The organism is Paenibacillus sp. FSL L8-0333 (assembly GCF_037965665.1).
In the GTDB taxonomy this organism is placed as follows: Bacteria; Bacillota; Bacilli; order Paenibacillales; family Paenibacillaceae; genus Paenibacillus_AQ; species Paenibacillus_AQ odorifer.
Map to the genome: position 1 here is coordinate 865,074 of NZ_CP150186.1, position 230,686 is coordinate 1,095,759.

Annotated in this window: 165 protein-coding genes, 15 tRNA genes, 3 rRNA genes and 2 riboswitches (2 of these 185 only partly in view); of the genes, 134 read left to right on the forward strand and 49 right to left on the reverse strand. The window is 45.4% G+C overall.

All coding sequences use genetic code 11. The features are described from left to right. From NYE72_RS03780 to NYE72_RS03805, 6 genes are all read left to right on the forward strand, one after another. Positions 1–1,080, forward strand: the 3' portion of a protein-coding gene (locus NYE72_RS03780; RefSeq protein WP_339211346.1) for a PAS domain S-box protein. It extends 801 nt beyond the left edge of the window; 1,080 of the gene's 1,881 nt are visible here — the last part of the coding sequence; the start codon falls outside the window, past its left edge; its stop codon occupies positions 1,078–1,080. Positions 1,081–1,313: 233 nt separating this feature from the next. Further along, on the forward strand, positions 1,314–1,658 hold the full coding sequence (locus tag NYE72_RS03785) for a YojF family protein (protein WP_036684865.1): 345 nt from the start codon (positions 1,314–1,316) through the stop codon (positions 1,656–1,658). 23 nt (positions 1,659–1,681) lie between these two features. Next, a complete protein-coding gene (bshB2, locus tag NYE72_RS03790; RefSeq protein ID WP_076146280.1) occupies positions 1,682–2,335 on the forward strand; it encodes a bacillithiol biosynthesis deacetylase BshB2 in 654 nt (217 codons plus the stop codon). A gap of 203 nt (positions 2,336–2,538) precedes the next feature. Beyond that, positions 2,539–4,446 carry a flagellin gene (locus NYE72_RS03795; RefSeq protein ID WP_339211348.1) on the forward strand — a complete coding sequence of 636 codons (1,908 nt, stop codon included), beginning with the start codon at positions 2,539–2,541 and terminating at the stop codon, positions 4,444–4,446. Between the two features lie 165 nt (positions 4,447–4,611). Next, complete coding sequence (locus tag NYE72_RS03800) at positions 4,612–5,985, forward strand: hypothetical protein (RefSeq protein ID WP_076105340.1); 1,374 nt, start codon at positions 4,612–4,614, stop codon at positions 5,983–5,985. 80 nt (positions 5,986–6,065) lie between these two features. Further along, positions 6,066–6,722 (forward strand): SprT family zinc-dependent metalloprotease, encoded by a 657-nt coding sequence (locus NYE72_RS03805; RefSeq protein ID WP_038574107.1) that lies wholly within the window; start codon positions 6,066–6,068, stop codon positions 6,720–6,722. 58 nt (positions 6,723–6,780) lie between these two features. Here NYE72_RS03805 and NYE72_RS03810 read toward each other — a convergent pair whose 3' ends face one another. After that, positions 6,781–8,478 (reverse strand): PucR family transcriptional regulator, encoded by a 1,698-nt coding sequence (locus NYE72_RS03810; protein ID WP_038568767.1) that lies wholly within the window; start codon positions 8,476–8,478, stop codon positions 6,781–6,783. 600 nt (positions 8,479–9,078) lie between these two features. Between NYE72_RS03810 and NYE72_RS03815 the strand changes: the two genes are divergently transcribed. The 8 genes from NYE72_RS03815 to NYE72_RS03850 all read left to right on the forward strand — a co-directional run bounded on the left by NYE72_RS03815 (position 9,079) and on the right by NYE72_RS03850 (position 17,714). Beyond that, a complete protein-coding gene (locus NYE72_RS03815) occupies positions 9,079–9,729 on the forward strand; it encodes a DUF2877 domain-containing protein (protein ID WP_339211351.1) in 651 nt (216 codons plus the stop codon). A gap of 3 nt (positions 9,730–9,732) precedes the next feature. Continuing rightward, positions 9,733–11,277: an acyl-CoA synthetase FdrA gene (gene fdrA / locus NYE72_RS03820; RefSeq protein WP_076146263.1), complete on the forward strand. Its 1,545-nt coding sequence runs from the start codon at positions 9,733–9,735 to the stop codon at positions 11,275–11,277. A gap of 1 nt (position 11,278) precedes the next feature. Next, positions 11,279–12,709 (forward strand): DUF1116 domain-containing protein, encoded by a 1,431-nt coding sequence (locus NYE72_RS03825; RefSeq protein WP_076146265.1) that lies wholly within the window; start codon positions 11,279–11,281, stop codon positions 12,707–12,709. 89 nt (positions 12,710–12,798) lie between these two features. After that, a complete protein-coding gene (locus NYE72_RS03830) occupies positions 12,799–14,340 on the forward strand; it encodes a hypothetical protein (RefSeq protein ID WP_036684876.1) in 1,542 nt (513 codons plus the stop codon). 33 nt (positions 14,341–14,373) lie between these two features. Continuing rightward, on the forward strand, positions 14,374–15,639 hold the full coding sequence (locus tag NYE72_RS03835) for a tetratricopeptide repeat protein (RefSeq protein WP_076146267.1): 1,266 nt from the start codon (positions 14,374–14,376) through the stop codon (positions 15,637–15,639). Positions 15,640–15,675: 36 nt separating this feature from the next. Continuing rightward, positions 15,676–16,626 (forward strand): carbamate kinase, encoded by a 951-nt coding sequence (gene arcC, locus NYE72_RS03840; protein WP_036684877.1) that lies wholly within the window; start codon positions 15,676–15,678, stop codon positions 16,624–16,626. 192 nt (positions 16,627–16,818) lie between these two features. Next, a complete protein-coding gene (locus NYE72_RS03845; protein WP_076098689.1) occupies positions 16,819–17,400 on the forward strand; it encodes a hypothetical protein in 582 nt (193 codons plus the stop codon). A gap of 20 nt (positions 17,401–17,420) precedes the next feature. Beyond that, on the forward strand, positions 17,421–17,714 hold the full coding sequence (locus NYE72_RS03850) for a hypothetical protein (RefSeq protein WP_036684881.1): 294 nt from the start codon (positions 17,421–17,423) through the stop codon (positions 17,712–17,714). Positions 17,715–17,784: 70 nt separating this feature from the next. Here NYE72_RS03850 and NYE72_RS03855 read toward each other — a convergent pair whose 3' ends face one another. Further along, entirely contained in the window at positions 17,785–19,506 is a 1,722-nt protein-coding gene (locus tag NYE72_RS03855; protein ID WP_038568775.1) for a cellulase family glycosylhydrolase, read from the reverse strand. 342 nt (positions 19,507–19,848) lie between these two features. Continuing rightward, positions 19,849–20,050, forward strand: a riboswitch (cobalamin riboswitch). 163 nt (positions 20,051–20,213) lie between these two features. On the opposite strand from NYE72_RS03855, the gene NYE72_RS03860 reads away from it, so the two are divergent. The 6 genes from NYE72_RS03860 (at position 20,214) to NYE72_RS03885 (ending at position 31,787) form a co-directional block, all read left to right on the forward strand. Beyond that, the gene (locus tag NYE72_RS03860) at positions 20,214–25,823 is read left to right on the forward strand and encodes an S-layer homology domain-containing protein (RefSeq protein ID WP_339211353.1); all 5,610 of its coding nucleotides are present in this window, start codon (positions 20,214–20,216) and stop codon (positions 25,821–25,823) included. 71 nt (positions 25,824–25,894) lie between these two features. Next, positions 25,895–26,884, forward strand: coding sequence for a DUF4430 domain-containing protein (locus tag NYE72_RS03865; protein ID WP_339211354.1), 990 nt, complete (start codon positions 25,895–25,897; stop codon positions 26,882–26,884). Next, on the forward strand, positions 26,884–27,774 hold the full coding sequence (locus NYE72_RS03870; RefSeq protein WP_076142152.1) for an energy-coupling factor transporter transmembrane component T: 891 nt from the start codon (positions 26,884–26,886) through the stop codon (positions 27,772–27,774). The genes NYE72_RS03865 and NYE72_RS03870 overlap by 1 nt, the downstream gene beginning before the upstream one ends. Next, complete coding sequence (locus tag NYE72_RS03875; protein WP_339211356.1) at positions 27,747–29,417, forward strand: energy-coupling factor transporter ATPase; 1,671 nt, start codon at positions 27,747–27,749, stop codon at positions 29,415–29,417. The genes NYE72_RS03870 and NYE72_RS03875 overlap by 28 nt, the downstream gene beginning before the upstream one ends. Beyond that, positions 29,399–30,127 carry an ECF transporter S component gene (locus tag NYE72_RS03880; protein ID WP_076105347.1) on the forward strand — a complete coding sequence of 243 codons (729 nt, stop codon included), beginning with the start codon at positions 29,399–29,401 and terminating at the stop codon, positions 30,125–30,127. The genes NYE72_RS03875 and NYE72_RS03880 overlap by 19 nt, the downstream gene beginning before the upstream one ends. A 643-nt stretch (positions 30,128–30,770) precedes the next feature. After that, positions 30,771–31,787, forward strand: a complete 1,017-nt coding sequence (locus tag NYE72_RS03885; RefSeq protein WP_076296212.1) for an Abi family protein — start codon at positions 30,771–30,773, stop codon at positions 31,785–31,787. Positions 31,788–31,970: 183 nt separating this feature from the next. On the opposite strand, the gene NYE72_RS03890 is transcribed toward NYE72_RS03885, so the two are convergent. The 3 genes from NYE72_RS03890 to NYE72_RS03900 all read right to left on the reverse strand — a co-directional run bounded on the left by NYE72_RS03890 (position 31,971) and on the right by NYE72_RS03900 (position 34,794). Continuing rightward, entirely contained in the window at positions 31,971–33,245 is a 1,275-nt protein-coding gene (locus NYE72_RS03890; protein ID WP_076142149.1) for an MFS transporter, read from the reverse strand. A gap of 69 nt (positions 33,246–33,314) precedes the next feature. Further along, positions 33,315–34,226 carry a winged helix-turn-helix domain-containing protein gene (locus NYE72_RS03895; RefSeq protein WP_036684895.1) on the reverse strand — a complete coding sequence of 304 codons (912 nt, stop codon included), beginning with the start codon at positions 34,224–34,226 and terminating at the stop codon, positions 33,315–33,317. A 259-nt stretch (positions 34,227–34,485) separates the two neighbouring features. After that, positions 34,486–34,794, reverse strand: a complete 309-nt coding sequence (locus NYE72_RS03900; RefSeq protein WP_339211358.1) for a hypothetical protein — start codon at positions 34,792–34,794, stop codon at positions 34,486–34,488. 82 nt (positions 34,795–34,876) lie between these two features. On the opposite strand from NYE72_RS03900, the gene NYE72_RS03905 reads away from it, so the two are divergent. The 3 genes from NYE72_RS03905 to gshAB all read left to right on the forward strand — a co-directional run bounded on the left by NYE72_RS03905 (position 34,877) and on the right by gshAB (position 39,002). After that, positions 34,877–35,230 (forward strand): MerR family transcriptional regulator, encoded by a 354-nt coding sequence (locus NYE72_RS03905; RefSeq protein WP_036684898.1) that lies wholly within the window; start codon positions 34,877–34,879, stop codon positions 35,228–35,230. Between the two features lie 69 nt (positions 35,231–35,299). After that, the gene (locus NYE72_RS03910) at positions 35,300–36,652 is read left to right on the forward strand and encodes an MATE family efflux transporter (protein ID WP_235219512.1); all 1,353 of its coding nucleotides are present in this window, start codon (positions 35,300–35,302) and stop codon (positions 36,650–36,652) included. Between the two features lie 19 nt (positions 36,653–36,671). Further along, entirely contained in the window at positions 36,672–39,002 is a 2,331-nt protein-coding gene (gene gshAB, locus NYE72_RS03915) for a bifunctional glutamate--cysteine ligase GshA/glutathione synthetase GshB (RefSeq protein ID WP_076142148.1), read from the forward strand. A gap of 80 nt (positions 39,003–39,082) precedes the next feature. On the opposite strand, the gene NYE72_RS03920 is transcribed toward gshAB, so the two are convergent. Then, positions 39,083–39,526: a hypothetical protein gene (locus NYE72_RS03920; protein ID WP_036684901.1), complete on the reverse strand. Its 444-nt coding sequence runs from the start codon at positions 39,524–39,526 to the stop codon at positions 39,083–39,085. A gap of 184 nt (positions 39,527–39,710) precedes the next feature. Here NYE72_RS03920 and NYE72_RS03925 point away from each other — a divergent pair, with 184 nt between their 5' ends. The 7 genes from NYE72_RS03925 (at position 39,711) to NYE72_RS03955 (ending at position 46,902) form a co-directional block, all read left to right on the forward strand. Then, on the forward strand, positions 39,711–40,265 hold the full coding sequence (locus NYE72_RS03925; RefSeq protein ID WP_076142147.1) for a hypothetical protein: 555 nt from the start codon (positions 39,711–39,713) through the stop codon (positions 40,263–40,265). 240 nt (positions 40,266–40,505) lie between these two features. Further along, a complete protein-coding gene (locus NYE72_RS03930) occupies positions 40,506–41,879 on the forward strand; it encodes a Dyp-type peroxidase (RefSeq protein WP_081386542.1) in 1,374 nt (457 codons plus the stop codon). Continuing rightward, on the forward strand, positions 41,873–42,367 hold the full coding sequence (locus tag NYE72_RS03935; protein ID WP_052096778.1) for a hypothetical protein: 495 nt from the start codon (positions 41,873–41,875) through the stop codon (positions 42,365–42,367). Before NYE72_RS03930 ends, NYE72_RS03935 begins: the two co-directional genes overlap by 7 nt. 64 nt (positions 42,368–42,431) lie before the next feature. Further along, positions 42,432–43,367 carry a catalase family peroxidase gene (locus tag NYE72_RS03940; protein ID WP_038568789.1) on the forward strand — a complete coding sequence of 312 codons (936 nt, stop codon included), beginning with the start codon at positions 42,432–42,434 and terminating at the stop codon, positions 43,365–43,367. 136 nt (positions 43,368–43,503) lie between these two features. Beyond that, on the forward strand, positions 43,504–44,775 hold the full coding sequence (locus tag NYE72_RS03945; RefSeq protein ID WP_052096780.1) for a cellulase family glycosylhydrolase: 1,272 nt from the start codon (positions 43,504–43,506) through the stop codon (positions 44,773–44,775). Positions 44,776–44,861: 86 nt separating this feature from the next. Further along, positions 44,862–45,509: a response regulator transcription factor gene (locus NYE72_RS03950; protein ID WP_076142146.1), complete on the forward strand. Its 648-nt coding sequence runs from the start codon at positions 44,862–44,864 to the stop codon at positions 45,507–45,509. Then, on the forward strand, positions 45,493–46,902 hold the full coding sequence (locus NYE72_RS03955) for a HAMP domain-containing sensor histidine kinase (RefSeq protein WP_081390173.1): 1,410 nt from the start codon (positions 45,493–45,495) through the stop codon (positions 46,900–46,902). Before NYE72_RS03950 ends, NYE72_RS03955 begins: the two co-directional genes overlap by 17 nt. A 193-nt stretch (positions 46,903–47,095) precedes the next feature. On the opposite strand, the gene NYE72_RS03960 is transcribed toward NYE72_RS03955, so the two are convergent. The 3 genes from NYE72_RS03960 to NYE72_RS03970 are packed head-to-tail and all read right to left on the reverse strand — an operon-like array spanning position 47,096 to position 50,148. Continuing rightward, the gene (locus NYE72_RS03960) at positions 47,096–48,235 is read right to left on the reverse strand and encodes a DHHW family protein (RefSeq protein ID WP_076142145.1); all 1,140 of its coding nucleotides are present in this window, start codon (positions 48,233–48,235) and stop codon (positions 47,096–47,098) included. A gap of 20 nt (positions 48,236–48,255) precedes the next feature. Continuing rightward, positions 48,256–49,641, reverse strand: coding sequence for an MBOAT family O-acyltransferase (locus NYE72_RS03965; RefSeq protein WP_036684909.1), 1,386 nt, complete (start codon positions 49,639–49,641; stop codon positions 48,256–48,258). Between the two features lie 6 nt (positions 49,642–49,647). Next, positions 49,648–50,148: a DUF4358 domain-containing protein gene (locus NYE72_RS03970; protein ID WP_036684911.1), complete on the reverse strand. Its 501-nt coding sequence runs from the start codon at positions 50,146–50,148 to the stop codon at positions 49,648–49,650. A 227-nt stretch (positions 50,149–50,375) separates the two neighbouring features. On the opposite strand from NYE72_RS03970, the gene NYE72_RS03975 reads away from it, so the two are divergent. Beyond that, positions 50,376–50,813 carry a HEAT repeat domain-containing protein gene (locus NYE72_RS03975; RefSeq protein ID WP_036684913.1) on the forward strand — a complete coding sequence of 146 codons (438 nt, stop codon included), beginning with the start codon at positions 50,376–50,378 and terminating at the stop codon, positions 50,811–50,813. Positions 50,814–50,824: 11 nt separating this feature from the next. Further along, on the forward strand, positions 50,825–51,403 hold the full coding sequence (locus NYE72_RS03980; protein ID WP_076098672.1) for an SMI1/KNR4 family protein: 579 nt from the start codon (positions 50,825–50,827) through the stop codon (positions 51,401–51,403). A gap of 88 nt (positions 51,404–51,491) precedes the next feature. On the opposite strand, the gene NYE72_RS03985 is transcribed toward NYE72_RS03980, so the two are convergent. Beyond that, a complete protein-coding gene (locus tag NYE72_RS03985) occupies positions 51,492–53,087 on the reverse strand; it encodes an AMP-binding protein (protein ID WP_036684916.1) in 1,596 nt (531 codons plus the stop codon). Between the two features lie 169 nt (positions 53,088–53,256). Here NYE72_RS03985 and NYE72_RS03990 point away from each other — a divergent pair, with 169 nt between their 5' ends. Continuing rightward, positions 53,257–53,778 (forward strand): GNAT family N-acetyltransferase, encoded by a 522-nt coding sequence (locus NYE72_RS03990; RefSeq protein WP_036684918.1) that lies wholly within the window; start codon positions 53,257–53,259, stop codon positions 53,776–53,778. A gap of 186 nt (positions 53,779–53,964) precedes the next feature. After that, positions 53,965–54,669 (forward strand): hypothetical protein, encoded by a 705-nt coding sequence (locus tag NYE72_RS03995; RefSeq protein ID WP_036684919.1) that lies wholly within the window; start codon positions 53,965–53,967, stop codon positions 54,667–54,669. A gap of 98 nt (positions 54,670–54,767) precedes the next feature. Here the strand turns inward: NYE72_RS03995 and NYE72_RS04000 are convergent, their stop codons facing one another. After that, positions 54,768–54,893, reverse strand: a complete 126-nt coding sequence (locus NYE72_RS04000) for a DUF4023 domain-containing protein (RefSeq protein ID WP_051491363.1) — start codon at positions 54,891–54,893, stop codon at positions 54,768–54,770. Positions 54,894–55,061: 168 nt separating this feature from the next. Between NYE72_RS04000 and NYE72_RS04005 the strand changes: the two genes are divergently transcribed. From NYE72_RS04005 to NYE72_RS04060, 12 genes are all read left to right on the forward strand, one after another. Beyond that, entirely contained in the window at positions 55,062–59,408 is a 4,347-nt protein-coding gene (locus NYE72_RS04005) for an S-layer homology domain-containing protein (RefSeq protein ID WP_326046160.1), read from the forward strand. A 545-nt stretch (positions 59,409–59,953) separates the two neighbouring features. Then, positions 59,954–65,008 (forward strand): S-layer homology domain-containing protein, encoded by a 5,055-nt coding sequence (locus NYE72_RS04010; protein WP_339211361.1) that lies wholly within the window; start codon positions 59,954–59,956, stop codon positions 65,006–65,008. Between the two features lie 179 nt (positions 65,009–65,187). Further along, complete coding sequence (locus NYE72_RS04015) at positions 65,188–67,011, forward strand: sensor histidine kinase (RefSeq protein ID WP_038568798.1); 1,824 nt, start codon at positions 65,188–65,190, stop codon at positions 67,009–67,011. Beyond that, on the forward strand, positions 67,004–68,524 hold the full coding sequence (locus NYE72_RS04020; protein ID WP_038568799.1) for a response regulator transcription factor: 1,521 nt from the start codon (positions 67,004–67,006) through the stop codon (positions 68,522–68,524). Before NYE72_RS04015 ends, NYE72_RS04020 begins: the two co-directional genes overlap by 8 nt. A 174-nt stretch (positions 68,525–68,698) precedes the next feature. Further along, the gene (locus tag NYE72_RS04025) at positions 68,699–70,201 is read left to right on the forward strand and encodes an ABC transporter substrate-binding protein (protein WP_036684926.1); all 1,503 of its coding nucleotides are present in this window, start codon (positions 68,699–68,701) and stop codon (positions 70,199–70,201) included. Positions 70,202–70,300: 99 nt separating this feature from the next. After that, positions 70,301–71,230 (forward strand): ABC transporter permease subunit, encoded by a 930-nt coding sequence (locus NYE72_RS04030; protein ID WP_036684959.1) that lies wholly within the window; start codon positions 70,301–70,303, stop codon positions 71,228–71,230. Between the two features lie 24 nt (positions 71,231–71,254). Continuing rightward, on the forward strand, positions 71,255–72,178 hold the full coding sequence (locus tag NYE72_RS04035) for a carbohydrate ABC transporter permease (RefSeq protein WP_036684927.1): 924 nt from the start codon (positions 71,255–71,257) through the stop codon (positions 72,176–72,178). Next, entirely contained in the window at positions 72,175–74,469 is a 2,295-nt protein-coding gene (locus NYE72_RS04040; RefSeq protein WP_339211363.1) for a glycoside hydrolase family 3 N-terminal domain-containing protein, read from the forward strand. Before NYE72_RS04035 ends, NYE72_RS04040 begins: the two co-directional genes overlap by 4 nt. A gap of 4 nt (positions 74,470–74,473) precedes the next feature. Beyond that, positions 74,474–77,632, forward strand: coding sequence for an alpha-mannosidase (locus NYE72_RS04045; RefSeq protein ID WP_339211365.1), 3,159 nt, complete (start codon positions 74,474–74,476; stop codon positions 77,630–77,632). Positions 77,633–77,668: 36 nt separating this feature from the next. Further along, positions 77,669–78,988: a glycoside hydrolase family 125 protein gene (locus tag NYE72_RS04050; protein WP_339211367.1), complete on the forward strand. Its 1,320-nt coding sequence runs from the start codon at positions 77,669–77,671 to the stop codon at positions 78,986–78,988. Beyond that, on the forward strand, positions 78,985–82,146 hold the full coding sequence (locus NYE72_RS04055; protein WP_339211369.1) for a beta-galactosidase: 3,162 nt from the start codon (positions 78,985–78,987) through the stop codon (positions 82,144–82,146). Before NYE72_RS04050 ends, NYE72_RS04055 begins: the two co-directional genes overlap by 4 nt. A gap of 21 nt (positions 82,147–82,167) precedes the next feature. After that, the gene (locus NYE72_RS04060) at positions 82,168–84,915 is read left to right on the forward strand and encodes an alpha-mannosidase (RefSeq protein ID WP_339211371.1); all 2,748 of its coding nucleotides are present in this window, start codon (positions 82,168–82,170) and stop codon (positions 84,913–84,915) included. Positions 84,916–84,959: 44 nt separating this feature from the next. On the opposite strand, the gene NYE72_RS04065 is transcribed toward NYE72_RS04060, so the two are convergent. Then, positions 84,960–85,247 carry a hypothetical protein gene (locus NYE72_RS04065; protein ID WP_036684938.1) on the reverse strand — a complete coding sequence of 96 codons (288 nt, stop codon included), beginning with the start codon at positions 85,245–85,247 and terminating at the stop codon, positions 84,960–84,962. A gap of 472 nt (positions 85,248–85,719) precedes the next feature. Between NYE72_RS04065 and NYE72_RS04070 the strand changes: the two genes are divergently transcribed. The 18 genes from NYE72_RS04070 (at position 85,720) to NYE72_RS04155 (ending at position 92,083) form a co-directional block, all read left to right on the forward strand. After that, a 16S ribosomal RNA gene (locus NYE72_RS04070) occupies positions 85,720–87,277 on the forward strand. A 232-nt stretch (positions 87,278–87,509) separates the two neighbouring features. Then, positions 87,510–90,436 (forward strand): 23S ribosomal RNA (locus NYE72_RS04075). Between the two features lie 74 nt (positions 90,437–90,510). Continuing rightward, a 5S ribosomal RNA gene (rrf, locus tag NYE72_RS04080) occupies positions 90,511–90,627 on the forward strand. Together the 16S, 23S and 5S rRNA genes with 15 tRNA genes alongside form the textbook arrangement of a ribosomal RNA operon. Positions 90,628–90,684: 57 nt before the next feature. After that, positions 90,685–90,761: transfer RNA gene (locus tag NYE72_RS04085), tRNA-Ile, on the forward strand. A 3-nt stretch (positions 90,762–90,764) separates the two neighbouring features. Further along, a tRNA-Asn gene (locus NYE72_RS04090) sits at positions 90,765–90,840 on the forward strand. 5 nt (positions 90,841–90,845) lie between these two features. After that, positions 90,846–90,938, forward strand: a tRNA-Ser gene (locus tag NYE72_RS04095). A gap of 16 nt (positions 90,939–90,954) precedes the next feature. Next, positions 90,955–91,026, forward strand: a tRNA-Glu gene (locus tag NYE72_RS04100). Between the two features lie 6 nt (positions 91,027–91,032). After that, positions 91,033–91,108: transfer RNA gene (locus tag NYE72_RS04105), tRNA-Val, on the forward strand. Positions 91,109–91,123: 15 nt separating this feature from the next. Then, positions 91,124–91,200, forward strand: a tRNA-Met gene (locus NYE72_RS04110). 71 nt (positions 91,201–91,271) lie between these two features. Beyond that, a tRNA-Met gene (locus tag NYE72_RS04115) sits at positions 91,272–91,348 on the forward strand. A 25-nt stretch (positions 91,349–91,373) separates the two neighbouring features. Continuing rightward, positions 91,374–91,451: transfer RNA gene (locus NYE72_RS04120), tRNA-Asp, on the forward strand. 16 nt (positions 91,452–91,467) lie between these two features. After that, a tRNA-Gln gene (locus tag NYE72_RS04125) sits at positions 91,468–91,542 on the forward strand. A gap of 7 nt (positions 91,543–91,549) precedes the next feature. Next, positions 91,550–91,625 (forward strand) — tRNA-Lys (locus NYE72_RS04130). A gap of 15 nt (positions 91,626–91,640) precedes the next feature. Beyond that, positions 91,641–91,725: transfer RNA gene (locus NYE72_RS04135), tRNA-Leu, on the forward strand. 7 nt (positions 91,726–91,732) lie between these two features. After that, a tRNA-Gly gene (locus tag NYE72_RS04140) sits at positions 91,733–91,807 on the forward strand. A 10-nt stretch (positions 91,808–91,817) separates the two neighbouring features. Then, positions 91,818–91,894, forward strand: a tRNA-Arg gene (locus NYE72_RS04145). Positions 91,895–91,926: 32 nt separating this feature from the next. Then, positions 91,927–92,000 (forward strand) — tRNA-Pro (locus tag NYE72_RS04150). 12 nt (positions 92,001–92,012) lie between these two features. Continuing rightward, a tRNA-Gly gene (locus NYE72_RS04155) sits at positions 92,013–92,083 on the forward strand. A gap of 139 nt (positions 92,084–92,222) precedes the next feature. On the opposite strand, the gene NYE72_RS04160 is transcribed toward NYE72_RS04155, so the two are convergent. Next, on the reverse strand, positions 92,223–92,678 hold the full coding sequence (locus NYE72_RS04160) for a GreA/GreB family elongation factor (protein WP_036686880.1): 456 nt from the start codon (positions 92,676–92,678) through the stop codon (positions 92,223–92,225). A 396-nt stretch (positions 92,679–93,074) separates the two neighbouring features. Between NYE72_RS04160 and NYE72_RS04165 the strand changes: the two genes are divergently transcribed. Next, the gene (locus tag NYE72_RS04165; protein ID WP_036686883.1) at positions 93,075–93,269 is read left to right on the forward strand and encodes a sporulation protein Cse60; all 195 of its coding nucleotides are present in this window, start codon (positions 93,075–93,077) and stop codon (positions 93,267–93,269) included. A gap of 151 nt (positions 93,270–93,420) precedes the next feature. Here the strand turns inward: NYE72_RS04165 and katA are convergent, their stop codons facing one another. Continuing rightward, positions 93,421–94,878: a catalase KatA gene (gene katA / locus NYE72_RS04170; protein ID WP_036686886.1), complete on the reverse strand. Its 1,458-nt coding sequence runs from the start codon at positions 94,876–94,878 to the stop codon at positions 93,421–93,423. 262 nt (positions 94,879–95,140) lie between these two features. Further along, positions 95,141–96,757 (reverse strand): alpha-glucan family phosphorylase, encoded by a 1,617-nt coding sequence (gene glgP, locus NYE72_RS04175; protein ID WP_036686887.1) that lies wholly within the window; start codon positions 96,755–96,757, stop codon positions 95,141–95,143. Between the two features lie 255 nt (positions 96,758–97,012). On the opposite strand from glgP, the gene rbsK reads away from it, so the two are divergent. Both rbsK and aroD read left to right on the forward strand, forming a co-directional pair. Next, entirely contained in the window at positions 97,013–97,942 is a 930-nt protein-coding gene (rbsK, locus tag NYE72_RS04180) for a ribokinase (protein ID WP_200870230.1), read from the forward strand. Between the two features lie 61 nt (positions 97,943–98,003). Beyond that, on the forward strand, positions 98,004–98,768 hold the full coding sequence (gene aroD, locus NYE72_RS04185; RefSeq protein WP_036686891.1) for a type I 3-dehydroquinate dehydratase: 765 nt from the start codon (positions 98,004–98,006) through the stop codon (positions 98,766–98,768). Positions 98,769–98,850: 82 nt separating this feature from the next. On the opposite strand, the gene NYE72_RS04190 is transcribed toward aroD, so the two are convergent. The 4 genes from NYE72_RS04190 to bglX all read right to left on the reverse strand — a co-directional run bounded on the left by NYE72_RS04190 (position 98,851) and on the right by bglX (position 103,963). Next, positions 98,851–99,603 (reverse strand): MerR family transcriptional regulator, encoded by a 753-nt coding sequence (locus NYE72_RS04190; RefSeq protein ID WP_235219544.1) that lies wholly within the window; start codon positions 99,601–99,603, stop codon positions 98,851–98,853. 176 nt (positions 99,604–99,779) lie between these two features. Then, the gene (locus NYE72_RS04195) at positions 99,780–100,532 is read right to left on the reverse strand and encodes a 3'-5' exonuclease (RefSeq protein WP_036686897.1); all 753 of its coding nucleotides are present in this window, start codon (positions 100,530–100,532) and stop codon (positions 99,780–99,782) included. Between the two features lie 186 nt (positions 100,533–100,718). Then, complete coding sequence (locus tag NYE72_RS04200; RefSeq protein ID WP_339211373.1) at positions 100,719–101,687, reverse strand: metallophosphoesterase family protein; 969 nt, start codon at positions 101,685–101,687, stop codon at positions 100,719–100,721. Between the two features lie 116 nt (positions 101,688–101,803). After that, positions 101,804–103,963, reverse strand: a complete 2,160-nt coding sequence (gene bglX, locus NYE72_RS04205) for a beta-glucosidase BglX (protein WP_339211375.1) — start codon at positions 103,961–103,963, stop codon at positions 101,804–101,806. 644 nt (positions 103,964–104,607) lie between these two features. Between bglX and NYE72_RS04210 the strand changes: the two genes are divergently transcribed. The 5 genes from NYE72_RS04210 (at position 104,608) to NYE72_RS04230 (ending at position 110,150) form a co-directional block, all read left to right on the forward strand. Then, positions 104,608–105,552 (forward strand): ABC transporter permease subunit, encoded by a 945-nt coding sequence (locus NYE72_RS04210; RefSeq protein ID WP_305953532.1) that lies wholly within the window; start codon positions 104,608–104,610, stop codon positions 105,550–105,552. Between the two features lie 28 nt (positions 105,553–105,580). Then, positions 105,581–106,477, forward strand: a complete 897-nt coding sequence (locus NYE72_RS04215) for a carbohydrate ABC transporter permease (protein ID WP_036686906.1) — start codon at positions 105,581–105,583, stop codon at positions 106,475–106,477. Between the two features lie 80 nt (positions 106,478–106,557). Beyond that, positions 106,558–108,135, forward strand: a complete 1,578-nt coding sequence (locus NYE72_RS04220) for a DUF3502 domain-containing protein (protein WP_036686909.1) — start codon at positions 106,558–106,560, stop codon at positions 108,133–108,135. Between the two features lie 68 nt (positions 108,136–108,203). Then, complete coding sequence (locus tag NYE72_RS04225; RefSeq protein WP_036686912.1) at positions 108,204–109,226, forward strand: LacI family DNA-binding transcriptional regulator; 1,023 nt, start codon at positions 108,204–108,206, stop codon at positions 109,224–109,226. Positions 109,227–109,262: 36 nt separating this feature from the next. Further along, positions 109,263–110,150: a sugar phosphate isomerase/epimerase family protein gene (locus NYE72_RS04230; protein WP_339211378.1), complete on the forward strand. Its 888-nt coding sequence runs from the start codon at positions 109,263–109,265 to the stop codon at positions 110,148–110,150. A gap of 76 nt (positions 110,151–110,226) precedes the next feature. Here NYE72_RS04230 and NYE72_RS04235 read toward each other — a convergent pair whose 3' ends face one another. The 6 genes from NYE72_RS04235 to NYE72_RS04260 form a co-directional block, all read right to left on the reverse strand. Next, a complete protein-coding gene (locus NYE72_RS04235; protein WP_339211380.1) occupies positions 110,227–111,006 on the reverse strand; it encodes a fused MFS/spermidine synthase in 780 nt (259 codons plus the stop codon). Next, positions 110,978–112,477, reverse strand: a complete 1,500-nt coding sequence (locus NYE72_RS04240; protein ID WP_036686917.1) for a response regulator — start codon at positions 112,475–112,477, stop codon at positions 110,978–110,980. The genes NYE72_RS04235 and NYE72_RS04240 overlap by 29 nt, the downstream gene beginning before the upstream one ends. 17 nt (positions 112,478–112,494) lie before the next feature. Then, positions 112,495–114,327: a sensor histidine kinase gene (locus NYE72_RS04245; protein WP_339211382.1), complete on the reverse strand. Its 1,833-nt coding sequence runs from the start codon at positions 114,325–114,327 to the stop codon at positions 112,495–112,497. Between the two features lie 31 nt (positions 114,328–114,358). Beyond that, positions 114,359–115,192, reverse strand: a complete 834-nt coding sequence (locus tag NYE72_RS04250) for a carbohydrate ABC transporter permease (protein ID WP_051491485.1) — start codon at positions 115,190–115,192, stop codon at positions 114,359–114,361. 2 nt (positions 115,193–115,194) lie between these two features. After that, entirely contained in the window at positions 115,195–116,088 is an 894-nt protein-coding gene (locus tag NYE72_RS04255; RefSeq protein ID WP_036686923.1) for a sugar ABC transporter permease, read from the reverse strand. 107 nt (positions 116,089–116,195) lie between these two features. After that, complete coding sequence (locus NYE72_RS04260) at positions 116,196–117,542, reverse strand: extracellular solute-binding protein (RefSeq protein WP_339211384.1); 1,347 nt, start codon at positions 117,540–117,542, stop codon at positions 116,196–116,198. 312 nt (positions 117,543–117,854) lie between these two features. Here NYE72_RS04260 and NYE72_RS04265 point away from each other — a divergent pair, with 312 nt between their 5' ends. From NYE72_RS04265 to thrC, 5 genes are all read left to right on the forward strand, one after another. After that, positions 117,855–120,407: a glycoside hydrolase family 2 protein gene (locus NYE72_RS04265; protein ID WP_339211386.1), complete on the forward strand. Its 2,553-nt coding sequence runs from the start codon at positions 117,855–117,857 to the stop codon at positions 120,405–120,407. Between the two features lie 25 nt (positions 120,408–120,432). Continuing rightward, on the forward strand, positions 120,433–122,586 hold the full coding sequence (locus NYE72_RS04270; protein WP_339211387.1) for an alpha-galactosidase: 2,154 nt from the start codon (positions 120,433–120,435) through the stop codon (positions 122,584–122,586). 490 nt (positions 122,587–123,076) lie between these two features. Beyond that, on the forward strand, positions 123,077–124,042 hold the full coding sequence (locus NYE72_RS04275; RefSeq protein WP_038574125.1) for an alpha/beta hydrolase: 966 nt from the start codon (positions 123,077–123,079) through the stop codon (positions 124,040–124,042). Positions 124,043–125,194: 1,152 nt separating this feature from the next. Further along, entirely contained in the window at positions 125,195–125,698 is a 504-nt protein-coding gene (locus NYE72_RS04280) for a CYTH domain-containing protein (RefSeq protein WP_036680734.1), read from the forward strand. Positions 125,699–125,946: 248 nt separating this feature from the next. Further along, positions 125,947–127,338 carry a threonine synthase gene (thrC, locus tag NYE72_RS04285; protein WP_076274016.1) on the forward strand — a complete coding sequence of 464 codons (1,392 nt, stop codon included), beginning with the start codon at positions 125,947–125,949 and terminating at the stop codon, positions 127,336–127,338. A gap of 87 nt (positions 127,339–127,425) precedes the next feature. On the opposite strand, the gene NYE72_RS04290 is transcribed toward thrC, so the two are convergent. Next, the gene (locus NYE72_RS04290; protein ID WP_036680738.1) at positions 127,426–128,700 is read right to left on the reverse strand and encodes a helix-turn-helix domain-containing protein; all 1,275 of its coding nucleotides are present in this window, start codon (positions 128,698–128,700) and stop codon (positions 127,426–127,428) included. 121 nt (positions 128,701–128,821) lie between these two features. Here NYE72_RS04290 and NYE72_RS04295 point away from each other — a divergent pair, with 121 nt between their 5' ends. From NYE72_RS04295 to NYE72_RS04320, 6 genes are all read left to right on the forward strand, one after another. After that, complete coding sequence (locus tag NYE72_RS04295) at positions 128,822–130,762, forward strand: NAD(P)/FAD-dependent oxidoreductase (RefSeq protein WP_339211389.1); 1,941 nt, start codon at positions 128,822–128,824, stop codon at positions 130,760–130,762. 29 nt (positions 130,763–130,791) lie between these two features. After that, positions 130,792–131,604, forward strand: coding sequence for an acetoacetate decarboxylase family protein (locus NYE72_RS04300; RefSeq protein ID WP_326047876.1), 813 nt, complete (start codon positions 130,792–130,794; stop codon positions 131,602–131,604). Between the two features lie 77 nt (positions 131,605–131,681). Further along, positions 131,682–132,455 (forward strand): glucose 1-dehydrogenase, encoded by a 774-nt coding sequence (locus NYE72_RS04305; RefSeq protein WP_036680744.1) that lies wholly within the window; start codon positions 131,682–131,684, stop codon positions 132,453–132,455. A 251-nt stretch (positions 132,456–132,706) separates the two neighbouring features. After that, positions 132,707–133,693, forward strand: a complete 987-nt coding sequence (locus tag NYE72_RS04310) for a Gfo/Idh/MocA family oxidoreductase (RefSeq protein ID WP_036680747.1) — start codon at positions 132,707–132,709, stop codon at positions 133,691–133,693. A gap of 22 nt (positions 133,694–133,715) precedes the next feature. Then, positions 133,716–134,591, forward strand: a complete 876-nt coding sequence (locus NYE72_RS04315) for a radical SAM/SPASM domain-containing protein (protein ID WP_339211391.1) — start codon at positions 133,716–133,718, stop codon at positions 134,589–134,591. Between the two features lie 129 nt (positions 134,592–134,720). Then, entirely contained in the window at positions 134,721–136,790 is a 2,070-nt protein-coding gene (locus NYE72_RS04320) for a class I SAM-dependent methyltransferase (RefSeq protein WP_339211393.1), read from the forward strand. Between the two features lie 98 nt (positions 136,791–136,888). On the opposite strand, the gene NYE72_RS04325 is transcribed toward NYE72_RS04320, so the two are convergent. The 3 genes from NYE72_RS04325 to NYE72_RS04335 all read right to left on the reverse strand — a co-directional run bounded on the left by NYE72_RS04325 (position 136,889) and on the right by NYE72_RS04335 (position 139,783). Then, the gene (locus tag NYE72_RS04325) at positions 136,889–137,698 is read right to left on the reverse strand and encodes a hypothetical protein (protein WP_036680756.1); all 810 of its coding nucleotides are present in this window, start codon (positions 137,696–137,698) and stop codon (positions 136,889–136,891) included. Between the two features lie 233 nt (positions 137,699–137,931). Further along, positions 137,932–138,819: a helix-turn-helix transcriptional regulator gene (locus NYE72_RS04330; RefSeq protein ID WP_036680759.1), complete on the reverse strand. Its 888-nt coding sequence runs from the start codon at positions 138,817–138,819 to the stop codon at positions 137,932–137,934. Between the two features lie 73 nt (positions 138,820–138,892). Further along, positions 138,893–139,783, reverse strand: coding sequence for an AraC family transcriptional regulator (locus tag NYE72_RS04335; RefSeq protein ID WP_036680763.1), 891 nt, complete (start codon positions 139,781–139,783; stop codon positions 138,893–138,895). 127 nt (positions 139,784–139,910) lie between these two features. Between NYE72_RS04335 and yicI the strand changes: the two genes are divergently transcribed. Both yicI and NYE72_RS04345 read left to right on the forward strand, forming a co-directional pair. Beyond that, positions 139,911–142,232 carry an alpha-xylosidase gene (yicI, locus tag NYE72_RS04340; protein ID WP_076099535.1) on the forward strand — a complete coding sequence of 774 codons (2,322 nt, stop codon included), beginning with the start codon at positions 139,911–139,913 and terminating at the stop codon, positions 142,230–142,232. A 124-nt stretch (positions 142,233–142,356) separates the two neighbouring features. Further along, the gene (locus NYE72_RS04345; RefSeq protein WP_076099536.1) at positions 142,357–143,526 is read left to right on the forward strand and encodes a GDSL-type esterase/lipase family protein; all 1,170 of its coding nucleotides are present in this window, start codon (positions 142,357–142,359) and stop codon (positions 143,524–143,526) included. On the opposite strand, the gene NYE72_RS04350 is transcribed toward NYE72_RS04345, so the two are convergent. After that, positions 143,527–145,188, reverse strand: coding sequence for a helix-turn-helix domain-containing protein (locus tag NYE72_RS04350; RefSeq protein ID WP_076099537.1), 1,662 nt, complete (start codon positions 145,186–145,188; stop codon positions 143,527–143,529). Beyond that, complete coding sequence (locus NYE72_RS04355) at positions 145,185–147,005, reverse strand: sensor histidine kinase (protein ID WP_038568837.1); 1,821 nt, start codon at positions 147,003–147,005, stop codon at positions 145,185–145,187. Before NYE72_RS04355 ends, NYE72_RS04350 begins: the two co-directional genes overlap by 4 nt. 136 nt (positions 147,006–147,141) lie before the next feature. Between NYE72_RS04355 and NYE72_RS04360 the strand changes: the two genes are divergently transcribed. The 4 genes from NYE72_RS04360 (at position 147,142) to NYE72_RS04375 (ending at position 152,349) form a co-directional block, all read left to right on the forward strand. Beyond that, the gene (locus NYE72_RS04360; RefSeq protein WP_036680772.1) at positions 147,142–148,023 is read left to right on the forward strand and encodes a sugar ABC transporter permease; all 882 of its coding nucleotides are present in this window, start codon (positions 147,142–147,144) and stop codon (positions 148,021–148,023) included. Beyond that, on the forward strand, positions 148,023–148,856 hold the full coding sequence (locus NYE72_RS04365; RefSeq protein ID WP_036680774.1) for a carbohydrate ABC transporter permease: 834 nt from the start codon (positions 148,023–148,025) through the stop codon (positions 148,854–148,856). Before NYE72_RS04360 ends, NYE72_RS04365 begins: the two co-directional genes overlap by 1 nt. 61 nt (positions 148,857–148,917) lie before the next feature. Next, positions 148,918–150,219 carry an extracellular solute-binding protein gene (locus NYE72_RS04370; RefSeq protein ID WP_094902687.1) on the forward strand — a complete coding sequence of 434 codons (1,302 nt, stop codon included), beginning with the start codon at positions 148,918–148,920 and terminating at the stop codon, positions 150,217–150,219. Positions 150,220–150,357: 138 nt separating this feature from the next. Then, complete coding sequence (locus NYE72_RS04375) at positions 150,358–152,349, forward strand: beta-galactosidase (RefSeq protein WP_076099538.1); 1,992 nt, start codon at positions 150,358–150,360, stop codon at positions 152,347–152,349. A gap of 804 nt (positions 152,350–153,153) precedes the next feature. Here the strand turns inward: NYE72_RS04375 and NYE72_RS04380 are convergent. Then, positions 153,154–153,987, reverse strand: a complete 834-nt coding sequence (locus tag NYE72_RS04380) for an AraC family transcriptional regulator (protein WP_235219448.1) — start codon at positions 153,985–153,987, stop codon at positions 153,154–153,156. Between the two features lie 119 nt (positions 153,988–154,106). Here NYE72_RS04380 and NYE72_RS04385 point away from each other — a divergent pair, with 119 nt between their 5' ends. Further along, positions 154,107–156,137: a beta-galactosidase gene (locus tag NYE72_RS04385; protein WP_076099539.1), complete on the forward strand. Its 2,031-nt coding sequence runs from the start codon at positions 154,107–154,109 to the stop codon at positions 156,135–156,137. A gap of 100 nt (positions 156,138–156,237) precedes the next feature. Here the strand turns inward: NYE72_RS04385 and NYE72_RS04390 are convergent, their stop codons facing one another. Then, positions 156,238–156,921, reverse strand: a complete 684-nt coding sequence (locus NYE72_RS04390; protein WP_076099540.1) for a hypothetical protein — start codon at positions 156,919–156,921, stop codon at positions 156,238–156,240. Between the two features lie 199 nt (positions 156,922–157,120). On the opposite strand from NYE72_RS04390, the gene NYE72_RS04395 reads away from it, so the two are divergent. Both NYE72_RS04395 and NYE72_RS04400 read left to right on the forward strand, forming a co-directional pair. Continuing rightward, entirely contained in the window at positions 157,121–157,678 is a 558-nt protein-coding gene (locus tag NYE72_RS04395) for a DUF1273 domain-containing protein (RefSeq protein WP_036680784.1), read from the forward strand. 102 nt (positions 157,679–157,780) lie between these two features. Then, positions 157,781–158,104: a YciI family protein gene (locus NYE72_RS04400; RefSeq protein WP_081382497.1), complete on the forward strand. Its 324-nt coding sequence runs from the start codon at positions 157,781–157,783 to the stop codon at positions 158,102–158,104. Positions 158,105–158,110: 6 nt separating this feature from the next. Here NYE72_RS04400 and NYE72_RS04405 read toward each other — a convergent pair whose 3' ends face one another. Beyond that, entirely contained in the window at positions 158,111–159,568 is a 1,458-nt protein-coding gene (locus NYE72_RS04405; protein ID WP_076099541.1) for an amidase family protein, read from the reverse strand. A gap of 169 nt (positions 159,569–159,737) precedes the next feature. Between NYE72_RS04405 and NYE72_RS04410 the strand changes: the two genes are divergently transcribed. Continuing rightward, the gene (locus tag NYE72_RS04410) at positions 159,738–160,865 is read left to right on the forward strand and encodes a copper amine oxidase N-terminal domain-containing protein (protein WP_076099542.1); all 1,128 of its coding nucleotides are present in this window, start codon (positions 159,738–159,740) and stop codon (positions 160,863–160,865) included. Between the two features lie 96 nt (positions 160,866–160,961). Here the strand turns inward: NYE72_RS04410 and NYE72_RS04415 are convergent, their stop codons facing one another. The 3 genes from NYE72_RS04415 to NYE72_RS04425 form a co-directional block, all read right to left on the reverse strand. Then, on the reverse strand, positions 160,962–161,456 hold the full coding sequence (locus NYE72_RS04415; protein ID WP_076099543.1) for a hypothetical protein: 495 nt from the start codon (positions 161,454–161,456) through the stop codon (positions 160,962–160,964). A gap of 70 nt (positions 161,457–161,526) precedes the next feature. Next, the gene (locus NYE72_RS04420) at positions 161,527–162,942 is read right to left on the reverse strand and encodes a HAMP domain-containing sensor histidine kinase (RefSeq protein ID WP_076099544.1); all 1,416 of its coding nucleotides are present in this window, start codon (positions 162,940–162,942) and stop codon (positions 161,527–161,529) included. Then, positions 162,930–163,613: a response regulator transcription factor gene (locus tag NYE72_RS04425; protein WP_232061150.1), complete on the reverse strand. Its 684-nt coding sequence runs from the start codon at positions 163,611–163,613 to the stop codon at positions 162,930–162,932. The genes NYE72_RS04420 and NYE72_RS04425 overlap by 13 nt, the downstream gene beginning before the upstream one ends. A gap of 147 nt (positions 163,614–163,760) precedes the next feature. Here NYE72_RS04425 and NYE72_RS04430 point away from each other — a divergent pair, with 147 nt between their 5' ends. From NYE72_RS04430 to NYE72_RS04450, 5 genes are all read left to right on the forward strand, one after another. Then, entirely contained in the window at positions 163,761–164,474 is a 714-nt protein-coding gene (locus NYE72_RS04430) for a YceI family protein (protein ID WP_076099545.1), read from the forward strand. 167 nt (positions 164,475–164,641) lie between these two features. Further along, complete coding sequence (locus NYE72_RS04435) at positions 164,642–165,037, forward strand: (deoxy)nucleoside triphosphate pyrophosphohydrolase (RefSeq protein ID WP_036680800.1); 396 nt, start codon at positions 164,642–164,644, stop codon at positions 165,035–165,037. 40 nt (positions 165,038–165,077) lie between these two features. Continuing rightward, entirely contained in the window at positions 165,078–165,404 is a 327-nt protein-coding gene (locus NYE72_RS04440; protein WP_076224966.1) for a nucleoside triphosphate pyrophosphohydrolase, read from the forward strand. Positions 165,405–165,441: 37 nt separating this feature from the next. Beyond that, entirely contained in the window at positions 165,442–165,792 is a 351-nt protein-coding gene (locus tag NYE72_RS04445) for a DUF1648 domain-containing protein (protein WP_081387265.1), read from the forward strand. A gap of 50 nt (positions 165,793–165,842) precedes the next feature. Next, positions 165,843–166,835, forward strand: coding sequence for a Gfo/Idh/MocA family oxidoreductase (locus NYE72_RS04450; protein ID WP_036680866.1), 993 nt, complete (start codon positions 165,843–165,845; stop codon positions 166,833–166,835). Positions 166,836–166,915: 80 nt separating this feature from the next. Here the strand turns inward: NYE72_RS04450 and wrbA are convergent, their stop codons facing one another. After that, on the reverse strand, positions 166,916–167,551 hold the full coding sequence (gene wrbA, locus NYE72_RS04455; protein WP_036680804.1) for an NAD(P)H:quinone oxidoreductase type IV: 636 nt from the start codon (positions 167,549–167,551) through the stop codon (positions 166,916–166,918). Between the two features lie 152 nt (positions 167,552–167,703). Here wrbA and NYE72_RS04460 point away from each other — a divergent pair, with 152 nt between their 5' ends. Beyond that, on the forward strand, positions 167,704–168,429 hold the full coding sequence (locus NYE72_RS04460) for an effector binding domain-containing protein (RefSeq protein ID WP_256717856.1): 726 nt from the start codon (positions 167,704–167,706) through the stop codon (positions 168,427–168,429). 1,485 nt (positions 168,430–169,914) lie between these two features. Continuing rightward, positions 169,915–170,493: a pyridoxamine 5'-phosphate oxidase family protein gene (locus NYE72_RS04465; protein WP_038568865.1), complete on the forward strand. Its 579-nt coding sequence runs from the start codon at positions 169,915–169,917 to the stop codon at positions 170,491–170,493. A gap of 608 nt (positions 170,494–171,101) precedes the next feature. Here the strand turns inward: NYE72_RS04465 and NYE72_RS04470 are convergent. The 3 genes from NYE72_RS04470 to NYE72_RS04480 all read right to left on the reverse strand — a co-directional run bounded on the left by NYE72_RS04470 (position 171,102) and on the right by NYE72_RS04480 (position 174,096). Then, a complete protein-coding gene (locus NYE72_RS04470) occupies positions 171,102–172,874 on the reverse strand; it encodes a hypothetical protein (RefSeq protein ID WP_339211400.1) in 1,773 nt (590 codons plus the stop codon). 150 nt (positions 172,875–173,024) lie between these two features. Continuing rightward, on the reverse strand, positions 173,025–173,951 hold the full coding sequence (locus NYE72_RS04475; protein WP_038568869.1) for a hypothetical protein: 927 nt from the start codon (positions 173,949–173,951) through the stop codon (positions 173,025–173,027). Continuing rightward, positions 173,944–174,096, reverse strand: a complete 153-nt coding sequence (locus NYE72_RS04480; protein ID WP_155986556.1) for a hypothetical protein — start codon at positions 174,094–174,096, stop codon at positions 173,944–173,946. Before NYE72_RS04480 ends, NYE72_RS04475 begins: the two co-directional genes overlap by 8 nt. A gap of 205 nt (positions 174,097–174,301) precedes the next feature. On the opposite strand from NYE72_RS04480, the gene NYE72_RS04485 reads away from it, so the two are divergent. The 9 genes from NYE72_RS04485 to NYE72_RS04525 all read left to right on the forward strand — a co-directional run bounded on the left by NYE72_RS04485 (position 174,302) and on the right by NYE72_RS04525 (position 193,545). Next, entirely contained in the window at positions 174,302–176,119 is a 1,818-nt protein-coding gene (locus NYE72_RS04485) for a vWA domain-containing protein (RefSeq protein WP_076296143.1), read from the forward strand. Positions 176,120–176,207: 88 nt separating this feature from the next. Then, the gene (locus NYE72_RS04490) at positions 176,208–179,597 is read left to right on the forward strand and encodes a tubulin-like doman-containing protein (protein WP_076104209.1); all 3,390 of its coding nucleotides are present in this window, start codon (positions 176,208–176,210) and stop codon (positions 179,595–179,597) included. A 4-nt stretch (positions 179,598–179,601) separates the two neighbouring features. Further along, positions 179,602–182,004: a transcription initiation factor TFIID gene (locus tag NYE72_RS04495; protein ID WP_339211402.1), complete on the forward strand. Its 2,403-nt coding sequence runs from the start codon at positions 179,602–179,604 to the stop codon at positions 182,002–182,004. A 288-nt stretch (positions 182,005–182,292) separates the two neighbouring features. Further along, positions 182,293–183,567, forward strand: a complete 1,275-nt coding sequence (locus tag NYE72_RS04500) for a VWA domain-containing protein (RefSeq protein ID WP_339211404.1) — start codon at positions 182,293–182,295, stop codon at positions 183,565–183,567. Between the two features lie 24 nt (positions 183,568–183,591). Further along, positions 183,592–184,233 (forward strand): beta-mannanase, encoded by a 642-nt coding sequence (locus NYE72_RS04505; RefSeq protein ID WP_076099551.1) that lies wholly within the window; start codon positions 183,592–183,594, stop codon positions 184,231–184,233. An 82-nt stretch (positions 184,234–184,315) separates the two neighbouring features. Next, positions 184,316–185,578, forward strand: a complete 1,263-nt coding sequence (locus NYE72_RS04510; RefSeq protein WP_038568871.1) for a hypothetical protein — start codon at positions 184,316–184,318, stop codon at positions 185,576–185,578. Then, positions 185,575–188,571 (forward strand): glycosyltransferase, encoded by a 2,997-nt coding sequence (locus tag NYE72_RS04515; protein ID WP_339211406.1) that lies wholly within the window; start codon positions 185,575–185,577, stop codon positions 188,569–188,571. Before NYE72_RS04510 ends, NYE72_RS04515 begins: the two co-directional genes overlap by 4 nt. Positions 188,572–188,698: 127 nt before the next feature. Further along, positions 188,699–188,902, forward strand: a riboswitch (cobalamin riboswitch). A gap of 169 nt (positions 188,903–189,071) precedes the next feature. Next, positions 189,072–191,636: a DUF4430 domain-containing protein gene (locus tag NYE72_RS04520; RefSeq protein WP_339211408.1), complete on the forward strand. Its 2,565-nt coding sequence runs from the start codon at positions 189,072–189,074 to the stop codon at positions 191,634–191,636. A 202-nt stretch (positions 191,637–191,838) separates the two neighbouring features. Next, the gene (locus tag NYE72_RS04525; RefSeq protein WP_076104212.1) at positions 191,839–193,545 is read left to right on the forward strand and encodes a methyl-accepting chemotaxis protein; all 1,707 of its coding nucleotides are present in this window, start codon (positions 191,839–191,841) and stop codon (positions 193,543–193,545) included. A 1,116-nt stretch (positions 193,546–194,661) separates the two neighbouring features. Here NYE72_RS04525 and NYE72_RS04530 read toward each other — a convergent pair. After that, on the reverse strand, positions 194,662–195,798 hold the full coding sequence (locus NYE72_RS04530) for a polysaccharide deacetylase family protein (protein ID WP_339211410.1): 1,137 nt from the start codon (positions 195,796–195,798) through the stop codon (positions 194,662–194,664). A gap of 486 nt (positions 195,799–196,284) precedes the next feature. Between NYE72_RS04530 and qoxA the strand changes: the two genes are divergently transcribed. The 9 genes from qoxA (at position 196,285) to NYE72_RS04575 (ending at position 205,891) form a co-directional block, all read left to right on the forward strand. Next, the gene (gene qoxA, locus NYE72_RS04535; protein ID WP_036680822.1) at positions 196,285–197,304 is read left to right on the forward strand and encodes a cytochrome aa3 quinol oxidase subunit II; all 1,020 of its coding nucleotides are present in this window, start codon (positions 196,285–196,287) and stop codon (positions 197,302–197,304) included. A 38-nt stretch (positions 197,305–197,342) separates the two neighbouring features. Further along, entirely contained in the window at positions 197,343–199,286 is a 1,944-nt protein-coding gene (qoxB, locus tag NYE72_RS04540) for a cytochrome aa3 quinol oxidase subunit I (protein WP_036680823.1), read from the forward strand. Beyond that, positions 199,283–199,879, forward strand: a complete 597-nt coding sequence (qoxC, locus tag NYE72_RS04545; RefSeq protein WP_036680826.1) for a cytochrome aa3 quinol oxidase subunit III — start codon at positions 199,283–199,285, stop codon at positions 199,877–199,879. Before qoxB ends, qoxC begins: the two co-directional genes overlap by 4 nt. Before the next feature lie 4 nt (positions 199,880–199,883). Further along, the gene (gene qoxD, locus NYE72_RS04550; protein ID WP_036680878.1) at positions 199,884–200,174 is read left to right on the forward strand and encodes a cytochrome aa3 quinol oxidase subunit IV; all 291 of its coding nucleotides are present in this window, start codon (positions 199,884–199,886) and stop codon (positions 200,172–200,174) included. A gap of 966 nt (positions 200,175–201,140) precedes the next feature. Continuing rightward, the gene (locus NYE72_RS04555; protein WP_036680827.1) at positions 201,141–201,530 is read left to right on the forward strand and encodes a GntR family transcriptional regulator; all 390 of its coding nucleotides are present in this window, start codon (positions 201,141–201,143) and stop codon (positions 201,528–201,530) included. After that, positions 201,523–202,425 (forward strand): ABC transporter ATP-binding protein, encoded by a 903-nt coding sequence (locus NYE72_RS04560; protein WP_076179885.1) that lies wholly within the window; start codon positions 201,523–201,525, stop codon positions 202,423–202,425. The genes NYE72_RS04555 and NYE72_RS04560 overlap by 8 nt, the downstream gene beginning before the upstream one ends. Further along, the gene (locus NYE72_RS04565; protein ID WP_179087421.1) at positions 202,379–204,421 is read left to right on the forward strand and encodes a hypothetical protein; all 2,043 of its coding nucleotides are present in this window, start codon (positions 202,379–202,381) and stop codon (positions 204,419–204,421) included. Before NYE72_RS04560 ends, NYE72_RS04565 begins: the two co-directional genes overlap by 47 nt. Positions 204,422–204,775: 354 nt before the next feature. Further along, positions 204,776–205,330: an RNA 2'-phosphotransferase gene (locus NYE72_RS04570; protein ID WP_038568875.1), complete on the forward strand. Its 555-nt coding sequence runs from the start codon at positions 204,776–204,778 to the stop codon at positions 205,328–205,330. Between the two features lie 39 nt (positions 205,331–205,369). After that, positions 205,370–205,891, forward strand: coding sequence for a mismatch-specific DNA-glycosylase (locus NYE72_RS04575; protein WP_076179883.1), 522 nt, complete (start codon positions 205,370–205,372; stop codon positions 205,889–205,891). Between the two features lie 514 nt (positions 205,892–206,405). On the opposite strand, the gene NYE72_RS04580 is transcribed toward NYE72_RS04575, so the two are convergent. Then, on the reverse strand, positions 206,406–207,341 hold the full coding sequence (locus NYE72_RS04580) for an MraY family glycosyltransferase (protein WP_038568881.1): 936 nt from the start codon (positions 207,339–207,341) through the stop codon (positions 206,406–206,408). A 169-nt stretch (positions 207,342–207,510) separates the two neighbouring features. Here NYE72_RS04580 and NYE72_RS04585 point away from each other — a divergent pair, with 169 nt between their 5' ends. Further along, complete coding sequence (locus NYE72_RS04585; protein ID WP_036680840.1) at positions 207,511–208,212, forward strand: YjjG family noncanonical pyrimidine nucleotidase; 702 nt, start codon at positions 207,511–207,513, stop codon at positions 208,210–208,212. Positions 208,213–208,271: 59 nt separating this feature from the next. Here the strand turns inward: NYE72_RS04585 and NYE72_RS04590 are convergent, their stop codons facing one another. Then, positions 208,272–209,249, reverse strand: coding sequence for a ring-cleaving dioxygenase (locus NYE72_RS04590; RefSeq protein WP_076179882.1), 978 nt, complete (start codon positions 209,247–209,249; stop codon positions 208,272–208,274). A gap of 168 nt (positions 209,250–209,417) precedes the next feature. Here NYE72_RS04590 and NYE72_RS04595 point away from each other — a divergent pair, with 168 nt between their 5' ends. The 3 genes from NYE72_RS04595 to NYE72_RS04605 all read left to right on the forward strand — a co-directional run bounded on the left by NYE72_RS04595 (position 209,418) and on the right by NYE72_RS04605 (position 212,567). After that, complete coding sequence (locus NYE72_RS04595) at positions 209,418–210,224, forward strand: AAC(3) family N-acetyltransferase (RefSeq protein ID WP_052096796.1); 807 nt, start codon at positions 209,418–209,420, stop codon at positions 210,222–210,224. 99 nt (positions 210,225–210,323) lie between these two features. Further along, positions 210,324–211,256 carry a manganese-dependent inorganic pyrophosphatase gene (locus NYE72_RS04600; RefSeq protein WP_036680844.1) on the forward strand — a complete coding sequence of 311 codons (933 nt, stop codon included), beginning with the start codon at positions 210,324–210,326 and terminating at the stop codon, positions 211,254–211,256. A gap of 204 nt (positions 211,257–211,460) precedes the next feature. After that, positions 211,461–212,567 (forward strand): Glu/Leu/Phe/Val dehydrogenase, encoded by a 1,107-nt coding sequence (locus tag NYE72_RS04605; RefSeq protein ID WP_038568887.1) that lies wholly within the window; start codon positions 211,461–211,463, stop codon positions 212,565–212,567. Positions 212,568–212,701: 134 nt separating this feature from the next. On the opposite strand, the gene NYE72_RS04610 is transcribed toward NYE72_RS04605, so the two are convergent. Continuing rightward, positions 212,702–213,361: a peptidylprolyl isomerase gene (locus tag NYE72_RS04610; RefSeq protein WP_051491160.1), complete on the reverse strand. Its 660-nt coding sequence runs from the start codon at positions 213,359–213,361 to the stop codon at positions 212,702–212,704. Between the two features lie 210 nt (positions 213,362–213,571). Between NYE72_RS04610 and NYE72_RS04615 the strand changes: the two genes are divergently transcribed. Then, a complete protein-coding gene (locus NYE72_RS04615; RefSeq protein ID WP_036680852.1) occupies positions 213,572–214,798 on the forward strand; it encodes an MFS transporter in 1,227 nt (408 codons plus the stop codon). Positions 214,799–214,884: 86 nt separating this feature from the next. Here the strand turns inward: NYE72_RS04615 and NYE72_RS04620 are convergent, their stop codons facing one another. Continuing rightward, positions 214,885–215,289, reverse strand: a complete 405-nt coding sequence (locus NYE72_RS04620; RefSeq protein WP_051490926.1) for a hypothetical protein — start codon at positions 215,287–215,289, stop codon at positions 214,885–214,887. Positions 215,290–215,546: 257 nt separating this feature from the next. Between NYE72_RS04620 and NYE72_RS04625 the strand changes: the two genes are divergently transcribed. Together NYE72_RS04625 and NYE72_RS04630 are read left to right on the forward strand one after the other, a co-directional pair. Beyond that, entirely contained in the window at positions 215,547–217,445 is a 1,899-nt protein-coding gene (locus NYE72_RS04625; protein WP_036676638.1) for a sensor histidine kinase, read from the forward strand. A gap of 113 nt (positions 217,446–217,558) precedes the next feature. Further along, positions 217,559–219,475, forward strand: coding sequence for a sensor histidine kinase (locus NYE72_RS04630; protein ID WP_235219388.1), 1,917 nt, complete (start codon positions 217,559–217,561; stop codon positions 219,473–219,475). 10 nt (positions 219,476–219,485) lie between these two features. Here NYE72_RS04630 and NYE72_RS04635 read toward each other — a convergent pair whose 3' ends face one another. Then, positions 219,486–219,725, reverse strand: coding sequence for an NHLP leader peptide family RiPP precursor (locus NYE72_RS04635; RefSeq protein WP_170914256.1), 240 nt, complete (start codon positions 219,723–219,725; stop codon positions 219,486–219,488). Positions 219,726–219,819: 94 nt separating this feature from the next. After that, the gene (locus tag NYE72_RS04640) at positions 219,820–220,755 is read right to left on the reverse strand and encodes a hypothetical protein (protein ID WP_036676632.1); all 936 of its coding nucleotides are present in this window, start codon (positions 220,753–220,755) and stop codon (positions 219,820–219,822) included. A 101-nt stretch (positions 220,756–220,856) separates the two neighbouring features. Here NYE72_RS04640 and NYE72_RS04645 point away from each other — a divergent pair, with 101 nt between their 5' ends. Further along, the gene (locus NYE72_RS04645) at positions 220,857–221,150 is read left to right on the forward strand and encodes a hypothetical protein (protein ID WP_036676631.1); all 294 of its coding nucleotides are present in this window, start codon (positions 220,857–220,859) and stop codon (positions 221,148–221,150) included. Positions 221,151–221,203: 53 nt separating this feature from the next. On the opposite strand, the gene NYE72_RS04650 is transcribed toward NYE72_RS04645, so the two are convergent. Further along, positions 221,204–223,135, reverse strand: coding sequence for a glycoside hydrolase family 20 zincin-like fold domain-containing protein (locus tag NYE72_RS04650; RefSeq protein WP_036676630.1), 1,932 nt, complete (start codon positions 223,133–223,135; stop codon positions 221,204–221,206). A gap of 84 nt (positions 223,136–223,219) precedes the next feature. Here NYE72_RS04650 and NYE72_RS04655 point away from each other — a divergent pair, with 84 nt between their 5' ends. The 8 genes from NYE72_RS04655 to NYE72_RS04690 all read left to right on the forward strand — a co-directional run. Then, a complete protein-coding gene (locus tag NYE72_RS04655; RefSeq protein ID WP_038568894.1) occupies positions 223,220–224,074 on the forward strand; it encodes a helix-turn-helix domain-containing protein in 855 nt (284 codons plus the stop codon). Positions 224,075–224,391: 317 nt separating this feature from the next. Beyond that, positions 224,392–226,038 (forward strand): ATP-binding protein, encoded by a 1,647-nt coding sequence (locus NYE72_RS04660; protein ID WP_036676625.1) that lies wholly within the window; start codon positions 224,392–224,394, stop codon positions 226,036–226,038. Between the two features lie 23 nt (positions 226,039–226,061). Further along, positions 226,062–226,697, forward strand: coding sequence for a response regulator transcription factor (locus NYE72_RS04665; protein WP_036676623.1), 636 nt, complete (start codon positions 226,062–226,064; stop codon positions 226,695–226,697). Between the two features lie 265 nt (positions 226,698–226,962). Then, on the forward strand, positions 226,963–227,700 hold the full coding sequence (locus tag NYE72_RS04670; protein ID WP_076179881.1) for a Wzz/FepE/Etk N-terminal domain-containing protein: 738 nt from the start codon (positions 226,963–226,965) through the stop codon (positions 227,698–227,700). Next, positions 227,684–228,325: a CpsD/CapB family tyrosine-protein kinase gene (locus tag NYE72_RS04675; RefSeq protein WP_036676617.1), complete on the forward strand. Its 642-nt coding sequence runs from the start codon at positions 227,684–227,686 to the stop codon at positions 228,323–228,325. Before NYE72_RS04670 ends, NYE72_RS04675 begins: the two co-directional genes overlap by 17 nt. A gap of 149 nt (positions 228,326–228,474) precedes the next feature. After that, a complete protein-coding gene (gene galU / locus NYE72_RS04680) occupies positions 228,475–229,365 on the forward strand; it encodes a UTP--glucose-1-phosphate uridylyltransferase GalU (RefSeq protein WP_042185171.1) in 891 nt (296 codons plus the stop codon). 30 nt (positions 229,366–229,395) lie between these two features. Beyond that, complete coding sequence (locus NYE72_RS04685; protein WP_076129267.1) at positions 229,396–230,088, forward strand: sugar transferase; 693 nt, start codon at positions 229,396–229,398, stop codon at positions 230,086–230,088. 25 nt (positions 230,089–230,113) lie between these two features. Next, positions 230,114–230,686, forward strand: partial view of a glycosyltransferase gene (locus tag NYE72_RS04690; RefSeq protein ID WP_076179880.1) — the 5' portion only. It continues 363 nt past the right edge of the window; 573 of the gene's 936 nt are visible here — the first part of the coding sequence; the start codon lies at positions 230,114–230,116; its stop codon lies off the right edge, out of view.

The following is a 230,686-nucleotide window of genomic DNA, read 5'->3' on the forward strand; positions in this document are numbered from 1 at the left end:
GCTATGATGAGTCATGAAATTCGCACTCCCATGAACGGGGTGATCGGCATGACTGATATTTTGCTTGAAACAGAGCTTAATGAAGAACAACGTGAATATGTAGAAATCATTCGCAAAAGCGGAGGAATCCTGCTCAATATAATCAATGATATCCTTGATCTTTCAAAAATTGAGGCAGGCCGTAGCGAGCTGCAAGAGGATACATTCGATCTGCGGACTTGCCTCAAGGACAGCTTTTCTGTTATCGCAATAAAAGCTGAACAAAAAAATCTGGAGCTCACCAGCATCATAAATCATGATGTTCCTGACTTTATTTACGGTGACGAGGAACGCTTGAAGCAGGTGTTTTTGAACCTGCTAGGGAATGCTGTGAAATTCACACCCGCGGGCAGCATATCGGTAAAAGTGAGGCTTGTAAAGGAAGATCCCTTCCTGCTGGCCTTTACGGTAACCGATACTGGCATTGGAATTGATCCTGATCGACTTACTGATATTTTTGAACCGTTTGAGCAGGTGGATAGCTTTATGATGCGGAGACACGAAGGCACGGGTCTTGGCCTTGCCATCAGCCGCAGAATTGTCGAAATGATGGGTGGTGAGATCTATGCGGAGAGTGACGGCAAGAGCGGTACGTCGGTTACCTTCACAATCAGGCCCAAGAAATCAGTGGTAATCCCTAGCCAAGAGGCTAACATTAACAAGCTTCATACCGCACGTGAGGCAAGAATTTTACTTGCTGAAGACAACTCTATCAATGCGCTAGTGCTGACCAAAATACTCGAAAAAATGGGTCACAGCGTTATCGCCGTAACAAATGGCATAGATGCGGTTGAAGCAGTACGGAAAGAACCCTTTGATCTTATTTTATTGGATCTTCACATGCCCATTATGAACGGTATAGAGGCTATGAAGATGTTAAGAGATGAGCATCAAGAGAAATGTCCGCCCATCATCGCGGTCACGGCTAATGCTTTGAAGGGTGACCGTGAAAACTGTCTAGCTGCCGGGATGGACGAGTATATCAGCAAGCCTGTAAAACGTGAAGTCATCGTAAAGATGTTAGATCAGTTTGTGATCTAATATAAACAGCATAACCACTCAGTGATATTATCCCCTTCAGGTGAACAGTAAAAAGCCAGTCCATTACTGTTACACTTGGAGGGGATCGCTCTATCCATTGAATTACATAGCATTGCACGTTATACTTTGAAAAGAAATACGGACCCGCTTATCATATAACAGATCCGTCCTTCTATAAGGTATGGATTTTATTTTTTGTATGTATATATTCAGTCAGAGACGGAGGCGCAACATTGCAGCTAATCAATCAATCGGAAGTACAAGATAGGATCGACCTGCTTAAAGATCAGGATCTATATATCCATCTTGAGATGACAACGGGAGCCTACGCTGCCCATTTAGATAGTTCGAAGCATCCAGCCGCTACTTTTATTACCAATGCTATTATTCGATATTCCCATGGTTCGATTTCCGGCAACGGTCCTTATCGGGTCGGCTTAAAAATGTCGCAGGGCTGGGTTTATTCGGAAGGGCTAACTCACTATGAAGAGAGTGAGACAGGCAGATTGATTATGGCTGGACATGATGCTCAAGGCAAACTGATCGTATCGTTACAATTAAGCCGAGAGCCGTTCTAATGGAAGAGGAGATGAAGAGTTCTGTGGAAAAACATATTCTTGTTATTTTGCCACATCCGGATGATGAGGCCTTCGGTATATCAGGAACCCTTGCCAAACATATACAAAATGGGACCCAAGTTACCTACGCATGCCTAACGCTTGGAGAAATGGGCCGAAATATGGGCATCCCGCCCTTTGCGAATCGGGTAACCCTCCCGGAAATACGTAAGAAGGAGCTGGAGGAATCCTGCGAGGCTATTGGCATACAGGATTTAAGAATGCTTGGTTTTCACGACAAGACGATAGAATTCGAAGATCAAGTCTTGCTCGATGGGCAGATTGATGCGCTCTTGAAAGAGCTTAAACCTTCGCTGATCATCACGTTCTATCCAGGGTACAGCGTTCATCCTGATCACGATGCTACTGGAGCTGCAGTGATCCGAACCGTTGCAAGATTGCCGAAGGAAGAAAGACCTCCTGTTCACTGTATAGCTTTTGCTAATAATATTGTAGAGATTGGGGAGCCAAAGGTTATCAATGATGTAAGAAATTTCCTCAAGCACAAGATGGCGTCCATTCAGGCGCATCGTTCCCAATTCCAGGCTGCTGAGCTGTTGGGCAGCAAACCTTTAAATGATAAAGAGATCCAAGCTCGTTTTGGAACAGAACATTTCTGGATTTATCCGTTTGAATGATAATGATCTAATCAGAATTTTAGCGGTGATCTGTTGTCGGTGCTTAACCGGGGATAGGTCGCCGTTTTTGTATGTAAATATTCAACTTTCCAGCGGGGGACGGTGGAAATTTAAGATGAGGCCTTAAGACACGGGTAATTTGACCTAAAAAATTACTAAGGACTATCCGATATAGAAGATACTAACAATTGAAAGGTGATTAAATGCGAATCGGTCACAACATCACGTCTTTAAATAGTTTGAACAGATTAAATAAAAATAATAAATCTATTACAAGTTCACAAGAGAGGTTATCTTCTGGACTTCGGATAAATATAGCGGCAGATGATGCTGCAGGATTAGCAATTTCTGAGAAAATGAGAGCACAGATTCGTGGATTATCTCAGGCAGCAAGGAATACACAGGATGGTATTTCACTAATTCAGACTGCTGAGGGTGGACTTGGAACTATACAAGATCCTAATCTGCTAAGACTTCGGGAGCTTGCAATACAGGCTTCAAATGATACCTTAACAAATTTTGATCGAACATTGATTCAAAAAGAAGTTGAGCAGATAAAGCTTGGGATAAATGATATTGCTAATAACACTCAATTTAATGGAATTCATTTATTGAATAATGACCTCGAAGTAAACACGAATATTACCCCAGTACAGGGCAATATAAGTACGAACTGGACAGCTAACATACCTGCCAGAGATTTATCTAAGACTTCAGATGGAGGTTACGTCGGAATAAGAATTCCCGGTAATAATCCCTTCAAATTAGATAGTATGGGTAATCTGGTTTGGTCACAAGCAATTCCTAATATGGATGTGTATAGTATTAAGGAATCTAGTGATGGTGGTTATATTTTATTAGGAAATGATTTCTCAGCAGGGGCAATTTCCGATCAAAGGATAAATATAATTAAATGGGATGGGAATTTGAATGAGCAGTGGAGTACAGGGGTATCTGGCGTCTACTCCATTATGGGGAATGAAGTAATTGAGACTAGTGACGGTTCCTTTATTGTGGCAGGGACGGGTTCCGGTATTCAAAATTGGGATGGCCTTATGGCTAAATTTAATAGTAGTGGTGTGCAACAATCCACCTCGATAGCGGGTTCTTCACAATCCAATCCTGTTGGCTATGGAAGCGAAGAATTTAATTCTATTATTGAAACTGCTGACGGCGGTTATTTGGCTATTGGTTCATCAAGTCTCAAACTAAACAGTTCTTATACCGATAAGTCAAGCTGGGTTGTGAAATATGATAGTAACTTAAATCCGTTATGGGACACACGAGTCGGTGCTGCTGGGGATGATGAAGGTTACCGCGCCGTCGCAACCAGTGATGGAGGGGCCATAATTGTTGGTTCTTATAACGACTCTACTAAAACTAGTGGATTAATCTATAAACTAGACAGTAGTGGAAACGTATTGTGGGAGAAGAATATATCAAATGAAACTTCCAACTCCAGTCAACTTACTAGCATTACAGAAATGAAAGATGGGAATTACATCGTTGGAGGAATAGTAGATAATAATTATCGTCTTTCCATTTTTGATCCACAGGGAAATGAATTGGCTAATGTTAATCTAAATGGTGGGGGCTCTACGGATAGATTAAATAACATTATTAGTAATGATGACGGAAGTTACACTTTTTCAACTACAACTGGAATAACCAATTTCAATGTATCTTACGGATCAAACCCTGGTACCACATATGATTACAAAACAGTAAATCTTCAGGTGGGAGCAAACTCTGGGGATAACTTCGCTGTTAAATTAACAGATGCTAGAACTACTGCTCTGGGAATTGCGGATATAGATCTTTCAACTAGACAAGGTGCCGAATTAGCGATTTCGAAAATAGACAAAGCTATAAATACCGTTTCATCCAAGCGTTCAATGTACGGCGCGTATCAAAATGCATTAGAACATATCCATAATAACCTAACCAATTACGAAGTGAACTTAACAGCAGCTGAATCACGAATAAGAGATGCAGATATGGCAAAGGAAATGATGAAGCTTACCAAATACAATGTCTTATCTCAAGCATCACAAGCCATGTTGGCTCAAGCTAATCAACAGCCTCAAGGCGTGTTAGAGTTGTTAAAATAGGGCTATACATACAGTCTATGCATTTCAGTGCATAGGCTTTTTTTAGAATCTATGATGATCTAAGAAATGATTTACAAAAAAATTTCCAGAGACTATTATATTTCTATGCGTAATATTTTCCTTTTTTAACTAGATTATTGTAAGAATTTATCTCTGGAGGTTCAAATGAAAAAGCACGACAAAATCATTTCCTTCATCTTCATGTTCATTATGATGGTGACGGCTATTTTCTGGGTAAACTCAACCACTAGTTGGACTATGATGGGTACCCTTGCTTCCGTGGCCTGTTTCGTACTTTTTATATTATTGGGACTCCGCACTATACCTGTTTTGACAGATTTTGTTCTGACAAATCCAGCGCCTGAAGTAACTCTGGAAAATAAAACACGGGACAGAAAGCAGGCTTGGCTATATATTATCGGCTGGGTAGTGGCTAGTCGGGTCTTGCTTATGTTTATCGGTTATATATTTTTGATCATACAGAATGGCTATTCCGGTGGTTTGTTTAACAAAATAGCTGAGACCTGGCATATATCGGGGATCGACGCTTCACATTATTTGGGCATCGCGGAGAATTGGTATGTGACGGAGGGAGATCCGAAATACCATATTGTGTTTTTTCCTTTTTTTCCAAATCTAATTAAAGTAGTTCAGGTATTCGTAGGGAATTATCTCGTCGCTGGATTTATCGTTTCTAATATTTGCTCGCTTGTTGCTGCCTTGGTCGCCTATGAGCTTGCCTCACTAGACATGCATCGAAAGAGTGCTATGCGAGTAGTGAAGTATATTTTTATATTTCCGGCTGCGTTCTTTTTCTTCATCCCTATGACCGAATCTCTATTTCTGGCCTTATCGCTGTTGTGTTTATATTTTGTGAGAAAAAAAGAATGGCTCATCGGATGTTTATGCGGTGCACTCGCAGCGTATACGCGTTCTCCAGGGGTGCTGTTGATTGTACCGGTTGCGATTGAATTAGCACGGGATCTTATAGGGAATTATAAATTACTAGATAAAAAAGCGTTTATACATAAGCTGACCACCGCCATTGGTTGTCTTGCTATCATATCGATGGGTTTGCTGGCTTATCTTTACATCAACTACTATGTTACGGGAAATGCTTTTCAGTTCAGTATTTACCAGAGGGAGCATTGGTCACAGAAGTTCTATCTCTTTTTCGATACCGTAAGATATCAGATGGAATATGCGGTGGGCACCTTTAAAAGTGGAGATAGCCGTTCTTTTCTCGGCATGTGGCTGCCCAATTTAATCGCTATATTCTCAGCACTAATTATCATGTTTATGGGAGCAAGAAAACTACGGCCATCCTATACTGCTTATTTTATCGTGTATTTTGCTTTCGTAGTGGGAGCTACCTGGCTGCTGTCAGCCCCGCGTTATTTGCTTGTTGCCTTTCCGCTAGCTTTTGCAGCCGTTGCGCTTACTAATGAAAAGCCGAAGGATGTTGCACTTACTGTTATATCTGTTGTGGGTAGTATACTTTACTTGGCAATGTTTGTAGCGGGATATCCGGTGTATTGAGGAATCGTGTTAAAATAGGAGAACGCCTAGGTGCGTTCTTCTTTTTTATTGCGAATAATCTTATAGAAACGATGGTGGGTATGAAGATTGATTACGACAATCAGGTGATCGAGTTTAATGTTCAATATGGAAACGGGAAAAAAATCTCCATTCATATAGATTCGTCAGGGCGCATAACACTCAAGGTACCTAAGAAAACATCTGAAGAGACGATTAAAAGTGTGGTTGAGCGTAATGGCAAAATGATTGTGGAGAAGCTGCAAAGTCTCGAAGCGGCTCGTGAAACGCCAAAGATGATCAGAGCGTACGAAGATGAAGGAAAGTTCCTGTATCTAGGCAAATATTATTCTCTGCATGAGCTTATAGAGACAGCGGAGCTAAGTGAAGAACAACTTCAGTTAAAGCTGAAAAAGTTCTATTTCTCTAGCTGCAAGAAGCTTATAGGAGAGCGGATCACTAGGTACCAGACGCAGCTTAGAGTAAAACCTAAGAGTATCGAGATTGTAGAGTCCAGGACCAAATGGGGAAGCTGCAGCTCCGATAAAAAACTAACCTTTAACTATCGTCTGGCCATGGCTCCCGTGGAGGTTATCGATTATGTGATCATCCATGAGTTATGTCATTTGCTGCATATGAACCATGATCGCTCCTTTTGGCGACGGGTTGGAAGCCTAATGCCGGATTATAAGGAGAAGGAAGAATATTTAGCAAGATATGGACGGGCTATGACGTTATGAAAAAAAGGGTATTCCAGTGCAACTAGAGTAATGGTTGCTGGGAATACCCTTCGTTATTTTAACCCCTTTGCAGCAATCGATAGAGGTTAAGTGCCAGTTGAATCTCGAATAACTCATCAGAGTTTTTCAGATCTATATTTAGCAAATCTTTGATTTTATCAATCCGGTAAATAAAGGTGTTGCGGTGAATAAACATCGCTTTGGCGGCTTCGGTTACATTCTGATTGTACATAAAATAATACTCCAAGGTAGACATGAATCTCGTGTTCATCGTCTGGTCATGTTCATGAATGCCTCCCAGAACTTTGTTAAAGAATGTCTCCATTTCCGTAGGCTTAATGTTGGAATCCAGAAAATGATAGACAGAATAATCCTCGAAGTGAGCAATGCTCCGGCTGTCTTTATTAAACCGCTGCATGAGCCGCATAGCTTCCTGGGCCTCGAAGAAGCTTCGATGGAGCGAAGCAAGTGTCTTATACTGACTGCCAATGCCGATGAGAAAATGATTTTTAGTCATTTCCTGAGCCAGCAACTGCAGCACCTCTTGAGCAAAGGCTTTCGTATCGCTTACGGAAATTGGCGGTTTATTTTCATTTTTGCCGATCAAGATGATGATTTGCTGATTGCGATAGTAACAGATTAGCTCTCCACCTGCATTACTGGACAAGCCATAGATCAAATTGACACATTTTTTGACCATATGCTCCATTTCATATTTTCTATAAACCATGTCCGTGTAGTTTTCCAGCTGTGTAGCTTCAACATGGATAACTGTACAGTAATACGCATAGTTAACTTTAAGCCCATGCATAGCAGATAGGGAATGCAGTGTTTCTGTTGAAGTAATATTGCCAGCTAATAAGTCGTCGAAGAAGTCCTGCCTAATTTTATGCTTTACCTCTTCGATTTCCTTGGCTTTGATCCGGTCCAGTGCAAGCATCGTGGATACATGCTCTAACGCGGTGTAGTCAAATTCAACCAGCTTGCGTACCGTTTGCAGAACGACGATATACGCGTAAGCATTACTGGATACAGAAACCGGCATAATGCAGCACTTGTACGGCTGTCCCTGAGAATAGTAGGTGCGTTTGATGGATTTTTTGATTTCAGTAATATACTTTGGGAAAGCTACCGTGAACTCTGTTGGAAAAACAGGCCTGTTCTTCACCAGTGGCAGGAATTCCTGAAGTGGAGATGGGTTATCCTTATGATCTGTATAGCAGAGTAGGTTCCAGTCTCTATCTAATATAAGAACAGGGTTATGGATCGTGTCGGACAATTCCGCCGATATTTGCTCAATACCGCCTCCTTCGAGCGCGATTTTGAACAGCGCATTATGAAGGTCGAGCGAACGTCGGTTCACTGCATCGTAATCCGCGTTGGTCTTTTCGTTAATGATCGCAATGACTCTGGACAAGGTGTATTCAAAAGGGAGCTCTAGTAGCGGAAGTCCATGCTTATCAGCAAGCTCGATCATGTTCTGCGGGATAGCATCGAAATATCGCTTCATTTTGATGCAGAGTCCTGCACAGTTATTCTCCACCAGCTCATGAATGAATTTATTCTGCAGCTCCGTGCTGTCTTTGAAGATATAGCCGGTGGATAAAAGCAGCTCGTTCGAGGTCAGCCAGTCAAATACGTCCGGATTCTCGATGATATTAACTACGGAGATTTGATTGTTTAGGCCAGAATGCCCCGCAACGATCTTTATGCCTTCGATGGATTTGATCTGTAAGATATCTTTTATCGTTAGCATCAATTCACACCTCTCATCATCACCCATTGTGCAATGTGCATAGTGATTACTTGTTGTTTTTAGTGTTCTTGTATGATGACCCCCAGTGTACGGAGGACTACAATAAGGGTGTCAGGTAACGTTTAACCGTTAAACTGTGATATATTTCACAAAAATATCCTTTTTCACACAGAAAGCAGCTCAATCTTCATCATTCTTGGAATTTTATGAACTGAGTGTAACATCTTCTATCATTCATCATCAACCGTTACGGTTTTTTATGAGAACGCTTTCTATATAGGATAACCTGACAATAAGTGACCAAACCATTATCTACTTCCTTCTCAAGGGGGCGATCAAACGGAGTATTCTCAGAACAAGTGTACCTCTTATTTAAAAGCTGGGATATCCAGTGATAGCACGTTCTTTCATCGGATTCGAGAATCAAGATTTTTCGGAAATATACACAGCATATTTGAGCGGACGATAAATGTAAGGTGCAAGGCAACTGATGAATTATATACCATTGCGAGCAGTAGGGTAGATAATGCGCCTAATACTTTGATTACAGAGGTTAGTAGTTTTTCGGTTCTTGGACTGGTTGTGGGAGAAGAAGTTTTTGTGGAGAATGATCAATTATATATTGGCACTAAGCTTTCAATATCGATCAAGGAACTGACAGTTTGGCAGAGCTCTCTATCTATTTTTCCAAAAGAAGTAAAGACGCTAAGAGATAATTTGGCTGTGGCAAAAGCTTATATCAATAGCTATGGAAAACCAGGCGGTATGAAGCAGTTTGCGGGTTCTAGCTGCTTTGAGAGAGAAACGATGCGGCTGCTGGAAGAGCGATCTTCAGGTCTTCTGAATGCCTTGGCGAATGACAGCATGGAAGATGCTGCTCATTATGCAATTCGACTAATGGGATTAGGCCCAGGTCTGACTCCGTCGGGAGATGATTTTTTAGTTGGATTGTTTGCTGTGATCCATCTGCCTCAGAGTCCTATTAGTAAATACCAGCCGTGGTGCAGGGAAGTCGTGAACGAAGCAGCTGAATTAACGAATGAAATAAGCTATATGGCTCTGAAAAAAGCGGCTTGGGGTCAGGTGAGAGAGTCAATGGGTCAGATGCTGCATTCGCTCATGTATGAGAGTAAGGAAAATATGTTTCTTGGCTTATCGGCAGTGCTGGATATAGGTTCTTCTTCCGGAACAGATATTGCCTTGGGGATCATTAGCGGTTTGGATCTTAATCTAGAACAACGTTGGAGGTAAGATATGTCGACTAAAATAGTAATTAAAAGAAACACATACTTTGATTCCGTCTCGCTCATGTCGTTGTCGACCAAAGCGAATCAAATAGAGGGTGTCGAACAAGCTTTTATCGCAATGGCTACTCAAATGAATAAAGAGGTATTAGCGAATGTAGGGCTGATAACCCCTGAGCTAGAGGAAGCTAAGAATAGTGACCTGATGATCGTAATCAAAGCAGCATCCCCTGAGCTGGCTGAAGTTGCCTTTGGAGCAATCGAAGAGCTGTTTATTAAAAAAGACAGTGCAGTTGGCGGTACAGAGCTTAAATATCCAACAATTGAGTCGGCAGTGAAGAATAGGACAGCAGCTAATCTTGCAGTGATTTCAGTCAACGGAGCGTTTGCAGCCAGAGAAGCAAGAAAAGCGCTGGAGAATAATCTCCATGTCATGATGTTCAGTGACAACGTAAGCGTAGAAGACGAAATTGAATTAAAAAAAATAGCACATGAGCGTGGATTACTGATGATGGGGCCGGATTGCGGAACCGCGATCATTGGAAATATGGCCTTATGTTTTGCCAATAAAGTTCGTAAAGGCAATATCGGCATCGTGGGTGCATCCGGCACAGGAAGTCAGGAAATCAGCGTGCGGATTCACGATTTTGGCGGAGGCATCTCACAGTTGATTGGCACAGGCGGCAGAGACCTAAGTGAACGTGTCGGCGGAGTAATGATGCTTGATGCTATGAAAGCGCTTAACGAAGACGAAGCCACTAAGGTCATTGTGTTGATTTCCAAGCCACCAGCCAAAAGTGTGGAACAAAAAGTGCTGAATGAAATCAAAAATATGCATAAGCCTGTCGTAGTCTGCTTTATCGGAGGAACGGAGGAAGCTGTTCTGGAGGCAGGTGGACATTTTGCCAAAACAACCAAAGAGGCCGCGCTGAAGGCGGTAATTCTATCCGGCATCGATGAGAGTCAAATTGACAAGCATCCGCTAAACCTTCCGCTGATTGAGGAGATTAAGGTCAAGCTGAAGCCAGAACAGAAGTATATTCGTGGGTTATTCTGCGGCGGTACTTTATGTGATGAAGCAATGTATCTAGCGATGGAGAAATACGACGATGTCTATAGCAACATTCCAAAAGATCCGGAATATCAGCTGGGTGATATCCATATCAGCCAAGCGCATACGTTTATTGACTTTGGGGATGATGGGTTCACTAACGGCAAACCACATCCGATGATTGATCCTTCTTCACGGATTGCCAGATTCAAGCAGGAAGCGAAGGACCCGGCGGTGGGCGTGATCATTATGGATTTTGTATTAGGCTATGGATCACATGAGGATCCAGTAGGTGTTATGGTGCCTGCAATTATTGAGGCTAAGCAAGCAGCGGAACAAGAAGGCAGACATTTGGAGATTATCGGCTATGTCCTTGGAACCGATCTGGATACACCTTCGGTCCAAGAACAGCTTGATAAGCTGGTATCCGTGGGTGTTACCTATGCAAGCAGTAATACGAATGCAGGACTTCTTGCCAGAGGTTTTGTAGAGAAGGGAGTATAACATGAGCAGAATCAATGAGTTATTTAAGAGTGAACTTCACGTTATCAATGTCGGCCTAGAAATGTTCAAGGATGATATCCTGAAGCAAAAAGGCAACGTAACCCATCTGGAATGGAAGCCACCTGGTGGAGGTAAGCCCGAATTAATTGCTGCACTGGATGCGTTAGAGCAAGAGGGGATTGCTGCAAAGATTGAGGCTGCCAACAAGCTGGCTGTAGAGCGAATCGTGAATTCACAACCGGTATTGGTTGGTTTTGACCAAGCGATCAACGTCGTACCCGGGATGACTAAGACTACGATATTACATGCAGGACCTCCGATTACTTGGGATAAGATGAGTGGTCCCATGAAAGGTGCAGTTACCGGCGCTTTGGTCTTTGAGGGCTTGGCGAAGGATCTCGATGAAGCTGCCGAACTAGCGGCATCAGGTGAGATTACGTTCTCCCCTTGTCACGAGCATAATTGTGTGGGTTCCATGGCAGGAGTAACCTCAGCCTCTATGTTTATGCACATTGTAGAGAATAAAACGTATGGCAACATCGCTTATACGAACCTTAGTGAGCAACTGTCGAAAATCTTGCGGATGGGTGCAAACGATGAAACGGTCGTTGCCCGTTTGATCTGGATGAGAGATGTGCTTGGACCGATGCTGCGTGAGGCGATGAAGTTCTCTGAGAAAGGCATTGATCTGCGGCTCATGTTATCACAGGCGCTCCATATGGGAGATGAATGCCATAACCGCAACAACGCTGGAACGACTCTTTTGATTCAGGCATTAACGCCGCTTATCCTGAGAACGGATTATACCAATGAGCAGAAAATCGAAGTGTTCGACTTTGTGGCAATGAGTGATTATTTCTCCGGACCAACTTGGATGGCTCTTTGTAAATGTGCACTTGATGCTGCCCATGGCATCGAGCATAGCACCATCGTAACAACGATGGCCCGCAATGGCGTGGAATTTGGTATTCGTGTCAGTGGAATGCCAGGCAATACCTGGTTTACCGGTCCTGCGCAAAAGGTTGTCGGACCGATGTTTGCAGGGTATAAGCCGGAAGACTCGGGACTCGATATCGGAGACAGTGCGATTACCGAAACGTATGGTATAGGTGGCTTCGCCATGGCAACCGCGCCGGCGATTGTAGCATTAGTTGGGGGAACCGTAGATGATGCCATGAACTATTCTGTGAAAATGAAGGAAATCACTACGACGGAGAATCCAAATGTGACGATTCCTTTATTGAACTTCCGCGGAATTCCTACTGGAATCGATATTCGTAAAGTGGGTCAAACCAGCATTATGCCAGTGATCAACACGGCTATTGCCCATAAGGATCCGGGCATCGGAATGATTGGAGCCGGAATCACTCATCCTCCAATCGAGTGTTTCGAGCAAGCCATTCTCGCTTTTAGCCAGAGCATGCATTCATAGAACCACCCGCCCTTCAGGCCTATTCAAGGGTCTGAGGGCTTCATAAGCCATTGGTATGTAAGCGCTAACGATCTAGGGGGAGATTTATTATGGATCAAGTATTTATGAAGATGTTCTGGAAAAAGGGAGATTGGGCCGCGTTTTTCGGGCTGCTTGCTAACAATTTAACCAATCTGCTTACGATGATTTCATTGTTAATTTTTGTAGTAGGATTTCCGGAAGGTATGGTTTACGGCAGAGTCGTTCCTGCGTTTGGACTCGCGATTTTTATCGCAAGTATTGCTTATGGCTGGTTTGGATATCAGCTAGCCAAAAAAACAGGCCGAACGGATATAACCGCATTACCTTCAGGGCCTAGTGCTCCATCGATTTTTACAGTAACTTTTCTAGTGTTAATTCCCGTATTTAGAGAAACCAATGATGCATCATTTGCGCTGCAAATTGGTCTCGTATGGTGTTTGTTCGAAGCCTTGATCCTTATTGTCGGCTCATTTCTGGGAGATGTGCTGCGCAAGGTTATTCCAAGAACCGTACTTTTATCTTGTTTATCTGGACTTGGATTGTTATTGCTGGCCATGAACCCGATGCTGCAATCCTTTGAAACACCTGTGGTTGCTTTTGTTGTACTTGTGATCATCTTTATTAACTGGTTTGGCAAATCGCCGATATTCAAAAAAATTCCTACAGGATTTCTGCTGCTGATTGCTGGAACCGCGCTGGCTTGGATATTTGGTTTGCAGAATCCAGAAGCGATCACAACGGCTCTTTCAACCCTGGGGTTTAATCCACCAGAGGTGCATATTACCAGCTTAATTCAAGGGATTCCGCATGCCTTGCCATACCTGGCTTCTGCAATTCCATTGGGACTGGCCAATTATATTTTTGACCTTGAAAATATTGAGAGCGCACATGCTGCCGGAGACCCTTATAACACTCGTAACGTTATGCTAACGAATGGGGTTGCTTCAAGTATTGGTGCTTTCACAGGTAATCCGTTCCCAGTAACTGTGTATATTGGTCATGCAGGCTGGAAATCTATTGGAGCTGGACTTGGTTATACCATAGCTTCTGGTTTCTCCATGTTAATTATTTGTCTCTTTGGCATAGGAGCACTGCTGTTGTCTATCATACCTGTTGTGGCGATTGTTCCGATTCTGGTCTATGTCGGGGTCGTTACGGCGAATCAGGTGGTTCGAGAGACACCTAAAAATGAAGTGCCCGTTATCTTTATCACCTTGTTCCCATGGATCGCCAACTGGGCTTTAACGCTTGCGAACAACATTTTTAATGCGGCTGAAACTTCGGCTTCCAAGGTGGGGATTGATCTCTTATTAAGCAAAGGGGTTTATTACAACGGCCTGATGCATTTAGGAAATGGTGCACCGCTTAGCAGCTTGATTTGGGGCTCCATCACTATTTTCTCTATCCTGAATAAACCACTGCGGGCTGCTGTCTTTGCTGTAATCGCGTCTGGCCTATCTTTATTTGGAATCATTCACGCGCCGACTGTTGGATTTGCTCAAGCTTCACTTATGCCGTTCGTATACGCCTACTTGATGGTGGCAGGATTATTTGTTTATAAGCATTTTTCAGACCTTCGTGACCCAGCGAACAAGCTGCAATCCGAATAAATAATTGATAAAAAGAAATAGGAGAGCTAAGCCATGACTAATCAAACTCTGTCAGAAGATTTAATTCAAGCAGCGGATCGCGGGGATTTAGCTGCCGTAGAACAGCTTTTGGCTCGTGGTGCCGATGTTCATCATAAGGATGCCAGTGGTCGTACTGCGCTGATGGCGGCAACGCAAAAAAATCATATTCCTCTCGCTCAAAAGCTGATTGAAGCAGGCAGTGATGTGAATGCAAGAGATATCACTATGTTATCACCCTACCTGTGTGCCGGTGCCAATGGATTCCATGAGATATTATCTTTAACTCTTGCCGCAGGTGCGGATACAACCAGTGTGAATCGTTTTGGAGGAACTACACTGCTGCCCTCCAGCGAGAAGGGATATCTAAGAACTGTTCAGAAATGCTTGGAAGCAGGTGTTGCAGTTAACCATATGAACAATCTGGGATGGTCTGCCTTGCTGGAGGCAGTAATTCTCGGGAATGGTGGCCGTTTATACTCCGATATTATTCAATTGTTGGTGGATGCTGGAGCGGATGTTCAATTGCCGGATCGTGACGGCAAATCATCGTTGCAGCATGCAGAAGCGATGGGTCAGGAGAAGGTCATCCGTATTCTCAATAAAGAAAAGCTAACGATTCATCCAAGTATTCAAAGCGCTCAAGAGCTAGCTCGGGCAGAGGATTTCCGGAAAGCAAGTTTGGTTATGGAACATGCAATGCAAGAGGACAGTAATAATTCAGACTTCTATTACTATAAAGGATACTTCTTAGGGGAACTCGGGGGATATGAGGAAGCTCTGGCAGCCTATCAACAGGCACTTACTATTGATCCAGATGACCTTGATTTCTATTTCTATACCGCAAATGCCTACCGAATGATGAAGCGATCCGAGCAAGTGTTAGCAGAGTATGACAAAGCGATAGAACGTGATCCTGGCGAAAGCTTCTTCCGCTATCATAAATCCAACTATTTAAGAGAGTTGGGCAGGCATGAGGAAGCGGTCAAAGTTATGGATCAGCTTCTGGAACAGCAGCCTGCCCGGTATGATTTCTCGTTCCATAAGGCGAACAGCTTGAGATCACTTGGCCGGGATCAAGAGGCAGTTGAGGCGATTGAGAACGCAATTGCTAACGATCCGAGCAATCCTTTATATCATCATCATAAGGCTCAGTCACTTGGTTTACTTGGTGATCATGAAATGGCCATTCAAGAAATAGATATTGCTATCAGCTATAATCCTGCCAATCCGGATTTTCACTCCGCGAAGGAACAATTTCAGCTGGCCCTTAAACGCTAATCAATGAGGATCAACTGATCCGTCAGGAGGAATGGAATGAGTAAATTTATAGTTGTAGCCATTGGCGGTAATTCATTGGTGAAAGACAATGGCCGCGATTCTATAGAGGATCAATCTGAGGCAGTACGTGAAATTGCTGTCAATATCGCTGATCTGGTGCAAGCAGGCAACGATGTGGTGGTTACTCACGGCAACGGTCCACAGGTTGGATTCGAGCTGAGACGAAGCGAGGTGGCTTCGGAAGTTACTGGAATGGATGTTACTCCGCTGGTCAATTGCGTGGCGGGCACGCAAGGGGGCATAGGTTATTTAATTCAGCAGGCCTTAACAAATGAATTCATTCACCGCAGATTAGACAAGAAGGTTGCCACAGTTATTACTCAGGTCGAGGTTAGCAAAAATGATCCGAATTTTCAGTCTCCCTCGAAACCAGTGGGCTCCTTCTTCACGCTTGAGCAAGCAGAGGAGATGAAGCGTGCCAAGCCAGATTGGGTCATCATTGAGGATTCAGGTCGTGGTTACCGCCGTGTTGTTCCATCGCCTAAGCCGATTGATATCGTTGAAAAAGACGTCATTAAATCACTCATTGAGACGGGTTATGTGGTGATCGCTGTTGGCGGAGGCGGGATTCCTGTGATCAAAACCGAAAATAATACCTACGAAGGTATCGATGCGGTCATTGACAAAGATTTTGCTACAAGTCTGTTGGCCGAACAGATCGATGCAGAATCGCTGATTATTACAACAGGAGTTCCTCAGGTATGTGTAAATTTCGGTACGCCTGAGCAGAAGGCTCTTGAAGAAGTTACAGCGGCAGAAATGATGGTATATGCGGAGCAGGGTCATTTTCCTGCTGGAAGTATGCAGCCTAAAATTGAAGCAAGTCTTAGCTTTTTGAAAAAAGAGGGACGTAGAGTTATCATTACTAATCCGGAAAATATGAAAGCTGCGATGAGCCAACAGGCTGGCACACATATTGTAAATTAATAAGATCTAATTTATCTCATCATTTCATGGAGACCGCCACTGATCTAAATCAGGGCGGTTTTTTGACATATTCATGAATTGTTATCTAACTGTTGCTTTCAGATGGCCATATTCTGGTGAATAAAAGGAAGATAAGAGGTAAAACTATGTCCACTATAGAGAAAAAAATACATTAAAATGCGGGGGTAAAAGATGAGATCGAATAAAGGAACAACACAACGTTTTACCAGGGCTACAATTCTTTGTTGTATTTGTGCATGTACGGTATTGTTAAGTGGATGCACTAAAGCAGCGGATGAGACTCAAGTGGCTACTCCAACGGCTCAAGTAGAAACCACAGCACCTTCTGCAGAAGCTACTACACCTGCGCCTACGAATAACGCAACAGAACAACCCATGACATCTGCGTCACCCGGTTCAAATACTGGGGAACTTCCAGAGGGAGTGAGCATTCAGAGAGTTATCAAGGATGTTTCGTTAAAAGATAGCTATCATAAAAAGGTTGAACTGTTAAGCGACGGTGGCAAGCGGGTTACCATTACAGATCAGAATCAAAAGATTGTTTTGCAGCAGATTGAATATGACGGAAGGATTACTGTGGTTAAGGATAAACAGGTTACCGTTCAAGTGGAGGGTGGTAAAGAGCAAACCTTAACAATTCCTGATCATATAGTCATTGAAGATGAAGACAAGCTCGGATTAAATAATGGCGTTGAAATCGAGTGGACGGTAAATGCAGACGGACAAATCGAAAGCGTGGAACTGGACGATTAAAAATTTACCGAGGTGACTGGATGAAATTTCTAATCGTACTTGGTAGTATTATTGTTCCCATTGTCATGCTGATGTTACAAGGTAAATCGATAAAGTGGCGTATGGTATTCAATGTTGCTTCGGTCTTAAGTGCGATTATCTTTGGAAATATTTCCGCTTTGGCGATTTACGAAATATTAAGGGATCATGCTGTATTTATGACCTCGATCCATGCGATATTTTTAAATCCAATGTTTCTTATTACCGGAGCCTATCTTGGCGTTTATTTAATTTATCGGTTGATGATAATTTCGTATGACGAGGTTTATATGTGATGGGTACAATACAAATAGGGGTGTTCCCGCGTAGGGACACCCCTATTTGTGTTGTTAACAGGACGGATGCTTAAGAGGACTTTCCTACAACGTTTGCTCCGCTCTTCGTGATCTTGTAGGTGATGATATCCCCATTCCAGAAGTGGAATTTTAGGATAACCTCGCCGTCTTTAACATCTTTAAAGAACGCGGGAAGCAGCTTGATTTCTTTAGTGTTATAAGAAGGTGAGAAGGTATTGCCGAATTCCTTAAATGGAGTCCAGTCCTGCGGACCTGCATTGCCACCAGCGGTATATACAGCTTCCATTGTGGCAAGCTGGTTACCATTAAAGGTGGTCGGAATGGCAAAGGATTCAGTCGTGCCTTTTGCATCGCTTAATTTAGCTGTGTCATACACAATCACCTTAAGTCTCCACGCAACACCCTTGTTGAATTTCAGAGTCAGCACGGCATTTTCACCGTATTTTTGGGAAGCTGTGAGCTTTTTGAGTTGGCTGGCTTTGAGGATGAGCTCCTCACCATTTAATGTGTAATCTTTACCTTTGGTCAGATATTTTCCGTTGGCACTAATGGTGGTTAGCTTATTGCCGTTCAGGTTTAGCTTAACCTTGGTATCTTTGATTTGTGCACCTTTTTTTAGGTAGACCAAATCGCTTTCGGTGCTGGAGGAACGCTCCTTCAGACCAGACATTAATACATTGTGGAGTTCAGGATCAGACCACTTATAAGTTTTACGGTTGAAATGCTGCCCGTTATCCCAGAGCATGGAAGTCATTTTCTTTTCTTTCAAATAATAAGTCAGATACTCGAAGAATTTAAGCTTCTCGCCCTGTTCAATCACACCTGTGTCTTTATCGAAACCTAATAAACCAAATTCGCCGACGATGACAGGGATGCCTTTAGCTACAAATGTATTGTAAACGTTATCAAAAGTTTGAGTGATATCGTTTTTTGTATCTTTTTCAAATGTGGTGTAGCCGGCAATGTTCACACTAAAAGGCCAGAAGCCATAGAAGTGAACGGTCGCAATAATATTCGGATCGTTTAGAGCCGTAATCGTCTTATAGAGATGATCCATTCTTGTTTGTGTAGGTGAAGACTCTAATGAAGGTAATACAAGTGGGCGGAGGTCGTTTTTCCCACCGGATTTCCGCACGATCTGATAGAAGGAGTTATTGAGTTCAGTAAGCATTTGCTCCATTTTTGCTTCGTCTGTGCTTCCACCATCGGTGAACCGAGGTTCATTTATGCTCTCGAACATCAGCTTATCGGATTTGTCCTTAAAGCGATCGGCAATTTGAGTCCAGGCTGCATTATAACGCGCCAGCGTTTCATCGTGTTTTTCTTCCATATGGCTTACCCATAGCCAGGAATCATGATGGACATTAATCATGACATAAAGCTTGGCGTCCAGTGCCCAGCCGACAACTTCTTCCACACGGTCGAGGTAGGCTTTTTCTAGGGTATAGTCTGGTGCCGCACCCATGTGAGTATCCCAGGTCACAGGAATCCGAATACTTTTATAGCCTTGAGCGGCGATCTTTTTAATAAGTTCTTGGGTCACACGAGGATTGCCCCAGGAGGTTTCGTCCTCACCTGTAGCATCTAAAGTATTACCGAGGTTCCATCCGGGCTGCATTTCGTCTACATAGGATTGGATCTTACTCTTTGGCGCTGCCTTAGCTTGTTGCTCATCCTTAGTTGCAGCTGCAGCCATGGATGAGAACAGAGAGAGCAGAAGAGCGGTGACAAGTGTCAATGATAAGAAGGATTTCTGGATTCGCGTAGTCATTGAATTCTCCTTTGTGAGATAAATTTAGGATGCTTGGACCTGGCTTTGACGCTGTACTTGGTGGTTAGATGAACACGAACACCTCCAATGTTATTTTTGTAAACGCTTTCTGAATATACCCTAACATAGAATTCACTCAGCGAGTACCTTACTAATTTGTGGCAAATTCATATAAGAATTAGTGATTTAAATTAATTTTCCCCACAGTTGGATAAAGAAATTATTTGAATATCCCTACTCGTAGAAATTGGTTATTCAATAGGATTATCTCTAGCTGCCCGTTATACAAAAAAGAAATATAACATGACAAAAGCATATATATTAGATATGATGAAGCATGAAAATTTAAAATTAGAAATAGGTGCCAACTATGAATGTTGCGGAAGTACAATCATAGATTGGTTAAATGGAAAGCGGGTGTGAATCCCGCGCGGTCCCGCCGCTGTAAAAGAGGAGTCCTTGCAAAATGCCACTGGGAAACTGGGAAGGCAGCAAGGGTGATGATACTTGAGCCAGAATATCTGCCTTTTTCTGTTACACCATCAAACTCTACGATCGATAGAGAGGTGCTTGAATAGTGTTTGCCAGCTAGTATTGTGGTTCACTATCTTAACCTCTTGACGTTTATGTTGAGTGGTTTTTTTTGTGGTTATAAGAAAGTTTATTCTGTTTTTTATCATAGGTATGAAGGGAAGGGTTATGGAAAAATGAAGAAAAATAAGTTTTTAGCGTGGTTACTCATTGTAGCTGTATTTATCACGACATTCTCTACAAGTGTTATCCCAGCTCAAGCAAATGGAGCAAGCTCTACTCTTAAAGGGTACGTAACTGTAGCCGTAGAGAAATTCACCGTAGGCCAAGGGTATATTAAGGAACCTATTAAAGTTCCGATTTATGAAGGCGATAATGGCGCATCTTTAATAACACGTGCGCTAGGTGATGGGAATTATAGATATTTAGGAAATATAGATAGTGGTTTTTATTTATCAGAGGTTAAAGATAGTGGCAGAAGTGAAGTCAATATTCCACAATATATTTTAGATATGATTTCAGCCGATGGGAAAACAGTCGGCACTAAAGCAGACCCAGAGTGGTTAAGTCAGTTTGACTATACCTCCATGTCGGGTTGGATGTATGCAGTAAATAATGTGTTTCCTCCGTTTGGGATGACCGATTATAAGCCTCAAGACGGTGACATCATTCGAACTCAGTTCACCACTTATGGCTATGGTTCTGATCTTGGTGGCTGGGGAGAAATCCCCGTTCAACTTGCCAATAAGGATGCTTTAACTGCGGAAATCGCCGAGATTAACAGTGACCCTAATAAAGAAACTATTTTGGACAGACCAGTAGTACAATCGGCAGTTTATCAAGCCTATTCCGTGCTCGAAAATATGGCAAGCTCTCAAATAAGTGTAGATCATGCACTTGTAGGGCTTAACCATGCATTAGACATAGAACCCCCTGTTATTACAGTAAGTGGCATACAAGATAAACAGGAAGTATCCAATAAAGAAATAAGCTTCAAAGTAGCTGTCACAGACAATGTATATAGTGACATCATTCCAGAAGTGAAGCTGAATGGTGTTACTTTATCACCTGCGAATGGGGAGTACAAAGCTTCTCTGAATTCAGGCAGTAATGCAATTACTGTAACGGCTCTTGACGGAGCTGGAAACAAAACAAATGTAACTTATCAAGTTACTTACAAACTGGAAACTACAGTTGCCGTCAAACAACAGTTAGATAAAAGCCTTGCCTATATTCTAAACACTGTAAAGAATCCGTCGTTTGGAACAGGTAGTGGAGAATGGTCGATCCTTTCTCTGGCACGGGCGAACTATACAGTACCTAACGGTTATTACGATCTTTATTACAACAATGTAGCAACGAAAATAGCATCGATCATTAAAGAGGATGGAAAACTCGACGCCAATAAAAGCACAGAGAATTCCAGAGCAATATTAGGACTTACCTCTATCGGAAAAGATATCACAAATGTTGCGGGATATGATCTAAGAAAAGCACTCGCTGATTATCAATATATCCAAAAGCAAGGCAATAATGGTCCGATTTTTGCTCTGATCGCTCTAGATAGCCATAACTATGAGATTCCTGTAGTTGAAGGAATTACAGAACAGACCACAAGAGAAAAACTAGTTCAGTATATTTTAGATAAAGAGGTTAAAAAAGGTACAGCAGAAGCTGGTGGCTGGGCATTAGGCGTAACCAAAGCAGATGTCGATATGACTGCGATGGCGATGCAAGCTCTTGCACCTTATTATGCAACCCGTGATGATGTAAAAGCCGCCGTGGATCGGGCCATCCAATGGCTGTCCGATAACCAAAACAATCAAGGCGGATTTACAAGCTGGGGAAGCACTAGCAGCGAGAGTATCTCGCAGGTAATTGTAGCCTTAACTGGTGTAGGTGTAGATCCGCACACGGACGCTAGATTTGTTAAAAGTGGAAATTCGCTTATTGATGCACTGCTTAGCTTTGCTGCACCTGAGGGTGGATTTAAGCATATCCTCACAGGCAAAGTGGACAATATGGCAACGGACCAAGGTACGTATGCACTTGTGTCTTATGATCGTCTGATCAATCATAGCAGCCGTCTCTTTGATATGAATGATGTGCAATTAGAACAACCTACTACTGTTGTAGCCAAACAACAATTAAATAAAAGCCTTGCCTATATTCTAAACACTGTAAAGAATCCGTCGTTTGGTACAGGTAGTGGAGAATGGTCGATCCTTTCTCTGGCACGGGCGAACTATACAGTACCTAACGGTTATTACGATCTTTATTACAACAATGTAGCAACGAAAATAGCATCGATCATTAAAGAGGATGGAAAACTCGACGCCAATAAAAGCACAGAGAATTCCAGAGCAATATTAGGACTTACCTCTATCGGAAAAGATATCACAAATGTTGCGGGATATGATCTAAGAAAAGCACTCGCTGATTATCAATATATCCAAAAGCAAGGCAATAATGGTCCGATTTTTGCTCTGATTGCGCTAGATAGCCATAACTATGAGATCCCTGTAGTTGATGGAGTTACAGAACAGACCACAAGAGAAAAACTAGTTCAGTACATTTTAGATAAAGAGGTTAAAAAAGGTACAGCAGAAGCTGGTGGCTGGGCATTAGGCGTAACCAAAGCCGATGTCGATATGACTGCGATGGCGATGCAAGCTCTTGCACCTTATTATGCAACCCGAGATGATGTAAAAGCCGCCGTGGATCGGGCCATCCAATGGCTGTCCGATAACCAAAACAATCAAGGCGGATTTACAAGCTGGGGAAGCACTAGCAGCGAAAGTATCTCACAGGTAATTGTGGCCTTAACTGGTGTGGGCGTAGATCCGCACACGGACGCTAGATTTGTTAAAAGTGGAAATTCGCTTATTGATGCATTACTTAGCTTTGCTGCACCTGAGGGTGGATTTAAGCATATCCTCACAGGCAAAGTAGACAATATGGCAACGGACCAAGGTACGTATGCACTTGTGTCTTATGATCGTCTGATCAATCATAGCAGCCGTCTCTTTGATATGAATGATGTGAAAGTGGAACAACCAGAAGAACCGGGGCCTGGGCAACCAGAGGGTCCGAAAGAATTTCCGTTACCTTCTGGGGAGAACCCGAAAGTTGAAATCCCAAATGACGCTAATGATTATATCGTTCCGATCAACACTGGAGATAGCAACAAAGAAATCACAGTAGCTATTCCGGAGGGAAATCAATCGAAGGTTAGTGTCAATTTACCAAGTAACAGCGACCTTCCTCAGATAGAGGCCATAAAAGGTAACGTATCTGTAGTCATTCCTAAGGGTGCAAAAGTTACAAGTGGGGATGCCTCTGCAATTGAACTGATTTCAGCTTTAACCGGTGGAGAATCTGCACTAAAAGATAGTGTGAATCAGATTATTCCCGGGGACAAGAAGCTTGATAATATTCTTCAAACATTTTCCATGGGTGGTAGTGCAAGAGTAGAATTCAGTCAATTTATTACGTTAACCTTTAAGGACCTTAAAGGAAAAGATGCAGCTTATATTCAAAATGGCACTCCTCATGCCATTCAAAAATTTGCAAGTGATGACTTAGGTTTTGCAAGCGGTAAGTCTGAGTATGCCTATGATAGTGGAAATGATTTAATTGTAAAAACCAATCACTTCACTGACTACATTGCTTATGCTTCCAGTGCAGTACAAACACCTGGCGGCGACGGTGGTAACGGTAATGGCGAAGGTAATGGTAGCGGAAATGGTGAAGGAAATGGCGGCAACAATGGTGGCGGAACCACTCCATCGAAACCATATGTAATCCTGTCCGTGGATAAGCTTACGATTAATAAGGGATATGTTGTTCCATCTGTACAGGTAGAGCTACAATCTGGTGACACAGTGTGGTCTGTACTAAAAAGAGTGCTGGATAGCCGCGGTATCGACTATAGAGATTCCTGGAACAGTGACTTTGGAAGTGTATATGTTGAATCCATAGCTGGTGATGGGGAATTTGACCATGGCAGCGGCAGTGGATGGATGTATAATGTGAATGGGAAATATCCTAATTATGGTGCATCTTCATATGACCTAAGTGCCGGGGACAGAATTCAGTGGCGTTATACTACGAATTTGGGTGTGGATCTAAATGCACCGATACCAACGATGAGCCCAACCCCAACGCCTAAGCCTGGTGCTACTCCGGCTCCTGGTGGGGGAGCTAATCCGGAAGGCAGTGGTGATCCAAATGTGAGTCCATCTCCAACAGTGACTCCTAAGGATCCTACCCAGAATACGAATGATATTAAACAACTGTATACAGATGCTGATAAGATCTCTTCCTGGGCCTATTCAGCGATTGAAACAGCTACAGTAAAAGGATATATCCAAGGTAACAATGGTCAGGTGAATCCGAAGGCTTATATCACAAGAGCGGAGTTCACTAAGATTCTCGTTTCTGCATTAGAACTTGATATTAAGAGTGATAAAGGCATTACCTATAAGGATGTCGCTCTAGGCGATTGGTTCTATCCATATGTGAATGCTGCGCATAAGGCAGGTCTAATCACAGGCTTTAATAATGAATTTAAGCCGAATGACAAGATTACTCGTGAGCAGATGGCCGCAATTATCGTCAGAGCATTGGCCATCCCGGCGACGAAGCCTGGAACAGCGATTAAAGATATCAACACAGTATCGGCATGGGCCAAAGCAGATGTAGAGACCGTTGTTGCGACTGGTTTGATGTTAGGTGATGATAATCAATTTAAGCCTAAAGAGCTAGTAACCAGAGAAATGGCGGCTGTTGTAGCTACTAGAACCCATGATTATAAGAGTGGGAACAAAGTGGTTAGTCCAACTATTCAGAATACAGCAGTTAGTTCTTACATTCAGAACACAGCTGCCTTTTTGCAAAAAACAGTAACAAACCCGGTCATCTCCTCGGTTGGCGGGGACTGGACAGTCTTCGGGCTGGCACGTTCAGGTGTGAAGGTTCCAGATAGTTATTACACTAAGTACTATGCAAATGTAGAAGCGACTCTTAAAGAAAAATCAGGGAAGCTGCATAGCGTAAAATATACGGAATATGATAGAGTTATTTTGGCATTAACTTCAATCAACAAAAATATTGATAAAGTGGCGGGTTATAACCTACTGGAACCGCTCGCGGATTTTGATACTGTAATTAAGCAAGGTATTAATGGACCTGTGTTTGCTCTCATTGCACTGGACAGTAATCATTACGACATTCCAGTGGTTAAGGATGTAAAGACGCAGACGACTAGAGAGATGCTCATTGATTATATTTTGGGCAGAGAGATCAGCGGCGGTGGATGGGCACTAGGCAGTAATGCTACAGCGGCTGATCCAGATATCACAGGGATGGTCATTCAAGGCTTAACGCCTTATTACAAAACCAACGCCAAAGTAACAGCTGCTGTGGACCGGGGGATTGCTTGGTTATCCAAAACACAGACTGCAGACGGTGGTTTTGCAAGCTGGGAATCTACAAATTCCGAAAGCATCGCTCAGGTGATTGTAGCTTTAACTGGCCTTGGTATTGACCCGCATAAGGATTCCAGATTTATTAAAAATGGACATTCCGCAGTAGACGCATTGCTTAGTTTTGCTGCACCTGAAGGTGGCTTTTATCACGTGAAGCAGGGTGGAGTAGGCAATGGAGGCGCGCAACCAGGAGAAGTAGATCTTATGGCTACGGATCAGGCGATGTATGCACTGGTTTCCTATGATCGGCTCGTTAATGGCCAGACACGTCTTTATGATATGACAGACGTCAAATAGAATTTTATTTAGAGAGATAAGCAAGGGTAGCGTGTATACCCTTGCTTATTATTTAAGGTGGGACTAGAGAAATGAACAAGAAGAAATGGTTAACCGCGATACTAATCATAGGTGTATTGGCTATCGCCTTCTTTTGGGGCGGGGATTACCAGAAGAGCCCAAACAAGGTCGCTAATAGTAGCGTTGAGACACAGGTTATAGAGCCAGAGAACACTGCTTCCGCAACAAATGTTGATGTTGAACCCACTGAGGCAATCGCTACCGAGACAACGGAGATAACACCGTCAGCTACGCCAAGTGAAACAGCTAAGCCCATTGAAGCCCTAAAACCAAATGAATCGGCAACACCAACGGATGCTGTAACACCAACAGGAACTGCAGCACCAACAGAAGTTGTTACGCCGGCCGCAACAACAAAACCTGCTGCAACGAAGCAACCGACCGCAACGCCGAAAGCGGCTAAAACGTCCGTGCCGGAAACGAAAGCGACGGCAAAACCCGTAACAAAACCTGATTCAAAAGTAGCGACAACAGAAACCAAGCAGGAACCGAAAAAGGATGAATTTCTTACCGATCCAGTGCCGAGCGGGAAACCTAAACCAGTGGAATGGCAAGATGCAACAGTAGATAAGAAGAAGCAATTAACGGCTACCTTGTCCGTGTCAGCGGCAACAATTTTAGATAACATGGATATTTTTAATGAGGATAAGCTTGAAGTATTGCCGGCAGATGGTATCATTTATAAAGCGCAGAAGGTAACCTTTTATGAAGGTGAGTCTGTGTTTGATGTTCTACTAAGAGAAATGAAGAAGAATAAAATCCATATGGAATTTAGCATGACGCCGATCTATAACAGTAATTATATTGAAGGCATAAATAATCTGTATGAATTCGATGCTGGAGAGCTCAGTGGATGGATGTACAAAGTAAATGGCTGGTTCCCTAACTACGGCAGTAGCCGTTATGTTCTCAAAGATGGCGATGTCATTGATTGGGTATACACTTGTGATCTAGGTCGAGATGTGGGTGGATATGTAGCCACAGGAGGAGCTCAGAAATAATGAAGGATAGCTTTTCTACCTTTCATCCGTTTGTGAATTTTCTATATTTTGTTGTTGTATTGCTGTTTAGCATGGTGTTTATGCATCCTATATTTCAGGTGATCGCCCTTAGTAGTGCTGTAGCCTACTCAATTATGTTAAAAGGAAAAAAGGGCATCCGATTTAATCTGCTTTACATGATTCCTTTTCTGCTATTTATGGCAGTGATGAATCCTGTTTTTAATCATCAAGGGGTAACGATCTTGTTCTATTTAAACAACGGGAACCCCATTACGAAGGAATCGATTCTTTATGGCGTGGCAGCGGCGTGTATGTTTGTGACGGTAATTATTTGGTTCTCCTGTTATAACGTCGTGATGACCTCGGATAAGTTTATTTATATATTCGGAAAAATACTGCCGGCACTGTCGTTGATTTTTTCGATGGTGCTTCGTTTTGTTCCTAGATATTTAGCGCAAATCAAGGTGATTTCTAATGCTCAAAAATGTATAGGCCGGGATGTCTCACAGGGAAATCTCCTCGCGCGTGCGCGGAATGGGATTACGATTCTCTCCATTATGACCACCTGGGCTTTGGAAAATGCGATTGAGACAGCGGATTCCATGAGATCGAGAGGGTATGGATTGCCGGGCCGTACAAGCTTTTCTATCTTTCGGTTAGATGCCCGAGACAAAGTAGTTCTCTTGATCATGACAGGCTTAATTGCGCTGGTAGCCGTAGGGGCAGTGATGGGTGAGAACACCATGAGATTCTATCCATCGATTAAAGCGAGCACAATTACACCTTTTAGTATTCTTATATATATCGCTTATTTTGCGTTATGTATGATCCCAGTGCTCATCAATATGGTGGAGGCAATGAAATGGAAATCTATCGAATCGAAGAACTAAGCTTTACTTTTCCTGAACAAGAGCAAGCGGCTCTTTCGAATATTAATCTAACGATTGAAAGTGGAGACTTCATTACCATTTGTGGAAAGTCAGGCTGTGGCAAAAGCACTCTGCTTAGACAACTGAAAACAATCCTAACCCCACATGGCAATCGCCAAGGGGCAATTTATTATAAGGGTCAACCTGTAGAGGAGATCGATCAACGCACACAGGCAGCGGAAATTGGTTATGTACTCCAAAGTCCGGACAATCAAATTGTGACAGATAAAGTATGGCATGAGCTTGCTTTTGGGCTTGAGAGCTTAGGGTACGATAATTCTACGATTCGCCTGCGTGTGGCGGAAATGGCTAGTTTTTTTGGGATCCAGACCTGGTTTCATAAAAGTGTGACCGAGCTATCAGGCGGCCAGAAGCAGCTGCTTAACTTAGCATCCATAATGGCTATGCATCCCTCGGTTCTAATCCTCGATGAGCCTACCTCCCAGCTAGATCCTATTGCGGCTTCCGATTTTCTGGAGACGGTCAAAAAAATAAATCGTGAGCTGGGAACAACCGTGATCATGACCGAGCATCGTCTAGAGGATGTTCTTCCGCTTACAGATCGGTTGATTGTGCTGAATGAGGGAGCTGTGATAGCTGATGATCCCCCGCAAAAGGTGGGCGAGGTTTTATGTAAGCTGAACCATCCGATGTTTCTGTCCATGCCCTCACCGATGCAGATTGTTGCAGGAGTAGATCATGACTTAGTGTGGCCTGTTACTGTAAAGGAAGGACGCCAATGGTTGGATGCTTTTCTAAAGGGTAAGACTCCTGCAACGATGGCAGAAACTCAGCCTAGCACGAAAGAGGCCGGCCCTGTAGTCATAAAGTTTAAGGACGTATGGTTTAAATATGATAAAAATGGGCCGAATGTCATTAAAGATTTGTCGTTTGAAGTGAAGCAAGGGCAATTTTATTGTATTGTTGGCGGGAATGGAACAGGGAAGACTTCGACGCTGTCGCTGATGAGCGGAATCCTTCAGCCTTATAGAGGGAAAGTTCTTATCGGCGGGAGCAACCCTGCGAAGATGAATGCCAAAGCGTTGTTTACTAACAATCTGGGCTTCCTCCCGCAAAATCCGCAAACCTTATTTGTGAAAAAAACAGTCGAGCTAGATTTATATGAAATGTTATCCCAGCTCTCTTTGACGAAGGAAGAAAAAAACGCCAGAGTTGAAGCTGTGGTTAAGTTCGCAGAACTGGAACATCTCCTCTCCATGCATCCGTATGATCTCAGCGGGGGAGAACAACAGCGTGCAGCGTTGGCGAAGGTCCTTTTGTTAGAACCAAAGATTCTGCTGTTGGATGAACCGACCAAAGGACTGGATGGGCCCTTCAAAGAGAAGCTAGCCGTATTCCTGCAAAAGCTCAATGCCGAAGGCGTTACTATTGTAATGGTCTCGCATGACGTTGAATTTTGTGCCAAATACGCTGAGGTCTGCGCCATGTTTTTTGATGGAAGCATTATCACTACGAATGAAGCGCAGAAGTTTTTTGCGGGAAACAGCTTCTATACAACTGCTGCCAACCGTATGGCGCGTCATGTATGGAATGAGGGAGTAACGATAGAGGGTGTGATTGATTTATGTCAAAGAAGCAGATAACGGATCGTCGTTTGAGTCGTCGAACTTTATTAGCGGCACTACTAATCCTCATAGTCATTCCAGCTACGATTTTATTAGGCATCTTTGTGCTAAATGATCGGAAGTATTATTTTATCAGTCTATTAATTGTTATCTATACGATGGTTCCTTTTGCGATGGTGTTCGAGAACCGGAAGCCGCAGGCGAGGGAGCTGATCGTTATAGCAGTGTTAGCAGCCATTGCCGTGGCGGGACGCGCAGCCTTTTTTATGTTGCCGCAGTTTAAGCCAGTGGTTGCTATTGTCATCATCGCAGGGGTAAGCTTGGGTGCGGAGGCAGGGTTTCTGGTTGGCGCTGTTGCAGGTTTTGTCTCGAATTTCTTCTTTGGGCAGGGTCCTTGGACGCCTTGGCAAATGTTTTGTTTTGGCATCATTGGCTTCCTGGCGGGCATTTTCTTCAAGAAGGGTCTGCTTAAAAAGAATAAGCTGTCGCTATGTATATTCGGAGGCTTAGCGACGTTTTTCGTATACGGAGGCATTATCAATATAGGCTCGTTGATGATGTTCACTTCAGAGTTCTCCTGGCCGGCTTTAATGACCACTTATATTTCAGGTTTTTGGTTTGATATGGTGCATGCGATCTCGACGGTGGTATTTTTGTTTTTTATTGCTAATCCTATGATTGAGAAGTTGGATCGGATAAAAACGAAATATGGGTTGATTGAGCCTTAGGTTCTTGGTGTTAGCTTTTGGACGTTGTGCGCTGTGGGCTTTTTACGCTGGCGGACGCTCCGAGAACGGACTATTGTTCCAATCGCTGTTGTGTCCAGATTTTTTTGAATTTTTAACCTCAACGGTAAAATCCGGACACAGCATATGCTTACGAAGTGAGCTTTCCTTCGGAAAGCTTTCGGGCGAACGCTCCGCTTTTCCACAATCAGTCCGTTCTCTCCGCTGCTATCAGCGCGAATTCCAAAACACCAACACACAAACACAAACACAAACTAAAGGCTCAACGCCTCCCGCTTCGGTTTTTACCGGAAGGGGGAGGGGAACTAGTGGCTACGAATCAAGCCACTGTGACAAACCACTGAAAAGAGAATATACCTAGTAGTGATGCTCCTAGGTGAAAACTTATAAAAACAGGCGATGTTCCGGTATACCGGTATCGCCTGTTTTTGTCGATTGTGTGGAGTATCTCATTCATTATGCCAAACGTCCTAGAAGTTCATATCCCTATTTTTTTATTTAATGTATAATTCAGAGTGGTTTTTTACATTTTCTTACGAAAAATGGAAGTAAACTAGGCAGCTCGCTCATTTAGAAAATTATAGAACCTTTAAATAAATAGATTAAAAATAATGGGGAGATTTATTTGAGCACACATGTTACCAAAACATTCAAATCTTTAGACCAACAAATTGACTTATTAAAAGAAAGAAAATTAATTATTAGGGATGAAGAAAAAGCTAAACGACACTTATTAGAAAAGAATTATTTTGACTTAATAAATGGATTTGAAACATTGTTATTAACTGATTCAAAAGCTACTAATAAAGAATACAATGGTCTTTTTTTTGAAGACTTTTTATTGTTGTATGATTTTGATAAAAAATTGAATTTAGAGATTTTGAAAATTTTAGATAAATTTGAAATTCGTTTGAAATCTTCCATGGCATATCGGTTTTGTGAAAAACATTATTTAAATGCTTCTGATTCTGCATGTTACATTGATATCAATAAGTATACCAATCCACGTTCAAATCATTTGAGTTTACCTAAAGATTTAGCTAAGAATATTACAGGACATAAAATATTTCAGACAAATATTTATTTCAATGGGGCTACGTATAGTAATTTCATTGAGCATTGCAGAGCTAAATATCCTTATATATCTACTTATGATCACCCGCCGTTCTGGGTGACTATTAAAGTCCTTGAGTTTGGTTCTCTCTTTAGTTTATTATTAGGATTTGAAAGAGATATTTTTGAAAAGGTTATTGAAGATATGGGGATGAAGTACATTGATAAACAAAAGTTTATCAACTCAGTACGAATTTTTATTGAATTAAGAAATACTTGTGCACATTTTCAATTAGTTAATAGATTTCGGACATCGAATCGTTTAAGGATTGATTCGGGTTTAATAAATGATTTAGGTTTAAGAACTAAAATTAATACTGCAGGAGTTTCAACTTATTATGAAATAAGACTATATGACACTTTATTAGTACTTTCCCAGTTTGAAAGTCTAAAAGATATAGAAAAGCTATTTAAAGATTTTTATTTTAGACGTTGTAATTCAAAACGTGAAAAAAGCTTAATGGTAAAGATGTTCGAAAGAATGGGGCGGGGAAAGCATTCAGATTGGTTTAAACTAGGAATGAAATGATTTTTTCTTTATTAATTTTAGAATATATGTTATTATCTATACATAAAATAATCGTGCGTGACGGCGAGTTATCCGAGACAAAGGTTAACTGTTTAGTCAAAAAAAGAGATGCTTATAAGCATCTCTTTTTTTTATTCATTTCATCATAAATAATTAAAATGAATTTTTTAAGCCTATTACCATCTATCGCTCAGTTACAACACTTTGCGATGAACATTCCACCACGGGGCGCCGATGAGTGGCTTCAAGTGTGGAGAGGTCGCCGTCCAGTGTTTTGAGTCCGGGGAGCAGCAAGGCAGCGATGGCACAGAGCAGTGGAAGCAATCCGGCGATGACAAAAAGCGCAGGCACGCCATAGAGTTCAGCAATCGCGGCGCCGGCAAAAGCACCAAAAGGCTGCAAGCCGCCACCGATTAAAAAACGGATGGAGTTGACTCTTCCTTGCAGATTACCCGGAACCAGACGTCCATGGAGTGAAGAGCTTAAGGAGCCGAAGAAGGGAGCTATCGTTCCGGTGGCGAATACGGCGGCAAGGGCAAAAGAAAAACTAGGAAATAACCCCCATAATGTTGTTACTAAACCGATGGTCCCCAGACTGCCGAGCATGACAAGCCGCCTCTTTTTAATTTCCCCTATCATGGAAATGATGCTTAGTCCGACTAAGGTTCCAAGTGCGAAAACTGTACTAAGTGTGCCCATCGTCGCCGCATCACGGTGGAGCACTTCGCGTACAAAAGGAACCATCATGGTCCAGACGGCAATTGAGCTTAGATTACTAATAGAGGCCATCATCATTATCGTAAGCATAGCGGGGAATTGTTTATAGAAGATAAAACCCTCAGCTATTTCGCGAACATAGACGGTAATGGAGAAACGGCCTGGAGCTGGAGAGGGCTTGGGTAGCTTCTGCAGGCACAGCAAGGTAGTGATGGCCGCAACATAACATAACATGTTGATGCTAAGGGCTGGCAGCGCTCCACTGGCAGCGGTCAACGCCCCAGCCAGGGCGGGGCCCAGCAAGACGGCTGCACTTTTGCTGCCATCGATGATAGCAAAAGCCCGCACCAGCTTCCCGCTATCGGCAACGCCGGGAATAACAGCCATGGCTGTTGGCATGAACAGGGCGGCGCAGGCCCCGCTGAGACCAGCGGCGACAAACAGATGCCACAGCTGCAGTTGGCCAGCCAGACCCATGCCAAGCGGCAATGCTATAGCCAGCAGGCGAATGGCTGCCAAGCAGGCCATAAAGCGTACCCGGTGGAGTCGGTCGGACAGCGGCGAGCCCAGCAAGCGCAGCAGCAGCTCAGGTATGCCGGAGCTGAGCGCGAGTGCTCCCATCGCTAGCTTGGAACCCGTCAATTCATAGACGAGCCATTCCATAGCCAACAAGCCAAAAGCATCCCCAAAAGCACTTAAAGTTATGGTTGAGAGTAAACCATAATAGCTGCGTTTTATCATAGCCTGTTCACTCCTTTCTTATATTTCTCGCATATACGCTTACCGTCCTTATATGGACGCTTAAGGCGTTTATGCTTGACTCTCTAGATACGACCCAATCTGCTGCGGTAGCCCATTTAAGGCTTCCAATCGCAGGCTGTACGATGTGCTTTTAACGTTGGTATGGACAATGACCAGACCTGCTGCGCGCAACGCGATCAGATGGTAGTGGATTGTACTTTTAGAAAGTCCGACTTCCCGCACGATTTCCGTGAAATTCAACTGCTTGCCTGTAAGCAAACGAAGGATATACAGCCGCGTCTCATCCGAGAGTGCCCGGGTAAGTCGAAGCAGTGCTGGAGCAGGCCGGCCAGCTTCCGGAGGGAGAACATCACAAGAGTAGCTAGTGAACACGAATTCATCAAACATAGAGGTGGTGACCAGTGGGCGGGCATGATATTGCGGAATGATAATGACCTGCTTCAGACGTTCGGTTGGATAGAGGCGCATTCCGTCGGTTGCTGCTTCAAAGACTTCCATATCATTGTTCCCATTCAGTGTCGTTCGTCTTGACTCGGCTTCCTGTTCAAGCCCCTTGAGGATATTAGGGTCGATTCCATTGAAGTAACCCGCGTTCCATTCGCGCAGGATGTCAGAGGCAGTGTCCCTTAGCTCAGAAAGATTAGAGGGAACCGATTGGCCGAAACGTCCAGATATTTCATACAGTTCACCCGAAGATAAACCATCGAACCAATTCAAAAAGCCGTCTACAGAACGCTCGCCCGGTGAAGACCAAATGTAGGGAGCCAAACTGAAATCATCAAGTTTTTTAACGACCTCTTGCATTTTACGAAGCAACATCGGGGCAAATCTTGCTTGGACTTCACGTACCCAGAGCTTACCGGAATCCATAGCAGTATGGTTCTGCTTGCTTAGAAAAGCAGTCATACTGTTCACACATTCATACATGGGGGCAAAATCGACTTCTACTTTATATTCCATGAGCTTCTCCATTCTTTGAGTAAGTTGCTGAAACATTTATTTGTTCTATAATTATAGAACTTATTATTGGTTTTATTGTAAACGAACTAAAATTCGTTTTCAATAGCCATTCGACTGAAAAACAAAAGAAATTTTAATTACGAAAAAAGACAGTTCCGGTAGGCACATTTTGTGCACTAGGAACTGTCTTTTGATGTCTACACAATTTATATACTTTTTAGGAGTTCCACTTTCTGTCTTCAGGCTCATAATGAAGAGACTAGGTTAAGAAGTAGCCCACAGTAAAGATCAGCGCAACAATAAAGTAATGAAGCCAGTTATTCCAACCGAAGACAAACTTACCGTTGAGCCAGCGGGAGATAAGACAGGTGAGAAAACCGATAATATACCAAATGAAGTTAAGCGGTTTACATAAGGCATAAAGGGTGATGACGACTAACGTAATATGAGAAAGCAAAAACAAATAAATATAACCCACAGCAGATTTAGCGGAGCCCTTAATTAGAATCCCCACTGCCCCAAGCACACTAACCATTCCATACAAGATTATAAGGCTTGAACCTATCATTTGATGCACCCCCATTAATAAAATTAAACGTTGCGGGGTTAACCCCGTGTCAATTTATATTTGTATGGAGGAGGTTGTACTTTTGCGAATCGGTGAATTTATAGCCCTAACAGGAACTACGAAAGACACCATCAGACATTATGAGGATCTGGACTTGATTATGTCCAAGGGACCAGATGGTAAACGGATATATACAGAGCAGCATCTGGCAGATTATTTTGTCATTCAAGAGTTGAAAAGTTATGGAGTTATACTAAGGGATATCCAGTCTATTTTTAAATTGAAAAGGAGTTATGGGTGTGGCCATGCCGAGTTGATTAAGGAAGTAGGTGATTCTCTGAATCTTCAGCTGGACGGATTGAGACAAGAAGAATTGGAACTCCGTAATCGGATACGGATGCTTGAAAGGCTGGTCCAACAGATTGCTGAAATATAATCAATTGATTATATAAGTGTTTGGTTATATAATAAATCTGAAAATCAGATGAAGAAGGTGTTATTAGATTTGAAGGAATTGAAGGGCATGAATGATTTGACTCAGGGTCCTATTATGCCTACCTTAATGAAATTAACGCTTCCCATTATTGCGACGAATTTCATTTCCACAACTTATGGCCTCGTCGATATGATTTGGGTTGGAAGATTAGGAAGTGGTCCTGTTGCCGCGATTGGCACGGCGAGTTTTTTCATTAATCTAGCGATTGCATTGTCGACTATGATTACGATCGGTACAGGGATTAAGGTTGCGTTTTGTATGGGATCTGGCCAGATAGAGAAGGCTAAATCTTATATGAAAAACGGGTTTATGATGTCTATTTTATTAGGATTTCTCTATATGAGTTTAGTTCTGTTGACCAACAATCGGTTGATTGGTTTTTTTGATCTTGGAAGTGATGAAGTTGAACGGATGGCACGGCAATTTTTAATGATTTCGATCTTCGGGACGGTATTTTCCATCGTAAATACTTTGTTTGCCACACTCTTAAACTCGATGGGAAATAGTAAACAACCGTTTCAGATCTTCTCCATTGGTCTTATGGTTAATATTGTTCTTGATCCATTTTTAATTTTTGGCTGGGGCAGTTTTGAAGGTTGGGGAGTAGCGGGGGCAGCCACGGCAACATTGACAGCGAACATCTTAGTTACGGCTCTTTTTATCATAAAGACAAGAAAGTCAGAAATCATTTCGAACACATCAGCATGGGACAGTCGTCAAATGAAAGAAGTAATCCGTATGGGACTTCCGATCACAATCCAACGGGTCACCTTTACGCTCATATCGATCGTCATTGCTAAGATCATTGTACGTTTTGGGGCGGATGCGATTGCGGTGCAAAAAGTAGGGATTCAAATTGAATCTATTTCTTATATGACAATTGGAGGACTACAGGGAGCTATTGCTGCCTTTTTTGGTCAAAATTATGGAGCACGCCGATTGGACCGTATTGGGCAGGGCTATCGTAAGGCTTTGATCTTAACCTCCATCTTTGGCGTGATCATATCGCTTATATTTATCGCGTTCCCGCAGCAGCTATTTTCCTTATTTTTATCAGATCAGACAAGCCTGGAATTAGGCACTAATTATATGCGCATCATTGGTTACTCACAATTATTCATGTGTATGGAATTGATGACAGTAGGTGCTTTTAACGGTATTGGCCAAACCCATATCCCGCCGATCTTTAGTATTACATTTACAGCACTGCGAATTCCACTAGCCTTGATCTTATCCGGACCTTTTGGCTTGAGTGGGGTGTGGATGTCGATTGCTCTAAGCAGTGTGTTTAAAGGAGTTATTCTTGTGTTCTGGTTTAGAAGATCTTTATTCAAAATGAACAAACAGCAGGTAAACTACTAAGCAAAGGATGATCGTTGAAATGGCTTTATTAAATCGTAAACTCATACAGCTTCTGAGGGATAACCATTTGAATAAGGAGCTTTTTCACGGCGAATTTGGACTGGAAAAAGAAAATGTCAGAGTGGATCCAGAGGGAAGACTTGCGCTGACACCACATCCTAAAGCTTTTGGCAACAAAATGGAGAACCCGTATATTCAAACCGACTTCTCAGAGAGTCAAATTGAAATGGTCACCCCTTCTTTTGATTCTATTGATGAAACTTATAACTTTCTGGAGGCGCTGCAGGATATTGTGTCGCTTGAGCTCAAGGAAGAATATCTGTGGCCAAGTAGTAATCCTCCGAGGCTACCGAATGATCAGGACATCCCCATTGCCAAGATGGGTAATCCGATTGAGGATGAATACAGACATCAGCTAGCAGACAAATACGGTCGCAAAAGACAATTGCTGAGCGGAATCCATTACAATTTCTCTTTTGATGAACAATTTCTGAGACAGCTTCATGACATAGCAGATCCGCAGGTGAGCTTTAAAGAATTCAAAGACGCTACCTACTTAAAAATAGCCCGCAACCTATTGCGGTACCGTTGGCTTCTTATCTATTTAACAGGCGCCAGCCCTGTTTTTGATAAGACTTATATGGAACAATGTGTAGCTCGCGGGGAATCAGATGACGACAAAAGCTTTTATTATCAGAATATGAATTCACTTCGGAATAGCGAATGTGGGTATCGAAATGAAAAGCCTCTTTATGTATCTTTTGCTTCGTTAAAGGATTATGTTCATGATTTACAAGCTTTGATCGAATCGGAAGAATTATTAAGTGTAAAAGAGTTTTATAGTCCGGTTAGAGTGAAGACAGCAAGAGGCAAACATCCTTTAGAGGAACTGATGCAAGATGGGATAGCTTATTTGGAGCTTCGGTTTATTGATCTGAATCCACTCTACAAAATAGGAATCGGCAAAGAAACGATGATTTTCATTCATCTATTTATCTTGTATATGCTGCTGAAGGAGGACGAACCGTTCGGAGTAGAGGATCAGAAGATGGCGAATCTTAATCATGATCAACTAATCATGGAAGGGATAAAGGGATGTTTGCATGATTACGGGGATTCATGTACAACAATGGAGCAGCAGGCATTAACTTGTATTCATGAGATGCAGGATATGATCCAACTGTTGAACCCGGAAAATGAAGTGTTTTTGAACGTATTGCATGGAGCTAAGAATAAAATTGTAGAGCCAGACCGGAGTTTTGCAGCTATTGTGAAGTCGGAAGTTCAACAATCCTCTTTTGTACAATACCATCTGAATAAAGCTAAACAATGTGCTAAGGAAAGTCTTGCGAATGGTTACCGTTTTGTGGGATATGAGGATCTGGAGCTATCTACACAGCTTCTTTTGAAGGCAGCGGTTAAACGTGGCATTAAGTTTCAATTGATCGATCGGGAAGAGAACTTTGTAGTGCTTACGCAAGGTGATCATAAAGAATATGTTAAGCAAGCAACGAAGACCTCCCTTGATTCTTACAGTACGGTATTAATCATGGAAAATAAGATCGTTACGAAAGAAGTTCTTAAACAGCAAGGCATTCGGGTTCCCGCAGGAGAAGCTTTTCGAAATCTGGAAGAGGCAATGAATGCGCATGGCACTTACCGTAACAAGGCTATTGTGATTAAGCCCAAATCAACCAATTTTGGACTCGGCATTACTATTTTTACAGACGACTTCTCTAAAGAAGATTATCAAAAAGCTTTCGAAATCGCCTTCGAATTTGATCGAACTGTGCTACTAGAGGAGTTCATGACGGGAAAAGAATATCGTTTTCTTGTCATGGGTGATGAAGTAGTCGGAGTATTGCACCGGGTTCCTGCGAATGTGATTGGAGATGGTGTACATACGATTGAACAACTGGTGCACGAGAAGAATAAGGATCCATTAAGAGGCCGCGGGTACAAGACACCACTTGAGAAAATTCAGATCGGTGAAGCAGAAGCGATGTTCTTGAACAACCACGCTCAGGCTTGGAGTGATATTCCTCCATTAAACGAAGTCATCTATCTTCGGGAGAACTCTAATATTAGCACGGGTGGTGACAGCCTGGATTTTACGGATGAGATCCCAGATAGTTATAAGGCTCTGGCGATTCAAGCGGCTAAAGCTGCGGGCGCCACTTTTTGTGGAGTGGATATGATGATTGATGACATCAAGGAAGAAGCCAATGATACCAACTATAGCGTTATTGAGATTAACTTTAATCCAGCGATTCATATTCATTGTTATCCTTATAAAGGGAAGAACCGAAAGGCGGATGAACGGATTCTGGATCTATTATTTGGGGAATAAACAGAAGCTCAACCAGTACCTTTGGTTGAGCTTCTGTTTTTAAAGGGGCAATTCGCTCCCTCACCCACTACATGTTCATGTTAGGAGTTACCCGCAGCTGCAACGCCACTAAAGTTTCTGGCTTGGACATTATTAAAGGGATCTGTTGCGGCTGCATTGGTGAAGATCTCCGCTGTATACTGAATTTGACCTGTTGCGACAGCCGCTGGTGGTGGGATATCTACTGCTGTAAAACCGAAAGCTTCATTTTCTCTGCTGATCGCAACCCCAAATGTCGTGGTGAAAATGATCGTTCCGTTTCTGCGAACATTAACGGTATTGGTATTGAAAAGAGGATTGTTTTCTACTTTTAGAAATCCGGTCAAAAGTACGCGGACATTGCCTTGATTCTCAGCCGACACGCCTGCGGTCTGAATACCAATATCCCCAAAAACAAGGGGGGTCGCTGCTAGTGGAATAACTGCTGGTGTAGCATCCGAAGCAGCTTGGTTGGATAGTCTTAAATCTACAAACTGAATGGTCATATTATATTCACCTCCTAGAAATAGAATATGATAGAAGGAGAGTTAACTCTTGGATTTGCTATGTAATTCATCAGCTACCTACTTGCATGGCTTGATGATCAAGTGTTAAATGAAAGAAGGGTTAGAAGTTTAAGGAAAGGCGGGAGCTATTATCAAACATAGGAATAAGTCTAAAAGGATATTATTGATTTCATTAATGCTGTTGGCAGTGGTTATCATTGGTGCGGTGGTGCTTGGGGAACGCGGAGGAATAATGAGTAAATCCGAGAGCTCTTTCAAAAGTCCTGCTGAACCGTCGCCCCTTATCATTACACATGAGAATAGTACAGATGCTATAGAGAACTATGTCATTCTAAAGACGAGCTGGAATGGAGCGGACTATGATCGGGCTTCCTTTTACTATACGGCTTGGCATAGTGAACCTACGCTTCTAACGGGTCTGCATCGCTTGAAACCAGGGGAGAAAATGCAGGTCGACTTTGGAGATTACGCACCGAGTGAAGTCACAGTAAAGATGGCCTATCTAACTGAGAGCTTTGATGAATCGCAGCTTCCAATTGTAGAAGTTCCTGTAACACTCGTCGAAGGGAAATATGAATTTGTGACCCCCCCAGCATCCACCAGTGATATTCCCACTTCGGGTCGCGTCTTTAGTGTTATAGCTAGATGGGGTGAGAACATCTGTGAATATGTCTTCGCCTCAGATGGCAAGTTTGATAACTATGAATATGATTTGTGAGGTTAGTCGAAGATAAGAGATGTTCTAAAGCCGGTCCGGTTTTGGAATATCTCTTTTTTTGTCTCGATTTTAGACAAATCTAACGATGTGTCTATTTTTTAGACAATGCACCGTTATTGTCTAGTTGGGGAGGACTGTTAACCTGATTAACCATTTAGAGCTAAGTTTAATTAGATCGAGAGATGGATGAGAGAATACCCGTTTTTAATATTATGAAGACAACTTTAAGACGAGGGAGGAGTGAACGTCATAGGTACAGAAACGGAAGAACTGAATTATGATGACATTCAAGGAATCGTCTTACAAGAACGCCCTACCCCTTACGTTGGGACCTATATATTGCTGTCCATCGATCATCAACAGGACGGGAAAGTGATGCTGAAGCGGCTTCTCGACGAAGTGACGTCGGCCGGACAGTGGAGTAATCCTCACGAAGGTGCTTGGGTCAACGTTGGTTTTACTTATCAAGGACTCCAGAAGCTGGGGATTCCTCAGGAGTCGCTCAACAGCTTCGACCTGGAGTTCCGGGAGGGTATGGCTGCCCGGGCAGCTAAGCTAGGGGATGTAAACGAAAGCAGCCCGGAGCACTGGGAAGACCCGCTGGGTACTGACAAAGTCGATGTGGCGCTTGCTCTGTTCGCGCCCACCAAAGAAGCGCTGCTTCAAGCAGAAGAAGCAGCCCGTCGAATCCACTGTGAACTGAATGGTGTATCCGTCGTTTACCAGCTGGATGTCGGAATGAATCCTGACGGACGTACTCATCTGGGCTTCATGGATGGAATCAGCAATCCGAGAATCGAAGGAAACCATGTACTCAACGCGGTGGGGCAGGAAGCGGAGATTAAAGCCGGTGAATTCCTGTTCGGGCATTTAAATGAATCTGGCACCATAACACAGGGACCACAGCCGGCAGAACTTGGCCACAATGGAAGTTACCTCAGTTTCCGCAAATTGCATATGAGGGTCGCGGCTTTCCGTCGTTATTTGCGGGAGCATGCGGATAATCGGGAAGAGGAAGAACTTTTGGCCGCTAAAATGGTAGGAAGATGGCCGAGCGGAGCCCCTTTAAGTCTGGCTCCTGAAGCAGATGACCCGGCACTGGGCGAAGATGTCAGCCGACGGAACGCATTTACGTACGGGGATGATCATAAAGGGTTGAAATGTCCGGTAAGCTCGCATATCCGTCGTGCATTTCCCCGTGACAGCTTGCAGGGTTCGGTTGTTAATGTGAACATCCACCGGTTGCTCCGGCGGTCAACGATGTATGGCCCTATACTGCCAAAAGGTGTAATGGAGGATGATGGTCAGGATAGAGGCCTTATTTTTGCAGGTATATGCAGCTCATTGTCCCGCCAATTCGAGTTTATCAAGACCGATTGGTTAAATGGAGGCAATTTCGCGGGTATGTCAACCGAGAAAGACCCTATTACCGGTAAGAATGAGGGGGAAGGGATGTTTACCATTCCGGACAAACCTATTCGCCACCGGATGAAAGAAATTCCAAGTTTTTCAATCACCAAAGGCGGGGAGTATTTCTTTGTTCCCAGCATGACTGCATTACGGTGGATGGCAGAGTTGGATCAACATATATCTAAGGAGGAATTAACATGTTAGAAGGACAAGATCAGACTAATCCGATTACAAGCGCTGGACGTGCCGGCCTGCGGGAAGGTGAAATATCTGAGCTTACCATCATTGCGCCGCTTAAAGATGGTGGGGCGGATCGTCTCCGTGAGAAGCTGAAAAAAAGCGCATCGAGACAAGCCGAAACGATGGCGAAGATCGCGACCGTTCACGACATGCGCTTCGTAATCTTTGATAACGACACGCGGCTGTTGTTCGCGACGGCTTATGATGGCGACTGGGATAGTTATATTGATGATTTTGGAACTGAAATTCCAGAGTTGTTGAATAACATGTTTAATGAAGTGAAGGATTTTCCGGGAATTGAATCTTCGGAAGCGAAAGATTTCATCGCCAACCATCAGATCACTGCATCTGGCTGGTACAGTGCTTATCCCGATGCCACGGTCAGAGATATTTGGCGTGGACAGCGAATTACGAAGGCCTGGAACGACCTACTTGACGCATCACAAAGCTGAAAAACTAGAAAAGGGGGCCTTGTCCCCTTTTCCTTCCTGATAAATTACAAAGAGGTGAACGAAAATGAACAATAATAAATCAGTGTCGTCTGAACTCGCAGAAGAAGCAGTAAACTCCATTGAGGAGGTAGCAGGCAAATATCCGGGTTATCGACGCGCGCACGCCAAAGGTGTTGTCTACCAGGCGGTGTTCACCCCTAACGGCCAAGCGGGTCCTTTGACAACAGCGGCACATTTGCAAAATCATGAGGTGCAAGCTCTCGTACGCTTCTCCAATAGCTCGACTAATCCGTCCATCCCTGATGTTTTTTCGCCTGCAAAAGGAATGGCGGTTCAGTTTGTATTGCCTGATGGGGGCGTGACAAGTTTGGTGACAATTACATTACCGATCTTTTTTGCCAAAACACCGCAATCCTTTATTAATATCTTACGTACAATTAAAGAAAATTCGTTTGAGGGAGCGACCATTGCAGACAAATTCAAAGCGGTCATGGAGAAGTATTCGGAAAGCCGGGCTGGGCTTCAAGCCGTGAAAATGCTGCAATCGCCACTCAGTTTTGCAACCAATCGTTATCATTCCATTCATGCCTATTACTTCATCAATGCTGCTGGCGAGCGGCGGGCTATTAAATATGAGTGGGAACCGGAAGCGGGTCTGCACTTTCTGGTCAAGGAAGAGGTGGAGAATCGATCTCCCGATTATTTGGAGGATGAACTAATCGAGAGACTGTCCAAAGGTCCTGTGACGTTTCAATTGACAGTAATTCTCGGACAGGAGGGAGATCCTACGGATGACCCGACGTCTGCTTGGCCCGAAGACCGGGAACGGATTGTCGTCGGACATTTGTCGATCACCGGCGTGGCAGACGAGAAGGCTCAAGAGTACGTTTTTGATCCGACGGTTGTACCTGCCGGCATTGAATGCTCAGAAGATCCTATTCTGAACTTCCGTCATGATGCCTATGCGGAGTCACATTCCCGTCGAAGTACTAATCAGTAAGCATTTATTTTATATTCTATTAATATGATCGGGCTGTCCTAAAATGTCTGCCGACATCCTTAGGGCAGTCTTTTTAGGTATGCCTTGTGACACTCTTGTAACAGAGATTGGCTACGATAGGTTACGAGGTGAGAGAATGAAGAAGTTTAAAGGGTTTATCGTATTGATTTTGTTGGCAGTTGTAGGATGCAGTGCAGCAACACCACAAGCAAATCTTGAACCGGATAAGGAGGTAAAGAAAGAGGTCAATGAGAAGATCGTTTTCTGGGATCAACAGCGAAAAGGAACAAATTTTATGAACTCCAAATCTATACCCGAAAATTATGATGCGGCGAAAGAAAATAATATAGAGTTCATTCGACTTGCGCCAGATAAATGGGCAAAAGATAGTGATTTCCTGTTTAACGATCAACCGGATGCCAATCCAGACAAAGACTTTTTAATAGGGAATGCAGATAAATACGAGGGGCTTGTTGAGGACGATTTCACAGCGTTAAAGGCAGACTTGGATGCAGCCGAGGCGCGGGGTTCAAAAGTAGTGCTGACAGTCCTTAGTCTGCCCGGAGATCGGTGGCGACAGTTTAATGATTATACAAATGATGATCGAATCTGGAAGGATTTCAGTTATCATGAACAAGCGGCAACGTTTTGGAAGGATCTTGCGGAAAGATTAAAAGATCATCCTGCAGTGGTCGGCTATAATCTTATTAATGAGCCACATCCTGAACAAGCTACTGGATTTAATGATTTCTGGACAGAGGATTACAACGAGTGGTATAGCTCAGTGGAGAATACTCCGGCGGATTTGAATCTTTTATATGAGACTATTGTGACAGCGATTCGAACCGTAGATACGGAAACCCCTATTATCGTTAATTCAGGTCTGTATGCCACGCCATGGGCCTTTAAATATTTGAAACCCATCGATGATGCAAATGTATTATATGCTTTTCATATGTATGAACCTTACGAACTCACCAGCCAAAATAAGAAAAAAGGCTTAACCTATGAATATCCTGGAACGGTTAAAGTGGGTGAGGAGAAGACGGAAAAAGCATTTAATAAGAAAGCTTTAAAGGATTTTCTAGAACCTATCGCACAGTGGGCAGAAAAGAATAACATCCCTGCTAATCGTATTGTCGCTGAAGAATTTGGCACGAACCGGCTTGTAAAAGGTGCAGATCAATACTTGGCTGATTTAATCTCGATTTTTGATGATTACGGCTGGCACTGGGCGTTTTATGCGTTCCGGGAGGATACTTGGGATGGCATGGATTATGAACTTGGCATTGAGCCTCCAACCTGGGAGTATTGGGAAGCGATAGAGAAGGGTGAACAGCCTGATCGAAAGACAGTCGATAACCCGATATGGAACGTACTGACGAAGGGACTAGAGAAGTTGCAATAGCGTAGCATGAAAATATATGAAAAGGTGAAACCTGTAAAGGATTTCGCCTTTTTCTTCTGATAACTACAGCAAGGAGAATCTAAACTTTGAATATCTTAATTGCGGATGATGAGAAACATATGATCACTATATTGAAGACTTATTTTGAAAAAGAAGGCTATAACGTTTGGACAGCTGCGGATGGTGAGGAGGCGCTTGAGCTCTTTTTTTCGAATAGGATCGATCTTGTGGTGCTGGATTGGATGATGCCTAAGCGAAGCGGTCTTGAGGTCTGTAATGAAATCAAGAAGGTCAGTTTGGCTAAAGTTGTAATGCTGACCGCAAGGTCTTCCCATGATGATGAATTCAGTGCCTTGGATATAGGGGCAGATGAATATATAAGAAAACCATTCGACCCACGGATTTTGATGCTTAGAATTAAAAAAATGCTAGGCACCGAAAAAGTGGCTGCGATTAGGGATTTAGAAATCGATTTTGAGCGGAAGAAAGTGTACAAGAATGGGGCCGAACTGGCGTTATATAAAAAAGAATTTGAATTGCTAACCTTCCTGTACGAGCATAAAGGGCGTATTTTATCCAGAGATGCCTTATTGTCTGCGGTTTGGGGAATGGATTATCTGGGCGAAGAAAGAACGGTAGATACGCATATTAAGAGGCTGCGCGATAAGATTGGGGCCGACCACGTGATCACGCATAGGGGAATGGGGTACAGCTTCCATGATAAAAATTCATAAAATAAGTACGAAGTTATTGATCATGGTGAGCATTATTTTGCTGATTGTTTTTGGTACGTCTTATTTCCTGCACAACTATTTCTCAGCAGATTATTACCTATACAAAATGAAAACCAAGATCAACACCATTTATGACGAAGTAAAGGATCTCCGTTTGGATCAACTCATGGAAAATGAAAGCAGGATCGAGAACAATAATAACGTAACGATTGTTAGGGTTGAAAACAGTGGAAGTACAGCAGAAATTAATGAAAATATTCAATTTGCGTTGTTTAAAGATAAGGTGGCACTTAATAAATTTTGGATCACAGATGAGGTATTACAAAAAGTAAGACAAGGCAACACGGTTAATCTTTTATTTAATCAGGGCAAATTGAAATCGAGTCTGTTAACGAAAATATACGAGCAGGATAGCAGTCTGATCCTCATCGGAACTGTGGTTGTGCACAATACAGATGCCTTGACCCTCGTAAATCAATTCAGCTTTTACTCCATTCTATTGGGGATTATTATCAGTTTGCTGTTAGTGGCTTATTTTTCAAAAAAGATCATTACACCGTTAGAACAATTGCAGGATGTCGCAAAGGATATATCCAATCTCGATTTTAAACAAGTGACGATTCAAACGGGGGATGAAATCGAAGAGCTCTCGAAAAGCATCAATCAGATGAGTCAGCGTCTAAAGAGCACCCATGCCAAATTGGAGGAGAAAAATCAAAGTTTAAATACCCTTATCTCAAGCATTTCGCATGAAGTGAAAACACCATTATCCTTAATCCAAGCATATACGATTGGCATTCAGGACGGTCTGGATGATGGCACGTATACGGATATCATTTTGGAGCAAGTGAAGTATACGTCGGATATGGTGGATTATTTAATTAAATTGTCCAAGATCCAGAAGTCAGAAGTGCATAAAGAGCCTTTTGATCTTAAAGAGCTTCTGCTAAAAGTGATCTCACAATATAATATTACGTTAAAAAATAAAAACATAACCTTAATGAGCGACTTTCATTCGCTTGAATCCTCTATCGTTGAAGAAGATATCAGCCAAATCGAGATAGTATTCAACAACTTAATTAGTAATGCCATTAAGTATGGTGAAGAGGATTTTTTTGAAATAAAACTACGGAGTGACACTACGCGTACATTAAAATTTACGATCTCCAATAAAACCACTCGCCTGAAAACGGAGCATTTAGCGTATATCTGGGACCCATTCTATGTAATTGAAGAGTCTCGAAATAAAGAAATCTCCGGTACTGGACTTGGCCTGTCCATCGTCGCGGAGATACTTGCTAAAAACGATCTGAAATACGAGTCCAGATTAGAGGACTCGTATATTAGTTTTAGTATTTGGTTTGAAGTTAAGGAGGGAATTTTGGAACTGTAGGAGCGTTAGCGTTCGCCTGAAAGCTTTCCGAAGGAAAGCTCGCATCGGAAGCATAAGCTGTCTCCGGATGTTATCCGCTGATAGCGGTAAAATCAAAAACATCTGGAGACAACAGCGACCGAAAGTCCAACATTCCCGCAGTTACGCACAACACCATATTAAAGGTCTTTTCACCGCATCCATCGCAATATCATTAATTAAGCTTCAAAAGCGCCGCATTATCAATAAAAGTAGCCGTATTAAAAAGCAGCAAGACATCCTTGATGTCATTTTGAGCCATATAATCACTGATGTTTCCATTATAATAACGGATATCGATCACATGGATTTCAGGCACATGCTGAGTCAGGAAAGGAATAACGCTATGTGCATAGGAGTCTTTGATGACGAGCAGCTTTTCCTGTTTGACCGTTGTTGGATCAAGCTGGCTGGTAATTTTCATGAGCGCATGTACGCCCCCTAAGAAATAAGAGTACTTATCTTTTTTCGCCAGATAACTTGGGTCATACATACTTGTTAAAGTCTCACCGGTATCTTGAATGTACATTTGGGTGGATACCTCATGATTAGGTTTGTACATTTGAATGGAGTCAGGTGTGACCCCGATAAATTGCCCCCGGGTATGATAGCTCCCGAGAAATGAATTACTCACAGTCTGAATCTGGTATTCGCTCCGGGACAGAGGCTGCCAGCCCATGCTTTGAGCATAGGCTACATAAGCTAAGTAGGCACCGTAGGTTGTCCAGTGATGGTCGGTCCGATAGTAAATGGGTTCTGCGGCATGTGGGCTAAGAACATCAAATCCATTTATAAAAGTAAGGCTATCTCCTACATCCTTAGCTATTGTTTGATTCACCTCAGCTTGCGAGTAGACAGGAGCTAACCAGGGTAGACGTTCCTTGTACAAGCCAACCGATGTAGGTGCCAATAAGAAAGTGGTGTTTGCATCAGGATTGTTATCGGCGAAGCGTTTCACAGCTGCTGCATATTGCTGAACTTTAGTGTAATCAGGTGCTGCAAATTTTTCGAAAAGATAGCCGTCTTTTCCCTTATAGATTCCGTTATTCTCTTGCTGCAGCCTCATCTGTTCCACCGCCGATTTCACCCATACCCATTTGGCCCGAAATGGAAAATGATCGGTTACAAAGCTTTCGGCCTCTTCCGCATAGGTGTGGGATAATAAATTGTCCCATGTCAGATGGGGTGCCTTTTGCAAATACCGGTTCTCAAGCTCAGAGAAACGCTGAACAGGCAGTAAGAAAAAAAGGATAGCGACCAGAAATAACGTTGCAGCAAATCCCCCAACCAGGATTCGATCCGTCTTCAGCTTCATAAACAATCACCCCCTAATGGTTAGAATCGGAAATATAAAAATGGATTAAAGGTTGCATCTACTAAGTAGGCTACAGATAGGAAAAATAACACGCCATACCAAACAAGAGCAGGAACCGATCTAGAATCCATCCGCTTGGAGAGCTTCACAGGTGTAGAGGCAAAGGTTAACACCACGAGTAGAATCGCGTTCGTGTAAGTGAAGTATAAAGTGGTATTATTCCATAACGGCTGTCCATTAAAGCCAAGCATCGCTTGTAAGTAGCCAATGACCAGAGGAAGTTCTTCAAAAGCGAATAAGACCCATCCGATGAGTATAAGTACTACAGCATATAAATGTCTTGTCCAACGGGGGAGGTGGCTTAATAGCTTTAATCCCCACCATTTTTCAAAGATAAGAATGACCCCGAAGTATAATCCCCAGAGCAGAAAATTCCAGCTTGCCCCGTGCCAGATACCCGTGAGCAGCCATACGATGAGGATGTTGCGCACTTGAACGCCTAACCCCCGGCGGTTGCCTCCAAGCGGGATGTAGACATAGTCACGAAACCAACTGCTAAGGGAAATATGCCATCTCCGCCAGAAGTCAGTAATACTCTGAGAGATATAAGGTTTGTTGAAGTTCTCGTTAAAGCGGAAGCCGAACATGAGACCGAGACCAATAGCCATATCCGAATACCCGCTGAAGTCAAAATAGATCTGAAAAGCAAACGCAATAATCCCAAGCCAAGCGGTTAAAGCAGGCAGGGAATCTAGGTTGGAGCTGGATATGGTGTGCCAGAGCAGACCGATGTTGTTGGCGAGCAGTACTTTTTTGGCTAATCCGATTATGAATCTCCGTACACCTTCTGCGAACATGGGGATATCGACCGAACGTTCACGTAGTTGCCCGGCAATGGTGTTATATTGAACAATCGGACCTGCTACTAACTGTGGAAACAGCGCTACGAATGTACCGAAATCAATCCAATTGCGTTGTGCTTTCGAAGTTCCTCTATAGACGTCAATAATATAGGACATGGATTGAAAAGTATAAAATGAAATCCCAATAGGTAAAGGTAAATCCGTTAAAGGAATATGTGTACCGAGGAGTCCATTTATATTTTGGATGAGAAAATCTGCGTATTTAAAATACGACAATAAGCCTAGATTAATAATGACAGAACTAACCACAATCCACTTGCGCTGCACCGCAGTCAGCTTTGGTCTGCTGAGCAGTAGACCAAAGCTGTAATCTGTAATGGTGGACAGCAACATGATTACAATGTAGACAGGTTCGCCCCAAGCATAAAAAACCAGGCTGCTTAAAAACAATATGAGGTTTTTGATTCGCCAGGGCGAAACATAATAGAGCGCTAGGACAGCCGGCAGGAATAGGAATAGGAAAAGTAGGCTGCTGAATACCATGGTTATTTATTTTTCTGTGAAGTAAGTATCGAAGTCTGCTACGAGTTTATCTTGATCCGCAGGATCAGCAATAACGAACAGGAAATAGTTACCCTTTTTAATAAGTTTATAGTTCTTGGCATTTTCGTATTGATCAGGCAGATAGGTTTCGAATTGTTTTTGAACATCTGTTGCACGCGCTTTAATGGCATCCTCAACAGTGGTCATATCTTTTACATCTTTAACTTTCAGAACGGCGATTTCGTTAGTTTTCACATTCATCATAGGCATTCTAATGCTATAATCTTCAAGCAATTCTGGGTTGAGATGATATAGCTGTTCGACAGTAGCCGCATCAAGCTCCATTAATGATGGCTGCTCAACTTTGCTCAGCATTTGATCGACCATTTCTTTTGCAGTTAGATTCGTTTCAATGGCAGCTCCATTGTTACTGTTGTTGCTGGAACAGGCGCCAAGCACCACACTTAGTACAATGGTTAACGCTAGCATGAAGGTATGCTTTTTCAACTTAGGTCACTCTCCTTGATGTATTGTCTGAATTTCTCTAGTTACTAACGTATATAGTCGATAGAATGTTGCGCTGGATACTTACTTCGGATACTTTACCCATATTTTTGCGGAAATATGATATTCACATGAATTCATGCAAAGATCTTCCTCTCTTAGCTTGCGCAATGGTTGGTTATACTGTTACTGTAAGATAGATAGTTTTTAATAGAAGGGGATTGAACGGAATGATCGAAGAACTGAACAATGAACTACCGGAGAATTATGAGGAATTAAAGAAAGCTGCCAACCGCTCTGCGGATTGGAGAGCACGTCTAGAAGCAGTTGAAGAGCTGGGACAGACCAACCACAAACAAATTATCGATATCCTGACGCGTTTAATGGAGAGCGATCCTGTATATACAGTTCAAGAAGCTGCTTACCTTAAGCTGAAGGCTTTTGGTGAAGACGTTAAGGTGCCATCGAAGAACAAGCCTGAACTAGTTAAAGGCGTATCCAAGATCCTGCTGAGAATTAAAAAGAGCCTGCCAAGAGATCATTCTTACGAGGACTTCAAAGAGAAGCTGAAGAAGATGAGAGTTGACGTGTACGACGCTTATGAAGGTGAAAAAGGCGCTGACTTCGATACGTGGCTGATGAAGATGTGGACTTCTGCGAATAAGTAAAGGATGACAATATGCACACCAATAAATTGACAGAACAATTTCAAGAATACCTTAAGCTGTCCGCAGAATTACGCCCTGATTATATTGCCAGCTTGGGCAAGGGCGGTAACGAAGCAAAGATTACGGCAGTTTTGCCGGAGACTCCTGAACTGCTGAAAGCTATTTATAGCACTGTCTCAGGGACAAGCAGTGAGGAAGAGGAACCAAGCCTTATCGAATTTATTCCAGGGTACCGCCTGATTCATATGGATGAATATGAAGAGGAGATGAAGGTATTAGCTGGGATATTGGAGGAAAAAGGTCAACATCCTGATGGAGTTATCTTGCCTATCTTAACGAACTATGGCAGTGATTTCATTTGTTATTATAAGTCTGCCGATGGTGTGGAACAGGTATGTGACCTGCTCCATGATTTCGGCGATTTAATCGTGATGTATGATTCGCCCGATAAATTCTTGGAGACCTTATGCGAGTTCTACAAGCAGGAGGTTTATTTCCTGGATGAAGAGGGCTACCTCGATTGCGATTTAGTATTAGAAGGCGAAGTTGGCGCGGCGCTGAACCCGGATGCGAAATATTGGTCCGAGTAACGACCTGATGCCAAATAAACAAGAGCAGCAGTCCATTTATGGACTAGCTGCTCTTTATTTTTTAATAAGGTGAATTCCATGGCTATGTTTATTCCTGCGCAGCTTGGTTCTCTTGCTCACGAAGCTCTACTCGCCGTATTTTACCGGAGGTCGTTTTCGGAAGATCCTGAATAAACTCGATTTTGCGCGGATATTTATAAGGGGCTGTCCACTCTTTAACATGGGATTGCAGCTCTTTTACAAGCTCTGGTGAACCAACAATCTCATCCTTGAGCACGATAAATGCTTTAACAATGTGCCCACGGATCTCGTCTGGACTGGCTACGACCGCACATTCCTTAACGGAGGCATGCTTCATCAATGCTTCTTCTACCTCGAAAGGACCGATAGTGTAACCTGAGCTAATGATAATGTCATCCCCACGGCCCTCGAACCAGAAATAACCATCTTCATCTTTTTTTGCCCGGTCGCCGGTTATGAAGAATTCGCCGTGTGTGGAGCTTTCTTTTCTACCGGGATCTTTGTAATAAGTGTGGAACAGGGCTGGCATACTCAAATGTACGGCAATATCACCAACCACTCCAGCAGGTAGTGGCTTGCCGTCTTCGTCCACAACCTCGACTAAGCCGGGTGCGATTGATTTACCCATAGAACCAATGCGTATTGGAGTATCTTTGAGTGTTCCGATAATTAGGGTGCTTTCCGTCTGGCCGTACCCATCACGGATTGTGATATCGAATTCACGCTGAAAGGTGTTAATGACCTCTTGATTTAATGGCTCTCCGGCAGATACTGCACAACGCAGGGTAGACAAGTCGTAACGACCTAAGTCTTCTGTTTTAGCCATTAGACGATATTCCGTTGGGGTGCAGCATAATACTTGAATTTTGTGATCCTGCAATAGCTGCAAATATTTTTTGGGATGAAAGGATCCACTATATACAAAACCTGTAGCTCCGTTGCCAAGAACGGTTAAGAAGGGACTCCAGATCCACTTTTGCCAGCCGGGAGCTGCTGTTGCCCAGACGGTGTCAGATCCTTGAATATCCAGCCATTGAGGTGAGGTGATCCGCAAGTGAGCATAACCCCAGCCATGACTATGAACGACCGCTTTAGGGTTGCCGGTAGTACCTGAGGTGTAGGCGAGAATAGCCATATCATCCCGGCGGCTTGCGACTGCTGTGAAGGTATCTGGTTGTCCAACCATCAGACTTTCTAGATCCAGCCAGCCTTCACCGAGTTCGTCTGAGCTGCCAGATACGGAAAGACGGTAATCGAGAGCAGGAAGATCCTCTGAGATTTTATTAACTTCCCCGGTTACTTCGGACCAAGCAATAACCGCTCTGGCTTCAGAATGGCGCAGGCGGTAGGATAAATCTTTGGCACGCAGCATTTCTGAGGATGGAATGATGGCAAGTCCTTGTTTCAGACAAGCTAAATAGATGACATAAGCGATGATGCGGCGTGGAACCATAACAAGAACACGATCCCCTTGTTGCAGCCCAAGCTTCGCAAGTCCTCCGGCCAGCCGGTTAGCTTGTTTGCGTAATTCACCGTAAGTAATTTCCTCATAATCTCCTTGCTCATTTAACCACTTAAGCGCAATCTTCTCAGGAGCATGGCTTTCCATTTCCGAAGTGAGATTGTAGAACTCAGGTGCGATCCATTGCTGATTATCCAATATGAACCTCTCCTATATCAAACAAGATGTGTATAACTGTTCTATTTAGTATATCACGTTATCCTAGTACCAGGTACTAGTACCTTGAGTTCTTAATGAATTTCGGGTTAAGATAATATGTGTAAGGTATACTTATAATAGACCACAAATCCAGAAAGTGAGAACTTATGTTATGAATCACACAACTTTTGATGAAATATTCGCTATTATGGAAGCCTCATTTCCTACTTCTGAGATCAGAACCTTTGAGGGACAACAGGAGTTATTGGACGTTCCAGATTATCGTCTCATTACCGAGATGAACTCTGAGGGTAAAATTGTTGCTTTTATGGCCTGCTGGGAGTTTCCCGGCTTTCGTTTTGTAGAACATATAGCAGTCGACCCAAGCATTAGAGGCGGAGGAATTGGCAAAAAGCTGATGACTGAATACATCAGTCTATCTAACAAGCCTGTCCTTTTGGAAGTTGAGCGGCCACTGGGTGAAATGGAGCAGCGGAGAATTGGCTTTTATGAGCGGCTGGGCTTTCATTTGAATCCTTACGATTATGTGCAGCCTCCTTTGCGTGAAGGAAATGAAGACTTACCACTCTTAATTATGACTTACCCTAACCCTGTTGATGAAGAAGAATTCCAACTTTATAGAGAAATTTTATATTCAGAAGTGTATAAGGTTACAACTCCGTATCAAGGTTAAAGCTCTCAGCAATCCGTTAAATCCTTATGGGATAAGCGGGTTGCTGTTTTTTTTATACAAACCAGAGCTCCAGATGAATAGTTTCTTTACAAATTGGGTACAAGTTAAATACAACTTAGAGACATATTCTTTCAAAACTTGAGCTAAAGTAAAAACCGAGATTGATCTTCTAAGGAGGCATAACATATGAAAAGTAAAAAGTTCATTATAGCAACGATGGTATTTGGGATGGCAATCACAGGTTCAGCTGGTGTGTACGCGGGAACTAAGCTGCAAAAAATCACCGCATATCTTAATCACAGCATTGGATTTAAAGTGAATGGTGCAGCTTATACGCCTGTTGATAATAAAGGTAACACATTAGCTCCGATTACTTATAACAATACAACCTATCTTCCTGTACGTGCCTTGGCTGATGTGTTGAAGGTGCCAGTGACTTTTGATGCGGCAGCGAATCAGGTCATTCTGGGTACTGGAACTGTGGTGCCGGATAAAGATACATTAACACCAGTACAGTACAGCAACGCTCAAAAAGAACAAATTTCTAAAGCTTTTGCAAATTTCGATGGGTTTAAAACGGTTTATGCACCAGCACAAATGGTGAGTGGAGACGCTTATCAAAAGGCAGCTAGCTCTGAAGATGGAGTGTACTTTTTGTTCAACCATATGAGGGTGAACGTTTCTCCACGTGACTACTCCTATGATTACAAAGGCGATACCATAAAGCTTTCCAATGGTACAGAAGCTAAGTGGTACAGCCCTACCAGCGATTCATTGTTTTTGACCTATAAACTGGATGATCGTTTTGTGACGATTAGTTCTCCAGACAAGGCTTTGAGCAAGGCGCAATTAGAGAAGGTAGCCGTGAATGTGGTGAAATGGAGTAAATAACTCCTTTAAAAGCAAAGCTCAATTTACAAAAAGTAAAGCAGCAAGTCACTCCGATCCGGGAGGGCTTGCTGCTTTTTTTGTTTTCGTGGAGGCGTGTTCTATTTACTGTGCTGTTTATTAGGCAGCTTTTGGCTTGGTGTTCCTTTACCGTGATTCTGTTTGTTCTTTTCTGCTTTCTTCTGGGTGTCGTGTACTTTGTCTACAAAAGCTTGAGTATCGTCCATGTTTGTCCTCCTTGATCATAACCTTGCCGTTACTGTAACCACTTTTGCCTGATTAAATACACAAGCCGTTTTTACAAACTAGTGGATTAATCCGTACATTGTGAAAATATTTAGTAGTTACTATGAATGGATGCAAGCATTTCATAATAACAGTAAGGGAGACTGATTATGAACAGGTTATTTAAACAAGCAGTATCCATGACACTAGCCTTCGTTATGGTACTGGGACTTACATTTACAGGAATGCCAGCTTTTGCAGAAGACAGCAATGAGGATGCTGGATTACTGCAATTACAAACGCTAGAGCCAATTACACTACTGGCGGGCAATTCTACATGGAAATATCTAGATAACGGAACGGATCAAGGTTCGGTATGGCGGTCTGTTTACGATGATTCTACATGGGCATCAGGCCAAGCGCCGCTTGGTTATAAAGATTCTGGGGCCGGAGTCAGCAGCAAGCAATTTGGTGCTCTGAATACAAATATAAGCTACGGCTCGGATAAAAAGAAGAAATATCGTACTTCCTATTTCCGTACAAATGTAACTGTGAATAAGGAAGAAATTACAAAATCGGATAAAGTATTGGGTAATTTTGCATTTGATGACGGAGTTGTGCTGTATCTGAACGGTGCAGAAATCTACCGCGAGGCTATGCCAGCTGGTGAAATCGACTATCAGACACTTAGTACAACTAATGGCAGTGATCCAAATGAGTATACAAAGGTTGACCTAACGGAAATCGTAAAAGCCAATCTGAAGGATGGAAGTAATGAGCTTTCAGCTGAAGTTCACCAGACGGGAGACACTAGCTCTGACCTTTATTGGGATATGAGCCTGATTGCTTATCCTGTAGTGGAGACAGTAGAACCTGGAGTTGGGAAGCCAGATTCTATCGCAATTACTTTTAATGGCAACCCGCAGACTAGTATGGGATTTAACTGGTATGCACCTGAAAGTGTGACTGGCACCAAACTGGAAGTGGTAGAAGCTTCTAAATTGGAGAATGGCCAGTTTCCAGCGGCAGGAGCTCAATTGTATGAAGGAACATCCGTTACAACTAGTGTGTATATGACAAAAGCGGATAAATCAGCTAAAAAACCACTTGTGCTAACCAGCCATAAGGTAATAGCGGATCATCTGCAGCCGGGCACGGAATATGCTTACCGTGCTGGAGATGGACAAGCTGATAATTGGAGCGACGTAGGAACTTTTAAGACAGAACGTTCCAGCAACCAAGCTTTTAAATTCCTATATACAACGGATTCCCAAGGAACAACTGAAGAAGATTTTGATATCTGGAATCATACCCTTCAAGAAGGATTAGCTAAATTCCCGGAAAGTGAGTTTATTCTGAATTCTGGTGATTTGGTGGATAACGGTGATATTGAGGAGCAATGGGGATGGTTTTTCAATAAGCCTAAGGATATTTTAGCGAATATTCCGTTGGTGCCTTTGGTAGGCAACCATGAAAGCAAAAATTATAGCAATTATAGCTCTCATTTTAACTTGCCGAATGTATCGAATACAGGTGCGAAACCTGATGGTTCTGTATATTCTTTTGACTACGGTTCAGCGCACTTTATGGTAATTAATACAGAATATTATGGTGCAAGCTCGAATCTTGAGAATAACGAAATTTACAATAAACAAGTGGAGTGGCTTCGGAGCGAAGCGGCAAAAAGCAATCAGAAATGGAAGGTTGTGCTTCTGCATAAATCTCCTTATTCCGTTGCCAATCACACCAATGATACAGATGTACTCTTTTACAGAGCGCAATTAACGAAGGTGTTTGATGAGCTTGGTATCGACATGGTAATTGGCGGGCATGACCACACCTTTGCTAGAAGCTATCAGATGTACAACAACAAACCATTGACGGATATTGTTCCGGACTCAAACGGAGTAGTAACTGATCCTAAGGGTACTTTATACCTGATTACAAATGCAGCGGGCAATAAAAAATACAACGTAGCTTCAGGAACATTCCCTTTTGCAGCTAAATACGGACAGCCTGGCAAGGAAATGTTCACGGGGATGACGGTAACGAATGATGAGCTATCTTACGAAGCCTACACCACAACAACTGGTGGTTCTACAGACTCGTATGATAACTACAGCATTCATAAATCGGAAGTAGCAGTTAAACCTGTGCAAAATGCAAAGGCTACTGCAGCAGATGGTGGTAAAATAACGTTGACTTGGGATGCGCCAGCTTCCGGTGCACCAGTGTCTGGATATCGAATTTATGAGCAAAATGATCTGGTATCCGCAAATTGGATGGTCAGTGTTCCTAATGAAGAAGGTAAAACTTCTTATACTTACACTGTAGAAAATACTAATCCAAACCAAACCTATCAATTTGTTATCAAAGCTGTAAGTGAAAGAACAAATTCAGAAGCTGCTATCGCTTCAACGGATTCGATTAAAAAAGTTACAGTTACCTTTAATGGCGATCCAGTGAGTGCAAAAGGATTCACTTGGTACACAGCGTTGAAGTCTACTGGAAACGATCTGCAGGTTGTAGAAAATACGGGCGTTACTCCAGACTTTGCTAAGGCTGCTGAGTTTACAGGACGTTCGGCGGTTTCCAGAAATTCAAAGGATGAATTAGTTCATAAAGCGGAAGCTTCTGGCCTGAAAGCTGATACAAAATACTACTTCCGTGTAGGTGATAAAGCACTAGGCCTGTGGAGTGCAGTGGGAACTTTTGAAACTGCCGCTAAGACAGGAGCATTTACTTTCATCGATTTGGCTGATACACAGGCTAAGACCGAAGATGAAGCGATTCTTTCCGGTGAAACGATGGCAAAAGCACTTACGACGTTCCCGAATGCTGAGTTTGTGGCGATTAACGGAGATATCGTAGATACCGGAACTAATGAATCACAATGGAATTGGTTGCTTGGTCATTCGCAGGGCACCCTGCTTAACACGACCATCGTGCCTGTTGCGGGGAATCATGAGGATAAGGCAAATGCCTTCTATGAGCACTACAATATTAAGGAAGCACCGGGCTCTGCAACAGAAACTGGAGCATATTATTCCTATGACTACAGCAATGCTCACTTTGTAGTCCTAAATACAAATGAGAATTCAGATGAATTTGCTAACTTCAGCCAAGCGCAGTTGGATTGGATGAAGGCTGACGTAAAAGCAGCGAAGGCTGCTGGTGCGAAGTGGATTATCGTAGCTATGCATAAAGGTCCATACACAACCTCTAACCATGCTACTGACAAAGACATTATGGGTACAAATGGAGAAAGAGCGAAGGTTGCTCCAATGATGGCTGAACTGGGCATTGACTTGGTTCTTCAAGGACACGACCATATTTATGCCCGGACCAAGCCAATTAAAGCTGATGGAACTGCGGCAGACACAGTGAAGATCAAGGAAAGCTTCAATGGTCAAACTGTAGAGTACACAGTAAATCCAGATGGAACGGTTTATCTGATCCCAGCTACAGCGGGAGCGAAGGTTTACTACAAGAACATGAAACCAGAATTGGGAGATGCGTATTATAATCTCTTCGAAGTAGCAAATGAGAATACAGCAGCTAAATACGGACCGGACCCAAGTGATGCTACGCGTCCAAAACGCGGTCAAGTTCAGACCTTTGTAGGTATTACTGTAGATGCTGGCAAATTAACAGCTGTATCTTATGAGATCGATCAGAATATTAATGATGCTAAACCATACGTTCTGGAAGAGTTCGGTATTATTAAGGAAGCAGATCCTGAAGTAAACCCAACACCAGAACCTACAACAACGCCGACAACGGAACCGACAACAGCACCAACAACGGAACCGACAACGGCGCCAACGACAGCACCAACAGCAGCACCAACAACAGGATCATCAACAGGTCCAGTGGCAACAACAAAACCGACAGCAACACCAACGCCAACAGTAGCACCAACAGCTACACCAGCACCAACAACGGTGCCTACACCATCTGCAACGCCAGTAGTCAAACCATCATTGACGGATACTGGCAGCCATTGGGCAGCAGCGGCTATTGAGAAGGCAGTAGCAGGAGGCTTCGTTAGCGGTTATCCGGATAATACTTTCCGTCCTAATCAGAAAGTAAATCGGGTTGAATTTATCACTATGCTGGCTCGTGCCCTGCAATTGCCGGACAGTGGTAACACTTCAAGCTTTAAGGATTCAGCGAAGATTCCGGCATGGGCTAAGTCCTTTGTAGCTCAGGCAGTAGCTTTGCAAATTATCAGCGGCTATGACGATGGTACCTTCCGTCCTACGCAGGAGCTTACTCGCACTGAATTAGCAGTTATGGTTGTTAGGGCTCTGGGCATTACAGTAGATCCAAAAGCGACCTTAACCTTCAATGATGCTAAGGATGTACCCGCATGGGCAGTACCATATATTGCGGCAGCAGCAGACGCGGGCATTGTGAATGGCATAGGACAAAACCGTTTCGCACCTAACCAGGTAGCGTCCCGGGCCGAAGCAGTAACAATCATTCTGAACTTGCTTGAGAAGCAAGGAAAGTAACTAAATCGGATGGTTTGAAAAAAGATTGCCTCAAGGTCATCGTTGATGACGGAGAGACAATCTTTTTTTCGTAGCTGGGTAGTCTGAGGGAGGGCGGCGATACGGCGGAGTGGCGTGAAAGAGGGGCAAAAGTGCCTCTGATTTGAGCGAATACGGCGGAGTGGCGGAGATAAGAGGCAAAAGAGGCCACGCTTCTTTATCCTCTTTATATTTTCAACCAACATATGTTTAACGACCCACTCATTGCCAGGATATCGATCCCTGCTGGCGCGATAATCTTTAATTTATCCAGCATATCTTTAATTTTGCGGCTATTTGTAAGGAAAGATCTGGGTTAGATTAGGGTGGACTAATCAAAGTAAGACAGGAGGGTTGCCGACAAATATGAATGCGCTTGCACATATGTGGTTGGATACAGAATGTGCAGGCAGAAGAGGGACGGGATAACAGAAGTAATCTACTTGCTGTTCGGCGACATAGACAGCACACATTACGCTTCATGGATGAGAGTAACCGAAACAACTACAGGACGAGGAGAGTGGAAAATGAACCTTCACACCGGTAAAAAGGCGCGTCGTAAGCTGACATCAGCTGTTCTGGCGGCAGCTTTGCTAGTTTCAGGACTTCCCCTAACGGCTTACGCCGGCGATACGTGGCCTTTTACAGGAGACAGTGCGCCGGGTGCCAATCAGCCTAATGTACATGGATATACGAGCAGCCATATTGCGAACTGGAGTCCGGCAACTGATCCGGATGCAGAGCTGTTGAGATCGCGGGTGCCGCTGCAGAAGCGGAATGCCCCATTTGCTGCAACCCAAGCTAACCCAGCGCTTAGCGCAGATACACAGATGATCAACGTTGCTGGCGACTACGGGAATGCTTTTATTGAGAACGCGCCGTATACGAACAAGTTTGCGCAGTATCATTTTAACTTTTGGCAATATATCGATTACTACTCCTATTGGCACGGTACAGCAACTGCGTACACCCCGCCGGATTATTATGATGAATTGGCCCAGAAGGACTGGCAGCAAAAATGGTTCGAATTCGGCATGTTGAACATCCCGAACCCTACCTACACCGATGCAGCGCATAAGAACGGCGTGCTGTCATTGGCGGGAATCTTTTTTTCCAATAATGACCGTGGACAGCAGACGTACAAACAAATGATAGTTAAAGACGAGAATGGTAATTTTCCGGTGGCGGATAAACTGATCGAGATGGCCGGGTATTTCGGGTTTGACGGTTATTTTGTAAATCAGGAAGAGATGAATCCGAATGTAGCGACCCAGGATATCCCCGATTACATCGCTTTTATGAAGGTGCTGCAAGAGGGCGGCCTGTATGTACAGTGGTACGACTCGCTGAACACCAATACCGGTGCTAATACGTTCGCCCGGACGATTAATGATACCAATATCTCCTTTTTAGTGGATAAAAGCACCAAGGAACCCGTCTCCAATTCGTTTTTCTTCGACTACGGGGCTGGCAATACACAGATTACCAATGCGGCTAATTACTTAAGCAATCTGAATACCAGTCTGGGAACAAGCTACAACTTGTTTGAAGTTGGTTTTGCAGGGCTGGAAGCGGGCCGCGACCGGTTTAAGTCCGTTAACGGAACAGCGTTGATGAACAAGCTGGACAGCAATGGCTTGCCACGGCTCAGCTTGGCTACACTCGGTGCGGACTTTGTTCATGCCGGTCTGGATGAGGACATGAACCTGTCTTACCCGGTCTCGCACAGATCCGAAAATGACTACCAATGGATGACAAAACTGCGTGAGCAGCTATGGTGGTCAGGCCCGAACGTGGACCCTAAGAATACGGTCAAATCGGCAACCAATACCGTGTCCGATGTTTATGCCGACAACCGTTACTGGCCGGGAATCTCCTCCGTCATTGCGGAGCGTTCGGTAATTAAGGACAAGAACTTTTACACCAATTTTAACACTGGACAGGGCTTGTCCTATTCCGTGAACGGTGAAGTATCGAACCCGGATGAGTGGTCTAATATGAGCCTGCAGGATATCCCAGTGACTTGGCAGTGGTGGCAGGATACTGCTGGCAATAAGCTTACTGTAGATTTTGATTATGGACCGGAGTACAACCTTGCGGGTACAAACCGTTACAACTATGAGCACATCGGTGCGTATAACGGTGGCAGTTCACTGGTGGTGAACGGCAATCTGAATGCGAAGAACTTCTTGCGTCTGTACAAAACAGAGCTGGAGGTCAACGGCAACTCCAAGCTGTCGATCAGCTTCAACAAGCCATCTGCCACGGATGCTTCGGCGATGGAAGTGGGACTCATCCTGGCTGATGATCCGAATACCGTAGTAGAGGTCGCTATTCCAAACAGTGGTCAACACTCGGAAGGTTGGGTGACAAAGGAGCTGGACTTGAGTGCATACGCAGGTCATAATATTGCAGCTCTTGGACTGGTCTTTGATCCCGGGCAAGGAACAGCGTCCACCTACCAGATGAACGTCGGACAGCTGCGCGTTTATGACGGGTCTGCTGTAAAGCCCGCAGCTCCTGCGGAATTAGCAGTTGCGGAAGCTTTTACAGATACAGGTGAAATGGTTGTGAAGTGGAAGCTAGATCCCGATTACACTAAGATCAAGCAATATAATGTGTACGTGAATGATGTATTTATGGGCGGCAAATACGATGAGGTGTTCTATCTGAAGCATCTCCCGGTGAAATCCGGAACCCTTAAAGTGGTTGCAGTGGGTGCGGATGGAGTGGAGGGTGAAGCGGCAACGCTGGCTTTTGATCTGGATGCGGCGGTTTCCGGAGTGAAGGTGGATTCAAGTGCGGACGGAGAGTTGAATGTGAACTGGACGAACTCCGCTCAAGCTTCCGATGACATTACCGTTCGAGTGCAGTCCTTGAATTGGATTACGACATCCGAACCGGTGTCACAGCAAGTGGTTGTCCCGGCAGGTGCAAGCACTGCGCTGTTCACGGGGATGCCGGTAAACGGCGATGATTACATTGTCACCGTTACCGCAGGCAACACCGATCCAGTCTCGGTCAGCGGCCGGTTCATCGACACGGTCGCGGAACCTTACGCGGAAGAATGGTCCTGGACGGACGGCAAGCTGAATCTGCCGATGCCGAATACCAGAGACTGGCGGTATATGTATGTGTATGAAGATGGGAATCCGAAATCTTTTGCCACAACGTATAGCTCTGGCAATAAGCCGATGATTATCCGTGGACGGACAACTAAGGCGAGCTTAAGCTTTACCTCGACGGCAAAAGTTGTGCATGTGGTGATGGAGGATTATGCAGGCAACCGCTCCAAACCGGTCTATCTGAAAGGCAGCTATCCCGTTCTCTTTGATGCTAATGGGGGTGAACCAGCAAATACTGTGGCCGAGGCTGTGTATGGCACTTTGCTCTTGGAGCCTACGGGCATTGCCAGAGAGGGCTATGACCTGGAAGGCTGGTACGTTGGAGAAGGAGAAGGTGCGCGAAGATGGAATTTTGCCGAAGATCTAATAACCGGTGAACTGAACTTACAGGCGAAGTGGGCCTTGCAAGCTCCAAAGGTGCAGATCGTAGGGGAAGGATCCTTCCGTGAAAATACGTCCGCGACACTAACGGCAGTTGCCACTGGCGCAGGGCAGCTGACTTATGCCTGGTATGCGGACACAGGCAGCGGTTATGGAGATGCGTTGGGAATGTCCGCCTTCTATACTATCCCTGCTTTGACTACCGGGATGAATGGCAATAAGTACAAGGTCATCGTTACCAATGAATCTGGTGACAGCAGTGAAGCAGAGTACACACTTAACGTAACTCCGGCTGAAGCACCATGGGAAGCGCCTGATTTCATAACCGATCTTCCATCTGCACTTGATGTCATTACCGGTGAAGAGGTGAAGCTGTTCGTACAGATCCGCGGGGATGTGGAATCGATTCACTGGGAGACGAAGGCAGCAACCGCAGAGGAATGGACTGTGGCGGAGAGCGTGACTTCGGCGGTATACGCATTTACTGCTTCTGAAGCAGACAGCGGTACGCAGTTCCGTGTGGTTCTGACTGGAAAAGAGGGAACGGAGCCTTCAACAAGAACCGGTAATGAACTTACGGTGACAGTACATCCGGCACCCGATGCGCCAATTATCACCGCTTATAGCGTAGATAAGAATCCGGCAGCTGTAGGTGATAAGGTGTCTTTTGCAGTAGTGGCTTCTACAGTTTATGGCGAGTTAAGCTACCAATGGTTGAAAGACGGGCAGGCCATTGAAGGCGCTGTGGAGCGTAACTATACAATTGCTTCTGCAAAAGAAACAGACAGCGGCGAATACACGGCCGTAGTCACCAACACCAAAATACTGAATGGCCGCCCTTATACGGCTGTTCAAAAGAGCGGGATTATTGATTTCGAGGTCCACAATACTCCTGTATCTACACCGCAGCCGACATCGGCTCCAGGGACAGGTACAGGAACTGGCGGAACGACTTCAGCAGCGACAGCAACGCCGCTTCCAAGTCCGACTAGTGCAACATTGACTGTTCCAGCAAGTGTACTCAGTACATCTACTGAGAACGGCAAAGTGACGGTAAATGTGCCGGCAGGCGTTACAGCTATCGAGCTGCCTGTGAATGCAGGTGAATTGCTAGGGATCCGTCAACTTGAATTGGCCGCCTCGGGAACCACACTTGGTATTGCGCCAGAATTGCTGGTGCAATTGAAGGCGCTGCTTAATGAAGCTCAAGCTTCAGGCAGCAAGATTCAGGTGAAGCTCAGCCCGGAAACTTTGAACATGAGCACACTGAAAGCAGAGCGTGGGGTGGTCTTGCGGGGTACGGGGATGACGTTTGATCTGAGCATCATCGCGGGGAATGGTACATCTAACCGTCTTCCAAGCTTCAGCAAACCAGTAACCATACAATGGAGTGCAGCAAATACGGATTATAATACTAATTTGCTTGGTTTATATGCTATTGCTGAAGGGGGTTCGCTTACCTATCTCGGCGGAGTATACGCGAATGGCTTCCTGCTAGGAGAGTTTAGCGGAACAGGCAGGCTGGCTGTGCTGGAGTACAATAAATCCTTCGCTGACGTTCCGTCTACCCATTGGGCTGCGGACACTATCCGCCAGCTGGCGGCTAAACATCTGATACAAGGCACTTCCGAAAATGGATTTGAGCCCGCCCGCAGTATTACAAGAGCGGAATTTGTGAAGCTGCTGGCTGGCGTGCTGGGACTGCAAGCTCAGGCGGAATTGAAATTTAGTGATGTGCCATCTGGTGTATGGTATGAGCAAGACCTGGCGCGTCTGGTCCGGGCAGGTATTGTAGGCGGGCGCACTGCTGAACACTTCGATCCGAGTGCGAACATCAGCCGCCAGGAGATTGTGACTATGCTAATGCGTGCCTATGTACTGGAGCATGGAGCGCTTCAGTCTTCAGCCCCGGCAACATTCACCGATTCCGGTGAGGTAGCAGCCTGGGCGGCAGACAGCGTGAATGCTGCGTCATCACTGGGTCTGGTGAATGGCCGCACGGACGGGAATTTTGTACCCGGTGGCTTGGCGACCCGTGCCGAGGCTGCGCAGTTCATCTTGAATTACATCCGGTAGATTATATAGTCCCACCCCGGTCTGCCCAAGGAGCCCTTTGCTCCATGGGCAGACTGTCTTTGCTTAGCGGAGGAATGCAAGCTTTTACCAGCCACAGGCAGGAAGCACCTCATGCTATACTTTATTCATAATGACAAGCAGCGAAGCTTAGGCTTCCCCCCTGCTGTAGGAGGTTGCTGATGTTTCCGGGGAAATTGTACAGAAAGTATCTGAAGAATAATCTGTTTATGAAAATCATCCTGCTCTTCTCAGTCATTGCCGTGGTCACCATTATCACCTTCTCTTACCTGATGTTCTTGCTCATGTCTCAGGCCGTAGTGCAGCGGCAGATGGAGATTCAGAAACGTACCGTGGAGAGCATCAACAGCTATATTGAGCAGAAATATGACTCTGTACAGTCTATGATGCGGGACGTGTACCGGGACACGGAGCTGACTGCTAATACGTCGTATTTGCTGGAGCACCCGTATGAAGATTACGTGAGGTACCGGCTGGATCGGTATTTCAACGAAAGTAATGCTACGACGGATACCGTGCAGTTTTTTCGCAATCAAGTTGAAGATGATTCTGATATCCGCAGTTTAATGCTCTACAGTGCAGCTGAGCAGCAGTTGTATGTCTATAACGACCAAGGCAAATTTCAGATTATTTCCACTAATGCAGCCCATTCTTTTGTACCGGATGCGCTGTATCTGGAGGAGGAAGGCAGTGTCACCGCTCCAAACACTTGGGTCAGTCAGGCGATCTCATCTCCGGAGGGGCCGATGTTTACGGTTCGTACCCCGGTCAATAACAAGATATCACTGCGCAACATTGGTCAGCTTCTAGTCTATTTTGATGCCAGCGAGGTCTGGGGGAGTATGGGCAATTATAAGGATGACTTCAAGGGAAAGATTCTGGTGCTGGCAGCGGATGGGGATGTGTTATTTGATACCTCGGGCACTTATTATGGAAAGCGCTATCCTTATCCCGAGCAGATGAATTCCGCCTATACAGATGGTGAAGAAGTTGGCGGGATGATCATTACTAAGCAGACTCATACCCAAGGCGGATTTACTGTGTTGAGTGCTGTGCCTAAGCAGGAATTAGCCGCCACCTATAGGGGATTGCGGAACATGATCTTCATTATCTGCTTGATCTGCCTGTTGTTTGCGATTATTACGCCCACTTTATTTATCAATAATTTTGCCAGACGGACTCATAAAATTATCAAGTTCACCCGCAAAGTGAAAAACGGTGACCTGGATGCCCGGATTACCGATGTCAGAGAAGACGAGCTGGGGCAGATCTCCAAGAGCTTCAACGACATGCTGGATGAGCTGAATCTTCATATAGACCGTGTGTTCAAGGCTGAAATCAAGCAAAAACATACCGAAATTGCCGCGCTTGAAGCCAGGGTAAACCCACATTTTCTCTACAATACCTTAGAGGTGATCCGGATGAGGGCCATCTCTCAAGGAGCTTCAGATGTCGGGGAGATGATCTACAGCTTGTCGGTGTTGTTCAAAAGCTATGTTCACCAGAAACCCAAGCATACGATGAAGGATGAACTAGAGGCCTGCCGTTTATATCTGGAGCTGTTCCGTATCCGTTATAAGGATAAATTCTCTTATACAATGGAATGCGGGAAAGAGCTTACCGGAAGAGTTGTACTCAAAATGTCGCTGCAGCCCATCATTGAAAATTACATTCTACATGGGATGCGCGTGGACAAGAATGATAATCACATCAGTGTGGTTGTGGCCAAGGATGGCAAATATTTGCGTGCGGTAGTTACAGACAATGGGCGGGGGATTGCCCCGGACAGATTGGTCCAGCTCAAAGAAGGTCTTTTGCAGCCAGATGAACAATCGGAATCATTCGGCCTGCGCAGTATTCATGAACGTTTGAAGCTGCTTTATGGCAGTGAGTATGGCATTGAATTACAAAGCGAAGCGGGTACCGGCACAACCGTGACTGTGTATTTTCCCGATCTGGGAGAGGATGATCCAAACCATGTATAAAATATTCATTGTGGACGACGAGCCTTTTATTATCGAAGGATTATATGACATTGTGGATTGGGCAGCACTGGGGATGGAGATTGTCGGCCACGCCGAGAACGGCCAGGAAGCGCTGGAGTCGTTGCGTTTTGTCCCAGCAGATATTCTGATCACGGATATTTCCATGCCGCTGATGAACGGACTGGATCTGATCCGGGCTGTGCGGGAGATTCAACCGGAGATCAAAGTTGTTATCCTCAGTGGTTATGATGAATTTGGATATCTTAAGGAAGGAATGGCGCTCGGCATTGAAAATTATCTGCTCAAGCCTATTAATTTGCAAGAGTTCCGGGCAACATTAGTAACTGCCGCCGAGAAGCTGGGTGTCTCCCGCCAAGAGAGTCAATTCAATGCGCATAGTATTTCCATTCTGCGCGATAATGTGATGTACCGTTGGCTGCGGTGCCAGATTGGGCCGAAGGAATTCAGCGAACGGACTGATTTTCTGGGACTTAGACTAGATAAGCCGCTGGTGCAGGTAGCTCTGCTTCGCCCTGAACAGGACGCTGCCGAGCTATTCCAAGCGGTGGAAGAGGTTGTAGGCAGTAACCCGTCTTTGATTGCATTCCGGGATATGGATGGAGATACCGTGCTGCTGCATCTGCTTAGTGAGTATCAGCAGGGCAAAGAAGCGGTGGAGAGGCTTCATGCGCAGCTGCTGTTATCCCTAACTGGCGGTCCGCCAATGCGTCTCTCCGTAGGAACGGTGGAGGAGATGGAGGAGGCTGCGGCTCAGAGTTATGCCCATGCAAAGATGACTCAGGAATATTTCATGCTGTTCCCAGAACGGAATCTGCTGCATTATGAGGAAGTTCAGGACAGGCATGAGGTTGCTGTCCAAGGTATGCCGCTGAATTGGGAAGATGATTTCAAGCTGATTATGGCGAAGGATAAGGAAGCGCTGCTGGTGCGGATTCAGGATCATTTTGAGCAGCTGCGGCAAATGGAGGGGATTACACCTGTGCTGCTGCAAGGCATTGCCATGGAATGGTTGATCCGCTTCAAGATGCAGCTGCAGGAGATCCGTCATGTGGAAGAACCGGAGCTTTTCGCAGACGGTTTTGGCCTCATTCGCTCCACAGTTTCCATAAATGAACTAACTCAGATTATTCAGGAAGCCGCTACCATTACGGTAGACGCCTTAGTTCGGGACGTAAAGAGTCCAGTCGTGCAGCAGGTGCTGAATTATATCCATGAGTCCTACAATGAAGATGTGTCACTGAAGACCCTCGGTGCCCAATACCATATTCACCCGGTGTATTTGGGACAGCTGTTTCATAAAGAGGTGAATGAGTCATTCACCGAATATATCAATAAATACCGGATTGAGAAGGCGAAGGAGCTGTTGCGGAATACCTCACTTAAAGTTCATGAAATCGCTCTCAAAGTAGGTTATTGGGAGACTGGATATTTTTACAAACAATTTAAGAAGCATGTCGGGATATCTCCTACGGAGTACAAAGGGCTTGTCTAGCGGACCCCCGCTGCAAGCTTTTCTTTATTTTCTACATGATTTATTTAGTTTATCTTCTGTTTGAAAATGCTTTCATAAATTACAGTAAAGATAGTCCTTGAAGGAGAAAGCTGCTGGTTTAATTCCGGATTAGGCCAGCGATCTTGAGGTAAACAAAGGGGAGGTTATACAGGAATGGGCAACAACAAAAGAAAAAGGTTTTCCCTGTTACTGACATCACTTATGGCATTCTCGCTTGCGCTCAGCGCATGTGGCGGCGATTCAAACAACGCGGCAACTAACAGTTCAGGAGCGGGAGGCGACGGTGCATCATCCGAGAAACCAGTCGAACTGATCTGGTACACGATCGGCGGACCGCAGAAGGATCTGGACCGTGTCGTGGAAGAAGTCAATAAGTACACTAAAGAGAAGATAAATGTCACCCTGAAGATGAATATGATTGATTTTGGTGATTATACACAAAAAATGCAGGTCAAAGTAGCCGCTGGTGAACCCATGGACATTCTCTTTACGTGCTCTTGGGCGTTCGATTATGTGCAAAATGCCCGCAAAGGCGCTTTTATGGAATTGGACAGCCTGCTTAATGAATATGGAAAAGGCATCGTAGACACGATTGATCCGGCGTTCCTGGAAGGTTCCAAGGTAGATGGACATAATTATGCCGTTCCTGCCAACAAAGAGCTTCCGGCGCAAGAAGTTTGGCGCTTCAATAAAGAGCTGCTCGACAAATATAACCTCGACATTTCCGGGGTGAACACAATGGAAAGCATTGAACCACTGCTGAAGACGATCAAAGAGAATGAACCGGGCATCACGCCTTACGCTATGGTGAAGGATTTCATGCCAGTGCTGCCGTTCGACTACATCATTGAAAAGATGCCAATGGCTGTTTATATGGACACGAAGGATTACAAGATCGTGAACATTCTGGAATCCCCAGAACTCAAAAGCACTCTTGAAACCGTTCGCAAATATTACAAGGCAGGTTATATCTCGCCGGAAGTAGCAACTACAACTTCGGTGGATGATCTATATAAATCTTCGAACTGGTTCATGGATCGCGCGGCTACCCAGCCGATGGCGGACAATCTGTGGTCGGCAAGCTACGGCTATCCTGTAGTTTCCACGCCAGCTGGCAAACCTTACATCTACAACTGGTCCGTTATGGGTTCGATGCAAGCCATCTCGGCTAACTCCGCATATCCGGAGAAAGCGATGGAGTTCCTGAACCTGCTCAACACCGATCCGGTGCTGCGCAACATGATTGACTCCGGAATCGAAGGCGTGCACTACGAGAAGACTGGTGAGAATTCCATGAAGAACCTGGATGAATCCAAGAACTATGACATGCCAACCTTCTCGCTGGGCAATATCATGATCAACTATTTGAACGAGGGTGACCCTGAGAACAAATGGGAAGAGTTCAAAAAGTTTAATGAATCCGGTGTAAATGCACCGCTGCTTGGTTTTAACTTCGACACTTCTAAGGTGACCACTGAAATCGCTGCGGTTCAGAACGTAAAAGAAGAATACTGGTCACCACTGATGACTGGAACCGTTGATCCTGACGAGTATCTACCGAAAGCTATTGAGAAATTCAAGGCAGCTGGTTTGGACAAAATTATCGCTGAAGCGCAATCGCAAATTGATGCCTGGAAAGCGTCCAACAACAAGTAAAACATCAACGTAAGAGAAGATCGGGGCAGGGGCGTGGCCTCTGACCCGGTCTTTTTTTGAAATATAAGGACATACAGGAGGGATCTAAGTGTGAAGACAATCAGCGGATTTATAAAAAATATTATGAATAACAAGATTATGCTGCTCATGGTTTTACCAGGTGCGCTTTGGTTTCTCTTTTTCTCTTACCTGCCGATGATAGGAACGATTATTGCTTTCAAGGAATACCGCTTTAGCCGCGACGGCTTCTGGGCGAGTATTATCAACAGCAAATGGGTAGGGCTAGACAACTTCAAGTTTTTGTTCACCACCAATGATGCATATATCATTACCCGCAACACCTTGCTCTACAATGGAGCATTTATCCTGCTTGGCTTGATCTTGTCGGTTCTGATGGCGATTGTGCTGTCCGAGATTGTGAACAAGAAGCTGGCCAAAGTGTATCAGACCGGCATGTTCCTGCCCTACTTCCTGTCATGGGTCGTGGTCGGCTATTTTGCATTTAGTTTCCTGAGCTCCGAACGTGGGATGCTGAACCAGATCATGGGCTTTTTTGGCGCAGAGTCAATTCAGTGGTATTCGGAAAAAGCCTATTGGCCGTTCATCCTGATCTTAGTCTATCTGTGGAAAGCGGTTGGTTACAACAGCGTGGTCTATCTCGCAGCCATAATGGGGATCGACAAGTCGCTGTATGAAGCGGCGATGATCGACGGAGCTAGTAAGTTCCAACAGATTCGCAATATTACACTGCCGTTGCTGAGTCCAATTATTACGATCATGACCCTGCTGGCCATCGGTAAAATCTTCTACGCCGACTTCGGTCTCTTTTATCAGGTGCCTCGTAATTCCGGTACGCTCTACAGTGTCACGAATGTTATTGATACCTATGTCTATCAAGGCCTCAAAACAACAGGTGAGATTGGTATGAGCACTGCCGCAGGTCTGTATCAATCGGTTGTCGGCTTTACGCTAGTGATGACCTCTAACTATATTGTCCGCAAATACAACAAGGATAGCGCTTTGTTCTAGAACCTCATGAAAGGAGTGGGCCATATGTCTTCCATTACTAAGACTAAAAAAGAACGTGATTTTCACCATCTCTCAACGCCCTGGAATATCACTTTTAATCTGATAGCCGGCATCTTTGCGTTTCTGTGCGTGTTTCCGTTTCTGTTCGTCGTGATCATCTCCTTCACCGATGAGGTGGCACTGGCGCGGGATGGCTATAAGCTGATTCCGGCAAAATGGAGTCTCGGCGCATACCGTTATGTGTTTGAATCCGGAGATATGCTGCTGCGTTCCTATGGTGTGACGATTTTTGTTACGGTGATCGGGACGATCATCAGCCTTTTGTTTATCGCATTTTATGCGTATGCCATTTCCCGGAAAAGCTTCCGTTACCGCAATTTCTTCTCTTTCTTCGCGTTTTTTACCATGCTGTTCAACGGTGGACTTGTGCCGACTTATATTATCGTTACGCAGTTTCTAAGCCTGAAGGATACGATCTGGGCGCTGATTTTGCCGCTGGCGGTGAATGCTTTTTACATTATGATTCTGCGCACCTTCTACAGCACGAGTGTGCCTGATGCCATAATCGAATCCGGCAAAATCGACGGGGCGGGCGAGTTCCGTATCTTCCTGAAATTGGTGTTGCCTTTATCACTGCCCGGTCTGGCTACGATTGCCTTGTTCAGCACCCTCGGCTATTGGAATGATTGGTTCAATGCGCTGCTGTACATCGACAACCCGAATTTAGTCCCGCTGCAATCGATGCTGATGCGGATCGAGACCAGTATGCAGTTTATTTTGCAGAACTCCCAGAACAGTTCGCTCAGTCTGGAAGCTCTTCGCTCCATGCCGCAGGATACATCGCGGATGGCGATGGTGGTGCTGGCGACAGGGCCGATTATTTTTGCTTATCCGTTCTTCCAGCGTTATTTCATTCAAGGTCTTACCGTAGGGGCTGTTAAAGAATGAGTTATACAAACCCGAATTTACCTGCTGAGGAACGGGCGGAGCATCTGCTCGGACTGATGACTTTGGAAGAGAAGGCCGGCCAGCTGATTCAGCCTTTTGGCTGGCAGGCCTATGAACATAGAGACGGTAAGATGACCTTGACAGAAAGCTTCAAGGAGAAGGTTGCGGGGGGCGGCGTGGGCTCGCTTTACGGGATGTTACGCGCTGACCCGTGGACCGGTGTGACGCTGGCCACTGGTCTGTCTCCGCGTGAAGGTGCGGAAGCGGTGAATACGCTCCAGCGGTATGTGCTGGAGCATTCGCGGCTGGGCATTCCGGTATTGATCGGCGAGGAATGCTCGCATGGTCACATGGCGATCGGGGCCACCGTATTCCCGGTGCCCCTGTCGCTCGGCAGCTCCTGGAATGTGGAGCTGTATCGTGAGGTCTGCCGCGCCGTAGCGCTGGAGACACGCAGTCAGGGCGGCGCGGTTACGTACTCGCCCGTGCTGGATGTGGTGCGTGATCCCCGCTGGGGCCGCACCGAGGAGTGCTTCGGCGAGGACGCTTACCTGATCAGCGAGATGGCGGTTGCGGCCGTTGAAGGTCTGCAGGGGGAATCCTTGCAGAGCGGCGGCAGCGTGGGGGCTACGCTGAAGCATTTTGTGGGATACGGCAGCTCAGAAGGCGGCCGGAATGCCGGGCCTGTGCACATGGGCTGGCGTGAACTGCTGGAAGTGGATCTGCTGCCCTTCAAAAAAGCGGTCGAAGCGGGTGCAGTCTCCATTATGCCTGCTTATAACGAAATAGACGGCGTGCCTTGCACGACAAATACAGAACTACTAGAGGATATACTCCGCGAAGCATGGGGGTTTGAGGGTCTAATCATTACCGATTGCGGAGCTATAGAGATGCTGGCCTCTGGCCATGATGTAGCTGAAGATGGCATGGATGCAGCAGTGCAGTCAATGGAAGCCGGCATCGACATGGAGATGTCCGGGGAAATGTACGGCAAATACCTGGTGGCTGCCGTCCGTGATGGCAAGCTGGACCCGGCACTGCTGGATCGTGCGGTCCGCCGTGTGCTGACGCTCAAATTCAGGCTGGGCCTGTTCGAGCAGCCATATGCTGATCCTGATGCGGCTGAACGCGTCATCGGCAGCAAGGCGCATCAAGAGCTGGCCCGGCAAGTGGCGGGCGAGAGCATCATCCTGCTGAAAAATGAAGCAGGTGTGCTGCCATTATCCAAGACGGCCGGCACGATCGCCGTCATTGGCCCTAACGCCGATGCCGGGTACAACCAGCTCGGCGACTACACCTCGCCACAGCCTCCGGCTAAGGTAGCGACCGTGCTCAGCGGCATCCGCAGCAAGCTGGCTGCAGAGCCGGAGCGGGTGCTCTATGCACCGGGATGCCGGATCAAAGGCGATTCGCGCGAAGGTTTTGAAGCCGCGCTCGCTTGTGCAGAGCAGGCCGATACCGTTGTTATGGTCGTCGGCGGCTCCAGTGCACGCGATTTCGGGGAAGGCAGTATCGATCTCAAGACAGGCGCGTCCAAGGTGACGGAGAATACCTGGAATGATATGGACTGCGGCGAAGGCATTGACCGGGTGTCGTTGACCCTGTCGGGAGTGCAGCTGGAACTGATCCAGCAGGTTCATCAGCTCGGCAAACCTGTGATCGTCGTTTATATTAACGGCCGTCCGGTGAGCGAGCCTTGGATTGACGAGCATGCACATGCCATTCTGGAAGCCTGGTATCCAGGCCAAGAAGGCGGACGCGCTATTGCGGATATCCTGTTCGGCGATGTGAACCCTTCCGGGAAGTTGACTGTATCTGTGCCGAAGCATGTGGGCCAGCTCCCGGTCTATTACAACGGCAAACGTTCCCGTGGCAAAAGATATCTGGAGGCCGATTCCCAGCCTCAGTATCCGTTCGGCTTCGGGCTTAGCTACACCGAATTTACGTACTCCGGCTTGAAGGTAGAACCAGAAGTAATTACGGCTGGGGAGACGGCTACAGTTTCCATGGACGTTCAGAATACAGGAGACCGTGAGGGCGCAGAGGTGGTGCAACTGTACATTTCCGATGTCGCCAGTAAGGTCACGCGTCCCGCCAGGGAATTGAAGGCTTTTGACAAAATCAAGTTGGCTCCGGGTGAGAAACAAACCGTGTTGTTCACGGTAGGACCGGAGCAATTGCAATATATCGGACCGGATTTAAGACCTGTTGTAGAGCCAGGAGCCTTTAAAGTGCTGGTGGGTAAGCATGTGAATGATACACTGAGCACCGATTTGACGGTGAGGGGGTAAAGACATGGAACGCATTAAACGCTTCATCCGCGAGCTCTCCGAGCAGCAATGGTTAGAGGTGGAGGAATTGCGCGATTGGGAGATTATGTCCTCGGTGTATCAATTGCCGGGACAGTATGACAAGCTGCAGCCTTACAAGGACGGCAGCAATTATGATCTGTTCCCGAGTGTGCAAGGAACGACCTATTTCTTCCGCCGTACTTTGGAGATTCCGGCTAACTGGCTGCCGGGCCACATCGGACTGATTTTTGCTTCAGGTGGGGAAGGGCTGCTGCGGGTGAACGGTGAATCGCGGCAAGGACTCGACCGCAATCATACCTTTGTGACCCTGACAGGCGATCCTTCTGGCCGTCCGTTGGAACTGGAAATCGAACTCTTCGATCCGGTCCCCGAGCCGGTGGACCCATTAAATCAACAGGCGGTGATCCAGCCGCCGATTCGGCTGATCCACAGCCAGCTGGTGCTGGTGAACAGACCTGTGCAGAGTCTAATGTACACGGCAGTAGTGATTCGCGATTCGGCAATTCTGCTGCCTGAGCAGGACCAGCGCCGTAACCGGATGCTGGAAGCTTTGTATGTGGCGATGGATGAATTCGTCGGTCTTACCACGCAGGAGATCCGCGATGGTGGTGAGATTACGCGAATCGAGCAGAAGCTGCGGGGCAGAGTCGGGGAGATCGGCGGTCATGCCGAAGGAACAATCCACATGGTGGGCCAGTCCCATATCGATATTGCTTGGCTGTGGCCTGCGCGCGAGACCGTGCGCAAGACTAGCCGGACGTTCTCGACGGTGAATGCCCTGATGGACGAATATCCTGACTATCAATATGCGCAGAGCCAGCCGCTGCTGTTCGAATATTTGAAAGACAATGACCCGGTACTCTATGAGAAGGTCAAGACGCGCATCCGTGAAGGACGCTGGGAACTGGTCGGTGGAATGTGGATCGAACCGGATCTGAACATTCCGAGCGGAGAATCGCTGATGCGGCAAATGCTGTATGGCCAACGCTTTTATCTGAAAGAGTTCGGGCGCACCTCGCAGATTGAGTGGCTGCCGGATACCTTCGGCTACTGCGCCTCTCTGCCGCAGATTCTGCAGCATGGTGGAATCAAATATTTTATGACCACCAAGCTGGGCTGGAATGACACTAATGTCTTCCCTTACGATCTGTTCTATTGGGTCGGCATTGACGGCACACCAATGTTGTCTTATCTGAATCACGGGGTTAATGAGAATACGCTGCCCAAAGATGTGCATGAACACTATCAGTCCTTCCGCGAAAAAGATAAACATAACGAGCAGATGCTGCTCTATGGGCATGGTGACGGCGGCGGCGGGGTCACGCGCGAGATGCTGGAATATATCCAGCGTGCCGAGCTAATGGTCGGCCAGCCGGAAAGCAAATACAGTAATGCCGCGGATTTTTTCGCGGGCATTACGCACAGTCAGCCGCAGCTGCCGCAGTGGCGGGGCGATCTGTATCTGGAGCTGCACCGCGGCACCTACACTACGCACGGCCGCAACAAGCGGAACAACCGCAAGGCGGAAGTGTTGTACCGTGAAGCGGAGCTGTGGCAGACACTAGCTTCGCCGCAGCTGGACACAGAGCAACGCGCCGTAGTTGCCGGGCAGCTGCATCAGGGCTGGAAGCTGATTTTGTTGAACCAGTTCCATGATATTATTCCGGGCTCGGCGATTACCGAAGCTTACGAGACCTCGGAGAAGGAATACGCAGAGGTGTTTGAGCTTGGTCGTGTTGCGCTTCAGCCGGGGCTTGCGGCATTGGCGGGGAACATTAACACATCAGGCGAGGGCACACCTTACATTGTTTTTAATAGTTTGGGTTGGACGCGTGATGCCGTGGTCGAACTTGCTCTCAGCGAAGAAGGAGCCGCCTGCGGAAACTTTGCGGTGTATGGCGAGGATAACGTACTGCTGGAAGCAGATGTCCTGACGGAGGAGGCAGCAGTTTCTGGTGTCTCGGTTCTCGTTCCGGAGATTCCAGCCTTTGGCTACAAAACGATCTGGATTCGTGATCTGTCTCAGAACACATCCGATGAAAGTCATGCAGAATCTGCCGCTGCTGAACATAATCAAACAGCTGTAGGAGCTGTTCCCTTCGGCGACCGTTGGGAGACGGACTATTATCGTATTACCTTTAACGAGCGGGGAGAAATCACCAGTCTTTTTGATAAAAAAGGAAACCGGGAGATCGTAAAATCCGGTGAGCCGGCGAATCGCTTCCACTTTTTCCACGACCGTCCCACGCTTTGGGATGCCTGGGACATTGACAACCGTTATGAAGCCCAACCCGCCGGGGAGGCTGAACTTATAGAAAAGGCAGTGATCCGCACTGGTGCGTTGCAGGATATTTTGCGCTTCCGCTGGAAGCTGGGCAAATCGGAGATTACTCAGGATATGATTCTACATCACCATAATCCCCGGATTGATTTCCAGACGCATGTAAGCTGGAACGAAGCCCATAAGCTGCTTAAGGTAGGGTTTCCGATTGATGTTGTGGCGGATAAAGCGACTTACGAGATACCTTTTGGTGCGCTGGAACGTCCGACCCACCGCAACACCAGCTGGGAGCAGGCGCAATATGAGGTTTGCGGGCACCGTTTTGCCGATGTATCCGAACGCGGATATGGTGTCAGTCTGCTGAATGATTGCAAATACGGCTATGACATCCAAGGCAGCACCATTCGTTTGTCGCTCCTGCGCGCGCCGAAATGGCCGGATGCTACTGCGGATCTCGGCGAGCATGACTTCACCTATTCGCTATATCCGCACCGTGGGGATTGGCAGGAGGCTCATACTGTTCGCCGTGCAGCAGAGCTAAATCATGAGCTGTATACTTTTGCCGCTTCATCAACACAGGGGCAGCTGCCGCCAACGGGCTCATTTATCGGATTCTCCGGTGAGCATGTGGTGCTGGATACGATCAAGCCATCCGAGGATGGGCAGGGGACTGTTCTGCGTTTCTACGAATCCTCGGGAGGCCGCGAGCGGGTTCAGCTCAAATGGCAGCATCCGGTTCAGAGCGTCTACCTGTCCAATGCTCTGGAAGAGCAGCTGGAACTGATCGAACACACGGCTGGTGGTGAACTGGAACTTCACTTTGCCCCTTACGAGATCAAAACAATCTACATCAGAAGTTAAATAATCACATCACAGATGCAAAGGAGCATAACTCACTTGGAACAATTCCGATTACCCAAAATAGCAATGCCCCAGCTACCGCTGCCGCAGGCTGTACAAGAAGTGCTTGCCGAAGCAGAGGAGAAGCTGGCACATCGCCCGAAGCTGTTGCAACTGTTCAAGAATTGTTTTCCGAATACGCTGGAGACGACGACTAAACTGCTGGATGACGGAACCACCTTTGTGATTACCGGCGATATTCCGGCCTCCTGGCTGCGTGATTCAGTGGAGCAGGTAATTCAATACGTGCCTCTGGCCAAAAACGATCCCGATCTCCAGCGCATTATCGGAGGTCTTATCAAACGCCATATTCAGTATATTCATATCGATCCTTACGCCAATGCATTTAATGAGTTGGCCAATGACTGGCACTGGAACACTACGGATGTGACCGAGATGTCGCCATGGGTGTGGGAGCGTAAATTTGAGATTGATTCGTTATGTTTTGTCGTACGCCTCGCTTATACCTATTGGAAAGAGACGGGTCTGACTGATTTCTTCGACGCGGGGTTCAAGTCGGCCATGCGCCAGATCTTCGATTTGTTCAAAAGAGAGCAGCGGCATTTCGAGCAGTCTCCGTACCGGTTCAGCCGCAATAACGGCATTCCGGAAGATTCTCTGCGCAATAGCGGTCTCGGCATGCCGGTGAACTATACCGGAATGATCTGGTCGGGCTTCCGGTCCAGCGATGATGCCTGTGATTTCCACTACAACATTCCTGGCAATATGTTCGTTGTTGTCGCGCTGCGCCAGATGCAGGAATTCGCGGAGTGGGTCTTCCGCGACCTAGACTTCCTGGCTGAACTTAAAGAGTTGGAATTTGAAGTGGATCATGGCATCAAACTCTACGGCATTTATCGCCATCCGGAGTTTGGTCCGATTTATGCTTATGAGACCGATGGCTTCGGCAATTACTGCCTGATGGATGATGCGGGAACGCCCGGACTGATCTCCATTCCGTATCTGGGTTACGCTTCGGCGGATGATCCCATCTACCAGAACACCAGACGTTTCGCGTTGAGCAAAGAAAATCCGTTCTATTACGAAGGCACAGCTGCCAAAGGGATCGGCAGCCCGCACACTCCGGAGAACTATATCTGGCACATGGCGTTGTCCATGCAGGGCATTACGGCTCAGACTGCCGAAGAGAAGCTGGAACTGATTGCGATGCTGGAAAGTACGGATGCCGGAACCGGATATATGCATGAAGGTTTCCATGTAGATGATCCTAGTGTATTTACCCGCAGCTGGTTTGCATGGTCTAACAGCTTATTTTCGCAGCTTGTCTATCGGGCGATGAAGGAAGGTATTCTGTGAGCGGGGGCCGTATCATCCTGTTCGCGGACCCGTCTTTTCCCGGGTATACCGCAGCGGGCGGACTGACCACAGAACAGGCACAGTCCATAGGATTACATCATACTGACTCTCCTGTTCATGCAGAACAGCTGGCCGAAACGCTGGACAGCGCCAAGGCCGGGGACTGCTTCGTTAGCTTCCATGCTCCATACTTCCCGAAGGAGGCTTGGCCTTCCATCATCGCTTATTTGAGCAGAGGCGGCAGCTTGATCAGCATTGGGGGTGCCCCGTTTAAGCATCCAGTCCGCCTAGTCGCTGAAGAGTGGCGGATCGAAGCTGAGCAGACTGCCTATCACCGCCAGCTGCATATCCATGAAGCGCTGCGTGTGAGCAGCACAGATCGCATACAGCAGCATGTTGCGCTTAGAGACATTCCGCTCTTCGTAGGTGATGAGCAGCTGCTGGCTCTGGCGGATACCTGGAACCTGGTGCCGCATGTCACTAAAAGCAGTGACCTGCCGGAGCAGATGGGTTCCAGTGGACCTATGGACACGCGGATTTATCCGCTGCTTAAGGGCATTACCGCCGCCGGGCGGGAAGTTTCAGCTCCAGCTGTGCTGTGGGAGCATATCGGCGGGCCTTTTGCCGGTGGCCGCTGGATCTTCATCGGCCAACCGCTTACGCCTGACTTCTGGAATCAAGGCGGCACGGAAGCATTAACCCGCTGGGCAACTTTTGCCGCTCGGGGTGTAACAGAGCTGTGGCTGAAGCCTAACTATGCTTCTTATGAAGAAGGCGAGCGGCCGCTGCTGTTTATGCAGGGCCAGCGGCTAAGCCGCAGCCAATCGTCACCGACATCAGCGCAGTGGACCCTGAACATCACTCTGAGCAAAGACGGGGAGTCTATCCCATGTTTCACTCACGAGTGCAAGCTTGAGGTCAGTCGCGAGCTTAACTTCCTACGTGTACCGCTTGCTGTAGAAATTCAACCTGGCCTGTATCATCTTTCTTGCCATGCTGTATCTGAAGAAGGCGAAGTGCGGATGTTGCGTCAAGGCTTCTGGGGATATGACGTGGGCCTGTTATCGCAGGGGGAAGCGATTAAGGCTGGAAGAGATTATTTTATCAAAGACGGTCAGCCTTTACCTGTTGTCGGCATGACTTATATGACCTCTGACGTAGCGCGGAAGTTTCTATTCCTGCCAAATGCTGATGTCTGGGATCGGGATATGGCACAGATGCGGAAGGCAGGCATCAACTGGATTCGTACCGGCATCTGGACAGCCTACCGCAATATTATGCAGGTAGACGGCCATGCCTCGGAAGAAGTGCTGCGGGCGATTGATGCTTTTCTACTGACTGCGAAGCGGCATGGGCTGCAAGTTACCTTTACGTTCTTTTCCTTTACGCCGGAGACTTGGGAAGGGACGAATCCTTATCTCGATCCGCGCAGTGTAGAAGCGCAAAAACGGTTCATCCGCTCCATCGTCGCCCGGCATCGCACGACAACCCATGTCGATTGGGATCTGATCAATGAACCGTCAATGTTTGATCCGCCGCGGATTTTCTCGGACGGACCGAGCTCGGCGCGAGATAAATATGAACGCGCTGCTTTCTCTGCTTGGCTGGAGGAACGCCATGGTGATATAACTTCGCTGCAAGAGCGCTGGAATATGACACCGCTGGAATTGCCGGATTTTGCGGCTGCACAACCTCCTGAGCAAGAAGAGATTAACTTCAGTGTGCAGGATATTCATTCCGGGAAGCGCGGCACGCGTTGGCTCGACTACTGCCTGTTCTCCATGGACATGCACAACGTATGGGCAAGGGAGCTTAGCGGCACTATCAAGGAACTCTGCCCAGATCATTTAGTGACTGTAGGGCAGGATGAGGCTTTGGGTGCCCAGCGGCCATCGCCGTTCTTTTATGAGCGCGATGTCGATTACACCACTGTTCACAGCTGGTGGTTGAATGACAATCTGCTTTGGGATGGGATTTTTGCCAAAACCCATCACAAACCGAACCTCATCCAGGAGACCGGCATCATGTATGTGGAGACGCCAGACGGACGGGCTAAACGCAGTGAGGAAGAATTGCGGGCCATGCTGGAGCGCAAATATGCCTATGCGTTTGCTTCTGGAGGTGCCGGGGCTGTGCAATGGATCTGGAACACGAACTTTTATATGGATAATGCCAATGAATCGCAGATCGGTGCGCTGCGGGCCGATGGGACTGAGAAGCCGGAAGCGGATGTGTCTTATGATTTTGGGCGGTTCATCGGCGAAGCCGGGGGGTTATTTGACGGGCGGAAGCTGGAAGAGATTTCCGTGGTTTTCCCTTACTCTAATGACTTCTCGAACCGGAAGCTTGCCTATGATGCGACTACCCGCCTGACACGGATCTTATCTTATCAGCTTCATTTGCCTTTCCGCGCCGTATCGGAATACGATCTGGCTCCGCTGGAGGCAGAGCCGGCTAAGTTGATTCTCCTGCCGAGTATGCACAATCTGGATAATGACGCCCTTCAGCACTTGCTGGACATAGTGGAGCGTACAGGTGCCGTTCTGCTCATTACTGGAGCATTGGGTGTAGATGCATACTGGCAGCCTTCGGATCGTATGGACGCAATAGTAGGAGTCCGTAAACTTGGCAACATGCGCCGTGAGGAGCAGCTTCTATTGAACGGACGCAAGTTTGCCGTATCCTACGGACAGAAGCGAATCGCGGAGCTAGTCAAAGAAACGCCAGCAAATGCAGATGTTGATTCGTCTAGCTCAGGAGGTGTAGGTGATCACCTCATCGAACGCCAGATTGGCACAGGTCGCCTGATCTGGTGCCCGCTACCTTTAGAACTGAATGACCGCGACGAGCCAATCGCCGCGCTCTACCAATATGCTGCACAAGCCGCAGGTATCGAAACCGAGCTGGAATGGATCAGCGGTGGAGACCTGCCAGGTGTGTACGGGCGAAAGCTTGCTTTTGCAGAAGGTTCATTGTATATCTTCGTATCTGAATGCGCCTGGGATGCCGAACTTGAAGTAAAAGATCCTGCAACTGGAGCTCATTACTCATTTTTACTGGAGAAGGAACGTTCGGTGTTGTTTACAGCTGATTCAGCGGGCAAGCTGGTAGCTGTCTATAGACCTGAAGAGGTTAACATTACGCTTAATAAATGCTGAAGAACTGAGGTGTACACACAGATGACCCACACAACAACCAAAACAGCCCATATCGTGTCCCATACTCACTGGGACCGTGAATGGTATTTGCCCTATGAGAAACACCACGTCCGTCTGGTTCAGCTGGTGGATGCACTGCTTGCCAAGCTGGACGGAGATTCCGCCTTCCGCAGTTTTTACCTCGACGGGCAAACCATTATTCTGGAGGATTATCTTCAGGTTCGGCCAGAGAACAAAGAGAAGCTGGAGCAGTATATCCGGGATGGGCGAATCTTGATCGGACCTTGGTACATTTTGCAGGATGCGTTCCTGACGAGCGGTGAGGCAAATGTGCGGAATATGCAGATCGGCCATCAGGATGCCGAGAAATACGGCGAGCCTTCCAAAATCGGTTATTTTCCCGATACCTTTGGCTTGGTCGGACAGACTCCGCAGCTGATGTTGCAGTCAGGGATTACGAATGCTTTTTTTGGACGCGGGGTGAAGCCTACGGGATTTAACAACACTGTATCGGATGCGGGTTATGAGTCCTCTTTCTCCGAGCTGATCTGGGAAGGACCGGATGGATCCAAAATTCTCGGTATCCTATTTGCCAACTGGTATTCTAACGGCAATGAAGTTCCTGTAGAGGAAGGTGCGGCCCGGGAATTCTGGGACCGTAAGCTTGCGGATGCAGAGAAGTATGCTTCAACGGGGGAGCTATTGTTCATGAACGGGTGCGACCACCAGCCTCTGCAATTGGATTTGCCGGAAGCTATCCGCACCGCCGAAAAGCTATACCCTGAAGTGAAGTTCGTGCATTCGAATTTCCCGGACTATCTGCAAGACTTGGATCAGCAATTATCTTCGGGTCAGCGGGAGCTCTCCACCGTTACCGGGGAACTGCGCAGCCAGCGCACAGACGGATGGGGCACCTTGGTGAACACAGCCTCAGCCCGGGTTTATTTGAAGCAGATGAACCAGCTGGGCCAGACTCTTTTGGAAAAAGTAGCCGAGCCGCTGGCCTCCATCGCCCGCCTGTCCGGACAGGACTACCCACATCATCTATTCACCTATGCCTGGAAGACGCTGATGCAGAACCATCCGCATGACAGTATCTGTGGTTGTAGTGTGGATGAAGTGCATCGTGAGATGGTAATGCGTTTTGATAAAAGCCGGCATGTTGCTGAGAGCATCATAGATGACAGCGTTAAGTTTATCGCAGATCAAGTGGATACTTCGGGCTTTTCCGCCTACGGGGAAGATGCAGTTCCTTTTATAGTGATGAATACCACGGGGTGGAAGCGTACGGGAACGGTGACTATAGAGCTGGATGCTGAACGGTTATATCTGCGCGAGGGTTATCCGTTGGATGAGACCGCCCGCAGAATGCTGGCTGTTGATTTGTCCGGCCGGATTCTCGTCGATCACACAGGGGAGGAATTAGCGTCTACAGTGGAAGACCTGGGTTTAAACTTTGGTTATGATCTGCCTGATGACCAATTCCGCCAGCCGTATATGTGCCGCAAGGTGAGACTTACTTTTGAAGCCCGCAATGTGCCTGCACTTGGGCTTTGTACTTACGCTTGGGTACAATCAGCTGCGGAATCCGCTCAGGGAAGCTCTTTAATAGAAGGAGAGCACAGCTTGGAGAATGCATCTCTCAAGGTAGTTGTTGCTGAGGATGGTTCATTTACATTATTGGATAAGCGCAGCGGTACCACTTATCGTGAGTTGGGGATTTACGAGAATACCGGAGACGTAGGCAATGAATACATGTACAAGCAGCCAGAAGGTGAACAAGCGCTGACGACCAAAGGCCAGCCTGCAGTCATTAAGGTGATTGAAGACTCTCCCTTCCGTGCGGCCATTGAGATCCAAATAGATTGGGAGATTCCGGCTTCGGCGGATGACACCTTGGAGGCGGAACAGCGTGCACTTGTGTATTATCCTGAGCGTAAAGCGCAGCGGAGCGTAAATACGGTGGTTTTGAAGCTTCGTACCGTCGTATCGCTGGAGCGGGAAGGCAAAGGCGTGCATATTGAATCCACAATTAATAACAAAGCCAAGGATCACCGGGTGCGAATGCTGTTCCCGACCGATTTGTCTACCGATGTGCATCGTGTGGATTCTATGTTCGAAGTGGCTATGCGGGACAATAATCCGGCACCGGAATGGGTAAATCCGAGCAATACTCAACATCAGCAATCCTTTGTAGATGTCAGCAATGGCGATGTAGGACTTACGGTAGCCAACCAGGGATTGAACGAATATGAGGTTCTGCGGGATGGACGCAATACTATTGCCGTCACCCTGCTACGCAGCGTAGGGGAATTGGGGGATTGGGGCTGGTTCCCAACTCCGGAAGCTCAGTGCCTGGGTGAATATACAGCACAACTGGAGCTGATTCCTCATTCTGGTGAGGGAAGTGAACAGCGGGCATTTACAGAGGCCTATCAATTCCAGATCCCTTGGACGGTATGTCAGACCGGTCTGCATAGCGGGAAGTTGAACTCTGGATATACCCCATTGGTTTGGGAAGGAGACAACATGGCCTTCTCATCCATGAAAATGAACGGAACTTCAGGCGACTTGTTTTTGCGTTGGTACAATATGTCCGCTCAGCAGACACAACTGCAACTGAAAGTGAACAGTCCTCAAGAGTATTTATTTAAAAGCAATATCTTAGAGCAGCTTAACCCTGCTTTACAAGGAGCAACGTCTTCGGTTCACCACTTAGAGATAGGTCCATCTGAGATTGTAACTGTAGGTGCGAAATTAAGCTTCTAGGTAAAAAGATGCCCCGGCGCTTCCCTGCCGGGGCATCTTTTGATTTACTTTCTTCTATAAGACTTGTGCCAATCTTGAATGGCCTCTTGGCGGGAGGGAAATCTCATCTGGATCCAGTTGTTTGTCTCCCATTCATGAATCGCCTGCTGTTTAGTTTGGTAAAAGCTGTAGTCGCAAATGTTCCAGCTGTTATACAGTTTCTGATACCATTTCCCTTTAGGGATGTCGCCAGGGGAGCGGCGGACGGCTTTATTGGCTTGCTTTTTAGCCCATGAGGAACCGTGTTTCTGTTGGTCGCTGCACACGGGTTGCTTTTTCACACTTCTGCTCATTGATTCTCCAACCTCCTTTTAGAGGGAAGCTAGAGATCATGCAAGGTCTTTATATGAATCACCTCTTTGCCAAAAAATAATGGAGTTGATACCTATGTATGAAGGGACTTTGATGTTGAATAGATAGACGCGGAAAAGGGGAATGCGGTTGCGATACAATTGGGGAAAAGTATGTGTTTAGTTTTTTAAAATAAAGCTTGCAATGAATCTCTATACATGATATATTCTAAGTCCGGCCAAGAAATACACATGCCGAGCTCGAAAAAGAAGTTGAAAAAAGAGCTTGACATTAAATAGCCGAACATGATATAGTATAAGAGTTGCTGCTGAGACATTAAACGGCGCCAACGAGAACTTGATCTTTGAAAACTGAACAACGAGTGAGTAGGAAATCACGTAAGTGAAATCCAAAATTAGAGAATTAATTTTCTCGTCAGATGTTTCAAAATGAGCATATCGCTCTTTTCAATACTAATTGGAGAGTTTGATCCTGGCTCAGGACGAACGCTGGCGGCGTGCCTAATACATGCAAGTCGAGCGGAGTTACTTTGAAAGCTTGCTTTCAAAGTAACTTAGCGGCGGACGGGTGAGTAACACGTAGGCAACCTGCCCTTCAGACTGGGATAACTACCGGAAACGGTAGCTAATACCGGATAATTTCTTTTTTCTCCTGAGAGAAGAATGAAAGACGGAGCAATCTGTCACTGAGGGATGGGCCTGCGGCGCATTAGCTAGTTGGTGGGGTAACGGCCCACCAAGGCGACGATGCGTAGCCGACCTGAGAGGGTGAACGGCCACACTGGGACTGAGACACGGCCCAGACTCCTACGGGAGGCAGCAGTAGGGAATCTTCCGCAATGGGCGAAAGCCTGACGGAGCAACGCCGCGTGAGTGATGAAGGTTTTCGGATCGTAAAGCTCTGTTGCCAGGGAAGAACGTCCGGTAGAGTAACTGCTATCGGAGTGACGGTACCTGAGAAGAAAGCCCCGGCTAACTACGTGCCAGCAGCCGCGGTAATACGTAGGGGGCAAGCGTTGTCCGGAATTATTGGGCGTAAAGCGCGCGCAGGCGGCTATTTAAGTCTGGTGTTTAAACCTTGGGCTCAACCTGAGGTCGCACTGGAAACTGGGTGGCTTGAGTACAGAAGAGGAAAGTGGAATTCCACGTGTAGCGGTGAAATGCGTAGATATGTGGAGGAACACCAGTGGCGAAGGCGACTTTCTGGGCTGTAACTGACGCTGAGGCGCGAAAGCGTGGGGAGCAAACAGGATTAGATACCCTGGTAGTCCACGCCGTAAACGATGAGTGCTAGGTGTTAGGGGTTTCGATACCCTTGGTGCCGAAGTTAACACAGTAAGCACTCCGCCTGGGGAGTACGGTCGCAAGACTGAAACTCAAAGGAATTGACGGGGACCCGCACAAGCAGTGGAGTATGTGGTTTAATTCGAAGCAACGCGAAGAACCTTACCAGGTCTTGACATCCCTCTGAATCTGCTAGAGATAGCAGCGGCCTTCGGGACAGAGGAGACAGGTGGTGCATGGTTGTCGTCAGCTCGTGTCGTGAGATGTTGGGTTAAGTCCCGCAACGAGCGCAACCCTTAACTTTAGTTGCCAGCAGGTAATGCTGGGCACTCTAGAGTGACTGCCGGTGACAAACCGGAGGAAGGTGGGGATGACGTCAAATCATCATGCCCCTTATGACCTGGGCTACACACGTACTACAATGGCCGGTACAACGGGAAGCGAAGCCGCGAGGTGGAGCCAATCCCATCAAAGCCGGTCTCAGTTCGGATTGCAGGCTGCAACTCGCCTGCATGAAGTCGGAATTGCTAGTAATCGCGGATCAGCATGCCGCGGTGAATACGTTCCCGGGTCTTGTACACACCGCCCGTCACACCACGAGAGTTTACAACACCCGAAGTCGGTGGGGTAACCCGCAAGGGAGCCAGCCGCCGAAGGTGGGGTAGATGATTGGGGTGAAGTCGTAACAAGGTAGCCGTATCGGAAGGTGCGGCTGGATCACCTCCTTTCTATGGAGAATCGTTCTCTGCAATGAGGACATTCAAATCGGAAGCTAAGCTTCCAAAACTCAGGTTTAGGCCTGTTACTCACTCGTTGCTCAGTTTTGAGAGTTTAAGCTCTCAAGTAAGACTTGATCCTTGAAAACTGGATACCGAAACGAATTTGCGTTTTAGAACATCTTTTAGCAACTTGTGCAAACAAGTAAATGTTATTAGTGAGATTTTTCTTCGGAAGAATCAAGGTTAAGCTAATAAGAGCACACGGAGGATGCCTAGGCGCCAGGAGCCGACGAAGGACGTGGCGAACAACGAAACTGCCTCGGGGAGCTGTAAGCAAGCTTTGATCCGGGGGTGTCCGAATGGGGAAACCCAGCTGTGGTAATTCGCAGTTACTCATACCTGAATACATAGGGTGTGTAGAGGCAGACCAGGGGAACTGAAACATCTAAGTACCCTGAGGAAGAGAAAACAATAGTGATTCCGTCAGTAGCGGCGAGCGAACGCGGAACAGCCTAAACCTAAGAGCTTGCTCTTAGGGGTTGTGGGACGTCTCACATGGAGTTACAAAGGAATATGGTAGGTGAAGAGGTCTGGAAAGGCCCGCGATAGAGGTAAAAGCCCTGTAACCTAAACTGTGTTCTCTCCGAGACGGATCCCGAGTAGTGCGGGGCACGTGAAACCCCGTATGAATCCAGCAGGACCATCTGCTAAGGCTAAATACTACCTGGCGACCGATAGTGAAACAGTACCGTGAGGGAAAGGTGAAAAGCACCCCGGAAGGGGAGTGAAATAGAACCTGAAACCGTGTGCTTACAAAAAGTCAGAGCCCGATCTATGGGTGATGGCGTGCCTTTTGTAGAATGAACCGGCGAGTTACGTTTAACATGCAAGGTTAAGCCGAGAAGGTGGAGCCGCAGCGAAAGCGAGTCTGAATAGGGCGATTGAGTATGTGGACGTAGACCCGAAACCGTGTGATCTACCCCTGTCCAGGGTGAAGGTGCGGTAACACGCACTGGAGGCCCGAACCCACGTACGTTGAAAAGTGCGGGGATGAGGTGGGGGTAGCGGAGAAATTCCAATCGAACTCGGAGATAGCTGGTTCTCCCCGAAATAGCTTTAGGGCTAGCCTCGGTATAAGAGTAGTGGAGGTAGAGCACTGATTGGGTGCGGGGTCCGCAAGGATTACCAAGCTCAGTCAAACTCCGAATGCCATATACTTATTGCCGGGAGTCAGACAGTGAGTGCTAAGATCCATTGTCAAAAGGGAAACAGCCCAGACCATCAGCTAAGGTCCCCAAGTGTGTGTTAAGTGGGAAAGGATGTGGAGTTGCACAGACAACCAGGATGTTGGCTTAGAAGCAGCCACCATTGAAAGAGTGCGTAATAGCTCACTGGTCGAGTGACTCTGCGCCGAAAATGTAACGGGGCTAAACACACCACCGAAGCTATGGCTAGATACGTATGTATCTGGGGTAGGGGAGCGTTGTGTAGGGGTTGAAGGTGTACTGAAAAGAGCGCTGGACACTACACAAGTGAGAATGCCGGTATGAGTAACGAAAAGATCAGTGAGAATCTGATCCGCCGAAAGCCCAAGGTTTCCTGAGGAAGGCTCGTCCGCTCAGGGTAAGTCGGGACCTAAGGCGAGGCCGAAAGGCGTAGTCGAAGGACAACAGTTTGAAATTACTGTACCACCGTAATCCGCTATGAGCGATGGGGTGACGCAGGAGGGTAGTGACGCGGACTGATGGATGTCCGTCTAAGCAGTGAGGCTGATGTGTAGGCAAATCCGCACATCATTAAGGCTGGGCTGTGATGGGGAGCGAAAATTGTAGTAGCGAAGGTCATGATCTCACACTGCCAAGAAAAGCCTCTAGCCAGGAGAAGGTGCCCGTACCGCAAACCGACACAGGTAGGCGAGAAGAGAATTCTAAGGCGCGCGGAAGAACTCTCGTTAAGGAACTCGGCAAAATGACCCCGTAACTTCGGGAGAAGGGGTGCCCCGGTAGTGTGAATAGCACGAGGGGGCCGCAGTGAAAAGGCCCAAGCGACTGTTTAGCAAAAACACAGGTCTGTGCGAAGCCGCAAGGCGAAGTATACGGGCTGACGCCTGCCCGGTGCTGGAAGGTTAAGGGGAGTGGTTAGGGGTAACCCGAAGCTATGAACCGAAGCCCCAGTAAACGGCGGCCGTAACTATAACGGTCCTAAGGTAGCGAAATTCCTTGTCAGGTAAATTCTGACCCGCACGAATGGCGTAACGACTTGGGCGCTGTCTCAACGAGAGATCCGGTGAAATTTTAATACCTGTGAAGATGCAGGTTACCCGCGACAAGACGGAAAGACCCCATGGAGCTTTACTGCAGCTTGATATTGAATTTGGGTACGATCTGTACAGGATAGGTGGGAGCCGTAGAAATCGGAGCGCAAGCTTCGGTGGAGGCGCCGTTGGGATACCACCCTGATCGTATCTAGGTTCTAACCTAGTACCCTAATCGGGTACGGGGACCGTGTCAGGCGGGCAGTTTGACTGGGGCGGTCGCCTCCTAAAGAGTAACGGAGGCGTTCCAAGGTTCCCTCAGAATGGTTGGAAATCATTCGCAGAGTGCAAAGGCATAAGGGAGCTTGACTGCGAGACCTACAAGTCGAGCAGGGACGAAAGTCGGACTTAGTGATCCGGTGGTACCGCATGGAAGGGCCATCGCTCAACGGATAAAAGCTACCCTGGGGATAACAGGCTTATCTCCCCCAAGAGTCCACATCGACGGGGAGGTTTGGCACCTCGATGTCGGCTCATCGCATCCTGGGGCTGAAGTAGGTCCCAAGGGTTGGGCTGTTCGCCCATTAAAGCGGTACGCGAGCTGGGTTCAGAACGTCGTGAGACAGTTCGGTCCCTATCTGTCGTGGGCGCAGGAAATTTGAGAGGAGCTGTCCTTAGTACGAGAGGACCGGGATGGACGTACCGCTGGTGCACCAGTTGTTCCGCCAGGAGCATGGCTGGGTAGCTACGTACGGACGGGATAAGCGCTGAAAGCATCTAAGCGTGAAGCCCCCCTCAAGATGAGATTTCCCAATTAGTAAGACCCCTTGAAGACGACGAGGTAGATAGGTTGGAGGTGGAAGTGCAGCAATGCATGGAGCTGACCAATACTAATCGGTCGAGGGCTTATCCTATACTTAGAATGCAGATTCGTTTCGGATTCAGTTTTCAGGCGATTAAGCCTGAGCATTTACGCTGTAAATGCCCGTTTGGTGGCGATAGCGGAGGGGTTCCACACGTACCCATCCCGAACACGACCGTTAAGCCCTCCAGCGCCGATGGTACTTGGACCGAAGGGTCCTGGGAGAGTAGGACGCCGCCAAGCGGACAACCACATTACCCGTGGTATTTTTTTTGCCCTTAATATTAATATGTCTTAGAAGGGCCTTTAGCTCAGCTGGTTAGAGCGCACCCCTGATAAGGGTGAGGTCGGTGGTTCGAGTCCACTAAGGCCCACCATATTCCCTGATAGCTCAGTTGGTAGAGCACTCGACTGTTAATCGAGTTGTCACAGGTTCGAGTCCTGTTCGGGGAGCCATTTATGGAGAGGTGTCCGAGTTTGGCCGAAGGAGCACGATTGGAAATCGTGTAGGCGCCACAAGCGTCTCGAGGGTTCGAATCCCTCTCTCTCCGCCATAAAAATTATTAGCATGGCCCGTTGGTCAAGGGGTTAAGACACCTCCCTTTCACGGAGGTAACATGGGTTCGAATCCCATACGGGTCATATCATGGAGGCTTAGCTCAGCTGGGAGAGCATCTGCCTTACAAGCAGAGGGTCGGGGGTTCGATCCCCTCAGCCTCCACCATAATATTCTCACTGACGCGGGGTGGAGCAGCCCGGTAGCTCGTCGGGCTCATAACCCGAAGGTCGCAGGTTCAAGTCCTGCCCCCGCAACCAATTTACTCTTATACATTATGTTTAGGGATAAGCTGGTATGGTGAAAATGAATAGTATATACTTATTAATGACGCGGGGTGGAGCAGCCCGGTAGCTCGTCGGGCTCATAACCCGAAGGCCGCAGGTTCAAATCCTGCCCCCGCAACCAATTTACACTTATGCATTATGTCTATGGAACCGTGGTGTAGTTGGCCTAACATGCCTGCCTGTCACGCAGGAGATCGCGGGTTCGAATCCCGTCGGTTCCGCCATTTAGTTAATTATTATTGGGGATTAGCCAAGCGGTAAGGCAACGGACTTTGACTCCGTCATGCATAGGTTCAAATCCTATATCCCCAGCCATTTATGAGAGCCATTAGCTCAGTTGGTAGAGCACCTGACTTTTAATCAGGGTGTCGAAGGTTCGAGTCCTTCATGGCTCACCATTTTCTTTAAAGTGTGCGCGTGTGGCGGAATTGGCAGACGCACCAGACTTAGGATCTGGCGTTTCACGACGTGGGGGTTCGAGTCCCTTCACGCGCACCATGTTTTTGCGGACGTGGCTCAGCGGTAGAGCATCGCCTTGCCAAGGCGAGGGTCGCGGGTTCGATTCCCGTCGTCCGCTCCATATAGATTTTGCGCCCTTAGCTCAGCTGGATAGAGCGTTTGACTACGAATCAAAAGGCCGGGAGTTCGAATCTCTCAGGGCGCGCCATTTTTATTACTAAGCAGTTATAGTATTGTTAACGGGATGTAGCTCAGCTTGGTAGAGCACCTGGTTTGGGACCAGGGGGTCGCATGTTCAAATCGTGTCATCCCGATTTTATACCTTTGCGGGTGTAGTTCAATGGTAGAACTTCAGCCTTCCAAGCTGATAGCGTGGGTTCGATTCCCATCACCCGCTTATAATGAGAAACACCTGCCGGTATTAGGCGGGTGTTTTTTTGATTGGACATATCTTACGGAGACTTAAATAATAGAAACGCCCCCCTCCTTAATATAGGAAAGGGACGCTGCTGTAGTGGGTTTATAAGGGATCGTCCTTATATAAGAACGCCTACCTCACCATTATTCACGAACTTAATACTTTCGATCTTCACCTCTAGTTGACCTGAAGGAATCGCTAGCTGACAAGTACTGCCGAGCTCAGCCAGCAGCAACTGCATGCCTATAGGTGACAACATAGAAATCTTGTTATCGTTAGGTTCTGCTTGGTTAGGAAATACGATGGTATAGATATCTGTAGTATTATCGTCCAAGTAACGAAGCTGCAACTGGCTTCCGATAAAGACCTGAGAATTTAAATCTTCACCATTAAACTCAGTTAGTAATTGTTCCAGCTCAGAGCAATAACGGGACAACAGCGTTTCAGCATTGCTTCTATCCTTGCTTCGTACCGGAAAGTATTGATTTAGAAATGCGATTTTTTCCTCATCAAAATAAATAAGCTGCTGAAGCAGCTGTGTCCGTGAGCCTTCATAGATAAGACTATGGTTCATAGTAGATTTCACCCCCTCTAAGTAACACATTCCTTGTAAACTTGTTATGGTGTGTTGCCATCTTAAAATCCCTCCTATACAAATAGAGGCCCCCCAATGGAGACCTTCTGATCAGTATACCAGCTTCTATTTGTAAATCCAATCCATTTTAAAAGGGGAATTAAAACCTTCTAAATATTGTAATGAAAACCTTTGACTATTACATACTTGGGTGCTATGATAGGCTGATGCATAGGCATTTCGTAGAAAACTGCGAAATGCCTATACTGTATTTTGAAGATATTTTTACATTAATTGTTACCTGGGGAGTGATACGCCATGTACATTTCGTTGAGTTCACATATAGATTCCAGAACTATAAAATAACTACTTAATTTATTAAAGGAGGAGATCAGGATGATTCAAGTTAAAGAGTTTGTAGATGCTGATAATTCTTATGCAGAGAATAAAGCTAATGAGTTCCTGGCAGGACTACGGGAGGAACAGATTGTGAATATCTGTTACGGTTCGGTAGTTAAATCATCACGTGATGGGGCAGAGCACCAAAGAACCACTATACTGGTCGTGTATAAGACAAATGAAAGGCAATAACTGGAACACGTTTTTTTCATGTCTATCCATTGTCTCTACGCTGTGCGTTGTGATTGTCATCATTTATTATGTTTTCAGCTAATTAGTAAAAAGAGGACCTTTCCCATCTACGGGCAAAGGTCCTCTTTAGTTTATAAGTGCATTTACAGTCTTACATTCCGTCTGGTACGGATAGACCCAAACCGGATGCGATACGCTGTCCCAAGTCTGGATCAGCCTTAAAGAAATGTTCAATCTGGCGACGTTTGATATCGTTACTTTCAACAGGAGTCATAGCGCCAACGATGTTTTGAACTAGACGGGTACGTTCTTCTTCAGACATTAGACGGTACAAGTCACCTGGTTGTGTATAGTGATCGTCACTATTGTAGGCGACACTATCCGCATATCCGGAGACTTCGAACGGCGATGTTTTATGCTGCGGTGATTCTTTTGGTCCCCCTAAGCTGTTAGGCTCGTAATAGGCTCCGGAACCGCCATTGTTGCCCAAGGCCATGCCACCATCACGTTGATAGTTCTTCACTTCTACTTTTGGACGGTTGATAGGCAGGCTGTTGTGGTTAGGGCCAACCCGGTGGCGGTGTGCATCACCATACGCGAACAGACGGCCTTGTAGCAATTTATCCGGCGAAGCTTCAATACCAGGAACGAAAGAGCCGGGAGAGAATGTGACTTGTTCTACTTCAGCGAAGTAGTTCTCCGGATTGCGATCCAATACCATACGGCCAACCTCGATTAACGGATAATCTTTTTGTGACCAGACCTTTGTTACATCAAATGGATCAAAACGGTAAGTCTTCGCATCCTCGATCGGCATAATTTGCACGTAGAGCTTCCAAGCAGGGAAATCTCCTTTATCAATAGCATTGAACAAGTCTTCTGTATGATAATCCGGGTTTTCCCCAGCGATTTTGGAAGCAAGGTCTGCATCTAGATTCTTAATGCCTTGTTCTGTTTTGAAATGGTATTTCACCCAGACTGTATTACCCTCGGCATTTACCCACTTGAAGGTATGGCTACCAAACCCATGCATATGTCTCAGCGTAGCTGGAATTCCGCGATCCGACATCAAAATCGTTACCTGATGCAGAGATTCAGGCGATAAAGACCAGAAGTCCCATACAGCATTCGGGTTCTTCAGATGTGTCTGTGGATCACGTTTCTGTGTATGAATAAAGTCCGGGAATTTAATCGCATCACGAACGAAGAATACAGGCGTATTGTTACCTACGAGATCATAGTTTCCTTCTTCAGTATAGAACTTCACGGCAAAACCACGAGGGTCGCGTACGGTATCAGCAGAACCTAATTCACCAGCTACAGTAGAAAAACGAATGAACAACGGTGTACGTTTGCCTACTTCAGACAAAAAGTTAGCTTTTGTGTATTGGGTCAGATCTTTTGTAACTTCAAAATACCCGTGAGCGCCAGCACCTTTAGCATGAACGACACGTTCAGGAACACGTTCTCTGTTAAAGTGGGCTAATTTCTCAAGCAGATGGACATCTTGCAGCAAAGTGGGACCGCGGTCACCGGCTGTCATTGAATTCTGATTGTCGCCTACTGGAGCACCCCAGCTGGTTGTAAGATTATTATTATTGGAGCTCATTAATAGAATCACCTCATGAGATTTGATTTTAGATTTAGTATAAGTTCTATATTAATGTTTTTTAAAGAAATTGCAACACTTTTTAAATAATTGACACATTACAATATGTGGGAATCGTCATTACATCGTTGGCACATTCAGATATATATGATAGACAAAGTGATTAATTGCTTAGCAGAATTAAAAAAGAAACAGCGCATCCCTACCATCACTGGAGGGGTGCGCTGCATTTTTTGATATAGAAGATATTCGGTTCTTGTACTTAGGCTTTAATGTACATTCTGTTGTAATATTCATCTAGCATTCTTTTGGTGGCAAACTCCGTACGGGTGGTTTCGATACTCTTTTTCATCATTTGTACCCATTGTTTACGATTCTCGTAAAAGGTTGGGAGCACACGTTTCAATAAGGTGTCGTACAGTGCATCACTATCATGCTTATCCAGCACCTCAAAGTCTGTAGTTTCGAAGCCGTCTCCAATCTGCCAGCCATTCTCACCATCGATGCAGGCTTCCGGCCACCAGCCATCCAGAATAGAACAGTTCAATACACCGTTCATTGCTGCTTTCATCCCGGAGGTGCCGCTGGCTTCCAGTGGTCTGCGTGGATTGTTGAGCCAAATATCAGCACCGCGCGTCAGCTGGGCGCCAATCGTCATATCGTAATTCTCGAGGAATACCACACTCTTTGGATACTTTTTCATCATCGCTACTAGGTTGCTGACGATTTTTTTACCGTTATCATCGAGTGGGTGCGCTTTGCCGGAAAATACAATTTGTATCTTTCCAGACTCCAGATAAGGTTCGATAATTTCTGGCTGCGAGAAGATCAGGTCGCTTCGTTTATATGGAGCTGCTCTGCGTGAGAAGCCAATGAGTAGATTGTCAGCATTTAAGCTAATGCCGGAACGTTCTTTGATGAACTGGATCAGTTCTCCCTTGATCTCTTTATGCACTGCCCATAAGTCGCCATCTTGTTCGTAGGCTTGCGTCATTCTTTCATCTACCCAGGTAGGAGTATGGATGGCATTAGTAATGCCTATAATTTCTGATCTTCCGGCTACTTCCTTCCACATTTTATTAGCCGTATCGGCGTGTAGCTGGGCTACTGCGTTGGAAATACGTGACAGCCTTAGACCTGCAACCGTCATATTAAATGGCTCGCCGCCGATCCGTTCCATCTGGTCACGGGTTAAGCCGTTGAACGCACTCATATACTCAAGTCGGTCGAGAGGATGGGTTTCGTTGCCTTCTTTGATTGGTGTGTGGGTAGTGAATACTACTTCTTCGCGAGTCGCTTTCCAAGCTTCTTCGAAGGTATGGCCTCCGGACATTTTTTCACGGATTAGCTCGATAGCCGCTAGAGCCGCATGACCCTCATTGAAGTGATAGACATCAATAGGGATTTGCAGCGCACGCATAGCCTTGACTCCACCAATCCCAAGCACGATCTCTTGTGCGATCCGTTCTTCGCCGAACCAACCATACAATTGGCCTGTGATCCAGGCATCATTATTCTCGGGTATATCTGTATCCAGTAAATACAATGTGCTGTTGCCAAAATAATCAGTTTTCCATACTTTGCATACCACATCGGTTTTTCGGACTTTAACAGTTACCTTAACCCCTGTATCTTCAAGAAACTCATAAACATAATTGTGATAGGAGTCGTACGGATTGCCGTTTGCATCAATCTTTTGGTCCGTGTAACCTTGTTTCCACTTCAGCCCAATAGGGATGATAGGGGCGTTGATATCTTTTGCACCCTTAATGTAGTCTCCGGCAAGAATGCCCAGACCTCCGGCATACATTTTGAAATCGGAATGCAGCCCGTACTCCATACTAAAATAAGCGACTGACGGTAATTTTTGTTCGTTCACTTGATAAGCCTCCTAATCACGGATTAGATTGAATTGCAGTGAAGCTGCGGGCATTATCTCAGGTGCAAACGTTTGCTCAAAATAGTGCAGCAATCATTGTGGAAGCGATTGCACCACTATTCTAGCACACTCGATGAATAAAAGCATAACGTCAATTTGGTGAAAACCACCATTTTGAATCCAATTGAGCGGAATTGATTGATAAAGTGGACAGAAGCCCCTAAGATAAAGAGATTGAAGAAATAATTAATGGTGGTGTCTAAGTTGGATATAGTTGTGATTGGAAGCTTGAATATGGACATGGTAGTACGTACAAACCGGTCACCGGATGCTGGAGAAACCCTAATTGGACAAGCCTTTGCTCTATCTCCTGGCGGAAAAGGGGCAAATCAGGCCGTTGCCGCAGCACGTCTGGGTGCAGAGGTTAGTATGATCGGAAGAGTTGGAAAAGATACCTTTGGTAGCGAAATGCTGGAGATTATCAGGAATGAAGGCATTCATATAGAGCATATTTCTGTAAGTGAACATCAGGCAACAGGAGTCGCTTCGATCGTTATTGAAGAAGATGGAGAAAATCGGATTATCGTGGTACCTGGAGCGAATATTGAGCTTACGGTAGAGGATATTCAGGCATTGGAGGCTGTGATTAGCCAGGCTAAGATCATTGTGCTGCAGCTTGAAATGGATCTGGCGATGAGTGAGCAGGCGATTGCGATTGCCCATCGTAAGAGGATTCCGGTGATCCTTAATCCTGCACCAGCTAGAGTGCTAAAGGATGAGATGCTGGCTCAGGTATCTTACCTGACACCTAATGAGACAGAAGCCGGGATTTTGTCCGGAATGACTGTGGATAGCGCAGAGACTGCTGAGCAGGCAGCCCGTATTTTGCTGCAAAAAGGAGTACAGAACGTTATCGTAACCTTGGGCTCAAAAGGCGCTCTGATTGTGAATGCTGAAGGAGCCAAGGCTGTTCCAGGCTTCCCGGTAAAGGCGGTAGATACAGTTGCTGCCGGAGACTCATTTAATGGCGCATTAGCCCAGCAGTTAGTCTTAGGAAAGACCTTGGAGGAAGCCGTGAGCTTCGCTAATGCTGTAGGTGCATTGGCTGTAGGGAAAGAAGGGGCGATCCCTTCATTGCCGCAGTTGTCCGAGGTCGAGCAGTTTCTAAATCGTAAATCGCTGTAGAATAGACAGTACAGGATACTCAAGATCTATACTAGATGAGATAGGATAAGGAGCTTAAATAATGAGCAGAACAGTAACCGTTAAAAATGTGATCATCGGCGAAGGAATCCCTAAGATATGTGTTCCGCTAATTGGAGCGACCTTGTCTGAGCTGAAGCAGGAAGCTGAAGCGCTGAAAGTACTGCAACCTGATTTGGTGGAGTGGCGGACGGATTTTTTTGCTGAAGTGGAAGACGTTGCTTCTGTTAAGAACGCACTAAGCGAAATCTGTTCTGTGATTCCAGATCTGCCGCTGATTTTTACTTTTCGGAGTGCAAAAGAAGGCGGAGAGAAGCAAGTCAGCACGGAATATTACACAGCACTGAATAAAGCTGCTGCCGAGAGCGGTCTAGTAGATATAATAGATGTTGAATTATTTAATGATGAGCAGGATGTAAAGCTATTGGTCGAAGCTGCTCATACTCATAATGTATCTGTCATTATTTCAAATCATGATTTTCAGGGAACACCTCCTAAAGAGGAGATCATCTCGCGGTTATGCAAGGCGCAGGAGCTTGGCGGGGATTTGCCCAAAATTGCCGTTATGCCCCGAGATGCAGGCGATGTGCTAACTTTGCTGGAAGCTACACACATCATGAAGGAAAAATATGCAGACCGCCCAATTATAACGATGTCTATGGCGGGAGCCGGGGTGATCAGCCGTTTAGCTGGTGAAATTTTCGGTTCAGCGCTTACCTTCGGAGCTGCAGATAAACCTTCTGCACCTGGACAGGTAGCTGTGGTTGAGCTTCGGAATACATTGTCACTGCTGCACCGCAGTCTGTGATTTCTGCTGTTGATATTGCCGCAAAAAAAGGCGTCCGGAATATCCGGATGCCTTTTTCTATTTTAAAGTATTGTTGGTGCGCTTACGCATTTTTTCCCGTATATACATGTACGGCATCTCTTAGAAACGCAGCGAGTCCAGGGTGGCGCTTGTCATAGTATTCGGTAAAACGTTCATCATCAACATACAATTGTGCAACACCAGCATGAGCTTCTTTGGAATAGGAATTCCAGTAGAAGGAGAGCCACTCACGGTGTAGGTCAGCACTTTTTTGCGCCAATATACTGGCAGGATCCCCATGCTCCATCGCTTGCAAGAGCGTTTCGAACATCTCTTCCTCAAGCTGTTGTATAGCTGCATATTGTTCTTCTGTCATCCCTTTAAGCTTTTGGTTGGATTGATTAATGGTGTCATCTCCGTATTTCTCCCTTATTTCTTGGCCATATTTCTTTTCGTTATCATCTACCAGCTTTTGCTTAAAGCCTTCGAATTTTTCAGTATCACTCATGGTAATTCTCCCTTCTTTTTGAGCCAGCGTCTTTTCGACGTTAGCGATTAATAGATCTAATTGCTGTCTTTTTTCCAGTAGCTTGTCATGATGCTCCCGCAGTGCTTTGGCTCCGTCGAATGAGGGCTCTGTCATAATAGCCTTGATACGTTCCAGACTTAAGCCAAGCTCCCGATAAAACAAAATTTGCTGTAGTAGATCTACTTCGGTACGGCCATAGATACGATACCCTGAAGAGTTGATTCTCGCCGGCTTAAGAATGCCAAACTCATCGTAGTAGCGCAGGGTCCGTGTGCTGATTCCAGCTAACTCTGCGAGCTTCTGCACTGTGTATTCCGTAGTATCACCTCCTACAATTCAAATGTACACCTTTACGTAACGTGAAGGTCAAATGGTTTTTTTAGCATATCCAAAACAGCGGCAGCTACCCTCTGAATGATCATGGGGAAGTCTGCCGCTGCTATGAATAAGTCTATAATGTTGAGCTTTGCTGCTGCCTGAATTTATTTATGGCCCATTTGTGCTGTGAAATAATTGTGCAATTCCTCCAGCTTGCGAGGGTCCGCAAGGGTTGCTTTGTCTGAGAAGTAGTGTTCAACGACAAGGTCCCAGGTAGGTACAATTTTTTGTGAGGTCATTGCCTTAATGGCTACCTTAACTGTTTTGCGTTCTTTGGCATTGGAAAAGGTATCTACGTAATGCTGTGAACGTTCAAAATCCAGATCCTTAAACACGGCGCGGAAGATCTCTGACGTCATCCGTGCATCATCCAGCGCCCGGTGTGCAGATCCAGTAGGCTCAAGCTCAAACAATGCCATCGCGCTTTCCACGCTGACATCATTGCTAAGACCACGCGCACGTAGAACTCCTTTGAGCAAATCGAAATACGTAGCGGACATCCAGTAGGATTCGTCCATCTTGTGCATGCGCACATCCTGAATGATTCGCTTCATATCTTCGCCACCCCAGGTAAGCAGTAGAACTCCATCTGTACTTAGATCAAGCCACTCTCTAAAAGCAGTGATGACTTTGGGGAAGCGGGCGGCAATGTCGATTTCCTCTTGAGGGATACCGGTTTTTTTCTTAATAAAGGAATTCAGGGTGGAGAAATATATAGGTTTGATCAAGGAAGAAAATTCATCCTTATACTGCAGTGAAGAGTCTAACCGGACGGCTCCAATCTCAATGACCTCCATAGGGTGCTCGCTGGCAAACTTACGGCCGTTGAATTCGATGTCCAGAATAATATAATCCACAGGTACTTGCCTCCGTTTCCATGACTGACGCTGTAGTGCTTAATACGTCGACTTCTCTATTTTAACAAAAAAAGTGATGTAATGGGGAATATGGAGACAAGCTAATATTTGCACAAAAAAATGAACCAGCACAACATCTGCGCACTGGTTCATTTAATCAGTATTTAAATTTAATCCTATAAAAGATTAATGTCCTGAATCGGCAGCAGGTTCAGGCATATGAATCGGCTGTTCATTTATAACAGATCCGTCATCAAGACGAAGCCAGGTATTGAAGTCTTGGTTGCCTTTGACCAGTTCTATGACGCGTGCTCCCCGCATAAAGCCTTCTTTTCCATAAGTATTGTAGCCGGTAGCACGGCCATAAGAAAGACGTATGCCATACAGGTTGCCGCTAAAATCGTTGATATGGTCATGTCCACAGAAGGTGCCAAGCACATCACCCATTTCCAACAAAGCCGAGAATAAGCCCGAGTTCACCTCAGGTGAGCATACACGCTCAAACTTATGCCCATGACAGACTTGTGTAGACCAGACATCCCGATATTCGGGAATTGGAATATGGAAGAAAGCCAAGGCAGGCAGCCTGTTCTCAGCAGTCTTCGGATTCAGCCGCGCAGATTCAGCCGTCAGCCAGTTGATCTGATTCCGCCCAACCCAATTGTAGCCCGGGATATCCTCATACTCGGAATAGCCGCCAGAGTCTAGAAAATACAAAATAGCGGCCGCGTGGTCTACCTGATCTTTAATTTCAAGAGTGTAATTGCCCGAGCCTTCCAGCTCTTCTGGACCGGCTTCGGTCAGGCAGTGGGGATGTTCCAGGGCAATTTGCATCAGTTCACTCTTTGAAATCAGAGTTTCTGTGTCATGGTTGCCAAATACAAAGGTCCAAGGGATGCCGGATCTCTCCACGGCAGCGACAGCCTCACGAAATGCTTGTGCGGGGTGCTCGCATGCCTTGTTTCCCGGTGATACAGGACCAGTGTAAATAAGATCTCCCGTGAAAACCACAAGATCAGGTTGTTCCGCATCCAGAATGCGTTCCATCAGTGCTTCGGTAAGCTGATCCTCAGCTCTTCCATCCATCCAGTGCAGATCGGTAAATTGTACGATTTTAAAAGTGCCATTTTGCTGAAATGATAAACTGTGTCTCATTAGAAGTATCTCCCTCACTATCGAATATTGAATAGCAAGCTGTGGAGGCGCCAACCACTCATTGCGCCAAGAGGGCGTTGAGGGCTGACGTCGTTAGAAGCATAGCTATACGCAGGTCAGCCGATCCAGATCCGCTGAGTGCAATGATCTCCAGAGTTTCTACCGATCATAATATCATATTCCCCAGGCTCGAAGACCAACTGATCATCTTTCCCGTAGAACATTAACATTTCTCTGGTGATTTCGAAGGAAACCACCTGTTTCTCATGCGGTGCGAGTGTAATCTGCTGGAAACCTTTCAGTTCCTTGACCGGGCGCACGACACTTGCGCTGACGTCGTGGATATAGAGCTGAACGGTTTCCTTGCCGGCGATGTCCGAAGTATTCTCTACTTCAATGGAGGCAACCACCCGATCCGCAGCTTCAACATTGAAGCTGTTGTAAGTAAACTTGGAATAGCTCAGGCCATAACCAAAACAGAACAACGGGTCATTCGGGCAGTCCAGATAACGGGTAACGTAACGCACATTAGGATACATAGGATCATAAGGACGTCCCGTTTGATAAGCATTGTAATAAACAGGAATTTGCCCAACCGAGTAGGGGAAGCTCATCGATAAACGTCCGGAAGGATTATAATCTCCGAACAGCACATCGGCCAGCGAATTTCCTGACTCTGTACCCAGAAACCAAGCCTGCAGCAGAGCGTCGCTGGCATCAAGAACGGGTTTCAGCTCCAGTGGTCTGCCGCTGAATACAATGGTGACGATCTTTTTGCCGGTATCCTTCAGACGCCAGATCAGCTTCTCCTGATTGGCCGATAGGCGGAGATTGGCTTTACTTCCGCCTTCCCCGGTATCCTGCTGATTCTCACCGACAGCGGCGAGAATTACATCACAATCCTTCAGCTGCTGGTAGGCGTCCTCGATTTCATCCTCCACATCAAAAACACCCTCAAGCATGCTTCCCAGCTCACCAGTCATGGCCGTAAGTATATCTTCGGCAGATGTTTTTTGCAAAATGCCGGTGTAGAGTGATACAGCCGGATCTTTTTCTGTCCCGGCCCAACCGCCCAGCACATGAATGGAGGTGGCGAAAGGACCAGCCAGACCAATCTTCATGCCACGTTTAAGGGGCAGAGCTTCATTGTCGTTTTTGAGCAGCACAACTGAGCTAGCTCCAAGCTCCCGTGCGGCCTGCAGATGCTCAGCGCTAGGTTTCGGAGCCTCATCCACCAGCGGATCTGCATCCTTGAATGGATTATCGAACAGGCCGAGCGCATCCTTGAGCTCCAGCACCCGGATGACGGCTTCATCGATCAAGGCGATGTCAAGCTTGCCTTCCTCGACCAGAGCAGCGCCGTGGTTTAGATAGTGAGTGGACATCATCTCAATATCCAGCCCAGCAGCCAGACTTTTCTCCGCTGCCTCACTGCCATCTATCGCGGCGCCATGGGGAATCAGCTCATTAACGGAATTGAAATCGGCGATGGTAACGCCGTTGAAGCCCCATTCTTCCCGTAAAATCCCGCGAAGAAGCTCGGAATTACCACTTGCCGGGATACGGTCAATGGTATTAAATGCGGCCATAACCATGGCCACTCCAGCATCTACGGCAGCCTTATAGGCTGGCAGGTAGAACTCACGCAATACGCCGGAAGACATATCCACTGTGTTGTATTCCCGTCCGCCTTCGGGAGCACCGTAACCAGCGAAATGCTTCACACAGGCAGCGATGCGTCCTTTTTCTTTTAGGTCTTTGCCCTGATAACCCCGCACCATACTTTCGGTGACACGGGCATTCAGATAGGGATCCTCACCAGATGTCTCCATGACGCGTCCCCAGCGCGGGTCGCGTACGAGATCAGTCATGGGCGAGAAGGTAACGTGAATACCGGCAGCCGCACTTTCCTTGGCGGCGATTTCGGCAAACCTTTCACAGGCTTCAAGGTCAAAGCTGCTGCCCATGGCCAGCGGAATCGGGAGGATGGTCCGGTAGCCGTGAATGACATCCGCCATGAAGAGCAGAGGAATCTTTTGTCTGCTGGTTTGCAAATGTCGGGTTTGCTGCTCGATAACATTCCTAGCTCCAATACCGTTCAGAACACTTCCGATGTTCTTCATTACCTGCGGCTTAATGTTCAGTTCCTTAAATGGTCCGGTTAAATCCACGGTATCGTCCAAACCCCAATAGTGAGGACCTAGCTGGGTTAATTGGGCCAGCTTTTCGTCCAGGGTCATATCGTTCACAAGATCTTGGATAAACGTTTTAGTCATGGTTAACTCCTTCCTCGTGAGCGCATCGAAAGTTAGTTTGTTAAATAGATGTGTAGTTCCCCGCCGGGCAGCGTAAGCATGATTTTTATTTGCAAAGCTTACGTTATATAGGCGATAAGGATGGGAGTGAACCGTTAACTCTCCTGGCACGCAGCTCCGAGATGCGGAATGGGCCTGAGCTATAATCAGGTTCAATTGTTGTGAAAATCATAGCATTTCTCTCTTCGGATACAGGGATGAGGCATGAATTAAATCAGAAGAGGATTGCATCATTAAGATGTTACATATGGAGACTGACATGTCTATGAAAGAAAAGTATAAAAACGTTTCCACAAACGATACACCTCGATATTAGTCTGAACACCAAAAAAAGTCAATCGCCTTTGGAAAAACAGCTAATTTATATTTTTTTACGTGAAAAATGTAACTTTAGTACTTGTAATTCAAAAATAAAATGAATTGACAGCGCATACATTTTGGGAGTATGCTTCTCACACAGAGAGTTTTACAGAAACACTGGAAACGTTTCTACAACGCTCGATACACTTTTTTATGAAGGTTGGGCAAACTGTTTTTATTCTGGCTGCTGGACAAGAAAGGAAGGTAATTTATGCATGTGACTGAATGCATCTTTCAAATTGGAGGTGGGCACTTTGGCGAGACTGAAGCTTGTGGGTGGAAACATTGTTCGGGAAGTCATTAAGAACAAAGTTCTTTTTCTAATGTTGCTGCCTGTAATCGTATATTTCGTTATCTTTCACTATGCTGTAATGCCTGGAGCTTACGTCGCATTTGTAGATTACAAGCTCAATAAGGGGATTTTTGGAAGTAACTTTATCGGCCTTAAGAACTTTGAGTTTCTGGTTCAAAATGGGGATCTATGGAATATTACCAAAAATACGCTGCTCTATAATATCGTCTTTCTAGCTCTAGGTAATATCATTCAAATAGTATTTGCCATTATGTTGTCTGAGATCTCAGGCAAGTGGTTCAAAAAAATATCACAATCCGTTATCCTGTTACCGAATTTCATCTCCATGGTTATCGTCGGTGTGTTTGCCTACAATATATTCAATTTCAATTCCGGGTTTATCAATACGATGTTAACTGGAATGGGGCTAGACCGTTACGAGTTCTATTCCGATCCGGGCATCTGGAAATATATTATTGTGGCTTTCAAGATCTGGGCGGGTACCGGATATGGAATGATTGTTTATCTGGCAACGATCACAGGAATTAATCATGATCTGTACGAGGCTGCTTATATGGATGGAGCGACTACCTGGCAGCGAATCCGTTATATGACCTTGCCGATTCTGAAGCCAACCTTTATTCTGCTTCTACTGTTCGGTATGGGTGGAATTCTCAAGGGATCCTTTGACCTTTTCTATAATCTGATCGGTACGAACTCCGTACTGTATCCGCAGACAGATATCATCGATACCTATGTCTTCCGTTCACTGGTGGGACAATTCAACTTCTCTATGGGTGCCGCAGTGGGCTTCTACCAATCCTTATTCGGCCTGATTCTGGTGCTTGTGGTTAACTTTATTGTACGTAAGGTAGAACCGGACAGCGCTTTGTTCTAAGACTAGACACGAAACAGGGGTGATAAATATGGAAAATACGACCATCAAACAGGATTCCGGAAGCATTCTCATAAAAGCAGTCAGTTATATCTGTATCGCAATCTTTGCGCTATTCTGTTTATTCCCCTTCGCGTTGATGATCTCCTCATCGTTCATGAACGAGCAGGAAATTGTTCGTGAAGGTTATAAGCTGCTGCCGAAGGCATTTTCCTTTAAAGCTTACGAGATGCTATTCAACAACTCTACTCAGCTGGTGAATGCTTATCAGGTAACTATCTTCATTACCGTAGTGGGTACGGTACTCGGACTGTTTATGATGTCGATGGCCGGATTCGTGCTCAACCGTAAGGATTTCAAGTACCGCAACTTCTTTTCCTTCTTGATTTACTTTACAACACTATTCAGTGGCGGCTTGATTCCGACATACATCCTGATGGTGAAGCACCTGCATATGAAGGACAGCTTATTCGCTATGATTCTGCCAGGTGTAGTTGGCGCATGGTCCATCTTCCTGATGCGTAATTTCATGAAGGCGATTCCGGATTCCTTATATGAATCCGCTACCATTGACGGTGCTGGCGACTTTCGCATCTATTGGCGGATATTTATTCCGCTGGCGGTTCCATCCTTGGCTACCATCGGGCTTTTCTCAGCACTAGGCTTCTGGAATGAGTGGTATAACGGGATGTTGTATATTGACAGTCCGACGAAATATCCGCTCCAATACTTTTTGCAGCGAATGGTCAATCAGACGAACTTAGGAGCGCTAATCAACTCGGGAGCGGTCATCAATACTGCTGATCTTCCGACGCAATCCATCAAGATGGCTACAGCTGTGCTGGCCACTGGACCGATTATTCTCCTGTATCCATTTGTACAGCGTTATTTCGTAACAGGCCTCACCATCGGGGCTGTAAAGGGTTAATGGACGCAATCTTCTTTTCGAAGAGCGTTTATTATAAATGAAAGTTTCATAAATAGAAGAGAAAAGGGAGGCTTACCTAAATGAAAGGTAAAAAGATCGCGTCTTCTTTAATTGCTGTCCTCATGCTTACTGGAGCACTGACAGCCTGCACATCCAAGAACAACAATGAGCCGAGTAATGATCCGGCAGCCACGAAAGCTCCAGAGGCTTCAGCCAATGCAGGCGGAGTGGATACTTCCAAGGAAGCTAAGCTGGTGTACTACCTGTGGGGCAGCGAAGGAGTTAAAAATAAAGAAATCCTCGCTGAGATTAACAAGAAGCTCAAAGCTGATCTAAACGCTACGATTGAAGTGAAGTATATTGACTGGCCGGATATCGCTACTAAGTACCCGCTGCTATTTGCTTCAGGCGAAGAATTTGATATGTCGCATGCATCTCCCGGAGCTCCGGTGTCTTATTTCACATTGGCTAGTGAAGGTGCTCTAGTGGACCTTACAGAAATGCTGGATAAAGTTGCTCCTAAGCTGAAGGCGGAAATTCCGGAAAGTGTGTGGGAAAATACAAAATACAAAGGCAAAATTTATGGTGTACCAAGTCTTTATAGCGAATATACACCTGCCGGTTATGCCTACCGTTCTGACTTGCTGAAGAAATATGGAATGGACAAAATCACTTCCATTGATGATATGGTTAAATACATGGATAATGTGGTTGCTAATGAGTCCTTCCCGCCAATTAACGGCAAGGCAGAAGATGCGGCCAATATGTTCAGAATGCTCGTAGATACTACAGGGATGTGGCTTAACGCACCTGGTATATCCTTGAATGAGCTGAATCTTGTGACCAAAAGTCCAGAGGACTACAAGACCGTCTTCCATCCAGCCTTCACTCAGGAATTTGAAGATTGGGCTGTGAAGATGCGTGAATGGGCGGATAAAGGCTACTGGAGTAAAGATGTGCTGTCTGCAACCCTTGGCAGCAAGGATAACTTCAGAGCAGCCAACTCCGCAGGCTATTTGACTCATGCTCAGGACTGGATCGGCCAATACGGTGCGGATTTGAAAGCACAACCGGAATCAGATCCTTACTTCTTTACTTTTGCGGAAGCTAATAAGAAGATCAAACGTAAAATGGGCGTTGATAACTCGACTGTAATCAGCACGAACTCAGCTAATCCAGAGCGCGCTCTGATGGTGATCGAGAAGTTCATGACCGATGAAAGCTACTACAACCTCATCCAAAACGGTATTGAAGGCAAACAATATGTGATGGAAAATGGTGTTAAAAAGCAGCCTGCAGGCTTCAATGATAAAACGGACGGCGGAGGTTTCGCTGCTTGGTCACTTCGTAATGACAAATTCGTAGTTCCTACGGATACAGAAAACCCAATCCGTAACTCCTTATTCGCAGAATGGGATAAAGTGGCTATCGATGATCCTTACAATGGCTTCAGCTTTGATCCAACCAATGTTACAACTGAAATTGCTTCGATTTCCAACGTGAATTCACAGCTTGGTATTCAATTGATGCTTGGTAAAACAAGCAAAGATCCAAAAGCAGCTGTTGCAGAGTACCGCGATCAGCTGAAAAAAGCAGGAGTTGACAAGGTCATTGCCGAAGTAGAGAAGCAATTGGCTGCGTTTGTTCCTGTCAACTAAAGAAAGTTAAGGGGTGTAAGGGAGCTATAATTCGATATAGCTCCTTTACCCATAAATGGGGGAGTAAAGTGGATGTAAATATCAAGGATATCGCGCGGATTTCCGGTGTGGGCATCTCGACGGTCTCCAGGGTAATCAATAACAAGGGACCGGTGAGCAAGTCTACACGTGAGAAAGTGATGAGTGTGGTTAAGGAATACAATTATATTCCCAATTCCAACGCGCGGAATTTGAAAACTACACAATCTAAGAACATTGCACTTATGGTCAAGGGGATTACCAATCCTTTTTTCTCTAATATGATCAGAGAAATTGAACGGCAGGTCAATCTGCGGGGCTACCCGTTTCTTATCCAGCAAGTAGAGGATGGGACCGATGAAATCAATGCTGCTATTCAACTGGTGAAGGAGAAGAATCTGTGCGGGATTATCTTCATGGGTGGAACCTATGATCATTCTGAAGAGAAGTTCAAACAGCTGACGGTTCCGTTTGTGCTGACAACGATCACCTCAACGCAGGAGGTGAACCCGCTTATTTTTTCCAGCGTTATTATCAATGAAACGAAGGAAGCCTATAAGGCTACCAATTATTTGATCTCATTAGGTCATACGAATATCGGCTTTTTAGCCAAGTCTCCTTTATTGGATGAAACCACGGGCAACCGGCGGTATTTGGGCTACAAAAAAGCACTCGAAGAGCAGGGTCTGCCCTACGATTCGGGGCTGGTCGAGGATTGTGAATACAGTCCCAGCTCGGGATTTAATGCTGCGCGAAGACTGCTCAACAAGAACAAGGGAATTACAGCTATATTTGCCGCTTCCGACACGATTGCCATCGGTGCTGCCAAAGCGGTGCTTACCGCGGGGTTATCTATCCCTGATGACATTTCAATCATTGGCTTTGACGGGATCGAGATGGCTGAATATTATCATCCTTCTCTGGATACAATCAGCCAGCCGGGTACGGAAATGGCCTTATCCAGTGTAGGTGTTCTGTTCGACCTCATTTCCGGACGGTCAAACCATCAGCATATTGTCTATGATGCGGTATTGCTCAAGCGTGGTTCCTGCAAGATGATTAAACCTCGTTAAGATCACACTATAAACCTTTATTGGAGTGGAACCGAAATGCAAGATACACTGAGAATAGGTACGATTGTACGTGGTGGAGAAGCCGTTAAGGTCATTCCACAAATTGTGGGGCATGGATTTGAATCATTTAATCTGAACTTTTGGCAGACCACCGGCGAAACCGATTTGATAGAAACGGCTGCACGACTGAGGGAGTTAGCTGCTGAGCATGATTTTGTCATCTCTTCTGTGGGCATCTATGGCAATCCGCTCGCAGGCAGCGGCGACAATGCCGACACGTTGGCCAGCTGGGAGCGGCTGATTGATCATGCACATTTATTTGGTACAGATATTATAGGCGGGTTCACCGGCCGATTGCCAGGTTTGTCCATTGACGAGTCCATCCCGAAGTTTACAGAGGTGTTCGGAGAACTGGCGAAGAGAGCGGCAGATCGCGGCCTGCGAATTGCTTTTGAGAATTGTGCTATGGGCGGAAACTGGCAGAGCGGAGAGTGGAACATCGCTCACAATCCTTCGGCCTGGGAGAAGATGTTCAATGCCATTCCGGCAGATAATCTGGGATTGGAATGGGAGCCTTGCCACCAGATGATCGCATTAATTGATCCGCTTCCGCAGCTGCGCAAATGGATGGATAAAGTATTCCATGTGCATGGCAAGGATGCGACCATCGCTTGGGACATCGTCAAGGAATACGGTATTCATGGCCCCAAACCTTATGTATGGGACCGGACCCCTGGCTTCGGGGATACCAATTGGGTAGATGTAATCACCATCCTGCGCCAAGCGGGTTATAAAGGTACGATTGATATCGAAGGCTGGCATGATCCAGTGTATCGTGATGAGCTGGAAATGACCGGCCAGGTGCATGCACTGAATTACTTGAAATATTGCCGTGGTGGCAGCTTTGTGCCTAATCCGGTTTAAATGGTGCTATATGAAAACAACCCAAAAATGACCTCGAAATCCACAATGAAGTGGAGGATGAGGTCATTTTTTATAGTTAATCCTGAATCAGATATCCTTGTCCCAGCTGTATTTCTTTGAAACCTGCCAAATGGCGGGCTTGAAAGCGGATAGGGGTGCTGCCGCCAATAATAATGATATTTTGGATATCGGCGGCCCCTTCTGAGGGCAGGGAAAAGGCTTTGATATAGGCGTACTCTTCGGCAAGCGTCGTATAAATCGCGTTGATAAGCGGGTCATTTTCACCTTTTCCCATTAGATTCATGAGAATATATCCGCTTGTGTTCAGCTTGGAACGGGTAATACTGAAAAATTCACGGGAGATCAAATGCCTTGGTGTACCAGCGGCAGTAAAGGCATCCAAAATGATGTAATCATATACCTGCGGGTCTTCACCTTCAAGGATCTGACGTCCGTCACCGATCACTACGTTATCTTGACTATATCCGAAGCAGCGGCGGCTTAATTCGACTACTTCGTTGTCTAGCTCGGCTACTTTAAATCTTTTCTCCGGAAAATGCCCGGCAATTGTTCCAATTCCATGCCCAATAAGAAAAACATCCTCAAAAGAGGGGAGGTTGAACTCCATGAAGTGAATGATGGCCCGCGGATATTCAAAGAGAATTCGTTGCGGGTCATTAAGATCCATCGCACCTTGAGTGGCATGATTCGAGAACTGCATAACGCGGAAGGAGCCTTTTTCACCATATAGTTCTGTTGTGTCGTAGACGGTTATTTCATGATTTTCGCTATTTCTTTGAAGCTCTGAATGCAAGTGATCAATCTCCTTATACAATAGAAATTCGTTTATATTCATTGGGTGTAACCCCGACAACACGTTTAAAAAGCTTGTTGAAATAGGCAGGGTCGCCATATCCAACCTCTGCCCCAATCTCGTGAACCTTTAGGTCCGGAGCATTCTTGAGCAGATGTTTGGCTTTGCGCAGCCGAATTTCGGTGATGTAGTCCGTCAGTGTAAGTCCAGTCTCTTGCTTGAACAGCTTGCTTAAATAGCTTGGGGTCAAAAAAACCATATTCGCCAAAGTGTTCAGATCCGCATGCTGATTATAGTTAGCGGATATCCAGCGTTTGATGGTTTCTATGGCTGTACCGGACATTTCCAGACGATGGGTTCTGATTTCGGTCAGAATATTTGTAAAGTGGGCGGTAAACATCTCCTCAATGTCGCTAAAGCTTAAGCTGGACGCGATTCTGTCATCCAACCTGAGGTCGGGAGCACTTTTATTGCGGGCCTCGAATTCTTGCAGTTCCTTTTGTGCGGTTTCTTCAATCCATCGACAGACACGGAGAATTTGGTCAGGGCCGGCTTGTTGCGCTTTCAACACTGAGAACAGGTCATGAACCCATTCTAAGATGCCTGTCACATTCAGAATCTGCAGGTTATGGATCAGCGGTTCTCTAATTGTATTAAAGTGATCCAGGATGTTTATCTCCGGCTGTTGAATATCCTGAATATTCGCGTAATGCACAGGCTCCGGATTATATATGCCCAGGTTGCACGCTTGTTTAGCATCTAGGTATGCCTGTCTAAGCTTGGAAACCTCATTATAACAACCGCTGGTACCTACATGTAGGATCTTTCCGTGCGCAGATATCCGCATAATGTCACCGATATCTTTTAAATCGTTGTCTGACAGCGGCTCAGCAGAATATACAATCCAGACGTATAGTCCCTTTTGAAGCTCTAAGCTGTCAAAGCTCAACGCCTTCTCTTGCCGCAGACTGTCTGCACAGGAGCAGACGGTTTCTCTGGTGCTCCCTTTGAGGACAAAGACCGAGAAATAAGTCTGGGGCAAGGTAAGGCTGGATAATAGTAGAGGGGAAGAGGGCTCTTCGATATGTAAGAATGTCAATAAAAGCCCGGAACGGTGGCGTTCTTCCTTGTCGCGCGCGAGCTGCCGTTCTTTGTCTAGCCGATATAGCAGCTCGAACAGCTGCTCTTTATTGATTGGTTTTAATAAATAGTCTACAGCTGAGCTGCGGATGGCTTCTCGGGCATAATTAAATTCAACAAATCCACTCATTAGAATAGAGTAGATCTGCGGATGGGTGGCTTTTAATTGCTTAATCAGCTCCAAACCATTGATTTGCGGCATACGAATATCTGTAATCACGACATCAAGTTGAAGTGTGGTTAACTCATCTAATAGATGTTTTCCGTCGGAGTAGGTGCCGATGACCAGAAATTCGGCGCTTTCTTTACTGATCATTCGAGCCAGTCCTTCGCGGATTAAGATCTCATCATCAACAATCGCAATACGCAGCAATCAGAGCAGCCCCTCTCCTAAATAAATTCATCTTCGCTATATTTAGCGTTAATATCCTCAATGCGCAGGGTAACACGAGTGCCGACTCCAAGCTCACTCTCTACAAGCAGTCCAAACGAGCTGCCGTAATGCAGGCGGATTCTCTCATTTACATTACGTAGTCCAATCCCGAACCTTTCATTGTCCGTTCCAGTTTGCAGACTATTGTTTAAGGAACGAAGAGTAGCTTCATCCATACCGATCCCATCATCTTCTACACAGAAAACGGCATCTCCATGCTCGCTCCATGCGGTGATGCTCAAGGTGCCCAGTCCTACTTTTTGATCCAAGCCGTGAAAGACTGCATTTTCTACGATCGGTTGAAAGACAAGTTTAATAACAGGAAGATGAAGGAGTTCGTCCGGCACGTCAATGTTAAGTCTGAATTTGTCTGGGAATCGGATTTCCAGCAGCTGATAATAATTCCGTACATGATCCAGCTCTTGTCTAATTGTAACAGCGTCTTCGTTTCGGACAATGCTGTAACGCATTTGAAGTCCCAGTAAATAGGTTAGCTTCGCCACACGTGGATCATCATTGCTCTCTGCAAGCATGCGGATGGATTCCAGCGTGTTATAAATAAAATGGGGATTGATTTGGTTCTGAAGTGCCCGCATATCAGCCTTCTGCTTCCGTTTCTCCGTGATGGATACTTCTTGTAACAGATCTTTGACCCTTACGATCATCCGATTAAAATGACTGCCCAGCATCCCAATCTCATCATTATATTTGGAATGCTGCCAGACATCCAGATTACCATGCTGCACCCGTTTCATTAGGCGGACCAAGGATTTAAGGGGTTTGGTCAGGGCATGGGAAATTATAGTCGCAACAAAAAGCGCAAAGGCAATGATGATCAGTGTGGTCAAGATAAGCGTATTCCGATTCTTTTGTACAGGGGACAGGATACGTGTTAAAGGAATCGTAACCATGGTGGTCCAACCGGTCTGTTTCGAGACGGTATACACTGCAAGATAAGACTGGCCATTCAAGTCTATTTGAAAATGATCCTGCTGCTGATTTACTTGCTGCAGCAACAGCTTTGTATTCAGAGTTTGTGTATCGGCAGCCAGATTCGGAACCGCTGAATCTTCACTGGCATAGATCAGTTCTCCATTGTTATCTACAATGAACGTATTTCCTTGCGTAACTGCATTTACGGGATCGATAATACCCTTAAACAGATTGATGTCTACATCGAAAACGAGAATTCCTATATTTTGCAAAGTACTTACAGAGTTAATCGTACGCAGAACACTAAAGACCTCTTTATGGACATTCGAGTTGGTACGGATTGTATGTCTGCCCTGAATGACAGGCGCCGCTCCGGCATCTTCACTCATGGCTCTCCATTTAGCTAATCGTTCCTCTGGATACAGCTCATTAATTCCGGCGTCCTTATCATAAAAGACCGAACCGTACTGGTCTACCAAATACACGGCAATGATCTCTTCCTTAGTATGATTCAAATAGCTAAGGAACATCGCCATGCCCGTATTTTTTTCCCAGTCGGTATTTTGCTGTGTCAGGTAGACTTGCACATCGGTGTTATACAGCGGCAGGGCTGTATATCTCTTGAGGTCGGCAATATACCGGTCAATGGTATCTGAAGCATTCGATGTCATTTGACCCGCACCGTCAGTCGCATTCACAAGAACCGAGTTGAACATGGAGCGGGATGATAGATAACTTACATAAGTGATCGGCAGAGAGATCAGAAAAACAAAGATAACGATCAGCTTGCGCTCCATCGGTAGATTGGCAAGGAACAACCACATTTTGCGTAAAGTTAACCGGATGTATGATAGCATTTGCGTTGTTCCTTTCCTGTAATAAGCTACCTTATTTGACCGCTCCGCTGGTTACGCCTTCAAAGATGTAACGCTGCAGGAAGAAATATAAAATTACTGTTGGCAGCAGAATAAGCAGAATAGCTGCACAGATTAAATTCCATTCCCCCGAATTGACCCCTTGAAAACGCATCAGGATCGTCGTAACTACACCAAGGCTTTGTTTAGGCATATAGAGATAAGGGATGTACATGTCATTATAGATACTAATGGTTTTTAAAATAATCAAAGTAGCCGTTGCTGGCGTAAGTAAAGGGAAAATAATCGACCGATAGATTCTGAACAGAGAGGCACCTTCTACCATCGCACTTTCATCGAGATCCACGGGAATATTACGGATAAATTGCAGGTATAAAATGATTTGAATTACATCTGCTCCAATATAGAGCACGATCGGGGCGCCAAGCGTATTGTAAAGACCCATATTTTTGATGATACCAAAAGTCGCTACTTGTGTCGTGATACTAGGAATGATAGTGGCTACTAAATAAGCACCGAAAACAATGGGTTTCAATTTGAAAGAAAAGCGTCCTAATACAAATGCTACCATAGTCCCGAACAAAATGTTCAGAATTAAAGTGATAGCTATAATAATTAATACGTTGCCAAAGCCATTGAGTAGACCTCCACGCTGAAACACGGCAATGAAGTTATCGAAGTTTAAAAAGCTTTTTGGCAACGCGGTGGAGCTACTGCTGTTGAATTCTTCGGTCGATTTGAAGGCGTTAACGATGACCACATATGGAGGGAAGAGCACGACGAATACGCCGATAATTAGCGAAAAGTATTTAATGATATCTGTAAAACGAAACTTAGAGTGTGTCATAGCTACTTATCTCCTCCCCGGCTAAGAACAAGTTGTTGTATGAGCAGTACGATGACGACAAAGAAGAGTAGGATTATACTCATTGCAGATGCAAGGCCGTAGTTGTTAAATGCAAATGCGGTATCGACAACCCGTTGTACATAAGTTTGGCTGGCCCCTGCAGGACCACCTTTGGTCAACACGAAGGGGAGATCGAATACTTCCAGTGCCCCTGTAACGGTAAGAAATAAATTAAGCTGAATAACAGCCTTCATATTGGGCAAAGTGATTCTCCACAGCGTTTGAAAGGAGCCGGCACCATCGATCTTAGAAGCTTCATAAATGTCACGTGGAATGGCCTGCAAGGATGCGATATAAATGACCATGTTGTAGCCCATGAAACGCCAAAATCCTGTGGATGCAAGGGAGTAGTTGACTAGTCCTTCTGTTCCAAGCCAACTGGTCTGTCCGAGGCCGGTCAGGCCAATGCTATTCAGGAGCATATTCAATGAACCGTTAGTAGTGTCAAAGACATAACCGAACATAAAGGCTACAGCGACTCCGTTCATGATATAAGGAAGGAAAAGTAAGATGCGGAATGCATTTTTCCCTTTTAGTCTACTATTCAGCACAACCGCAAAATAAATAGCAACGATATTCTGGAGAATTCCCATTGCAAAATAAGCAAAGTTATGTGTGAAAACCTTGAAGATATCAGGATTGGAGAAGACCTCGCGGTAGTTATCTAGGCCAACCCAAGGTTTTTCGGGACTATAGCCATCCCAATTTGTAAAGCTGTAATAGATCAGTTTAAGTGCCGGATAATACGTGAATGTTGCAAGCAGCAACAATGGAATCGTGAGGAAGGATACAATGATTATAGTCTTCTGTTTGTTATAGGAAAGTGTTCCGAACATCGCTAGCCCTTCTTTCATAAAAGCGTGGTATGGAAAGGCAAAATGGATTATCCGTAAAGGCAATAATCCATTTTGCGCCGTTCTGTACTTCTAATCACAAGCTCAAATTAATAGCCGAGGTCCTTCTTGGCTTTAGCCCAAGCTTTATTCCACTTGTCTAATACAGTTTGTGGATCCTTGGCAAGCACGAATTCCTGTACTACAGCAGGAAGATCCAGTTGTGCCTTGTTACCGATCTCTGTAACCTTCGCATCGTCAACAGTTCCTTCTACCAGTTCTACTCCGGTAGCTTGGAATTCTTTCAGCTGAGTCAGATTGGATTCCTTGCCTTTTAATGGAGAGATAAAGCCAGCGAAATCCTCATAGCCCGAATCCTCAATCATCCATTTTACGAAGGCTTTAGCTGCCTCTAAATTTTTGCTGTTTTTGGCAACGGCATAGAAGAAGTCAGGGCTTAGGGTAGCAGATGGTTTACCCGAATTGTCATAAGGGAATGGGAAGAAGCCGACATTGTCTGAAGCAGCGCCTGCTCCGATGACTTGGTTAATAACCCAGTTGCCAAGATAATACATGGCGAACTTGCCGGAAGCGATGTCCTTTTTCGATTGTTCCCAGTTGGTGGAGTTGATGTCTTTTTCCAGATAACCTTTTTCGTTGAGCTCACTAAGCAGGCTAAAGGCTTTACCGTAACCGTTGTCCATAGTGAATGGTGTTTCAGAGTTCAGCTTAGCATTAGGAAAGTCGGGATTGCCTTCAATTAGGCGTGGTGTATCATAAGCCCAAGTACCAAGTGGCCATTTGTCTTTGAAGTTGGAGGACAGTGGAATGACACCTTTTGCTTTCAGCTTCTCGCAGGCAGCCAGGAATTCATCCCAAGTCTTAGGCGTTTCGGTGATGCCGGCATCGGTGAATGCTTTTTTGTTATAAACAATTCCGGAAGTAGAGTTCCCTGTAGTAATTCCGTACAGCTTACCATCAAAGGATTTGAAGTCTTTAAAGGTGATTTGGTCATTCAAACCGAGATCATCCAGTGAAGCAAAGTATTTCGGCAAGTCAGAGTTAGGGATGGAAGGAATAAACATAACATCTGGAAGCTCGCCGCTGGCCATTCTGACTTTAGCCTGTTGGTTATAGTCGGTTTGGGAAGCTTCGAACTCGACTTTAATGTTCGGGTATTTTTCATTAAAGCGCTTTACATATTCGTCATATTCTTTACCGATCATGTCTGTTCTGTTAGTTAGGAAGGTGATTTTGCCGCTGATATCAGCTCCTGCTGCAGGTTCTGCAGTTGCATTCGTGTCACCGCCGGTATTCTCTGTGTTAGTCGCTGCGGGCTTATCAGTTGCGGCAGCACCGTTATTCGTGGTGTTGTCATTATTCGAACCACAGCCAGTAAGCGTTGAAGATAAGACCATAATCATAACAAAGGATAACGAAAATAACTTATTTCTCATAGCTTAATCCCCTTTTCGTTTTTTATTGTTAGCGTTTACATGAACATTATAGCTTTATCGAAGCCGTTAATAAATGTATTGTATTATTATTTATTGTCTTTATTTGTTTTGTTTCTGCGTTTATAATTAGCATGTACCTAACAATAAGATAACAAAATACAAAGAATATCAAAAGGGTTCAATGAATTAATTTGAGTCTTATGCTATTTTTGAGAAGTCTATGCTTACCAAACTTAGGCATATGCTTCCGAAGCGAGTTTTGCGCGAAGTCATTCAGAGAAGTCTATGCTTACAAAACTTTTAGGAGGTATTATGAAACATTTGCATATGAATCTTGCGAAGTGGGATTTTAGAGGCTGTGGTGATGAGGAATGGCTTCCGGCGACTGTGCCAGGTACAGTTCATACGGATTTACTAAAGAACGGAAAAATTTCAGACCCCTTTTATGGAACAAATGAACATGATCTACAGTGGATCGATAAGAAGGACTGGGAATATCAAACCTCGCTGCAGTTGGGGGAAGAGTGGCAGGAGCTTGCTTGTACGGAGTTAGTTTTTGAGGGACTGGATACTTATGCAGATGTGTACGTGAATAATGTACATGTGCTCGCTGCTGATAATATGTTTCTGGCATGGAAAGTGGATGTCAAAGAGCAGCTGAAGACTGGAGAAAATAATATACGGGTGAAGTTCCGCTCTGTGGTTAAGGAAGATTTACCGAAATTAGCGAAGCTGGGTTACGCGCTGCCTGCCTCGAATGATCAATCCGAGCTTGGGGGATTAGATGAACAACGGATTAGTATTTTTGCGCGCAAAGCACCTTATCATTACGGCTGGGATTGGGGCCCGCGTTTCTTAACCAGTGGAATATGGCGTGCGGCAGCTCTGGTGGGACGTGACACCGTTCAAATTACAGACCTCTATATCCGTCAAAATGTGATTGCTAAGGAAGAAGCTCGCCTGACCGCAATGGTAGAAGTGGATGCTCCTGCTGCTTGGCGGGGAATGCTGCGAATAAGTGCCGATGGTTTGGAGTGGATGCAAGCGGTTACTTTAGAGGAAGGCAAGCAGCAATTAGAGATGAATATTGTTATACCTGAGCCACAGCTCTGGTGGTGCAGGGGCCTTGGAGAGCCTCATTTATATACCTTCCAAGCGGAATTGCTGCAGGGAACGGAAGTAGAGGTTAGCAAAAGTGTAAAAACCGGACTTCGCAGTATTGAATTGATACGGGAGCGTGATGCCAAAGGAGCTACGTTTTCTTTTGCGCTGAATGGAGTTTCCGTCTTCGCCAAAGGTGCCAATCATATTCCAAATGACAGCTTCACCACAGAAGTAACCGAGGAGCGGTATCGGCATGAAATTGCCACAGCAGTAGAATCGAACATGAACATGCTGCGCGTTTGGGGCGGCGGTATATATGAAGAAGATATTTTTTATCAGCTCTGTGATGAATACGGACTGCTGGTCTGGCAGGACTTTATGTTCGCTTGCAGTATGTATCCCGGGGACGAGGCGTTCCTTGAGAATGTGAAAAAAGAAGCCGAATACAACGTCAAAAGATTGCGCAATCATACCTGCATCGCCTTATGGTGTGGCAATAACGAGATTGATTCGGCCTGGTCACAGTTCGAGGAAAATATGGGCTGGGGCTGGAAAGAAAAACTCGGCGCTGAGCAAAGAGCGACAATGTGGGCCGATTATATTAAAATCTTCCACCGTATTCTGCCGGAGGCTGTAGCCGCATTCCATCCAGGTGTGGACTATTGGCCGTCTTCGCCGCTGCGGGAGCTGACTGGCGATATAAATCAGCATGCGACGCGGATTGTGGGCGAAGGGGATGTGCATTACTGGGGTGTGTGGCACGGGATCGAGCCATTTGAGAACTATAATACAAAGGTTGGCCGCTTTATGAGTGAATACGGCTTCCAGTCGTTCCCGGAACTGAAAACCGTAATGAGCTATGCAGAAGAGCAGGATATGGAGCTTACCTCAGAGGTGATGCTGGCACATCAGAAGAATGGTCGCGGTAATCTGCTGATTAAAGAATATATGGATATGTATCTGCCGCAGCCGAAGGACTTCAAAGCCTTTTTATATATGAGTCAAATCCTGCAGGCCGAAGCGATCCGAATCGCGATTGAAAGCCACAGAAGAAATAAACCTTATTGTATGGGCACTTTATACTGGCAGATGAATGATTGCTGGCCGGTGGCTTCTTGGGCGGGGATGGATTATAACGGGCGCTGGAAAGCTCTGCAATATACCGTGCGTTCAAGCTTCCAAGATGTTTTGTTGTCTATCGACGGGACAGACCGTGAGAAGGTAGACGTTCATGTCGTATCTGATTTAAGAACAGCAGTGAGCGCTGAGCTGGTGCTTACTTTGTATCAGTTTAACGGTTCGGTGCTGCGAGAGTGGACACATCCCTTTGAGCTGGGAGCTGATTCTGCTGCTATCGTATTCTCTTCTCCTGTGGCAGACCTGCTAGAAGGTCAAGGGGTGGGTGATGTATTGCTTGGAATTTGCTTGCAGGCGGATGGCCGGGTGATAGATCACAAGCTGCATTATTTTATTCCGGAAAAAGAAATTGCGTTACAGCGCTCAGTAATTACCGTGCTGGAAACTCCAGAGAGTGGCGGATTAAGCTTCACCGTGACCAGTGATGTATTAGCTAGAGGCGTATACCTGACTTCAGAAGACGAAGGAATATTCTCTGACAATTATTTTGACCTTCTCCCAGGTCAGACCAAGACGATAGAGTTCTCACAACGCGGGAACGATGGAAGAGACTGGATTCCAGCCGCACCTAAGGGGCTAAAGGTTCAATCGATGGTTGATTTTGTGAGCGAAGATTTGCTGTAAATCCTAAGGAGAGAAGGACTGGCACATGGGGATTTTAGTTCAGGAAGATAAGGGATTATTCCATTTACAGAGTGCAGGGATGAGTTACATTCTTCAGCTTGTAAATGATTATCCGGCACATGCGTATTGGGGCAAGAAGCTGCGTAGTGACAGCAATTTGGAAGGGCTGTTGAATCTGGGAGGAAATACGGGTCTCGACCGGCTCCCGCAGGAATACCCACAATACGGGACGGGAGATTTCAGAACACCTGCTTATCAAGTTCGGCTCGAAGACGGCACTCGTATTACAGAGTTGAAATACAGCGGGTATCGGGTAGTTGAGGGTAAACCTTCACTGCCGGGTCTACCATCCGTATATGTTGAGTCTGCGCAAGAAGCACAGACGTTGGAGCTTACACTTAAAGATGATTACACCAAGCTGAATGTTATTTTGCGCTATACAGTTTTTGAACATACTAACGTAATCACCCGCTCTGTGGAGTTCACCAATGCTGGGAAAACGCAGCTGCAATTGCAGCGTGCACTGAGTGCTAGTGTCGATTTCTCGTCTGGCGATATGGATATGATCTATTTGGCAGGAGCTTGGTCAAGGGAAGGTAATCTGACTCGTAGACGTCTGGTGCAAGGTGGTACGACCATTGGGAGCCGCAGAGGGATGAGCAGCCACCAGTTAAATCCATTTGCTGCGCTGGTGAAACCTGAAACGGATGAAAATCATGGAGAGGCCTACGGCTTCAGTCTTGTATATAGTGGAGGCTTTGAAGCTGAGGCAGAGGTCGATTCCTTCGGGATGACCCGGTTTACGATGGGACTGAACTCTTTTGATTTCTCCTGGCTGCTGGAGCCGGGCGAACAATTCCAGACCCCTGAGGTAGTGATGGTTTATTCTTCCGAGGGGATCGGGGAAATGTCGAGAACCTATCATCGCCTGTACCGGACCCGTTTATGCAGAGGATTATATAGAGATAAGGAACGGCCCATTCTGGTCAACAATTGGGAAGCTACCTATTTCAACTTCGATGCGGATAAATTGGAGTCGATTGCGGCGGAAGGAGCCAAGCTCGGGATAGAGCTATTCGTGCTGGACGATGGCTGGTTTGGCAAAAGAGACGCTGACAACTCCTCTCTCGGAGACTGGGTGGAGGATCTGCGCAAGCTTCCGGGCGGACTGTCTGATGTGGCGCAGCGCGTGAACAATCTAGGCTTGCAGTTCGGCCTTTGGTTCGAGCCGGAGATGATCTCGCCGGACAGCGAGCTCTATCGTAAGCATCCCGACTGGTGTCTGCATGTGCCGGGACGCCGCCGCAGCGAAGCTCGCTGGCAATTGGTGCTGGACTATACTCGGGAGGATGTGCGCCAGTACATTTATGAGTCACTGTCCCGGATTTTCTCGACCGTGCCCATTAGTTATGTGAAATGGGATATGAACCGTTGTTTAACGGAGATTGGCTCTGCAGAGTTACCTTCTGAACGCCAAGGGGAAACCGCACATCGTTATGTGCTTGGTCTGTATGAGCTATTGGAGCAAATAACTTCAGAATTTCCACATATCCTGTTCGAGAGCTGCTGTAGTGGTGGTGGCCGCTTCGACCCAGGCATGCTGCATTACATGCCGCAGACCTGGACCAGTGATGATACCGATGCTGTGGAACGACTGAAGATTCAGTATGGAACAAGTCTGGTGTATCCGGTTAGTTCGATAGGCGCGCATGTGTCTGCCGTGCCGAATCATCAGGTAGGACGGATCACCCCGCTGTCCTTCCGTGGAGATGTAGCTATGTCCGGTAATTTCGGTTATGAGCTGGATCTTACGAAGTTTACAGACGAAGAGAAGGAAATTGTGAAGGAACAGGTTGCGAACTATAAGCAAATCCGCAGTCTTGTGCAGCAGGGGAATCTGTACCGGCTGCAAAGCCCGTTTGAGGGCAATGAGACAGCATGGATGTTCGTGTCCGATGATCAGCGTGAGGCATTAGTTTATTACTTCCGGGTAATGGCTGTGCCGCACCCGCCCCGCCGTAGCCTGAAGCTGAATGGTTTAAATCCGGAGCTGGATTACATTCTGGAGGTGAGTGGTGAGGTTTACGGTGGTGATCGGCTAATGCAGGCTGGACTGGCTCTGCCGGATATCCAGCAGGATTTTGTTAGCGGATGTTATAAATTGAAGGTGCAGGATTAGAATTCATTAGATAAACAGAAAGCAAACCCCGAGCAAACACGAGCAAGCCACCAGCAAGCCGTGAGCAAGCCATGAGCAAACTACGAGCAAGACATGAGCAAGCTACGAGCAAGACATGAGCAAGCTACGAGTAAGACATGAGCAAGCTACGAGTAAGACATGAGCAAACACGAGCAAGCCACCAGCAAGCCATGAGCCTAGCTCGTGGTTTGCTTTTTTTGTTGGCAATGACGAATTTGAACCAGCTGAAGCTGCGGATGGCAAGGCAGCCTTGACCGTCTCCGCCTATACACATATATTCCTTATGTTATGACATCCTGTGCAGCTACCTTGCGTAAGACGCTGTAGCTTTTTTACCTGTTCATATTCCGTTCATATTAAGGTCATAGAGAGTACATCTTTATTGGTTAATCTTAGATTAGCAGTTAGTTATGGCAGTCCAATACACAGGTGATGACAGGAGAAGATACGATTGAAAATAAAAGAAGTAATGAAAATGAAGGCGGGCACGAGAACAAGTAAAATACTAAACATACTACTTAAAGTAATAGGAGCAATAATTATCGCAATCCTGCTTTTTCTCGCCATTGTTTATACAGTTAATCTGATCAGCAACAAATCGGAACAGAGTAAAATAGAGCCCTATGGTCAGTTAGTACCTGTTGATGGGAAAAATATGAATGTTTATATTCAAGGAAAAGGTGAAGAAACAGTCGTTCTACTACCGGGTTATGGCACAGCAGCGCCAGCTCTTGATTTTAAATCATTAATAGATGAGCTGTCACCGTTTTACAAAGTCGTCATGATTGAGCCTTTTGGGTATGGATTAAGTGATCTGACCAAAAAGGAGCGCAGCACAGAGAATATTGTAAGTGAAATTCATGAGGCTTTACAGGCTCTTAATATTGACCGTTATATTCTAATGGGCCACTCCATTTCAGGCATTTATGGACTAGATTATGTTAACAAGTATGAAAATGAAGTGAGTGCATTTGTCGGGCTTGATAGTAGTGTTCCATCGATAAGCGAGAGGAAAATCGAAGCTTCGGAATTAAAAACTATAAATCTGCTCAAAAAATCAGGTCTAATCAGATTGCAAATGAAATTCAGTGCTGACCCAATTGCTGAACTACCATTTGATGATAAAACAAAAGAACAAATGAGATTGATCAATCGCAAAAACATATTTAATCCCACCCAATTAAATGAAGCTGGAATGATGTATTCTAATTTTAAATCAGCTGAAAGTTTAACATTTCCTAAAAATCTTCCTCTTATTTTCTTTATACAAGCGAATCAACCAGCAACGGATAGATGGATACCAGAGCATGAAAAGCAAATCAAGGACTCTGTACATGGAAAAATAGTGAAGTTTGAAGAGGGACATTATTTATATCGCACTAAAGCAAAAGAAATCGTAGAAGACTTTCAGGCATTTATGAAAGAAATAAAATAAGTTTGCCGTCGAGCCGAGCGGATTTCAGGATTTCCTCTGATTTTCGTTCGGTTTTTTATTAGTCGGTAAGATATGGGGGAGTGCCACCAGTTAACAATGGTCTAATCTTTAGGGTTTGGTCTGGGTTAAGAATGAGAAGGCGTCGGCTACATTTAATGGAGAGTTCCCTTGGTTGCTGCTAGGTTCCTAGGTACCCTGCTTCGGATCGGACTGAGGAGTCCTTATTTGCTAAAAAAGAGGCAATTGGGACTTCATTCGGACCCCAGCGACGTTATTGGCTAATTATCGCAATCGCATGGGGTGTTTTGGAGTAAATAGCTGCATCTGGGTCCGATACCATCTCAAATATGCGTTTTTTTCGCGAATAGAGGCTATACGGTCCGTAAGTAAATAGGGAGTGGGGGAGTATGAGAAAGTTGAGTAAGTATGAGAAAGTATGAGAAAGTATGGGGGAGTGCCACCAGTTAACGATGGTCTAATCTTTAGGGTTTGGTCTGGGTTAAGAACGAGAAGGCGCCGATTACATTTGATGGAGAATTTCCTTGGCTGCTGCTAGGTACCTAGGTACCCTGCTTCGGATCGGACTCAGGAGTCCTTATTTGCTAGAAAAGAGGTAATTGAGGCTACTTTCGGACCCCAGCGACGCTATTGGCTAATTATCGCAACCGCATGGGGTGTTTTGGAGTAAATAGCTGCACCTGAGTCCGATACCATCTCAAATATGTGCTTTTTTCGCAAATAGTGGCTATACGGTCCGTAAGTAAATAGGTGAGTATGACCAGTAGCGCGTGATCAACTAATCGAATGGGTGAGTACGACCAGTGGCGCGTGACCAACTAATCGAATGGGGAGCCGCCAGTGCGCGCTGACCAACTAATCGAATAGGTGAGTCCGACCAGTGGCACACTGACCAACTGATCAAATGATGCTTCCCAATGATCGAGGGCTGACTCGCTAATTATCCGTAGTTTCCAGTAATCTATGGTGAGCCCCATCTTCCACAACCCCCATAAATCCCACAATGAGCACCACGGTAGCCTTTTTAAGCTAGAGCATGTCCTATTTCCCTATAATCCACATTGACTTGGGTTTGTCACACCCCTATGATGATTATTAATATAAAATATATGACACGAAGAGGAGCGAAACATCATGGCTTTGGAGATCGAACGCAAGTTTCTGCTGCCGGAATTTCCGGAGCAGCTGATTCAAAAGGGAGAATTGAAGATTGTTACCCGTCATAATATCGATCAGACATATCTGGCGATAGATGGTGGTCAAGAGCTTCGTGTGCGTAAAATTACGGATCTGGACTCAGGTGAGGTAACCTACACGCATACGTTTAAGGATGGCAAAGGGATCAAACGCGAAGAGATCGAATATTTTATCTCAGAGGGTTTATATAATCAGATGATCGAAGCGGTAAATGCGGTAGCTTTGGTCAAAGAGCGAATTACAGCGGTGTGGAATGGCACAACGGTTGAGATCGACGTATATTCCCAGCTGAAATTGTCCGTACTCGAGGTTGAATTTGAATCTCTGGAGGAAGCGGAAAGCTTTAAAGAGCCGGAATGGTTCGGTAAGGATGTTAGTACAGAACGGCAATACAGCAACAAAACAGTCTGGAGAGAGCTGCAAAATAAGACAAAGAATTAACGGACTTTAGCGCGTAAACGTGGTAGTATATAGGGAAAACAAGCAGAAATAGCTTTATCATCCCTAACTAGCTTAAGGATAACGTTTAGGGTGAAACTTATAGTTAATTATAAGAACTTATAAGTGGTGCAACTATAATAGCCTTATATTTCTGCGAGAAACAGTTGTCATCTCTATAGGACGACAACGTTGTTTCTTCTTATCATATATTCTTGTCATATATTAACGAGGGGTTCAGGAGGATGAGCATGAAGTTTATAAGCACAAGAGGTAATGTGGAACCTAAAGGTTTTATTGATACGGTGTTGATGGGACTTGCGGACGACGGTGGGCTGATGGTTCCATCCGAGATTCCAGTGGTTTCAGCAGCAACATTGGAAGAGTGGAGAAGTCTTAGCTATCAGGAGTTGTTCCTGAAGATTGTTGCCTATTACACCAATGATGAGATTCCTTACGAGGATTTACAGGAAATGGTCAACACCAGTTATGCCAATTTCCGCACACCTGAAGTAACGCCTATACACCAAGTAAATGATTCTTTATATGTACTTGAATTGTTCCATGGGCCTACTTTTGCTTTCAAGGATGTAGCGCTGCAGTTTATGGGTGAGCTGTATTCATATATTTCCAAAAAACAAAACAAAATCATCCACATCCTCGGTGCAACCTCTGGGGACACTGGAGCGGCGGCTATTCAAGGTGTACGCGGCAAAGAAGGCATCAAGATTTGTATTCTGCATCCACACGGCAAGGTAAGTAAAGTGCAGGAGCTGCAGATGACTACGGTGGACGACAGCAATGTACTGAATCTGTCTGTTCATGGTAACTTTGATGATTGCCAGAAGGTGATTAAGGATCTGTTCGCAGATCTGGACTTTAAAGGTCGGTATCATCTGCGTGCAATCAATTCCATTAACTTTGTGCGGATTCTGGCGCAGACTGTTTATTATTTCTATGCATATCTGCATGTTGATGGCAGCAACGAGAAAAAGATTAATATCAGCGTGCCTTCCGGCAACTTCGGTAATATTTTCTCGGGCTATTTGGCTAAGCAAATGGGACTTCCTATTAACAAGCTAATCATTGCTACGAATGAAAATAATATTTTGGAGCGTTTCGTGAATACTGGCGAATACAAACCAGGTAATTTCACAAGCACTTACAGCCCTTCGATGGATATCCAAGTGGCAAGTAATTTCGAACGGTATCTGTATTATCTGGTAGGCGAGGATTCTGAGAAGTTATCCGCGTATATGTCCAAGCTGCAAACCGAAGGCAAGATTACGGTTGAAGGCGAGGCGCTTCAGCAGGTGCAGAAGGATTTTGCAGCGCTGGGTGTGAAGAATGATCAATGCTTGAATACGATCGCTAAGTATCAAAAAGAATATGGCTACCTGCTTGATCCACATACAGCATGTGGAATCGCGGCTTACGAAGCCTTTAATGGCCCGGATGAGATTGGCATTACCTTTGCGACTGCACATCCAGCTAAGTTCGATGAGGCAATTACTTTGATCGATATTAAGCAGGAATTCCCGGCACAGATTAAAGCATTGTTCGAGATGCCACAACATCAAACCGTAGTGGATCATGACAAGGATGAAATCGTGCGTCAGCTGCAAGCTTTTTACGGATTGTAATATCATATACAGTTCTACTTCACAGCACAGCCCCCGTTCTTGGGATAAGAACGGGGGCTGTTTGTGCGTTTATAGTAGCTTCTAACATTAACGTTGCGGCGTACGGGTCTGCTCCCTAGCTTTTTCACAAAAAGCAGCGACCTTGTAAGAGACATAGTACGCCAGCATTTTTTCAGAATCGGTAAAGTCGGTGTCCAGCAGTCTGCTAATAAGATCGAGCTTATATCTGAGTGTATTCCGGTGAATGTACAGCTCGTCTGAGGTAATCTGCATGTTCCGGTTATTTTTGAGATAAACGTAAAAGGTATGATACAGATTGGACTGGTGCACAGTATCGTATTCTTGAAGCTTGAGCAGCTCTGGATGGTAGTAGTTATTATCCTCGTTAAACACAACATCAGCAGAGAGCATCTCATAGAGCTGGATATCTGAGTAGTAAGTCAGCTGCTGCTGCGGGCTGAGAATGGAACCGATCCGAATAGCGTTTCGGGAGTGAAGATAGTGTCTCCTACACTGCGTAAGATTAGTGAATATATTGCTGATGCCAAGCGAGATGCCGGTTTGAGTTAGAAATTCCTGCAGTTGCTTATTTACAAGCTCTTTGGAGAGATTTCCGTCATGGATCATTACAATCTGCCCATCATAATAGGTGGAAGGACTGCCCGGAAAAAGCTGTTGCAAACGTTCTCTTAAATAATCATCATAACGGCCTGAACCCTCATACCAGGTAAGATCGAACAGCAGCACAAGCAGCTGATTCCCGAACTTTAATCCTGCACTCCGCATTCTGTCCTGAATGATCCGGTTGTCCTGAAGCTGTTCCTCTAGCAGTGCGCAGATAAAATCTTCAACTTTTATATTTTTGGCGTTGCGATAGTAGCTATTTTTGCCCATCTCTTCGGCAAGTATGGTAGCGGTGATGGACAGCAGCTCGTTATCTCTGGCGCGAAAAGGATTTTTGCATCCAAGAAGCAATACATTGCCGATTTGTTTGCCGGCTACTTTTATTTTGGAGATCAGTTTGGAGTTTGACGTTTCCTCGCAGGTTACTTCATAAGATTCATCGCTTTGTTTCCCACGCTGGACACTGTTCATTTTACTCACAGCCGCAATGAAGTCGTAAGAGCAATAACCTTTGCGGATATTATCACTCCATATGTAATCGTCGATATCGGATAGGTCAGAGTGAGCTACAATTTTGAAGCTGCAATCAAATACAATGACGGGATTCTGCAGTAGCTCAGCAGCTGTCTGTACGATAGCTGAAAGGCCTGCACCTGAAATGTATGCAGTAAACAAAGATGCGGTATAATGCTCCATTTCGATTTTACCTGATATTTGCTCATTTAAGGAAACATCCATTCATATCGCCCCCTAGTTCAATAATAGTGCAATATGCACTATAAAGAAGTGATTTTTGGTGCTTGTAAATATATTCACAAAGTATTGGACGCCTTAAACTAAAGGTGGAGGTGCTAAGCAGATGAAATATGAAAAACTGTTTGCAGCAGGTAAAATTGGACGCCTTGAACTTAAGAATAGAATTGTATTGCCGGCTATGGGAACGTCACTGGCCGCGGCCAGTGGTGAAGCATCGGACGAAATGATTGCTTTTTATGAGGAACGTGCCGCGGGTGGCTGTGGTCTAATCATTACGGAAATTACGCGTGTGGATAATGAGACCGGAGTAGGTACACCGAACCAGCTGAATGCAAGTGACTTGCTGTTTGTGCCGCGTCTGGAGAAACTGGCAAGAGCTGTGCATCGTCATGACAGCAAAATATTCCTTCAGCTCCAGCATCCGGGCCGGCAAAATCACGGACGGCTTATTGGAGGCAAACAAATTGTTGCTCCTAGCGCAGTGATGTCTTCAGCGATTGGGGAAATGCCCCGGGAGCTGTCTACTGAAGAGGTAGAAGAGTTAGTTCGTAAATTTGTGTTCGGAGCTTATATAGCTAAAACAGCAGGTATTGATGGCGTGGAGATTCATGGTGCCCACGGCTATCTCGTAGGACAGTTTCTAAGCCCGCTTACCAATCTGAGAACTGATAAATATGGCGGTTCACTGGAAGGTAGAATGTCATTCCTGAACGAAATTGTGCTTGGCATCAAAAAGACCTGTGGCGCAGGATTCCCTGTATCGGTGCGAATCGACGGCGATGAATTTGTCTCAGGCGGGATAACACTGGATGAGGCTATCCAGACTGCGAAACATCTGGAAAGCATCGGAGTGGATTGCATAAATGTTAGCTCTGGCACTTATGAATCATCCAATACGATCATTGAGCCGATATCCTACCCGCAAGGCTGGAAAAAACATCTCTCCGCAGCCATTAAGCAAGCGGTGCAAATTCCAGTGATTGCTTGTGATGTGATCCGTAAGCCTGAATTTGCTGAGAGTCTGCTACAGGAAGGAAACACGGATTTTGTAGCCCTTGGAAGAGCCCAACTAGCCGATCCAGAGTGGGGGAACAAAGCGGCAGCAGGCAAAGAAGCAGAGATCAGAACCTGTATCTCTTGCCTGTACTGTATTCAGGAAGTGATGGAGTGCAAGGTAATCAAGTGTGCTGTCAATGCCAGAGTGGGCCGGGAGCTTGAATTTGCAGAACCAGCAAAAGATGGCGATGGCAAAGTAGTAGCTGTGATCGGCGGAGGTCCAGCTGGTATGGAAGCAGCACGGATTCTGGCGCTCAGAGATTTTAAACCTGTATTGTTCGAAGCCAGAGATGTGCTAGGCGGCAGCGTGGAGCTGGGAAGCCGGCCACCATTGAAGGAGAAGCTGAACTGGTTTATTGATAATATGCAGCATCAGTTAGAGGAACTGGATGTTGATGTCCGTCTCTCTACGAAACCTACGCTGGAACAACTGAAGCAACTGAACCCTTATGCGGTATTTGTTGCTGCTGGGGCACAGCCTATAGTGCCTGTTATTCCGGGAGTGAAGAAGGCAGCGGTCTGCACCGTTGTTGACGTACTTAGTGGGTCAGTTGTGATTAAGAACAAGCAGGCTGTGGTCATCGGCTCCGGCATGACAGGGCTGGAAACGGCTGAATATTTAGCCGATATGGGAAATCAGGTCACGGTGGTGGAAATGCAGCCGCGGGTTGGCCCAGACGCCTATCTGCCAAATCTGATCGACATTGTGACTAGGTTGAAAAAGAACGGAGTGGAGCTCTTAGCATCAACCAAGCTGGTAGAAGTACAGGACGGCGCGGTTGTGCTTGAGAATACGTCCACTGGGGAAACTTCGCTGAAAAAGACGGATGCTGTTGTATTATCCATTGGTGTTACACCCGATCGCTCATTCGTTGATGAGCTGAAGCAGGTACTGCCCAATGTGAAGGTAATCGGCGATGCAGGCAAGCCAGGACGAATCGGACAGGCCATTCAATCTGGATTCGAAACGGCATTTGTGCTGAACTAAAGGGTTACTAATCTAAGGAGGGTTCATTCATGGTGAGTTTTGTGAAAAGTTTCGCAGATATGCAGAAATACGGAGGCAAGCCAACAACCTTTTATGATGCTGAGATGCTGACGGTGTATTGGGAGACCAAACCAGAGATTATCGAGCGTTTGTTGCCGAAGCCACTGAAGCCAACAAGCCGGCCGCTGGTAAATGCTTTTATCGCCAATTACCCAGCTACGAACTTTTGTCCACCTTATCGTGAAGCTGGATTGTTCGTTCTAGCAGACTATAACGGACAATTAGGCAACTACTGCCTGTCGATGCCTATTACAAGCGATATCGGGATGGCTATGGGCCGGGAAGTATGTGGGCTGCCTAAGAAAATGGCCGATGTGCGTATGAACACCTCAGAAGATGGCATTGATGGGGCAATCGGCCGGCATGGCATTGACTTTTTCAACGTAAAAGCCACTATGGATGGACACTTCAATGACAATGGAGCCGAGAAGATTCTGGAGGAATATTACGGCAAAGATATCCCTTTGTATAACATCAAATATGCCAATGCAATTGACGGAAACGGCTTCGATCTGATGCCAATCTTGGTCACACAGCGTTTAGTCAGTGAGGTTAAAGTCTATAAAGCGGCAGAAGCCTCTATCACCTTCCAAGACTCCCCGCATGATCCTTGGAGTGAGCTTGAAGTTGTGAATATGCTGGGCGCGGTTTACACCGTCAGTACAAATGTGCTTGAAAAAGGTAAAATTCTGGAGCCTCTGAATCCAATGGAGTATCTTCCATACTGCTATCTCCGCTGGGACTGGTGGGAGAACAATTTGCAACCTGTTTCCTCAGTATAAGCCTACACGTTTGAAGTCCGTTTGTACGAAATGAAACCGAAGAAGGATCGGCTAACCAAACATTAGGAGGAATTAGAATGACTAACCTTTTTGATTTGACGGGTAAGACAGCTATTATCGCAGGAGCATCCAGTGGGATCGGGGTACAATTCGCAGAGATGCTTGCTGAGCAAGGAGCAGACATTGCTATTTTGGCTAGAAGATATGACAAGCTTGTAGCAGTTGCCGAGGATATCCGGGCTAAATACCCTGAACGCAGAATAATTCCTATTGAGTGTGATGTAAGAAAAGAGGACCAGATTATTGTGGCTGTTCAAAAGGTTATGGAAGCCTTTGGAAAAATTGATATTCTGCTGAACAATGCTGGTGTGGTGGATGCGGTTCCGATTGAAGCGCTGGAAGAAGAAGCTTGGGATCGGGTACTGGATACTGATTTAAAGGGCGTTTTCCTGATGTCGAAACATGTGATCCGGCATATGAAAGAACGGAATTACGGTAAAATCGTCAATACAGCCTCAATGCTAGGCCTTACAGCTTCTGCTTCGGTTCCTACGCATTCTTACAATGCTGCTAAAGGTGGAGTGATCCATCTGACAAGAGGGGTGGCGGCAACTTATGCTAAGCATGGGATTACTGTTAATGCGATTGGACCAAGCTTGTTCAAAACTGAAATGACTGAGAATACGTTATTTGCAGAAAAAGCGCTAAAAATGTACAACGCAGTGTGTCCGATGGGGCGCCCTGGTAATCCGGGAGAATTAAACGGTGCTGTACTCTACTTTGCTTCAGATGCTTCCAGCTACACTACAGGTCAGACTTTGTTTGTAGATGGCGGCTGGACGATTATATAGAGTTCATCTGGGTCCGTAAGTTCAGGCAATAGTTGTAACTCCAAAAAAAGGGTATCTCAAAAGCCATGAAAGGGTGGCTGGGATACGCCTTTTTTTGCATTGTACGATGAAAGATGCTCCGCCAGTAACAAGGGAATTGCTGAATTTATCAGAAATTGTCGTTAATTTGCCTTAAAAAGTAGACATGACTACCTATGAGTGAGAAAATAGCATGTAGAGTTAGTAATAACTAAAAAGGACGGGATAACATCATGACAATTCGTTTCGGGGTCATTGGAACAAACTTTATTACAGACCGCTTCGTGCAAGCCGGCTTGGAGAATGAGGAGTTTATCCTGACAGCCGTGTACTCTCGCACAATGGAGAAAGGTCAGGCCTTTGCTGCTAAATATGCGGGAGCTACAATTTATACGAATCTGGAAGATATGGTGAAAAGCAAAGATGTAGATGCTATATATATTGCCAGCCCAAATTCTATGCATGCAGAGCAAGCGATTATGTGCTTAAATCACGGCAAGCATGTGCTCTGCGAGAAACCGGCTGCATCCAACAGTATAGAGCTTAAAGCTATGATTGAAGCTGCGCGCACAAATGATGTGCTGCTGGTAGAGGCGATGAAATCGACCTTTATGCCGAACTTTGGAGTGATTCGGGATAATTTGTATAAACTCGGCCAAGTTCGCCGTTATTTTGCAAGTTACTGTAAGTACTCCTCCAGATATGATGCTTACCGGCAGGGGACTGTGCTAAATGCGTTTAATCCCGCTTTTTCCAATGGCTCGTTAATGGATCTTGGTGTGTACTGTTTGTATCCAATGGTAGTGCTCTTTGGCAAGCCACAATCAGTACAGGCAGTGGGTGTCATGCTCTCCTCAGGTGTGGATGGTGAAGGAAGCCTCATTATGAAATATGACGATATGGATGCGGTAGTTATGCACTCCAAAATTTCCGACTCCTATCTGCCAGCTGAGATTCATGGAGAGAACGGTACGATGGTGATCGACAAGATCAATGAGCCTTATCAGGTGAAAATTTACTATCGTGATGGTACAGTTGAGGAGCTTACGTTGCCTCAGGTGTTTGAACCTATGTATTATGAGGTTGAGGAATTCATCAACTTGATTAAGAATGGTGAACGGGAGAGCAGAATTAATACTCATGAGAACTCCATGGCCGCAGCAGAGATTATGGAGGAAGCCAGAGCACAGATCGGTCTCCGCTATGCCTCAGATTTATAATAAATAGAATGGGGAGCAGGACTTGAAGACTTTTAAAAAGGTTTATATTGAGATAACAAGCGTCTGCAACCTCGCCTGCAGCTTTTGTCCACAAACCGCCCGGACGAAAAATTTCATGAAGCTGGATACGTTTAATACGATATTGGATGAAATTAAACCACACAGCAATCATATTTATCTTCACGTAAAAGGGGAGCCGTTGCTGCATCCCAAGATAGGTGAACTGCTGGATGCTGCTCATGCCAAAGGGTTCAAGGTTAATATTACAACTAATGGCACGTTAATTCATAAAGCCGGACCTAAAATTCTTGGTAAGCCCGCACTGCGTCAGATGAACTTTTCTCTGCACAGCTTTGATGGGCATGAAGGGTCAGAGAACCGTGAAGGCTATCTTTCAGAGATAATTTCTTTTGTACAGGAAGCCTCTGCGCAAGGGGTCATTATTTCTTTCCGCTTGTGGAATTTGACGGAGGATAATCTGACGAATCTGGAAAAAAACCGTAACCGTGAAACCCTCGCCCTGCTGGAGGAAGCCTTCAACTTGGATTTCAAGATCGAAGAAAAGGTTGTGCCTGGCAGTGGTGTCAAGATTGCCCCGCGCGTCTACCTTAATCAGGATCATGAGTTCCGTTGGCCAGCGCTAAATGAGCCGGAAGATGACGGAAAAGGGTTCTGTCATGCCCTGCGGAGCCAAGCGGCGATTCTTGTGGATGGCACTGTTGTGCCATGCTGTCTGGATGGTGAAGGAGTAATTAACCTAGGCAACATCCATGAGACTCCGTTCTCAGAGATTGTGGAGGGGGAGCGGGCGAACAATTTATTCTATGGCTTCTCACGTAGAGAAGCTGTGGAGGAGCTATGCCGCAAATGTGGGTATCGGCAGCGGTTCGGAACCTAATGATTGGAATGCAAACAGAACCGGGACATGGCTATTTCATGAATCTTGGTTCTGTTTTTTAATTAACGGGATTGTATATATATAATAATAGGTCTTTATAGTCTCCACTTTGGAGCGAAGGAGGAGCATATGCTGAAATCACTGGAAGCCATCGCCTTATACCGTGAAGGTGTGCAAGATCATTTGGAGGATAACCTCTGGCTGAAGCTTATTGTCCAAGCGGAGGAGCAGATAGTAAATTTGGAACGTGTGGAATCTCTGGAGGAGCTGGATCGCAGGAATCCCGTACTGGATTATGTGGAACGTAGCTTGCAGATTCTGGACCAACTCCCCCGTTCTATTTGGATAAAAGAGCTGGTGGAAGAAACGTTAATTTGGTCAGAAACGGCTAAGGGAGGTACAGCAAAGGAGCGGCTGGTTTGGCAGGAGGAAGGGATTAATTGTTTTGTACATAATTTAGGTTCCGCACAGTTATATGAGAGATATTTGGGGAGGGCTGTCTCCGAGAAAGGTGCGATGATTCAGCGGCTAATTGAGACTCATGGACTCATAGGACAGCAAATTCGCGGAGAAGTGCCGCCGGAAGTCAATAAGCCACTCCATGATATAGTGGAAGATCAGCTGCTGACCGCGGAGGAACTGGAACGCCTGCTGACCGTGCTCAATCATTGCATCATCGGAGCTGTGTCTCCCGAGTTATGGCAGAATGTGCAGCATGAAGTGAAGCAGCTTATTGAGCTGATTTCTTCAGGCAATCTTGCTAGTCCTATGCCGATGAAGGAACGACTGCGCAGAATGCGGCTGGGACCGATCTCTAGAGGAGAGGATTTCACTACGGAATGGGCTAAGCTGACGCAGGAAGGCTTCCATGCTGAACGATTGGAGTCATTAAGTAAGATTACCTTCTGGTATGTGGAATCTGCATTACAGACCTTTTCGCTGGAGCAATTTCTGAAGGTGATGGTGCTTGCTGCCCAGAGGGCGCAAAATGAATTCTTAAGCCATATCAGCTTCGAGCATGTCATGAACAGCATTTACTATGATTACAAGGGTGTTAAGAAGACCAATGTCTATAAGAAGCGGATTATCGAAAAATATTTAGCGGAGCTTACATGGAAGGATATCGAGCAAGGGACTTTACCTGCTGAGAACCCTCACCTAATCTTACGGCAATATTCTAAGGAACATCTGCCAGACACGGTGTTTTTTCAATTCCAATTCTCGGCAGCGGCTGAGAAGCTGATCGAATTCTGTATGGAGGCTGAAAAATCACCCTTGTATGAACGTGCTGTATTGCTGTTGTTCGACCTATTCGAGCTGCGCAGGGACGCTTTCGACCGTTTTCATAATGAAGATACCTACTTAAGCCAAATGAATAATACAGCAGATTATAAAGCTGTAATTCTGGAACATGTCACTGGTCAAAAAGTGCTGGATATCGGCCCGGGCGGCGGTGTGCTGCTGGATTTGCTGGAAGAGCGTATGCCCGAGGTTACCCCTATCGGCATTGATATCTCAAGCAATGTAGTAGAAGCCTTGCGGCAACGCAAGCAGCGGGAAGGTCGCCAGTGGGAGGTGCTGCAGGGAGATGCGTTGAACCTTAAAGATTTCGTGGAGGCTGGAACGGTGGACACGGTAATTTTCTCTTCGATTTTGCATGAGCTATATTCTTATGTGCCGCTAAATGGTAATAAGTTCAATCACGACACCGTCTCCGCAGCTCTGCGAAGTGCCTTTGCGGTATTGTCAGCTGGCGGGGTTATCATTATCCGCGATGGGATCATGACCGAACCCGCATCATTGCTGCGGAGAGTTCGCTTTCTTGAAGAGGACGGTCTGGTGTGGCTGGAGCGTTATGCGAAGGATTTTGCTGGACGTCAGATTCAGTTTCAAAGATTAGGGGAACAAGAAGTGCTCATGCCCGTTAATGATGCCATGGAATTTTTATATACGTATACCTGGGGGGAAGAGGCTTATATTCATGAAGTCCAAGAACAATTTGGTTATTTCACCCCTACGGAGTTTGCCTCATTTATTGAACAGATTTTAGGAAAGCAGGCGAAGCTTGAGATCTTCCGGCATTACCTGCAAGAAGGTTATACCGAAGCTTTGCGTGATAGAGTAAGGTTCATGGATGAGAGCGGACAGGAAGTGGCGCTGCCGGACAGCACCTGCTTTATTGTGATTCGGAAGGAATAGCCGAAGAATAACATTAGCTGCATCTAAAAAAGCAATCGGCAGACCCTCTGATGCGAAGGAGATCCGATTGCTTTTTTATATAGAGAATCTTGCCCTTGTTAGATTAGTATTTCTAGCTGCGACTTATCAGATTCTTCGGCTAAACGTTGAATTTCTTGATAGGTAGCTAATTGTTCTGTCCGCTCATTGGTATTCTCTTCAGAAGGTTTAATTTCTGTTGAACCTGCTTTATCGATCTGATCTTTAATTTTATCTCCCGTGTCTTTCATGGCATCGCCTAACGTTTCGTTCATTTCCGATAGTTTAGTTTCGATTTTGGATAACTGCTCCCGTTTGGCTGTTGCAGAATGAGTAGAACGAGCCTCATCCAGCTCTATTTCCTTGGTCAGAACTTTAGCCTCGCCACGCATCTTAGTGTGGGTAGAAGAAACTACCTCCATTTGGCTAACATCTTGGCTTACAGAAACAAGCGTATTTAATCTTTCGTTTTGTATCTCTTGCTCGGTTTTAGGTTCATCCGATTGATTTTCTTTTTGAGCATTTTCTAAGTTCTTTTGTTGCTCTTCGAAGCTGTATTTTGCAATTTGTTGGTCAATCGTTTGGAGCTGCTTGTCGAACTCCTTAAGTTGATCTTGAATAGATTCGAGATTATGCGAACTTTTGGTAGTTCTTTCAATCAGACTGTTCTTACTGTCGATGATACTTTGTTTTTGTTTAAGCAGGGAGTTAACCATTCCGTCCATTTTGGATTGATTTTGAAAAGCGGCCTTTGCAGATTTACTTATTGATAATTTGTCTCCATTACCATTAGTATTGCTGTTTGATTTCATGGTTTTATCGTTAGTTTGGTGACTAACAGATACATTAAACCTCGTTCCCATAGATGAGGTCATATTCGTTATGTGCATGGTTCTTTATCCTCCTACGACGATAAGATCTATCTATAATATATCGGCAAATCAGCAGTAATACTTAATAAGGTGAGCTGTTAGCCGCAGCGCTGGTTGATGGATACTTAACGGCTTCTTTGTCCTAATTATCCTGGAATGTTATTCGTTTGCAGCGTGTCTAAAGATTTGATTAGCCTATCTGAACAAAGCCCGGAAGAGGAAGCTGTTTTCGATTCCAGGCTTTTTCATGTCTATTTTCCAGTGAATTTTTGTCGGAAATGAGAGGGAGAGATGCCTTCTTTTTTGGAGAAGCAGGAAGAGTAGTAAGTAATATGATGGAAGCCAACCTCTTCAGCAATGCGGGCGATGGACCAGGAAGTCTGAATTAACAGCCGTTTGGATTGTTCTAGACGATAGGACAGGAGATAGGCCATAGGGGTCACACCATATATTTTCAGCATGTTTTTGGCGAGATAGTTGGGATGATAGTTAAGTTCTTTTTGAAGTAAGGAGTTAGTTATATCACGAGTATAATTTTGCCGAATGAACAATTCAATCTTCTCGGCGAGATGAATGGCGGTTGCATCTGATGCCTCGGCGAGATCGCGGTCCAAGAATTGCAGAAACTGTTGAAAGGAGGCTTGGCGCTTCCAGTTGCGCATCGATTGGGGTTCTTGTTCCAGATGGAAAAAGAACTCTAATACCTCCATTGCCTTCTCTGAAATTTTCATATACTTCGGAATAAAAATCGAGCATACATCGCAGTGATTTAAATAAGCTTTTTGTTTATGGCTCTCGATGAGCTCGCTCTGATTTTCCAGACATTCGTTCATATCCTGACACTCGATCCAGCTGCCGAAAGTCTGAAAATGAATCCAGATGATTTCTGTTTCGATAGGACAGGGGGCAAAGCCATAGTGATGGGCATCTGGTCGAAGGATGAGGAATTCTCCTTCCTTTAGCTCCCAGTGCACCTCGTTCTCGGCGATAGGCAACGTACCCTTTTTAACAATGATTAGATCAAATACGCCGATGCAATTACGACTGATATGATAGTCTCCAGCATTGTAGTGAGCACGGCCACAGTCTATGAAATAAGGAATAGGCGGTGTGATAAAGCTAAGAATCGGTGAGTTCATCGCGAGCCTCCAAAAGGTTGTAATTCCTAAAAATCAGGTTGGAATCCATCGTTTTTGCATGAAGTAGATGAAACTAGCCCGCACCTTTCCTAAACTCCGAAGGCGAGCATTTCATCGCTTTGCGGAAAACCTTTATAAAATAGCTTACATTATCAAATCCGACCTCGAATGCGATGTCGGATATTTTTCTTTCACTTTGCTGCAGCAGATCGGCAGCCTGGCGAATCCGGTAAGAGTTGATGTAATCGACTGGCGTTTTACGAGTCATCATTTTGAAGAAGCGGCAGAATTGCCCCTCGCTCATGGGAATAAGCTCTGATAGATCACGGGTACGGATCGGTTCCTGATAGTTATCTTGGATATAAAGGATCACCTTTTTAAGGCGGTTAATCTTGGTAGTATCTGCATCATCCGATTGGCTGCGGTTCTCAAATCGGCCCTCTGCGGTAATCTTGGAAAGCATGATTAGCAAAGTTCCTTTCATAAAGGTCTCAAATCCGGGCATTTTATTAGCGTATGCCTCCATCATTTGCTTCAGATGATGAAGCAGCTCCTGCTGCCAAGGGATAGCGGGTGTAATATGTCTCGGAAAGCTTTGGCGTTTCTCTTGCAGTGGCAAAATCGCGTTTTGCTGGATCGTATCGTACTGGGCGCTAGCCAAAAGATCAGGCAGAAATACAAGCGCACAGAATTTGCAGGGGGTGTCTTCGTTCAGCACATAGGCGGCGTGTATATCGCCAGATTCGATAAATACCGCTTCTCCAGCTCGGAGTGGAAAATATTCTGTGTCTACTTGGAACAGAATTTCTCCTTCTAGTAGCATAAAGAACTCCGCTTCTTCATGCCAATGTGTATCAAGTACATGCGTTCCGGATGGAAGCTCGATCCAATAAGCTGCGAGTGGAAACATACTATCTCCATGAACTCTGTTTTCTTTTAGCAAACTCTGAGTTGTACGGTCCATATAAACGCCTCTTTTCTTAAAAAACATCAAAATAGTGTTATAAATGAGCTATATAGTATTAGTTTTGTTCATTTTTTATCGGTATAATGCAACTATAAACACCAAATTGAAAGGTGGCAAGTACACAATGAAATTTACTGATGGTCTCTGGCTGGTTCGTGATGGTATCACGATTAACGGCGCAGTTCAAAATTATGTTGTAGAAAAGACTCCCGAAGGATTAACAGCAATTACACAAACGACTCCAATCACAGGGCGCGCAGCAACGCTGAATTCAACCCTGCTTACTGTAAAATTCCATTCCCCGCTTCCAGGCGTGGTAGGCATTAAAATTATTCATCATGATGGTGTACAGGAACGTGGTCCGGTTTTCGAACTGACTAAAGGTACTGGCGATCATGTGAAGATTGAAGAAACGGATCTCGAAACCGTGCTGATCAGCGGCGGACTTCGTGTAGTGATTCGCAAAGGCGAACAATGGGCGGTGGATTTCTATCGCGGCGAAGAACGTATTACAGGCAGTGGCTTTAAATCCATGGCTTACATCACCGACCAAGACGGCAACACGTACATGCGTGATGAGCTGGATCTCGGCGTAGGCGAATTCGTATATGGTCTGGGCGAACGTTTTACAGCTTTCGTGAAAAATGGACAAACCGTAGATATCTGGAACAAAGACGGCGGTACTAGCTCCGAGCAAGCTTACAAAAACATTCCTTTCTATGTATCAAGCAAAGGTTATGGAGTATTCGTTAATCATCCGGAATTGGTTTCCTATGAAATCGCTTCAGAAAAAGTGAAAAAGGCCCAATTCAGCGTAGCTGGAGAAAGCTTGGAATATTTCGTGATCGATGGACCTACCATTAAAGACGTTATTAGCAACTATACTGCTCTTACAGGTAAACCAGCGCTTCCACCAGCATGGACTTTTGGATTGTGGCTGACAACTTCGTTTACTACCAACTATGATGAAGAAACTGTAAATTCCTTCGTAGAAGGTATGGCAGAACGTGATCTGCCGCTGCATGTATTCCACTTTGACTGCTTCTGGATGCGTGAGTATCAATGGACTGATTTTGAATGGGATAAACGTGTATTCCCAGATCCAGAGGGCATGCTGAAACGCCTGAAGGAAAAAGGCCTGAAGATCTGCGTATGGATCAACTCCTATATTGGCCAACGTTCACGCTTGTTTGAAGAAGGCAAGAAAAACGGATACTTGATCAAAAAGCCTAACGGCGACGTTTATCAATGTGACCTGTGGCAAGCGGGTATGGGACTGGTGGATTTCACTAACCCTGCGGCTTGTGAATGGTATGCCGGCTACCTGCGTGATTTGGTAGATATGGGCGTAGACAGCTTTAAGACAGACTTCGGTGAGCGGATTCCTACAGATGTAGTTTATTTCGACGGATCTGATCCGATGAAAATGCACAATTACTACACTCAACTGTACAACAAAGTTGTATTTGAAGTATTGGAAGAGAAGCTTGGCAAGAATGAGGCAGCATTGTTCGCACGTTCTGCAACTGCTGGCGGCCAACAGTTCCCAGTTCACTGGGGCGGAGATTGCTACGCAGATTATGAATCCATGGCAGAAAGCCTTCGTGGCGGTTTGTCCCTAGGTTTGTCCGGTTTCGGTTTCTGGAGTCACGATATCGGTGGTTTCGAGAACACTGCTCCGGCACATGTATTCAAACGCTGGTTAGCTTTTGGACTGTTGTCCAGCCACAGCCGTCTGCACGGCAGCACTTCGTATCGTGTACCTTGGGCGTACGATGATGAAGCTTGTGATGTTACCCGCTTCTTCACGAAGCTTAAATGCAGCTTGATGCCTTACCTGTATGATGTGGCTGGCCAGGCTGCAGAGCATGGCTGGGCTTCTATGCGGGCGATGGTTATGGAATTCCCGGAAGATCCAACATGCGAAGTGCTCGATCGCCAATACATGCTGGGTGATTCCTTGCTCGTAGCGCCTATTTTCCAAGAAAACGGCGAAGTGAAATACTATCTGCCAGCGGGTCGCTGGACACACCTGCTATCTGGTGAAACTGTACAAGGCGGATCATGGCGCAAAGAGAAATATGATTTCTTCAGCTTGCCACTGTTCGTTCGTCAGAACTCCTTGCTGGCAATCGGCAGCATCGACAACAAACCCGATTATGACTTTGCGGATGGCGTGAAATTTGGCCTGTATTCACTTGAAGAAGGTACTACTACTTCTGCAACCGTACGTGATCTTAAAGGTGCTCCTGAATTGACTGTGAAGGCTGCCCGCAAAGGCAACAGCGTAACAGTTACTGCAGAAGGCAGCGGTAAAGAATTCTCGCTTTCCCTTAAAGATCTGGGAGCTATCGCTTCCGTAGAAGGTGCAGAGCAAGTAGATGAGACTACAGTGAAAGTAAACGCAGGTGCAAAATCCGTATCGTTTACCATTACACTGAAATAAGATGATTTCTTAAAGCATATTGATATAGCCATAACCTCTCTTGTAGACTGGGTGAACGATCTATTCCCTGGTCTGTAGGAGAGGTTTTAGTGTTACAATCTTAACTAATAACGGGGGAAACGTTATGAATACTAATTTAATTAAGGGAAGTGGAGTTTTGAATCAGACGGACTATACCTCTGCTACGGTTCTTTCAACCGCCGCTAATTTTATTATGAATAGGCAAGAACCTTTTACACATACCTTCCGGACTTATATTCGGTTACGGGAAAACGGCCCGTTGCAGCTAAAATTTTGGCATAGCAATGCAGTGGATTCCACTTGGGACCAAGGGCTTGAAGCTTCGGGTAGTGAACCTGGGGGCAGTTGGGTGATCGAATCGGCTTTTATCGCGGATGGAGGAACTGAGCCAAACGGAGCTATTATTGAGCATACACAACATGCTGTCACCTTTGAAGGCAATGTCTCCAAACCAGTAGCGGCCGGTGAATGCTTCTGGAGTGATGAGACAAGCATTAATCTACCCGATGGCCATTACTTAGCTTTTACATGGACGATTAAGACAACCGCTGCGGGCAAATCCATTCCTTTCAATGTAGAAGGCATGCTGGCAACCGCTTATGATGCGCCCGGAAATCTGGCTGCACAGGAATCAGCCGATGGATTTACAGAATCCGACAAGCTTCTGGTACTGCCAAGCTATATCGGGTATAAGAAAGCTGTGAATAAGAAGCTAGTATTTTTGGGAGATTCGATTACTCAAGGTGTGCGGACATTAAAGGACGGATACGAATATTGGGCAGCGAGAATTGCGGATGGTCTTGGTGCAGAGATTGGCGTATGGAATCTCGGCTCAGGCTGGGCTAGAGCGTATGATGTGGCTGCGGATGGCCCTTGGCTTCACAAAGCTAAACAGAGTGATGAACTGATGATTGTCCTCGGCGTAAATGATATTGATATTGGCTGCCGCTCTGCAGATGAGTTACTTGGTGATCTGACAACTATTATTGCTAAGATCAAAACAGCAAATGCTGATGCTAGTATTATTCTAAGTACGGTGCCGCCGTTTAATTTTCAGGAGGCAAGAGAAGAAACTTGGCGTAGAGTGAATCATGAAATCCTGACTAACCCACCCGCTGGAGTAGACCGTGTGTTTGATATAGCAAGCCTATTATCGTTGCCTGCACCAGACGATCACCGGATCAGACCGGAATATATGAGTGGACAAGACGACCCGCATCCGAACGGCATAGCCGGTAAGACGGTTGCGGACGCCTTTTTAAACTGGTATTGATCAACTCTTAAATGTGTCCCGGTAGTCCTTAGGTGAAGATCCGACCTGCTTCTTAAACACTTTGCTGAAATATTTGACATCATGAAAACCGACCATTTCGGAGATTTGGGTCAGCTTCAGACGAGGATTCTGCAATAGCAGCTTAGCTTTATCTATTCGGATATTAACAATAAAGTCGGAAAAGTTAATACCGTATTCCTGTTTGAATCGGCGGGAAATATATTCACGGCTAACAAAAAACTTTCCGGCCACTTCCTGTAAGGACAGGTCGGAAGCATAATTAAGCTCGATATATTTGACGATATCATGCATCGGATTACGTTCTTTAGCTTGTTTCAGGGCGATTACTTCGGCCAGCTCCTGCATTAGGGTATACGACCAGTCACGCCAAGCGAATAAGGAGAACGAGTAACCGTTCGTATAAGGAGCTGGGTGAAGCTGGTCGGCCTGTTCAAGTTCGGCCAGTGCACCTTCAGCTTCAGGGCCTAACATTTCCCGTACTAGCTGGGAACGAAATAGTAGAGCATCATTTTTCCATGAGTTTAGGATTTCTGGTGTCACAACTCCGCCTCGGCTAAGCTCATCCACCCAGTGCTGCGCAGCTGTTGATAATATCTCTGGACTTCCGCTGATGACTGCCATTTTCCAATCTTCCTTGACGTCAGCAAAGTTCGTTGTTGATACATTACCGCGAACCTCTGCTTTGGCGATCTCTTTACGATCTCTGAATTCTTCGGAGGAAGAGGAGAAATGGCAGTAATCCTCATGAATTAATAAGTTTCGGCGCTGTAATGCCTCTGCCACCTCTGCACGCTGATAAGGTAACTGCTTAGGTAAGTTGCCGATGCTGCTGATTCCAAAATGCATTCGGACCTGCAAGGTAGAGTAGATGCCATGATTGATTCTGCCTATTAGCTCGACCACAGAGGTCTGAATATCCCACAGAATAATTGCAATCTCCGGAGGACCTCCCCAATAACGAAAAGCAACACCCTTATGCGGACTGTGCAAAAATTCATTACAAATGTTGACGATAGCGTAGTTCATTAACTCGGTGTCTCCGCCAAAACGTTTAATCAACGGATTGTTACCCGCATCTGTCTGCACCAATATTAACCGAGCGGAATGGATATTTTCCGGAATGATACCATCACTGCATAACCTCCGCAAAGATAAATCAGAATTGATCGGATCATCAATTAGTGCGGATAATAGCTTTTCCCCATAAATGGGCTTGAACTCATTAAGCTGAATACTCTGTTTCTGCCGCTCGCTTCGGTCATCTTCTTCTGAGCGCCAGGCTGCAACTGCTTTAGCTACCGCTACATTGATTGCCTCGGCTTCGATGGGCTTCAGGATATAATCAATCCCTCCATGCCGCACAGTCTGACGTACGAACTCAAAATCATTATGTCCGCTGACTACAATAAACTTAGTGTTGCCGGCGAATTCGTTCACCCAGGTCATTAACTCTATCCCGTTACCTGATTCCATCATCATATCCATAATGACTAATGCTGGTTTAGCCTGCCGGATGATCTCGATGGCTTCATTTCCATTTCCGGCTTCCAGAATTTCATCGATTTGATGGGCTTCCCAGTCGACAAGCAGTCTGACTGCCTTTCTAACTCTTGCCTCGTCATCAACAATCAACGCCTTCATATCTTTTCACGCTCCGCTATAATTTCAATTTCCAATTTCACTACTACTCCGCCTGCTCTAAGGTTATCAACAGTTAAAGTGGCGCTATCTCCGCACACAAACTTGAGTCGAGCCAGAACGTTCGGCAGACCAATACCTGATCCTGAAGTCTCCTTGGTTTGCTCTGTGTTTCTTAATAAATCTATATCTGTTCTAGTAGGATGCTGTAGCTTCTGCTTTAAAAGATCTAACTTCGCTGAAGGAATCGCATTTCCGTTATTTTGGATACAAATTTCCATCCGGTTGTCATCCACCTTTGCTGCGGTGATTTCAATGAATCCGTCACTGCGGGAAAGATTAAAGCCGTGTTTGAAATAATTTTCAACAATAGGCTGTAAAATCATTTTCGGCATAAACGTCTCTAAAAGTGATTCCTCCATATCGTAGCGGAAACTGAACTTATTTTCAAAACGTTCCTTTTGCAGTTCAATGTAGGCTTTGACATGATCCAGCTCATCCTTAACAGTTACGATCTTCTCCTCATTGTACATGCTGTAGCGCATCATTTTGGCTAGAGCTGAAAGAAGTGAGTAAATTTGGGGCACTTTAAGCTCTAAGGCCAGCGTGCCAATGATTTGCAACGTGTTATTCAGAAAATGCGGGTTGATTTGTGCTTGCAGTGCCCGCAGTTCATTGGTTTTATTGGACAATTCCAGCTTGTACTCCCTTAGGATCAGGTTGTTGATCGTGTCCATCATACTGCGGAATCGCTCGGTAACCACGCCAATCTCATCTTTGCCCATAGGTTGAATATCAACATCAAGATTACCGGTCTGCACCTGATTCATGTAACGAGTCAACTGCTTGATCGGGGCTGTGATTCGAAAAGAGATCAGAGTCGTTAAGGTGGCAATTGTAATTAATAGTAGAACAAGGAGGATTATATTGATCGCTGCCGCCTCGTTGGCTTCCCGGAAGAGATAGGACGTAGGAATCTGCTTCACGAGGGTCCAATTTAAACCTTGGGTTTCGATTCTCTGGTAAATAAACACAGCATCTTCCTCTTCAAAATACCCTTGGGAGCTTTGATTGGTAGCGATTTGCTTGTTGTACCAGGAGGCATGTAGACGCTTGCCGTATTCCTCACTGTTGCTTCCGTATACAATCTTGCCATCGCCATCCAGCAGCCAAATGTTTTCCTGTTTCTGATCATATAACTGACTGACGATGTCGGTAAGAGCCGTTAGCTTAACATCGATCGACAGGAAGCCGATTGGAGTGGTAGTTGGAATCCTTTCAATTCGTCTATGCAATGTGAACACAGGTTCCGGTATGAGTTGCGGGATAGGTGAAGTTAGGCCGTAGCTGTGACTTATATGTGTACTTTGTATAACCACAGGAGAACTGCTAGTGATGTCTGAGTCGGCATAGGGAGGAATACCCTGCCAACGTTTGGGTGTATTCTGGGTGAGCAAAGTGGCTTTTCTATCCTTGGCACCGTACAGATACACCTGGGATATATCTGGCATGGATGAAGAAATGTAATTTAGAGAAGAATAAATTCGTGTATTTGCTGCCATATCCTCATATCCCGCTTCGAGCAGTCTGTAGAAATCTGAATCTGAATAAACGATAAGGGAGAGACGATTGATCTCCTGAATCAGACTTTCGATGTTTCTATTGCCTTGAAAGAGGAGGTTCGTATTCTCGTCTACTGCCCTTGTTCTTAGGGATTGAGTGCTATAGTGATAGCTAATAAACATGGTGGCCATAATACAAATTAACGTTGGCAGTAGGATAAAAACGATCAATTTTGTGCGAATCGTGTTCCATTTCATCGAAATTTGTCACATCCGATCAATATTTTACACCTGAAAGATCACTTTAGTAGGTGTGAGGTACCCTGAAAAAAACAGATAATATGTGTATAAAGCATAAACAAGTAAGTGAGCAAAAGAAAGGGGGGGGCAATAAATGCGCGGCACTAAGTTGTCCCAGTTAGGTCAACAGCTTTTTTTCGTTGGTCCGGCAGTTTTGTTTTTTACCTTAATAACGATTATCCCATTTTTGATGGGGATGTATTACTCTTTCACAGATTGGAACGGTGTATCCGGTAATGTAAGTTGGGTCGGATTTCAAAACTTTTCCACTATTTTCTCAAATGACCCTGACTTCTGGTCTTCCTTTTGGTTTACGGTAAGATTTACGGTGTTAGGTGTGATTTTGACTAACGTGGTAGGCTTCTTCTTGGCTTATCTGTTAACTAAACCTTTAAAGACACGTAACATGCTTCGGACCATTTTCTTTATGCCGAACGTGATCGGGGGATTGTTGCTTGGTTTCATCTGGCAATTTATCTTCATCAAAGGGTTCGCCACTATGGGCGACCTTACAGGATGGTCCTTCTTTAATCTTCCTTGGCTCGGTGATGCCACAACAGGATTCTGGGCGATTGTAATGGTCTTTGTTTGGCAGTCTTCCGGTTATCTAATGGTTATCTACATTGCCTCGTTGAGTAACGTATCTAAAGAAGTACTAGAAGCGGCTGATATTGATGGGGCTTCCCGTTGGCAGGTGCTACGCAATATCGTAGTTCCACTAATTATGCCTGCTGTAACTATCGGATTATTCTTGGCCATTTCCTGGTCATTCAAAATGTTTGACCTTAACTTGTCCTTGACGAAGGGCGGACCGTTCAAATCGACGGAATCCGTTGCTATGAATATTTACAATGAAGCCTTCCTGAACAATCGTTACGGGCTGGGTACTGCAAAAGCGCTGCTGTTCTTTGTAATTGTAGCCATCATTACTCTGATTCAGGTCCGTATCACGAAGAGCAAGGAGGTTGAAGCGTAATGAAACCTACAGAAAAAAAGAGATGGAATATTGGCACGGAAGTGATAATGATCCTTCTGGCCCTGCTCTTTCTCTCTCCATTCTATTTCTTGCTCGCAAACTCGGTGAAATCCTTCGGTGAAATTCTGAGTGATGCGGCAAGCTGGCCAAAAGTATTTATGTGGTCGAACTATTCAACCGCCTGGAAATTAGCCCGTTTCGGTGAAGCTTTCCGAAACTCGGTTATTATCACAGTGATCAGTGTTATTCTAATCTCTCTGTTCAGTGCGATGGCATCCTATCGTATGGTTCGGGCGAATACGAAATTCAATCAGTTCTTGCTGCTTATATTTGTAGCGGCAATGGTAGTTCCGTTTCAAACGATCATGATTCCAATTTTGAAGGTCGTAAATGTTATTGGAGTAAACAACTCTTTCCTTGGTTTGATTATCACGAATCTAGGGATTAGTGTTCCGATGGCGATCTTCCTGTTCCACGGCTTTATCAAGTCCGTTCCTCTTGAAATTGAAGAGGCGGCTACAGTAGATGGATGTAATCCTATTACCGTGTTCTTCCGTATTGTGCTTCCTTTGCTGAAGCCAATGGTGATGACAACAATCGTGCTAAACGCACTTGGAATATGGAATGACTATCTGTTGCCATCCTTGATTCTTCAGGCACCAGAGCTTCGGACCATTCCACTGGCGACTTTCTCCTTCTTTGGTCAATACACCAAACAATGGGATATGGCACTTCCGGCTCTCGTAATCGGGGTCGCACCAATTATCATTTTCTACCTGTTTATGCAACGTTACATTGTTGAGGGAATAGCGGCTGGCTCGGTGAAAGGTTAACACCGAGCCCTCCGTTCCAAATATTTTTTAAGCAGTCCACTATTTTAAGGGGGAATATATAATGAAGAAGAAACACTCCGCAGTTGCTCTATCAGCAGTAATGGCAATGAGTTTAGCTCTAACGGCATGTGGTGGTAATAATAACGCTTCTAGTAACTCACAAAATGGAAGCGCTGGCACAAATTCAGGTGAAGTGAAGACCGTAAAGATCTTCCAATTCAAAACTGAAATCGTAGAAGGCCTCAATGAGCTTAAGGTTGAATTCGAAAAAGAATACCCTAACATCAAGCTGGATATCCAAACAGTTGGTGGTGGTGCGGACTACGCAGCAGCATTGAAAACTAAATTCGCTTCCGGCGATGCGCCTGATATTTTCTCCAATGGTGGATATGCAGAAATGGAACTTTGGGGAGACAAGATGGAAGATCTGTCCGACCAACCTTGGGTAAAAGATCTGATTCCTATGGCTGCAGAGCCTATGACTAAAGATGGCAAAGTATACGGTATGGCAATGAACCTTGAGGGTATCGGTATTGTGTATAACAAGGACTTGTTCGCTAAAGCGGGAATCACTGAAACTCCAAAAACATTGTCACAGCTTGAAGAAGCAGCTAAAAAGCTGCAAGCTATCGACGTAACTCCTTTTGGTAATGCATATCAGGAATGGTGGCTGCTAGGTAACCAAGGGATCAGCGTAGCCTTTGCACAACAAGATAATGTAGATGAATTCATCAAAGGTTTGAATGAAGGAACTGGTACAATTGTAGGAAATAAAACGTTTGAAGAGTGGAGCAAGTATCTCAAACTGACTTTACAATACGGACAAAAGAATCCTTTGACCACAGATGCTAACACTCACCTGGCAATGTTCGCAAAAGGCGAAACTGCAATGATGCAAGAAGGTAACTGGGCACAAACTCTTGTTGATAACATCACTCCTGATATGAACATTGGTATGTTCCCTATGCCAATCAATGAAGATGCTGAGAAGAATGACAAAATGACTGTTGGTATCCCTGCGAACCTTGTAGTCAACAAAGAATCCGGTTCTAAAGAAGAAGCAAAAACTTTCTTGAACTGGTTGGTAACTTCCGATATGGGTAAAGAGTATATCGTTAAAAAATGGAAATTCATCCCTGCTTTGTCCACAATCGAAGCAACACCTGAAGACATCGGTATGCTTGGAGCAGACGTATGGAACTATGTAAAAGAAAACAAAGTTTATGGCCTGCAATCCTCCAAATTCCCTGATGGTGTAACGCAAGAATTTGCCAGCGTGATCCAACAGTTCATCGCTGACAAGGTTGACGTTAACGGCTGGATGACTGGTATGCAAGCTGCATGGGACAAGCTTAAAAAATAAGTAAAGCACATTTATAGAGAAGATTTAATGGATATTAGTGGTTAACAGAAGCGCTCTCCGTATACCTCATCAATTTGAGACGGGGAGCGCTTTTTTTGGGAAACAGGGCTGAATATCAAGGGATGGGGAGAAGCGCCAATGAAACGATATGATCATGTTCAGATGGGTGTGGACTATTACCCGGAGCATTGGGATGAATCCATGTGGGAACCAGATATCAAGTTGATGAAAGAAACAGGTGTTAAAGTAGTCCGGGTTGCTGAGTTCGCATGGAGTCGACTGGAGCCAACTGAGGGGAATTACCAGTTCGAGTGGCTGGACCGCGCGCTGAACCTTTTTCATCAATATGATCTGCAGGTTGTGATGGGTACTCCAACAGCTACACCGCCAAGATGGTTAACGACGAAATTTCCAGATGTGCTTCCGGTGTTTGCTAATGGAGAGACCTTTCACCCGGGGGTACGTGGACACCGCTGCTATAACAGCACATCACTGCGTGAGTATGGCAGCCGTATTATTCTGCGTCTTGCCGAGCGTTACAGTGAACACCCGGCCGTCATAGGCTGGCAGACTGATAATGAATTTGGCATGTTGGATTGTCATTGTGACGCTTGTAATACTGCTTTTCGAGCATGGGTACAAGCTAAATACGGAACACTGGATGAGGTCAATGCAGAATGGGGAACCGTAGTTTGGAGCGGGGAGTACAGCGATTGGAATGAGCTTACCGTGCCGCTGGGCGGATCACCTCATCAGAATCCCTCTTTTCTACTGGACTTTCAGCGGTTTCAGTGGGATTCGGTGGTAGCGTTTCAGACGGCGCAGATCAATATTTTGCGTATGATTTGTCCAGAGCATTTCATAACCCATAACTTTCACAGCTATCCGCAGCGTCTCGATATGTACGCAGTGGGTGCAGATCTGGATGTGGCTGCGTTTGATTATTATCCGAATACTTCGCCAACCAAACAAGATACGACGCCTTATAGCGGAGCGCTTTCATTGGACGTAACCCGTGGCATCAAACGTCAAAACTTCTGGATTATGGAGCAGCTGAGTGGATCGCCGGGTTGTTGGATGCCGATGTGGCGAACCCCTTATCCAGGACTGATTCGTGCCTATGCATGGCAGGCGATTGCTAGAGGTGCGGATACGGTTGTTCATTTTCGCTGGAGAAGTGCAATTTCAGGAGCAGAACAATTCTGGCACGGGCTGATTGACCACAGCAATGTTCCGGGACGCAGATTAGCGGAGTTCACGCAGCTATGTCATGAGGTTAATAGGCTGAGCGACAAGCTCCAAGGAACGATGCTGAAAAACGAAGTGGCTATCCTCCATTCCCATGAAGAGAAGGCCGCACTGGATATTCAGCCGCAGGCAGAGGGCTTTGATTATTATGAGAACATTAAGCAGATTCACCGGGCGGTAACCAAGCTTGGCATCGGCTGCGATGTTATCGACCTCAGACAACCGCTTGATGGATATAAAGTAGTGATCGCTCCGAATTTATATTTGCTGGATGAGGAGATCGTACGTAATCTGGAGGATTTTGCCCTCGCTGGCGGGACCTTGCTGATCACCAACCGTAGTGGTGTCAAAAATATAAACAACATCGCACTCATGCAACCGCTGCCCGGGCAGCTGAGCTACTGTACCGGCGTTGAAGTGCTGGAGTATGATCCGATTGGCGCTGAAACACATGCCATCATGGATGCGGAGGGTAACCAATACGAATGTACGCAGTGGTGCGACATCCTCCGGCCGGTAGTGGCCCAGCCGATTGCTTGGTATGGTGATGATTTCTATCGCGGCACACCCGCTGTAACTGTTAATTCCTTCGGTAAAGGTCAGGTTTATTACTTCGGAACTCATGCGGAAGAGAAGTACTGGTCAGTTCTATTAGAGAACCTGGCTAAGGAAAAAGGGTTGTTACGCTTTGAAGGATTGCCAAACGGAGTACAAGCCTCCGTACGGACTGGAAATCAGGGAAGCTTCTTATTCCTGCTTAACCTGAGCCGCGAGTCGGTGATCGTTCCGTTGCCACGAGAATACAGCAGCCTGCTGGATAATAAGATTCGATCGGGAAAGCTCCAGCTCGAGCCGTATGGCGTAGAGGTGTTGGAGATTTGAGTGGTTTTGAGTAAAGAGGTATTGAAGTGGGTTTGGGAGTGTGGCAGGAGAGAGGAAAGTGGAGTGAGGGATGTGTGGAGTAGGGTGAAGTGAAGGTTGGTGAAGATGGAGTGAGGGATGTGTGGAGTAGGGGAAGAGCGGTGTAGGGGAATGTGTGGAGTAGGAATAGTGAAGTAAGTGGAAGTGTGGAGTAAAAAATGAGTGGAATAGGGCATGCAGAAACTTTAACAGAAGCACAACAGAAAATAGTTGCACTTCGTACACTTATTTGAAGTGTTGGAGTGTTTAATTGGTTTTAGTTGCACTTTGTGCAGCTAAAAATCGGCTTATCCCGCTGCAAGGCCATTTTCCGAGAATATAGTTGCACAGAATACACTTATATGGATAATTTCTGCCTTGCAGGCTATTTTAAGTGTACAAAGTGCAATTATTTCGTTTGACTTACTCATACTGAACTGAAGAGAGCTGCACAATGGACTCCATCATGATCAGATTTCCACATGGACTCCAACATGATCAGATTTCCGCATGGGCTCCAACATGATCAGATTTCCACATGAGGTCCATAACATGATCAGATTTCCGCATGGACTCCATCATGATCAGATTTCCACATAGACTCCCATCATGTACAGATCTACACGATCCAGCTCAGAGGTGCCGCACACTCGCAGCCAAATGCACCCAGCCAACGTACCGTACCGCACCGCCCATTTCTACACAATAGTAGCGCATACCATACTCTTACTACGTTCTAGCCGCATATTCCCAGCGAGCAATTTTTCCACAGTGGGCGGGACATTTTTAATGCAGGCGTCTAAATTGCTCCGGCGTAGTCCCGGATTGCTTGCGAAATGTGGCTACATAGTGACTGACATCGCGGAAGCCGACTAGCTGGGAGATAGCTTTTACCGTAAGATCGGGTTGGCTTACGAGCATTTCTTTGCTTTTGCGGATGCGTAAACGTACGAAGTAGGCATAAGGCGAGAGTCCGAAAGTTTGGACGAATAGGTTGTTAAGATAGCGCCCAGATACCCCTAGTTCATCGGCTAGATCGTTCAGTCCGAGATCAGGATCGCCATAATGGCTGTCCATCCATTTTAGCAGTGGCTGCAGCTTATCTACATTGCGGGAAATCGCCGTATTGTTATGAAGCTGGCCATATTTACTCAAAGTAAGCAAAAAACGATAAGCATCTGTGGAGGCGCCGAGACCAAACATATCCTGGTAGGCATCATGACGATCCAGCATTTCCTTCAGCAGATTGGGGAGAGGCGCTTCATTTTCCCAACGGTAAAAAGAATTACTATTCATCCCAAGCGTCTCCAAAATAGATTGTGCCGAATCGCCACCGAACGTTAGATAATAGGTACCCCAGTTTTTAGTGGAGGCCTCATAACGATGGGGTGTATAGGGAAGTAGTAATACGCCGCTGCCTACGGGCAAGGAAAAGGTTTTATTGTCAAAATGGATAATCCCTTCACCTTCTGAGGTCTGAAGCCAATGATACGTGTCATAGCCATCGGGGCGGGATACTTTTTCCTGATCATGATTGTGCCCCATACTGTCTAAAGTGATTGGCAAGTGCTGTCCACCTTCATGGACGAATACGATCCTGCGATGCATGATTTCGGACAATGCTATCCTCTCCTGTTAGTTCTATATTCTTATATGTATGAGATATTATTTTATATTTAAAGGGCAACCTTAACCATTTACAATAGATATATAATTATACTATAAAGGGTGTGCGAAGTGTGATTAACGATAAATTACCTAAAATTTGGTACGGTGGAGATTACAATCCGGAGCAATGGGATGCGCCTGTATGGGCTGAGGATGAACGGATGTTCAAGCTGGCGGGAATTGATGTTGCCACAATTAATGTGTTTTCCTGGGCTTTAATTCAACCTTCCGAAGATACTTATGATTTCTCCTCATTGGATGAATTAATGGATAGACTATATAAAAATGGAACTTATGTATGTCTAGCTACAGGAACAGGAGCGCATCCAGCTTGGATGGCTCACCGATATCCTGAAGTGACACGTGTCGATGTCCAGGGCAGAAAACGTAAGTTCGGTGGACGTCATAACTCCAATCCGAACAGTTCAGTTTACCGCAAGTATGCAGCGAAGCTGGCTGGTAAGCTGGCAGAACGTTACAAGGATCATCCGGCACTGGTAGCTTGGCATATTTCTAATGAATATGGTGGCTATGATTATTCCGAACAGTCCGCTGCTGCCTTCCGTGTCTGGTTGAAGGAGCGTTATGGTTCGCTGGATGCTTTGAACAAGGCTTGGAATACACGCTTTTGGGGACATACGTTTTATGATTGGGAAGAAATTGTGGTGCCAAATGAGCTGAGTGAAGAATGGAACGGTAACCGTACTAACTTCCAAGGGATCTCGTTGGACTATCGCCGTTTTATGTCTTATAGCTTGCTCGAATGTTACAAAATCGAATATGAAGCGATCAAAGAACACAGCACCAACGTACCTGTTACAACGAACCTGATGGGCTTTTATCCGGAGCTGGATTATTTTGAGTGGGCCAAGCATATGGATGTAATTTCTTGGGACAACTATCCTTCACTGGACACACCGGTCAGCTTTACAGCAATGACACATGATCTTATGCGTGGATTAAAAAATGGCCAACCGTTCATGCTGATGGAGCAAACACCGAGCCAGCAGAACTGGCAACCGTACAACTCTTTGAAACGTCCAGGCGTTATGCGCCTATGGAGTTACCAGGCTGTAGCGCGTGGTGCAGATACTGTGTTGTTCTTCCAGCTGCGTCGTTCGATAGGGGCTTGTGAAAAGTATCATGGAGCGGTAATTGAGCATGTGGGTCATGAACACACACGGGTATTCCGTGAATGTGCTGAGCTGGGCAAAGAGCTGGAGCAGCTTGGAGATCAATTACTGGATGCGCGCAGTGCAGCTAAAGTAGGGATCATTTACGATTGGGAAAATCGTTGGGCACTTGATCTATCAAGCGGTCCGTCGGTTGCCTTGGATTACGTGAATGAAGTTCACAAATATTATGATGCGCTGTATCAGCAAAATATCGAAGCCGACATGATCGGGGTTGAAGAGAACCTGTCCAAGTATGAAATTGTTATCGCACCTGTAATGTACATGGTCAAGCCAGGTTTTGCAGAGAAGGTTGAAGCCTTTGTAAAAGCGGGCGGCACATTCATTACGACTTATTTCAGCGGTATTGTTAATGAGAACGACCTTGTAACGGTTGGAGGTTATCCAGGCGAGTTGCGTAAAGTACTTGGAATTTGGGCAGAGGAAATCGATGCATTACTACCAGGTATGAGCAATGAGCTCGTGCTGGATAAAACGTGGGGTAGCTTGAGTGGTTCTTATAAATGTGATCTGCTCTGCGATCTGATCCATGCCGAAGAGGCAGAAGTTTTGGCAGAGTACGGTTCTGATTTCTATAAAGGAATGCCTGCACTGACTGTGAATAAATTTGGCGAAGGTAAAGCTTATTATGTGGCGACTAGCCCAGAAGCTGGATTCCTGCAAGGTTTCCTAGCGAATCTGTGTGCCGAAAAGAACATTCAGCCGCTGGTAACTGCACCGGAAGGTATCGAATCTGTTCAACGTGTGAAGGATGGCGTATCTTATCTGTTCTTGCTGAACCACACCGCTGGTGATTTAAGCGCCGATATTGGGGCAGCTGAGCGTACTGATCTACTGACAGGTAATGTAATCAGTGGTTCAGCTGTTGTGCCGGGTCGCGGAGTATTGATTTTGTCGGATAAAAAATAGTTGAGTCTCGTCTAACCTATATAAATTTGAAATCCCCACTACAAAACGCTTTTATGAAGCTGATCGTAGGTGGGGATTTTTTCTGTTATCTTTTGGTGTTTCAGTCGCTGCTCATTTTGCCTTCAGCCGTACCCATTGGGTTTCCGCTGCTTAAAGTAATGCTCTCCGCCAAAGTGGAATCGGATTTCAGCGTATATTGGATAATGTCATCAGCTTTCAGGTCAGCTAAGCTGATCGTGTTCTCCTGACGCGTGCCATTGTCGGAGGTCACCGTTACAATTTTGGTATCAGCATCAATTGTAATATCTGTGGTTTCCTCGGAGAAGGTTTGCTGCATCCCACCACCCTGTGGTCCACCATCTTGTCCACCGCCGTCAGGGCCACCTCCTTCCGGCATTCCCCCCTCTGGAGGTGTACCGTTATCTGAGCCTTGATCACCTTCGGGTCTTTCCGGTGGAGTACCGGCCTGACCATTTTGCATATCGGCTCCAGCCGTACCTCCAGTGCCTTGTGCGGGCGGGGAAGGCATTTCTGACGTATAGATTGTAATCGTGTTGTCGCTAATACTCTTAATCTTGCCGAAATTCATGGACATGTCGGGTCTGCCGTTTTGTTGATTGTCGTTTCCTTGAGATTGCTGTGCCTCAGTGTTATCTGCGGGTGCCGTGTTCGCTTGGTTATTGGCAACTGCTGTTCCTTCGGCCTCCGAATTCGTGCTGCAGCCAGCTAATAATAAAGAACCAAGTAGACTTCCTGAGATCATAATCGGGATTAATTTTTTCATTTATTTTCTCTCCTTAATAGTTTTAGATAGATTAGGAGGAATATATCAGATGGTTCTGAAAGGTTGCTTAAGATCAGCTGAAAGTTTGCCTAAAGAAATAGATCAAGGAAATGCTATATAATAATCATATAAGTGGGATAAAACTCTACAAAGGTAAGTCATGGTAAGACATAACCAACGTTCAGGAAAGAGGCAGTACATGAAGAATTTACTCGTAACAGGCTACCGTGCGCATGAGCTCGGTATTTTTGACAATAAACATCCGGGAATTCCTTATATCAAAAAGGCGCTGTCTAACAGATTAAAGCCGCTAATTGAAGAAGGCGTCGAATGGATTATTACCCCTGGCCAGTATGGTGTCGATCTTTGGGCTTGTGAGGTGGTATGTGAACTCAAGACTCAATATCCTGAATTGAAATTGGGGATCATTACGGCGCATACTGGACAGGAAGAGAAGTGGAAGGAAGAGAAGCAGGAGGAATACCGACGTATTATTGCGGGTGCGGACTTTTGCAGGGCGGTCAGTAATGCCCCTTATGACGGCAGCTGGCAGTTCAGGGCCAGAGATGACTTGTTGTTCCGCAAAAGTGACGGGATATTGCTCTTTTATGATGAGGATGCGGCGGAAGGCAGCCCGAAGTTTTTTAAAGAACGAGCGCTGAAGCTGCATGCAGAGGGGGACTACGAGCTGTTTCTTATTCATTCTGATGAGATTCAAAATATTGCCGATGAAGAAAATCAGCGAGATTATGAATAAAGCTACGAACGAAGACATCGCGAAATAAAAAAGCCCGAATCGGCATTGGGAAATCACCGTTACGGGCTTTAGTTTCTATTTGAACGAGAGGTGGAGAATAGGATGAGTGAGGTCAATCAAGCAGATATTTGTTATGTTATTTTGCTTAGCCCGACGAATCAAGACCGTAGAGACATGGAGATTATTCGTGGTCATGTTAAACATTTACAAGAGCTGGACCGCAAAGGACAATTAGTGCTGTGTGGTCCCTTTAGTGATTGTCCTGGCGGCATGGTTATTGTAAGAGCGAACTCACGCGAAGAAGCCGTTCTCCTTGCCGAAAAAGATCCTTACGTGCTGTCTGGCATTCGTAGCTATGAAGTGCGTACATGGAGTCTGTCCCATGAGGGAAACAGGCATTTAGGTATTGTTCCACTCCATGAATAGGTTTAATCAAATGAAGCTTTTTAGCGAAGGCGCTTTTCGCACCTTGTAATGCTGCTCATAAGCATAGGCTAGCTTGATAAGCGTGGGCTCCTGATAAGCTTTTGCTGAGAAGGTTACACCAAAGGGAGCACCGGCCGACGTGTACCCAGAAGGAACGACGAGGGACGGATATCCTGCTCTGGAAGTAATTCTGGCGCCAAAATCGGCAGGGAACAGCAGGGCATCCAGATTGTATTCTTTCATAGTGGCATCGATGCCTTCTTCCTTGCACAGCTTCAGGTCAGTCGCACGATGGCGTAAATATTGAGCTTCGCTTTGTGTGCCGGAGGAGGTATATTCCGCATCTATTAACGTAGCTTGACCAAATCTCAAAGTCTCCACAGGGTGTGCATGATTAAAATCAATAATATCCTTCAAGGTTCGCATAGGTGCTCCGGGGCCCAAATGAGATAAATAAGCATTCAGTGCTGTTTTGAATTCGTTTAATACCACCGAAGAGTAACTAATTTCGCGGGCGGTTTTAATATCCGCGGGATCAATGATGGTTGCTCCAAGCTCTCTCATCCTGTTGGCGGAAGCGTTGAACAAGGCAAGCTGCTCATCTGTTAGCTCCTCAAAATAATAATCACGTGGTATCCCAATTCTAGCTCCCTGCAAACCATTCGGATCAAGGAATACAGTATAATCCCCGTGGACTTTACCTGTATTTGTTCCCATCGCTGCATCGTGCTGATCATTGCCCAGCATGGCGTTTAGCAGCAACACGGCATCATGAACGGTTCTAGCCATAGGCCCTGCGGTGTCTTGTGTATTGGAGAGCGGCAGGATTCCTGAACGGCTGAGCAGCCCCACGGTTGGCTTAATGCCGATGATGGAGCCCAAATTACCGGGATTAAGAATCGATCCTGAAGTTTCTGTGCCAACAGAGACCGTACAGAAATTACAAGCGACAGCTACTGCTGAACCAGCACTAGAGCCGCCGGTTGGCGTAGAAATATTGTAGGGGTTAAGGACTTGCCCGCCGCGGGAGCTGTAACCGGAGGGCATGCCGTTCGTCATAAAATTGGCGAATTCGGTCATATTGGCTTTACCCATAATAATGGCTCCGGCTTCACGCAGCTTGGTAACTATAAACGCATCTTCCCCGGCAAAAGAATTCGCCAAAGCCAGCGAACCCGCACTTGTATGCATTTTGTCCCCAGTATTGATGTTATCTTTCAACAACACAGGTATCCCGTGCAGGGGGCCGCGAGGGCCATTAATTGCCCGTTCCACATCCAGAGATTCTGCGATAAACAACGCATCAGGATTAATCTCCAGTACAGAGTTAATCGTCAGGCCGTTTTTGTCGTGATCAGCAATGCGTTCATAATACATGAGAACTAGTTGTTTTGACGTAATTTCTCCGGCTTCTAATGCAGCTTGGATGTCCGGTATGGTGGCCTCTACGATTTCAAAACTCATATGCGTTCACGCTTCTTTCCCTCTAGGATATGGCTTCTCCTTCATCTAACCATAATTTGGGTGTAGTTGGTAGTTTTCTTTTTAGACTTACATTTTGATTGGCCATTTGATATATTCAGGTGTGCAATGTAATACTTTATTTTTCTAGATTAGGAGCTAAATTAAGAACATGAAAAACCACAACTTTGCTTCAAAAATTATCACTTTTTTTGTGGTGATGATAAGTTTTGCTATTTTATCTTCAAGTCAAGCCTTTGCGGACGACAGTGATCTCAAATGTTATTTGGACGGTAAGCAATTACATTTTAATGTAAGTCCTATCCTAAAAGATGGAGTTACATATGTACCCATGCGGTCGATATTTGAAGCTTTAGGCGCAACTATAAAATGGGATAATCATGCGAAGTCGGTCTCAGCGGTTAAAGGGGATATTAACATTTTTTATCTGGTCAAGGAAGGAAGAGTAATTGTAAACGCCAAAGAGCATGAGCAAGTCTTAAAGGGTATCAATTTTCAAAATAATACACTCGTCCCTCTAAGATTTATTAGCGAAGTGTTGGGTAGTAGTGTCACTTGGGATGAAGGTGCAAAATCTATTTACATAACCTCACCAGTTGCCGAGGAGAAGCTTATTGCTCCGGTTAACAGAACAATTTCAGTAGGAAGTCAAGAGCAATCAAAATCGTTATCAGATGAGAGAAACAGGTTTGTTATAAACGTAAAGCACTACGGAATTAAAAATAATCAGTTGTATAGCTTGCTCGAATTTTCTAACATGGATAATAAAGACATCTCAATAAATTTTAAGTCTGGTGATCAAAAAATCATAAAGACGTTCTCAAAGGAAAAGGATCCCATGCCGACTCTGAAAATTGAAAATTGTACGGAAGTAACCCATAAAGTAGTTATCGATAATATTGGCGGGAATATATATAAAATCCCGGAATTTTCAGTTAATCAGGCGTGTGTCAGTTCCAACCAATCCCAACAAGATGCGCTTGATGTATGGCGGAACAACAATTCCGGCCTCTCGGAATTAGGCAGTAACCTCGTGTCTGTCCGTAAATATATTCAGGATCAGACGGGTGGGCTGCAAAACTTTGTGATCCCAGCCAATAAAGCTGAACAGCTGATCTTGGTCGCCCCAGTTGGAGGGAAGGATAGGTTGGTTGTGGAGGGCAGTTATTTTGTAGGAGGTCTATCGAATAAGACTATAGAATTCCAACTAGATTATGAAGTGGTTTCCGAGCTCGATTTGGGTATTTATAGTTACATATATACGGAACCTGTATATTAAGGATCGTTTTATTAGAAAAGAGGTGTCCGAACGGCCAAAACAAATGGCTGCTCAGACACCTCTTTTGTTGTGAGTGTGTAGATTAAAGTCTGACAATTACTCCTGTGCTGCTGTAAATCCCTCTTCCGCTAAATATTCTTTAGCTTCCTCAAGCGTTTCAAACGCCATCTCCAGATTGAGGTCGGCATAGACATACCATAAATCATCCTCAAGCTTTAGGGTTAGGGTTTGGCCCTCATCATTAGTCCAGAGTGTATCGGCAGTTGCCGCAGCCTTTTTCTTTCTTTTGCTGGCTACAGGAGCATCAGGAATGTAAATAGACAGTGAGGTGATGGAGGCATCCAGCAAACTCCGCAGCTCGGATTCCGAGTAGTCGCGAATATTCACGAAGCCCTTATCGTCTGTCTCGTAGCCCCGCAGTAAGCCTGCGAACACATAGCCATTACCATTTGGATGCAGGTGAAAAGCCACGGTTTTCTTATCATGCTGGCTTTCCTCGTAGTGATAGTTCACGCGCCCAAGGGATACGTTTTTGCGTTCCAGCTGGGGGTAAGAGTCGAGAATCGCTAATTTTTGTTCAAAAGTAAGCATATACAGCCTCCGGTTTTCGGTGTGATTGTGCACATGATTATACCATGTCGATGGATCGCAGACTATTTTTTTAGTCATCAAGCGGCAGAGACAGCACGAAGGTGCAGCCTTTGTCTGAGTGCGCCTCAAGCACGAGGCTTCCATTCATAGATTCGGCCAACAGACGGCTGAAGGTTAGGCCGAGTCCTAGACCACGCAGTGTGCTCTGCTTGTCGCTGCCCCGGAAGAAGGCTTCGAAGACATGCTCACTATGATTGGATGAGATGCCAAGCCCATTATCTTGAACACGGATTTCGGCAAAGCCATGACCTTGCTGCTCCAGCAGTTCTATCGTAAGCTGCACCCTTCGATCAGGAGCTTTGGCTTGTACGCTGTTATTAAGTAGATTGACGATAATCTGCTGGATACGAAGGGAGTCCCCACGCAAAAACAAGGGATTGATCGGCATATGGAGCACGGGTTCAGCAACTTCTTCCGCCTGTGTCAGCTTCCATTGATATACGATTTCGGATATCAGGGGTACGGCATCCAGTCGGTCGTGACGAACGGAAACCATTCCTGCAGTCAGGGCATTGTAATCCAGAAGGTCGGCTACCATTCGCTGCAACCGCCCAGCCTCCAGCAGGGCAATATCCAGAAATTCCACAGCTTCATCACCTTCAACGACCCCTTCGCGGACGGCATGCACCAGGCCTTTAATAGAAGTTACGGGTGTTTTCAACTCATGGGAGACTCCGGCCAGCATTACGGCTCGAGACTGCTCAAATTGCTGTAACTTGCCTGCCATCTCTTCAAAAGACATCATCAGCTCATGAATTTCCCGCTCTTTAGCATCCTTATCTAGAACGATATCATAACGGCCATGGCTGATTTGAGCCGCTGCCTCGACTACCTTCTGAATGGGTTTTGCCAGTTTACGAGATAAGAGGTAAATGGTTAGCCAACTTAAGATGATTAGAAACAGCAGCAGTATGGAGAAAAATATGATCTCCTCCTGTGGAATATGCCGCAGCGATTTTTTGGATTGCAGAACAATAACCTGTCCCAGCGTTTCGTCATTCGAATTTATGGGAGCCACAGCAGCTTTAAACTCCGGACTGCGGGAGTCGTTCAGGCTATCATTAAGCTTATATCTCATTTCCTTGTCAGTTAGAGGTGGCAGGGAGAATAGCATTTGACCTTGTTGATCGGTAATGATCACGCACATCTCTATGGTTAACTTGAAAAACCGTTTCCGGTCTTCGATCAGCTTTTCGAGATTTTGGCTGATTTCAATGGAGCCTTCCATATTTAAGCTGCGATCTGCAATCTCCTGTGCCAAAAGCCCCGCAGTCTGCAGACGATTGCTCATAGCCTCCTGACGGATCCACCATAATGTAGCTAAAGCTGTGAGGAGCAGGCCTACACTAATAATGAGCAGATAACGTATCGTCCAGTAAGAAAGGATAGAGGTGCGTTTGGCGTTGTTTCTCTTTAAGTTGTCCATAATTGATATCCCGTCCCCCTTAGGGTACGGATTTCCCCCTCACTAGTAGGCCAGTGCGACAACGCTTGGCGTAGTCTTTTGATCGACAAATCTACCGCCCGGTCGCTTCCTTCATAATCCATTTCCCATACAAATTCTATTAATTGCTCACGCGTACAAATCTGATTAGGCCTTTCAGCGAGAAATAACAGCACTGACATATCCCGAGGACTAAGACTCAGCTCAGCCCCATTCAAAAAGACAGCACGTGCTGTGAAGTCGATAAACAAACTGCCATAATGCCGTTTGCGGCTGCCATCTGACCACTGCGAGGGACGGCGTAAGACAGCGTTCACGCGTGCCACCACTTCCTCGGGAATAAAAGGTTTAGACATATAATCATCCGCACCACCGTCGAGGCCGGCTAGCCGGTCATTGATCCCATCTCTTGCCGTCAGCATGATCACAGGGCAGCTGCTTTTTTCACGGATGAGCTTAAGCAGTTCAAAGCCGTCCATGTTTGGCAGCATGATGTCTAGTAATACTAATGAAGGAGGAGATATAGCAAAAGACTCCAGCGCAGCGCGTCCATCGGCTACACGGGTGACTTGAAAGCCTGCTTTTTTCAGATAAGCACTGAGGACCCTAGAGATGGCTTCTTCATCTTCTACAACAAGAATGGATTTCGTCAAATTGGAGTACCTCCAGTCCATAAAATTTACGACAAGTTTAACACATCATAGCCCGTTCTGCTCTGACTTCTTCCCGACATATTGCTTTGTTAGAATGAGGGACGAGCTTGAAAGCATACAGAAATTATGAATATTGGAGGGAACAGGATGAAGAGAAAAAGAATAGCCTTGATCGCTGCAGGAGTTATTATCGTAGGAGTAGTCACAGGTTATACATTACTGGATAAATCGCTGGGCAATAATGTAGAGATCGAGTCCGTGATTCCAAATCAAGCAACAGCAGCAGGTGCTGGAGAGACAACAAATAACACTGGAGCATCAGCAGGGGTGGCGGTCACAGCCGAACAATTAAACGGGGATTGGACCCTTGCGGAGACCTCTAAAGTCTATTGGTCAGTGACGACCTCTAAAGAAACAGTAAACTTCGTAGACAACAAAGTTCAGGGTACCTGGAAGGTAAATATAGAGGATTCTACTTCGATGGCCGGGGAAGGGACAGTGGATATGAGCGCTCTGGATTCTGGCAATAGCCAACGGGACGAGCATGTAAAAGGAGAGGATTTTCTATCCGTTACGGAATTTCCACAATCCACGTTTGTAGTGAAGGCATTTTCGGAGCTGCCGGCAGAATGGACTGAAGGAGCAACTGTGCCTGTTGAAATGCAGGGGACGCTTACCGTAAAAGGAGTAGAAAAGGACGTCACCTTTCAGTCGCAAGCGGCGTATAGCGGGGGACAGTTGATGTTGTCGGGAACGACAACAGTAGCCTTTTCTGACTTTGGTCTAAGCAATCCCCACACCGTTGTGCTGGATACAGAAAATAATCTTGAGGTTCGCTTGGAGCTTGTGCTGACAAAATAGTAGCTCTTCCGTAAGGATAACGCTGCTGTGAATTTTATAGAGAGACTGTACTGAAGAGATTTTCCCAGGCCGTGTTGGCGTTTGGGAGAGTCTCTTTGGTTTGGAATGAATTGTATGTTTTAATAGTAGTATCTGTCGAATAACTAGCAATAGTGGAGGTGTTCTTTATGATCAAGGTGGCGGCAGCAATTATACATAATGTAGAAGGGCAGATTCTTATTGCCCGGCGGCGGCAAGGTAAATCGCAGGCAGGTCTGTGGGAATTTCCTGGTGGCAAAATAGAGCAGGATGAGAGCATCGCAGAGTGTCTGCAAAGAGAGCTTCAGGAAGAGATGGGGATCACAATCCTTCCCTATGAGAGCTTTGGCATAAACGAGCATAACTATGGAGAGATAAAGATCCAATTGATTGCTTGGAAAGCGCGGTATCAGGGAGGTGTAATTGATCTGGTGGATCACGACGAACATAGGTGGGTGCTTCCGGCTGAGCTGGGTCAGTTCATGTTTGCTCCGGCAGATCTTCCTTTTGTAGAACGTCTACTGATGGAATCAAAGCCGGATTGAAGGGAGATAGAATATAATATAGAAGAAAGGAAGAGCTTAAATGCCTGTATATGAAAAGCTAGTGCGTGACGGCATCCCCGATTTGATAGCTTCTCAAGGGAAAGATTCTAACACAAGGATATTAGAGTCCAAAGAATACATAACTGAACTACGTAAAAAATTGCAAGAAGAGTCGGAGGAATATTTTCAGGCAGCAAGTGATGAAGAAGCTTTGGAGGAGCTTGCCGATATGCTGGAAGTGATTCAGGCTCTGGCGGAGACACATGGGAGCAATAGCATGGAGCTGGAGAAGCAACGTGCAGAGAAAGCTAAACGTCGCGGTGGATTTAAGAAGGGGATATATCTGATTGAAGTGGAAGGAGAATAACGGGGAGATTATTTTTCCGCACAAGGAGGGTAAAACGTTGTTCAAAACCAAACTGACGATGATCTTAAGCAGTGTGGTGGCCTTGATTCCTGTAGCTATTTATTTATTCCTTTATTCCAAAATGCCGGATACCGTCCCGATTCATTATGATGGGAACATGGCTGATCGATTTGTAAGTAAAGCTAGTCTGGAGGTTATTTTGCAAAGCGGGCTGGGTTGTTTGGGATTCATAATTATGAAGCTTTTACAGTTCCTTTTGCAAAAAGCGTTTATTCAAAGCTCTAACGAGCACTCAGCGGCTTTGAGCAAGATCTGGAATATTGCTATTTTGGTGGTGACGGTGGTGTTTGCTGGCATCAGTTCCTATACATTCATTAGAATGGTCTGATAGAATTAAAGAGACTTAGCAGAAGGATTAGGAGGAACATGCAAATGAAAATGGACAACGCTTACAAGGTGAGATGGGGAATTATTAGCACAGGCTGGATTGCTCATCAATTTGTTACTGATTTGGCGCATGCCAGTAATGGTGTGGCTTATGCCGTTGGGTCAAGATCTCAGGAAAGTGCCGATGAATTTGCTAAAAATCATGGGATTCCGCATGCCTATGCAACCTATGAGGAATTGCTGAATGACCCAAATGTAGACGCGGTATATATTGGAACTCCGCATCCTTTTCACAAAGAAAATGCTTTAATGGCGCTGCGTGCAGGCAAAGCTGTCCTGTGTGAGAAACCTTTTACCGTAAATAGCGGTGAATTGGAAGAAGTTGTGGCCTATGCTAGAGCGCATAAGCTATTCCTGATGGAGGCAATGTGGAGTCGCTACATCCCGGCGATTGTAAAGGTTAGAGAATGGATTGCTGAGGGCAAGATCGGTGATGTTCGTTTGGTGAAGGCAGACCTAGGGTTTCGTACCGACTGGAACCCGGAAGGCAGATTGCTGAATCCGAAGCTGGGCGGGGGTGCGCTGCTGGATGTGGGGATTTATCCGGTTTCTTTTGCCTCCATGGTGTTTGGACCTCATCCTGAGTCTATTTCCAGCACAGTGCACATAGGTGAGACTGGAGTGGACGAGCATTTCTCGATGCTGTTGTCATATGGTAACGGGAAAACCGCTTCGTTGAACGGTGGTATTCGTCTTAACATGTTGGAGGAAGCGCATGTGTTTGGCACAGAAGGCCGTATTATTGTAGAGGGTACATTAGTGAACCCGAAATCGGCTGCGCTTTATATAGGAGATGAGAAGGTAGAGAGCTTTGTGGATGACCGTGCTTCTATTGGATATTGTTTTGAAGCGGAGGAAGTAGGACGGTGTCTTCAGGCAGGGCTTACAGAGAGTCCGGTGATGACATTGGATGAATCGTTAGCGATTCTGAAACTGCTGGATCAAGTGCGTGCACAGTGGGGGCTTAAATACCCTGGAGAGTAATTAAAATATAAATTAAACACCCCTCGGTGTAGTGCTGCACAAGTAGCTCCGAGGGGTGTTGTTATATTAACTAAGCTGCGCTAGTTCTGATTATTGGCGTTTTTGCCTGCCTGAACCCAGCCGGCCACTTCAACGGTACGCTTCGCTTGATGAAAAACAGCGTCACGGATCCGATCCTGATCTTCGATCATTTTACCGTCTCCATCTACGCTGACACTTGTTCCGTAAGGGTTGCCTCCCGCACCGAATGTGACTGGATCAGTATAACCGGGTGCTGCAACAATTGCTCCCCAGTGATACATCGACGTGTAGAGTGCCAAAATCGTAGCTTCTTGTCCACCATGCGGGTTCTGTGCTGAGCTCATGGCGCTGACGACTTTGTTTACTGTTAGTCCTTTGCCCCAAATGCCACCGGTTGTATCAATGAACTGCTTCATCTGGGAAGCAATGTTACCGTAACGGGTTGGGGAACTGAAAATAATCGCATCTGCTTCGACTATATCGTCGGGTGTGGCGACTGGGATATCTTTTGTTTCTTCAGCTAGGGCCTTCATGGCTGGATTTGCGGCGATTTTATCCTCGGGGACCAGTTCCTGCACCTTCAGCAGTTTTACCTCAGCTCCTGCTTTTTCTGCGCTTTCCGCGGCCCATTGTGCTAGCTGGTAGTTAGTTCCTGTGGCACTGTAGTAGATGACAGCTAATTTGATTTTTGACATGCTGTAGTCATTCCCTTCGAGTGTAGTTCCATACTATTAATTACCCTAATGGTGTCTTTATAACCCAGACTGAAATCAATCTATTCGAACTGGACAGACAGGTGTCCACTTTGCCTGTGTATACTAAGTTCAATCACAGGAAATGAGGGAGAATGATGAATACTTATTTTGTAGAGAAAGCAAAAATGACCTTGGCTGGGGTTAGCATACGCACAACTAATGAAGTGGAAATGGGACCTGATGGTGGTTTGCCGCAGCTGTGGGAAACTTATTTTCAGAGTAATATTGCGGGGCAGGTAGCTACGGTAAATTCTGAGTATATCTATGCGTTGTATACGGATTATGAGAGTGATGCGAGCGGAGCGTATACCGTTGTGATCGGGCATGAAGTAGCTGAGGAGAGACATTTAGAGGGAAACCAGCTAGAGGAAAACGGGCTAGAGGAAAGCGAGCTAGAGGAAAGCGAACTAGAGGAAAACGAGCTAGAGAAAAGCGAGCTAGAGGAAAGCGAACTAGAGGAAAACGAGCTAGAGAAAAGCGAGCTAGAGGAAAACGAGCTAGAGGAAAGCGAACTAGAGAAAAACCAACTAGAGGAAAGTCAACTAGTGGAAAACCAACTAGAGAAAAACCGACTGGAGGAAAGCCAACTAGAGGAAACCCAGTTCACCTATGCGGCTGTACCGGAGAGCAGATACATGGTTTTTACGACGAAAAAAGGTCCGGTATTTGAAGTAGTCGCGCAAGCGTGGGGGGAGATTTGGGCGTACTTTAAGCAGTCTAGGGAGGCAAGAACTTACACGGGGGATTTTGAGATTTATGATTCGCGAAATTTTGATCCTGCTGACACGCAGGTTGAGATTTATATTGCGATTGAATAGATTAGGGGAAAGATGGTTTTTATGTGCTTAGTGGGTTAAGTGCTTGAAAAGTTTTATTTTATAGGAAATTGTTTAAAGGGAAGTATTTTAGAGGGAAAAAGGGGTTTAAGGGAGTTGCTTCTGATAGTAGTACCAAGCAACTTTCGAGAGAAAGGGGGCTGCCGAGAGGTAGTCCCTTTTTCCGTTGGCGTAGCGGATACCGCGATGAAGGGGTACTTGACGGTAGAAGAGAATATAAACAAATTAAAAGAATACATACATTTGAAAAGATTATATACATCTAAAAAAATATGTACATCAGTAAAAAATAATGAACAACGACTCTTATCTCATATGGGGATGTGTTGTTAATCCTTGCTGAGGCTTGCATTTAGGCAGACGGGGGGAGACATAAGAGAAGCCCTAGAGTATATATACTTAACTAATGTGTCTGCGGAAAATTGTACGGTAAAAATCCCGTAGATTTGCTGGATTGGGCAGAAGTGGCGGGGATGTACGGTAGAAATCCCGCAGAATAGCTGGATTGAGACAAAGTGGCAGGAATGAACGGTATAAATCCCGTAGATTTGCTGGATTGGGCAGAAGTGGAGGGAATGAACGGGAAATATCCCGCAGAATAGCTGGATTGAGATAAAGTGGCAGGAATGAACAGTAAAAATCCCGTAGATTTGCTGGATTGGGCAGAAGTGGAGGGAATGAACGGGAAATATCCCGCAGAATAGCTGGATTGAGATAAAGTGGCAGGAATGAACGGTATAAATCCCGTAGATTTGCTGGATTGGGCAGAAGTAGAGGGAATGAACGGGAAATATCCCGTAGATTTGCTGGGTTGAGCCAAAATGGCAGGAATGAACGGTAGAAATCCCGTAGAATCGCAGGGTTAGGCGTAGGTAGCAGAGATGTACGGTAAAAATGCTCTACATCAGCTGCATAGCGTCGAATTAGTTAGAAATAAGAGCAAAAATGCTCTACATTAGCCGCATCGAGCCAAAGTAGCAAGAAAGAGAGGCAAAAGTGCCTTACATTAGCCGCAAACGCCGCTCGGACCTAGTCAAAGTTAGTTTGGTAGGGGAGCTAGTGGTACTGGGGTATTGTTAATGGAGTTAATGCGCTTATGGAACTGATCTAGTTGGTGAAACTAACGAGTTGATAGAGCTTGTGTAACTTTGTAACAGCTGGAGTTGGTGAAGTTAGTTAAACTAATGTGGTTGATAGAGCTACTCTAGTGGTAGAAACTAACGAAGTTGTTAGAGCTGAAGTAAATGGTGTAGTTGGCAAAGCTAGTTAGTTAAGCTAATGTGGTTGATGGAGCTGAAGTGATTGGTGAAGCTGATGTAGTGCATGTAGTGCATGTAGTGCATGTAGTGCATGTAGTGCATGTAGTGCATGTAGTGCATGTAGTTCGTTGAGTCGGCGGATCTGATGGAGTTGAGTAGAGATGCCCGATTAGCCAGCACACCAATATACAGAAATGGAGAATGCCAAATGGGAAAACAATTTACCGCTATACTACCAATACATGAAGAGTTTATTCTTCGGCAGCACCTTTTTTTCGTAGGGTCGGCGCCGCTTTCAGAAGATGGGCATGTTAACCTTTCGCCGAAGGGGCATGATTGTTTTCGGATTTTGTCTCCTAATCAGGTGGCCTATCTAGACATGACTGGCAGCGGTAATGAGACGAGCGCGCATCTGCTGGAAAACGGAAGAGTGACGGTTATGTTTTGTGCGTTTGAGGGGACGCCTAACATTTTAAGACTGTATGGAACAGGGGCTGTGATTTTGCCTGAATCAGCAGAATGGGAAGCACTGTCCCCTATGTTTACATCTCTGCCTGGAGCCAGACAGATCATTTTGATAGATGTTCATAAAGTGCAGACTTCCTGCGGATTTTCGGTTCCATTCATGAATTATGCGGGTGAGCGAGATACGTTGCAGCGTTGGTCTATCCAAAAGGGCGAGGCAGGTCTGAGAGAATATAGAGGAGAGAAGAACACTAAGAGTATAGACGGGCTACCCACACCTCTTGGACAAAAACTGACTAGACAGGATCTCCCATACTCATGACCAATAGAAGGAACATACAACCCATAGGATTATTCACCCAAGACGCTAGAAGCTTCCCGCGACTTTCAAGGTAGTTCACCCAAGTTGCTAAAGTTTCCCGCAACTCTCAGGGTCGTTCACCCAAGAAGCTAGAAGTTTATCGCGACTCTCAAGGACGTTCACCCAAGTTGCTAAAGTTTCCCGCAACTCTCAAGGTCGTTCACCCAAGTCACTAGAAGCTTCCCGCGACTCTCAAGGTAGTTTTCCGCAACTCTCAGGGTCGTTCATCCAAGTCGCTAGAAGTTTATCGCGACTCTCAAGGACGTTCACCCAAGTTGCTAAAGTTTCCCGCAACTCTCAAGGTCCTTCATCCAAGTCGCTAGAAGGTTCTCACTACTCCCAGGGTCGTTCACCTAAGTCGTCAGAAGGTGACACCCTACACTCAGAGTTGTTCACACAACCCGCTAAACTTATCTCACTACTAATCATGGTCGTTCACTTGTCGACATAGGTTATGCCACCGTCACTATATTGAATCTCACCCACCACACTACTAACTTCACATATTCATAATAAGTAATCCCGAAATCCCGAAATCCCGTAATCCCGTATCCTGCATTCCATAATCCCTACCGCCCAAAGCTCATGCTACCCACGGATTCCACTATAAACACAGGAACATATTGCTCGCCTATGTCTGTTCCAACAAGCTCATATCCATTCTGATATTGGCCACTAACTAACGCGTTACCTGTAACGGAACCCACTTCTCCTTGAAGCAAAATATAAATCCCATCCGAGTAAGCAAGACTATTGCCGAAGTTATCTACGACGATCTCACAATGAAAAGAGACCTTTTCCAAAGGATGAGTGGTCAGATCCGCAGCTGAGATTACAGCATACTCCTGAACAATCTCCGCGAATTGATAGATGCCGTCTACTTTACGGTAAAGTGCCGTTTGCCCGTCAACACCGTCTCCAAGATCCGCATTAGGCACGAGAATAGAGTCATCGGACTGGAGTTCATAACCATCGCCAGCTATTGAAAATAACTGCGAAATACCATTTGATTTCATCTCATATGCTGTGAAAAGGGTGCGTCCACCTTCAACCTCAGATTGGGCTAAAACCACAGGTACACCTGAAGAGGTTGCCAACTGTTCATTAAAAGTAAGACTGCGCAGACTCTCGAAGCGTGGCAAGCTGTTTCCGGTTAATGTGACCACATTGTCGTCGTTATTCATCGCAGCATAATAGAGCACGCCACTGTTATCCGTCCCGGCGACGATCACTTTTGTGCCCGATAGTCCTTTGCGGGAGATGACGTTGTCGTATTTGTTTTGCTCTTCACCGCCAGGAAGGAGGCGAACAGGCTCAGCGATATTCCAGGCCAGCCTAGCAGCGGCAATGTTTGTCGAAGTATCCTCTAGCGGAGCAAGCTCTCCGTATAATTGTATCGCCTCAGCATATTGACCTTTAGTAGTCAGACGTTTGGCATTTTTTAGTAGCTTAGTCTTACTAGTATCGATCAAAGTCAGCACCTTGGATGAAGTGACACCTGCCGATCCTGCAAAATTACGATAAGCTACAGCATGCCCAGCAAAAGCTGTGATATTGTCACCTTCGAGATCTTTGTTCAAGATGATCTTCCCGCTGCTTTCTGCTTGTTGAAGTACCCAAGGAGCTTCGTAATTATGCTGGCTATAAGCACTCATCAGGGACAGGGTGCTTTCCAGCATGCCGGTAAAGTTTCCTGCTCCTGCTAAGGATTTTAATATAGCTGTATCATGGCTTTTAAACTTTGAGGCTAGTAAATCCTCTTTGGAAGCTGCACTTCCATAATAAGCATCAGGAATCTGCAAAAGATTCCATTTGAAGTTCTCTTCATTACTCACCCCTCCGCTCTGGTTCTGGGCAAGCTCGGCAAGGAACTGCTCCTTAAACTGACGGAAATAAGAGGTGAACTGGTCTGAAATGCCTGAGGCCGACGATAACTGGCGATAATAGGATTCATAGGGGCCGTCTGGCTTCATATATGTAGCTTTTAAACTGAGCAGAGCTTGGTAGCTCTTCATAAATCCGGCAAAATCCTTAGTCGCTGCTTCCTCCTTAGTAGAGGCTACCAAAACATTCAGAACTTTGCGGATATCTGTGATTGGAGCTAATTCATCCAGACGCTTTGCGACTCTTTCTTCCAGGTAATGAATAGAATGGTTGGCCGCTGCTTGGCGGTACTGATTCTCTGCATTAATCAGATCCCCAGCAGCGTAGAGACGGTCGGCTTCTTTGGTGATTTGTATTTTATCTGCGATGAGAAAAACCTTCTGTCCAAGCAGCACAAGCATGCATATACACAAAATGATCATAAAGTTTCGCAGGGTTATTAATTGTTTGAACGTCATATAGAGTAGCCTCTTTTTTCAAAATATAAGAAAGCCTAAGAAAGTATAAGTTTTACAGTATACATCATCCTTATATTTCTGTGAGAAACGGTTGGTTATCATCAATAAGGATGATGTTTGCTTTATATTGGCTCATCTTAGCTTTCAGGTCTATTGGACCTCCGGGTCCCAGCGATATTTGGCTTCACGAATGTCAGCTACCCTAAGGTCCAAGCCGTTCCAAGGTTCATGGGGATTCGCAGCAATGAGTTTGGACAACCGCATAAAACGGTCTTTGGGCAGATCTTGCACGTATCGGCCAATCATATTGGAGTAGAGCAGGGCATAACGCTTCATTCTTACCGCCGCTCCCGCAACGCTCGTAAGGATGGTTAAGCCGTTAGCCATCTGGCGAATCTCCACTTCATAGTTCTTCACATAGCGTAGTGTGCGATCCTTAATGAGATCGGGACGGACTTTAGCGATCTCGCCGATATATTCGGCTAGCAGTGGTTCGAAGTCTTTTAGAAGAAGCTGCTCCAGTTCTAGATCCATATCCTTGCGGAGTAAAAATCCATGCAGCAAAGCCACTCGCTGCCGCGCGATCCGGTCGCCGCGAAGCAGGATGGAGAGCTCGCGCAGCTTCTCATAGGCAAGAACATCATCTTCACGGAGTACGGAGACAGCTTCCTGACGGTTGACCTCCAGCCCTTCCTTGATGATGCCGATCCCACGACCAAGCAGCTCATTGAGAGAACGAAGATTCTCGTTCTGCCTTACTTTTCGCTGCGTATAGTACAATAGTCCAGCAAGCACAAGACCCCCGGCACCACACAATATCATTTGTTGGATGCTATTTCCAAAATAGACAGAGGCTAGTGTGAGCAGTAAGATGAATAGTAGGCGGGTATGCATCTTCCGTCTGGCTAGTGATGCTGCGTGCTGCTTTACAGCAATAAGTGAGGCTCTGCCACATTTGCTACAGCGGTCTTCGCCAAGAGCGGTATACCGTCCGCAGTGGCGACAGATGCGCAGCTTGTCATAAGCGTAACGAGGGGCCTTAAAGGGCCGGAAGGTAACGGGTCTTTTCTTATTCACGGCCTTTATCGCCTCCGTTCAAAGCGGCTAGCAGTCGATCGTTAATATCATCACGTGTCAGTGGTTTGCGCTGATGTGCGGCATAAATGGAAATCTGAATTACGGCAATTAGGAACGTAATCCCAAGAATGACGTATGAAATCATGGAACAATCCTTTCTCATGGACGCTCTGCAGTCCAGATGGCTTTTAGAATGATAATCTTCTATGCATCAATGCACTGGGTCCAGCGGTCCTAAAGTTGAAGTTTACAAGGTTTAATTATATCATAATGGCATGCTATTTACAGATTTTAGCGATAGTGCTGAACCTGTCATATGTGCCTAATATAACACAAGAGGAGCCCTATTTATGCTTCGTAAATATCAAAGTATTAGAACAACCAAGACTCTCTTTCTACGTATCTTTCCGGCATTGCTCCTGGCTCTTTGTCTAGCTGCCTCGCCTTTTGCAGCTGTTAAGGCTTATGCGGCAACGTCGGCGCAATCTCACATTGACGCTGTGCTTCTTATTGATGTCAGCAACTCCATGAAGACTAGTGACAAGAACAAAATCGCCAACGAAGCGATGAAAATGTTCATAGATATGTTATCCACCCAAGGTGATAAAGTAGGTATTGTTGCCTATACCGACAAGGTGCAACGGGAAAAGGCCCTGCTGCAAATTAGCTCGGAGAGCGATAAGCAGGATTTGAAGGATTTTATTGATGGTTTGGACCGAGGAGCTTACACCGATATCGCTATTGGCGTAGAGGAAGCTGTGAAGGTTCTGCAGAATGGAAGTGACCCTTCCCATGAGCCTATCATTGTAATGCTCGCTGACGGCAATAACGATTTCAACAAAGCGACAGGCCGGACGCAAAGTGAATCAGATAAAGAGCTGAAGGCGGCCGTAGAGGTTGCCAAAAAGAATGGCTATCCCATCTATACCATTGGACTTAATGCAGATGGCAAGCTGAATAAACAAAGCCTCGCCGACCTGTCCAATGAGACAGGTGGTAAAGCATTTTCGACGGACTCAGCAGATGATCTGCCGCAAATCCTGAGTGAGATTTTTGCCAGCCATTTGAAGCTGAAGGTAGTGCCTGTGCAGTCGATTACTGCAAATGGCGATTATCAGGATGTGACCGTCAACGTGCCTAACGGCAGTGTTTTGGAAGCCAATATCTCAATTATGTCTTCACAGCCTGTGACAGCGAAATTAACGGACCCGTCAGGGAAAGAAGTTGCGATCCCCTCAAACAATGTCCTGCTGTCCAAGTCTTCTACTTATAGCTTGATTAAGCTACTGTCACCGCAGGAAGGAGATTGGAAACTTCAGGTTAAAGGTGTGCCAAAGGATAAGATTGATATTAATCTAGTCTTTAACTATGACTTGGAGCTTAAGATCGATGCGCTGCCATCAGCAACCTATAAAAAGGGTGATAAAATCGACATCACCTCGCATCTGTTCAGCAACGGTACTCAGGTAACACTCAGTAATTTGTATCAAGATATGAAGGCGGTACTGCTTGCTACAGATATCGATACAGGTGATGTGCAAGAAATCGAACTGGATAACTCCGGAGCTGTCTTCAAGGGTACATTTGAGGTAAAAGAAAGCCATAACTACGAGTTGAAGGTACGGGCAGAGGAAAGCAGCTTTTATCGGGAAAGTGCACCTGTCCAAATCAGCGCGAAGACAGGCGGAGCAGCAACAACAGCACCTTCTACAGGGACTGGCAATGAAGAACCCCTGAAGGAAGCTTCATCCAAAACCCTGTATTACATTATAGGGGGCATTCTTTTAGTGCTGGCAGCTGGTGCAGCATGGTATGTGCTGAATAAGAAATCGGCACGTGGTTTTGTAGGACAGCTGGTAGTAGAGGTTAAAGACAGCAATACGGGTGAGAAGACCTACCCACAATATAAGAAGCTTGCAGGCTTCAAGGGCAAGTTCACCCTTCATCAGCTGCTGCAATTGGCGCCTGAACTGAAGGAGAGCGAAAGTGTTATTTTCACACCGGCTAAGAATGACCGATTGCTGTTACGCAGCGGAGAAGGTGTTACTGTGGAGAGATCCGGACGTGCTGCGGATGCTTCGCGTGGTCTTGAACTGAAGAGTGGGGACCGCGTTTCAGTATCTCTACAGACGGTAGATAAGACGATTTATCTGGAATATTTAGTATAGTAGGCAATGGCAATGTATGCCGCAGAAACAGTTTTGCTGCAAGATATCTGAAGTACAGCTTCCGCAAAACTTTTAGGAGGATAAGCATATGAAACCAGTAGTAAGAGAGCATATACAGCAGTTGGATGTATCACTAGGCGGCGGGATTGTCAGCGATAAAATCAGGGTGGATACGATTGATAATCCGATCCTGATCATTGGACTAGGCGGCACGGGCATTGATGCCCTGCTGCGTCTTAAATATCAGATTAACCGCCGCTTTAAGCTGCCGGAGGATCCAATATCCAAGAAGAAACGGGACAAGCCGGATAATGTGGAATTTCTAGCTTTTGAGACGAATGAACAGGATCGCGGAAAAAAATACAAAGGCATTGGGCTGGACCCGCAAAATGAATTTGTACTCCTGGCGAATGCTGAAATCGGCGGACTGCTACAGAACCGTAGTATTCTCGATTCTTATATTACAGATTGGCTGTCACCTGAGTTAAGTATTACAGATGGTATGAATGGTGCCGCTGGCGTGCGGCAGGCTGGACGTCTGCTTTTGTTCACCAAGATTAATCAGGTTGTAGGCGCGATTGATAAGAAGATCAAGACGTTATCCGTAGGCACTAACAAAAAGCTGATGGTCTTTCTGCTGACAGGTCTGTCGGGCGGTACAGGCAGTGGGGCTTTCTTGGATATTGCCTATATCGTACGCGGTATTATTGAACGTGACTACGGATCAGCCGGTATTGACCGTGTGAACACACTGGGTTATCTCTTTACACCTGACGTGAACCTGTCTAATAAAAGTCTAAGTGAGCACACGCGTGAATATATTCGCAAGAACGGTTATGCAGCGCTAAAAGAGCTGGATTACTGGATGAATGTGGACAGTCGTGGTGAGCGATTCCAGCAGCAATACGGTAATATTTTGACGGTAAATTCACCGCTGCCTCCATTTAATCTATGTCATTTAATCTCTGCAACGAATACCGAGGGTAAGCTGCTGGAGAATGCGTACGATTACTGTATGAACGTAACGGCGGAGAACATCACGAACTTTATGGCGAGTGAAGAAAAACAGTCTGGTGAAGAATTCGCCATCCATGACTATATCAGTAATATCCGCACCAACATTGCGCAGATGAACAAGACCTACCCAGCTAACTATGAATACAACATTATCGGTGCCTCGTCTGCTGTGCTTCCGATTGAGGAAATGACGACTTACCTGGCTTTCCGCTTGTTTGATAAAATGGAAAAAATGTTCCAGCAGGCCCCTGGTCAAGAGGATGTAGAGAAATTCGCACGTAAGCTGGGGATTGATCTCGACAGTATGATCAAGACGTTTGAATCCCGTGTGCCTGAGCCGTTGCCAGGCTACGAGAACAGCGAACGCTTGAGCCATGCCAATGTTGTTAAGAATCAAGTGGTAAGCATGGATACAGAGCTGGAGCAGAACTTCCTGGCTCGTGCCCGTGAAGAATATATCAAATCGAAAAAGCAGTTGCCTGGCGAAATTGTGGGACGTTTCAGTGAAGAGCTGGAGCGCATCTTCCTGCACCCAGAGCAAGGGCCATTCTACGTTTCCCGCCTGCTGTATACCGAGAAGGGCTTCTGTATTTTGAAGCTGATTCAGTCTTATATTGAGGCTTTACGTGAAAGCTTGTTGCGTTTGCCACGTGATATTGAGACGGCTCAGGACAGTGCGGATGAGAAGCTGAGCGATGCCCGCAGTGCTTTTGTCTCCAAAGAGAAGAAGAAAAATGCCTATATTGAGGCTAAAATCAATGAATATTGGCTGCACGCCGATGTAGAACGCACTGAGCAAATGATTCAATTTTACGAGGACTTATATGAGCTCTTAAACGATGAGAACAGCCGGATTTACGGTGTGTTTACAGAGATTCTTAGTGCGCTTAGCTCGATTTTTGCCAAAAACGGGGACATCCTTATCAATGGCGAAGAGCAGGCAGACTATAAAGGAAACAAAACTTATTATTGGAACATTGTGAACGTGCCGGATATTTCGGCGACCATCTCCAAGATCATGGATCAGAAGGACGGCGACGACCTGATTCGCGACTTCACCCGTGAAATGCTGAAGCATTCCGGACGTTGGGTCAAAGAGCAGGAGATTGATATCGTCCGCTCGATTTCGGAATTCCTTAGCGATAAGTTTGGGGATCTGATTACCCGTTCGATGGAGGATTTCCTTGTGATGAAATTCGGCCATGAAGAGCCGCTGGATAAATTCGTTGAGCGGATTATTGCCGGTAAATTGGACGAAGAGGCTGTGCCTACCTTCCACCTTAGCAATAGCTCGGGCAGCTTACATTTCCCATCATGGGGTTTCGTTTCCGTGCCTGTTAAAGCGCCGGGTATCCTAAAAGGGATTCGTAATTATCAGAATAATGCGCTTGGCAAATCGCAATTTACGATCAAGGAAAGTCAAGTGAAAAACCGTATTTTCTGGCTTAACACACGTAACGGTGTGCCACTTTTCGTATACACGCCGCTGCGGGTGTTTGAAGAGAACTATGAGCGGACCATTCTCGACAAGGAAGGGATTGGCCGCCATCTCGTGATGACGGATAAGAACAACTGGACGTATCTGCCTTCTCCGATTCCGGAAAAATCATGGGGCGACACTTACGTCAATTCTCGTGTACGTGATTATAACGCTAGAGTGCGTGCAGACTTTGCAAAAGCGCTGGCAAGTGGAGTCATTATTGAAAAAGGTGTAGATGAGAACACAAGTAACAGATATTCTGTTGTGTTCACCAAACCTTTTGATCTGGACGCCATTTTGAGTGGTTTCGATATGCAACTGCAATCCACACGCCCGAATCTCGGTGAAGTGAAGAAGGCGGTTGATGAGCTGAAGAGTCTGCGTGAGAAGGGCTTGGAGCGCGAAGGCATTAAAGATATCTTTGGCAGCATCAACAAGGACATGGCGCAGGAGAATCTCATTCGTTCACCGCAGCTGATTTCACGTGTTCGTGTGGAGTTGGCCAAATATGCTGAACTGACTGCCAAAGCCGCTGAGCTTGAAGGTGTGCTTCATCAATATCTGGACGAAGATAAGTGGATGGATCAGTTCATTGAAGCTTTGTATACGGACAGCATTATCAAAAAAGGCGCACTCTACGTTTATGACCGTGATGAAGAAGAGGACGCTTGGGAGCCGTTTGCTAATTTGATGAAAGAGCGCAGCTACGTAGAGTATGCCGTGTATCGGCACTTCCGGGAGCTGGATGAGAAGAGCCGCAGCGTACTGCTGCGTAAGGCAGCACGTCGTGCAGGTGAAATGACTGCCGCTGAAGACGTTACCCCGCTGCTCTATAAGCTGGAAGGACTGTATGTATCATTCCTGGAAGCACGCGACAGCTTGGAGTACGAACGGGTAGAGTATGAGAGCGGCGATGAGATGTACGGATTCTACAAGAGCATGACTAGCAAGCTCGGCAGTATCCGCAGAAAGTTGAAATAGGCCTATGATCAAAACACAGGCATTATCTTATGGTGAACAATATGCGGTACAGGAAGAGGCACAGCGCAGCAAAGGGGATGGACGCAGCAGCATCCATTACCCTGCCCTGTTTCTGTTCGTAGGCGACAAGGTTGCTCCGGCCATCGGTCCGGTGCTGGATAGCTGCGAACGAAAATGGGATAACGCCGGCGGGGTTATGGCATTACATGCTGTGTCAGGTGCGGAAAAAGAGGGAACAGACGGAAGCAAAAGTAGATCTGATGCGGGAGGAAAAGACCGGGTGCTGGCCATGGCTTTGCCGGAAACGGCAGGGTCAGATCCACGCACTGTGCGTCATGAACTTTACCGCAAGTTTCATGAGGATACACGTTATCTTGCTGAAATGAATAAAGTTATCCGGCGGCTGAGCAACAGTATAGCGGATTATGGACGTCTATATTCATCTTTTGACGTCATCCATCTCTCTATCATTACGCGGGTTGATGATCCGCCTAATGTATTGCTGCCGGAAATTACACTGCTGGCTCGTGCTGTACTCGGCCAGTCCTTCAAGTCCGTACAGACAGATCTCTACGCTCTGATCAATGAGCGGGAGCAAGGGGATAATTTTGGATATTCCAGCTCAGTAGGGCTGGCTTTTCTGCGTGAATTGGACAGAATGCAGGCTACGGACTATAAGTTTAATGCGCCGTTACTTGTGACGGAAGACGGTCTGTCGATTCCAGTTGGCCATGGTCCTTCCGCATTATTTGACCTTGTGTATCTGCTCTCCGATAAGAATGAGCGCGGTATGATGTCTGCACACGGTATGGATGACAACTACGAGATTATTTCTCATATTAGTCTGCTCAAAAATCGGGTCCGCCCGGCTTCTGATCAGGCTACTGGTCATGGCGGATATAACAATATGACCTTCAAAAGCGGCATCAGAGGCAGCACTGGAAGACAAGGCTACGCCTCTGCTGGCTTTTCCGGGGTAAGAAGACCTAATGTTCAAATTGCTTTGGCAGTGCTGTATCATGCGTTCCGGCGGCTTGTCTCCGATATGAGTGAGGGCAGTTCGTGGACTATACGTGAACGGCAGGCGTTGTTAGGGCTGGACCCTGACAGCTTGCGGGAACACGCGGTACAGCTACTTCCGGAGAAAGACGGCCTGAATGAAATGACGGGTTTAATGAGTCACGGACGTCCTTCCTATAATGAACTGAAGCAGCTGTCACTTCGTGAAGCTGAACGGCAGTTGTTCGGTGAAGGGGGCGAAGCTTATTTCCGCAATAACTTTGTGGCAGAGTCAAACCGGAGAGTAGAGGGAATGAATCCATTACGCCAATGGCGCACTATGCTGGCGGCACAGGAAACATCTACGCCTGCGGTAAGCTTTTATCAGCTTGCGGAGTGGACGGCAGATCGTGATGAAGCCGGAAGTGTGCTCCATCTTTTACGTCAGCATATGGCAGGCTTGCGTTCCGCGATTCTCTCCATGCAGGAGGAGCTTGAGGATCTTTATGCAGAAAGCGTGGAGCGCCAGCCGTTCCAGCGTGTGCTGCTTTTTGACAAAAGAACAGTACGTAACTTCATTCATTACTTATTCTCAGCCGTATATGGCAAAAAATATGAACTATTGGGCCTAGAAAGTGAGCTTGCCCTATGCAGTCGTTTGGAATCTGCACTTGAGCAGCTTCATATGGAAAGTATGGCTCGTGTGAAAGCTATGGAGACTTTGGAGGAAGAATTGCGTATTACTGTTATGGACAGCATTGGGCGAACAAACGAAACAACGGGCCAGAACGTAATGGAATACTACCGCGTAGTCACAGAAGAAGTGATGAAGGATATCGAAACCCGGCGTGGACCTGGAATATTCTTCAGTGAGAAGTACATGGGCAGTATCTCCAAGCTCTTAGAACAAGGGAAAGAAGCTGTGATTGAGCGTTTGATTGATATTTGCCGCCGGGAGCTGCTGACAGCAGAACCTTTCAATTTATCTTTTGAGGAAGAGCTTCTGCGGCGTGCAAATGTTGCGGCAGCCTATGAGAATCGTCAGGTTCTATCGAGGGAAGAGCTGTTCAAGCGCTTGTATCATAATTTGGAAGAAGGCGCGGCCATTAATGTTCGGCTATTCGAATATACGCAAGAGCATCGTCATGAGGAGAAATATTTCTTCGGAGACAGTTCATCAGAATTCCTACGCTACGCATTTGGAGTGGATGAGACAACTCGGATTTACCGGTTAGGATTCGTGCATGAGCAGCGGAGGAGCGGAGTGGAGAAGCTCAACCTGATGGGCGGCTTTCATTTAGAAGACCTGCTCTATTATCGCAACGGTAAGGTCTATTATGAGACTTATGCTCAGAATGGCTATCAGCTCCATGGGCTGAGTGAAGATCAGCTTCCTGAGATGCGCTGATGGCGTAATAGATGGGTACCCTCACTTTGAGTCCCTTTATTGCCTTTGTGCAGTATTTGATACAGTAGATTTAAGTAGATTTCTGGGATAGGGACATTTCTCCTTATTTCCAATGCACACTGTGCAATAGAATAGAAATAGTTGTTCCTCCTACTCCATTCTATTGCACAAAGTGCAATCTGGGGGATGATAACACATCCGGGTAGCCCGTTTATCAGGCAGCATAACCCCCGGAATGTTTAAAGGATAATAGTACAATTCAGGTTTTCCCGGAAAGGAAGTATAACGATGCAGAGAAAAATCAATCTGCTGCTGCTCTTCTTCAGTCTGATCGGCGGCGGGGTCGCCTTTCTTTTTGGCGAATGGCTGCTAAGCTGGTATAACGATCTGCCTTCCATCCTGCTTGTGGGTATTTATTTTGCCATTGTGGCGCTGGGTGTCGGTGTAGGCTGCCTGCTTGCAGAGATGATCTCGCCACGACTGAACGGAGCTTCATGGAAACAACGCTACCTGGGGTTATCGTGGAAACTGCTGCCTCTGATGATTGTCCTTGCACTTGGAGTTGGAGCCTTAACGGAGTTCGTTTATGAACTGAATTTTGGCGGTGCCAGACCGGTTAAGAATGTGGTGATGGCTATCGATGACTCAGGCAGTATGACGCAGAGTGATCCCGATAATAGCCGGTATTCAGCAGCAAAAGCGTTAATTACAAAAATGGACACTGACAATAAGGTGGCCGTGGTGACCTTTAACAACGAAGCTGTAGTTGTCCAGCCTTTAACGCCACTTTCAAATTCGGAGAATCGTGAGAAGGTGCTGACTGCAATCGATAATCTGCAGCCAACCGAAGGCGGCACGAATATTAGCGGTGCGGTCTCGGAGGCACTCAAGGAAATTGATAGTGACGGCAAAAAAGACCAAGGAGCTATGGTCATCTTGTTGTCTGACGGAGTGAGTAATTTCGATACCACAAGAGAGTTGCAGGCTTATGTAGAGCGCGGTATTGCCGTGAATACCATTGGTCTGGGCTTGAATGATCCAGCAGGCAATCAGCTGTTGCAGGATATTGCGAGAGTGACAGGCGGACACTATTATGATGTCAAGGATTCAGCCCTTCTGGGCGATGTGTTCCAGCAGATCTATGACCGTCTGGGAGATCGGACGCTGCTAACTGAGCGCAGTGATTCAACGGCAGACAGTCCTTATTATGCTGCGGTTCGTATATTATCATTGATGTTGATGGGGGCTGCGCTTGGATTAGGTCTGGGGATTATGTTTGATAACCGTCATTTGGCTAAAAGCTTTGGGATTGGCGGCGTAATATCAGGCTTGTTCGCAGGACTGATTCTGGAATTTGGACTTAGCGGTGACTCCTTTACAGATAGTCTTATTCGTCTTCTGGCTGTTCTTATATTAGCTGCTATTATTGCATTATTTACAGGCGTCATTCCGGTAGGTGAAGGACGTATTTATCGAAATAGAAGAAACAATAACGCAGCGCCTGCACCAGCATCGGATAACTTTCCGGGTCGGCGCAGAAGCCGGAACAGCAAAGGATTCTAGTGTAGCGGAAAGGGGTTTACAGTAATGAGGTACGCCGAGGTTAATGCTTCCGCTCCGGGAATAACGGATGTGACATCCCAAGTGGATGACCGATTCTGTACGCTGAGATGGCGCTGGCCGGACGGCGTGCAGGCGGTGTACATCCACAAAACCTCCGCAGAAGCGGCTGACATGGGAACCGGAGATGATCCGCCGATCGGTATGAAGCTCTACACTCGTGAGGAATACAAATCTAACAATGGTTATCGTGATCGATTGGATGAGATCGGATTGATATCCTATACGATATTTGCTCGTCTTGCTGAGAACGGTGAGACTGCCCTGGTGAGGCAAAATGATGGTGTGAACCGGGTGATGGTCAGTGCAGGCAAAGCCCGGATCTATTATTCCATTCAACAAAAAAAAGCCTTATTCGGAAAACAAAAGACCGTACATATGGCGATTACGGCAGAAGTGCCCGTGGCACGGGATGTCCTCTGTTATGTCAAGAAACGTGGAGGGCATCCGGCAGGGAAAGAGGATGGTATTCTCTTTCCCTTCGTCCAGGATTTCGCTCCTGGACGCAATGTACTTCCGCCGATTGAAATCGGTAAGGATGATTTTGTACGCATCTTTTTCACCGATGGCAAGAAATATGGGCTTTATTACGAATTGGTACCGGAGTGAGACTCGGTCTACGTGTACAAGCGGGTAATGAGCAGTGCGTTCATAGCAAGTACGTAGATACAACTTTTGGGAGGATGAGTAGATGTCTTTTTTTAGCCGTTTTATGAAAAAGAATCAGCCGGAGCCGCGGCCGCTTTTTTACGATATAGTGTGTCCGTATTGCTTCACCAAATTCTCTCCGGAGGATGTCGTCTTTCGGGCTATGCACAGCCGGGAGGACGATGAAAATTACGCATTGGGTGAGGATGACGCCTTGAACAAATACCGTGAGCGCTTCGGGCTCGATACGGTAGATGACATAGAAGCGATTATCAACCCGGCGGATATTCCGGAAGAATATCATCATTACACGGATCATGTGTTAACTGGGCTTACGGATCGTTACGGTGTGCTTACGCGCAGACGGCTTTGCCCGGCCTGCCATAATGAGCTGCCGGTGACTGCCGGGAAGGTGCCAAGTAACATCATATCGATTATCGGGGCATCCCAAGTCGGGAAATCGGTGTATATGACCTCGTTGATCCACACGTTGCAGCATACTACAGCAGGTCATTTTGATGCCGCTTGTATGCCGCTTAATGCAGAGATTAGCCGTAAGTTCCGTACATTGTATGAAGAACCGCTTTTTGAGCGCGGGGATCTGCTGGCTTCTACACAGAAGGAAAAAATGCAGGAGCCTTTTATCTTTCAATTTGTCTTTAAGGATGAAAATAAACCGCCACTGACACTTGTATTCTTTGATGTAGCAGGTGAGGGTATGGTGGATCAGGATTATCTTGGACTTCATGGTCAGCATATCAAGAACTCTGCGGGTATTCTGTTTATGGTCGATCCGCTGCAAATCCGTTCTATCCGTGAAAAGATTCATATTAACATCGGTGACCGTCCCGGAGAATGGGTCTCACAATATGACGAGCCGCGCGATGTGGTGCTGACGATGTTTGGTGATTTTATTGCCTATCAGGAAAAGAGTAAGACAGACATTCCAACAGCGGTTGTACTTGCAAAAAGTGATATGCTGCATTCGCTGAAGGATGAGGATGGCGATTATATCAAGTCCAACAGCAATGTGTTCAATAACTATGTTCATCGCAAAACATTAAACATGGACGAGTTCCATAACATCGACGGGGAAATTCGCAGATTTATTGGTAAGGTGGACAGACCCTTTAAAGATACGATGGATGTTTATTTCGCGAATACGGGTTATTTTGCAGTATCTGCGTTGGGCAGCAATCCTGTGAATCAAAAGATTGAGGGTGTAGTAAGCCCGATTCGTGTAGACGAGCCATTTATTTGGCTGCTGCATAAGCTGAAGTATATTGAGGGGAGCGACGGCCCGTGAATGGTTTCTCAGGGTCAACAATCGCCCAACAGATGTATACCCGCGAACGTCGCGGAGTGTTTCGTTCCACAGAAGGCTTCGATACGGTAGCGAAATCAGATAGTCTAGACAATAATTTTGTGAAAAAAATCCTTCATCCCTTCTGCCTCTACGATGCTCCTGCGGAGTTAACCGCACGTGGGGAGAAGGATGAGGCTGCATATCCTGGAGCGCTGCACCTATTTCATGCCGAGAACGGGGATACAGTTATTGGGCTTAGTCGTTATCAAGCGGCCGATTTCACAGGCCAACGAAGCGCCTTTTTTGCACATAACTATGTAGTTCCTGCTTCACGTTCCGAAGAAATTGTGCAGAGCTATGGAGACTGGCTGCATGCTGATTTTGCAGAGCGTTATACTGGAGAGCTTGGTGGAACCTTGCCGGAGCTGCCCTCTATTCCAGTTGTTCGCACAGACCGCAGCCCGGATCCAATCGCAGGCTTACGCTTGTTAGGGATTGATGAAGGGATATTCAAGGCGTTATTGCAAGCTGTGATGCTCTCTGTAGCAGGTAAGAAAAAAATCTACGTGGCTCTAAACGTACCTATCACCGAGTTGTCCGCGCGGGCGGTGGAGCTTACAGAAATTCTGTATAGCGTGCTGCCGTATGAATTCCGCCGTAGATTAGGCGTGATTACGTATGCGAATGAACCGCAAAGCCGTAAATATATACATCTTAGCTTTGTGGAAAAAGGTTCGCTGCGTCCCGGTGATCGTAGTATTGAGAAGGATTATACCTTCGATTTGGCTTCCGGACGGATGGGGAATGTCGATTTTGGTGAGTCCCGCCAGCCTTATGCTGATTTGGTGTGGAAGCTGTTACTGCTGAATCCAGGAGATATTAACGACTTTGTAAGCTTCGCTGATCAGATTCTGCGTGGAGAGAGTCCTGAGCATAAGCTATCCCTTGCTTTCTATAATGAGCTGGCTATATTTTATGAGATTGAGCAAGGGAACGAGCATTTATATACGGAGAATAAGAGTGCGGTGCTAAGTGGTTTGCTCTCTTACCTTAAACCAGACGGTGCAATTCATTCTAGAATCCGCTTGAACGATATTTTCTTAGAACGGTTCGACCGGGAATTTGATCTGATTCGGCAAAGGAATGTGCCAGATCCGGCGATTATGGAATGCTTTAAGGAGTATTTTGTACTTAAGGATCACAATTACAGGGTCAGAATCGTGGATTATTTCATCAATGGGATGCTTCATAGTGTGGAAGCGGGCCGCAAGGATATCTTGAGTGCCGCTTACGGGATCATTGAGAGTAATGATGAGTTAAGTGCAGCCTACTTCCAGCGCGTGATGTCTGAAACATATTTCCGTAAGCAGCTACTTGAGCCTTATATGGAATCAAGACTAGCTGCGGCGTCCAGATCTGCGGATATACTGAGCTTTGTACTCCATTGGGGGCGGTTCCTGCCAGTGGCGTTAGAGCAGTCTTTTGCTCAAAATGCTGTGAAGGATTATTTGCTTGAAAAGCTCCAGCTGGAACATGATCCGGTGGCTTCTGTAGCGGAAATTCATGAAATTGTAGATAAGGCAGAAAAAGATCGCCGCAAAGGAACAGGAGTTGCTCCTAAGGCACTCTCCCTAATGCAGGATCTTGCTGCTTCAGCAGATAGATTCTTACTGAATCGCTTATCGCTTTCCGATATGACGCAGGAGGAGCTTCTGGAGGTAGTTTTTTTACGTTATGGTAATGTTGTCGATTGGCAGCCGCCACTGGATAGGATTAGCAAGCAGAAAGAGAATGCGCTGCGTGCAGCTTACCGCTGGTTTGGTGAAGAGAAGCCGAATGAGGAGATTTTTGCAGGATTGTCTCCGCAGGAACTAGACGATGTGCAGCTACTGGGTCGTCGTTTGCTAAAAGAGGCGCGTGTTCTGGAACCCTTTGAACGGCTTCCGCTAGCCTTTTACTATACAACTCAGCGTGAAGGGGGTCCGCTGGATTACGATGCGCTTCTGGAGCTGTTAAAGCGTAAAGCCGGTTCCGACAAAGAAATCATCTATCGGTTTTTTGCTTGGTCGCAAGGCAATCCTTTATTTACGGTTTCGAATAAAAAGCTGCAACCGGGTTACCGTAAGGCGATTCTGAAGTATTTCCTAAGCAGTGATCGTGAAGCGTTCAAGAATCGGGAATTCCGAAAGAACTATGTCGCGGCAGCTCGGCCTGCTCTGCAAAATGTGTACAATGAAGCCCGCTCCCAACTGGCTTCCCCGCTGGCGCGCTGGATCAGCCGCAGCCGATTTCGACTCTTAATCTCCGGCTCCATTACGGGTATTCTGGTGATTATTGCAATTATCGTATTCAGTATGCTGCGTCCGGATGATACGAAGACGGCTCTGCCGGGGACAAGCCCTGAGCCGACCCCTGTTCAGAGTGCAGGTAATGAGCTGCCTCCGGCTTCAGTATACTTGAAGGATCAGAGCGACGAAGGAGATAAGGGGAGCAGCATATTGGTGTTCACCTTCGCAAGTGCAGATGACTGTGTGCAGTTTCAACCGACTGAGATTAGTTTAATGTCTTCGTCTACAGAGATAGATAAAAGCTTTAAGGTCGCTGCTACGAATGGCACTTGTCCAGTGCCGTCAACGGATGGGACGGATGAGGGAAACGCCGCTGACGATTCAGATGCCGCTGGCACTACTGGAGGAACAGCAGAAGGTGCAGATGCTCCTAACGCAGTAGCTGATGCTTCTCCGTCTCCTACGCCTTCCTCTGATACTGAGGACAGCACTGGGTTGCCTTCCGCAACAGCTGTGACTGAAGGTGAACAACCATCCTATCAGGTTGAGGTTACATTGGAGCCTGGAGCGACAATTCTAGAGAAAAGTATGATCAAGGCCGGAAGATTTACATTGATCGTAGATCCCGACCCTAATATTCCACCAGCTTCTGATTCAAGTGCTGAACCCTCCCCAACTGCAAATCCGGAAGGAACAGCTGAATAACAAGCTTTCTGAACAGCAATACCTACCGGCAGGTGGTGTATTGCTGTTCATTTTTTTGCTGCCCATACTAAGCTTTTCTATAGACATGCTATGTATTAATAGATATGATTATGGATGTCAAAATAAGATACTACATACTGGAAAAGGTGCAGACTCTATCAATCTAGTCGTCTGCTTAAAAGGGAAGTCCGGTGCATGAGTCCGGCGCGGTCCCGCCACTGTATGTGCGGAGTTTTTCTTCTATAAGCCACTGCCCCGAAGGTAGGGTGGGAAGGTGAAGAACAGCGATGAAGCATCAGCCAGGAGACCTGCCTTTTTCGTGAGCGTTTCTATTCTTCGTGGGGTAAGAATGTGGAACATATACAGATGGACTGTTGGCAGGAAGCAAGCGCCGCAGCCTCGATTTGTAATCTTCCCTGACCGCCCTCTAAAGGGGCGGTCTTTATGTTATGCGTCTTATTCCCAGCAGTACCCATTCTTATACAGAAAGAGGTTAAACAATGAAGAAAATCATGTCTTCCAAGTTTGTAGCACTTGGGCTGGCCCTATTCATGGTCATTTCAATTCTAGGAACATCTCTTGCTCCGGCAGGACAAATATTTGCAGAAGCGAGCGCTGGCGCCGGTCTGGAGGCAACTGCTGCGGAGCGGATTAATGTTGCGGATGCGACTTATGCGGCTGCAGAATATCTCTTGAAAGGTGGCGTACAATCAGATTGGCAAGCCATTGGCTTAGCGCAAGCAGGATATAAGCTGCCAGCCAGTTACCATTCAGAGCTTGAGAAAAAAGTAAAGGATGCAGCTGGCAATTTCGCCAATGTAACCGATTATGCTCGAATCGTGCTCGCAGTGAGAGCGATTGGTGCAGATCCTACTAGCTTTGCTGGTAATGGATCAACTCCTGGCTATAATCTGATTGAGAAAATTTATAATAATAGCAAGCTCGGTGAACAGACGCTTAATAATCCGGTATATGCTTTACTTGCGCTGGATTCTGGTAAATATAATATCCCAAGTGACGCGAAATGGACGGCGGATAAGCTCCTTACGGAGATTCTCTCCAAACAGAATCCGGATGGGGGCTTTGCATTAACCTCAGGCGCAAGTGAGCCTGATATGACAGCGATAACCTTGACGGCTCTGGCGGCACATAAAAATAATCCTGAAGCCTACTTAGCAGGGCTACAAGCCGTAGCTTGGTTATCTGCAGCTCAAGATAGCCATGGGGGTTACGGTGACAGTGCTGAAAGTAGCGCACAAGCAATCCTTGGACTCACATCCTTCGGAGTTGATCCTAGTGGATTAGAATACACCAAAAACAAAGTGGATCTAATGGAGAACCTGCTTAGCTATCGTCTAGCTGATGGTAGCTTCACCCATAGCCGTGGTGGAAGCAGTAATGTTCTGGCGACAGAGCAAGGACTTCAGGCGCTGGTTGCGTATAATTTGCTGTATAAAGGAAGCAACAGTAAGCTATACGATTTTTCCAAATCCTCCGTTCAGAGCTCACTCATCTACGCTCCTGTAACGATTGAGGGACCACGGGCCACGTTGGCACAAGGGTACGCCTATGCTGGCAACGCACTTGGAGCGTTAGAGAAGCTGGCGCTTCAAACGAACTTGCCGATCACGAATCCTTCGGGCAGTTATGTGACTGGCATCGGAAGTATTGCTGCTGGAAGCTTTGGTGGTTATGACGGATGGATGTATGTTGTATCACGTGACGGAAAATGGATTAATCCCGATGTAGGCATGAGTGATTTTGTACTTAAAGATTCAGATCAGGTACTGGTTTATTATGCCGGAGATGACACTAAGCTTGTGGATTCCGTTACCCTTTCCAAAGCAAATCTTAAAGAGGGCGATTCTTTTAACGTCATTGTAACTAGTAAGACGTGGAAATGGGACGCTGCTACGAACACTTCCTCTCCTGTAACTGCAAAAGCTGCGGGTGTTCAGGTCCAAATTGGAGCTCAGACGGTAACGACGAATGCTAAAGGTGAGGCCGTATTCTCAGGAAATGTGCCCGCAGGTGACTATACACTGACTGTAACTGGCTACCGCGAAGGTAAAGCGCCAACGGTTGCTAAATATACAAAAGCTATAAAGGTAATTTCTAAGAATGTAACAGCTTCACTTACCGTTGAAGGCCCGGAAGGATTGATTAGTGAAGGGACTTTAAAAGCCTCCAATGCTCTTGAAGCGTTGCAGCAACTAGGGTCTACCGATGATTTTAAAGTAGATATCACCAAATCGTCTTATGGCAACTTTGTATCAGGTATCCATGGAGTTTCGCAAGGTACTTACGACGGATGGTGGAGCTTCGTAGTATCACGCGGCGGGGAGTGGATATATCCAAGTGTGGGTATGGATGCGTTCGAACTACAGGAATCCGATCGTGTGCTTGTCTATTATGCAGGTGAAAATACACAGGTTATAGATTCTGTGGCGCTTTCCCCAACGCAGCCAAAAGCTAATGAAGCTTTTACCGTAAAGGTTTCTCAGAAAAAGTGGGTGTGGAATCAGGACAGCTTCACTTCTGATCCGGTTACCTCACCAGCAGCAGGTGTGCAGGTTTCGATTGGTGATAAGAAGGTAATCACGAATGAACAAGGTGTAGCTGTTGTTGATGGGGGTCTCCCGGCAAATAGCTATACAATGACTGTTACCGGCTATGCTAAAGACAGCGTACCGAGCGTAGCGCGTTATACTCAGTCTCTGACTGTTGGATCGTCTGTTATTGCTCCAGTTAAAGCTACCGCTACCCTTTCAGTGATTGGAGATAGCCGGAAGGGAACCATCCTAGCCAGTACAACAGTAGCTCTAAAAGAGGGCGAAACGGCTTATAGCTTACTAGTCAGTCAATTAGGCACCAAGGTAGTATCATCCGGCAACGTTGGAAGCATCTACGTGAAATCTATTGACGGATTGGCTGAATTTGACGGAGGCCCAAGCAGCGGATGGAAGTATAAAACGAACCGGGATGCTGATCCAAGCATCAGTGCAGACAGTTATATTTTGCAGAACGGTGATACTTTGTACTGGTACTATACCTCTGGAGAATAAGGAAGAGGAATGATTAATTAGGCGGGCACAGGGATTCGGAGTAATAGCGGATCGGGTGCCCGCCCTTTTATTTTTTTGGAAAAGTCGTTTTATGACAATATATACTTTTATTCGACACAATATTTAAAAAATCATCAAACTCTTAGCCCTTCCGACCGATAAAAATAGATAGATCATAAGATAATGTGAAGGCGGAGTGTAGATGAAAAATTTGAAAGTGAAATACAAAATAGGGTTGCTTTTGGTATTCGCTGTAATCATGGTGAATGTTGTAGGTGGCATAGGCATCATCACGATGACCCGAATGGCCGAAAAAACAAATGAGACATATAATGAAAATTTATTGCCTGTTTCTTACGTAGGGCAGATGCGTACGAATAATCGGGCTATTGAATCCTATCTTTTGGAGCGTTTGATTAGCGTAAATGCCAGCAAAAACAAAGAACTTTCTGAGAGTATTCAAGTGAAGGTTCAGGATAATAATGAACTTATGAACAAGGTGAAAGCGATTCAGTATAATGATCCTGCTATTGTAAGTAAAATCAAAGAGTATGAGTCCTTTTTGCCAGATTATCGTGCACAGCGGGATAACATTATAAAGATTGCTGATAGTAATCATAATCAAGAGGCCTATAAAGTATTTTCAGGCGAATTTAACGAATCCCGTGAAAAAATGATCAACCTACTTAAAGGAATTAGTGATTCTTTGCTTAAAGATGCTGATGAACACAATTCAGATTCCATGGCAACCGCTAAAAGCATGCGGGTAAACAATACCATAATGATTACGTTCGCCTGGGTGATTTGTTTCGTAATTAGTATTGCAATTATTCGACTGATAACAAAACCCCTTAAAGAACTGCAAGGACTAATGAAGCGGGCAGAAGATGGAGATTTGACCGTGGTAGCAACGTACACCGCCAAGGATGAGATCGGCCAAATTAACAGTTCATTTAACAATATGCTGCAGGGCTTGCGGAAGATGATGCAAGGGATTGCAGAGAGTGCAGAACTGCTGTCAGCTTCATCGGAAGAGATGAGCGCTAGTGCTGAGCAGACCTCATTGGCTTCACAAATGATCGCTGTATCTTCTGGAGAGATTGCCGCGGGTTTTGATGAACAGACAGAGAGCATTAACAATACAACACGTTCCATAAAAGCAATGACCAATGATATTGCAGCCGTAGAGGGCAGCAGCTATGAAATGTCGGATCTAATGGGCGTAGTTTCCGGTTCATCGGATCGTGGAGTAGAGGCTGTAGACCAAATCATTGTGCAGATGAAGGAAATTGACCTCAGTGTAACTCAGAGTCAGGAGATTGTTTCTAATCTGGGGACATTGTCACAAGAGATTAATACAATTATTACAACGATTAACGGTATTGCTACACAGACGAATCTGCTTGCGCTCAACGCTTCTATAGAAGCAGCACGGGCCGGTGAGCATGGACGGGGATTTGCTGTAGTTGCTGGAGAAATTCGTAATCTGGCGGAAGCAACTAGAAATAGTTCTTTGCGGGTTACAGATATTATTACACATATCCAAAAGCAAACCGAAAGCGCAGTAGAATCCATGGCTTTGGGTACTGAGCTAGTCACCAATGGCGTAGTTCAAAGTCATCTGGTATCTCAAGCGTTTCATGAGATTCAGACTTCCATTAAAGAAGCTACCCTGCAGACAGCGGAGATCAGAGAAGCGGTTGCTCATGTCGCCTTAGAATCACAAGGTGTGGCAGCAGCTATGGAACAGGTCAACGTTATATCAAGTAAAGGGGCGGAGGGTGTTCAGGACACAAGTGCAGCGAGTCAGGAGCAACTATCCGCAATGGAGGAAATGTCGGCTTCAGCTCAGTATTTAGCGGTGCTGGCAGAAGATCTGCAAAAAACATTGTCCAGCTTCAAACTATAGGCTTCTTAATATTGTTAAAACCAGCAGAGCAGCGGTTCTCCAGTAACGGAGATCGCTGCTCTGCTGTTTGTGGTTTTAGCAGATTGGGAGCAAGCGCGAGCCAGCTGATCTCAGTTGGTCAAGGTGGGAGAGATGTAAGTTGGTTTCAGTAGCTCAGGAGCGGATAGATGTAAGTTGGTTTCAGTAGGTTGCGGGCAAACATATGCTATGTGACCTCCAGCGACACTATTGGTAGGCAAGACAGAGGGATGGAAACAATAAAAACTTCGGCGATGATCGGTATGCTCGTACCCCGTAACCTGTAAACCGTACCCCGTACCCCGTACCCCGTAACCTGTAAACCGTAAACCGTACCCCGTACCCCGTACCCCGTACCCCGTACCCCGTACCCCGTACCCCGTACCCCGTACCCCGTACCCCGTACCCCGTACCCCGTACCCTGTACCCCGTACCCTGTACCCTGTACCCTGTACCCCGTAACCCTAGTGTCCCCGGCTGTTCTCTAGTTTTTTAAACACACTATCTACTTGATATTCCCCAGTTTAATGTCATCTGTGTCCGATAATGTGGGCTTATGCTTACCCCCACGGGCTATCGGACACAGCCGCCGCTATTTGCCCATTTATCACCATTGGAGCGATGTTTCGGACACCAGCGCAGCTATTGGTGTGGAAAACGCTGAAAACTGGTTTATTTCGCATCAATAGCGGCTATTGGCCCGATAGCATCCGAAATATAGCTAAATCCAGCAATTAAGGTCATCTGGGTCCGATAACGTGGGCTTATGCTTACCCCCACAGGCTATCGGACACAGCCGCCGCTATTTGCCCATTTATCGCCATTGGGGCGAAGTTTCGGACACCAGCGCAGCTATTGGTGTGGAAAACGCTGAAAACTGGTTTATTTCGCATCAATAGCGGCTATGAGGTCCGATAGCGTCCGAAATATAGCTAAATCCAGCAATTAAGGTCATCTGGGTCCGATAGAAAAACTCGGGAGCGCGAATGTGATCGGATTAAATAAAAATTAGTTTTTAGATCAAGACCTGAAAAAAAGAGGGCATCCCAACAGCTAGTTCACAGCTGTTGGAATGCCCTCTTGATTTTTAATAAAAACTCAGCGTGTATCCTTCCAGAAATTCAGAGGTTTCAGATCTGAGCTAATGACGTGGAATGTATATCCTTCTTTTTTCAATGACTCTAAAATACGAGGAAGCACTTTAAGTGTAGCCTTTTGATCATGCATCAGAATAACTGGATTGGTCTGCGATTTCTGCAGCTTATGAACCTGATTCATAACCGAATTATAGATCGTCGTACTAGCATCCTTGTATTTCCAATCCTCAGAGTCCACGTTCCAATCCCACAGATGATAACCTTGAGCCAACACTTTATCTCTAAAGGACTTTGTGAAATAAGGTTTGCTTCCATAAGGAGGACGAATTAGTGTGGTGCTTTGACCTGTAATCTTTTTCAAAATGGCGTTATCGTTATCCATCTCACCCAGTGCAGCGGCAGGTGAAGCATAAAACTTCTCTTTCCGGTGCGTCATTCCATGCAATGCGAGACCATGCCCTTCATTCGCAATCCGTTTCACTTGCGCAGTATGCTGGTTCATATTCGGTCCGATCATGAAAAAAGTTGCCTTCGCATCATATTTTGCCAAAATATCAAGCAATGTAGAAGTAGTGGCCGTTGGTCCATCATCAAAGGTGAGGTATACGGTCTTACCTTGCTTCCCAACAGTTGGCGTAGAAGTTCCAGGAGTTGCGGTTGGCTTCATTTCCTTTTTAAATTTACTCACAAATGTTGCATCATCTAATGTAGCTGAGCCATCTTTTACACGCAATAAATTTTGATCTGCTTTAAAGGAAATTCCGAAACCAAGATAAGAAGTCAATTTCAGTGGAACCATGGTTTTTCCGTTTTTCAAAAATGTATTCATGGATATGGTCTTTCCATCGCTTAGAGTAGCTGTTGCATGATCATTCAGCAGTTTGATTGATCTGTTCTGACCTGTAACTTTTATCCCATCACTCACTCCAGTTAGCGTTAAATTAAGTTCCTGTGACAGATCACGTAGAGGAACGTAATAGGTATCTTTTACCGAAACTGCTTCAATAGTTGTTAACTTATCGTTCACACCTAACCTAAGGGAGCCTGCACCTGCTGCATTCACTGAATCTATCGCTCGTATTGATCCAGAACCTATGAATAATACGATTAATAATAGCCATACTTTCTTTAAAGACATCGTCAAAAATCTCCTATCTATGTATATTTGTCTATTACCTTATCATACATTGATAGAATGAAATTTGAGAGATTGTAACCCCCAGCAGAATAATTTGTTACCTTTTAGTAGTTAACTGTGATTTCAACCACAATCATAAAAAGCACGTAACTCCGGCTAAATACTGACGCATCAACAAAAATGGTTAAAATAACCCCGTTTTGCGCAAAATAGATGTGTCCAAATTAGCAACTTTAGTAAACTATTGAACAAAGTTTGAACGGAATTTTTCAACCCATAAACAGCGCCGTTACAGTGATCTTTATCATACTATTAGAAACTTGTAACAAATTGATCACACATATTTAACTTGTTCGCCATTATTAAGGTCTTTTTTAGGCTAAATGGAAAAATAAGTCTTTTGCTTTCTTCCCCATAAATTCTTACTATATATAAAGGTTAATGTTGAGGGTTAATAAAAGAAGTATTGAAGGAAGGAGCTTAAGCATGAACAAAAAGGGACCGTTATACGCTTTATTTCTCAGCCTAATTTTACTCTTGCCAGGATGCAGTTCAATCGCTGTTCTGAATCCGAAGGGGCCGGCTGCAAGAACTTTATCTGACACGATCATTCTCTCCATTGTTATGATGCTCGGTGTTCTGGCAGTTGTCTACATCTTATATGTCTTCGTTCTTTTGAAATACCGTGCTAAAAAAAGCAACGAAGATTATATTCCTCCTCACGAGGAAGGAAACAAATGGCTGGAGGCTATCTGGATTACCATTCCGATTATTATCGTGGCATTCCTCTCCGTAGTCACCGTCAAAACAACAGTAGATGTAGAAAATGTTGCAGCGGATTATAAAGATCAGAAACCGCTTGTAATCTATGCTTCCTCCTCTAACTGGAAATGGCATTTCAGCTATCCAGAAGAAGGTATCGAAACAGTAAACTACGTTAACATTCCAGTTCACCGCGCTGTAGAGTTCAGATTGTATTCTTTCGGTACAATCTCAAGTCTTTGGATCCCACAATTGGGAGGACAAAAATACGCGATGAGCGACATGATCACAACCTTGCATCTTTCAGCTGATACTGTAGGTTCTTATGTCGGAAGAAATGCGAACTTTAATGGTAAGGGCTTTGCCCACATGGAGTTTGAAACACTTGCGATGACAGATAAGGATTATCAGGAATGGGTGAAAGACGTTAAAGAAACGGCGGGTCCACTGACGGAAGATGAATTTAAAGGTCTTTTGGAAATGGAACATGTCGGACGTAAAACGTATACGAATACTCACTTATCCTTTAGCCCGCCTCCGGGAAGCCATGGTGACCATATGAGTAATGGTGGCACTGAAATGGATACGGATAACGGAAGCATGGAGCATCAGGATAATAAAGAAATTCACCCGACTCCAGCACCATCCAGTGAGACGGAATTCAACACCGAGCCTAATCCAGAACTGGATGAGCCGACACCTAGTTCTCCATTAGAAGAGAGCACAACACATGACGGACACTAGTCAATGTTAATTGAACAACTTGAAAGGAGCGATTCCTAATGGATTGGGATAAATTTAAGGTCCACGGCGAACCCTTGATATACGGAGCTATGGCAAGTATTGTTCTGGCTACGATCGGGATTATTGTCGGCCTGACCTATTTTAAAAAATGGGGATATTTATGGCGCGAATGGTTGACTACTGTTGACCACAAACGTATTGGGATTATGTATATCCTCGCAGCATTGCTTATGCTTTTCCGCGGCGGCGTTGACGCTATTATGATGAAGCTGCAAACAGCAGCCCCGGACATGAAATTTCTTGACGCACAGCATTATAACGAGGTATTTACAACACACGGCTTGATTATGATCCTTTTTATGGCCATGCCGTTTATTATCGGTCTGATGAATGTTATCGTTCCGCTGCAAATCGGCGCTAGAGACGTTGCCTTCCCGCGTCTGAACGCTGTCAGCTTCTGGCTCTTCTTCTTTGGAGCTATGCTGCTTAACATTTCGTTTGTTATCGGGGGATCGCCAGATGCTGGTTGGTCCGCATATTTCCCGCTAGCAAGTCTAGAGTTCAGTCCAACGGTGGGTAATAACTATTACTCGCTCGCATTACAAATTTCAGGTATTGGTACGCTCATCACAGGCGTTAACTTTATTGTAACGATTCTGAAAATGCGTGCACCAGGCATGAAGTTGATGAAAATGCCGATGTTTACTTGGTCCGTATTGATCACCAACGTAATTATCGTATTCGCATTCCCTGTGCTTACGGTAGCACTTGCGTTGATGATGTTCGACCGGCTGTTCGGCTCTCAATTCTTTACGATGGCCAATGGCGGTATGGATATGTTATGGGCCAACCTTTTCTGGGTATGGGGTCACCCTGAAGTATATATCGTTGTCTTACCGGCATTCGGTATTTATAGTGAAATTATCGCCACCTTCTCTAAAAAGAACCTGTATGGATATACATCCATGGTATTCAGTATGTTGATCATTTCCCTCTTGTCCTTCTTAGTATGGGCTCACCATTTCTATACAATGGGTCAAGGTGCTATGGTTAACAGCTTCTTCTCGATTACAACCATGGCCATTGCCGTACCAACAGGTGTGAAAATATTTAACTGGCTATTCACCTTACGAAAAGGGCGAATAACCTTTACGACACCTATGCTATACACCCTGGCCTTTATTCCGATCTTTACGATTGGTGGGGTAACAGGTGTCATGCTGGCTATGGCCAGTGCCGATTACCAGTACCATAATACGATGTTCCTGGTTGCCCATTTCCACTACGTTCTTATTCCAGGTGCGGTCTTTGCCGTTATCGCAGGTTTCCATTACTGGTTCCCTAAAGTATTCGGTTTCCGTCTGAATGAACGTCTTGGCAAGCATGCCTTCTGGTGGATTATTATTTCCTTTAACGTATCGTTCTTCCCGCTGTTTATTCTCGGACTTAAGGGTATGACCCGTCGACAATACACATATTCTGCGGACACTGGATTTGGCCCGCTGAGTATGGTTTCATTTGTAGGTGCGATCGGTCTCGCGATTGGATTTGTAATCCTGGTTTATAACATTTACTGGAGTACTCGTTACGAACCAAGAGATACTGATGGCGACCCATGGGATGCACGTACTTTGGAGTGGGCAACGAAAAGCCCGATTCCAGCTTACAACTTCGCAGTGGTTCCAAATGTAAAAACACGCGATGCATACTGGTCTGCTAAACAAGATAAAGTACCACTTTTTGAAGATAAGATTACTAAGATTCATATGCCTAGCAACACAGGAAAACCATTTATTCTGGGTGTTATCTTCTTCATCGCAGGGTTCTCTCTGGTCTTCAGTCTTTGGATTCCAGCGATCCTCTCTGGAGTAGGTATCCTCATTGTTCTAGCTGCTATGTCCTTTGATCGGGATCACGGATTCTACATCCCAGCAGAAGAAGTTATTGCTACTGAAAAGAAATTGCGGGGTGAGACAGTATGAAAATAGATGCGTCTAAGCCGCTTGAATACTCAACAGAAGAGAATAGTAATAAAATCTTTGGCTTCTGGGTTTTTCTAGGAGCGGAGATTGCACTGTTCGCTACGTTGTTCACTGTTTACTTTGTAATGGTAGACCGTTTTGCCAGCGGCCCTAGCGGGCCGGAGCTTTTCGAAATTGGTCCGGTGATGATCGAAACATTGCTGCTGCTGACAAGTTCGTTTACGATTGGTCTTGCGGTTCATGCCATGCGGCATGGTTACCAAAAAGCCATGATGGTCTTTTTCGGACTAACCCTTCTAATGGGTCTCGGCTTCCTTGGTATCGAAATCATGGAGTTTGTCACTTATGTTCACGAAGGGGCTACACTTCAAACCAGTGGTTTCCTATCCAGTCTCTTTGTACTGCTGGGAACACACGGAGCTCACGTATCGTTCGGGTTCCTGTGGGGTGCGGCTATTCTAATCCAGTTGAAGCGTCAAGGTATTAATCCGGCTACGGCCAATAAATCCTTTATCTTCTCGCTGTACTGGCATTTCTTGGACGTTGTCTGGATCTTTATTTTCAGCTTCGTCTATCTGAAAGGACTGATGTAGCATGATGAAGCAATTGTTTCCAATTCGCCATGTGATGGGTTTCTTAGCCTCTCTTGTCCTTTCTGTGGCTGCACTTGCTGTAATCTACCTTGATCTATCCAACACTGCGAACATGGCAATACTGCTTGTTACAGCCCTCATTCAGGCTTCCTTGCAGCTCTTCCTGTTCATGCATATTGGTGAATCAGCAGATACCAAGAAAGAACTTTACATCAATATCGCCTATGCCTTATTCGTTGGTTTAGTTACGATATTCGGTACGCTCTTCATCTTCGTATGGGGCTGGTATGCTTAATTACAGTAACTAATACTCAAAGGGACGTCTTCTATGCCTAAATGGCTTAGGGACGTCTCTTTTTTTTGGTTTACTTAGGAGGTTTGTTGTAGCGGATGCCCGGAAATGGGCATCTTCCCAGGCAATAGCTGCACTGGAGTCCGAAACTTCGCTCAAAAGGCGGAAAATGTGCGAATGGGGTCATCTGGGTCCGAAAGCCCCGTGAGACAAGGGTGGCTCGGCGCGATCGGACTCAGATGAGCTTAAAAGCGGAAATCAGCGGCTTTTGAGTCCGAGAGCCCCGTGAGACAAGGGTGGCTCGGTGCGATCGGATTCAGATGACCTTAAAAGCAGGAATCAGCGTCATTTGGAGTTGTAACGGACCCCAAAGTCGCTATTGTTGTGAAAAACGCGCAAAATGAGCGCCTTTCTTGGCAATAGCTGCACAGGAGTCCGAAACTTCGCTCAAAAGACGAAAAATGTGCGAATAGGGTCATCTGGGTCCGAAAGCTAGCGGGGATAAGGAGGCTCGGCGCGATTGGACTCAGATGAGCTTAAAAGCAGGAATCAGCGTCATTTGGAGTTGTAACAGACCCCAAAGCCGCTATTGGTGTGAAAAACGCGCAAAATGAGCGCCTTCCTAGGCAATAGCTGCACAGGAGTCCGAAACTTTGCTCAAAAGACGAAAAATGTGCGAATAGCGTCATCTGGGTCCGAAAGCCACGGGAGATAGGGGGGCTTGGCGCTGTCAACCTCAGGTGAACTTAAAAGCAGGAATCAGCGTCATTTGTGTCCGAAAGCCACGGGGATGAGGATGGCTCGGCGCAATCGGACGTAATTTTGATTAATAACAAGGGATAGATAGATCCCCAAAGGATAATCTTGGGGATTTTTTGTTGACATATAAATCAAACTGTATTAATAATAGTAGTACAGTTAATACACACCAAAATGGATTTAATGCAAGATAGTGGAAGGAGGAAGGTTATGTTCGAACTGGACGTTCGTAGTCGGAAGCCGATTTATGAGCAGCTGACCGATAAGGTCAAGGAGATGATTCTGCATGGTATTTTGCAGACGGATGAACAGCTACCTTCTGTAAGGACTTTATCCCAGCAGCTAACCGTGAATCCCAATACGATTCAGAAGGCTTACCGTGAATTGGAACGTGAGGGGTATATCTATTCATTACAGGGGAAAGGAAGTTTTGTAGCCCCGATGAAAAAAGAACAAAATGCGATCAAAAAAGCGGAAGTCCGGAATGAGTTGCTGAGGCTGATGGCGGAGGCGGTATACCTTGGGTTCACCGCAGCTGAGATTAGTTCTTTGTACCAACAAGTGGAGAAGCAAAGAGAAGGAGGGAAGAGTGATGATTGAGATTCGAGGAGTCAGCAAGTTATTTCAAGGCGAGAAGGCAGTCGACGATATCTCTTTAACGGTACATAAAGGAACAATTTATGGGCTGCTCGGCTCTAATGGCGCGGGCAAAACTACGCTGCTCAAAACATTGGCGGGCATCTACTCTCCAGATAAGGGGACCGTGCGGGTGGATGGTGAAGCAGTATTCGAACACCCGACGACTAAGCAACGGGTTATTTTTATGCCGGATGCTCCTTATTTTTTCCCACAATCGACCATGCTGCAAATGGCGGCCTTCTATCGCTCGATTTATCCGAGCTGGAATCAGAAGCGTTTTGGAGATTTGGGAACCGTATTTCAGCTCGATAAAAAGCGCAAACTCAGTCGTTTCTCCAAAGGGATGCAGCGGCAAGCGTCATTCTGGTTGTGTTTAAGCTGTATGCCGGATGTGCTGATTATGGATGAACCGATTGACGGATTAGATCCGGTGATGCGGCGTCAGATCAAAAACCTGCTATTTCAGGAGGTTGCTGAACGCGAGCTGACGGTAATCATATCTTCGCATAACCTTCGTGAGATTGAAGATCTGTGCGATCATGTCGGGATTATGCATGGTGGGAAGATGTTGATTGAGAAGGATCTGGATGATCTTAAGGCGGATACACATAAGATTCAAGTGGCGTTTCGGGATGAACGGCATGAGATTCCGTTAGTTGCCAAGTTACAAGTTCTGCATCAAGAGCGCCGGGGAAGTGTGAACCTATATATTGTAAAAGGGGATCGTGAACGGATCAAAGCGGCTTTTCAGGTGTACGAGCCATACGTATTCGATTTGCTTCCATTGACGTTAGAAGAGATTTTTATTTATGAAATGGGGGATGTCGGATATGACGCGCAGCCATTACTACTTTAATAGCAGTATTTTTCGCCAGAACTTCCGCCAGCATGGCTGGATAGGGATTATATATGCACTCGGCTTATTATTCGCTCTTCCATTGCAGCTCTTCATGAGCAACAATCCGGATGCAAAACCGCAGGAAATTGATCATTTATTTCGCATAGCTGGTAGTGTGCAAGCCTTATTTATCATTACGATCCCAGTTGCCGCAGGACTATTCTTATTCCGATACCTTCAGGCAAAATCACCCGCAGATCATTGGCATAGCCTGCCTTTACGCAGAGAGCATTTATTTACAGCTCATCTGACGAGTGGACTTACCTTACTGTTGCTGCCTGTTTGGTTAACTGCTGGGGTGGTTGCCGTTATTAAGCCATGGAGTGGGAATTTTTATATTTTTCAAGGCGCAGATCTTTGGCAATGGTGTATCACAGTTAGTATTCTGACTTTGTTCCTCTTCTGCTTTAGTGTTTTTGTGGGAATATGTACGGGCCAATCTATTCTTCAGGGAATTATCATTTATATTTTGCTTATTCTTCCTGCTGTACTGATCTCATTAATCCACAGCCATTTAGCCATGTATCTTTATGGTTATGCAAATGCAAATTCTAACTTGCATGATTCCAATTCGCAGATATGGTCTCCTTTTGTTCATATCGTGTATTATTTTACCGGCAAACCCTTCACCAATACAGAATTATGGATTTATGGGGTATTGGCACTTCTATTTATTGGGTTGTCCTACCTGTTATACCGTAAGCGTAATACGGAAAAAGCGGGTCAGGCTATTGCTTTTGGATATTTCAATCCACTGTTTAAAGCAGGGGTAATGTTATGTGCCATGCTTATTGCCGGTAATTATTTTGCGCAAATGAAGCAACAGCAAATGGGCTGGGTGATTAGTGGATATGCCATCGGAGCCATTATTGGTTATGTTGCCGCAGAAATGATTGTTCGGAAAACATGGCAGATTATGACGCGTAAAGTGGTAGCCGAGTTTGCAGTTTATGCAGTAATGTTGGGATTACTTCTGTATATCCCGGTATCAAGTGTTACGGGGTATGAAGCCAGAGTGCCTTCCGGTGATAAGATTAGCGGAGTATATATGGGAGCTAACTACCGGTTGTATACCCCAACGGATGATTTGTACACTACACCCTACATGGGGCAGAACCCTTTTTCCGATGATAAAGATTATATAGAAGCTGTCCGTAAACTTCATCAAACGGTAGTTGCAGTACGTCCAGATCATACGTCACGACAATATGTTTATGAATATTTTACTCTGGCTTATCAATTGGAGAACGGCGACAAGCTAGTGAGGGAATACTGGATCCCTAAAAAGGGGTTTGAATCAGAGCTCAAAGCGGTTAAGGAGACCGAAGCTTACAAGTATGAAAAGTATAATTTAGCTCTCTTAGACAAAGACCTGGATTTTATGTGGGTTACTAACAGGAATAAAAAAGTAGCCATCTCGGATCCCGGGGAAATTTCAGAGCTAAAGCAGATTATCAAACGCGAAATTTCGAATATGTCCTACGAAGTACAGATAGATAAGGACGGAAAACCTGATGTGGCTAATATCCAAGTAGAGGTAAAGGTAAAAGAGAACAGTAATCAAGTTTCTACAGATTATGGTTATTATTATCCGTGGAAGTCAACTTTTCATGAGTTAGAGAAATGGATGAACGAAAAAGGTTATGCCGATAAAATACGAATAACAGCTGAAGATATCCAATCGGCAGAGATTATAAAAGATGATTATATGGACGAGAAAACACCTAAGAACCCTACTAGTCCTGAACAAAGAGTAGCGCTTGCGCGTGAAAAGAATCGTACGGCTGTTACGAAGGATAAGGTTCTATTAACAGATGTTTTGGCCCATCATTTCCATTATGGTGTTGAGAATGGCAACTACATTGTGAAGTTGATGTACAAAGAGGGTTATAGCGATTTCGTAATGTTAAAAGAATCAGATATGACATCTGAATTGAAAGCATTGCTGAAATAAGCTAAGAAGTAAGTAAAAGATTACAGATAAAAGATTACAGATAAAAGACTACTGGTTGACATAAACTGGATAGTTGGATTATGCTTTTGGAGATAGGATAAGGATGAAATGGACCTTTCAGGTCAGCCTCTGAACCAGTATATTCGTTTCCGGTAAAATAACATTGCTGTATTAACTGGTAAGGAGTTCTGTATTTAGGTGAAGCCCGACCATGGACGAAAGAGTCCATGGTCTTTTTTTGCATATTAAGAGGTAATACATGGATGTGCGATTGCTGTAATGCCTCTGGAGTCTGCTTCGGCAGATCTTTTACTGTAGAATAATATAAATAGGGAACATTGAGGTGGAAATATAATGTTAAGCAATACAGCGGAAGTATCGTTAAGTAAATTTATGACTAAGCTGCTGCGGCATACCCCAGAGCAATATGGTCTTATTTTGGATCCAGAGGATGGTTCCTGTAGGTTGGATGATTTGCTGTCTGTTATTGTCAGCACTCCTAGATGGTCAGAGGTGACTGTGGGAGATATTCGGCAAGTGGTCGCAGGCTGCGACAAGCAACGATTGGAAATCGTTGATGACCGGATCAAAGCCCGGTACGGGCATAGCCATACAAAAATCACTTATGAGCCGGGGACTCCGCCTGCTGTACTTTTTCACGGAACTCATTCTGGTGTGCTTTCTGTGATTTTGGAGGAGGGACTCCAATCGATGGGACGGCAGTATGTTCATTTGTCTGAAGGGACTCATTTTGCCAGTTTAGCCGGAAGTCGCAGAGGGAAATTGATATTGTTAACCGTTGATACGATTAGAGCGGGTCAAATGGGTGCAACCTTTTATAATGCGGGTAATAAGGTTTGGTTGGCAGGTCATATACCGCCTTCATGTCTTAAAGTGTATACCCCGTAAGTTGAACTAGATCGACGTTTGGTTAGGAGGCATAATAACATGGATGAAATTCCAGATCACTTAGATCACGGATTACAGATTGTATTTATTGGGTTCAACCCTAGTATCCGTTCTGGTGAGGTAGGACATCATTACGCGAATCCGCGGAATAATTTTTGGAGAATATTACATCAGTCTGGACTTACTCCCCGGTTGTATGATGCGTCTGAGGACGGGGACTTGCTAAAGCTGGGCTATGGGTTTACAAATATTGTTGCCCGTCCCACACGGGGAATCGACGATATTACTCGTGAAGAATACCAGGAGGGTCGTGAATTGCTTCGCTCCAAGCTGGAGAAATATCGGCCTCAAGTCGCCTGTTTTGTAGGTAAGGGTGTGTATACAGAGTTTAGTCGCAGAACAAAAGCTAACTGGGGATTTCAAGGGGGCGAGCCTCCAAAGGTAGATGGTGTCCGTGAATTCGTTGCACCCTCTTCCAGTGGATTAGTTAGAATGCCGATGGAAGAGATCGTTGGAATTTATCGCAGATTAGCCGAGTTTACGCAAGAGAACGATGGGTGATTGATTTATTTGGAGTTAGGTAGCTAAAGGACACAGGAGTCGCTAAAAGTAATAAATCACTCTAATTTGCGTGCTATCGGACTCCAATGCAGCTATTGGGTAGAAATAGACTGAATATGAGTCCATTTTGGGTAGATAGCGTCTCTGGAGTCCGAAATCACCACTAAATGGCCGAAAATCCGCCAATAACGGCGCCTGAGTCCGTAAGAGTAAAAGCTGGGGAGTTGGCCATGGATCTACGTAGATCCCGTAGATCCGTAGATCCGCAGATCCTGTAGATCCGCAGATCCTGTAGATCCGTAGATCACCGTAGATCACCGCAGATCACCGTAGATCCCGTAGATCCCGTAGATCTCGCAAGCTCTGGCAAACTATCGCATCTTAGCTATCTCTCGCTACTCTAGAATACCCTCAAACACAAAACGAGCAAGATTCCATATCGGAATCTTGCTCGTTTTATAACTTCAAAAGGCAGTCTCAGTATATGAGACATGCCCTTAGTCCCTAAAATACATTAAGTCTCGATCAGCAGCAGAATGATAGAGGATAAGGATAGACAAACACTAATCAGGCATAGCACGGCAACGACCTGCTTCTGGTTCAGGCCTGCCCGAAGCAGGCGGTAATGAGCCTGGGTGGCATCGGCTTGATAAATGGACTTGCCTTGGATGAAACGTTTGACTACGACAAAAATGTTGTCGAAGATCGGTACGCCCAGCGCCAGAATAGGGATGAACAGCGACAGGACGGTGGCTTGCTTGAACGCGCCGTCGAGTGCGATTACCGCAAGGATGAAGCCGAGAAAGGTTGCCCCGGCGTCGCCCATAAAGATTTTGGCGGGCGGCTTATTGTAGCGCAGATAAGCAAGCGTAACGCCAATCAGCGAAATTGCCATAATGGCAGATGAGGATTGACCCTTCGCCAGTGCGACTACGAATAACGTAACCGCCGAAATGGCCGTCAAGGCACCAGCTAGACCGTCCATGCCATCCGAGAAATTAATAACAGTGGTTACGCCGAAGATCCAGATAATCGTCAGCAGAAACGATAGAATGACTGGCAAAATGATATAATCACCTGAAAATGGATTGTAAAATCCGGTAAAGGCGTTGCCAGAAGCATAAACCAGGATCGCTGCGCTAACTTGTACAATTAACTTGGGCAGGGCTGGGAAATCTTTGCCCTTCGTTTTGTACCAATCATCCACCGTGCCTATGGTCAGCAACAGTACTCCACCAACAAATAATGCGACAGTCTCCATGGAGAAATCACGCGCGAACACCAGATAAGTAACAAAAAATCCGAGAAATATTGCGTAGCTGGCCGTTAGCGGAATGGGCTCTCTATGAATTTTACGCTCAACGTCCTGCCGAGGCTTGTCCACAAAATCAAGCCGAAAAGCAAGCTTGCCGAGCGGCGGAATTAGAAAGTAGACGATAAGAAATGACATTAGAAATGATAAAACGTATAAAATGACGCTCACCACCGTTTTCTTTTTAAAATACCACAGATCGATTAAATCTACCTTAAAAAAGTAAAATTTTGTCGCGAGGGGTGTTAAGTTGACTTGCCAGCATCGCTGTAGTACCTTGTTGAGAAAAGCTCTTTGGGGGATATTTATGAAATACGATGTTATTTTATTTGATGCCGACGATACGTTGTTTGATTATGGAATGGCAGAAAGTCACGCGTTGTCTAATGCCTTTCTACACTTTGGGATGCCCACAGGTGCAGCAGATTATGCTGCCAGTTATCAAGAGATTAACCACGCATTGTGGAGGGATTTAGAACAAGGAAGGATTTCATCTGCGGCGCTGCGGGTAGAGCGGTTCAATCGGTTGTTTGCTGCACATGCGCTTGAGCTTGATCCTGAATCATTTAGTGAGGCGTATCTACGTTTCTTAGGCGAAGGAACCTTTCTGATGCAGGGAGCGATCGAGCTATGCGGAGAGCTTGCAGAGTGCCGCCTGGCGATTATCACGAATGGAATCAAGGATGTGCAAACTTCCAGAATCCAAGGCTCGCTGCTGAGTGATACATTTGAGCAGATCATTATCTCAGAGGAGGCGGGATGTCAGAAGCCAGAGACCGGGATTTTTGATTACGCTTTTGCCAAATTGGGGATTGAGGATAAAGAAAAAGTATTGATTGTGGGTGACTCCTTAACCTCTGATATTCAAGGCGGAATTAATTATGGGATTGATACCTGCTGGTTTAACCCGCTCGGTAAGATTAATGAGTCCGGCGTTCAGCCAAAATACGAAATTCGAAACCTCTCGGAGCTACTAGATATTGTAGGGAAAGCTACTAACCTTCAATAAAAAATAAGGTGTGAGCGCATAAGCGTCTCACACCTTTTATTTAGTAACCTGAAAGAGGTTTATTGCCGAGTATCCAGCGGCTTCAGATACGCCTCGATTTGCTGGCGTTTCGATTCCAGAAATGGCGGCAGCGCAAGCGATTCACCTAAACTTTCCATAGGCTCATCTGTAGCAAAACCTGGTCCGTCTGTAGCTAGCTCGAAAAGGATGCCGTTAGGCTCACGGAAATAGAGGGAACGGAAGTAGAAGCGGTCGACGAAACCGGAATTAGGAAGCTGTGCCTGGCGGATGTGTTCGATCCATTGCTTCAATTCGTCTTCATTATCGACGCGGAAGGCGACGTGATGCACCCCGCCACGTCCCAAATGCTCTTGATCCAGATCATTGCGTTCCTCCAGATGTACCTCAGTGCCTGACCCGCCTTCACCGGTCTCGAATACGAGCACATCTGGCTGACAGGCAACTGTTGAAGGGTAGGTTCCTATACGGCGGAAGCCAAGCAACTGCTCCAGCACCACCGCTGTATGTTCTGCACTTTCGACTGTGAGATGTGCGGGACCTAAGCCTACAATGCCATATTGGGCAGGCACTGGGCTTTTAGCCCAAGGAGTACCGCCGGCAACACCGTTATCATTTTCGTCGGATACGAGAATGAAACGTTGACTCTCGTGATCGCGGAAGGATAAAGTCTGGCGTCCACCAAGTACCTGTATCGTCCCATGCTCCACGTTAAGCTCGGTGAAGCGTTGCTCCCAATAGGTAAGTGCGGCATCGCTTGGGACTCGAAGGGAGAGGGCGGAGATGCTGTTATTGCCCTCGCGGTTGCGGCCCGCCATCGGAAGTTCAAAAAAGGTTAATTCGGTTCCGGGATTGCCCTTCTCATCTCCATAGAATAAATGGTACACTGAAATATCATCCTGATTTACTGTTTTTTTAATGAGACGAAGTCCGAGTACCTCTGTATAGAACTTAAAGTTCTCCTGTGCTTTGCCAGTAATAGCTGAGACATGGTGAAGTCCTTTTAACGTTAAGCTCATGGTAGTTACCTCCGTGTAAATGCTTAGGGTTTGTGGATTATTTTTAATATCGATAGAATTATTGGTGAATATTATTAAGTTACTATAATTTTAATAGTAATAACAAACTTTTGCAAGTGGATATTAATGTTTCATGAAATTTAATTCATACATAAGGAGAGAGTATAAGTGCACACAACAACAAGCTTGATGAAACAATTACAGGAGTTGGAGATTGATCCACGGGGGACCATTCTAGTTCATTCCTCGTTAAAAAGTGTTGGCGAAGTAGAAGGAGGTGCGAACACGGTGCTGGATGCACTCAGCGAATATATGAAGGACGGGCTGCTTGTTTTGCCAACGCATACATGGGCTTATATTAATGCGGATAATCCACGCTTCTCTGTTCAAGATTCCCCATCTTGTGTTGGGATATTACCGGAGCTGTTCAGAAAACGTCCGGGCGTTGTTCGCTCTTGGCATCCGACTCATTCTGTAGCGGCTTTGGGTGTTGATGCTGAGGCGTTTACTGCAGGGGATGAACGTTGGGATACGCCATGCGCCCGTGGTTCAGTATGGGGCAAGCTGCTTGATCGTAAGGCGGAAATAGTACTGCTGGGCGTCGATCTGCGGCGGAATACGTTCATTCACGGTATTGAAGAGTGGGTGGATATTCCGGGCAGAATGACGGATAGTCATGAGGAATTATATACTGTGACGCCGGGTGGCGATGAAATCATGGTGCCTTCTCGCAGACATTGTGGTCTCTCTTGGTCGGAGCATTTTTGGAAAGTGGAACGCGAGCTTGAGGAAGGCGGTGCCATGCGTAAGGGGAATTTCGGGGATGCGCTAGTTAGAGTGTGTGGAACAGTAGAAACGACGGATATTTTAAGCCTGATGCTAAAAGAGAATCCTGATCTTTTCTCCGATAATGAACCGCTGCATGGTGAGTCCAAACCAGATCCGCTTCCAAAGACCAGACGTGAACAACCATAGGTGGGAGAGGCTAAACCAATTTTTCAGCCCGCACAATCTGGAAGCCGCTATCAATGTATGGTATATTAATCTCACTAAAACATAGTAAGGAGATTGGAAATGGAAAAAACATTGGTCTTTGGACACAAAAATCCGGATACGGATACTATTTGTTCGGCAATTGCTTATGCAGCACTCAAAAAAGAATTAGGCTGGGATGCTGAGCCAGTTCGTCTGGGAGACGTTAGTGGTGAAACGCAATTTGCGCTTGATCATTTCGGAGTAGAGGCTCCTCGTCTGGTAGAGAACGTAGCTGGAGAAGCTAATCAGGTTATTCTTGTTGACCATAATGAACGCCAACAAAGTGCGAATGACATTGATCGAGTGCGTGTAGTTGAAGTTATCGACCATCACCGGATCGCTAATTTTGAGACTGCACATCCGTTATACTATCGTGCTGAGCCAGTAGGCTGTACTGCTACTATACTTAACAAAATGTATAAAGAAAACGGTGTAGCTATCCCTAAAGACATCGCCGGATTGATGTTGTCTGCAATCATTTCTGATTCCTTGCTGTTTAAATCTCCAACCTGCACCGCTGAAGATGTAGCGGCAGCGCGCGAATTGGCTGAAATCGCTGGTGTAAATGCAGAAAGCTACGGCCTTGATATGCTGAAGGCTGGTGCTGATCTTAGCGACAAGAGTATCGCTCAACTGATCTCCTTGGATGCTAAGGAATTCAAAATGGGTGAATACAAAGTAGAAATCGCCCAAGTGAACGCGGTTGACGTTAATGATGTACTCTCCAAGCAGGCTGAACTGGAAACTGCACTGACTTCCATTATTGCTGAAAAAGAATTGGATCTGTTCCTGTTCGTAGTTACAGATATCCTCAACAACGATTCGGTGGGTCTGGCTCTGGGCCGTGTTGCAGGTGCAGTAGAACAGGCGTACAACGTGAAGCTTGATGACAATAAAGCCCTTCTTAAAGGTGTAGTATCCCGTAAATCACAAATCGTACCGGTACTTACAGAGACGATTGCTAAACTGTAAAGCATTTTGACAGTTGTCTATGAGAGTAGATTGGATAAAAAGAGCTCATGCCCCATCAGTAGTTAAGATGGTGACATGAGTTCTTTTTGTTTTACGGCGTATTCTGCTACAATATTTTGGGAGGGGATCCAACTGATCCTCTTCTAATTGCATGAACTTTGAACCAGCATGAGGAATATGACAAAGGGATAGGGGATATTGGAGATGGAATTGTTTGCAGCATTGGAACGGGACGACTACGAGGAATTATTATTTTGTCAGGATAAGGCATCGGGATTAAAGGCGATCATCGCGATTCATGACACGACACTGGGACCAGCACTGGGTGGAACACGGATGTGGACCTACGCTACGGAAGAGGAAGCTATTGTTGATGCGCTTCGATTAGCAAAAGGGATGACCTATAAAAATGCAGTATCCGGCCTGAATTTGGGTGGTGGGAAAACAGTAATCATTGGAGATCCCAAGAAGGATAAAAATGAAGCCATGTTCCGTGCTTTCGGAAGATACATACAAGGTTTAAATGGACGGTACATAACTGCTGAAGATGTAGGGACTACGGAAGAGGACATGAACATTATTTATCAAGAGACAGATTATGTTACTGGCACCTCACCTACGTACGGTTCTTCGGGCAATCCGTCACCAGCAACGGCTTACGGTGTTTACCAAGGAATGAAGGCAGCCGCTAAAGCCGCCTTTGGCAGTGATTCGCTCGAAGGGAAGACAGTAGCTGTTCAAGGTGTGGGGAACGTGGCCTTTACACTGTGCAAACATCTTCATGAAGAAGGAGCACAGCTTATCGTAACGGACATCCATAAACCAGCCGTTCAACGTGCAGTAGAGGCCTATGGCGCTAAGGCTGTAGATCCAGGCGATATCATCAGTGTAGATTGTGATATTTATGCTCCTTGCGCTCTTGGAGCGACAATTAACGACGAATCCTTACGGGTAATCAAGGCGAAAGTGATTGCAGGAGCTGCTAATAATCAGCTGAAGGATTCCTCGCATGGTGATGCACTTCATGAGATGGGGATTGTATATGCTCCAGATTACGTGATTAATGCAGGTGGCGTCATTAATATTGCGGACGAGCTGAACGGCTATAATAAGGAACGTGCCTTTAAGCAGGTGGCGAAGATTTACGATAATATTACCCGCGTAATGGAAATTTCCCGTTTGAACGGAATACCTACTTATGCCGCTGCGAACCAGCTTGCAGAGGACCGGATAGCGCTATTAAGAAATAGCCGCAGCACCTTCCTGCGTAATGGTCAACATGCACTTACCAGAAGATCGCTGCGGGGATAAGCTGTAAAAAAACTCGGCAAGCTCCATCCGATTACAACTTCGGAGGGACTGCCGAGTTTTTTATGTTCTTTTATTTCTACAAGAAACGTTTATCCTCTTTCGAGGACGGTAACGTCGCTTCTGCTTATTCCTAATTACTGAACCTTTTGGGGTTCTGGGTAAGTGACGCCGAAGGTGTCGACCGTCACCTTTTTCATTACTGGTGGCTCATCTGGACGATCAGAACCGTCACGAGGCAGGCTCACAATTCTTTTTACAGCTTCGATACCTTCGGTTACTTTACCAAAAGCGGCGTAGCTTCCATCTAGACTAGGGTAAGCTGCATCCATAATAAAGAACTGGGAACCGGCAGAGTCAGGAGCCTGTGATCTTGCCATGGATAGAACACCTTCTGTATGCAGAAGGTTATTGGTGAACCCGTTGCCAGAGAATTCTCCGGCGATACTGTAACCCGGGCCTCCCATACCTGTGCCATCAGGGTCGCCGCCTTGAATCATGAAGTCAGGAATTACTCTATGGAATATAGTGTTATCATAAAATCCTTTTTGAATAAGTGAGATGAAATTGTTTACGGTGTTAGGGGCAACCTCAGGGTATAGCTCAGCTTGGATGATATCCCCGTCTTCCATTTCAATGGTTACTAAGGGATGACTTGCCGTAGCTGAAGGAACGCCTTCAGTTGGGGCTGCACCTTCCCCAGGTGCTGATCCGCTGCTTCCATTATTACTGCTTGCATTGTTATTGTTTGGCTTGTTACCGCAACCTGCCGCAATAACCATGACCAGGCATAACATGATCAGAAGAATAGCGGATTTTGTTCGTGTAGACTTCACTAAATAATCTCTCCTTTTTATTGAATAATCTCGTAGGTACTTCCCATAATACCTCCTTTGTCCTATTACATGCAAAGGTCAGTTATGACTTCTGGGATTGGCACATCTTAAAAAGAAGTTTACAATGGTAGGATGTTTCCAAAGAGAACATCGAGAAAGGATGTGCATAGGATGCTCTTTTCGTGGAAGCGGAATTTGATCGTGCTTTGGATAGGGGTTTTCTTTTGTAGTACAGCTTATTCGATCTCGATTCCCTTCCTTTCCATTTTTTTGAGCGACGAACTTGGGGTTTCAAATCATTTGGAGATTTGGTCAGGGGTTAGTTTTGGAATAACCTTTCTTGCCAGCGCTTTAATCTCTCCCTATTGGGGTTCGCTAGCCGACAAGTATGGTCGGAAACCGATGCTTATTCGCTCGGGTTTTAGTCTGGCAGCTTTATACCTTATTAATTATTTTGTACATGATCCTTATGTTTTTTTGATTGTGCGTGTGCTGCAAGGACTGCTTGCCGGTTTTGTTCCAGCAGCTATTGCAATGGTAGCCACCAATACCCCTGAGCATAAGACGGGGTACGCTTTAAGTATTATGTCTACAGCCGGAGCTACAGGTAGTATTATTGGGCCATTAATCGGCGGTGTAGTGAGCTATTATACCAGCAACCGGATTGCTTTTTTATTCTCGGCGGGTATTGTACTTATCTCAGCGCTCATTGCTACTTTTTTTGCAAAAGAGGAGAACTTCGACCGTTCGGCTCCAAGGTCACATGTAAGTGATGATATCAGGGAAGCGAGAAGTAACCGAGCCTTTATTACTTTGCTCTCGCTGGCGGGAATCAGTACCTTCTCCGTTATGATTCTGGAACCGTTAATCCCAATTTATCTACTGGACATGGGGATCTCCAAAAATAGTGCCTCGCTAAGCTCGGGAATAGTGTTCTCTGCTGTGGGGATTGCTACGGTGCTGATGGCTCCGCAGTGGGGCAGAATCGGCAGCCGAAAGGGCTTTGGGATGATCTTATTTATTGGACTGATCGGGGGCGGCATCGGTAATATACTACAGTTTTTTGTTTCGGGCTATGTAGAGTTCGCTATCCTTCGCTTTGCTTACGGCTTGTTCTATGCAGGTGTGCTGCCGTCAGTGAATGCCATGATTGTACAAGTAATTGAGCCGGGATTCCGTGGACGGGCCTTTGGCCTGAATCAGGCGGCATCTCAGCTTGCGACGATGGCTGGACCGATTATCGGCGGCTTATTGGGCGCGGTTATTCCAATTCGCTGGGTGTTTGTAATCAATGGAGTGATGCTGCTGGTAGCAGCGATATTGGTTAAGACCCGCAAGCTGGAAGCACAAATCGCCGCTGCTCGTCCCGCAGAACAGCCAACAACGATGCAGGGTTAACTGCTAACTCAATGAGCATGTCGTTATTTAGAAACAACATAAAGCCGCCGGGCTCATAGCCCGGCGGCTTTATTCATATTAAGCTGCTATTCTCCCTGCGAACCGTTCAAAACGTCTGTTCCCGGCATAACATCCACTGGCGGGGAGGCAGGGTCAATAATGGAATTTGGATATACATCGTCTGCATCTGGAACATCCTCTAGCGGCTGATCTTCTTCTTCCATCTCCAAGAGTTCCTCATCCTTAGTATAATCCGTATCATCTAGGGTTAATCCTGCGGTTTCAGCGGCTAGATATGCATCGGATTCCACCAACTCATCTCTTTCGATTACATCCTTAGGTGAGTTTAAACCAATATCTGCTGCCAAGTATTTATCGCCAACCAAGACAGGATCTGCGTCATCATCAACAATATCCTCTTCATCCATATCAGCTTGTATATAACGTTCATATTCAAAGTCAGCTTCAGTTTTATTTGGTGAACTATCCATAGCCGTTCACTCCTTTTTTATGATAAAATTTGAACTTCCTATGTTTATCTTTACCCGTTTGACCATGATCGAATCGCTGATCCAATAAATGGGTATGTCTATATTGGATTAGTAAAAAATGGGTGAAAGCAAAAGCCGATGAAAAACGTCCTTTTTCGAGAAAATTTACAAGAATAGGCAGGGATAGTGCGAAGCTTGTCGAAATTAAGAAGCATATATGAACGTTTAAACAACTAATGAATTACTGAGGTGCTACGATGAAGTTGCCAAAGCCCAATATAGCGGCTGCTTTTTTATTAATTCTACTGCTGACCGCTATGGTCCCTTTTGGTACGGCGATAGTGAGTGCTGAATCATCAGACTCTACGCTGCCCAATTGGGAGATTAAATTTGAACGTATAGAAGTAGATCATATTGAAGAAGCTGTGGCAGCTCTTGATGAAGAATGGACTCGTGTTATGCCTCATGGGAAAAGCCCAGAGACTCCAAGTGGGGCAACCTCAGCCTGGCTGCGGTTTACTTTACCACAAATTGGTGATAAATCTGCGTTATTCATAGATAAAGTATATGGAAATAATGTTAAGGCTTATTTAAATAACGAATTAATATATGATTCCGGAAAAGATTTTAATTTCAATGGCAGTAAGGTTTTCATTCCTCTGTCCAAAAGTGTTGGAGGACAACAGCTATATTTATGGACCCATGGTGGCAGCAAAGACTTAGGGATCCACGGCGAAATAAGAGTAGGCCAATACGATGAGCTGTTATCTGTTTATGTAAAGCAGGGCTTAATGGATCTGATCATTGGAACGACGCTTATTTTTATTGCGATTGTACTGCTGATTTGCTCGCTATTCATGAGAAAAGGTTATTTTTCCGGCGGATTTCTATTGGTGCTGATTATTTTATCCATTGGCGTGTTAGTGGTAACGTATTCATCGTTCCTGCCGACAATCCTAGGCGATTATGGAGAGATTGTACTTGTTTTCTTTGATGTAGCATTATATACGCTTCTGCCCTCCTTTACATTTTATTTTGAAAAAATATTTGGTCCAGGGAAAAAGAAAATCGTTACCCGATTCCGCAAGTTTCAAATTGTCTATTCTATATTCTGTTTTTCCCTAATGGTTGTTAATATCCTTTTGTCATATCAGTTGGATGACTTTTATAGATTGATGACTACGAGTGTGCTGGGTATCCTTATGATTGTGCAATTTATATTGTTGATCAGCTTAGCGTTTATTCATGCGAATCGTGGGAATGTAGATGCTGTTGTTTTTACTACAGGGTTCTCAATATTTGCTTTCATGTCTCTTAGCGAACTGGTCATGTTCTATGTATCGGGCCAATCCTATCAATTATATTGGTGGAAATGGGGAGTGGTGATTTTCGTAATTGCCTTAATCGTCATTCTGGGAAGAAGGTTTACTAGAAACCATGAACAGCTTATTGAATATTCCCATCAGCTTGAGAAGTTCAATAATGATTTGCAGCGCTCGGAGAAGATGGAGATTATTAGTGAGCTGGCAGCTTCGGTTGCCCATGAAGTACGGAATCCATTGCAGGTTACCCGAGGGTTTCTGCAGATTCTTGGGGAGCGTTCAGATCAAAAGGAGCGGGAATATCTGCAAATGGCGGTTACAGAACTGGATCGAGCTACGCTCATTATTACAGACTTCCTAACCTTCGCTAAACCAGGACTTGAAACCGTAGAGCAGCTTGATGTGTCCGAAGAGTTGAGGCATGTGACGGGTATTCTTTCTCCGTTAGCGAATCTGCAAGGGGGCGTCATTGAACTTAACCTGCAGCCAGGACTTTACGTTACTGGATCATCTGCCAAGTTCAAGCAAGCGTTTATCAACATTCTCAAAAATAGTATTGAAGCTTTAAAGGACAATGGGCTGATTAAAGTCACAGCCTGGAAGTCTGGAAAACATATAATAATCAGTGTTCATGATAATGGGGAAGGGATGAACCGGAATGAGCTGGCTCGGTTAGGGGAACCTTATTACTCCAATAAGACCAAAGGAACGGGGCTTGGACTGATGGTAACCTTTCGGATTATTGAGGCGATGGAGGGATGCACTGAGTTTCGCAGTGAGAAAGGGGAAGGGACTGAAATTATAGTAAAAATACCAGAACTTAGAAGAATTTAGAAGTAATTTATGATAATTCCGTTTTTTAGAAGGAAAGAGTGAGGGGCTGAGCGAAGTAGTACAGACAGAATATTGTTTCTGATACTTACTTCTGAGGTGCATATATGCGCTTGATGATTAAAGTCCTACATATAGCAATAGCCCTTACTCTCCTTCTGATAGGATATAGTTCAATTGTTGTATCAGCAGCGACCCCATATCCATCCCAAGAAATTACCAGTTGGCAGATGAGATGGGGCGATGGAACCGAAAACAGCGGCGTAGTGGTTCCTCAGAATAATGACCAGCAGTATTGGATAAATGTGAATGCTACGAAGGAAATCCCACATCTGCCATCAGGCGTATCCACTTCTTGGACTCGTATTTCCATACCTAACTTTAGTTATATCTCCCCTTCAATCTACATTGATACTTTATATGCTCTTCATGTGAAGGTGTATGTGAACGACCGTTTAATCTTCGAGGAAGATCGTAATTATATTAAGGATAACTATTCTTTGTTGTTGCCTTTGAGTCAAAGCGATAGTGGGAAAACATTATACATTTGGACTGAAACGCTGCAGGATAGAATCGGAATTAAAAATGAAGTAGTGATCGGTGAACACAACCTGTTAATCAATGATTATATTAAAAATGGACTCAGCGATGTGATTTTGGGCTGTGCTTTTTTTCTTGTGGCTATCGTTCTATTTATAAGTTCTCTCTACATTAATAGGGACTATTTTTCCAGTGTGGCTTCACTAGCCGTTGTAATAGGTTCAACCGGAATTCTCTCGATAACCTATTCTCCTTTTATTTATACCTTTTACAGCAATTTGGGCGCGATTAGTAATGTATTTCTTGATTTGGCTTTATTCTCACTTTTACCGGCGCTTACTCTTTTATTTGAAAAAATATTTGGCAGTGGAAAATATGCGATCGTCCGTCGTTTTCGTCAATTTCAAGTCATTTACTCCTCATTTTGTTTGCTATGTCTTTTGATCAATTTTCTATCGAATAATAGCTATATTGAGTTTTATTATTTTGTATCCACCACTATTATCGGGTTCATCCTCATCCTTCAGTTCATCTTGCTTATCGTATGTGTGATTATATTTTCGCTTAAAGGGAATAGGGACGCTATCATTTTTGCCATTGGCTTTGGAACGGCTGCATTTACTGTAGTGTCAGAGTTACTGTGGTATTACATTCATAAGGGGAACTATGATTTATTCTTGTGGAAGTGGGGCATTGTTGCCTTCATAATCTCCTTGATCGTAATTCTGGAGCGAAGACTAGCCTATAGCCATCAACAGGTTGTTAACTATTCTAAAGAATTAGAGCGTTTTAACAACGAATTGCAGCGTTCAGAAAAAATGGAAATTATTAGCGAGCTTGCTGCATCTGTTGCTCATGAAGTGCGGAATCCACTCCAGGTAACTAGGGGTTTCCTTCAGCTGCTTAGCGAGAAATCCGTTGGTGAAGAGGAAATATTTATGTCGATGGCCCTTAGTGAGCTGGATCGTGCTTCCGGGATCATTACGGATTTCTTAACCTTCGCAAAACCGGAATTTGAGACGATTTCCAGTCTGAATTTGTATAATGAATTTAAGCATATTGAGAGTATTATGCAGCCGCTTTGTCATTTAAATGGAGGAAAAATGATTCTTGATGTATCGGGCGAATTATGGGTGAAGGGGAATTCCTCGAAGTTTAAGCAAGCCTTCATCAACATTATCAAAAATAGCATTGAATCTTTCCGTGACGAAGGATTTATCTATATGTCGGTGTATGCGGAAGAGGAGAACGTAATTATTCATATCAAAGACAACGGGGAAGGGATGGACGCGGATGTCCTGCACCGATTGGGAGAGCCTTATTTCACTAAAAAGAATAAAGGCACAGGTCTTGGATTAATGGTCACTTTCCGTATCATCGAAGCTATGCAAGGTAAAGTGAAATTCACAAGCAAAAAAGGAGTGGGAACCGAATCCATCACCATACTGCCATTGGCAGAAGCTCCGGATGATTCTCACTCCTTAGGGGGTTAATCTTGTTGTCTTACCACGAACCGCGTGGTGCTGCGGTTGCCTTCAATACATCGGATGTAGGACTTGGTGGAATTACAAGATAGAATTCGTTGGAGCCTTCTTCAACGGCTTTCAAGGTAACGCTGTCGGGAATGATTACGCCTAGTGCTTCTTGGAGAGCCGCTTTTGGGTCTGAGAGTAGTCTTTTCTTGAAACTTGGATCTTCCCATGCCTTTTGAATGACTTGATTTCTAAGAATTGCTTCTGACATAATAATCACCCTTCCCAAATTGTATATATTTACCTTTAATAATATAACATAGCAAAACTACTAATACTATTCTTTTTATTACAAAATAATAGAATTAATGGACATTTTTTGACAACCAATGATATAATCCTCCGTTTAGCAAGAGCTGCTTGTCCGCCTCGATGGAATCAGAGATCTGCTGTAAGTTACTTACTAGCATGGAATGGAACGCGATAAGATGAGGGGCATTAAGGTCGGAAGCTGTAACTTTGTTATGTGTGTCGTGTGCTAATTCCGTATAGGTATGTAGACCATTTGCAGTGAATAGATAAAATTCGACCTCTTGCGAAGTGAGTTTAGCTGCACTGCTGTTTGGCAGATGTTTGCGAGTTAGGGAGAGAAGACAATTATAGTTGCCCGCGGATAAATCTTCTTTCCAGTCCTCATAGTCATCCAGCATTTGCAGTGTAAGCAAAACCGAATGGATAAGTTCTTCAGCTTGCGGCACTAAATCACTCTTTCCAGACATCAGAAGAGCAGCGGTGCTGGATAGCTTGAGCGGACTGGCTTTATAGGAAATTTTGACCCGATCATTAAGAAAATAGTCACTGGTATTTTCGTTGCTAACACTATCTGCCCACTCCATGATATAACGATTAAATAAGATCCAGAAAGCGGATGGCTCCGGAAATAGTATCCGGTAGATATTTAAAAATTCCACATAAAGCAAATTCGCCAAGGGCAATTTTTCGTATGCGGAGGATTCTTGGCTGTCCATCAGGTCATCCTGTATGAAGAAATACAACATAAAAAAGACGTTGCCCATCGACATCTGGCGAGTAACCTCTGCAGAGATTCCGCATCCCTTTTGCAGCCAAAAGGGTAAAAGATAACATATGTAGTTTTTGTGGCTTTCAGCGTTAAATACGTTAAAATGCTCAAGATAGGACATGCCTTGTTGATTTAGAGGTTCTGGAAATTCGGAAATAATCCGTCTGCTTTCTTGGAATACCAAGCGCAGTTCATCTTCGTAGTCATTTAGCCAATCCATAACAACCCTCCTATAAAATTTTTACGAAAATGGTTCTTTTGCCCTGATTATAGCTTTCTCTTTATTCCATTACAACTAAAATTTAGGAGGTATTAGCAGATATGGAATGGTATACTTTCGGCCAGATGCTTATGGCTATTCGAATGGGTCAAAAGGCGGAAACACCGGATGGCCGCATGGTTATGCGTACCTCCACGGGACTTTTTTGGATAAACGGAATCTTGAAGGGAAAAGTGGTAGAAATCAAAGACTATCTGTTCTCTGACCTATGGCGAATCTATGAGGATGAGGAAAGCCAGCAGGAGGGAATTGGCAGGGAACAACACGAGCAACGTGAGCGGGAGATGCTTGAGAATCAATATGAAGAGCTGCGTTGGGCGAACCGAAAGCGTTAGTTCAACGTTCGATTACCCAACAGCAGCTATATAGTGAATATTAATAAGAGGGATTAGGAACTTACGGATGCGGAGAGTTCTGATTTCAATGCTTCATATTGACTACGCAGGCGTTGAAGTTTCGAGATACTTTGCTCCAAGCCGCCGAGCCGGTTGCGTTCCGTCCACAAGAGACGATATTGGTGAAGGAGTACATCAAGGTCATTGATTTGCTTCGTAATCAGCGCAGGATCAAGCGAATCTGGTGCTGATGTCAACTGTAGCTTGATTCTGCCCAGCTGCACAGCATGCTTCACAAAATGGATGCCATTACTCAGTTCTTTCAGCACAAGAGCAGCATCTTCACATTGAAGATCTAACCCCGATAGCCGCGCCTCAATGGAGAGCAGATATTCTTCGAGATGATTGAAGTGTTCCTCAGTAAGCTTCTCTATGATTAGGAAATTGTCCAGATGGGTACGCAGCAGCAGGGACATTTCTGCATCATTTGAACGGTTGATACTGGATTCAAGCTGATAGTAATTGCCGAGATCCAGGAGCAGCTGGCCAATTCCCTCAGAACGATCTGCAAAAATAAATCTATTTAAATACTGTGCAGTATCTGCTTCCAGATTATGATCTACACTCCAGGATAGGGCTGCGCCGTAGGCGAAGCCGGCATAGCTGACCGGCAGATGCTGCCAGTGTCCAAAATCTCCCCAATCCGTAATGAGATAACCAATAGCGCCGTTGTTTTTGCCATGAATAGCTGCACTGCGCAGATTGGCTAACATATTGTCTGTGCGTCCTGTAATGGAGTTCCATGAGCTGGTGCCTGGGCAGACATAAAAAGGAATACCTGCTTCACGGAATTTGAGCGTATCGGACTCGAAGGGATGCTCAGCGCTATAACCCCATTCCATAGCAATAATATCCTTAGGAAGCTGAGGAATCAGTTCGGGATGCTGGATAATGATATCGCCCCAGAATTGCATCGTTTTGCCACGTTTTGTAACCAACTCATAAATCTTTTGTAGGAATGATAAATAGAGTTGACCTTTGCCTTGAGTTTCTGCCAGAGCTTTATTTTTACCAAGACCGAGTTCATAGGTCTCATCGCAGCCTACATTAAACTGATTGGAGCTAAAGTAAGGTAGCAGATCGTCAAACATTTTGTCTAGCAGAGGTAGTACAGCAGGATCTTCGGTATCAAAAGTACCAGGGTGCATAAATAAGCCTTCTGGATAAACGTCCTGCGCATACAAATTCTTCGGAAGCATAAAGCCTTCGGGAATTTCAGCTAAAGCGTTGAATTCTGGACGAGAGAGCCAGCCCTCCATATGCCCAAAGCTGTTCTGATTGGGAACAAGCTCTATATAACGTGCTTTGCAATAGGCATCCAGAAGCAGGATTTCCTCTCCGGTAATTGGGGTTTCAAGCTCCCAGACTTGAGGGAAGGATTCATAAGCGAACGGAGCACCTTCTATATATAGCTGAAGTTCATTCATCTTCAAATCAGCCATAAGGTCAATGATCCGGTACAAGGTTTCTTGCTTCGGGATTTTATTGCGGCTGATATCTATGAGCAGGCCTCTGGCTCCAAAATCAGGTTCATCGCGAATATGCAGCTGAGGTATAGATTTGCCACTTTGTTCTATGATTTGTTTCAGGGTTGCTGCTGCGTAGAAGGCGCCTACAGGAGAGCTATAGGAGACAACGATACCCTTCTGATCGACAACAATCTCATATGCCTGTGCAGACAATAATGGCACATAGTTAAAGTTACAGACAGATACAACGGTTGGACGTAAGCCAATGGATAAAGTCAGCTGCAGATTCAATGCTTGTGCAATCACTTCCTGTAGTTTTCGTGCAGCTGGCATGGCAGATTGTTCTTCCATATTAGGAAGCACGATGCTTCCGCTTGTTGGGAAATGGAAGGAGCCTTGTGACAATGTGATTTCACGCGGATTAGGGAAAAGCAGTAGTGTAGAATGATTAAGCATAGCGTGGACACCTCTTATTCATGTAGAATATGATCATCTTCACAATAACCTTATCACTACTAAACAAGGGGAGGAATGCCTATAATGTCCAAGCACATGGATTATATGATCAGTCCATATCCAATAAGAATTATTGATCCGAAGGTTGAATCCTCCAAGCTGAAGCTCAAGAATATAAGGGTGGGACAGGCAGGTCATCTGCCAGGAAGAACGTTATTCCGTTCAGGTGTAGTTTTTGAGCACTGGGCCATTGTTTACATAGTGTCAGGTAGTGGCTCCTACATGGAGATTGGGGGAAAAGAGCAGCAGGTGCGTGAAGGCAGCTTATACTTTTTTCGCCCAGGTTACAGTTATAACTTTGGTCCACCACCGGGAGGCAGCTGGGATGAGTATTATATTAACTTTAATGGCACGCGTGTATCCGAATGGCTGGAATCGGGCCTCATAGCCGGGGGAAATGTTTTTCAAGCCCAATCTATAGTAGGTCTTACTACCTTATTTGAAGAAGTGCTGGAACGGATGGAGAGCGGAGAACCTGTTGATGCGGATCGGGCAGCATTATTGCTCGAAAGAATGCTGCTGGAGTGTTCTTTTATAATAGAAGAAAAAAGTTGGAATTCTCAGGCTGATTATATGCGTCAGATTCGGGAAGACCTGAACTTATGCATTTATGGTGAAATGGACCTAGAACAAATAGCGGCAAAACATCATGTTTCGATGTCTACACTTCGTCGTCTTGTTCGACGCAGCAGTGGATACCCGCTTCATGAATATATTCACCGTCTAAAAATGGCGGAAGCCAAAAAGTTGCTTTTTAACACCTCATTACAAATTAAGGAAATTTCTAGTATGCTTCATTATAATGATCCGTTCTATTTTTCTCGTTTATTTAAAAAATATATGGGGATCGCACCCCAGCTTTGCCGGAATAACATTTAAATCGACATCCTCCTACTAGAGTCCCAACAGTAATTGTTATAATTTGTATAATTGTTGTCGTTTTATAAGATATGTTGAAAAATATGGATTAATATTACATAAATGTGTTAGTTCTTATTAACTATAGTGGATAAAATTCCAAATTTTAGTGATAAAACCTACTAAAAAAATAATAAATTTTTTGTAACTATTTTTCAAATGGAAGCGCAAACATGGGAAATGTCAACTTGTTATTGTGATTTTTCTCATGTATGATGCTTTTATCGAGCACAGTACAATCTCGCATTTTCCAAAAAACTGGAGAATAGGGTGGTGGGATGAAAATCAAACCAACTGCAGAAGACAAACTGATTGCGTATTACAGGTATTTTTCATTGTCCCTCACATCACTCATGTATCTTCTAGATAAGACGGGACCTTCCATAATTTATAAATCACTTATTATTGCTATACTTGTTGTGTTTGCACAAACGTTCTCATTTTGTTATCGAAGGCTACGCAGCAGACCAAAGACTCTCGTCCTGGCTGTTAGTATAGAGATGGTGGGAATTATCGCATTGACCTTGTTTACGGGTGGGTACGAAAGCTCTTTTAGGCTCTATGTGCTTAATCCTGTATTGATTGCTGCAGGCTCATTGTCCATTTATTTTGGATGGTCGTTGCTCTTAAGCTATATCAGTATTTTTGCGGTGCTCTGTTATTTTTTTATCAATTCTGCGAACAGAAATTTTTTAGAAATTGTATTTATAAATGGGAATCTGTTTCTAACACTGGTACTTACGGTTATAATAATGCAGATCGTTAATCGGATGAAGCGGCAACGTGAAGAATCGAATGCTCGCACGAAAGAGACGATGGAGCATATCAAATCCCTGTACCATATCGTGGAAACCTCAAGCCAACATGATTTCATGAATATCGGTCAAGTGATCACCGATTATGTTGTTAAGCTAACGAAGCTAGATAAGGCTTTGTTTTGGTTCGCCAAGAAAAGCGGAGAACCAGCTCCGCAGAGCAGGCAGACCGGCTGGCAGCAGGAAGAGGAACAGTTCCTATTCTCAGAACTGGGAAAACATGAGCATGAATGGAGATTGCAGCGAGAGCCTATTTTTAGAAATCTGCCGGGATTAGGCGATTTCCTGCTGATGCCTGTACGGATGAGCACCCGTTTTGTAGGGATGATTGGACTCAAGCTGGAGTCTACAGAGGGGCTGGAAGGCCGCAGATGGTATATTCAACAATTGATATTCTTATCTGAGCTAAGTGCGAATATTCTTGAAAGACATGAGCTTGGTGTGATCGAGAACCGGTTGATCATCACGAACGAACAGAACCGGATTGCGGATGAAATGCACGACAGTGTGTCGCAGAGCCTTTTTGGTATTGTGTATGCGACGCATTCGCTGAAGGAATCGTGGAAGAGAATGTCTGATCATGAGCTAGAAGAACAAATTGAGCTTATTCATGACTCTGCAACAAAGGTTGCCAAAGAACTGCGGATCACGATCTACAGTCTTAGCTCCAAGAAGAGTGGCGGTCCTACTTGGTTGGGCATGGTAAGATCACATTTGAAGAGCTTATCCAGATTAAATGATGTTGATATTGATTTAAAAATAACGGGCGATGATTTCAGTCTCCCTTATCCTTACCACAAGGCGCTTTTTCGGATTATCTCCGAAGCTACGGGTAATGCCATCAGGCATGGTGCTGCCAGTCGAGTGGATGTAGAACTGTCTCTGAAGCCGACTTGGATTCGATTATTGATTTGTGATAATGGTGTTGGTTTTGATACTGATTTGTTATGGATTGAATCTGAAGATAGTGTAAGCGGACTTGGCATGAAGAATATGCAATATTTGACCCAGTCGCTCGGTGGCGACTTTCAGTTGTCCAGTAATGAGAGCACAGGAACAAGAATTATGATTTCGATTCCTGTCGGTGTAGCTGAATTAAAGAATGCATAAACTTTAGGCGGGAGGTCGTTTCTGTGAAAATCGTCATTGTTGATGATCATCCTTTAGTTAGAAGAGGACTGGCATCTGTCATTTCGATGCAACCGAATGTGCAGTTTGCGGGTGAGGCGACGAATGGCCAAGAAGCGCTTCTTGTGATTGAGGAGACGCAGCCTGATCTCGTATTGATTGATCTTAAGCTAGCAGATGAATCGGGATTGGATGTCATCAAGACAGCGCGTGCTCGTGGTATCGTTAGTAAGTTCATTCTGTTGACGTCATCTGCAAGCAGAGAGGATTTCCTGAAGGCTGAAGAAGTACTGGTAGATGGATATGTACTGAAAGAGGCGTTGCCCGAGGAGTTACTGTTTGCTATCCAATTGGTGCACAAGGGAAGAAAGTATTATGATCCTGGTCTGATGGAAGATAAAATGCGCATGAGTGGAAGCAGCCCAACGGATGAATTAACACCCAAAGAAAAGGAAGTCCTGATCGAGCTGGGACAGGGCGCCTGCAATAGAGAAATTGCTTCACGTCTTTTCATTAGTGAATTTACGGTGAAGAAGCATGTCAGTCAGATTTTAGCTAAATTACAGGTGGCTGATCGTACTCAGGCAGCGCTTTATGCAAATGCTGTCGGATTAACCAAATATGAAATGTCTTACGAGTGAAAATTGAAATAATTCGTAAGCATAGTACATGAACACGGACAGGTTGTCCGTGTTTTTTTGTGCATTAAAACCTGAATTTGCCCTCGATATGGCACTAAAGTATACCTAATCCCCCTCTTAAGAGGTATAACGTCTTACTCCAAAGTGAAGAGGAAAGTGATGGTATGAGCCATGTGGCGAATGGTGTGGATTGATAGAATTAAAGCAACAACTGAAACTTTCATGAATGCTTTCAGAATGTAATTTTAGCGGAAGGAGGGTTACTGTGGAAAAGACGATTCTGGATTACATTAACCTGATTAAAAAAAGGTTTTGGCTCATCATGGTGTTCGTTTTGATCTCCTGTGCTACGACTTACTATGTTAGCAAAAACTTCGTTGAACCCGTCTATTCCGCTTCCGGACAGCTGCTTGTCAACAACATTGCCAAAGCTCCCGAGAGCAACAATCTTAACGATTTGAGCTTTAGCCTGAATTTAATTGAGAGTTACAAGGAAATTATGAAATCACCGACCATCATGAAAAGCGTAATAGAAAATCACCCGGAGTTTGGTCTCACGGCCGATGAACTAAGCCAGAAGCTTGAGATTAAAACTTCAGAGAAGAGTCAGGTGATCAACCTCAATGTTCAGGATGAAAGCTACAGCAAAGCTGCCGGGATCGTAAATGCGGTATCGCAGACATTCATTCGTGAATTGCCATCGCTGATGAGGGTAGACAATGTTACCTTGCTGACACCGGCCGATCCGACTGATGTTCCAGGGCCCTCGAACGGCGGGTTTGCGATGAATCTCATCATCAGCTTTGTTGTATCACTTATGGCTGCCCTAGGAATTATTTTGCTGATGGAAACACTTAACGGCACATTAAGGTCTGAAAAGGAAGCGGAATATGACCTTGGTCTTCCGGTAATTGCTTCGATAGCAACCATTCGTAAACGTGATTTAGGTAAGGCGGCAGGCAACACCAGAGTGAAGGAGGGTGCTTATGTTGCGGCTAAATAAGAGTCTGGTTACAGACGTTAATCCATCCTCGCATATCTCCGAATCGTTCCGATCACTGCGCACATATATACGTCAGCTTGGACTAGCACAGGGCGGCGGAGGAAAAGTGCTGCTCTTTACGTCAGCAGAAGCTGGAGCAGGCAAGACGACAATATTGTCGAATCTCGCGGTCTCTTTCGTCCAGGATGGCAAGAAGGTAGCGGTGGTTGACTGCAATCTGAGACATCCCGGTCTTCATACCGTGTTTGAAGTAGAGGGGAGTGACGGGCTTGCGGCTTATTTAAGTGGGCAAGAGGAAGCAGATAACATCGCTGTCCTCGGAAACTTAGCCAATCTTTCAGTCATCCCGGCGGGAAAAACTCATGTTAGTCCGCCGGATTTGCTAGGCAACCCCAAAATGACCGCTTTGCTTGAGGAACTAAAAGAAAACTACGATCTGATCCTGCTGGATTCTCCTTCGGCAGTCGATTTCAGTGATGCTCGTATATTGGCACCTCAAGCGGACGGCGTGATTCTGGTGGCCAGATACGGAAAGTCCAAACGGGAATCGATTCGCAAAGCGAAGACGCTGCTTGAACAGACCGGCTCTAATCTAATCGGAATTGCCATGAACCAGGCGAAGTAAATGTTTATGCTTTCGAAGTAAGTTTTGCTCGAAGTCAAATCATTGAAGCTAATGCTCACAAAACTTAAGTTTATGCTTTCGAAGTGAGTTTTGTACGAAGTGAAATCTTTGAAGCTAATGCTCACAAAACTTTTAGGAGGTAAAGTGCGATGAAAAAGGTAAAAAAAGTAATCATACCCGCGGCAGGACTAGGTACGCGCTTTCTTCCTGCAACGAAAGCCATGCCTAAAGAAATGCTTCCGATTATCAATAAACCAACCATTCAATACATTGTTGAGGAGGCTATTGCTTCCGGTATTGAAGATATCATCATTGTTACTGGTAAAGGTAAAAGAGCCATTGAGGATCATTTTGACAATGCGTTTGAGCTGGAGTCTAGGCTTCTGGAAGATGGAAAGCTGGATCTGCTTAAAGAGGTTCAACGTTCAGCTAAGGTAGAAATTCACTATATCCGCCAGAAAGAACCGAAGGGTCTGGGGCATGCCGTATGGTGTGCAAGACGGTTTATCGGAGATGAGCCATTCGGTGTCATGTTAGGCGATGATATCGTCACAGGAGCCGTACCTTGCCTTAAGCAGCTGATCGATCAATATGAAGAAACACAAAACTCGGTTATCGGAGTTCAAGAGATTCCTGATGAATTCACGAATCGTTACGGTATTATTGAACCGGATTTGCAGGACGGTAAATTGTATCGGGTTAACAATTTTGTAGAGAAGCCGCCACTAGGTACGGCACCTTCCAATCTTGCGATCATGGGCCGGTATGTGTTTACGCCGAAGATCTTTAAGTATCTCGATTTGATGGAAGAAGGCGCTGGCGGAGAGATCCAGTTGACAGATGCCATTCAGAAGCTGAATCAGAGCGAACGGGTATATGCCTATAATTTTGACGGAACAAGATATGATGTCGGCGAGCGGCTTGGATATATTTTGACAACACTTGAATTTGCACTGCAAAGCGAAGATTTGCGCTATCCGGTGATGGATGCAATGGCGGAATGGCTGAATAAAATGGGACAAACCAGCTTGAGTAGTTAAGTTGAGTTCGCAAAATTTTAGATGAGGAGGATGAGCATGCAAAAACTGCCGGAAGACTACGAGGCGGTCCTGCCGAAACTTTACATGCTGCATACCGATGAGAGAAGGAAAGAAGCAGAGTCCTATTTGATAATGAAACGGATGATCGATATCTTTTTTTCCGCTCTTGGTCTTCTCGTGTTAATGCCATTATTTGTTGTCGTGGCGATTCTGATCAAGCTGGAGGATCCGAAAGGAAAGGTGTTCTTTCGGCAAAACCGGGTTGGGAAGAATGAAAAGCAATTCCCGATGTATAAGTTCAGATCCATGGTCAGTAACGCTGAGGAGTTAAAAGAAAACCTGATGGCCTATAACGAAGTGAGCGGTGCCATGTTCAAGATTAAGAACGATCCGCGGATCACACAAATAGGGAGATTCCTGCGCAAGACGAGCATCGATGAGCTACCTCAGCTGTGGAATGTGCTGATAGGTCAAATGAGTCTGGTCGGTCCTCGTCCTCCGCTGCCAGAAGAGGTGGCTCAGTATACGGATTATGACAAACAGCGTTTGACGGTTACTCCAGGTTGTACCGGATATTGGCAAGTAAATGCCCGAAACAGTGTCGGCTTCGACGAAATGGTACAGCTGGACTTAACCTACATCCATATTCGGAGCACCATGCTGGATCTAAAAATCATTGCTAAAACCGGACTGATGTTACTCGGTTCAAAAGATGCTTATTAATAATGTGGAAATTAGGTGAATGCCGATGCGTGAATACGGAGACGTTCCTAAGCTTTCCATTATCATCTGTACCTACAACAGAGCACCTTTATTGATCAAGACGCTTCAGTCACTTTTAAAGCTGGATCACTTAGAGCAGGCGGAGATCATTGTTGTGGATAATTGTTCCAAGGATGATACTGAAGCTTGCGTCAAAAAGTTTATAGGAAAGCATGGAGCTGATGTGGATATCCGCTACATGATGGAGCCGATGCAGGGGCTTTCAGCGGCTAGAAATACAGGAATTCTGGCTTCCAAATCGCCGCTGATTGCCTTTCTGGATGATGATGCGATACCTTGCCAGCGTTGGATAACAATGATTGTCAGTACTTTCGAGAGTAAACCGGAGGTCATGGCTATGGGAGGCAAAATCGCTCCGATATTTGAAAGTAAACGTCCGGACTGGTTGATTAAACCCTTTGAGCTTCCGTACACGATTGTTGATTTAGGTAGCCGGATTAAGGAATATCCCAAGCAACTTCATCCTTGTGGGGCCAATATGGCGATGCGGAAGCTCGTATTCGACATCAGTCTTTTTCCCCTAGATCTCGGAAGAAAG

Coding starts and splice junctions, on each gene's coding strand:
- NYE72_RS04480 (WP_155986556.1), bottom strand. CDS start 174,096: ATGATTTCATACGTCATTCTTGGGATTACGTTCCTAATTGCCGTAATT.
- galU (WP_042185171.1), top strand. CDS start 228,475: ATGAAAAAGGTAAAAAAAGTAATCATACCCGCGGCAGGACTAGGTACG.
- NYE72_RS04530 (WP_339211410.1), bottom strand. CDS start 195,798: ATGTCTTTAAAGAAAGTATGGCTATTATTAATCGTATTATTCATAGGT.
- NYE72_RS04020 (WP_038568799.1), top strand. CDS start 67,004: ATGTATAAAATATTCATTGTGGACGACGAGCCTTTTATTATCGAAGGA.
- NYE72_RS04160 (WP_036686880.1), bottom strand. CDS start 92,678: ATGAACCATAGTCTTATCTATGAAGGCTCACGGACACAGCTGCTTCAG.
- NYE72_RS04675 (WP_036676617.1), top strand. CDS start 227,684: ATGTTGCGGCTAAATAAGAGTCTGGTTACAGACGTTAATCCATCCTCG.
- NYE72_RS04450 (WP_036680866.1), top strand. CDS start 165,843: ATGGACAACGCTTACAAGGTGAGATGGGGAATTATTAGCACAGGCTGG.
- NYE72_RS04630 (WP_235219388.1), top strand. CDS start 217,559: ATGATTAAAGTCCTACATATAGCAATAGCCCTTACTCTCCTTCTGATA.
- NYE72_RS04575 (WP_076179883.1), top strand. CDS start 205,370: ATGGATGAAATTCCAGATCACTTAGATCACGGATTACAGATTGTATTT.
- NYE72_RS04655 (WP_038568894.1), top strand. CDS start 223,220: ATGTCCAAGCACATGGATTATATGATCAGTCCATATCCAATAAGAATT.
- NYE72_RS04230 (WP_339211378.1), top strand. CDS start 109,263: ATGCAAGATACACTGAGAATAGGTACGATTGTACGTGGTGGAGAAGCC.
- NYE72_RS04165 (WP_036686883.1), top strand. CDS start 93,075: ATGATTCAAGTTAAAGAGTTTGTAGATGCTGATAATTCTTATGCAGAG.
- wrbA (WP_036680804.1), bottom strand. CDS start 167,551: ATGTCAAAAATCAAATTAGCTGTCATCTACTACAGTGCCACAGGAACT.
- NYE72_RS03880 (WP_076105347.1), top strand. CDS start 29,399: ATGTCAAAGAAGCAGATAACGGATCGTCGTTTGAGTCGTCGAACTTTA.
- thrC (WP_076274016.1), top strand. CDS start 125,947: ATGAAGTTTATAAGCACAAGAGGTAATGTGGAACCTAAAGGTTTTATT.
- NYE72_RS04555 (WP_036680827.1), top strand. CDS start 201,141: ATGTTCGAACTGGACGTTCGTAGTCGGAAGCCGATTTATGAGCAGCTG.
- NYE72_RS03795 (WP_339211348.1), top strand. CDS start 2,539: ATGCGAATCGGTCACAACATCACGTCTTTAAATAGTTTGAACAGATTA.
- NYE72_RS04260 (WP_339211384.1), bottom strand. CDS start 117,542: ATGAGAAATAAGTTATTTTCGTTATCCTTTGTTATGATTATGGTCTTA.
- NYE72_RS04485 (WP_076296143.1), top strand. CDS start 174,302: ATGCTTCGTAAATATCAAAGTATTAGAACAACCAAGACTCTCTTTCTA.
- NYE72_RS04645 (WP_036676631.1), top strand. CDS start 220,857: ATGGAATGGTATACTTTCGGCCAGATGCTTATGGCTATTCGAATGGGT.
- NYE72_RS03870 (WP_076142152.1), top strand. CDS start 26,884: ATGAAGGATAGCTTTTCTACCTTTCATCCGTTTGTGAATTTTCTATAT.
- NYE72_RS04245 (WP_339211382.1), bottom strand. CDS start 114,327: ATGCTATCATACATCCGGTTAACTTTACGCAAAATGTGGTTGTTCCTT.
- NYE72_RS04525 (WP_076104212.1), top strand. CDS start 191,839: ATGAAAAATTTGAAAGTGAAATACAAAATAGGGTTGCTTTTGGTATTC.
- NYE72_RS04040 (WP_339211363.1), top strand. CDS start 72,175: ATGAGTTATACAAACCCGAATTTACCTGCTGAGGAACGGGCGGAGCAT.
- NYE72_RS04685 (WP_076129267.1), top strand. CDS start 229,396: ATGAGCATGCAAAAACTGCCGGAAGACTACGAGGCGGTCCTGCCGAAA.
- NYE72_RS04635 (WP_170914256.1), bottom strand. CDS start 219,725: ATGTCAGAAGCAATTCTTAGAAATCAAGTCATTCAAAAGGCATGGGAA.
- NYE72_RS04420 (WP_076099544.1), bottom strand. CDS start 162,942: ATGGACAACTTAAAGAGAAACAACGCCAAACGCACCTCTATCCTTTCT.
- NYE72_RS04255 (WP_036686923.1), bottom strand. CDS start 116,088: ATGTTCGGAACACTTTCCTATAACAAACAGAAGACTATAATCATTGTA.
- NYE72_RS04460 (WP_256717856.1), top strand. CDS start 167,704: ATGATGAATACTTATTTTGTAGAGAAAGCAAAAATGACCTTGGCTGGG.
- arcC (WP_036684877.1), top strand. CDS start 15,676: ATGAGTAAATTTATAGTTGTAGCCATTGGCGGTAATTCATTGGTGAAA.
- qoxD (WP_036680878.1), top strand. CDS start 199,884: ATGAAGCAATTGTTTCCAATTCGCCATGTGATGGGTTTCTTAGCCTCT.
- NYE72_RS03960 (WP_076142145.1), bottom strand. CDS start 48,235: ATGAAGCTGAAGACGGATCGAATCCTGGTTGGGGGATTTGCTGCAACG.
- NYE72_RS03835 (WP_076146267.1), top strand. CDS start 14,374: ATGACTAATCAAACTCTGTCAGAAGATTTAATTCAAGCAGCGGATCGC.
- NYE72_RS04490 (WP_076104209.1), top strand. CDS start 176,208: ATGAAACCAGTAGTAAGAGAGCATATACAGCAGTTGGATGTATCACTA.
- NYE72_RS04265 (WP_339211386.1), top strand. CDS start 117,855: ATGAAACATTTGCATATGAATCTTGCGAAGTGGGATTTTAGAGGCTGT.
- NYE72_RS04350 (WP_076099537.1), bottom strand. CDS start 145,188: ATGAAGGCGTTGATTGTTGATGACGAGGCAAGAGTTAGAAAGGCAGTC.
- NYE72_RS04465 (WP_038568865.1), top strand. CDS start 169,915: ATGGGAAAACAATTTACCGCTATACTACCAATACATGAAGAGTTTATT.
- NYE72_RS04025 (WP_036684926.1), top strand. CDS start 68,699: ATGGGCAACAACAAAAGAAAAAGGTTTTCCCTGTTACTGACATCACTT.
- NYE72_RS04370 (WP_094902687.1), top strand. CDS start 148,918: ATGAAGAAGAAACACTCCGCAGTTGCTCTATCAGCAGTAATGGCAATG.
- NYE72_RS04625 (WP_036676638.1), top strand. CDS start 215,547: ATGAAGTTGCCAAAGCCCAATATAGCGGCTGCTTTTTTATTAATTCTA.
- gshAB (WP_076142148.1), top strand. CDS start 36,672: ATGGCTTTATTAAATCGTAAACTCATACAGCTTCTGAGGGATAACCAT.
- NYE72_RS04500 (WP_339211404.1), top strand. CDS start 182,293: ATGCAGAGAAAAATCAATCTGCTGCTGCTCTTCTTCAGTCTGATCGGC.
- aroD (WP_036686891.1), top strand. CDS start 98,004: ATGAGCAGAACAGTAACCGTTAAAAATGTGATCATCGGCGAAGGAATC.
- NYE72_RS04640 (WP_036676632.1), bottom strand. CDS start 220,755: ATGGATTGGCTAAATGACTACGAAGATGAACTGCGCTTGGTATTCCAA.
- NYE72_RS04295 (WP_339211389.1), top strand. CDS start 128,822: ATGAAATATGAAAAACTGTTTGCAGCAGGTAAAATTGGACGCCTTGAA.
- NYE72_RS03810 (WP_038568767.1), bottom strand. CDS start 8,478: ATGCTAACGATAAAAGATATCTTACAGATCAAATCCATCGAAGGCATA.
- NYE72_RS04580 (WP_038568881.1), bottom strand. CDS start 207,341: ATGTCATTTCTTATCGTCTACTTTCTAATTCCGCCGCTCGGCAAGCTT.
- NYE72_RS03955 (WP_081390173.1), top strand. CDS start 45,493: ATGATAAAAATTCATAAAATAAGTACGAAGTTATTGATCATGGTGAGC.
- NYE72_RS04395 (WP_036680784.1), top strand. CDS start 157,121: ATGAAGAATTTACTCGTAACAGGCTACCGTGCGCATGAGCTCGGTATT.
- NYE72_RS04375 (WP_076099538.1), top strand. CDS start 150,358: ATGAAACGATATGATCATGTTCAGATGGGTGTGGACTATTACCCGGAG.
- NYE72_RS04400 (WP_081382497.1), top strand. CDS start 157,781: ATGAGTGAGGTCAATCAAGCAGATATTTGTTATGTTATTTTGCTTAGC.
- NYE72_RS03865 (WP_339211354.1), top strand. CDS start 25,895: ATGAACAAGAAGAAATGGTTAACCGCGATACTAATCATAGGTGTATTG.
- NYE72_RS03805 (WP_038574107.1), top strand. CDS start 6,066: ATGAAGATTGATTACGACAATCAGGTGATCGAGTTTAATGTTCAATAT.
- NYE72_RS04275 (WP_038574125.1), top strand. CDS start 123,077: ATGAAAATGAAGGCGGGCACGAGAACAAGTAAAATACTAAACATACTA.
- NYE72_RS04300 (WP_326047876.1), top strand. CDS start 130,792: ATGGTGAGTTTTGTGAAAAGTTTCGCAGATATGCAGAAATACGGAGGC.
- NYE72_RS04335 (WP_036680763.1), bottom strand. CDS start 139,783: ATGGACCGTACAACTCAGAGTTTGCTAAAAGAAAACAGAGTTCATGGA.
- fdrA (WP_076146263.1), top strand. CDS start 9,733: ATGTCGACTAAAATAGTAATTAAAAGAAACACATACTTTGATTCCGTC.
- NYE72_RS03895 (WP_036684895.1), bottom strand. CDS start 34,226: ATGGAATATAAAGTAGAAGTCGATTTTGCCCCCATGTATGAATGTGTG.
- NYE72_RS04495 (WP_339211402.1), top strand. CDS start 179,602: ATGATCAAAACACAGGCATTATCTTATGGTGAACAATATGCGGTACAG.
- NYE72_RS04035 (WP_036684927.1), top strand. CDS start 71,255: ATGTCTTCCATTACTAAGACTAAAAAAGAACGTGATTTTCACCATCTC.
- NYE72_RS03945 (WP_052096780.1), top strand. CDS start 43,504: ATGAAGAAGTTTAAAGGGTTTATCGTATTGATTTTGTTGGCAGTTGTA.
- NYE72_RS03990 (WP_036684918.1), top strand. CDS start 53,257: ATGAATCACACAACTTTTGATGAAATATTCGCTATTATGGAAGCCTCA.
- NYE72_RS04320 (WP_339211393.1), top strand. CDS start 134,721: ATGCTGAAATCACTGGAAGCCATCGCCTTATACCGTGAAGGTGTGCAA.
- NYE72_RS04410 (WP_076099542.1), top strand. CDS start 159,738: ATGAAAAACCACAACTTTGCTTCAAAAATTATCACTTTTTTTGTGGTG.
- NYE72_RS03845 (WP_076098689.1), top strand. CDS start 16,819: ATGAGATCGAATAAAGGAACAACACAACGTTTTACCAGGGCTACAATT.
- NYE72_RS04290 (WP_036680738.1), bottom strand. CDS start 128,700: ATGGATGTTTCCTTAAATGAGCAAATATCAGGTAAAATCGAAATGGAG.
- NYE72_RS04270 (WP_339211387.1), top strand. CDS start 120,433: ATGGGGATTTTAGTTCAGGAAGATAAGGGATTATTCCATTTACAGAGT.
- qoxC (WP_036680826.1), top strand. CDS start 199,283: ATGAAAATAGATGCGTCTAAGCCGCTTGAATACTCAACAGAAGAGAAT.
- NYE72_RS04415 (WP_076099543.1), bottom strand. CDS start 161,456: ATGCTTACTTTTGAACAAAAATTAGCGATTCTCGACTCTTACCCCCAG.
- bglX (WP_339211375.1), bottom strand. CDS start 103,963: ATGACTAAAACGTTTATCCAAGATCTTGTGAACGATATGACCCTGGAC.
- NYE72_RS04010 (WP_339211361.1), top strand. CDS start 59,954: ATGAACCTTCACACCGGTAAAAAGGCGCGTCGTAAGCTGACATCAGCT.
- NYE72_RS04435 (WP_036680800.1), top strand. CDS start 164,642: ATGATCAAGGTGGCGGCAGCAATTATACATAATGTAGAAGGGCAGATT.
- NYE72_RS04585 (WP_036680840.1), top strand. CDS start 207,511: ATGAAATACGATGTTATTTTATTTGATGCCGACGATACGTTGTTTGAT.
- NYE72_RS04005 (WP_326046160.1), top strand. CDS start 55,062: ATGAACAGGTTATTTAAACAAGCAGTATCCATGACACTAGCCTTCGTT.
- NYE72_RS04000 (WP_051491363.1), bottom strand. CDS start 54,893: ATGGACGATACTCAAGCTTTTGTAGACAAAGTACACGACACCCAGAAG.
- NYE72_RS04510 (WP_038568871.1), top strand. CDS start 184,316: ATGTCTTTTTTTAGCCGTTTTATGAAAAAGAATCAGCCGGAGCCGCGG.
- NYE72_RS04405 (WP_076099541.1), bottom strand. CDS start 159,568: ATGAGTTTTGAAATCGTAGAGGCCACCATACCGGACATCCAAGCTGCA.
- NYE72_RS04590 (WP_076179882.1), bottom strand. CDS start 209,249: ATGAGCTTAACGTTAAAAGGACTTCACCATGTCTCAGCTATTACTGGC.
- NYE72_RS04305 (WP_036680744.1), top strand. CDS start 131,682: ATGACTAACCTTTTTGATTTGACGGGTAAGACAGCTATTATCGCAGGA.
- NYE72_RS04505 (WP_076099551.1), top strand. CDS start 183,592: ATGAGGTACGCCGAGGTTAATGCTTCCGCTCCGGGAATAACGGATGTG.
- NYE72_RS04430 (WP_076099545.1), top strand. CDS start 163,761: ATGAAGAGAAAAAGAATAGCCTTGATCGCTGCAGGAGTTATTATCGTA.
- NYE72_RS04215 (WP_036686906.1), top strand. CDS start 105,581: ATGGAAAATACGACCATCAAACAGGATTCCGGAAGCATTCTCATAAAA.
- NYE72_RS04660 (WP_036676625.1), top strand. CDS start 224,392: ATGAAAATCAAACCAACTGCAGAAGACAAACTGATTGCGTATTACAGG.
- NYE72_RS03975 (WP_036684913.1), top strand. CDS start 50,376: ATGATCGAAGAACTGAACAATGAACTACCGGAGAATTATGAGGAATTA.
- NYE72_RS04440 (WP_076224966.1), top strand. CDS start 165,078: ATGCCTGTATATGAAAAGCTAGTGCGTGACGGCATCCCCGATTTGATA.
- NYE72_RS04360 (WP_036680772.1), top strand. CDS start 147,142: ATGCGCGGCACTAAGTTGTCCCAGTTAGGTCAACAGCTTTTTTTCGTT.
- NYE72_RS04060 (WP_339211371.1), top strand. CDS start 82,168: ATGACCCACACAACAACCAAAACAGCCCATATCGTGTCCCATACTCAC.
- NYE72_RS03825 (WP_076146265.1), top strand. CDS start 11,279: ATGAGCAGAATCAATGAGTTATTTAAGAGTGAACTTCACGTTATCAAT.
- NYE72_RS04470 (WP_339211400.1), bottom strand. CDS start 172,874: ATGACGTTCAAACAATTAATAACCCTGCGAAACTTTATGATCATTTTG.
- NYE72_RS04345 (WP_076099536.1), top strand. CDS start 142,357: ATGAATACTAATTTAATTAAGGGAAGTGGAGTTTTGAATCAGACGGAC.
- katA (WP_036686886.1), bottom strand. CDS start 94,878: ATGAGCTCCAATAATAATAATCTTACAACCAGCTGGGGTGCTCCAGTA.
- NYE72_RS04250 (WP_051491485.1), bottom strand. CDS start 115,192: ATGACACACTCTAAGTTTCGTTTTACAGATATCATTAAATACTTTTCG.
- NYE72_RS04620 (WP_051490926.1), bottom strand. CDS start 215,289: ATGGATAGTTCACCAAATAAAACTGAAGCTGACTTTGAATATGAACGT.
- NYE72_RS03940 (WP_038568789.1), top strand. CDS start 42,432: ATGAACAATAATAAATCAGTGTCGTCTGAACTCGCAGAAGAAGCAGTA.
- NYE72_RS04235 (WP_339211380.1), bottom strand. CDS start 111,006: ATGAATATAAACGAATTTCTATTGTATAAGGAGATTGATCACTTGCAT.
- NYE72_RS04390 (WP_076099540.1), bottom strand. CDS start 156,921: ATGAAAAAATTAATCCCGATTATGATCTCAGGAAGTCTACTTGGTTCT.
- NYE72_RS04615 (WP_036680852.1), top strand. CDS start 213,572: ATGCTCTTTTCGTGGAAGCGGAATTTGATCGTGCTTTGGATAGGGGTT.
- qoxA (WP_036680822.1), top strand. CDS start 196,285: ATGAACAAAAAGGGACCGTTATACGCTTTATTTCTCAGCCTAATTTTA.
- NYE72_RS03890 (WP_076142149.1), bottom strand. CDS start 33,245: ATGATAAAACGCAGCTATTATGGTTTACTCTCAACCATAACTTTAAGT.
- NYE72_RS03830 (WP_036684876.1), top strand. CDS start 12,799: ATGGATCAAGTATTTATGAAGATGTTCTGGAAAAAGGGAGATTGGGCC.
- NYE72_RS04330 (WP_036680759.1), bottom strand. CDS start 138,819: ATGAACTCACCGATTCTTAGCTTTATCACACCGCCTATTCCTTATTTC.
- NYE72_RS04650 (WP_036676630.1), bottom strand. CDS start 223,135: ATGCTTAATCATTCTACACTACTGCTTTTCCCTAATCCGCGTGAAATC.
- NYE72_RS04355 (WP_038568837.1), bottom strand. CDS start 147,005: ATGAAATGGAACACGATTCGCACAAAATTGATCGTTTTTATCCTACTG.
- NYE72_RS03875 (WP_339211356.1), top strand. CDS start 27,747: ATGGAAATCTATCGAATCGAAGAACTAAGCTTTACTTTTCCTGAACAA.
- NYE72_RS04605 (WP_038568887.1), top strand. CDS start 211,461: ATGGAATTGTTTGCAGCATTGGAACGGGACGACTACGAGGAATTATTA.
- NYE72_RS03935 (WP_052096778.1), top strand. CDS start 41,873: ATGTTAGAAGGACAAGATCAGACTAATCCGATTACAAGCGCTGGACGT.
- NYE72_RS03995 (WP_036684919.1), top strand. CDS start 53,965: ATGAAAAGTAAAAAGTTCATTATAGCAACGATGGTATTTGGGATGGCA.
- NYE72_RS03920 (WP_036684901.1), bottom strand. CDS start 39,526: ATGACCATTCAGTTTGTAGATTTAAGACTATCCAACCAAGCTGCTTCG.
- NYE72_RS04065 (WP_036684938.1), bottom strand. CDS start 85,247: ATGAGCAGAAGTGTGAAAAAGCAACCCGTGTGCAGCGACCAACAGAAA.
- NYE72_RS04365 (WP_036680774.1), top strand. CDS start 148,023: ATGAAACCTACAGAAAAAAAGAGATGGAATATTGGCACGGAAGTGATA.
- NYE72_RS04610 (WP_051491160.1), bottom strand. CDS start 213,361: ATGTTATGCCTGGTCATGGTTATTGCGGCAGGTTGCGGTAACAAGCCA.
- NYE72_RS04600 (WP_036680844.1), top strand. CDS start 210,324: ATGGAAAAAACATTGGTCTTTGGACACAAAAATCCGGATACGGATACT.
- NYE72_RS03850 (WP_036684881.1), top strand. CDS start 17,421: ATGAAATTTCTAATCGTACTTGGTAGTATTATTGTTCCCATTGTCATG.
- NYE72_RS03980 (WP_076098672.1), top strand. CDS start 50,825: ATGCACACCAATAAATTGACAGAACAATTTCAAGAATACCTTAAGCTG.
- NYE72_RS03860 (WP_339211353.1), top strand. CDS start 20,214: ATGAAGAAAAATAAGTTTTTAGCGTGGTTACTCATTGTAGCTGTATTT.
- yicI (WP_076099535.1), top strand. CDS start 139,911: ATGAAATTTACTGATGGTCTCTGGCTGGTTCGTGATGGTATCACGATT.
- NYE72_RS04565 (WP_179087421.1), top strand. CDS start 202,379: ATGAAATGGGGGATGTCGGATATGACGCGCAGCCATTACTACTTTAAT.
- NYE72_RS04310 (WP_036680747.1), top strand. CDS start 132,707: ATGACAATTCGTTTCGGGGTCATTGGAACAAACTTTATTACAGACCGC.
- NYE72_RS04570 (WP_038568875.1), top strand. CDS start 204,776: ATGTTAAGCAATACAGCGGAAGTATCGTTAAGTAAATTTATGACTAAG.
- NYE72_RS03800 (WP_076105340.1), top strand. CDS start 4,612: ATGAAAAAGCACGACAAAATCATTTCCTTCATCTTCATGTTCATTATG.
- NYE72_RS03965 (WP_036684909.1), bottom strand. CDS start 49,641: ATGGTATTCAGCAGCCTACTTTTCCTATTCCTATTCCTGCCGGCTGTC.
- NYE72_RS04325 (WP_036680756.1), bottom strand. CDS start 137,698: ATGCACATAACGAATATGACCTCATCTATGGGAACGAGGTTTAATGTA.
- NYE72_RS04520 (WP_339211408.1), top strand. CDS start 189,072: ATGAAGAAAATCATGTCTTCCAAGTTTGTAGCACTTGGGCTGGCCCTA.
- NYE72_RS04280 (WP_036680734.1), top strand. CDS start 125,195: ATGGCTTTGGAGATCGAACGCAAGTTTCTGCTGCCGGAATTTCCGGAG.
- NYE72_RS04200 (WP_339211373.1), bottom strand. CDS start 101,687: ATGAGACACAGTTTATCATTTCAGCAAAATGGCACTTTTAAAATCGTA.
- NYE72_RS04045 (WP_339211365.1), top strand. CDS start 74,474: ATGGAACGCATTAAACGCTTCATCCGCGAGCTCTCCGAGCAGCAATGG.
- NYE72_RS04220 (WP_036686909.1), top strand. CDS start 106,558: ATGAAAGGTAAAAAGATCGCGTCTTCTTTAATTGCTGTCCTCATGCTT.
- NYE72_RS03855 (WP_038568775.1), bottom strand. CDS start 19,506: ATGACTACGCGAATCCAGAAATCCTTCTTATCATTGACACTTGTCACC.
- qoxB (WP_036680823.1), top strand. CDS start 197,343: ATGGATTGGGATAAATTTAAGGTCCACGGCGAACCCTTGATATACGGA.
- NYE72_RS03900 (WP_339211358.1), bottom strand. CDS start 34,794: ATGATAGGTTCAAGCCTTATAATCTTGTATGGAATGGTTAGTGTGCTT.
- NYE72_RS04015 (WP_038568798.1), top strand. CDS start 65,188: ATGTTTCCGGGGAAATTGTACAGAAAGTATCTGAAGAATAATCTGTTT.
- NYE72_RS04560 (WP_076179885.1), top strand. CDS start 201,523: ATGATTGAGATTCGAGGAGTCAGCAAGTTATTTCAAGGCGAGAAGGCA.